Genomic DNA, 166,933 nt, shown 5'->3' with positions numbered 1-166,933 from the left:
AATTTCTACCAATTATTAATGATAATATATATCGATCAATCAACCAGTAAAAATCCACACAAGTTGTTCTTCATAATCTCTTAATGATCTTCTCAATGCTTCGTCAGCATCAAGCTAGGTCGGCTATATTACCCTTTCTTTTCAGAAAGTCAACTAGAAATGTTAATTTATTTTCTAACTCATTCTCAAAACTTAGATCCAACCTATTCAGCTAAACCCTTGTTTTTCAACAAGTTTTAATCAACATCACCGCCGATGGATGTGCATTCTACAGTATTTCATATCCAATGCAACCTCTTTTTTAAAATTTAATTATATTTTCTTAACAAGTGATTATATTTTCTACAAAATCACTCTTTTTTCACGGTTAATTCACATTTTTTGTGCAAATATACTTTAGTAAACTGCTTTCAACTCTCGCTATAATGGCGTTATTCTGTTCGTACTTACTATTTATTTAATAAGACTAATATTCAGCTTTTATTCTAGGATGTTTTTATGCAGTACTCTCAACTTATTTGGGTCAGTATGTTAAGTATTGGTTTAGCAGCACCCGCTTACGCCAAACAACCTGAGATTGCAGGCAATAAAATTGCTGACGATACTGCATTATCAACATCTGACAAGTTGTCTACCTCAAATGATAATAACCAACCTTTAAACAACGATATTGCTAAGGCTTCACAACCAGCTTTAGAAAATTCAGTTAACACCAATGGATCTATCAAAGATTTAAAAAATTTAAAAATTGTTAATTTCAAAGTCAATGCAACAGCAGCATTACCTGAAAATGAAAAAGATCCACTTCAACCTTTAAACAGACAAATCTACGCATTTAATGATGTTGTCGATCAAAATGTCTTGCGCCCCATAGCCGTGCAGTACGCTGATAAAGTTCCAGAACAAGTTAGAGATTCAGTACGTGGCTTCCGAGACAATTTGGGTGAGCCATGGAATGCTGTAAATCAGGTTGCTCAAGGTCGCTTTAAACGTGCCGCACAAACGTTTGGTCGTTTTACATTAAATACAATTACAACGCTTGGTTTCGCTGATCCTGCACGTCGCTTATCTCTCCCAATGGAAGATGAGGATTTTGGAACTACTCTAGGCTATTACGGTGTCCCTTCTGGTCCTTACCTCGTTCTTCCTTTTATGGGACCAAGTACCCTCCGTGATACTGTTGGTCGCGTAGTGGATAGTCAGGCACGCCCTCAAAAATATTTACTCGATGGTCATGATCGCATCTATTATAGTGACTGGGCACTTAGCGCATTAGATACACGTGCTCAACTTTTAGAGATTGAACAAGTCTTGCAAGGTGACAAGTATGCAGCAATGCGTGATGCCTACTTACAACGAAAAAACTATGTTATTGCTGAAAAACGCGGTTTAGAAACGGGTTCTGGACTATTTATTGAAGATGATTTTTCAGATGATGAATCCTTCATGGATGAGTCTATGGAATCCGAATAGAAACCATATGCAAGTTAAAGTCTAAATCTTCTGTTTTTAGACTTTAACTTGGCGTTCGATATAAGTTCGTCTAAGATAATTTTATAAATAAAGCATTTAGGATTGATTCTTTCATCTATGTATTTCATTCAACCCACTCGTGACATCCATCTTCTAGATAGCGTTCTAGAGGCTCTGCCGAGTTTACAAATGATTCATATAGATGATCTTCATCTTTACGATTCAACCATCATTGCCATTAGTGATGTTAATGATTTTCTGCAATATAAATGGACCCTCCCTACGATCGTGATAGGTCATGCAGATGAGGGACTTCAACTCTCGCAAGCATGGGAACTTGGTGCACTCGCTGGCTGGATTTGGGATCGTCTTCCAAAAGACCTCGCAAAATCGATTGCTAAAATTGAAGCAAAATACAAACGTAATCAGGACAGCCGCGACCTGCCCTCCGCAGCCGAATTACAAAAAAAACTATTACCCAACCCAATCGACCTACTTAATTATAAAGTCGAGACTTTATTTCAACCGTCAGCTTACTTATCTGGTGATTGGTATGATTATTGGAAACTCAGTGATCGTGAAATCTTATTTTATCTCGCGGATGTTTCTGGACATGGTGTAACAAGCTCACTTCTTACCTCTTGGATGGCTGCATTTCACGGTAGATCGAAAACCCCACGAGAACTCCTCAAAAAACTTAATGGCATGCTTTTACAAGAGAACATCGAAAAACATATTACAATGATTGCAGGCACATTGAATCTAGAGACCCACCAGCTTAAGTGGTCAAGCGCAGGGCATTACCCTCCAGCAATTATCTTTGAACCTAATCAGGATGCTCGCATCCTCAACACCAGCAGCTTTCCCTTAGGTCTTACTGAAGATCTCGAAATTGAAGAGTTTGAATGTACGTTGAATCGTGGAGCTCGTTTTATTATTTGCTCAGATGGTGCACTTGAACCTTTTGATGGTGGATTGAATGAACAATTCAAACAATTGGTCTATCACTTGCAAAATCAATCATTCGAAGTTCCTGAACATGTTGCAGATGATATTGCAATACTCAGCTTCCAACGCCTAAATTAAGTTAATAATCAATAGTGTAGCTGTTTATAAATCGATCTACGACTGAAGACTACTTGAGTATCGACTTGCGCTATGTGATAATTTTAGCATCCTTTCTGCAAATGGCATTTATATGTCAACAGGTCATGTTGAATATGCAAGCTTGGATGGTACGCACATTTTCAAACTCATTGGAGAAGTGCGCGCTCAATCTTGTATAAGCCTTGATAAATTATTATCTCGGATTGAACAACAACAAAACGTCGTAGGCGCAATTGTTGATTTAACCCAAACTACATTCATAGACAGTACTGTGCTTGGAATCCTCGCAAAACTAGGATTAAAGCTCAAACAAGTGCATCAAGTTCAAGCTGTTATGTTATCTACTAACCCAGATATCACTACACTTGCGAACAGTATGGGTCTTGGTCAGGTTTTCGTAATTTTAAACTATTGCGGAGATCCGAATGTGTGCACGCGCGCTTTATTGGACGAACACATCACACATAATGCAATGCTTTCAACTGTATTAGATGCTCATCGTACATTAATGAAATTAAATGCTGATAACCAAAATATGTTCGAGCCTTTGGTTAAGCAATTAGAACAACAACAAGATACCATCGATCACAGCATCTGATATTCTCTTAAGCATACTGAGCGCTTAAGGAGAACCTCATGACAACCTTACTTTCTGTCACCCAAATGAACTCCCAAAATGATATTGAAAATAACTTTCAAGTCATTGAATCATTGTTAGCAAAAAGTAAGAATCAAGGGGCCTCCTTGATCGTTTTCCCGGAGAATTTCGTTTGTTTTGCGGCAGGCAAACAGCGTGAGACTGCTGAACGATTTGAAGAAATACAATCTCGTTTAGAACAACTTGCTCATCAATATCAAATGTGGATTGTTGCTGGGACACTCCCCTGTCCTTTTCGCCCAGACGGCACCATTGTGCCAGATGGTCGTGTCAGAACAACCAGTCTTTGTATTAGCCCTGAAAAGACAGAAGCACGTTATGACAAGATTCATTTATTCGATGTTCAAGTCGGTGATGCGGTAGGTGGATATCAAGAATCTAAGTTTTTTGAACCAGGTGATCAAACCGTCATTGCTAAAACTCCATTTGGCAATATTGGTTTAATGGTCTGCTATGACCTTCGTTTTCCTGAACTTGCTTTAAAGCTGCGCGCACAAGGCGCAAATATTTTAACAGCACCTTCTGCTTTTACTTACACGACAGGTCAAATGCACTGGCAATTACTTTTACAAGCTCGTGCCATGGATAGTCAATGCCAAGTTTTAGGCTCAGCTCAACAAGGGTGGCACGGTGAAAAAAGACAAACCTGGGGTCACTCTGGTGCTGCGAATTCTCGTGGTCAATTGTTAGATATCATCTCTAAAGAAGGTGCTCAAATGATTACAGTTCCTTTTGACATCGATGAACAGAAAAAAATTAGAGAATCGATGCCATTAATTCAGCATCGTAAACTTATTCAGCTTTGACCTGCTCGCACATAAAAATTGAATACCAAGCTTTACAAAATTACCGCTTATCATTCCTTTTAAATCAGAGAGTATAGATATTCACCTATACTCTATCTGGAAGGAATCATGTCATTAGAAAAAGTTGTTTATACCGCACATGCAAAAGCTACTGGTGGGCGTGATGGTCGTGCTACATCATCAGATCAAATTTTAGATGTTCAGCTCGCTGTACCAAAAGAAATGGGTGGTCCCGGTGGTGGAACAAATCCAGAGCAATTATTTGCTGCTGGTTATTCTGCATGTTTCTTAGGTGCGATGAAATTTGTTGCCAACCGCGATAAATTGAAAATCACACCAGATGCTTATATTGAAGGTGAAGTGAGTATTGGTCCTATTCCAACTGGTTTTGGAATAGCAACCACTTTAAATATTCATCTGGAAGGCTTGGATAAAGAGCAAGCTCAAAAGCTAGTAGATGCTGCTCATATCGTTTGTCCATATTCAAATGCAACACGTGGCAATATTGATGTGACCTTGAATGTGATTGTTTGATCCAGTTGTTTCAATCCTAAAAATCACGCTGATATGCATATTGCATCTCAGCTTTTTTAGCGTTGTAGGTTAAGTTCATGTTAGAACCCATTTAAAATCAGTTATTTAACCATATAAAAAAAGCCCTTTTCATCTCCGATTGGGCTCTTTTGTTGAATCCTCAGCTTTCGGGCTTAATTTCAAATCAGTGCTTCTTCGTTTTATCGAGAATTATTAAATAATCTCTGAATCACTCCGCCGCTTCGTTTGTTACTCGAAGTACTTCCTCTAATGTACTCTTACCTTCAAGCACCTTTCGTAATCCATCATCACGTATCGAACCTGACTGCTGGCGAGCATAGTTTTCAACTTCAAACTCTGCAGCATTCCCGTGAATCAGACGGCGCATTCCATCATCAACAGGGACGATTTCATAAATGGCGGTACGACCACTAAAACCTGTATGCGCACAATGTTCACACCCCTCTGGTTGAGGCAGATTGAGCGCAGTACCATCATGGACATTCTTAAAAATTTCTTTTTCAAAGTCATCCGCGGCACGCCAACTATGACAGTGCGAACACAAAGTACGAACCAATCGTTGCGCAATCACACCAATTAAAGAACTCGACAGAAGAAATGGCTCAATTCCCATGTCTTTTAAACGCGTCACTGCACCAATCGCAGTATTGGTATGCAACGTCGACAATACCAAGTGACCCGTCAAGGATGCTTGCACAGCAATTTCTGCAGTTTCTAAATCTCGGATCTCCCCCACCATCACCACATCTGGATCTTGACGAAGCATCGCTTTCAATGCACGCGCAAATGTCATATCCACTTTAGTGTTAACCTGAGTTTGTCCAATACCTTCAAGTTGATATTCAATTGGATCTTCCGCGGTCAAAATATTCTTAGATCCGTCATTTAAATCCGAGAGTGCAGCATAAAGTGTCGTAGTTTTACCAGAACCTGTCGGTCCGGTCACGAGAATGATACCGTGAGGACGATGCACTAATTGGGTTAATCGCTCGTAATCATCTTTCATCAGACCCAAATGGGTCATATTTAAACGACCTGCTTGCTTGTCTAAAAGACGCATTACTACGCGCTCACCATGTGAAGAGGGTAAAGTCGAAACACGGACATCCACCTCACGACCTGCCAGTCGTAAAGAGATACGACCATCCTGAGGAATTCGCTTTTCAGCAATATCAAGTTTTGCCATTACTTTAATACGTGAAACTAACAATGGGGCAAGTTCACGACGTGGTTGCACGATTTCTCGAAGTTGCCCATCAACACGTAAACGAACCGATAACTTTTTTTCAAAAGCTTCAATATGTATATCTGATGCACTCACTCGAATGGCTTCGGACAATAATGCGTTAATCAATCTAACAATCGGAGCATCGTCTTCCTGATCCATCAGATCTTCTGCTTCAGGTACTTGATCGGCTAAACTTAACAAGTCAGGATGATCTTCTAAACCAGCAGCCACTTGCTGAGACTCGCCTGTCTCGCCAGCATAACTTGAACTGAGTAACTGACTAAAATCTTGTTCAGTCGCCAATTGATATTGGGCTGTACGCCCCACGTAACGGCGTGCTTCTTGCAAAGCAACCAAAGCAGTATCTTGACGACGGACAATAAAAACTTGATCCCCTTCATAACGCAACAAAACGCCATGCTTTTTTGCAAAACTATACGGTATTTGTATTTGTTTAAGTACTTGCATAAGGGATGATAATCATGATTAAAATTACCTCGAGTGTACTCTAAGCATTTGACAGCGTGAAGACAGTTTTTTTAATGAATTTACTTAAGGATATTCCCTATTGTCTCTAGATCAGAAACTTGAGCAAAACCCTTCGACTTTAAGATGGTGGGGTGAGCAGCATTTTGAACTCAATCAAGTGCGTGCTTGGCAATTTGGTTCATTGCTCTTTCGACTCACTCGTGGCTTACAAGAATGGCGCATGGAGTACTACCGTCCTCAAATTCAATACGACTACGAACAAAAGTGGCAGGAAATGGATGACCCCCATTTTTCATTTCCTCGTCCAGTACATGTTGAACGTTACATGTTCAGGGAAACTCACCCTAAAATTCAATTGATACCACGTCTTGCAGATCGATCTGTGGTGATCCGTCCTGTAGACCCAATATACATTCCAGCTGGTCAACGTGGCACGCTTTATATTAGTACCCCTCTGTGGCTTTCAGGTTATGTCGAAAGTCAAAAGACCCCATTATTCGATATACCGGTCATTATGCCTAAAGATACATGGTTCGGACCTGATCAACGCAGTGGTGAAATGTGTTACGCCACTTCAGTTGATGGTCGAACAGAACTCAAACAACTTCGTCCACGTGCATTTCGTGCAGTCACTCCAATTGACTTTCACAATGTCAGTGGACATCAACTCCGTTTCGATCGAATGAATGTACCTGTTCCTGCCCTACCTTTGTTTTATAGTGAAAGTACAGAGCGATTATGGACGTCACAAATTAAAGTCATTCACGAAGGGATGGATCGACCAGCACGTATTCGTATTGAAAATCGCACCCCACCATTGGCAGGTGATGTAATTTATGTCAATCCAGCACGTGCCCCAGGTAGTACTTTATTTAACATGTTTGATTCATTCTTCTAAGGGGGGCATATGGCAGATAGTCTTACCGGCACCATTGCTGATAGCCTCAAAAGTATATTTACCAATATCAATACGGATCGCTTAACTGAAATTATTATTGCGATTGTGCTTTGCTTTATTGGATTCCTTTTTGCTCGAGTCGTTTCCAATACTTTTGTTAGAACGATCGGCGCCAAATTTAATGCTCATCAGCGTTTGGTATGGCGGCGCGGTATTTTTTATTTTATTTTCCTCATCTTTGTGATGGCGAGTTTAAAAGAAGCAGGTTTTAAATTAAGTGTATTTCTAGGTGCTGCTGGTATCTTGACCGTAGCGCTGGGTTTTGCCTCCCAAACCTCTGCGACGAACTTGATTAGCGGTTTATTCTTGATTGGTGAAGGTTCTTTTGAAATTGGTGACACCATTCAAATTACGTTAATTCGTGGACATACCATCGAAGGCGAAGTGATCTCCATTGATTTACTGTCTGTGAAATTACTGACTCAAGATAATGTCTATGTCCGTTTACCTAATGAGCAATTAATTCGTGCTCCCGTACACAACCTTTCTAAATTCCCGATACGGCGCATCCCCATTACACTTGCAATCAACTTTCATGAAGACATCATTAAAGTACGAGAAGTTTTATTAAAAGTGGCAAACAGCTATCCTTTAGTGTTAGCAGATCCCAAACCTGCTGTAACGGTAACCGCATTCCGTGAATCTTCAATCGAATTGTTATTCGCCATTTGGTGCCAACAGGAAAACTTTTTAAAAGTGCGTGATGAAATGCAAGAGAGGATTCGAAACGGTTTTGTTGATCACCATATTGAAATTCCTGTACCTAAAATGGGTTTTGTTGATCGCCCTCCACAACCCTCGTTAACAGATGAGGAAATAGACCAATACGCCAATGCTAAGGAAATCAAAAGAGAGCCTAAATTATAATGAATTAAGGTTAATGCTTGATCTCAGGATCAAGCATTAGTCTCTTCTACTCGTTTTTGCTCTGGCGCTGGAGCGATGTACGCAATAATCAACATTAATCCTCCCGCGCCTAAAAATGATAAAACTCGACTTAGAGTGCCGATATGGGATAAATCTAACAACACCAACTTAAAAGTCACGATCGCCAAAATACTTGCACCAAACATCCATACCACTCGATTATGGATGATAGCGGCATATTTCATCACAATGAATGCCATGACCACCCACAATAATGTCAACGCCAATTGCACTGCAGAATCTTGCCAAATGATCCACTGGTTATAAGGTGTAGCAAAATAAAAATGTAAGGCTCTAAGAAGTACATAACTACTTACCCATAGCACAGCGAGTAAGATCAAGAATGCGCCAAGTGTTCGCTCTAGCCCCATTCTGATTTGACTGCGAAGCACCTGAATAAGCACCCACAAACCAGTCAGACTGACGAAATCAATAGGGTTTAAGATTGGGATAAAATATTTCCAAAAGGGTTCTACCACCCAAATTTGTGAGCTGACAATCCAGCACAACAATAAAATGAGGCTAGTCTTAGTTAACCAAAGCTTATTCAAGTCTGTTGTTTTAGAAACACTATAGCCATAAAGTATCAAAGGTAAAAGAACAGCTCCCATCATAGGTGACATTGAAACTACACCCACACTGGCACAAGCTAAAGAAGCGAGTCCACCAAAGGCGATCCATTCATTTTCGTACTGAGCATTTGAAATTGGTTTTAACCACAGATAGCTCAGGCCCAAGCAAACCAAGATAAACAAGCCTTGCTCACCAAATGACTGCCAGACGATGACTCCTTGAGTGTATTGATCGATCAGCATAATAGCTGCGAACACTACAATAGGAATCAGCCCCAACCATTTTGGTAATAACCATGACCATGAGACTACTTGGCGCGGTTGTAAGACTAAATTAGCAGCAAAATAAATCGCAGTTGTGAATGCAAGTGTGTAGATTAATCTCATCGGTTCACTAAAACTTTCCACACCTTGATAAAGCAGTAAAAGACTCGCAAAAAAAGAAAAAATAGACAGGAAAATTTTATCTGACAGTGTCAGCTGTTTTTGATAACGCATGACAACATTGGAGACCACAATCGCAAGGATATAACTTAGACCTAGTAACCATGGGATGATATTTGGAATTGATGCTAACTTGATCAAATAGTATAAATACGAAAATAATCCAACTGTTAACAACGCATAACCTAATGTTCGCCCTACCCTAAACTCACGATGCAAACCCCACATTAAAATAAGCAGTCCTTCAAAAATCCACCCGATCACACTCCATACTTGTGGGATCAAGATCGGCGGGACAAAACTTAGAAAAATAAAACCTAACATTAAATAATTTTGTTTAATCGCCGTATCAAATTTCGCATGCTGCACAACTTTAAAAATCGCAAAGTGAGTCAATGCAAAACCCAAACACAAGGCAATTTGAACCGATGTTTGATCTAAATACATGAGATGTAAAAATGCATATGCGACCAAGGGACTGACATACATCAATGCGGAGTCAATAATACGCTGACCTAAATGAGCTTGATTTTGATGTGTAGCGAGCTGGTTAAATCTGAAACCCAACCAAATAAATACACTCGCATGTGCAATAACTAGACAGGATAAAACGAATCTCTCTGCAACACCGCCATTCAAAAAGGCATAACCACCACCGATAACAATAATGAGCAGCAACGCTATTTGAGTGAGTATTTTCCATGGATGTAATGTACAAATTACACCTACAACACAATTGACCGCTAGATAATAAGACAGTAATTGAGCTGAGGAAAAATCTGCATGAGGTAATGTGAACGGTGCAATATAAGCAACCAAAACTCCCATCAGGGAAAGCTCCACTGACCGCTGTTTTAAAATCAGCATGACCAACGACAGCATGCTCAAGCTGTAAAGCGTAATCGTATTAATGAGATTTAACAGATTATAGTGATAAGCAAATAGAATACTTAATAACAATCCCGCAAAACCCAGTCCTTGTAAAGCAAGACCAAAGCCGCGGTTTTTTTTCTGTATATGATAACCAAAGGCAACACATATGACGGCGATGACAGCAACAGCCAAAAGTTTGATTGAAAGACTTAAGGTCCAATGTTCAACCATATATCTCAATAATAAGACGACCCCAATCACTAGGACGGTAATCGCAACTTTGAGAACAGGATTCCCATGAAAGATCCATCGTCTGATTTGCATCCAAAAACCCAAATCATGCTGCTGATTTGTCTGGATTCCCTCTGAATCTTGTAAAATACTTGTGGTGCTGGTCTGATCGTCTCGATCTAGTTTTATTAGCTTTTCCTGCAAAGCACCGATTTGAATTAATCGTCCCTCAAGTTGGCGCAACCAGTTTAGAAAAAAATAAATCCAGAGTGTTAAACCTAATCCAACCAACCATGTCCAATCGAACAAGCTGCCAATTAGTGCAAGAAATGACGAAATATATAAGGGCAATCGTGATGTATTCTGCTTCGAATAATGAGTCTGTTGCTCAATGTTGGTAAGCGGTTTTTCAACATGATGGGCATATTGCATAACACTTATGATCAATGCAGCAACACATAAAAACGTAATGATCGGCAACGCTAGAACCCAAGCACTGATCGCTACTATGATGAGTAGCATCAACCAAATCATTTTTATTTCACTATGTTGCTTCAGCATACACATCATTCCTTTTTAACTAGATTGATGATACCTCAGCAAGAATTGGCATTTTGCGTTTTTCATCGCATATTCTGTACACTTGATTGCAAATCTTGTATCAGCGCAACTGCTGAAAATCACGTACAATAAAAAAGTTAATTGGATTAGGAACGTTTCAATGCCACCATTTGTCTTGGTCGATGGGTCATATTTTTTATTTCGTGCTTATCACGCACTACCACCGCTAACGACGTCAACAGGTTTACAAACCAACGCAATTCGCGGAGCTATTTCTGCTATCCAAAAATTAATGCGTCGTGTTCAACCTACACACATGGCTGTCATTTTTGACACACCTGAACCAACTTTCCGTCATCAACTTTCCCCAATATATAAAGGGGATCGACCGAGCATGCCTGACGAACTCGCTCAACAAATTCCGTATTTACATAATTTAATTCGTGCTTTAGGTATCCCACTCCATGCCATACCTGGTGCGGAAGCCGATGATATCATCGGTACGCTGGCAAAACGTGCAGAAAAAGAAGGCTATCAAGTCTTGATTTCCACAGGCGATAAAGACATGGCTCAATTGGTCACGGACAAAGTGACACTTGAAGACAGTTTTAAAGACAAGCCCATGGATGTGAATGGCGTTTTTGAAAAGTTTGGTGTTTGGCCGAACCAAATTATTGATTATTTAACCCTCATGGGAGATGCCTCTGACGGCATCATGGGCGTTCCTGGTATCGGGGCAAAGACTGCGGCTAAACTGCTGAATGAATATGGTTCAATAGGCGGAATTCTTGAAAATGTCGATAAAATTAAAGGCAAAGTAGGCCAAAATATTAAAGACAATGCAGATGGTATTGCGCTAGATCATCAGCTAGCAAGTATTGTTTGTGACTTAGACATGAATCTGACCTACGATGATCTTAAACTCCGAGATCCAAATGTTGCAGAGTTACGTCAGCTTTACACCGAACTTGAGTTTAGAAATCAACTTCAGTCTCTAGATCATCCCAACAATCCAAATAGTGCTGCGTATAAACAATCAAGTCAAGTTATCGCAAAACCGAGTACTGCAACATCGAAAATCGAAGACCAAGCGGTTCAAACTAGTGTAGATGATCAGCTTGGCGAGGCAACTTACCATACCGTTTTAACACCAGCGGATTGGGAAAAACTCTTTCAAAGATTGACTACTGAGAAACGCTTTGCTTTCGATACTGAAACCACAAGTTTAGATTATCGTGTTGCAGAGATGGTAGGCTTCTCTGTGGCATTTGATGCCCAAGATGCATATTACGTTCCGCTTGCTCACGATTATGAAGGTGCTCCAGAGCAATTGGATCGCGACGCTATTCTTGCGCAAATCAAACCAATTTTAGAAAATGCTGAGATTGAGAAGATTGGTCATCATTTAAAATATGATGCTCATATTCTCGAAAATCATGGAATTCATTTACAAGGCTGGTACTTTGACACCATGCTTGCCTCGTACGTGCTCAATGCTGTGGCGACGCGCCATGGTATGGATGACGTTGCGCGCGTTTATCTTAGCCACTTAACCACCACTTACGAACAAGTGGCGGGCAAAGGTGCTAAACAAAAAACCTTTAATCAAATTGAAATCGAAACAGCAGCTCATTATGCCGCTGAAGATGCCCATGTAACCTATCGTTTGTATGAGGTATTGGAGCGTAAGCTTAAAGAAATCCCAGAGCTTCTCAATATTCTTCATCAAATCGAAATGCCGACAGCTGCAGTTCTGACGACGATGGAAGAAAATGGAATTCAGCTCGATTTGAGTTTCCTCGATCAATTGGGTCAAGAATTTTCTAATACAATTCTAGAGTTAGAAAATCAGATTATCGAAATCGCTGGTCAACCTTTTAATGTCAGCTCACCTAAGCAGGTGGGTGATATTCTTTTTGATAAGTTAGGTTTAAAAGGTGGTAAGAAAACTTCAACAGGTCAATACAGTACTAGCGAAAGCATTCTTGAGAAAATTGATCACCCGATCGCTGCACTTATTTTAGAATATCGTGGCTTGTCTAAATTAAAAAGCACCTATACTGACGGTTTAATCAAACAAGCCAATAACGAAAGTCATCGTGTTCATACCAGCTACCATCAAGCTTTAACCGCAACTGGACGATTATCTTCTACTGATCCTAATCTTCAAAATATTCCAATTCGCGAAGAGATCGGTCGTCAAATCCGAAAAGCTTTTGTTGCACCTGAAGGTCGGGTTTTACTTGCTGCCGATTACTCACAAATTGAACTACGTCTTATGGCACATTTTTCACAAGATGAGGCTTTAGTTGACGCGTTTAATCACGGCCAAGATGTTCATCGCCGTACTGCAGCAGAAGTATTAAATATTGCTTTGGATGATGTAACCAATGATCAACGTCGCCAAGCCAAGGCAGTCAACTTTGGATTACTTTATGGCATGTCTGAGTTTGGTTTAACACGTCAGTTGGGATTCACACGCGAAGAATCTCAAAATTACATTAAACAATATTTCCATCGCTATCCTGGCATTTATGAATATATGCAACGCACACGACAAGTCGCATTAGAACAAGGCTTTGTTGAAACCATTACAGGGCGACGCTTATACACCCCAGATATCGATGCGCGCAATATGATGATTCGAAAGGCAGCTGAACGCGCTGCAATTAATGCGCCTCTTCAAGGTTCTGCTGCGGAGATTATCAAAATGGCAATGATCGAAGTAGATAAAATTTTACCTAAAGATCAGGCCAAATTATTATTGCAAGTTCACGATGAATTAGTGTTTGAGGTAGATGAAGCGATCGCTGACGAGATCGCTATTAAAATCGCAGATGCAATGCAAGGTGTTGTTCAACTCTCTGTGCCACTTGTTGTTGAAGTCGGCAAAGGGAAAAACTGGGGCGAAGCGCACTAATTTCTAAGATTCTTAAATTGTAAAAAAGGACTCATTTGAGTCCTTTTTTATAAAATTGTTAAAATCCGTAATCTAGATTTAACCAATTGATTTCAACATGATTTCAGCAATATAAAGTGTAAAGAATGCAAGGATTGGAGATAGATCAATCATCCCTAAATTTGGCATTACTTTACGGAATGGTGCCAACATCGGTTCAGCTAATTCTTGAATCACTTCAATATAAGGTGAACGTGTTTGTGAAAACATCAAAATCCAACTACATATGATGTAAGCGAACAGTAAATATTTAAGAATCGAAATTAATGCCTGCAACATTGAAAGTACTGTTGAACCAATAAAGTACAATACATCGCCTGTTGGTAAGGCATTTAAATATTTATAGCCAAATACCTTAAGAAAATACAACAACACGATCAGCACTAAAGCTGCTAGATTTACACGCCCCTGTGCCACAGTTGGCAAGATTCGTCCAAACACATCTACAATTTTAGTTGCTTTCACTGTCGATAGCACAACAGGGTTATATGGACTGACTGCCGCCAATTGCATTAAAAAACGGAAAAATACCAATAAAATCGCAACATTAATGATAATGTCAAAAAATAGCGCAGAGTTCGCACCCATACTTCAATTTTCCTAAAATTTAATTATTTAGAACTATCACTTAATTCCTGAGCGAGCTCCTGACTGCGTTTTTTTGCAGCCGCAAGAGCAGCTTGAATATTCTGTGAAATTTGCGCTCGATCAAAAACTTCCAAGGCCGCTTGAGTTGTACCATTTGGTGATGTCACATTTCTACGCAGTTCAGATGGCGTATTAGAACTGGTGATCGCCATTTGTGCAGCACCGAGAGCTGTTTGTAGCGTTAATGCTGTTGCAGTTTTCTCATCCAAGCCTAAATTTTTCCCAGCACGAATCATACTTTCCATCATATAGAAAAAGTACGCTGGACCTGACCCCGATACCGCAGTTACTGCATCAATTTGCTCTTCTGAGTTTACCCAAAGTGTTAAGCCTGTTGCAGCTAAAATCTGACTTGCCAATTCACGCTTTGCTTGGTCAACAACGTCATGAGCATATAAACCATGGGCACCTGTTTGAACCAATGCAGGTGTATTAGGCATGACACGAACGATAAACTCCGTCCCCGTTAATGCAGCAATCGTTGCAATTTCAGCTCCTGCTACAATCGAAACAATTAACTTATTCTCAAATTTATCTTTTAACGGTTTAAGAACTTGTGCCAGTACTTGTGGTTTCACCGCCAGAACAACAACATCAGCATTTTGGATCGCGTCTTCATTATTGTCTGTAACTTGAATTTCTTTTTCTTTTAATAACTCTCTCACACGTTCTACAGGATCGGAAACTGTAATACGCGTTGTTGGTAAACCACGACTAATCAACCCTCCAATTAGGGCTTGAGCCATATTACCACCACCAATGAAACAAATATTACAGTTTAACGCAACACTCATGAACGACTCTCAACCTTGATTTTATAGCGATGAAACTAACTTTGGCTGCCAACCACCGACTTCACAATACTCTGATTCAGCCAGCCAAAACCCTTTTGGCGTGAAAACACCAAGCATAACATTATCTAAGCTTAAAATTTGAATAGTATGACGCTTCCATGGAAAAATTTGTGCCTCTTGAATTGCTTTTTTTAATGGCCATTTCCCCACACGTCCATGCAAATGGACTTTTTCCCCACCTTGACGATAATGCAATGTCAAAGGCTGATTTAAAAGTTTTGTACGCAGACCATACTCTTCCTGATGTTGGCAGATCTTAAATTGACCCGAAGCTAAATTTACAACTTGCTGGATTTCAAATTTTATTTCTGAATCAGTTGTATTCGATTCTGCTAAGTATTCATCCTTAGCAACTCGATATAAGATGTTTTGGAAACGAACATAATATTGTCCATTCCAATGCAATGCTGCTTGTGCATCAGGTTTCGCCAAAATAACTTCTTCAGTCAACCGCTCTACCATCTCAAATGCAGGACGGTATTGATCCTTACCTTTCATCCAATTGGATAAAAGTTGTCTTCTTCTTGCTAAACTTAATTGATTGAGTTGTCGTAAATCTAGATGATCATCATCGCCACAGAACGCCAAATCTTGCTGTAAAACCTCTTGCAAAATTTCATCCGCATCTTGCATCAGCACACTAGTTCTCACAATCGCCTGTTGCATTTTTGGGAATCGGCTTTGCAAAATATTCCAAAGCTCATGACGGCACCAAGCTCGATCATAATGCGTATCAAAATTGGTCGGGTCATCCACGTAGGGCAATTTGAGTTGTTCTACCCATTGGCAAATCTGCTCACGACTTAGATTCAATAGTGGTCGCCAAATAATGATGTCTTCACGTGAATCTAATAATTTCATCGCGGACAACCCCTGTATTCCAGCACCAGAGAACAAACGTAATAATACGGTCTCAGCTTGATCCTGCTGATGATGTGCCAGTACTAAAATATCTGTGTCGGATAAATGATGTTTAAAAGCCTGATAACGTGCTGCTCGAGCTTGCTGTTCCAAATTCCCTTCAGCAACTTGAACTGTCTCGAGAACCACAGGGATGTGCGCTGCTATACAAAATTGATGGACGAATTCAGCCCATTCCTGATTTGCAGATTGCAACTGGTGGTTAATGTTAATTGCACGGATTTTTTGGGGAATTAATTGAGACATGAGATACAGCAACAGCATGGAATCCATGCCGCCACTACATCCCACTAAGAACGTGTGTTCATCACCAAATTTGGCAATTTGTTTTAAGAAGCTAGACCTGAATTGTCGCTGCCAAACTTCATTAAACGTTGGTAACGTGCTTCGCATCTTGCATTTGCATCCATTGGAACAAGCTCATCAAGTGCAGCTTGTAACACATGTTTTAATTTATCCATGACTACGTCTGGCTGAAGATGAGCACCCTCACCTTCATCTACAACATACTCAACAATACCAAGTTCTTTCAGTTTATCTGCAGTGAGTGCAAGTGCTTCACTCGCTTGCTCTGCTTTTTCAGCAGTTTTCCAAAGAATTGAGGCACAACCTTCAGGTGAAATCACAGAGTAAATACTGTGAGAGAGCATAATCACACGATCTGCAACGCCAATGCCTAATGCGCCGCCAGAACCACCCTCGCCTAGAACAGTCGCGATGACAGGTACTTTTAAACTTGAGAGTTGAGCTAGACTCGTAGCAATTGCTTCTGCTTGTCCACGCTCTTCAGCACCTACACCAGGGTATGCACCCATGGTGTCAATAAATGTGAAAACTGGAAGATTAAAGCGTTCAGCCATATTAAGTAAACGCTGAGACTTGCGATAGCCTTCTGGATTACTCATCCCAAAATTATGCTGTAACTTTTCACGTGTACTACGACCACGATGTTGACCAACCACCATCACAGCCTGACCATTAAAACGTGCTAAACCGCCAACCATTGCACCATCATCACCATATAAACGGTCACCATGAAGTGCATCAAATTCTGTAAAAATTTCGCTCACATAATCTAAAAATTGTGGGCGATCTGGATGACGCGCAATTTGAACCGTTTTCCATGCTTTAGATTGAGCAGCTTTATTTTTCATAAGTCGATGAATATCCCTAAATTAACTATGACGTAGTTAACTAATAAAATTCGCTTATCAGCTTCTGTTAGCCAATAAATTGTTCCGACTGAATATTCAAAACGATATCCCAATGTTTAAATTGCACCTGCTCATCATGCAGCTCTGCAACCAACAAAGGCCATTGTTTTGCATCACCAGAAACTTTCAGTTGCCATTGTTGCTCATCTAATATCTTTAATTCAATGGCAGGAAGCATCTCATCGCTTCGGCTGTGATTCAGCAAAATTGCGAGACGAAGGAGCAAACATAGATAGACAAGTTTAATTCCACCGACTTTCGTCACATCATTTTTTGCTTCAGCACGCAATTTACGGCGATGATGAGCGACCAAATGTGACAAATGATTTTGATCAATTTGTGAAAAACCAGCAATGTCAGAATGCTGAAGCAAATATGCGCCATGACGATGATAACCACTATGACTAATGGCTAAACCTATTTCATGAAGATAAGCTGCTCGACGTAGCAAATCACTATCGTCATTATTTAGACCAAGCGTTCCTGCCACGCTATCAAATAATTGTTGAGCCGTTTCAACAACACGTTCTGCTTGTTTTTGATCAGCACCATAACGCCCCATCAAGGCTTGTACGCTACGATCTCGAATATCTTCATGCTGGAAGCGCCCGAGCAAATCATACATTACACCTTCTCGTAAGGCGCCATCTGAATAGACCAGCTTATCAACTTGAAGAACTTCAAATACAGCGTATAAAATCGCAATACCCGCAGGTAGGACTGCACGACGATCTTCCTTAAGACCCTCAAATTCCATGTCTGAAATATGTTTATATTTGAGTAATTTATCTTTAAGTTTTTCCAAGCCTTCACGAGTCAAGTTTTCCTGATCATCGCTCCAGCCCATATTTACCGCAATTTGACGACAGGCTTTAATGGTTCCACTTGAACCGACAACAGTATCCCATCCTGCCGCACGATAAGTTGTCGCGATACCCGAGATTTCTTTGCGTGCAGCAGTCACCGCACGATCGAAAGCTTTTGGATTAATATCGCCGTCTGCAAAATAGGCCTTCGTAAATGCAACGCATCCCATTTGCACGGATTCAGTATGAATCGGCTCAAACTCTTCACCAATGATTAACTCAGTCGAGCCACCACCAATATCAATCACCAAACGGCGACCGCTGTTCGCCATAGTATGTGATACACCTAAATAAATTAAACGTGCTTCTTCACGACCAGCAATAATTTCAATAGGTTTAGGCAGAATTTCAGCTGCTTTTTGAATGAATTCATGCCCATTTTTAGCTTGGCGCAACGCATTGGTGGCGACAATTCTTAAGCGATTGGATTGGACTGAACTTAGGCGCCCTACAAATCGAGCTAAGCATGCTAAACCACGTTGTTGAGCAGCTTCTGTCAAATTTTTATTTTCATCTAAACCTGCGGCCAATTGGACCTTTTCAGACATCGATGCGACTTTTTTTACCTCACCATGATCAACTCGAGCAATCGCCAAGTGGAAGCTGTTTGAGCCCATATCAATGGCTGCAAGGAGTTCTTCATCAATCAAAAAATCAGACATTGTTGCGCTAAGTTCAACCAGAATTGTGCCTAGATTAATTCACATAACTGTAATTTAAAAGCCATTTATTTAGTCAATTTAACGACTATTTAAAAAATCATCATATATGACAATTGTGTTACACCGATCATGGAAATCGTGAGCATCAATTAGACATTTACAGAATTTAGTCCGAAAATAAACCCTATCCCCTACTTTGTTAAAGTGGTCTATGTAATACTTATATACATAGATAGACCGTTTTCAAAAAATTATTCGGAGCAAATTCCATGTCTGCTAATATTGTTAATACAACTGATGCTAATTTTGAAGCTGACGTTTTAAATTCTGACACGCCAGTTCTTGTTGATTTTTGGGCAGGCTGGTGTGCGCCATGTAAAGCTATTGCTCCTGTACTTGAAGTTTTAGCAACTGAATACGAAGGTAAGGTTAAAATCGTAAAAGTTGACGTAACTTCATGCGAACAAACTGCTGTAAATTACAATATTCGTAATATCCCAGCTTTATTGATGTTCAAAAATGGTGAAGTTGTTGCTCAACAAGTTGGTGCAGCTCCTAAATCTAAACTTGCAGCTTTTATTGAAGAAAATATCTAATTCTTTCAATTTTAATTGCCTTGAAAGCGTCAAATTTTTGGCGCTTTTTTTGACGGTAAAATTGACAAAGAGCCATATCTCACTTATATTGCATGATCAAGAAACACTTGGACAATTTCTCCTCGTTTCTTACAATACACAAAACATAAGATCGCCGCTCGGCTAAAGAAATTGTTTACACATTTCTCCTCGAAAGAACTTACTAGATTCTGAGTTTGTTATTGTGCAAATCAATTGCTGCTCTTTTCTTGCACTGCGGATGTCTTTTGCTTCTATTCTATCTGTGTTCCACACTTCCTTTTAATTCAATCGACCATTTATGAACTTAACTGAACTCAAGAAAAAACCGATAGGCGAACTCATCAAAATTGCTGAGTTCATGGGCCTTGAAGGAATGGCACGTAACCGTAAGCAAGACATTATTTTTGCCATTTTGAAACGCCATGCTATGAATGGTGAAGAAATTTTCGGCGATGGTGTTCTTGAAATTCTGTCTGATGGTTTCGGTTTTTTACGTTCTGCAGCAGGGTCTTACCTTGCGGGTCCAGATGACATTTATGTCAGCCCTTCTCAAATTCGCCGCTTCAATTTGCGCACTGGGGATACGATTACAGGTACGATTCGTCCACCAAAAGAAGGCGAACGTTATTTTGCACTTTTAAAAGTGAATCAAATTAACTACGACACGCCAGAAAACTCTCGCAATAAGATTCTTTTCGAAAACTTAACGCCTTTATTCCCAACTGAACAATTAGTGATGGAGTTAGGAAATGGTTCGACTGAAGATTTAACTGCGCGTGTTGTCGATTTAGTTGCTCCAATTGGTAAAGGTCAACGTTCAATTATTGTTGCACCACCTAAAGCTGGTAAGACAATGTTGATCCAAAACATTGCTCAATCTATTGTTCGTAATAATCCTGAATGCTTCCTAATCGTTCTTCTCATTGATGAGCGCCCAGAAGAAGTAACAGAAATGGAACGTACCGTTCGTGGTGAAGTTGTTGCTTCAACATTTGACGAATCACCTGCACGTCACGTTCAAGTCGCTGAAATGGTGATTGAAAAAGCGAAACGTCTGGTAGAACACAAAAAAGACGTTGTTATTTTGCTTGACTCAATTACACGTTTAGCACGTGCATATAACACTGTTATTCCATCATCAGGTAAAGTTTTAACTGGTGGTGTTGATGCCCACGCTTTAGAACGTCCAAAACGTTTCTTCGGTGCTGCACGTAATATCGAAGAAGGTGGTTCACTTACGATCATTTCTACTGCTTTAATTGAAACTGGCAGTAAAATGGATGAAGTCATCTACGAAGAATTCAAAGGTACAGGTAACCAAGAAATTACGCTTGATCGCCGTATTGCAGAGAAGCGCGTATTCCCTGCGATGAATATCAAGAAATCTGGTACACGTCGTGAAGAACGTCTCATGGATGAAGATAAACTACGTAAGGTTTGGATTTTACGTAAGCTTCTCCATCCTATGGACGAACTTGCTGCGATGGAATTCTTACTTGATCGCATGAAGGAAACCAAGACCAATGATGATTTCTTCGATCAAATGAAACGCAAAGCTGCCAACTAATACGCAAAAGGCCATCATTTATTGATGGCCTTTTATTTGGGTTGACACCATTTACATAAATACACAATACCGACTTTTGAATGTAACTTTTCTTGCAAGTATGTGATTTTTATCATCTTGTATTTTAATTCCCTTTATTTTTTAAGTATTTACTTAGTATTTCTCCAATTCAAAATGCAAAAATGATTGTAATTTTCTGTTAAAAATAGGGGCAAATTTCTCATTTTTTAAGCATTTTTTCATTTCGCCTAGTAGTAATTCAAAATACTCAGTGATAGCATGTCGGCATACCAGTTAGGCTGCTCCATGCGTTATTAACCTTACTAACGTTAGGAATAATAAAAGCACACAACAGACTAACCGGGTTTTTTGTCTCAATTTATTTTAATGAGAGTGATGCCATGTTATTCAAAAAAATTGCTATTGCTGCTGCCGTTGCTACTACTTTAGCTTTCGTTGGTTGTGCTAAAAAAACTGAAGAAGCTGCTGCTGACGCAAACGCTGCTGCATCTGAAGCTGTAGAAGCTGCTTCTGAAGCTGTTGTAGCTGCTGACGCTGCTGCTGTTGAAGCTTCTTCTGAAGTTGCTGCTCAAGCTGACGCTGCTGCTGCTGAAGCTACTGATGCTGCTGCTGAAGCTACTGACGCTGCTGCTGACGCTACTGCTGCTGCTTCTGCTGCTCAATAATCTAAAGTTTAGATTATTCGAAAAAAAGAGAACCTTTGGTTCTCTTTTTTTATGCGCTGAATTTTATGAATACGCATAAAGTTAAGAGCATAAAAAAACCTGAGCTGAGCTCAGGTTTTTTTATGTTATTTGATCAAGCGATTAATCGACTTGCTCTGTCCCTACACGCTGTCTAAACTTTTGACCAGCACGGAAGGTCACTACACGGCGAGCAGAAATAGGAATCTCCTCACCTGTTTTTGGATTACGCCCTGGACGCTGACGCTTGTCACGCAGTTCGAAATTACCAAAACCCGATAATTTGACATGTTCACCTGCAATTAATGCCTGGCTAATTTCATCAAAAAACAACTCAACCATTTGTTTAGCTTCACGACGATTTAAACTCGTCAGCTCACTCAAATGATCAGCCATTTCTGCTTTTGTTAATGCTGTCATGAGGCCCTCAATGTCGCTTGGTAAGTGTTTTCTAACACTTGTAAAATATTATCCATACCAGATTTAATTTCAGCATCCTCAAGCGTGCGACTCGGATGCTGCCATAAAAGTGCAAACGCCAATGAACGTTTACCCTCTTCTACACCTTGACCCGTATACACATCGAATAACCAAGAAGAATCAAGTAACTCTCCTCCAGTTTTTTCGATAAGTTGCTGAATTTCACTAACATTAATCTTATCACTAATTAAAACTGCAATATCACGTCTCACTGAAGGAAATCGTGATAATTCTGTAAAATTAGATACATAAGTTTGCAAAACAGACGATTGATCGAGTTCTGCTACCCATGTCGTTGCGAGATCAAGCTCATCTTCAAGCGATGGATGTAAACGACCAATATAACCAATTGATTGTCCGTCCACTAAAATTTCAGCAGATTGACCTGGATGTAACCATGAACGCTCTGAACGCACATATTCTACTTGAACTCGCCCAGCCGCCAATACAGCCTCAATTTCACCTTTAAAATCGAAGAAATCCATTGGCTGAGGTTTAGCATGCCAAGATTCCTGATTCTTCGCACCTGTTGCCACAATCGCAAGTGTAGGTATTTGCTTAAGATCATGAATACTGGTGGCTTCTTGATAATCAAAACGTAAGCCAAGCTCAAAGAAGCGTACGCGACTTTGTTGACGATTAACGTTGTATTGGACACAAGGAATTAAGCTTGAAAGTAAAGTCGAACGCATTACCGCCAAATCACTTGAAATTGGATTTGCCAATGCCAAAGGATTTACACTTGGATTTAACTGTTTTTCAAGTTTTAGATCAGCAAAACTAAAGCTGATTGCCTCTTGATAACCAAGAGCAACCAAAGTTTGACGTAATTGTGCAACTTCAAATTGATCTTGGTATTTTGCAAGTTTCACATCAATCACAGGCAAGCTGATTTGAATGTTGTCATAACCATGAATACGCGCAACCTCTTCAATTAAGTCTTGGTAGATTGCCATATCATAACGATGTGATGGCGGTACGACAGACCATTGACCTTGTGCTTTAATTGCTACCTGACAACCTAGACGTGTTAACGCATCAGTAATAAAGTCAGAGTCAACTTTATAACCAAGAAGTTGATCAACTTGCGCCTGCTCAAGCTCGATTGCTTCTCGTGTTGGTAATACTGCTGGATTTTCTGCTACCGTAATTGGACCAAATTCACCACCTGCAAGCTCAGAAATCAACTGAGATGCACGGTGCATTGCGATCATTGGAAGTTCGAAATCTACTCCACGCTCATAGCGCTGAGACGCATCTGTATGTAAACCGAAGCTACGCGCACGACCTGCGATATGAAGCGGTGCAAAGAATGCTGATTCAAGGAAGATTTCAGTCGTTGCGTCTGTCACCGATGAAGACAAGCCACCCATGATGCCCGCAATTGCTAATGCTTTTTCGTCATCTGCAATCACCATCACGTTGTCTTGCATTTCAACTTCTTGCTCATTCAAGAGAACAAGTTTTTCACCTGCAGTTGCTTGACGAACGTGTACCGCACCTTGAACTTTACCACCATCAAATGCGTGAAGCGGTTGACCCAACTCCATTAATACATAGTTGGTAATATCAACCAAGATACTGTGCTGACGGATACCAGAACGAGCCAGTGCACGCTCCATCCATTCAGGAGTTGGCGCTTTGGTGTTGACGTTTTTGATCACACGACCTAAGTAACGTGGGCAACCTTCAGTAGATACAACGACCTTCTTTTCATCAGCAATCGTTGCAGCCACTTCTTTAATTTCAGGCGCAGTCACGGGAAGTTGGTTAATCACACCAATTTCACGTGCAATCCCACGAATACTGAAACAGTCACCACGGTTTGGTGTGATACTAATATCAATCACGTTGTCATCAAGGTCTAGATATTCACGTACGTTTACACCGACTGGCGCGTCCGCGGGAAGCTCGAGTAGACCGTCGATTTTATCTTCTAAATCAATTTCAGATGCACCGCACAGCATACCCTGTGATTCAACACCACGAAGCTTACCTTTTTTGATTTTAAAATCACCTGGCAATACTGCACCGATGGTTGCTACGGGTGCTTTCATTCCTGCACGTACATTAGGTGCACCACAGACGATTTGTAATGGTTCACCCACACCAATGTTGACAGTCGTTACACGTAAACGATCTGCATCTGGGTGCTGTTCTACCGTAAGTACTTCACCTACAACCACACCTGTAAATGGTTTTGCAGCAGGAGATAAATCATCTACCTCAAGGCCAAGCATGGTCAGTTGGTCAGATAAAGTATCGCTATCGATGGCTGGGTTAACCCATGTGCGTAGCCAATTTTCGCTAATTTTCATTGATATAAAACCTGTAATTCAAATCTCTAGAATCCTCCCTCTAACCCCCTTTGCTAAGGGAGAGAACCCCAAATGATTCTGTGGAGTTCCTCAAGTTAGGAGAGGATTTAATAAAAAGTTTTAAGCAAACTGGCGTAAGAAACGCACATCATTTTGGTAGAACATACGCAAGTCGTTTATGCCATAACGAAGCATTGCAAAACGTTCAACACCTAAACCAAATGCAAAGCCTTTGTACTTGTCTGGATCAATACCCGCTGAACGAAGAACATTTGGATGTACCATGCCACAACCTAATACTTCTAACCATTTTCCTCGCTCATCCATGATGTCGACTTCAGCACTTGGTTCTGTGAATGGGAAGTAAGATGGGCGGAAACGTACTTTCAAGTCTTTTTCAAAGAACTCATTCAGCAAATTAACCAATAATCCTTTTAACTCAGCAAAGCTCGTATTTTCTGCAACGTACAAACCTTCAATCTGGTGGAACATCGGAGAATGTGTTTGGTCTGAGTCACAGCGATACACACGACCTGGACATACAATACGAATTGGTGGTTGCTGTGTTTCCATCGTTCGAATCTGTACACCAGAGGTATGCGTACGAAGCAAATGGTTTACATCGAAGTAAAAGGTATCGTGCATTGCACGCGCAGGGTGATGACCAGGAATATTTAATGCCTCAAAGTTGTGATAGTCATCTTCAACCTCTGGACCAGTCGCAACAGAAAAACCTGCTTTCGTGAAGAATTGACAAATACGCTCTTGTACTTGGGTCACTGGGTGGATACTGCCCACCTGTTGACCACGACCAGGCAACGTGATGTCGATCTGTTCACTTGCTAATTTTTGTTCTAGTGCAGCTTTTTGTAATGCAGTTTGACGCTCAGTTAATGCGCCATTAATCGCTTCTCGAACTGAATGAATCTGCGCACCAAAAACCTTACGCTCTTCCGGATCCATTTTACCCAGTGCTTTCGATTGTTCAGCAAGCTGGCTTTTCTTACCCGTAAATTGCACTCGAACCTGATCGAGTGTTGCAAGGTCTTGAGCTGCTGCAATGGCAGCGAGCGCTTCAGTGGTCAGGGCTTCCAGTGACATAGTAACTCTCAAAGCAACAAATATAAAAAATAATATAACTGCGCATTCTAACAGCTTTTATAGCTCCGTATGAAGATCAGCAAGTGTTAAAATTGGATGTGGAATTAAATTGGAAATTACATTTATAAAAAGTTTAAGATATGCGCAATGATCATTGAGAAGATATGTCATGGCATTAGATCAAATTTGGAAACAACAGCTCACACTCGTGACTTACGGCAATGAGTTTTTAAGTCAGGATTTAAGTTTTCAACACTGGAAAAATCATGCGATTTTTAATCAGCACCATTTCCTTTTTCGAGATTTAAATACGCAACACTTATTGGCACAACATTTCCAAGTTTGGTTAGAAAGCTTAAAACGTCAGGGTGTCACACGCTTAAGCCTACATAACTCAAGTTTATTAATCGATGAAAAAAATCCCAATCCAAATGTTGAGCTTTTACCATATCCCCATTTCATTGTCAGTCATCACCGCAATGTAAAAACAGCATGGATCTGTGGTAAAGAACTTGCCGAATGGTATAGTTCTGAACAAGACTTCGACATACCAAACAACCAAACACTCCCTGCACGAATTGAAACATTTTGGCGTTTTGATCTATCCACCCAACATATCAAACGTGTTGAGGCAGATCTTCAAGCACCTAATTGGAATGATATTCACGACTACACAGAGAATGAGCTGTTCGATCGCGCATTAGCACAAGGGGTGGAATCCGTTAAACGTGGCGCAATCTTTTATGGTACTGACGATCAATCACCCTCCAACGCTGGAGCTGCCTTACCATTACTGCCACAAGATTATGCAGCACCTTATGCCAATGAAACCTTAGTGCGTTTCATGCATCTAGAACAACATTTAAAGATTCAAAAACGAAAGCTTTTGGAGCAAGATCATCAAGAATCTCTTGAGGAAGAAAAACAACTGAAGGTATTTCAACAAAAGTTAGATGACCTGAGTGCAAAATTCATTACTAAAGTAGCAAATCACTATAAAACTGCTCATTTAAAAAGCCCCGAAATTCACTCCCCTTTGGATGAAGCCTTAACACATACTCAACATGGAAAACGCTTTTTCAACAATGATTCCAGTTCTCACCAACCCACACCTAAAACAGGTAAATCAAATGTGTTTGCCCTCATTTTAGTCACTGCAATAATCTGTTTCTGCGCTTACTATTTTGGACTGTGATGTTTTAAAAATTCATCTAATTGTTCAGTTTTATGAAAATGTAGCCACTTTATATGATGATATTGAGTGGCATTCATCATCTGCAAATATTTAAGTCTATTTTTCCCATGTGTTTGGACTACCCACAATATTATTGAGTCTTTACTTAACAATTTCGCCCAATGTTCTCTATTGTTAGAATTTTTCCATATTTTCTTTTGGCTAATCACACGGTATAGCGACCTCTTAATCACACGATAAAGATTTACGCGTAGTGAAAAATCCAACCACATCACAGTGTCGATCTCACTTAAGATTAAATTTTGAATCAGAGAATAATTACCATCAATCACGAAGCCCTTATTCATAGACCTAACACGATTTATAAATTTTTCTTGAAATTCTATTGAAGATGACTCAGTCCAGTTATCCAACCAAAAGAGATTATCAAGTTCAATATGATCGACTTGCAGTTGAACAGCCAACTTACGTGCAAAGGTTGTTTTCCCAGATGCTGCTGTACCGACGACCATAATTTTATTCATACTAATCTCTTGGCTTTATTTGGTCGTAAACAATGAAAATAAAAAAGACCGCTAAAAAGCGGTCTTTTTCTCATCTACGATGATTAAGCAGCTAATGCGCCTTTAGCTTTTTCAGCTAAAGCAGCAAATGCAACTGCGTCATGCATAGCGATGTCAGCAAGTACGCGACGGTCGATGATCACTTGAGCTTTTTTCAAGCCATCGATCATACGGCTGTACGACAAACCATTTTGACGTGCACCAGCATTGATACGCGCAATCCATAAAGCACGGAATTGACGTTTCTTTTGACGACGGTCACGGTAAGCATATTGACCTGCTTTGATTACCGCTTGGAACGCTACGCGGTAAACACGTGAACGAGCACCATAGTAACCTTTAGCGCGAGCAAGAATTTTTTTGTGACGGCGATGAGCCTGTACACCACGTTTTACACGAGCCATTTATAATCTCCTTAGATGTACGGGCACATACGACGAACTGAAGCAACGTCACTTACGTGAACCATTACACAGCCGCGCAATTGACGAATACGCTTAGCAGATTTTTTGGTCAAAATGTGGCGTTTGAACGCTTGTTTACGCTTAAAACCGTTAGCAGTCGCTTTGAAGCGTTTTGCTGCACCACGGCGAGTTTTCATCTTAGGCATAACAACCTCTTTTGAACACCTGTTCGGCTCGTTTGCACCATTACAATACGACCTGCAGGTAAGGGAGCGAGTATTCTATAGCATCTTTGCGCAAAACAAAAGCACCGTTAATCTTGATTCAGACAAATTAATCTTGATGAGTTTTACTCTACGAAAATTTAGAACAAACCAAGATACACCCAGTAAATAAATAGATATCGACCTGTTTTCGCTATACCCACCACGAAGATAAATTTCCAGAATTTTTCTTTCAAGATTCCTGCAATTAAGGTGATTGGATCACCAATGATAGGCACCCAACTTAAAAGAAGTGACCATGTACCATACTGCTGATAAGCCCGTTGAGCACGAATCATTTGATCTGACTTAAATGGAAACCACTTTTTGGTTTTAAACTGCTCTATTTTTAAGCCCAACCACCAATTAACGCATGAACCCATCACATTCGCTACACTTGCAACAAAAATAAGCATCCACGGCGAAAATTGTTTTAGAGCAAATGACCCCAACAATATTGCTTCGGACTGTAAGGGCAATAAAGTTGCGGCTCCAAAGGCACTTAAGAACAATAAAATCAGATTCATTTACTGGACTTATTCACCGCTAGAAGTTTCTGAGTTTTACGATATTCTTTTATCGACCAAGCAATTGCTAACACTACTATGATGGCACGTAGCACCGTATATTTACTCGTTGTCGCTGGAATCACCTGTTTTAATTGATCCCTAGAATCTGGTTCGATTGCTGCAATGATATTTTGCACATGAAATATTTCGACGATATAAGAAGCAACACAGAGTAAAATACCAGCAATAATTGCCCAGTATACTTTTGAATTAGATTCAACAATTTTGCTAAAATTTAAAAAAAAATCCTTCATGGCAGTTCTCCATAAAAAAACCACCGAATGGTGGTTTAGATATGTAGAGTTTATCACACTTAAATCCGTGATCTACTTTAGTAGTGCAAGCGCCTTTTGTACCGCTGGTCTCTGTTGGATACGTTGAATATAAGCTTCCACTTCAGGAAACTCTGCTAAACGAATACTTTGCCACTCGTGCCGCATCAACCAAGGGAAAATTGCCATATCCGCGATAGAGTACTCACCTGCCACATAGTCTTGCCCAACTAACTGCTTATTGAGCACTCCATATAATCTTTTGGTTTCTGTAATGTAGCGCTCGATCGCATAAGGGATTTTCTCTTTAGCAAATTTAGCGAAATGATGATTTTGACCTAACATCGGTCCTAGACCACCCATTTGCCACATCAACCACTGTTCGACCTGAATCCTCGCGATTTCGTGCTGAGGATAGAATTGTCCCGTTTTACGTCCTAAATATTGCAGTATTGCACCAGATTCGAAAATCGAAATTGCTTGATTATTCGGTCCATTTTGATCAACTATCGCAGGAATTTTATTATTAGGAGAAATCGTAAGAAAGTCAGCTTGGAACTGATCATTTTCTAAGATATTGATTGGATAGATTTGATAATCTAAAGCCATTTCTTCGAGTGCAATTGTTATTTTTAATCCGTTGGGTGTTCCCCAATAATATAAATCGATCATTACAGTTCAGGCTCCATATGCCCTTTGTTGATTGATTTATCCACCATAAATCATTTCAAACCAAACAACAAGGATAGAAATTTTTTATTTATAAGTTATAAAAAATCAATTATTTATAAAATATTTTTAAAAATTTTTAAATTTATTATTGAAAAATTTCGGTCTGAACCTATATAAAAAATTGCCAGATTTATGATGATCATCTGGTTCTGTTGATGATAGTCATGACAGAACAACATTCTTATTTTTATGACTTTGCTGACCTCAGGAGGTTTTAATCATGAGTAACTTAAATCTTCATCCATTGTTTCGTCGTAGCATTGGTTTTGATCGTTTAAACGATTTTATTGATTATGCAATGCAAAGTGATGCTCCAAACTACCCACCTTATAACATTGAAAAAAAAGGTGAGAATAAATATCGCATCGTCGTCGCTACTGCAGGATTTAGTCAAGATGAGTTAAATATCAGTCTTGAAAATCAGCTTCTCTCGATCACAGGAAAACCAGAAGCTATTCAATCTGAACAAACCGAATATCTTCATAAAGGAATTGCGCGTCGTTCATTTAAATTATCGCTTCGCTTAGATGAACATATTGAAGTTCAACAAGCAGATTATGAAAATGGCTTATTAGTGATCGACTTAGAGCGTATCATTCCAGAAGAGAAATTACCTCGACAAATTCCAATTGGCAAAAAACTTCTGTTAGAAAATACAGAGTCTACTGAAAAAACAGTTCATGTCGAATAAAGCATCGAACTTAATGAGTCACAAAAAAAGCCGATGCAAAAGTATCGGCTTTTTTTATAGATCAAATCTACAGGTACTTTGAGCAACGAATTTCCTGATGTGCTGATGTGCAATATAAAAAATCCTTTTTGGGTCATCTTTCAAGACAGTAAACACTCTAAACCTATTCAGTTTTACCATCCATCTAGAATTTTCTATGCATAAGTACGAGTTTACCTGTCGAAATAATTACATTTTTTACTCAAGCCACAAAATGATTCGAGAAGTTTAAAATATAAGTTTATTAGACTTCACTAAAGTACTGCCTGATGGAAATATTCAACTGATGATTTATACCCCAACTACAGTCGTTCCTCTCTTTACTAACTCAGGATGTACCTATATCCCTTCAATCAACATATAAAAAAGCCCTGCATGTGCAGGGCTTTTTCTCTAAATCGGTTTTACTTTTTCTTTTTAGGACCAAGTAACATACCCATTTGACGGCCTTCCATTTTTGGTGCTTGTTCCACTACACCGATTTCAGCCACATCAGCTTCAATCTTTTGTAATTGAGCAAGACCCAATTGTTGGTGAGCCATCTCACGACCACGAAAACGTAGAGTAATTTTAACTTTGTTGCCTTCTTCAAGGAATTTCAGAATAGCACGCAACTTAACATTGTAATCACCAACGTCTGTACCAGGACGCAACTTGATCTCTTTAACCTGAACTTGATGCTGCTTTTTCTTAGCATCTTTTTGCTTTTGCTTCAGATCAAATAAATGCTTGTTGTAATCCATGATTTTACAAACAGGCGGCTCTGCATTCGCAACGATCTCAACGAGGTCAAGATCAACTTCTTCTGCAGCACGCAACGCTTCAGCAAGTGAAACGATGCCTTTTTGTTCTCCGTCAGCGCCAACGAGACGCACTTCTTTCGCACGAATCTCATCATTTAATGCAGGACGATTGCTTTTAGCACCTTGTTGTTGGTTACGGTCAGGCTGTTTAATCTTTCTTACTCCACAATATACCGGCCGCGTTCGGCTACGGCTACTTTCACTAAGTCAACGAATGCATCGATAGACATAGTACCTAAATTTGTTCCAGAGCGAGTACGTACATTCACTGTACCTTCCTCTACTTCTCGATCCCCAAGCACCAATAGGTATGGAATACGCTCTAAAGTACGCTCACGAATCTTAAAGCCGATTTTCTCATTTCTCAAGTCTGAAATCGCTCGAATGCCATTTTCTTGCAATTTAGCGACGACTGACTGACAAGCATCTGCTTGAGAATCGGTAATATTCATCACACATGCTTGAATTGGTGCCAACCATGGTGGCATAAATCCAGCGTAGTGTTCAATAAGTATACCAATAAAACGTTCAAAACTGCCAAGAATTGCACGATGAAGCATCACAGGATGATCACGATCGTTGTCTTCAGTGACATAAGATGCATCTAAACGTAATGGCAAGTTAAAATCGCATTGGATTGTACCGCACTGCCAGATACGACCTAAACAATCTTTCAAAGAAAATTCAATTTTAGGACCGTAGAACGCACCCTCACCAGGTTGTAAATCCCAAGCGAGACCTGCTGCATCCAGTGCGTCAGCTAAAGATTTTTCAGCAACATCCCAAAGCTTATCATCCCCTACACGCTTTTCTGGACGTGTTGAGAGTTTCATTTGCACTTCTTCAAAACCGAAATCTTTATAAACATCTAAAGTCAGTTTGATAAAGTCAGCAACTTCTTGACCAATTTGCTCAGTTGTACAGAAAATGTGTGCGTCATCTTGGGTGAAACCACGAACACGCATAATCCCATGTAATGAACCCGATGGTTCGTTACGGTGACATGAACCAAATTCAGCAAGACGAATTGGTAAATCACGGTAAGATTTTAAACCTTGGTTAAACACTTGAACATGACATGGGCAGTTCATTGGTTTAACGGCATAGTTACGGTTTTCAGAATGTGTAGTAAACATGTTTTCTGCATAGTTTGCAGCATGTCCTGATTTTTCCCACAGACTAAAATCGACCACCTGAGGTGTGCGAATCTCTTGATAACCATTGTCCTGCTGAACTTTACGCATGTATTGTTCTAAAACTTGATAGATCGTCCAGCCATTTGGATGCCAGAACACCATGCCTGGTGCTTCTTCTTGCATGTGGAACAGATCAAGCGCTTTACCAATTTTACGGTGGTCACGCTTTTCAGCTTCTTCAATACGTTTGATATAAGCAGCCAACTGCTTCTTATCCGCCCAAGCCGTACCATAAATACGTTGAAGTTGTTCGTTTTTCGCATCACCACGCCAGTAAGCACCTGACATCTTCGTCAACTTAAATGACTTTAAGAATTTAGTGTTTGGTACGTGTGGACCACGACACATATCCACATATTCTTGATGATAATAAAGACCCATTTGAGTCTCATCTGGCATATCTTCGATGAGGCGTAATTTATAATCTTCACCACGCTCAGTGAATACTTTGATCACTTCATCACGAGGTGTCATCTTTTTAATGACATCATAATCTTGATCGATGAGCTTTTTCATACGCTCTTCGATGGCAGCCATATCATCTGGTGTAAATGGTTTTTCACTGTAGATATCGTAATAGAAACCATCTTCAATGACAGGTCCAATCACCATCTTTGCTTCGGGGAAAAGCTGCTTCACTGCGTGACCAACTAAATGGGCACAAGAGTGACGAATAATTTCAACACCTTCATCATCTTTAGGCGTAATGATCTGCAACGTGGCATCATCAGTGATTAAGTCACATGCATCAACTAGATGGCCGTTTACACGACCTGCAACCGTATTTTTTGCAAGACCTGGACCGATGCTTTGAGCAACTTCCATGACAGAGACAGCTTGATCAAATTGTTTTTGATCGCCGTTTGGCAAAGTAATAATTGGCATAAAAAATCCTTAAGGAGTGATGCCCCGTACAATGGAGCATGTCACCGCGAGATTATGATCGAGGCGAACCTCAAAAGATAAAAACGGTGGATAAATAAAATCGCTAGAGATTTTACACGTGTCACGTTGTTTAATAAACCGTTAATCGAGCATTAGGCGATAGCAGTTTTAATTGTGACAAAAATAGTTAAAATATATTCCCAATTTAATATTTAAACCAATATTATCCCAATTATAGAAAAATAATCTTTTATACTTTCTATTAGATGATCAACATACTTTTAAACAAATAAATATAACCCACTGAAATCATTAGGCAGGTCATATGAAATCTCACCCACTAATTGCTTGGTCTACACTCCAGCCGCTTAAACCCGCATATGCTTTAGCAGCCAATGTGGATCTTGTTGTTCTTCGTCTTGAAGATCATGATGAAGAAAAAGTCGTAGTCATGTATGGTCGTTGTCAGCATCGCGGAGCACTCATGTCCGATGCCCATATTCAAGGCGACAAAATTGTATGTGGCCTTCACGGCTCTCATTACCTCTATAAAACTGGCATTAACCCGAGATATCTCAATAAAAATCTGCAAAAATTTAAAGCTTGGATTCATGATGATCATGTCTATGTTGACTTAGAAGAAATCGAAGCTTGGGAAAAAAGAAATCCACAGCAATTCAACCGTGATCGTTATCAAGGACTCTACGCAGATTCTCAGCCTGCTCCTGAAGAGCCACACAATAGATTCATCTTAGAATTAGCTCGAAATGGTCTAAAAAATTTCGGTCATCATGGTCCTACCGCAGCCATGGGTGTGCCTTTTGACAAACTTCCAAAATGGGAAGATATTCAACTGGTCACAGCTCAACTTTGGAAAGTTCCTCTACTGGATGATGCCCCCGTTGCAAGCGAAGTGATTATTGGACCAAATGCAAAAAAACCATTGAGACTCAATATTCCATTATTTGTTTCCGACATGAGTTTTGGAGCTTTATCGCAAGAAGCAAAAACTGCACTGGCAATGGGTGCGGAAATGGCAGGTACTGGCATCTGTTCTGGTGAAGGTGGAATGTTAGATGATGAACAAGCCTCGAATTCACGATATTTTTACGAGTTGGCCTCTGGTCGTTTTGGCTATGACATTGAAAAAGTAAAAAAATGCCAAGCTTTTCACTTTAAAGGTGGACAGGCAGCAAAAACAGGAACAGGCGGACATCTACCCGGGCATAAAGTGGTCGGAAAAATTGCAGAAGTACGTGGTTTAGAAGAAGGACAATCTGCGATTTCTCCCGCAACCTTTCCGGATTGGACTGAACTTTCACAGTACAAGGAGTTTGCAAACTATATACGCGAGCAGACAGGTGGCATTCCGATTGGCTTTAAACTGTCTGCACAGCATATCGAAAAAGACATTGATGCTGCGATTGCGATAGGTGTGGACTACATTATTTTAGATGGTCGTGGTGGTGGTACAGGTGCAGCACCAACATTATTCCGTGACAATATTTCAGTGCCGACCATTCCTGCTTTAGCACGGGCACGCCGTCATTTAGATCGTTTAGGACGTCGTGACATTAGTTTGGTCATTACAGGTGGCTTACGTGTCCCTGCTGATTTTATTAAAGCCTTAGCGCTGGGTGCAGATGCCATTGCCGTGTCTAACTCTGCCATGCAGGCAATTGGTTGTTTGGGAATGCGCGCGTGTAATACAAATGAATGCTCTGTCGGTATTGCAACACAAAAAGATCATTTGCGTCGAAGACTCGAAATAGAAAAATCAGCACAGCAACTCGCCAACTTCTTCAATGCTTCAGTCGAGTTGATGCAAGTAATGGCGCGTGCTTGTGGGCATGACCATTTAAGTAAATTTAATTTGGATGACTTAACCACTTGGAAAAAAGAAATCAGTGAATTAACGGGCATCCATTACGGCGGCGTCCAATAAATTTCAAACCAATGCTAAAAAGGGATGATTAACTTCATCCCTTTTTTTCTTTTAATCACTACTCTCTAAAATTTTCCCAAGGTTCAAATCTACTCGTTTCCAAATCAGATGAATTCCACTCATTTTCTTTTCGATAAAGGTACGTGCGATTGAACTGCGGGATGACCACCTCACTCTGGCTCGGTCGAATAAATACATAGTCATCAGGATGGATATCAATTTTACGATCGACACAAATCATTTCCTGGTTGGTGCTTCGTCCATACAATAAATGAGGATGAGATTTTGCTGGATAAACATATTGACCCATCCAATAGCCACCGTAGATAAAAACCGCTTGATGCTTCTGAAAGAATTTTATTTTTTTAAATGAAGGTATCCCTGGCAATGAGACTTCGTCTAATACTTTCAGTACGGGACTCGCAATATATAAAGCGGGTTTAAGCAAAGAAAGATGTTCAGAATCAAAATCGCTGGGCTTTAGCAACATTGAGCCAAATGACAGATCATTACACACACTATGTTTCACGTGAAAACTAAAGGTTGGACTTCCTCCTCCGTTAAAACACAGCTGAGCATGATTTAAATCTGGGAATTGGTGTTTTAAGATGTGCTGATAATTTTGATAAATATGTTGAGACTCAGCATAAGCTGTTTCTGGACGCTTCACCATCTTAGGTAGTTTAGTAACATGCGCATCGTAGCCCATTAAACCACTTAAATTTAGCGTTTTTTGATGCTGCTGAATATAATTGAGCATTTGTATAAATTCAGCAGAATTTTGAACGCCTCCACGATGTAATCCCACATCAATTTCAAGATTGATATTGAAGCTAAATCCCAGTTGATCAGCCAAGGCATGATATTGTTGCAAACGAGCAAAGGAATCAATTAACCAATGTATCTTGCATTTGATTGGCGTGTGATGGTTTTGATAAAACCTTTCTACTGCACGAATTGGCATCGGCTTGCCAAAGAGTAAATCAGCTTGATCAAAATGATTGAACATCAATTGTAAGTGATCAATATGAAATACCATAAAGTGTTGGGTGTCTAAATCGAAACTTAGCTTTTTTAACAAAGGCAAACAAGCCAAAGATTTAACGACTAACCGCGGTTTTAAGTGCTTTGCCGAAGCTAGCTGCTGTTTTACATAAGCAATATTAAAGTTTAATGCATCGTCATCGATCAAGAGCATAGGTTGACCTAAACCATGTGCCCGCAAATCATCATTCATTTGATTAAAAAAACTATTCATCTCTCATCCTTGTTGCCCAAGTAATAGTTTTTCAAGATAGGGATTGAGAAACTTTCGATGGGGATCGAGCGCTTCTCTGATTTGCATAAATTCATTCCATTTCGGATAAAGAGCTCGCATCTCTTGGTGAGACAGTTGATGCATCTTAGCCCAGTGTGGACGGCCTCGATATTTTTGAAAAATCGGCTCAATAAGATCAAATACTTTTTGAGGTGACTGCTTATAATATTGATGGATTGAAATCGAAATACTGTCTTGCTGATAGAAAGGACTTAGCCAAATATCGTCCCCTTTGACCACGCGGAATTCGATAGGGAAAAAAGAATTTATTTGATATTTTCTAAACGTTGCAATCACTTCTTTGATGCATTGAATACCATTCTCAATTGGAATTTGATATTCCATTTCATTGAATTTGGTATTCCGAGGTGTTGCAAAAATATCACCCGACCAATCAATGAATTCTGTTGGCTTCACAAAAACACCGACTAATTTTTGAAGATATTTCGTCAAAAAAGGGGCTTTTTTAGAAATTTCACAACACCATGTTAAAAGTTGATCCTCAGATGGCCAAGAAGTTTCTCTTGGCTTCACCTCACCCTCTATAACATCAAGTGTTTTAAAAATTAACTGATCTGTAAAAGGGAAAATAAAATACTCCAAATGCCGATGTTGGTGCATCAATTGGAGAAATTGATCAAGGCTTTCTTCTACAGGGGCTAAATGAATTTTCTCTTTCAATTTATATCTAGGGCGGTTTTGCATGGTTATTTTCGTTAATATCCCGAGCGATCCCAACGATACTCTACCTGCCTGAAAAATTTCAGGGTTCTCCGTCTTTGAGCATTGGATTAAATCCCCATTTGCCTGTAATAGCTCAAAATCTTCTACATAGCCTGAAATAGAATATAGCGCTGCACCTGTCCCGTGTGTTCCTGTAGATACAGCACCAGCTAAACTTTGTTGATCAATATCACCCTGATTCATAAGCGACTGCTCATAAGGCGCAAGATGCTGGCCTAAATTGAATAGTCGAGTACCTGCCCATAACGTCGCTTGGCATTTAGCCTGATCAGCATTTAAGACACTTGAAAATCGGTCTAAAGAAATAATAGACGCATCCGTTTTTACCAACGGAGTAAATGAGTGCCCTGCACCAACCACACGAACTTTAGGATGTTGAATCACAATATCCTGTAATTCATGTAATTGGTCTGGATATAAGATATGTTGCGGGTTTGAGTGGCAATATCCCGACCAGTTAGACCAATAATGATGTGTCAGATTACTCATGTTGCCAACTCCTTTTGTGCAACGGCGGTTTGAACATTTCCCCGATTGGTTCTTTTCTCTAATTCTTTTTGAGGTACTGCTTTAGGTACGCAATTTGATAATTGACGTTGTTCAGGTGGCAAACAAATCTGTTTAGCCAAATGTTTAAAATAGGTTTGAAAAGCTGCCAAAGTCCATTGACCAAATAAAGTGTGTCCACCTTCATAGGCTTGTTCTTGATATTCTTCGAATGTCGTGACATAGCCCATATAGTCATTACAATAAGATGCAAACCAAATTTTTGCGTTAGGAAATGTCGGTAATACACTTTTCTGAATGGTATTTAATACGCGCTTACCTGAAGTTGTTGTAAACTCTCCGGGAACACATACCAAAAAAAGTTGACCGATTCGAATGAGCTGAATTGGCACAATATGTGGCACTAAATCGCTTTCTTGAATTGCGCCGGCGTGAACTTGAGCATTCATTTCAGCAATGAGTGGATCTAAAACACCAGGAAGTGAACCTAATTTTTTTCCTAATATCCGATGCTGACCCGATTCAAAAATAATATTTTTGGGTCCTTGAGCATGATAAAGCTTCTGATAATAAGCACTTTCCACTGGATCTTTTGAATTCAATTTACTTCGTTTGAATTGTTTTGAAAGTAAATTCATAGCCATGATCAATGGCTTTGCAGCACCCACACCATCGACTGGTGTGCCCGCAATAAATGCTGTCCCATGACAAGCTTGGCTTGTTATCGCATTGCTATATCCACCTGAAAACTCTGGATCAGCCACAGTATTTGCCATATCCACATACTCGAGTACTGCATCCAAATCTTGATATTGGATGTTTTGATTCTGTTTCTCAAGTAAAGCGGCTAAAGCATACTCACTCTGTATACGACCATTGTTTCTCGCATAGATGTATTCTGCTTCACCTTTTATCTTTTTTCTGATCTTAGTCTGATTCTTTCCATGGAAGTGTGGTGACACATCGCCTGCTGTTGCTTGCGCAAATATACAAACTGGTCCATCCACCCCAGCAGCACTTAAGGTCTCTTCCGAAAGTGTTGCGGCATAGCCTTTATTATCACCATCATGAGCGTCTAATTGATTGCCCAAACATGTCGCATGCACACCAAAAAGTGACAACAGAGAATGAAGCTTTTCCCCACGATAAAAGCCAAGGACTTGCATTTGTCGATTGATTGCTTTGTAAGTTTCAGATTCATCGACGAATGCAGTATCGAGATTTCGATTATACGCTTTTATCGAGCGATTCCATGCCACAGGGACTTGCTCAGGAATGTCAATTGTCGCTAATCGAATCTCTGTAAAATCGCGATTGAATAATGCCTGTTGAATACTGGATTGCACAGCATCCACAACTGCATCAAGGTGCTCAGGCACAAATCCTGGTGTCGGCATATTATAAAGAGCTTCATAACCACAACCGCCTGGACCTGAATGGGTATGCGTTGCCATTAGGACCAAACGATGCGGATCGAAACAATCCCTCAACGTTTCATTCAAGCGTTGGATTACATTGATTCGAATTGCTGAAGTAATACAGCCAAAATCTAGACAACATAATATCAATGGGGCATCTTGATCTTTTTGAATGGTCACTGTTCTCGCATACAGCGCAGTTCTTTTTTTATAGGCACGGTGATGCCACATCCCATAGCCAAACATGGCATAGCCTTTGGGTTCGATGTTAATTTCATCTTTCCCCCAACCAACAATATACATATGCAAAATCCTTTTGCTTTTATTATTCGATTTTGAAACTTAAAATCTGTTTAAAATTTACCCTACTTCTCGATCAATTACATTATTCAGCACAAATAAATATCACCAACTTCACGAATAAATCGCAATAAAATGAAGTTAAAAAATATGAAATTTCGCCTAATTGACAAAATGTCACGTTTGCTCGACTAAAGGATAAATGTATTCCGTTTATTTTTTGCTTATCTTTTACTCAGGATTATAAAAATGAAGATGGATACTAAAATGAATTTAAGTCCGTATGACGAACTACCTAGAACGCCAGCAAATTTTGTTGCCCTTTCTCCACTCAGATATTTAGAGCGTGCGGCCTATATCTACCCTCAGCAAGATGCAATTATTCATGGTACACGCCGGATTAGCTGGAAAGAAAAGTACAAACGTTGCCGTCAATTTGCCGATCAGCTGCAAAAGCTTGGTATTCAAAAAAATGATACTGTGTCGGTATTACTTCCAAATATTCCAGCCATGATCGAAGCGCATTTTGCAGTGCCTATGGCAGGCGCTGTACTCAATACATTAAATACGCGCCTAGATGCAAAAACACTCGCATTTATGCTTGAACATGCTGAATCAAAAGTACTTTTAGTTGACCCTGAATTCTCAGAATTAGCACAGGAAGCTTTAGCACAAGTTCCTCAGGACATTTATGTTATCGATGTTGCAGATACTGAATATGAATTCAATGATCAAGCGCCCCGTATTGGAAAAATTGAGTATGAATCTTGGCTTTCACAAGGTAATCCTGAGTTTGAGTGGCAATTACCACAGGATGAATGGGATGCCATCAGCTTAAACTATACCTCAGGCACAACTGGGAATCCAAAAGGTGTGGTCTATCATCATCGTGGGGCTTATATTAATGCAGCGAGTAATATCATTGCTTGTGGTATGACACCCCGTGCCACCTATTTATGGACTTTGCCTCTGTTCCATTGTAATGGATGGTGTTTCGCTTGGACCATGGCCGCCAACGGTGGCACAAATGTTTGTCTTCGAAAAGTTGATCCAGCACAGATCTATCAATTGATCGCGGATCATCAAGTCGATTACTTCTGCGGTGCACCAATTGTATTGTCCATGTTGATCAACACACCAAAAGAGCAACAACGCGAAATTAATCATCGAGTCGAAGTGATGGTTGCTGGTGCAGCGCCACCAGCTGCCATTATTGAAGGTATGCGAAATCTAGGAATCAATGTTACCCACGTCTATGGTCTCACTGAAACCTATGGACCATCAGCACTATGTGCTTCGCAAGCAGGCTGGAGTGATTTAAGCATCCAAGAACAAGCTCAACTACATTCACGCCAAGGTGTACCTTATCCACTTCAAGATGGGATGAAAGTATTGGATCCTGAAACAATGCTGCCTGTACCGAATGATGGTCAGACCATGGGGGAAATTATGTTCCGTGGCAACATTGTCATGAAAGGGTACTTGAAGAATCCTGAAGCCACCGCTGAAGCATTTGCTGGTGGATGGTTCCATACTGGCGATCTTGCCGTATGCCAGCCTGATGGTTATGCCAAAATCACAGATCGCTCGAAAGATGTGATTATTTCTGGTGGTGAAAATATTTCTTCACTTGAAGTGGAAGAAGTACTTTATCAACACCCTGCCGTGCTGACAGCTGCAGTTGTTGCAAAACCTGATCCACGTTGGCAAGAAGTTCCATGCGCATTTATTGAATTGAAGCAAGGGCAACAAGCTACACCTGAAGAAATCATTGAATACTGCAAACAACATCTTGCTCGATTCAAGGTACCTAAAGACGTAGTGATTACTGAAATCCCTAAAACTTCAACAGGTAAACTGCAAAAGTTTGTGTTGCGAGATTGGGCAAAAGATCGTGCTGCACTCTAAATATTAAGCATCTAAGAAATAAAAAAGGTCTGAAACATCAGACCTTTTTTTTGACCATTAACGATCAGAGATAAGTGCAACTTGCTGAACGTAATTCAGCAAATTTAACTTAGATTGTGCAACAGCATCCTCACCTAAGTTTTTTTGAATATCACGTTCAATACGAAGTAAATGCTGACGTATTGCATGATGCTCTGCAGCATTGTAAGTCTTCATAAATTCTTTAATAACAGGCTCACCTTGTGCAATCATACGATCGACCCAGCGGTGCAATTGTGCTGTCTTTTTCGCCCCTTGTTGAGGTGTCAAATAAGATAAGATCATGCTCTCGTCTTCATTGCGTAATAATTTACCAATACGCAAAAATTGACGACGACGAGCCTCACCTGATGTTATCAATTGAACATCCAATAAAGCTTCAATTAAGCGCTCTTCCACAGGAAGGCTTTCAATCTTTTTTTTGGGTAACTCAGCAAGTTGAGCCCCTAAAGCAGCCATACGTTGTACAGCTTTCTTTTGTTCAGTTTTACTTGCACGTCCTTCTAAAGACTCAAAATCATCTTCAGTAAAACGTTGCGATCGACGTGCCACGATTATTCAGCCTCGTAAAATTTTGCTGCGAATAATGCTTGAACTTCAGACAAAGCTTTCTCTTCATCTGCCCCTTCAATCACTAGTCTTAATGTAGTTCCTTTGCCTGCACCGAGCATGAGCAAAGACATAATATTTTTGGCATCGACTAATTTATCGCCCTTACCAATTTTAATCGAACTTCGAAATTTGGTAGTGACCTCAATGAGCTTGCCTGACGCACGCGCATGTAATCCTAATTTGTTAATTACGTCAACAGTTGTGTCAATCATGACCAGTGCTTCATTTCTCTATGCAAGACCTGAATAGACCATTGTGCCTCAAGCGCCTTTTTGAGTCTATCCACAATAAATACAGAGCGGTGCTGACCACCTGTACATCCAATCGAAACCGTAATGTAATGGCGATGCCCTTCTGCAAAGGCAGGCAACCACTTCTCTAAAAATTGCTTTAAATCCTCAAACATCATATTCACTTGGTCAAATGATGTCAGGAATTTTTCAATGGGCTCATCTAAACCCGAATATTTTCTAAGCTCTAAATCCCAATGTGGATTGGGTAAATGCCGCACATCAAAAATAAAATCAGCATCCAACGGAATACCATGCTTATATCCAAAAGACTGTAAAATAACAATTAAGTTATCTACCTGCCCTAAGCGGGATAATAATGTATCTTTAAGATCATGGACACTTTTATCTGATGTATCAATCTGTACAGTTGCTCTTAATTGAATCGGCAACAGTAATTGTTTCTCTTCCTGAATGCACTCATTCAGACTTTTAAAACGATTCGCCAGTGGATGAGGTCGACGCGAGGCACTAAAACGAGCAATTAACTCTTGATCTTTGGTGGTGAGATAAATCACCTCGACCTCACCATGTTTTTCCAGTTGCTGATAAACTTGCTCAAATTCTTGCAAATCAGCGCGTGTACTCCGAACATCAACCCCTAAAGCCAATTGTTCTAAATTATTTTCTTGATCTAACTTTCCAACGATCTCAGGAAGTAATGCTAGCGGCAAATTATCGATACAGTAATAACCTAAATCTTCGAGAACCTGCAATGCAGATGACTTCCCTGAACCGGATTGTCCTGTAACAATAAGAATTCGCTTCATGCACCACACCTGACGATCATCATCGAGTTTAATCCTGTTTTAATGACTGATTTGTAAATTGTCGATCAAGCGTGTCGAGCCAATTTTCGCAGCAACAAATAACACAATATCTTGGTCAAATTGCTCAACTGCCTGCAACATTGGATTACGTGCTTCAACATAATCCACGACAAAGCCAGCATTACTTAAAGTTGATTTTATCTCAGCAAGAACCTCTGTAAGCGCTTGACCTTGTTTTAAATTTGTTTCAGCAGTTTTTAAAGATTGATAAATCACTGGTGCAATTTGACGATGTTCAACCGAAAGATAACCATTACGTGAACTTAATGCCAAACCATCTTCAGCACGTGTAATTGGCACACCAATAATTTCAATCGGCATGTTCAAGTCACGTACCATTGTCTTAATCACAGCCAACTGCTGGTAGTCTTTTTGACCAAAAAATGCAAAATGTGGTTGTACGATATTAAATAACTTCGTTACCACTACCGCAACACCATCAAAGTGCCCCGGACGTTGAGCACCACATAAATCATTGGTAATTTGACCGACACTAATGTTAGTTAAGCGAGGTTGACTGCCATACATTTGCTCAACTGAAGGTGCAAAAATAATGTCACAACCCTCTTCAGCCAACAACTGACTATCTTGATCAAGTGTGCGTGGGTAACTGTCATAATCTTCATTTGGGCCAAATTGAATCGGATTCACAAAAATACTGACCACAACCACATCACATAATTTACGTGCTTCACGTACTAAATTTAAGTGACCTTGATGTAGATTCCCCATGGTCGGGACAAAACCAATAGTCTTTCGTGCTTGACGAGCAGCATGAAGTGATGCGGTTAAACCATGGATTGTTGTTTCAGTTTTCATGATTAAAGCTCAACTTGGAACGTATGTTCTTTAGCAGGGAAAGATTGATCTAGTACAGCAGCATGATACGATTTGATTGCATCAAGAATGGCTGTTTCACCAGACTGTTCTTTCATAAAATTACGTACAAAACGTGCAACACGACCGAAGTTTAATCCCAGCATATCTTGAACAACCAGAACTTGCCCATCGGTTTGTGCCCCAGCACCAATACCAATCACAGGTACATGCGGAAATAGTTCTGTAATTTCTTGACCCAATTGTGCAGGTACACACTCTAGCAATAACACTGCAGCCCCAGCCTCAACAACGGCTTTACAATCAGCAATCAGTTGATCCGCAGCTTCACGCGTTTTGGCTTGTAATTTATAGCCACCAAATACATGAACGGATTGTGGCGTTAATCCAAGATGGATACACACTGGAATACCATTGCGAGTCAACACTTCTACCGTTTCAGCAAGCCAAGCACCACCTTCAAGCTTGACCATTTGTGCGCCAGCTTGCATCACTTTTTTCGAGTTTACTAATGCATCATTGAGTGTGGCATAACTCATAAAAGGAAGATCAGTTAAGATGAAAGCATGGTTATTTCCACGACGTACAACTGAGGTGTGATAGACCATATCTTCCACATTCACAGGCAACGTTGAATCATGGCCTTGAATAGTCATCCCAAGCGAATCACCAATTAAAATGGTATCTATTTCAGCAATTTCCATTGCCTTCGCCATACTGGCGTCATAACAAGTCAGACATGAAAATTTTCGACCTTGCTGTTTGAATTGTCTTAAATCGCTCAGACTGATCATAAGATGTCCTCTAACACAGTTCCTTAGAACATTTTAAAGTTTAAATATTGATCCAAGATGAATCTGCTAAAACATCCAATTGGCTGTGTTTTGCAATATTCGTTTCTCGAATTTTCTGTCCATGAATTTCTAATTCGACATCCAGATCTAATAACGGCAGTATGACAAAATCTCGCTCAAATATCCCGATATGCGGAACAGTTAAGCGATCATTTTGAATCGTTTGATCACCATATAACAATAGATCTAAATCGAGTGTGCGTTCACCCCAACGACGTAAACGCACCCGCCCTGCTTCATTTTCTATTTTTTGTAATTCATCCAATAATTCAAGCGCCGTTAGACTCGTATCTAAACGAACGACCGCATTGTGGTAATGTGGTTGGTCTTGAGGACCCATAGGTGGACTATGATAAAGCCTTGATGCTTTCACCACACCCAGCATTGCCAGTTTCGTATAGGCTTCTGCCATCAACTGCTGAGAATCACCTAAATTACTTCCCAGTCCAATATATGTTCGTACTGTCATTGGATAGGACCAAACACCACTGTATTTAAATCGCGTTTGACACGTTTACGCTTCAAAATAGGATGATCAGCTGCAATACCATTATCCAAAGCGATACTCGCATTTTGCTCTGTTCTTCGCTCATTCGCTGAAGCGGCCTTACGACTGCGGCGGCTACGTGACTCCGTTTCTTTAACTAGCGGTTCAATCTGCTGAGGCTTTGTTTCCGCAACATCTTCGGTCATGGCAACTTTACGTCGTGATTTAGTCCGTTGACGATTGTACTGCGCAATCACACGCTCTTTTTCGTCCAAAGACATCAACTGATAAGCATCCCACCATTGACCCATGCCATTGGTCGTCTGATCTCCAGACTTTTCACGCAGCAACATAAAGTCAAAACCTGCTCTAAAACGAGCATGACCTGAGAGTGCTTCAATTTGCTGAGGTTTTGGGTTCAACAAACGAGTTTGCATTTCCCAAACTTCACGAATAAATGTTTCTGCAAAACGCGGGATAATCGTGCGTGTCGCTTGGCGCTTCAGCACATCTAAGCCAGCTTGAGCACGTGCTTCAGCTGCCACAACACCTTTGTGCATATAAAAATCACAACGCTCAAGGAATGGTTTCCACAACAATACCGCATAGAAAAATGCAGGGTTGATCGTTTTACCAATTTGAATTCGCTGATCTGTATTTTTCGCTGCACGTTCAATAAATGCATCAATATGAGGAGGAATATCTGCAAATAATTGCTTCCAGATTCCAAACTCAATCAACATCGGGAGCACACGATTCAAATGCCCCATTGTGAATAACTTTTGAGATTCATCATATAAACGATGTGGTGATACATCACGTAAAAGCAAGGTTGCTTCAGGTGTAAATACGTCTAAAATTGCATGATCAATTTTAAAGTTAAGTTTCGCAGCAAATCTCAGTGTTCGTAACATACGAACTGGATCTTCTTCAAAGCGTAACTTTGGATCACCCAATAAACGCAATGTTTTTGTTTTTATATCATCAATAGCGTTACAGAAATCAAGAACGATACCCTTACGCGGTTGGTAATACATCGCATTGATTGAGAAATCTCGACGAGCAAAATCTTCCTCAATTGAGCCCCAATTATTATCTCTTAGAATCATCCCTGCAGCAGAAGTCACTGCTTTTTTAGGAGGAGCTCGGAAAGTGGCCACTTCAATTAATTCACGACCAGAATAGACATGAGCCAACTCAAAACGACGACCAATAATTCGGCAACGACGACCAAATACTTCTTTGATTTGTGAAGGTGTCGCATTGGTTACAGCATCGAAATCTTTAGGCGCAAGTCCAAGCATCAAATCACGGACACCACCACCGACGATATAAGCTTCATAGCCGGCTTTAGTTAAAGAATCAATAACATCTAAAATGGAAGAAGGTAATTGTGCAGTGGATAAACCGCACTTTGACGCGTGCAAAGTTTGCAAAAGACGCTGTCTCCTACGTCAGAACGTAAAATCATAATTGTGCTAATCATAGCTCTAACACAATCAAAGGGCAATTTTATTCTCCAAGATTCACCGTCAAAATTGATTAAATTTCAACACCCCTTAGTGCCATTTGACCTCTATAAAAATGTGTTAGAGGGCTAACTGGTTGCGATTCTTTTCGATAAACTTTGGACCTATTCCTTTGACATTTTGAAGTTCATCTACTGACTTAAAACTGCCATGCTTTTGCCGATACTCAATAATTGCAGCAGCTTTCTTCTCACCCACTCCTTTAATCATTTGTAGTTCAACCATTGAAGCCGTATTAAGACGAACTTTAGTTGATTGCCCGACACCACCAGCTGATTGCTTTGATGATGTATTTACGGCTGGTCGAGATAAATAATGGTTCGCACTTTGCCGGTTAAGTCGTTGATCATGAGCTTCTTGCTCTGCTTTCCATTTTAAGTAAGATTGATCAAACTGTTGTGGATATGCCGAACTGATTAAACTCACACATGCAGTAAATATCAGAAGAAGAAAAGAAATGATGCTATTCATGTTGAACCTGAATTTTATTGTTATGTTGCTTTAGATACACTTTTGCCTGATCCCACAATTGGTCCATTTCTTTGAGACTCATATTTTCAATGGGCGTATTTCTATTTTTTGCCTGCAACTCAATGTATGAAAAACGTTGTTTAAATTTGTGGATGGTTCCAAGTAGAGCCATCTCACTTGAAATGCCGATTTTACGTCCAACATTGATTAAAGAAAATAAACAATCTCCAAACTCCTCTTGTATTTCGTCGGAATTTTGATGGTTGAGCGCCTCTCTCAATTCAGATAACTCTTCATCTAACTTTTCATACGCTTGCTCAACATTTTCGAAATCAAATCCAATCTGAGCTACATTTTTTTGAATTTGTTCGGCTTGATCTAAGGCAGGACCCGCTTTAATTTCATCTAAACGTGATTTAGTTTTGTCTTTTTTCTCTTCAGCCTTAATTTTTTGCCAAAGTTCACTCACCTGCTGTTCATTCAGTTGTTCAAATTGAGCCGATTGAAAGACATGAGGATGTCTTCGAATCAACTTGTCGCACAGTGTTTCCACCACATCATGAAAATTAAATGCTCCTTGCTCACTATACATTTGCGATTGAAATACAACTTGCAGCAGAAGATCTCCTAATTCCTCTTTTACATGCGCTGTATTTTGTGATCGAACTGCTTCTTCAACCTCATAAGCTTCTTCAATCGCATAGCGAGTCAAGCTTTCAGGCGTTTGTTTTTGATCCCATGGACATTTCGCACGAAGCTCTTGCATGATATTTAAAAGTTTTTCCATGAAAGTTGATCTCTAGTGAATGATGAGTTTAAAGTTATTGTTGATTCAATGAACAATCTTATGCTCAACTAGGAACATAAAATGATGTAAAACAACAAGGATTTTCGATGACATCTAGCATTTTTATCAGTGGCGCAGCACAAGGGATTGGCGCAGCTACCGCAAAACTATTCTATCAGCAAGGTTATAAAGTCGGTATTTATGACATCAATCTCGAACAAGCTGAACAATTGGCTCAATCTTTAGGGCCAAATGCTAAAGCGGGTTTGCTAGATGTTTCCCAATACGACCAATGGCAAAGTGCTTTAACTGAGTTCAACGAATGGGCTGGTGAAATAAATATATTATTAAATAATGCTGGCATCTTATATTCAGGGGCATTCGAAAATACAGATATCTCATCGCATCATCGAACATTTAATATCAATGTTAACGGCGTTCTCAATGGCTGTCACGCTGCGCTCCCTTTCTTAAAACAGGCCTCCCACGCACGTATCATCAATATGTCCTCTGCTTCTGCTATCTATGGTCAAGCTGATTTAGTGTCCTATTCAGCAAGTAAATTTGCTGTTCGCGGCATTACAGAAGGTCTTGATGTTGAATGGCAAAAATATGGAATACGCGTATTAGACATCATGCCATTATTTGTTCAGACTGCCATGGTAAAAGGCATGGATGCGGGTACGATTCAAAATATAGGAGTCAGTCTCAGCGCCCAAGACGTTGCTCAGGAAATTTACCGTGTCGCACGTTTAAAAAACCATCACTTAACCGTGACTCACCATACTGTTGGCATCAAAACTGAACTGATGTATCACCTGTCAAGATTCAGTCCTCAATTGATCAATAGAGTGACAAATTTAATATTAAGTAAAAAGAAATGACAAATTAGTCACATTTGTGTAATATTCTCTCGCCCCAACAGGGGCATTTATAACAATGCGTTACAAATGAGAATATATAATGAAAAAAATTTTAACTTTAGCTATCGCTACTGCTTTAACAACGACTCTTGCTCAAGCTTCGGGTGAACTACCAACGAAACAACACTCAACTGCTGAACTCAAGGCAATGGATTGTGCAACACTAGCTGTTGAAAAAGCCAATGCTAAGCGTAACTTAGAAAATGCTGATAAAAATATTGCAGCTGCTGCAACCCAAACGCCAGCTAAATCATTGAGCAAATGGGCGGGTATGGCAGGTAATGCATTATCTACTTTCGGTGGCAACTCAGAAAAAGCAACAAAAATGGGGCAAGTTGCAAACTCTGTAGCGGGTGAAAGCGATACTTCTGATGCTGCAAATATTCCATTACAGCAACAGATCAAAGCTGCATCGCAAGCAAACATCGATAATATTGGAATCTATCAAGGTTCTAAAAAATGCAAAATCTGATTTAACTCTATTTGAGTGATCAGTCATAAAAAAGCCTGCTAAAGCAGGCTTTTTTTTAATTTCCTTGAACCAAACGTCTTGCGCTAATGATGCCTGGTTGCTGTTCCAATCGAGCCAACAAGCGAGACAATTGAGCCAAACCTTTGACCTCAATCAATAGTTTCATATTGGCAATACCATCCGCTTCCGAAATAGTATTCACTTGGCGAATATTAATCTGATCTGAAAAAATCACTTGGGTTAGATCCTTCAGCAGTCCTCGACGATCATAAGCCTCAACCACAATTTGGACACTCTGTCCTCTTGTCGGTTGCATTTCCCAATCTGCTTCAACAGCGCGTTCAGGTTCTTGGCTGATCATACGCACATAATCCGGACAAGCCACCTTATGAATACTCACGCCACGATTGAGTGTGATATATCCAGCAATCGACTCACCATGAACAGGCTGACAACATTGTGCAATATGTAGTTCAACATTATCCAAACCGTCAATCAGAATCCCATGCGCTGATAATGTATGACTCGCCCGTGGATTTAATGCTGGCTTCAGCACTAACTCAGGCTCATCTTGATCCAAGTGCATATGACGATTGACTTGATTAATCAATGCATGGAGACTGATATCTCCACTCACCAAGGATACAAGAATGTCCTCACCTGTTTTAACATTAAAGTGAGCACAATAATCACTCAAATCAATACTTTTTGGGTGAATTGCAAGACGTGATAATTCCTTGGTGAGAATCTCTCGACCGACTTCTAAGTTCTTACTACGGTCTTGCTGTCTGAACCAATGGCGCAACTTGTCTCTTGCACGTGCTGTCTTGATATAACCTAAAGAGTTCACCAACCAATCACGATTTGGCTCACGATCTTTCTTGGTCAGAATCTCGACTTGTTCACCTGTTTTTAATGTATAAGTCAGTGGCACATAACGTTGGTTCACACGTGCTGCATAACACTTGTTGCCAACCTCCGTATGCACATGGTATGCAAAATCTAAAACGGTTGAATTACGCGGTAATTCTTTAATGTCACCATCACGACTAAAAACATAAATTTTTTCAAAATCTTCAAAATCTTGAAGCTGATTGAAATTTTCAGTTTCGTCTTCATTCGGATGCGCACCTGCTTCATTTCGTTCTTGATAATGCTCAAGCACCGAACGTAAAGAGTGTAAACGATGATTAAATGAATAATCTGTAGTTTTCGCACCTTCCTTATAATTGAAATGAGAACAAACGCCTAACTCAGCTTCTTCATGCATTTCAGTGGTTCTGATTTGAATCTCTAAAGATTTATTTTCAGCAATCACTGCGGTATGTAAAGAGCGGTAACCATTGGCTTTCGGGTTAGTGATGTAATCATCAAACTGATGGGGAATATGACGCCAGATTTGGTGTACGATCCCCAAAGCGTGATAACACTCAGATACATTCTGAACCAGTACACGAACAGCTCGAATGTCATATAGCTGATCGAAACTTAAGTTCTTGCTTTTCATTTTTCGATAAATCGAATAAATGTGTTTCACACGACCTGAGATTTCAGCCTCAATACCATGCTTCAGCAACTCACTTTTCAGTTTATCGACCACGAATTGAATATATTGTTCGCGCTCTAAGCGTTTTTCATTGAGCAAAGATGCAATTTCTTTATAGCGCTCTGGTGCTAAATAACGGAATGCAAGATCTTCAAGTTCCCATTTTAACTGCGCGATACCAAGACGATGCGCCAAGGGTGAGTAAATGGTTAAAATTTCTCGTGCGACACGCTCTTGACGCTCTTTTGGAGAGTTTGCCAACTCACGCAAAGCCAGCGTACGCTCAGCCAACTTGATTAATACAACGCGAACATCCTCTGTTACTGAGATCAACATCTTGTAAATCCCAGTTAAATGTTCACGCTGATTATTATTGAAATGATCTTCTAAACGTTTATTTTTTTCGATCAGCTCTGACAACTTACCCATAGCCAAAGTGCCTTTCACCAAATTGTAGACACTTTCACCAAAGCTTTTACGAATCTCCTCAAGCGACGTCATGCCCTCACGCACACTACGATAAAGCATCGCTGCTGACAAAGTATCTTCATCAACATGTAGGTGAGCCAAAATATCTGCCATACCTAAGCCAGTCGCGAAGGTATTGGTTTTATGATGGTGATCAGAAGTCAGTTCTTTTTTTAAAACACTAAGAGCGACTTCTTCTAATTTTTTAAGTTCTGCACCGTCTAAAATAATCCGCGCACGGTCTAGCCAAGTTGCTAAACCAAGTTGCGCTTCAGCGGCATGTTCTACAGTCGTTTCCTCAGACAACTCAGTCAGTCGTCCAGGTAACTGCTCACGTACTGTGACCATACCCTTCTCCTTTTTTAAATCTAATCTTCATTTTATTAAATCAACACTTAGCACTAGCTTTTTTCAAATAAAGCAATAGATTCAACATGGCCTGTATGACTGAACATATCCATCACACCAGCTTTCTTCAACTGATAACCATGTTGTACTAAAATCCCTGTATCACGTGCTAATGTAGCAGGATTACAGGAAACATAGACGATTTTTTTTGCACCAAAATTTGGCACATAGTGCATAATTTCTTCAGCTCCAGCGCGTGGAGGGTCTATTAAGAGTGCATCGAACCCTTGATTTGCCCAAGAATGTTGCGAAAAATCTTGCGTTAAATCCTGAGCATAAAATTTTACGTTTGTGATGCCGTTTTTCAGTGCATTTTCTGTCCCACGCATCACCATTTCCTCACTTCCCTCCACCGCGACGACCTCACCCCGTGTTACAGAACGTGCAAGTGGCAATGAGAAATTCCCTAAACCACAGAATAAATCAAGAACACGCTCATTTCCGCTCAGGTCAAGCAATTCACATGCCAGCTTCACCATTTGTGGATTAATGGTGGGGTTAACCTGAGTAAAGTCAGTCGGTTTAAATCCAAACGTCACGTTAAAATCCGGTAGTGAGTAATGTAATCGCTCAGATAGGTCACCATCCGCACGATGAACACTACTTACACCAGCTGGTTGCAAATAAAGCTGCCATGATCTTTCTAACGCAAATTCACGCAGTTGGTTGACATCATTTTGCAGTAATTTGTTGGTATGACGTATCAAAAGTGCAACCTCTTGATCTCCTTTCGCCAATTCGATATGACCTATATCTGCTTTTGCTTTTAGATTTTCAAGGAGTACCTTGAGGTGAGGTAACGCAGCATCTAGCTCTGCATCTAAAATTTTGCAGGTTTTAATTTCAGTAAGCTGATTAGATTGAGCCTCACGAAAACCCATGACTAATTTATTTTTTTTAGCAATGTAGCGAACGCCAATACGAGCCTTGTGACGATAATCTTCACGTGTCGAACGCAATGGTTCTAGCCACGACTCTGGAAGAGCACCTGCAAAGTGGGTGAGATGCGACTCTAAAACTGATTGTTTTAAACGAATTTGTTCATCTAATTTTATGTGCTGCATATTACAGCCTCCACATTTTCCAAAATGTGGACAAACTGGCTGTGTACGAATTGGACTCGGCGCCCCAATCAACTGCACACAATCAGCTTCTTCTAATTTTTTTGCCTGATGGGTAATTTGAGCTTCTACTGTTTCTCCTGGCAGTGCAAAACGAATAAAGACCTTTTTACCCAATTTGTCTTGAGGATGTTCCTGTCCTTGAAAATGTGCGATCCCTCGCCCTTCGTGTGAAAGTCTCTCAACTGTAAATGTATAACGAGGAAGTTGAGATGAGCGATGTGCGGCACGTTGTTTCAAAGAGATAACCTAATGTTGAGTTGATTTAAAATCCGAAGCGGTGAAGTCAGTTTTTTCAGCAGTTTCTTGCCAAATACGCAAAAATTCTGTTTGCTGTGGTTGACCTTGAAGATAATGAATCGTCGCTTGAATCCAGAGACGATGATCTTCAGGCAAAATCTGTCCTTTTAACAATACATAGCGCAGATAGACTAACCATGTGTTTAAAACATCCCCTTCACAATAACTGGTTAATTCTATCCAATTATTGTTACGAACATATTCAGGGATAAAATAACCTGGTGTTCCGCGCTTACCCGGGTAACCGAGCATATAGGCGACATCATCCAGTTTTTGGAAGTGACGCGCATTAAACATTGCCATAAAATCCATCAAATCAATATGACGATGATGGTAACGATTCTGGTAGTTATTATAGCGCTTTTGTGTATCAATTTCGCCTTGATCAAACAGACTTGGCGCAGACAACCCATGATACATTGCTCTATACATAATAACAGGCAGATCAAATTGGGAGCCATTCCAACTGACTAAAGTCGGATTACGTTTATCAAAAATTGATAGAAATTTTTGTAAAATTTCAGGTTCTGAATAATGTTCACGACTGAATGAAAATAATTTCATTCCCGCCTTTTCATCAATCCATAGTCCTGAAATACAGACAATTTCATGCAAAGCAATTCGCTGAAAGTCAGTGCCCGCTTCTTGACGTCTTAACTTACTCAGCGCTTGTTCAATACTATCTTCTGGTAAATCTAAGCCATATAGATGCGCTCCTGATTTAAGATCGGTCAATGTTTCAATATCAAACACTAAAACAGGTAAGCGCATATAGATTTACTCGAATTTATTGTTCATCTTCTACAGAGAATAACCCCGTAGAGAGATAACGATCACCACGATCACACACGATACATGCAATCACAGCACTAGGATGTTGTTCAGCGATTTTTATTGATGCCCAAACTGCACCACCAGAAGAAGTACCAGCACTAATTCCTTCCTTACGTGCCAATTGACGAGCCATTTTTTCAGCTTCAATTTGTGGAATATCCATAATTTGATCAACACGAGAAGCATCAAAAATCGTCGGTAAATATTCTTGAGGCCAACGGCGAATACCTGCAATATTCGACCCTTCAGATGGCTGTAGACCAATAATTTGAATATTTGGATTTTGTTCTTTGAGGTATTTTGAAATCCCCATGATGGTTCCCGTTGTTCCCATCGAACTTACAAAATGCGTAATTTTACCGCCAGTTTGTTGCCAAATTTCTGGACCAGTTGTCAAATAGTGTGCTTGGACATTGTCTGGATTACCAAATTGATTGAGTACTAAACCTAGACCATCTTTTTCCATTTGCAATGCGATATCACGAGCTTCTTCCATATTCTCGGATTCAATAAGCTCAGCACCATACGCACGCATTGCATCTTTGCGCTCTTGACTCGAGCTTGCAGGCATAATCAATTTCATTTTATAGCCACGCATTGCCGCAACCATGGCTAATGCAATACCTGTGTTACCGCTAGTCGCTTCGATCAGCGTATCACCTGGCTTAATGTCACCACGTTTTTCAGCTTGCATGATCATGTTATATGCTGGGCGATCTTTGACAGAGCCCGCTGGATTATTACCTTCCAGTTTTGCCAATACAGTCGCTTGAGTATGACTTGCCAGACGCTGTAACCTAACCAATGGGGTTTTACCCACATAGTGGTCTAATAAAAAATCGTCTGATTGAAAATCTACTTGTGTATTACTCATTATTTGCACCCATATTGAGGTGCAGGTATTGTATGAAAAAAAGTATCTCACTGCATCAATTTCAAAGGCTTTTTAATGAGGGTGATTAAAGCACCATCATTTTTTTAAAGCGTGCTAATATGCCCAACATGGGGAATGAGTCACTCTGCACATGTCGAATTTGAATAAAAAAATCTTCAATCGCTTAAAACTAAACCATGCTTATGGGCAATTGATTGCCCTCATTTTTGTACCCATTGCGGTACTGGCAAGCGTCGGCTCTGCACTGGTACTCACAGAAACGTCTAATTCCGCAAAATCAGAACAACGCTTTGCCGCAAATGCAATTTTAAGTCGTTATAAATACACGACAGAAAACCTACTTATTGCGCTTGAAAAAAACCCCTCACAAGCGCAACAAGACCGCGCTAAAAGCATCTTACAAAAGATGTTTAATGAAAAGTATTTACTCAGTGTCGCAGTCCTAGACCAACAACAAAAACCTTATTTTGGGTTAGGCTATCGCAATGAAAAACCTTGGCCTAGCTTCCCGACCAATGTACAAACATTTGGTCCGATTAAAGATCAACATAATCATATTTATGGCTTAGCATTAAATACGCCTGATCAAAGTAAAAAATGGCTTGTTATCGAGCTAGATAATCAACCTCTCGCCATCTCTCAATATCGTGTTTTCATTGTACTGATCACGACGGGTTTGTTGACACTTTTACTCTTATTACTGTGCTTGAACTTTTATTCACGACGTTGGATTGCACCTATGTACGAAATACGTATGCAATTACAGCGACTCAATGCAGACACACTCGACCAACACATGGTCATCAATAGTACTGGCGAGTTAAGGTTACTCCAACGTGATATTGCGAATGTCGTGAAGCGTCTACATTTCAGCTTTTTAGAGCTGAAGGAACATACCGAGCAGACCGAAGACGATTTAAGACGTACGCTTGATACACTTGAAGTGCAAAATATTACTTATAAACAAGCACGCGATCAGGCCATTTCATCCAATCAGGCAAAATCTGTTTTTCTTGCCAATATCAGTCATGAGTTGCGTACCCCGCTGAATAGTATCGATGGTTTTATTCACTTGTTATTGCGCCAAGAGAATCTCAGCAATGATCAAAGCCTGTATTTGCAAACGATTCGCAAATCATCAGCACATCTTTTAGCACTGATCAATGACGTCTTGGACTTTTCAAAAATTGATGCCGGTAAACTTGAATTAGAAACCGCATCATTTGATTTAGAAGAAGCGATCTTCGATGTTATGGACATGTTGTCGCCATTAGCCGCCCAAAAAAATATCGACATGGCCTTCTACTATGCCGATAACATTCCAAAGTATGTGATTGGCGATGCTTTACGTTGTAAACAGATTTTGACTAACCTGATTTCAAATGCCATTAAATTCACCCCTGATGGTGAAATTATTGTACGTGTTCGCATGGAGCATGACGATCTAGAACATTGCCTATTACATTTCAGTGTTCAAGATAGTGGTATTGGATTAAGTGGTACAGATCGGAAACGGTTATTTGAATCTTTTTCTCAAGGCGATGCTTCCGTCACTCGTCAATTTGGTGGCACAGGTTTAGGCTTAGCAATCTCAAAACAATTGGTTAATCTGATGCATGGCCAAATTGGCTTTGAAGATAACCAAGAACGCGCCCCAACTGAAAAGGGTTCAACATTCTGGTTTACTGCGAAATTTGCGGTTGATGAATATGAAATTATTCATCCGCAATTCCATGACATGCGTGTCATCTCCTATTTAGCCCACCCTGCAACTGCGAATGTTTTACGTCATTATTTAGAAAATTATGGTGTTGAACACACAGAAGCTCAATCCATTCTAGATTTATTCAGCCGTCTAAATGGTTTGACACATCAACCTGAAAATACGTGGTTGATTGTAGATCACAGTGGTGATCCAGAGGCTTTATTAAAAGAGATTCGCGGACGTTATCAAGGTCACTTAGCCGTATATGGCTATCAGATGGCGCTCGACCTCAACATGTTGAATGAATACAAAGCGAGACCACTGTATCAACCTCTGAGCCGTTCATCATTAATTCAGCTTTTGGAAAATCAGCCAATATTTGAAGTAGAACCTCATGATAACTTTAAAGCCCTTAATTTACATGTGCTTGCAGTAGACGATCATCTACCAAACTTAATCGTTTTAGAAGCTTTGCTCGGCGAAATTAATGTTCAAACAACTAAAGCGCAAAGTGGACAAGAGGCACTACAAATTTTACAACAACAGATTCAAAATGATGAAAAGCCGTTTGATCTGATATTTATGGACATTCAAATGCCAGTGATGTCTGGCATCGATACGACTCGTGCGATCAGATCGTTAGAATCCACCATCGAGGGACGTCACACACCAATCATTGCACTCACAGCACATGCTTTAGCAGATGAGAAACAAAAATTACTTAAAGTCGGCATGGATGACTATGTCACCAAACCAATCCAAATGGATCAGATTATTCAAATTCTGACCCATTGGAGCAGTGATAAGTTTATTCATCCAATTAAATCCCAAGAAAAAACTTTACGTATCGAAACCTTAGATCATCAGGTTTTAGATTGGAAACAGTGCGTTCAATTGGCAGCGAATAAAGAAGACTTAGCACAAGATTTATTGAAGATGCTGGTGGACAGCTTCCCGAATGAACTTGCTGAAATAGAACAACTCATCGAACTTGAAGATTATCCGCAGCTCGAACATGTATTACACCGTTTGTATGGGGCAACACGCTACGTCGGCACTCCGAATTTACAAAGCATCACAGGTGAATTTGAACAGTTCGTTTCAACGCTGCGTAAAGAGCGTAGAAAAGCAGATGAGCAATTTATTGAAAATGTGATGAAACGACTGGATGAATTAAAAGATGCGATTGTACAAGTAAAAGAAGCAGCCGAGTCTATTTTGAATCATTAATAGACGATCAACGCACTGTATTAGGCAATACGTGATGACTCTACTGTCACGACAGTCTATTTTGGACATGTTATGCTTAAAACAAGGAACAATAAACTCGAGTCACAATAATGGCTGTAATACGTGTAGAAAAAAATAATGGAATTGCGACGGTTTTTCTGAATCGTCCCGACAAACGTAACGCGATGAGCTTTCAACTTTTGAAAGAGTTGGTGCAAGTCGCAAAAAAAATTAAATCTGATCGTACTATCCGCTGTGTGATTCTCACTGGTGAAGCCAACGTATTTAGTGCAGGTATTGATTTAACAGACCTGAATAATCCACAAAATCGTGCTTATGCCGCATGGGAACTCATTAAGCCTGGTCAAAGTCTATTTCAAAAAGCTTTTTTAATCTGGCAAGAACTCCCAGTTCCAGTCATTGCAGCTATTGAAGGGTATTGCTTCGGTGCAGGTATGCAATTGGCTTTAGCGGCTGATATTCGAATTGCTCACCCCAACACCCAAATGTCGATTATGGAAACCCGTTGGGGCTTAGTTCCAGATATGGGGTTAACACGCTCAATCAAAGGTATTATTGGAGTCGACCTAGCCAAAGAATTATCATTAACAGCACGTGTATTTGATGGTCAATATGCCAAAGAAATTGGATTGATCACACATGTTGATAACGCGCCGATGCAAAAAGCTCAACAGCTTGCCGACGAAATGTTGCAGCGCTCACCTGATGCCTTAGCTGCAGTAAAACAAGTCTTAGATGCGATGGAACACGCACCCAAAAAATCACTTCGTCTTGAGAAAATTTGGCAACTCAAATTACTCCTTGGCAAAAACAGTCAAATTGCGCGTAAAAAAGATAAAAATCCAGATTTGGAATTTCTACCACGTCAATTCAAATAAATTGGTTTTCAAACTTAGATCAGGGATTAGCTTCAATAATGATTAACGGTCAAACTAAAATCGCATTCTTAGGTATGGGTTTAATGGGTAGCAGAATGGCGACTCGATTGATACAGGCTGGGTTTTACACTGCTGTCTGGAACAGAAGCCCCAACGCATGTGAGCCGTTAATCCAGCTTGGGGCACATCCCCTTCAACTCTCTGAGATAGCACAATTTGATCTGATCCTAACTTGTTTAGCCGATGACAATGCGGTAGAGGCTGTTTTTTCTCAAATTGAATCACTGATTCAACCCGAGCAGATTATTGTGGACTTCTCGAGTCTATCTGTGGATAAAACTAAAAATCTTGCACAACGTGCAACTGCTAAATCAGCGCATTGGATAGATTCTCCTGTGTCAGGTGGAACAGCTGGTGCTGAAAATGGCAGTTTAGTTATTTTTGCTGGCGGACCATCGAGCATCATCGAATCTTTACAACCAATGTATCAAGTTCTTTCACAACGTGTAACCTGTATGGGTGGAACTGGAACAGGACAAGCCACCAAAATTTGTAATCAACTCATCGTTGCTGCAAATAGCACACTCATCGCAGAAGCTGTTGCTTTAGCAGATCAGGCGGGTGTTGATACTCAACTGCTTGCACCTGCCTTAGCAGGTGGATTCGCCGACTCTAAACCTTTTCAAATTTTAACACCACGTATGGCAACGCATGAGTTTGAGCCTGTGCAATGGAAAGTTCAGACCCTGTCTAAAGATTTAAATAACGCCTTGAGTTTGGCTCGACAATTTGACCTTAATATTCCTGTCGCTCAACAAGCCTTAGAACAATTGAAAGCGCATCAATCCAATGGCTTTTCTGAATCAGACCTTGCCTCAGTCATTCTGCAAGTTGAACAAAACAATAAATAGGTCGCATTCAATATGAAGCTCGCTGTTAATTTATCGATGATCTTTACAGAAGTTCCACTCATTGAACGCTTTGCGCTGGCTGCTGAATATGGGTTCCAACATGTAGAAATTCAATTTCCATATGAGCTGAGTATTGAGCAAATTCAGCATGAACTTAATGAACATCAACTTAGCTTGTGTCTCATCAACGTTCCTGCCGGAGATTTAATGCAAGGCGGATGCGGATTAGCAAGTATCCCAAGTAAAACTGATGAATTTAAACAAGCTGTTGACTTAGCGATTGAATATGCATGCTCACTCAATATACCTCGAGTGAATATTTTGGCTGGCAAGCAACCAGATAATGTTGAATATCAGGTCTGCTATGAAACCTTAGTCTCAAATCTTAAATTTGTCAGCGAGATCTTCACAGCGCATGGGATTCAACCCGTTTTTGAGATGATTAATGGCTTTGATATGCCCAACTTCATGATTCAAACAATGCATCAAGCCAAAGAGTTACTGAAAGACGTCAATCATCCAGCTCTAAAAATGCAATTCGATTGCTATCACATGGCTAGAATGCAAGAAGACCTGATTCTGTCACTCAAAGAAAATATGCAACACATTGGGCATATCCAATTTGCAGATGTACCAGGTCGCCATGAACCACTCACAGGGATAATTGACTATCCCGCTATTTTTGAATGCATTGCAAATAGCATGTATGAAGGATTTGTCGCAGCCGAATATCGCCCCCAATCTCATTCAACAGATTCTTTCGAATGGAAAAATAAACTTCTTTAATATCATCATATTGTGGTATAAAATTTGTTCAAAGTTTGAATTTTCAAGCAGAAAGCGCTATAGTAAAAGATGAGTTATAGTCAGGAAAATACACTTCTCATGAATTTAGAACCATCGCCCGGCGCTTCTAATTCTCACGAACTCTCTTTGAATTCTCCAAAACAAGACGTTCAAGCTTGCTTAAAAGTTGTTCAAGAAGCATTGCTTGACGTTAAAGCAAAAGAAATCACAACGATTGATGTTAGCGAAGTGAGCAATGTTGCAGATGCAATTGTCATTGCTTCAGGTACTTCTACACGTCACGTGAAAGCGCTTGCAAACAACGTCGCTGATGAAGCACGTAAAGCAGGTTTTCGCCCTATCGGTATTGAAGGCGAAAGCGATGCAGAATGGATCCTTGTTGATCTTGGCGCTGTTGTAGTACATCTGATGTTACCTACAGCACGTAAGTTTTATGATTTAGAAAACTTATGGCGTAATGCTTCAACTACAGAGTCTGTAGCATAAACATATTAAAGCGACCTTCTTGGTCGCTTTTTTATACTTTGCATTTTATATTAATAACAATAAAGCCAACAAAAAAGAACTCACTAATTTGGTTTACCTTGATATGACCATGATAAAAGCCACAAGAACAGATCACGATGCATTGGTAGAAACATTAAAGCAATCCTTTTGGAACGAAGAGTTTTGCAACTGGGCGATCCAAGCTGAAAAACTGAGTTTCCAACAAAAACATGCAAAACTTGAGCAATTCTTTAGTATTCAATTGAAAGATATCGCTCAACCATATGATGAAGTCTATACCAATCCCGATCGCTCAGTTGCTGCACTTTGGATTCCGCCAAATCAGTGGGATTTAAACCTCATTCAGCAGGTTAAACTACTCCCTCAATTAACGAAGATTATCGGTTTAAGACAACTGGTGAAATTTATTCACATCATTAATCTGGTGCAGAAACATCATCCCAGTGAGGCGCATTATTATTTACAACTCATAGGTGTAAGTCCTGACCACCAAGGACAAGGCTTAGCCAGCAAAGTCTTAACACCTATTCTCACAAAGAGCGATCAACACGGTATCCCATGTTATTTAGAAACTGCAACACCAAGCAATGTTGGACTCTATCGTCATTATGGATTTGAAGTGATCTTTCACCTTCGCGATCTGCCCTACGATGCACCTGAAATTTGGGGAATGTGGCGAAAACCTACACATGAAAAATAAAAAAACCACCCGAAGGTGGTTTTTTTTAAAACATTCTATAAATTAGTGACCTGTACCATTAATGGCTTTCGTCATATCTTCAACAACTTTCTTCGCATCACCAAAGATCATCATTGTTTTGTCGTTATAGAACAAGTCATTATCAAGACCCGCATAACCTGTCGCCATAGAGCGCTTGATCACCATAATGGTACGAGCTTTATGTGCTTCAAGAATAGGCATACCATAAATTGGCGAGTTTGGATCATCTTTCGCTGCAGGGTTAACGACGTCATTCGCACCGATGACCAACACCACATCTGTTGCTGGGAAGTCTGAGTTAATCTCATCCATCTCTAAGATGTCTTCGTACGGAACATCTGCTTCAGCTAAAAGGACGTTCATGTGACCAGGCATACGACCTGCCACTGGGTGAATCGCAAAACGTACAGTTACACCTTGCTCTTTCAATAAATTTGCAAGCTCTTTCACCGCATTTTGAGCACGACCTTGCGCCATACCATAACCCGGTACAATTACAACACTGTCTGCATTTGACATTAAGAAACCAGCATCGTCAGCAGAACCAGAACGGTAGTTGCGTTGAACTGCTGCACCAGCTGATGCTGTCGGTGCTGCAGCACCACCCATTGCACCACCAAACAATACGTTGATGATTGAACGGTTCATTGCTTTACACATAATATAAGACAGAATTGCACCTGACGAACCTACAAGCGAACCTGCAACAATTAACATGTTGTTTTCAAGCGTAAAACCAATCCCTGCTGCCGCCCATCCAGAGAATGAGTTAAGCAAAGACACCACAACTGGCATATCACCACCACCAACAGGCGCAATCCATACCCAACCAAAGGCTAAAGCAAGTGCTGTCATTGCCCAGAACGAGGTCATGTTACCCGTCAAGAAGAAGTGAATCCCTGCTGCTAGCATCGCAATAAAAATCAAAGCTTGAACAGGTTTAACCCATGCACCTGAAATCGTTTTTGCCCATTTCTTTGCCGCCAATTTACCATAAGCAAATACCGATGCAGTGAATGTAATGGCACCAACGAAACATCCTACGAATAATTCGAATAAATGTACGCGACTCATTTCATGGAAGTTCACACCATTTGCAGCCAGTAAGTCTGGCCCAAGCTCGACGAGCTTGTTGTTGTGAATAATTGCAGCGATCGCAATCAACACTGCAGCAAGACCCACGAGTGAGTGCATGAGAGCAACTGTTTCTGGCATTTGTGTCATAGGCACTGTACGAGCTCGAGCAATACCAACAATCGCACCCAATACCATTGCACCGACAATCATCCATACCACAGGATTATCAGCAACAAAGAAAGTTGTTAACACGGCGATTGCCATTGCAATCATACCGTAACGGTTACCTGCAATTGCTGTCTTAGGACCAGACAAGCCACGCAAAGTTAAGATAAAAAGAACGGCACCGATTAGGTAAAACCAATCCGCATACTCACGAATAAATTCCATGTATTAACCCTCTTTTTTCTTTTGCTTTGGCTTAAACATTTCAAGCATACGAGCGGTTACAGCGAAGCCACCGAAAATATTAATGCTTGCTAAGAAAACAGCGATCGCACCTAATACACTCACCACATTGATGGTTTGAAAATCAACAGCCCCCTCAACACCCATAACAGGTAGACCAACAGTTTGGATCATCGCACCGACAATAATAATTGAAGACAATGCATTCGTTACGGCCATCAGCGGCGTGTGAAGCGCAGGTGTCACTCCCCAAACAACGTAATAACCTACGAAGATTGCGAGGACAAAAATTGTAATAGTTTCAACCATGATCAGTCTCCTTAACCACGCTTCAACAGCACTTGACCACCATGAGTGACAAGCAATGCTTTTTGGATTTCATCTTCTTGATTAATGCTGTAGTTTTTATCTTGATCAAAAAGCGTTTCAACAAAGTTATAAACGTTACGTGCATATAGCGCTGAAGCTTCTGTAGAAACGGTCGCTGGAATATTTGGAATACCCAAAATTTTCACGCCATTATCAGTCACAACAGTTTCACCGCATTTTGAGCCTTCAACGTTACCGCCAGTTTCAACTGCCATATCGAGGATGACTGAACCTGGTTTCATTTTGGCAACTGTTTCAGCTTTAATTAAGCGCGGTGCATCACGACCTGGTAAAAGCGCCGTCGTGATCACGATGTCAGCATTCGATACCGCTTTGTCTACAATTGCAGCTTGGTCTTTAATATATTGTTCACCAGGCATCCAACCATAACCATTTTTTGCAGCTTCATCGGCACGCGCTTGCTCTTCTGCTGACATTGGTACGTCTAACCATTTACCGCCTAAAGATTCAACTTGATCTTTGGCTGTTGGACGTAAGTCTGTCGCTTCAACAATAGCACCTAAACGTTTGGCTGTTGCAATCGCTTGTAAGCCTGCTACACCAACACCCATAATGACTACACGAGCTGGTTTAACCGTACCCGCCGCTGTCATTAACATTGGGAACATACGTTGGTACTCTGCCGCCGCAAGAAGCACAGATTTATAACCTGCCAAGTTTGCTTGTGATGACAACACGTCCATATTTTGGGCACGAGATAACGTACGTGGTAATAACTCAAGTGCAAATGCAGACACTTGCTGAGCAGCGAATTGATCAAGTTCCGTATTACGGTACGGATCAAACATCGCAACCACTGTGGTGTTTGGGGCTAATTTTTGTATTTCTTCGCCTTTAGGTGCGCGAACTTTTAAAACCAATTGACTGCCGGTATAAGCATCATCAACAATTTTTGCACCAACCTGTTCATAGGCACTATCAATATAAGCAGCTTTAACACCTGCATTACGTTGGATAACGACACTGTGACCAGCACCAATTAACTTCTTTACTGTTTCTGGTGTCGCAGCTACACGACTTTCACCAACTACAGTTTCGGTAGGGATTCCGATCTGCATGAGCATTCCTCAAGCTAATTTTTCTTAAAGTAGATATCGCATTCCTGCGATATACCCCTGGATGTATTCATGTGAATTTTTTGGATTCTAATTGAACTTTTTTAAATTACCACCCAATATTTATTTAATAAATACCCTCATTTTGAACTCATGATTCACGATCATCACAAAATTTCATGGTATTTGATCTATCATTTTCATAAAAAATAGTTCCAGATTCGTTCAATTTTCGATCCATTTTTTAACAAAAAAGAAACTTTTTTCTAATTTATCGTCAGTATAGGGAGCTTGACTTTATTAAGCTTTGATCATTCTGACATTTTTTAGCTTTCTTTTTATCCCTTTTGATTGTGTTAAAGCGCCGTGCATGTCACAATTTTAGTTGCTTCTTTCATTCTCATAAATCTCAATTTGCCGAATTGACAAAAAATCAGACTAATCGATTCAAATTCTCACGACATTCTTAAAAATTATAAATAAGACAAAATTTAGATAAATCTTGGTTTACACATTGGGCTTAGATTTTGGCTTAAAGATGAAATACAAGATGACAGCTTCTTGAAAAGAATGCTTACAAACCGTGCAAAAAAAATTTGAAATATTTTTTTGATGTATTTTTTGGGTTGATAGACCACTGTTTTTTTCATATTACGCACCACAATGATGCATTTAAACAAAAAATCAAAACTTCTTATGTCGCTAGGTAGGTGATTTAGCGAAAATTAGAGATTGAATTTTAGAGCTTACAATGAAGATTGGCTTATACTTTCATTATTTAAAATTGATTTTTAACATTTATGGTACTTAAGCTGACTCCCACTCAGTTAGGGAGTTTATGTGCGCTGTTGGCAGCATTCTTGTTTAGTAGTAAAGCGATCTTAATCAAACAAGTTTATGCAGTTTCTGAAGATGTTGATGCAACATTGCTGGTTGCCTTAAGGATGCTCAGTGCCTTACCCGTTTTTCTTTTTATTTGTTGGTTGAACCGAAACCATAATCGTGGATTTTCAGCGCAGGATTGGGCCCTACTCCTCGTTGCTGGTTTGATTGGATATTATTTTTCAAGTTGGCTCGATTTTATGAGTCTGATGTACATCAGTGCCTCTTTGGAGCGTATTATCCTATTTCTATATCCCACCATGACAGTAATTGCATCAAGTGTAATTTTCAAACATCCTCTTTCACTGAAGACTATTTTTGCAATTGGACTAAGTTATGGCGGCACGCTTATGGTGATGCTCCAAGAACAAAGCAATGTGCCTCATGAAAGTAATTTTTGGCTAGGTGTGAGTTTAGTTTTCGCAAGCGCGATTTGCTTTGCGAGTTATCTATTGATGACTCCAAAATTAATTCAAAAATTTGGATCGTGGAATTTTACGGGCTTAGCGATGTCTATCGCCTGCTTAGGGACGATTCTTCACTATTTTATTGCTCAGCCAAGCCCTGTATCCAATATCCTTGAACAACCCATGGAAGTAATCGGATATGGTGTTGCATTAGGCATTGGGGTAACGGTGATTCCAACTATTCTCATTGCGCAAAGTATTGCTCGTTTAGGTGCTTCTCAAACAGCCATGATTGGTTCACTTGGTCCAATTCTGACCATTATATTGGCAACTATCTTTTTAGGGGAATCAATGAATATGATTCAATGGTTTGGTTGTGCGCTGAATATATTGGGTGTGATGATGATTACGCTTTCCAAAACTAAACTGAAATAAAGACAACATTAACCTCACAGTTCAAATTTCAAAATAATGCTTCACGATCAAGCTTAGTCTTCATAGTGAATTTCTATTTTCCCTTGATCATCGTCAAATTTAATGTCGAGTGGAACAAAGTGGGAACCCGACGATGTAGACCCCATTTGATCATTTTCATTTCTTAGTGGGCATTCAGTTAAAGATAAGCACCCACAACCAATGCACCAATCCAGTTGTTGACGAAGTTGAAGCATATTTAAGATTTTTTGATCTAAAATTTTTTGCCATGCACTCGATAATGCGGTCCAATCTGATTTAGTCGCGGTTTTATTCTTAGGGAGTATGTTAAATGCTTGCTTCACTTCAGAGAGTGAAATCCCAACCTGCTGTGCCACTTTGATGATGGCAATCCTTCTCAGCATATATCGTGGATATCGCCGTTGATTTCCTTCCGTCCGCACACTCCAAATAAGAGCTTTGTCTTCATAAAATCTGAGTGCTGCGACCGATACACCACTTCGAGCAGCTAACGCGCCTATACTGAGCCACTGTTGTAATTTTTGTTCTTCCATGCTTGACCTCAAGTTAAGTTGAGCTTTCATAATTCTTTTCTAAGCTTAATCCAGAGAAGATAGAATGACAAAACCAAATAAGCCAACGTTTAGTTTAACCACTAAAAATCCACCTCAGCTTTATTCCCCAAGGCAATTTGGATATAGCCACATCTGTGAGGTCAAACACTTCAACACAGTCGTTCATATATCAGGTCAAGGTGGTGAAAATGCCGAAGGACATTATTCCACTGATTATTCAGAACAACTCAACCAAGTCTTCGAAAATCTCAAAATCGCTCTCAGCTATGCACATATCGACTTTTATAACATTGCCGTTCTAAGCGTTTTGATTGTCAATTTTGACCAACAAAAACATCACCTCTTAAATCTGAAAATGAATACAATATGGAAAGATCAAAATTTCCCAGCATGCACACTAATCCCTGTGTCTCGCTTGGCATTAGACGCCATGCAAATTGAAATCGAAGCCACAGCTTACTGCTCCTCATCCACTGAGCCATTTATTCATGTATAACGATCTTGACGATTTAAATAAAAAAGACATCACGAATGACACTGCTTTACTTTGGTTGATGGCCATTGCTTGTGGTATTTGTGCAGGCGCTAATTATTATTCGCAGCCCTTAATTCACTCTGTTCAACTTTACTTTAATGCCCCTGCAACAGATGTAGCATTAACTGTTACTTTGGCTCAAGTCTCTTATGCTGTCGGACTGCTTTTTATCGTACCACTTGGTGATATTCTCAATAAAACGAAATTAATCCCATTTTTAATGTTCTTTGCAGCAGTGGGATTATTTATTTGTGCTTTTTCGCTCAACCTTTATATGTTATGGGCTGGCACAATTATCACTGGGCTTTTCTCGGTTGCAGCACAAATTTTGATTCCGTTTGCCACGATGGCGGTTCGACCAGAACGAACAGGCGAAGTTGTCGGGTTACTGATGAGCGGATTATTGGTGGGTATTTTGATTTCGACCAGTTTAGCTGGTTTGTTATCCAACTTATTTAATTGGCAGCTCATTTATATCGTCAGTGGAATTTTGATGTTAATGGTCGCTGTGGTACTTAATATTCGTCTGCCTTATATTCCTAGCTCTAAAATTAGTTATTTTGCTGTATTTAAATCCATGGGGTTGCTACTTAAAGAAGAGCCTCGTTTAATCTATCGCTCTATCATTGGTGCCTTTGCATTTGCAACGATGAGCATCCTCTTCTCGACCATTTCTATTTTACTTAAATCCTCTTTTTCTCTTGAAGATGTCATGGTGGGTTTAGTCACTTTGGTTGGCGTATTTGGCGCCTTGTCCACCAAGAAAATTGGTAAGATCGCCGACCGTGGTTACGTCAAACAAATCACTTGGTTTGGCATTTTAATCCTAGGTAGCGCATGGATATTCCTTTATTTAGGTGCATTCTATTTAAGTTGCTATATCATCGGTTTTGGACTGATGAATCTCGGTCTAGCATTGGTGCATAGTAGCAACCAGAATGTGATTTTTAATTTAAGACCGGATGCTAAATCTCGTGTAAATTCACTTTATATGACCAGCTATTTTATTGGTGGCGCAAGTGGTTCCGCGCTAGGAATTTATGCTTGGGATCATGGTGGATGGGCAATGGCGTGTATCGTAGGATTAATCTTGGTCAGTTGTACAGCACTATTCACGCTAGTGGATCAACGTTATCATCGAACCCAACTCAGCTAACTCATAAAATATGCATGTTAAGCCTCTATAAATGGAGGCTTTTTCACTAATTTAGCCTCTGCAGTCATCATTCAGTCCTCTAAAGCTGTGTATCTCTTGTGCGTAATCACACACACTGTTCACTATCATTATAAAAAATATTCGTGAACAAGAATGAAAGCAGTTGTATGTCATCAAAATGAATTAACACTTGAAGATGTCAGCCATCTAACACCATCACAAGGACAAACTTTATTAGAAGTTGTGCGATGTGGTATTTGTGGCAGTGATTTACATATGCAACATAGTTGTGACCACATGCATGAACTTACGGCTAAAGTGGGTCTAAAAGGTGTTGCAAAGTCAACAGACCGTTTTGTCATGGGGCATGAATTTTGCGGTCGTATTCTAGATTATGGTCCTAAAACTAGAAAAAAATTTAAAACAGATACCTTAGTTTGTGCGATGCCACTATTGAAAGTTGATCAGTGGGGTTATCAAGCGACTGGTCTTTCCCCTCAAGCTTCTGGTGGTTATGCCGAACAAATCTTGGTGCAATCTCAACTCATGTTTGCGGTGCCAAATGGATTACATCCCGATCTTGCGGCAATGACCGAGCCAATGGCGGTAGCTTTACATGCAGTACGTCGGAGCAGAATAAAGAAATCAGAACCCGCAATTGTTATTGGTTGTGGTCCAGTAGGCTTAGGTGTCATTTTAATGCTCAAAGCGATTGGTGTGAAAAAAATTATTGCCAGTGACTTTTCACCAAATCGCCGTAGGCTGGCTCAACTCTGTGGCGCAGATGTCGTCATTGATCCTAAACAATCATCGCCTTTTGAGAGTTGGAAAGAATACGGTTTATTGGGTGATGCTTCTGAAGCGATTAACTATGGAATCGGTATTTTTGAAAAGATTCAGTCTATGCATATTCCATGGTGGCATGCGTGGCGTGTGGCTGACAAATTAGGTGCTTTACCCAAACGTCCTGTGATTTTTGAATGTGTCGGGATGCCAGGCATCCTTCAACAGATTATTAACGGTGCGCCGTTATTTTCTAAAATTATCGGTGTGGGTGTATGTATGCAATCCGACAGTATCGAACCCGCTTTGGCTTTAAACAAAGAAATCGAAATCCAGTTTGTGATTGGTTATACGCCACTTGAGTTCAAAGATGCGCTCCATATGATCGCTGAAGGTCAAATTGATTGTTCTCCTCTGATAACGGGCGTTGTAGGTCTTGCAGGAGTTAAAGATGCTTTTCAGGCCTTATGTGATCCTGAACAACACGCTAAAATTTTGGTCGACCCCAAAAAAGATCGGATCTGATATCAGTGCACTTTAAATATTCTTTAGGTTCTATACGACATAAGTGCTCAGCGATTTTTTTACTATGGAGCTCAAACTTGATCAGAGTCCCTTATTCATCCTGCATGATACTCAATCGAACTTTAAATTTTTAATTTCATCTATGAATAGATCTTAAACAAGGAAGTTTTATGTCAAATTTAAATCACATGCCTTTCAATGTTGAAGCAAGTTGTTCTTGTGGCGCAAATACTTTTCGCTTTTCTCATGCCCCTATCGCACATTTTATTTGTCACTGCCAAGTTTGCCAAGAATATACAGGTAAGGCATTTTCCGATGTTTTAGTATTCTTGAAACAAGATGTTTGTGATTTAAATATTGAACAGACTAATTTTAAACGTTTGAAATCACCACCCAATATCCGTCGTGGGATATGCAAACAATGTCATTCCCCTTCTATTGAATTTGGAATATTAGATCAGTTGGTATTTATTCCTAAATGGAACTTAAAAGACTTCTCGCAAGTTCCCCCTGAAAATATGCATATTTTTTACCATCGTCGTGTGCAAGATGTAGCTGATAATTTGCCAAAATATAATGGTTTTATCCAGAGTCAAACTCAAGCAGCTAAGTTTATTTTAAAAGGGTTAACTAATAGAATCCTAAAATAAAATCACTAATAAAATATGACTTCACTTGAACACTGTTTAAACCAATGATTGAAAAATTTAAATTAGATCTCTTTCATAAATCAAAAAAAGATCTATCCTTTACTGATTATTTGTACCGAATAATTTTAAATATTCATACATAATTTACGAATGAAATACATCGACTCAAAGAAGCTTTCTGAAACACATTTTAAGCGATATACAGGCATCTCATGGTCAACCTTTGATTTAATGGCTGAACAGCTAAAAATGCTTGTACCTGCTAAAGGTAGACCATCTAAGTTAAGTGTAGAAGATCAAATCCTTCTGTGCTTAAGTTATTGGCGTGAATATCGAACATTGTTTCATGTCGCAACAAGTTATGGTATGTCAGAGCCTACTGCTTCAAGAATCGTCCTCCACGTAGAGGATTGCCTGATCAAGTCCAATCTATTTAATTTACCCAAGAGTTTGCCTGAAGGCTAAGGTATCGACTGGAATGTAGTGATCGTAGATGCTACAAAAATTCCAATACAAAGACCTAAAAAAACAGAAGAAAAGCTATAGTGGTAAGAAGAAAGCTCATACTTTCAAAGTACAAGCCCTTATCCATTATAGAACACAGCAAGTTCTGAGTTTATGCACGAGTTGTGGTGCTGTACATGATTTCGAGCTTTTCAAACGCAACATGAATCAAATTCCTAAAGGGTCTTTTATCCTTGCAGATAAAGGCTATCAAGGGATTTATACGGTGTATCCAAATAGTATATTTCCATTAAAAGCAAAAAAGTACTGTAAACTAGATCCCGAGCTAAAAGTTTACAATCAAGAAATCAATAAAAGAAGAATTGGGATTGAGCATGTATTTGGGACTTTGAAAACCTTCAAAATCCTTGCTGAGCGATATCGCAACCGTGGCAAAAGATTGGGATTAAGATTCAGTTTAATCGCAGGGATTTATAATTTAGAACTGAGTAAAAATGATTTATGAAAGAACCATAATATTTATAGCAAGCAAAAAAATATAATAACCAAGAGGCTTTGTTTCAAACAATAATTCATAACCGCCTGATTCAAATCAATTAAAATAAAAAATTATATCTCCTATAATAAAGATTTATTCATATAAAAAGATTTATATAAAAAAAGCCAAAGCTTCTGATAATATTTAAATTAATATTGAAAATATCCAACCGCCTATAACATTGATATAAGAAAAAAAATACCATCTAATTTTAAGTAGATTTAATTTAAATAAAAAACTAAATATCCAAAAAAATGTATTTAAAGCAAAACATATACAAAAATAAGTGAGAATTAATGTTAGTTCCCCAAAAAATGAATTCTGATAGTGATCAAACAACAATTCAATACTGAGTACAAATGGAAGCGAGCCAATTACAATATTCCAGTTCAATATCTTTTCTCTTTTCTCTTTTAATTGCCAACCAAAGAGAGTCAATGTAGCCTGAAAAATAAAAAAATAAGCCAAAATGAGTAAAAAGTCTCCTGGGTTTTTAAAACCACTCATCATTTTGAAAACCCACATTTGGCTTCATAGCCCATATCCACACATCCTTCATCTATTAGATAAAGCAGTGTATTAAACTTCCTCAAAGTCTGGCTAAATATACCGTCCAGTTTAATACATGACGCCACATCACTTTGACCAATAAGTATTAAACATCTCTTTGATACCATCATCATCTTCCATATATTCCTCAGGTGATATTTTTAAAGCTACACCACTCAAATAAATTATTGCTTTCCATAGAAGCTTCTCTTCAGTAGGAGGATCAAAAAACAATTCATTATGGTCAAGCGCATTCATCCTTATTCTTGCCCACTCTTCAGCTTCCTCTCGACTGATTTTATGGGTCAATAAGCCGCTGAATACTTGTTGTACATCTGATAAAAATATTTTCATAACACCATTTCCCAGTATATTACCCATTCTTATCAAATAAATAATGTGTTTTAGTTCCATTATTAAATTCTGGGCGTATCTGTCTAATATTACCTGAATTATCAAGTGTTTCATGCCCCTCCTCAATGAACCATTTTTTAAATTATGGTAAGATGCCGAGCTTTTCACGATTTACAAAATCTAGGTTTTATCATGTCCAATATCCAATCCTTACAGCCTCGAATTTCCGTCGCACCCATGATGGATTGGACGACTCGTGATTACCGCTTTTTTGCACGCCTATTCAATCCAAATATCATCATGTACACCGAGATGGTAACCACAGGCGCAATTTTATTTGGCGATGCAGCCCGTCATTTAGATTACAGCAAAGAAGAACACCCTATTGTGTTACAGCTTGGTGGATCAAATCCTAAAGACCTCGCAACCTGTTCTAAAATGGCTCAAGATTGGGGCTATGATGAAATCAATTTAAATGTTGGTTGCCCTAGTGATCGTGTTCAAAACAATAAAATTGGTGCTTGCCTCATGGCTGAGCCTGAGCTGGTTGCTGAATGTATTGCTGAAATGCAAAATGCAGTTGATATTCCCGTCACGGTAAAACACCGAATCGGCATCGATGATATGCAATCGTATGAGGAGATGCTGCATTTTGTCGATACCGTTGCAAAAACGGGATGTCAAAATTTTATCGTGCATGCACGCATTGCTTTACTACAAGGTTTGTCACCAAAAGAGAATCGAGACATTCCGCCTTTACGTTATGAAGATGTCTATCGTTTAAAGCAAGATCGCCCAGAACTATTGATCGAAATCAATGGTGGGATCAAAACATTTGCTGAAACTCAACAACACTTACAACATGTGGATGGTGTCATGATTGGTCGTGAGGCTTATCACAATCCTTATCTACTGGCTGAACTAGGACAATTATGGAATTTGTCAGCACCTGATCGTTTTGAGATCATGCAGGAAATGATGCCATATATTGCAATACGTTTAGCTGATGGTGCGCCACTTTCAGTGATTACACGTCATATTTTAGGCTTATTTCAAAACCTTCCTGGTGCACGAAAATGGCGACAAGCCCTGAGCGGGGGTAACGCGAAAACATTAAAAGATATTGAAAATGCCTTAATCGGTATGCAACAAGCCATTCAAAGACATGCTGAACAAGAAAGCTTAAAAATCAATGCTGAATAAACCAATATAATCCGTAAAAAAGGTCTCTTGATAGAGACCTTTTTTGATAATCACTTTTAGGCTTGTTTTGCTTGAATCGAATCTAATCGTTTTAACACTTCAGCCACAGCTACCATTGCAAAACTTGATGTCACCACCACGGCTGAACCATAACCACCACATCTTAACCCAGCACTCGCACAAACATCAGCATTCGAAAAAGGATTATCCACCGAATAAATACAGGTGATACCGAACTTCTCTTTCGGCTTTTTACAGATACCTTTTGAGCGTAACTGACTTCTTAATTTTGCCAGCATCGGGTCGTATTCTGTTTTTGACAAATCTGCGACCCGAATTTTGAGTGGATCTAACTTACCACCAGCACCACCAGATACAATCAAGGGGACTTTATTGAAACGACAATGTAGCATCAATGCGAGTTTTGCTTTGACATCATCAATGCAATCCAAAACAACATCTGGATTTGAACTCAAAATCTCCGTTACATTTTCAGGCGTTAGATAATCATCAATTAAATTGATTTTTATACGTGGATTAATTTGGCGACAACGCTCTGCCATCACTTCAATTTTTTCATGACCTAATGTTGATGTCATCGCAGGTAACTGACGATTAATATTTGACGCTGCAACAGAATCCATATCAACTAGTGTTAACTCGCCCAAACCTGTTCTAGCCAAAGCTTCGACAGCCCAAGAGCCAACACCGCCAATACCAATCACCATGACATGACTGTTTTCATAATGCTGAAAATTTTCTTCACCATAAATTTTGGCTACACCCGTAAAACGGCGTTCATATTCATCATCATGAACTAAGTCAGTCATATTGCTCTAACACTATTTGGAAAAGGCGTATTTTAGCAAAACTTCGGAGGAATAGAGAGTTTTGAACTCACGACAATTTCAGTTCATTTTTTAGGTTGAGTGCAGACACACTATTCTCCCAAACACGTTGCGCAATGTCTTCGACTCTTGTATTTAAACTATGTGCCAAACCTTCTAAAACATAAATTAAATTCTGTGGGGTATTACGGGTACGGTGTTCAGTTGAAGCTTGACAACATAATGGCGTCATATCAGGACAGTCTGTTTCAATGACCAGATGTTCAATACCAACATACTGAACTATTTGGTGTAATTTTTTAGCATTGGGATTGGTAATCTGTCCCGTGACCCCTAACTTAAATCCAAGTTGAATAAATGCCTTCGCTTCTTCTATCCCTCCACTGAATGCGTGGGCGATACCACCGTGAACAAATTGCTTTGCTTTTAACAGCCTTAATGCTTCAGCATGAGATTTACGAATATGTAACAGCACAGGAAGCTTAAATTGTTGAGCCAAATCGAGTTGTTGCGCAAAAAAATCCTGTTGCTTAGCGAAAACTTCCGACTGCTTATGTTGCTTGAGAAAAGTATCTAAACCAATTTCACCAACGGCGATGCATTGTTGTACTTCAAGAATTTTTTTTAAATCGTCTAGATGATGAGGCTGATGTTGTTCGATATAAAAAGGATGTAGACCAGGAGCGAGATAACTCCTCGGTGCCTGATCTAAACCATTTAACCAATGGTGTGTTTCAATCAATGTATGAAAGCGTTGGTGTTGAAACCCGATCAGTACAAGGGCATCCACTCCCTTCTGTTTAGCCTGATACGCAAGTTGCTCACGATCGAAGTCAAAATCTTCTACATCAAAGTGCGTATGCGTATCAAACAAACGTGGCATGGACATGTTATTTTGCTTCACCTGCAGCTTGAGGTACAGCAACTTGAACCGAAGGATGAACAGCCTCCAGCATTTCAGGTTTAATCACACCCTGTAGCTTTTCATAAGGAATCGTAAGTCTTGGCAAACCCACCACATAAGGACCAATTTCATATTCACCGTATTGAAGAATTAAACCCTTCTTACCCAAATAATAATTATCAGTGAGTTTAAATTTCCAAGCCTCTTCATACTCTTCAACGTTATCTGCTAACTGCGAATCTATGACCCATTTTTTAAATTCATCATGGGCCAATTGATTTAATTTATTCTTTTGGTCTTTCACCAAAATTTGATCCAGTGACACTTGTTTCTGCTGTTTCAAATCAAAATTAAAGTAAGTTTGTGAAGAAGAACCATGTGCACCTCCTAAATAGTTACTCGTATTCAATACGACGGTTGCAAGTGGTCCTTGTGAATTTAAAATTTTAGGACTAATACTCAAACTAATTTGATGTCCAACCCCCAAGTGCTTTAACTCTTTATCTAAACCCACAAAGTTATCAATATAGGGCTGAATCTGCTCTGCAAGTAACTGCGCTGCAGTTTTATATTCAACAACTTCACTTGCGGCTTGAGTATCTTTGTCTTTAGACAGCGTCTGCTCAGGTTCGAACAACTCTAGCGTTTCTTGTAAATTTTTGATAATCGCTTGATCAATTAAGCCATCTAACACAAATTGATTCGTTCTCAATCGATCAATTGAAATTTCTGGACAATTGTTACCATCACATTCTACCAACCGAACAGGCACTTTTTCAGTTTCACCCTGAAGCACGAGTATCTGAACTTCCGATGCTGCTTGAGTTTGAGTGTCAGGTGACTCTTTAGGCCCGTCCCCTTTTGGCTGACATGCGCTCAGCGTAATTGCGGCAGTAAGTACAGATACAGTCCAAACTATTTTATTTTTTAACATCTCACAACCTTGAGGAGAAACGGTCATTTATCATTGATTTAAGCCTAACCCGATGAAATTGATAGCTCAAGCTTCGTTTGTATGGGTTTAACTGCAATTGTATAGGCTACATTACAATATTTGTAATATTTCAAAACATCTTTTGAAAGATCTGCGGCACAACCACTTGCTTGGTTTGAGCATGATTCAAATAGATATCCAATTGCTCACCACCTTTGACAATTTCGTTCGCGCGAATATGAATACCAATCCCTTCACCATCAAAGAACCACTCCTGATTTTTCCAGCTAAGATTCACTGGAGCGATACTTCTCACTTCACCACTCTGGGCCTTTAACCATTTTTGATAGGACACTTGAAGTATTCTTTCAAAATCATTTATTTGGTTCTTTTGAATCACATCCTGCAACTGTAAAACTTTTTTCTGCTTTCGATCCAATACCATAAAGTAACCACGATCTTTAACGATCACTTCAGCTTGTTTTGTGTTAACAATGAATTGGATCAACACATATTGATTTCGTTGGGTGGCGACTTGCGTCAATATATCCAACTCATAAGGCTGATTCAGTGAAAACTCCTTCATCCATGATTCAGATCGACTTATATAGGTTTCGATGGATTGATCCAAACTCAATTTTTCTTTTTCATTGATTTGATCTTGAATCACAAAAGCCAAATGGTTGTTAAGTTGTTGATTGACCCACTGATCTGCTGTTTTTAGACTTAAAATTTCAATTTTTTCGCAGACCGATTTTGTGCAATTTTCGCTCTTTATTTCAAATTGAAACGCGTCATCATTTAAGTATGGTAACACATCAGCGTTTTTAACTTGGGCAGACTGCCCTGACTTTTGTGTCGTAGACTCTGGTTGTTTTTCACAAGATGCCACCCCAATGACTAAGGTAGCAAGAAGAATACGCAATCGTTTTTTTTGTAAATTTAGAGTAATCACAAGAATCAACCAAAATTAAAGCATTGGTTATTCTGATACAAAAACAGCTTCACGAGGAAGCTGTTTTACATTTTCAAGCAAAATTAATGTTCACGTGTATTACGGAAAACAATATCAGGATAACGCTCTTGCATTAATTGTAAATTGACACGGCTAGGTGCTAAGTACGTTAAATGCCCACCACCATCAACTGAAAGTTGGTCATGTGCTTTTTTCTTAAATTCATTAAATTTTTTCTCATCTGGACATGAAACCCAACGAACAGTGTTAATGCTCACAGGCTCGTAAATACAATCTACTTTGTATTCTTCTTTTAAACGATAAGCAACAACTTCGAATTGAAGAACACCCACAGCACCGACAATAAGATCATTACTGTTTTGTGGCATAAATACTTGAGTTGCACCTTCTTCTGAAAGCTCTTTTAAACCTTTTTGAAGTTGCTTTGATTTCAAAGGATCTTTTAAACGAACACGGCGGAACATTTCAGGAGCGAAGTGAGGAATACCTGTGAATTGCAAGTTTTCACCCGAAGTGAAAGTATCGCCAATTTGAATCGTACCATGGTTATGTAAACCAATAATGTCACCTGGCCATGCCTCTTCTAAATGCTGACGATCACCTGCCAAGAACGTTAATGCATCTGAAATACGCACATCTTTCCCAATACGGACATGCTTCATTTTCAAGCCTTTTTCATATTTGCCTGAACAGATACGCATGAAAGCAATACGATCGCGGTGTTTAGGGTCCATATTGGCTTGAATTTTAAAGACAAAACCAGAGAAACCCTCTTCAGTCGCTTCAACTTTACGGTCTTGGGTAGGATGTGCTTTTGGTGGTGGTGCATATTCACTAAATGCATTCAAGACATGGTCTACACCAAAGTTACCCAACGCTGTACCAAACAATACTGGAGTTTGACGCCCTGCTAAGAATTCTTCACGATCAAGCGGTTCATTTGCCATTTGAACTAATTCTAGTGACTCTTCAAATGCAGCCCAAGCTAATTCACCGACTTTTTCACGAAGGTCAGCATGGTCATAACCGTCACGAATTTCGATATCTGTAATGGTTGAACCAAAACCTGCTTTATAGACATAGAATTTTTCTTCGATCAGATTAAAAACACCCGCGAAGTCACGGCCTGTACCTAAAGGCCAAGTTAAAGGTACGCATTTAATCTTAAGTACGTTTTCAATTTCATCGAGTAGTTCAAGTGGCTCGCGAATTTCACGGTCCATTTTGTTAACGAAAGAAATAATCGGTGTGTCACGCATACGACACACATCCATCAATTTAATCGTACGATCTTCGACACCTTTCGCACCATCAATCACCATCAATGCTGAGTCTACGGCTGTAAGGGTACGATATGTATCTTCAGAGAAATCTTCATGCCCCGGTGTATCGAGCAGGTTGATCATTTTGTCTTTATAAGGGAACTGCATCACAGAGGTCGTGATCGAGATACCACGCTCTTTTTCCATTTCCATCCAATCTGATGTCGCAGCACGGTCAGATTTACGGCTTTTTACCATACCTGCAACTTGGATCGCTTGCCCCCACAACAATAACTTTTCCGTCATTGTGGTTTTACCCGCATCGGGGTGGGAAATAATGGCAAATGTACGTCGCTGAGCAACTTGCTCCGCTAACTCTTGCTTAAAGCTCATGAATAACACCTACTGCAGACATGCAGTTTAGAAGATCAAAAAAGATCAAAATAAAAATTGGCGATATTGTAGCAGATCAATACCGAATGTGAATGTGATGAATCAGAAACTGACCAGAAGTTAATAGTTCTTAAATGTGCTTTCTAAACGATCCACAGGTAATGGCATACCCAATAAATAGCCTTGTAATTGCTGACAACCTAAACGTTTTAAGATATCGGCTTGTTTTTGAGTTTCGACGCCTTCAGCTGTCACCACCAAACCTAAACGTTTAGCCAAGACAATAATACTTTCTAAGATAATTTCATCTTTTGTATTGGGTGAAAGATTTCGAATAAATTCACGGTCAATTTTAAGTTCATCTACCGGGAGATTCTTTAAATATAAGAAGCTTGAATGACCTGTTCCAAAATCATCAATCGCAAGTCCAATCCCCAGGTTTCGCAGGCTCTCAAAAGTACGAATACTGACATCGATATGATGCATTGCTGTCGATTCAGTAATCTCAATAATTAAATGGGCTGGATCGATCTGGTATTGCGTGATTAAACATCTTAATGTATCTACCAGCGCTTTATGTTCAAATTGAACAGCTGATAAATTTACAGCGATCGGGCAGAAAGGCAATTTCTTTTTTTGCCAAGCTTGAATCTGTATACACGCTTGTTCAAGAGCCCAGTAGCCCATTTTAATAATAAGACCTGTTTGCTCCGCACCCTCAATAAACATATTTGGTGCTAGAAGTCCTAGACTTGGATGCTTCCAACGAATTAAAGCTTCAACGCCACAAATTTTAAAATCTGCTGTGAATTTCGGCTGATAAAATAAAATGAATTGTTGTTCTTCAACAGCACGATACAAATCATTAATAAGTTTTGATTGGCTACGTGCGATTTCTTGTTGATCTAATGAATAGTTAAACACACTGTAAGTATTGCGACCTTGCTCTTTGGACATCAGCATTGCAGCATCAGCATTCACCAACAAATCATGTAAATCAGCACCATGATCTGGATAATAGACCACACCTAAACTTGCTGAGATATTGATTTCCTTCCCAGAAATCACAAAGCCTTCTTGGATTTTACTCAATACTAGATTGGCAACTTGATCAATTTGGTCTGTAGAAAAGTCTTCAACAACCAATAAAAACTCATCACCACCAATACGAATTAATTTTTGGTTTTTTTCGAGTAATGCATGAAGTCGATGTGCTAAATTCACTAAAAGCTGATCACCAATATGATGTCCAAAAGCATCATTTACTGCCTTGAAACGATCCAAATCAATATAAATGAATGCAACTTTATGATCTTTAGATTGGTGAAGTGAAAATAATGAAGTGGTGTAATCAAGCAAAAAAAGTCGATTTGGAAGTTTGGTCAAATTATCTTGAAGGGCAAGGCTTTCCAATTCCTTATTCATTTTGATTAGTTGTTGATTTCTCTCTTCAAGTCGTAATTCTAAAATAGCGACAAAAAAACTGACCACTAAAACCAAGCAGGTGACAAATATAATGACAAAAAGTAATAAACCTTGACCTTCATGGAGTTGATTCAATGCTGCATATTTGGCATCCACGGGTTGGAAAGTCGCAGCCGCCATACCAATATAATGCATTCCCACAATACTAAAAGCGATCATGAATGCCACGGCAAGCTTGAAAGCCAATTTATTGTGATAGGTACGCTTATATTTAAACATCAGCCAGAATGACAATCCTGAACCACATACAGCAATCAGTACAGAAAAAATCACCAAAATGGTGTCATAACGAATAATGTAGTTGGGAACGATCAATCCCGCCATTCCAGTATAGTGCATACCTGAAATACCGAAACCCATCAGAAGTGCACCCAAAACTAATCTAGCTAAAGGAAGTGTAGATCTAGTCGTGAGCCATATGGCAAAAATTGAAGCGAGAGCTGCGATCACATAAGAGAATAGCGTTAAACCTATATCGAAACTATGATCTTCGGGTAAATGACAAGCCAGCATTCCAACAAAATGCATGACCCAAATCGCAAGACCAAATATCATGCCACTTACACCGAGCAGCACTTTTTGACCAACTGGGTTTTTGTGGGTACTAATGAGTTGTTCAAATGAAATAGCAATAAAGCAGACGATCACTGCCGCCACAGCAGAACCCGCCACCATTGCATAATCGTAACTCATATGAATCATATAGAGACTTATCCGTACCTGAACCTGTTTTTATTTTATTTAAACCCCAAAAGTACAGCAAATAAATGTAAGAAGGTTCAACTTTTTAATGAGCATTTGTCGCCTACAACAATATCACCATCTCATTGAACGTCAAGTTGTTTTTCGGCGATATCCATAAAAAATGGCGTATCGAAATACGCCATTTTTTAAGTAAAACTTAACAATAAATATTTTTATTTTTGCAAGGCAATGTAATCGAGCAAGATATGAGCTGATTCAGTGACAAATGCCTCTTCTTCAGGTAAAGGTGGGCGTTGATTAGTTTTCATCTTAGCACGCGATTCAGCCAAAGCTTCCATCGATGCCTGATAACTTTCCCAATTTGGATAAGCAGTTTTACCCATTGCTATACGGCGTTTATTTTCTTCTGCCAACGTTTCTTTTTCCAAAGCGATGAGTTCAGCTTTACGTTGATCGATATCCAACACGATTTGTTTATTCTCTTTAGCTTTCTGCGAAATCGCTTTACGCGCTTCTAAATACTTAAATTGAATATCATTCGCAACACGCTGTTTTGAATGAGCAGCTAATTTTGGTACAAAGGCTTGCACTTCTCCCTCACGTTTGAAAGGAGCTGTAGGGATGGTATCCCACTCTAAAGCATTCTTAGCTTTACGCTCCCCAAACTCTTCATCGTAGATATCAACCAATTGAATATCAGGCACAACCCCTTTATTTTGTGTGCTTCCACCAGTAACACGGTAAAACTTTCGTTGCGTCAATGTCGCTTGACCATACGCTAAGCTGTCCAATTGAACTTGAGCTGTACCCTTACCTGTCGTAGTACTTCCAATCACAATCCCACGACCATAATCCTGCACAGCAGCTGAATAGATTTCACTTGCTGATGCAGAAGCCAGATTCACCATGACAGCCAATGGACCTGCGTAGGTTTGAGCGCCTCCATCACGATCTTCGAAGACACTGACGTTACCATTCCCATCCCGAATTTGAACCACTGGACCAGATTTAATCACTTGCCCAATCATTTTTGCCACTTCTTCGAGTGAACCGCCAGGGTTATTACGAAGATCGACGATAATGCCATCGACATTTTGCGCAGCTAAACTTTTCAATGCATTATTGGTATCTTCAGATACTGAACGATAGCTTTCACCAGCACGACGGGCACGGTAGTTGTAATAGAACGATGGAATTTCGACTACCCCAACTTTATGTTTCTTGCCATCTCGTACAATTTCTACTGTTCTTGAACGTACACCTGCATCCTCTTCTTGAATCACATCACGTACGATAGTTACGGTACGTGCCTGACTCATAGATGCTCCAGGTCCGAGCAATTTAATGGTGACTTTAGTCCCACGCTTACCTCGGATCAATCCAACGATTTCAGAACTGGTCCATCCAATGACGTCGACCATTTTGTCACCGTCTTGCGCGACACCAATAATACGATCACCAGACTTAACCTGTCCTGTCTTAAACGCAGGACCACCATCTACGATCGTCTCGATACGCGTATAGTCTTCATTCCCGCGTTCTGGGCGGATCGACACACCAATCCCCTCAAGCTGCAATGTGGTCTGACGATTTAACTCAATTGCATCGATTGGTGGGAAATAATTACTGTGCGGGTCATAAGTCGCTAACATAGCATTGAGCGTTTTTTCTAAAACGTCATCGCTTTTTGTACGCTTCATACGTTCTAATTGACGCATATAGCGCTTGGTCAAAGTCTGAACTGGCGTTAAATCTTCAGCTGAAGTGAGATCTTGCCCTGCTGCTAAAGAAGGATCATCTTTCAGCGCTTTTTGCTTAGCCAAATCTTCTTCTTTAGCAATCGTTAAATTGATTAACTGAGACACCAGCATTTTGCGCCATTGATTTTCTTGCTCAGCTTTATTTTTGAAAAATGGAGCCTTTTCACGATCAGACTCGATAAACACATTAGGTTGATTTAGGTTTTGCGGTTTTTTTAACTCCGCCAACATAAACTCATAGAATGACTTTAAACGATCACGATATTGAGCGTGAATGGCATAAGGTCCTTCAAGGTTACCCGCTTTGAGCGCCGCTCCAAAAGTTGGTCCGTATTTTTTCTTATAGTTTGCCACTTCATCTGCCAAGAAAAGGCTATGGTCAGGATCAAGACTATCAATATACATATCAAAAATACGTTGTGAGGTCGTAGCATCTAAACGCATATTTAAATAGTGCTGACGATCCACCAAAGTTGCTAATTGTCTTGAAACTAAAGCTTGTTCTTGTGTGGGCTTTATATTCTGAACCTGTTGAACCGCTGGTTCATTCGCTGCGATCGCAACATTAATTGTATGACCAAAAAATAAACCACCAGTGGCAATGGCTACCGCGCAAGCGATTGTTTGAAGTTTCATAACGAATTTGTCTTTCCTTGGATAAACCAAATTTACACTATTGTTTTCAGATAGAAATATTAATATTCAAAACCTTAAACAACTTTTTTATTTCTGCCGTATAGTTTTATCATAATCTGTACGGAGAAAATGTAGCAAATCATTGCAAAATTCGGGTATTGTTTTCTCTTTTAAAATTAGAATCACGGATTCCACTATGATTGGCGCATTGATGCTTGATATTGAGGGCACAACACTTAATCAAGAAGATATTCAACTCCTTCAATCTCCACAAGTCGGTGGAGTCATTTTGTTTGGAAGAAATATTGAATCACCTCAACAAGTTCGCGCCTTAACGGATCATATGCGCCAAGTTCGCCCCGATATTTTAATTGCAGTCGATCAAGAAGGTGGACGCGTACAACGTTTAAAACAAGGCTTCACTCTCCTTCCTGCTATGGGACGTTTCGGTGAGCTCTATCTAAGACAGCCAGAACGCGCAATTGAATTGGCTGAGCAATGCGGTTGGCTCATGGCTACCGAAGTTCTTGCAGTCGGGATCGATTTCAGCTTTGCACCTGTATTAGACCTTAACGACATTAGCGATGTTATTGGTGATCGTGCTTTTGCTAAAAATATCTCAGATATCATCCCTTTAGCCCAAGCCTTTATGCAAGGTATGAAACGCGCAGGTATGGCAACCACAGGGAAACACTTCCCTGGCCATGGCTCGGTTAAAGCAGATTCACATATTGCTGCAGCTGTGGATACACGAAGTTATGCTGAAATTGAAGCTCAAGATATGCAAAGCTTTATTCAACTCCAACCTCAACTTGACGCACTCATGCCAGCACATGTGATTTATGAAAAAGTAGATCCAAATCCTGCTGGTTTTTCTCAGTATTGGGTTCAAAAAGTACTTCGTGAAACACTTGAGTTCGATGGTGTCTTGTTTTCTGATGACTTAAGTATGCAAGCAGCTTGTGTTGCAGGTGGTGCAGATGCTCGCATCAAAGCCGCGCTTGAAGCTGGCTGTGATATGGGCTTAGTCTGCAATAATCGGGAATCTGCATGTGTCGCGCTCAGTGCCATAGAGAATTATCCATTGCCGAACCAAGAACGCTTAGAGCGTATGCGCGGTAAGATTCAAGAGATTCGCATTGGTGAACAACTTGACTTAGGCAACGAATGGAAATCTGTCAAAAAGGTCATTGAAGATTTTAGACAATCATTTTAATAATAAAGGGAGCATCTAAATGCTCCCTTTATCTTGACCAATCCAATAATAATCATAGCTAAGGATGTGTATGTCTCAATCAAAACAATCAAAGCACCGTCATATTTCGTTTACTGCTCACTACACTGGCTATATTTGGTACCAAATGGGTATCTCTCACGAAGCATTTGCGACTTCGAAAGGTAAAGCGTTGGCGCAATTCGCTCACCCTTTTGAAAGTATGGCTGAGAAGTTTATCGGTGGAAGTATGCGTTCAACTCTGAAGACACGACATACATTATTAGACGACCATTTAAAATTATTAATCAAACAATATCCAAACCTGCAAATTTTAGAAATTGCAGCGGGACTTTCACCTCGTGGTTGGTGGTTTAGATCTCATTATCCCGAAATAGATTATCGCGAATTAGATTTACCAGACATGGCTGCCACAAAACAATCCGCTTTGAATAAAATCGATCCCGAAAGCCCTAAAGTTTTATCAGCAGACTTATTCACGGATGATTTCAAAACAGCTTTTGACGAATTCGACCCAACACGACCGCTAGTGATTATCAGTGAAGGATTAATCAATTATTTTAATCAAGATTTACTCAAACAATTGCTGAATTCAATTGTACGTTTTGGTCAACCATTCCAAACGCTTCATTATTTAACTGACCTTTATCCCGAACCTGTCCAACATAAACTGGCTAACTTAATTTGGTCGAGCAGCAAATTACTCAAATACGCTTCAAGAAGTGCATTTACCTTCCACTTTAAAGACCCTTTAGAGGTACAGCACTTTTTTAAACTGTCAGGTTTTACTGAAGTTGAAGTCATTCAACCTCAACTGTATTTTGAAAAAAAGAATCAAAATATGGATACAGATCAGCATCTTGGTGATCTAGTATGGATGATTCATGCAATAAAATAATGATTCATTCGTAGCAATATTACGAAGTATCTATTTTTTGATTCAAATGAATTCAATGACAGCCTAATCCACGCTGTCATTGTGTTTATGGGTATCTATAAATTGAAGTAAGCGATCAGCCACTTCAAAATAACCATGCTTGAATAATGCTCTTACTTCATTTCCAATAAAATCGAACATTAAGCATTCGACAGCAAAATGTCCTTGCTCATCCTCAAATTCAATTGCAAAACTTCGAGCATCTTCCTGTAAGACTTCAACTTGAGATGGGTCATCCAAAAAGAATGATACACCAAAGTAATTCAGGTCTTTAATTTCAACTTCAAAACGTTGTGCATTTGTTTGATGAATTAAAACAGAATGCGCATTTTTAAGGGCAAATCGAACTTCCCCCCTTCGATCCAAAGATTGCATTTGGTCTTTATCTAAATAAATGATTCCATCTAGATTGTGAATCGATTCGCCTTTTAAGAAACTGGTAAAAAGATTCATGGTTTCTTTACGACGTTGCAATTGAGGCACATGATCCGCATTTGCAATCATTGCAAACTCAACATCTGGACATTGCAAGGCAAAATTCGCATTCTCAAATGGCAAAGTAAAACTATCGAATTGACCACATGCTACCAATGTTTTACACATCGGAATTGGAACATGGGAAAGACGCAATAAACGATTACAGTTAATTTCATATCGCTCACGCTCAGCGATATCAAACTCAGACATCTGCTTATAAAAAAGTCGTTTAGCTGTTGGAGACATACGCGTTTGATCTAATTTTGCATGATTCACCAAATACAAAATGACAGCCTGACCAAACTCATCCATACGTTGCTCTTGCATCAATATTAATGACTCTTCAAGCAACATACGCCAGCTTTTCCGCGTCTTCTGCATGACGCCCATCAGAATTAATCGATCTACCAGTTCTGGACGATAATGAGCAAAACAGGAAGCAACCACAGAGCCTAATGACATCCCCATAACAGAGACTTTCTTAATCTCCACCAAATCCAACCATTGACCTAACATTTTTGAAAGCTCTGGTAGCTCTAGAGTACCAGCAGAAATTCCAGTATCACGATTGTGGATTTGTTGATTTGAACCTAAAGATGGTAAGTCGATTAAAATAACAGGTCCTTTCTCGAAGAGCTGTTCAACGCAATATTTATATGAATTAAAATTTTGAAATGCGCCTCCGACAATCAGCGTTGGCGTCTGATGCAGTGTTTCTGGCGATGCGATCGCCATATATTCAATTTTCCACCCATCAAGCCATGTGGTTCGTGGCGGCTCTTTAAAACTATTTTTATGGTACAGATCAAAAAAATGAGTGCTGTCTTCAGCTGAATAATCTTCAAGCTCCATTTTTATCATGGAATTCATTCCCTTATCTCCATTTGGCTTTATTGTTTTGTTTTCACAGCCGTTAATTTGATCATACTCTCAATTCGTTATGATTATGCAACATAATTAACATTCATTTCATTTTATACAGATGCATGAAATCTGCGCAATGCAAGAATTCACCTTTTATCTTTTTTAACTGCCGTTAGGTTCTAAAAATAGTTACAAGTTTTATCAACTTAGCTTTTTTCGCTGATAAACATAGATTGTTGTCATCTGCGCTGCTACTATTTGAATGAGATTTTAAAATGATCAGTTAAACTGCTATGCAAGACTCCATCGAACAGTACATGCAAGTCGTCGGTCAGAATGCGCGTGAAGCTTCACGCTTTTTGGCTGGATCTTCGACTTTTGAACGAAATAATGCTTTGACGGCAATCCATACCGCTTTGGAAGACCATCAAGCTCAAATTCTAGCTGCGAATGAACTAGACATGACTCGTGGTCATGAAAACAATTTAGACAGCGCATTACTCGATCGTTTGGAACTTACACCCACACGCTTCAGTGGAATGTTACAAGGTCTTAAAGATGTCATCAGTTTAATTGATCCCATTGGTGAAATTACCGACCTAGCTTATCGCCCGTCTGGTATTCAGCTTGGAAAAATGCGAGTGCCTTTAGGTGTCGTAGGTATGATTTATGAATCACGTCCTAACGTCACTCTAGAAGCAGCCTCTTTAGCGATAAAGTCTGGCAATGCCATCATTCTTCGCGGTGGTTCAGAAGCATTAGAGTCAAACAAAGCCATTGCTACCGCAATTCAAAAAGGTTTAGAGCAAGCTGGAGTACCAGTCAACGCAGTGCAGGTTGTAAATACAGCTGATCGTGCTGCTGTTGGGCAATTGATTACCCTCTCTGAGTATGTTGACGTTATTGTTCCACGTGGTGGCAAAGGCTTAATTGAACGTATTACACGTGAAGCAACTATTCCAGTAATCAAACATCTTGATGGTAACTGTCACGTCTTCGTTGAGGCTCAAGCAGATCTACAAAAAGCATTGCCAATTGCGTTAAATGCAAAAACTCATCGCTATGGCGTATGTAATGCCATGGAAACATTGCTGGTTGATGAAAAAGTTGCTGACGACTTTCTGCCTCGCATTGCTGAACTTTATGCTGAAAAACAAGTTGAGTTGCGTGGTTGCTTGAAAGTCAAAGCAATTTTAGGTGAACATATTAAAACTGCGACCGAAGAAGACTGGTATGAGGAATATCTAGGACCTATTTTAGCGGTTAAAGTAGTCAGTGGCGTTGATGAAGCAATTTTGCATATCAATAAATACGGATCGCATCACACTGATTCGATTATTACTGAAAACTTTAGCACGGCGCGAAAATTCCTTACTCGCGTCGATTCAAGTTCGGTCATGGTCAATGCCTCTACCCGTTTTGCTGATGGTTTTGAATATGGTTTAGGTGCTGAAATCGGCATTTCAACAGATAAAATTCATGCCAGAGGTCCAGTCGGATTAGAAGGACTCACCTCACAAAAATGGATTGTTTTAGGCGATGGCCAAATCCGTCAATAAACCTAACTTAAAAAACAAAGCCCTTTGAGTAAAGGGCTTTGTTTTTGAGTGATTCAACTCATTATAACGAAATAAAAAACGTATAAATTAGATCAATTACAAAGCAGAAGTGGTATATAAAAAATACAATACATGCTATGTTTTACGCATACAATTTAATTAAAATATAACCATCATTTATTTAATAAATGAATAAAGAAAGACTATAAATTTTAATTATTATTGCCTTAGTGGTCGATAGTGCTTAAGTCTAATCACCTAAAGTCTATCTAGGACAATAAAAAAACGCATGATACAAATGCTTCACGATCAAGAAATAACATTTTTTGTTCATTTGGAAGAAAACAAACGAAATATTAAAATTGCCAGTAAAGGAACACACCATGCCTCATTCAGTTCTTATCATCAATTGCGGTTCTTCTTCGATCAAGTTTGCATTATTACTTAAAGATCAAGATTTCCGAATTCATGGTCTTGCTGAAAACTTAGGTACGCCAGAAGCGCGCATCAAAGGCGTGACTGTAGGCAACGAACCAGTTGATATTCGTATTCCAAATGCAGACCACAAAGAAGCACTTGAAGTTGGATTATCTCGCTTAGCGAATCACAAGCCTGATGCCATTGGTCATCGTATTGTACATGGTGGTTCTTTAACTCAAGCAGAGTTAATCACCGATGAAATTATTGAAAAAATCCGTGAAGCAACACCTTTAGCTCCATTACATAATCCTGCACATCTCGTTGGAATCGAAGCGACTAAACGTTTGTTCCCAGACTTACCGCAGGTTGCAGTGTTTGATACAGCGTTCCATCAAACAATGCCAGCGCATGCCTATCGTTATGCGGTACCAAAATTTTTATACACTGAACATAATGTTCGCCGCTATGGATTCCACGGTACGAGCCATGCCTATGTATCAGATCGTGGTTCTGAGCTTGCTGGTAGTTTCCGTGAAGGTGGTTGGCTCACCGCTCATTTAGGCAACGGTAGTTCTACTTGTGCAATTTGGAATGGTAAAAGTGTTGATACCTCTATGGGATTAACGCCACTCGAAGGTTTAGTGATGGGTACCCGTAGTGGTGATGTAGACCCAAGTTTACATAATTTTTTAGCCAAAAACCTAGGATGGGACATTTACAAAATTGACAGAATGCTCAATAGCCAATCTGGTTTATTAGGACTTTCAAACCTGTCAAACGATATGCGAACACTTATCGAAGCTTCAGAAGAAGGCAATGAAGATGCTGCACTTGCTATTGAAGTATTCTGCTATCGTCTTGCTAAATCATTAGCAGCACTCAGCTGTGGTTTACCTCGTCTTGATGGCTTATTCTTCACAGGTGGTATTGGTGAAAACTCAGCATTTATTCGTGAAAAAACATTATCTTATTTGCCACATTTTGGTTTTAACTTTAGCAAAGAAAAAAATGACCAATTAGCTCGCGGTACAGAAGGTCGCATTGATAATGGTACTGGTCCGCAAATTTGGGTCATTCCTACAGATGAAGAAGGACGTATTGCACAAGAAACAGAACATGTGGTGAATCAAATCGGAGATGTGAATTCATCTGAAAAAAAGTCTGAATTTGAAACCGCGACTGCTTAAGTAGTCGCCCGCTCAGACATATTTACATATTTCTTTTTTATTTTTAGATATAGATTTTGATGATATGAAAACAATTGTACTTGTTCCAACTGGTGAAGGTGTAGGTCTGACATCAGCGTGTTTAGGCTTAATTTATGCACTTGAGTGTCAAGGTGTAAAAGCTGGTTTTGTTAAGCCGTTTTCACAAGAAGTACATGCTGAAAATTTCGATCGCACCACAGCGTTATTCCGCCATGTTTCTCAGAACGAAACAGTTGAACCAATCTCATATCAAAATGTAGTTCAGCAATTAAATGCTGATGAAAGTGATGAGTTATTAGAAGAAGCTGTTCGTCTACATCGTCAAATTGCTAAAAAACATGATCTTATTATTGTGGAAGGGTTAGTTCCAAACAGTCGTGATAGTTTTGCATCTGAACTGAATGCTCAACTTGCTCAAGCACTAGATGCGAAAGTCATCATTGTGAGCAATGCTGATATCAAACAACCAGCCTATACAGCAGAAAAAGTAGAAACCCAATTACGTAATTTTGGTGGAGCAAACAGCAACCGAACAGCTGGTGTGCTTTTCATGCGAACCAAAGGTCTGTCCGAGGAGTCTGCACAGATTCCAGTGACCATTGATCCAAATCTTCGTCTGACACAAGAGACTCAACAATTTGTTGGGGAAATTCAAAAAACACATCCACTGATTGGTTCCGAACAACTTCCTGTTATTGCATTAGTACCATTTAGTAATACTTTAAGTGTGCCGCGAATGTCTGATATCGCGCAACATATTCAAGCAGAATGGATTAACTTAGGTGAGGCTGCACAACGACGTGTTCTGCATAGTAGCTTGATCGCTTCAAATATCGAGCGCGAACTGCACAAATTCACGGCAGGTGAACTGATTATTAGCGCATCAGATCGTATTGATGTATTACTTGCAAGTAGTTTAGCAAGCAGCAATGGTATTCCTCTTGCAGGTTTAGTACTGACTGAACATTATGCGCCTAATCAACAAGTACTGGCTTTCTGCCAAGCTGCGATAAAACAGGGCTTACCTATTTTACACACACCACTGAGTACATTTGAAACTGCGACTCAATTGGCTAATTTAAGCAATGAAATTCCTGTAGATGATACTGCTCGCGCTGAACAAGTCACTCGATTTGTATCTAGCCATATTGATGCGGATTGGGTAACGCAGTTGCTGAATGGCTCATACCAACCACGTCTTTCTCCATCTGCATTCCGTCATGAGTTGGTACAAAAATCAATTGCAGCGAAGAAAAGAATTGTTCTTCCTGAAGGTGATGAACCTCGTACGATTCAAGCAGCCGCGATCTGCCAATCACGTGGTATTGCTCAGTGTATCTTACTGGCAAAACCAGAAGCAGTTTTAGATGTAGCCAAAGCTCGAGGGATTGAATTACCTGATGATTTAGAAATCATTGATCCAGACCTCATCCGCGACAACTATATTGCGCCAATGGTAGAGTTGCGTAAAGGCAAGTTAAATGAACTGCAAGCGAAAGAACAGTTACAAGATACAGTGGTTCTTGGAACGATGATGTTAGCACTAGATCAAGTGGATGGATTAGTTTCAGGTGCAGTTCATACCACAGCCAATACAGTTCGCCCTGCATTTCAGTTGATTAAAACGGCACCTGATTACTCTTTAGTTTCGTCTGTTTTCTTTATGTTATTACCAGATGAAGTGTATGTTTATGGTGACTGTGCAATCAATCCAGATCCTAATGCAGAGCAACTTGCTGAAATCGCGATTCAATCTGCCGATTCAGCCAAAGCGTTTGGTATTGATCCACGTATTGCCATGATTTCATATTCAACTGGTACATCTGGCACAGGTGCTGATGTTGAAAAAGTTGCTGAAGCAACACGCATCGCAAAAGAACGTCGTCCAGATTTATTGATCGATGGCCCCCTTCAATATGATGCTGCCTCTGTAGAAAGTGTAGGTCGCTCTAAAGCACCTGACTCTCAAGTGGCGGGTCGTGCCAATGTCTTTATTTTCCCTGACTTGAATACTGGTAATACCACCTATAAAGCAGTTCAACGCTCTGCCAATGTGGTCAGTGTCGGTCCAATGCTCCAAGGTTTAAACAAACCTGTAAACGATTTATCTCGTGGTGCATTGGTCGATGATATTGTCTTTACGATTGCTTTAACAGCGATTCAGGCTGAGCAACAAGCCCAATAATTTGATTTGCATATGAGTTACCATCCTCGCGAAAGTGAGGATGGTTTTTTCAATAAATCCCTTAGAACACTGAGATCTATGATTAACTCCTACGTGTTGTAACTTAGAATCATGAGGTTAACTAAAGACTTATATAAAAAAACAAGAACTCTTAAAGAGTTCTTGTTTAAGACAAGATCGAAAATTAACTTTGAATAAATGCAAGAAGATCAGGGTTAATCACGTCATGATTAATAGTAAGCATCCCATGTGAATAACCTGGATAAATTTTTAAAGTTCCATTTTGTACCAATTCAGCCGATAACTTTCCTGAAATATCAAGAGGAACAATTTGGTCATCATCACCATGTAAAACTAATACTGGCACTGAAATTTTCTTAAGGTCTTCTCTAAAATCAGTTTGGGAGAAAGCCACAATCCCTTCATAATGAGCTTTAGCAGAACCCATCATTCCTTGTCTCCACCAATTCTGAATCACCGGCTCAGACGGCTTCGCATTTGAACGATTAAAGCCATAAAATGGACCTTCAGGTACAGCACGATAGAATTCAGCTCGATTTTTAAATAACTGAGCCTGCATATCATCAAAAACAGCTTTCGGCAATCCATTTGGATTATCTTCGGTTTTCACCATATAAGGTGGTACAGAGCTCACAAGAACAGCTTTAGAGACACGTTCCTCACCATATCTTGCTATATAGTGTGCAACCTCTCCACCGCCTGTTGAATGACCAATATGAATCGCCTTTTTAATGCCCAAATGCTCTACAACAGCCGCAACATCATCAGCATAATGATCCATATCATGACCTTCAGACACTTGAGAAGATCGTCCATGACCACGGCGGTCATGCGCCACTACACGGTAACCTTTGTCTAAAAAGTAAAGTATTTGCGCATCCCAATCATCTGAACTTAAAGGCCACCCATGATGAAAAAAAAGAACCTCACCGTCACGTGATCCCCAATCTTTATAAAAAATTTCAACACCGTCTTTAGTCTTTACATAACTCATTTTCAACTCCTTAAATTGGTTGAATAATAATTGAATATGAAATCAAATTAATTCTTAAGCAATTGAATATTTTCTTAAAATTTAATTCGATTTATTAGGATTAGAACTTCATTAAAAACTTAAATGTGTTAAAAACCAAGTAACCATTTAGAGGGTTAAAACTGTTCTACCTCAGATTAAAGTAACGGATTTGGCATAAGTTTAATTGACTCAGATGATATAGTTTAAGTATCAATTGAATCATTTTCTGGAGATTTTTCTTTTTCGGTATTGCAAAGGTGTCTCACCCGTCCAACGTTTAAATGCTCGTGAAAAAACAGAACTCTCTGAGAAACCGAGAACGCTGACAATATGGCACATGGAAATCTCTTTGGATGCTAATAATTGCTTTGCAGTCCGAATACGATAATGAGTTAGAATTTTCTCAAAAGAAGTGTCAATATCGTTTAAAGATGCACGCAAGGTGTTGACCTTCATATTTAACTTGTCTGCCACATGCTTTAATTGAACATTGCCTGATTCGAGTAAAACATCAGCTAGAATTTGTTCTATATCAGAAATAAGTTCATATTTTTCAACCTGTCTCATCTGACGTTTTGCATAAGTTTCATGGATGGCAAATAATTCAGGCTCATACCAGTCAAATTTTAAATTCAACAACGCTGCATCAAATATAATTTTCCCATCTGGACAGCCCAACTCAACTTCACATCCCCATACGCGCTTGTATTCTATTAATGTCGCACCATATTCATAGGGTAAATAAATTTTAATTGGGCGGAATTGATCATCTGTAATGAATTTCAAAAACTTTAAAATCACACTGATCACAATCTCTAAATAGTGCCGAACAGGATGATTGAACCCTTGAATTCCAGCAACATGCTCATCTGTGAACAGGCTAAAATGAAAAGCTGAAGAAAGTAATTTTTGGTAATTTAAAGCTTTCTCTAGTCCAACTTTAAATCCCGAACTACTCAAAAACAGATACTCAATCACTGAGCCTCTAATTACAGGAAAATGCTCTCCTACATGTAAACCAATATCTCTGTCATTAGAAACTTTTTGCGCTGTATTCCAAAATCGGTACTGACATGAATTATCTCTGCGAACTGTCTTATCAGGCAACTGTGCGGGCAATCTTACATCTTCTAAAATTTGCTCTACATTTAATCCCATCTGTTGCATTGTGATATAGGCATAACTCAGAAAGACTCCAGCGTCACTTGACTTCATATTTAATTAACTTCTAGATTTTATGAAATATATAAATAATATTGATTTTTAATTATATAAATATTTACTTAATACTTTCTATTGAAAATCTTAACAAAATTTAATTTCATAAAGTCAATGTATTAGAATTATTGATGACTAAAATAGTGAAATTTCACCCATTTAATCTAAAAATATTATGAGATAAATTTGAAAAAAATTATTGTTACGTATAAAAAGCTTAAACAACTTATTACGTAAACGTATTTCCATCTAAAAAATTAATTAGCAAATATTAATTTTAACTTTTCTATGAATGAATCTGCTCTCTTAAACTTTCGCCCAATTCCTCAGCAAAAAAGCCACAATTGAATCATTTTGTCTTATAATTTAGCCCGCTAGCTATCAGCCCGCTCAAGAGATATTTGTATGACAACTATTATCAAGCAAGACGACTTGATCACATCCGTTAAAGATGCGCTTCAGTTCATTTCTTACTATCATCCACAAGACTTCATCCAAGCAATGAGTCGTGCGTATGACCGTGAAGAAAACAAAGCTGCCAAAGATGCGATCGCACAAATCTTAATCAATTCACGTATGTGTGCCGAAGGTCACCGTCCGATCTGTCAAGATACTGGTATCGTCAACGTATTCGTTGAAGTGGGCATGGACGTTAAATTTGATTTAACAATGAGCTTAGACGACGCGATTAACGAAGGTGTTCGCCAAGGTTACTTAGAAAACTCTAACGTACTTCGCGCATCTGTACTTGCTGATCCTGCTTTTGGCCGTAAGAATACGAAGGATAACACCCCTGCTGTGATCTACCATAAACTTGTTCCAGGTAACAAAGTTGATATCACTGTTGCAGCAAAAGGTGGTGGTTCAGAAAATAAATCTAAACTTGCTATGTTAAACCCATCCGATTCAATCGTGGACTGGGTACTGAAAACTGTACCAACCATGGGTGCAGGCTGGTGTCCTCCTGGTATGCTTGGTATTGGGATCGGTGGTACTGCTGAGAAAGCCATGATGCTTGCAAAAGAAGCATTGATGGAAGAGATCAACATGGACGAACTACTTCGTCGAGGTCCGCAAAATAAACTTGAAGAACTTCGTATCGAAATCTTCGAGAAAGTAAATGCTTTAGGTATCGGTGCACAAGGTCTTGGTGGCTTAACGACTGTTCTAGACATCAAAATTAAAGACTACCCTTGTCACGCTGCGGGCAAACCAGTGGGTATGATTCCGAACTGTGCTGCGACTCGTCACGCACACTTCACACTAGACGGTACAGGTGTTGCGAATATTATTGCACCTAAACTTGAAGACTATCCTGAAGTCACTTGGGACTCATCTTCTTCTAAACGTGTTGACTTAGATAACATCACACAAGAAGAAATGAACTCTTGGAAACCAGGTGATACGCTTCTTCTTAACGGCACAATCTATACAGGTCGTGACGCTGCGCACAAACGTATGGTTGATATGTTAAACAACGGTGAAGAGCTTCCTGTAGACCTTAAAGGTAAGTTCATTTACTACGTTGGTCCTGTTGATCCAGTGGGTGACGAAGTTGTAGGTCCTGCAGGTCCAACAACTGCAACACGTATGGATAAGTTCACACGTCAAGTTTTAGAAGCAACTGGTCTTTTCGGTATGATCGGTAAAGCGGACCGCGGTCCTGCTGCGATTGAAGCTATCAAAGACAATAAAGCAACTTACCTCATGGCTGTAGGCGGTGCTGCATATCTCGTATCTAAAGCAATTCGTGAAGCGGAAGTTGTCGCTTTTGAAGATTTAGGTATGGAAGCAATCTATAAGTTCGTGGTTAAAGATATGCCTGTATCTGTTGCAGTAGACGTTAACGGAACATCAGTTCACGCAACTGCACCAAAAATTTGGCAGGCTAAAATTGGTAAAATTCCAGTTGTAGATGCAGCTGCACAATAAATAATATTCGACTTGTCTCAAGTTAAAAAAGCACTCTATCATTAGGGTGCTTTTTTATACCGAGAATACTCATGAAAATTTTAAGAACATTATTTTTGAGCGGATGCATGATCTGCTCACCTGCGGTTATGGCAGCTCAAGCGACTGATCAACAAATCGAAAAACTCATACAAGTATTGAATTTAGATCAGCTCTTACAAAGTACACTTAAACAAATCCGACCTCAAATTGATCAACAGGCCTATAGCATTGTTCAAAATATTGTTAAGGCCGAAAAATTAACACCACAACAACAAGTTATTGCCAATGAGCTGGCTGATAAAATTCACCAAGAAAATATTAAGCAAACTTCTTGGGAAAAACTTAAACCGATCTATCTGAAAATTTATAAAGATGTCTATGATGCCGAAGAAGTTCAAGCCCAGATCGACTTTTATTCCTCTCCAACAGGTCAATCCATTTTAAATAAAGGTCCACTTGTTGCTCAAGAATCCATGAAAATCCTGAATCAACAACTTGCAGGCTCTTTACAATCTACAGAAAAGAATTTTGCTGAAGTCCAAAAGAAATTAGAACAACTACAAAAACAAAGTATTCATACTGACTCGAAATAAGCTAAAAACCATTCTGCTGAATCAGAGTTACCATGTGCGTGGATCATATATCTTAAAAGGTTCTGTTAAGCGCACATCATCACTGGCTTTATATTCTTTATTTTTAATTTTTTCTTTTGATTTTTGCAATGTTCCGTTCGGTTGAATAACGGCAACATAGTTAAGCCCAGGCGTTTTCAACTGAGTCATGCCAATTTCTCTTAATGCCTGTTTTGTTGGCATTTGCATCAATGGTCCAACTCTGAGGAGATCTTCACTACCATTTGGTCCACCTCGAAACTGTTCTTCTTCATATTTTAAGAAATACTGCTGCCCCGCTTTAACACTAAAACTTGCAACCAAAGGTTTTTGAAAATGCATCACAGTTAAAGGTCGACTGATACTAAGTTGATAATCCCCTTCAGCCAGCTCTATCCAATAATAATGATTGCTGATTAAACTCGGAATGCGCTTACCATTTAGAAAAAAACTCGGTGCAATAATTTCCTGACGATTCCACTTACTATCAGGACGGTACAGATACAACACTGCGGCTTGCTGATGTTGAGGTTTTACACGGCTGAAAAACTGTCCTGGTTTTTGATTTACCCATGAGCCCAGATCAAATCCTGCAACTTTATATTGAGCTAGCTTCTGAGATACAAAAGTTTTTTTCTCACTAAAATCTACCGGTTTTAACGTTGAAACCACATGAGTTTGATTATTATCGTTAAGCCCTTTATGTGTCTGACATGCCACAAGAAACAGACTCAAAGCACACACTGCTACGGTTGATCGCATGATTATCCCTCATCACGAATACTTTTTATTCTATGTCATATTTTTGTTATCGTTAGATTATCATCTCAATCCGAGATTAAAAACAAAAAACGCGCAAAAAGTGGGACTTTTTACGCGTTTCAGATGAATTACAATCAATTAAGCAGATTTAGTATCTAAAATCTTTAAATCGACCTTTTCTTCAACTTGTTGTTCTTGTTTAGGTTGGCGCTCAGTTCGATATTCTGGTTCAGCATTTTCATTGATCACAGCTTCATTGATCACAACAGTACCAATATCAGAGCGACTTGGTAAATCGTACATCGTATCGAGTAAGACGTTTTCAAGAATTGAACGTAAACCACGTGCACCTGTATTACGCTCAAGTGCTTTTTTCGCAACAGCTCGCAATGCTGAATCTTCAAATAATAGATCAACATCTTCCATTTCGAACAAGTATTGATACTGACGCGTTAATGCATTTTTTGGTTCAGTCAAAATTTGCATTAATGCTTCTTCGTCCAATTCTTCGAGCGTTGCAATCACTGGCAGACGACCAATGAATTCAGGGATTAAACCAAATTTCACAAGATCGGCAGCTTCTACCTGACTAAATAATTCAGATAACTTCTTAGAGTCATCTTTAGTCTTCACGTCAGCAGTGAAACCAATTCCACCTTTTTCTTGACGCTGTTGCACGACACGCTCCAAACCAGAGAATGCACCACCGCAGATGAACAGGATATTAGACGTATCAATTTGAATGAACTCTTGCTGTGGATGCTTACGACCACCTTGAGGTGGAATTGAAGCTACCGTGCCTTCGATCATTTTTAAAAGCGCTTGTTGAACACCTTCACCTGAAACATCACGTGTTATTGAAGGATTTTCAGACTTACGGGTAATCTTATCGATCTCGTCGATATAAATGATACCCTTCTGTGCTTTCTCAACATCGTAATCTGCTTTTTGTAGCAATTTTTGAACGATATTCTCAACATCTTCACCAACATAACCAGCTTCAGTTAATGTCGTTGCATCAGCCATCGCAAATGGCACATCTAATAAGCGCGCTAAAGTTTGCGCCAACAAAGTCTTACCCGAACCTGTTGGTCCTATGAGTAAGATATTGCTTTTAGCAAGTTCTACACGATCTTCTGACTTTGCAGTTGATTGAGTCACTTTAAGACGTTTATAGTGGTTATATACCGCAACAGAGAGCGTTTTTTTCGCAGTGTCTTGACCAATCACATATTGATCTAAAGCTGCACGAATTTCATGCGGCTTAGGTAATGGACGAGTTGCCCATTCACCAGTTTCGACTTGCTGGCTCGTCTGAACTAAATCTAAGCATACATCTACACATTCATTACAAATGTAAGCGTCCTCGCCTGCAATGAGTTTACCCACTTCAGACTGCGTTTTACCGCAAAATGAACAATGCTTTTGTCCTTGAGGATTTTCAGACATCTTCACTCCAAATAAATTTCTATGCTTTACAGCTTAAAGTTGCGGACGTTTCGTTAAAACTTCATCGACCAAACCATATTCTTTTGCAGCTTGAGCGGTCATAAAGTTATCACGGTCTGTATCACGTGCAACAGTTTCATAATCTTGGCCACTGTGTTCAGCCATTAGACGGTTCAAACGCTCTTTAATAAATAGAATTTCACGTGCATGAATTTCAATATCTGAAGCTTGACCACGGAAACCACCCAATGGTTGGTGAATCATAACACGAGCGTTTTCTAAGCAGTAACGTTTACCCTTAGCACCAGCATTCAATAAAAAAGCGCCCATTGAGGCTGCTTGGCCCATACAATATGTCACGACATCTGGTTTGATGAATTGCATCGTATCGTAAATTGCCATACCCGCAGTCACTGAACCACCAGGTGAGTTAATGTACAGATGAATATCTTTTTCTGGATTCTCAGCTTCTAAGAACAACATTTGCGCAACGATTAAGTTCGCCATATTGTCTTCAACTTCACCCGTTAAGAAAATTACACGTTCGCGCAAAAGACGCGAGAAAATATCAAAAGAACGCTCACCACGAGATGATTGCTCTACGACAACTGGAACCAAAGCATTATCAATTGTTGGAACATACATACGTTATTTATTCCTGAATTTTTTGTCACTCAATACATTTTCACAATATGAGGGATAATTGTCGAAAATGCAAAATATTCACCATTAAATATCAGATATTTTTTAATTAGGCTTTGTGAATACAGGACAAGTTGATCCATATTTTTTACAAGAAAAAAGGCGCGTTAAGCGCCTCTTCCTTCGGATAACCGATTAGCCTTGTTGACGAGCTTGTTGTTCTTTCAACAATTCTTCATAGCTAACAGCTTTATCAGTTACTTTAGCAGACGCTAAGATGTGATCTACAACTTGGTCTTCTAAAACAACAGCTTCGATTTGTGCACGTTGTTGCTTATCATTTTTGAAGTATTCAATAACTTCAGTAGGATCTTCATAAGAAGTCGCCATATCTTCGATATAAGCTTCTACACGTGCTTGATCAACTTCGATTTTTGCTTCAGCAAGAATACTGCTCACCAAAACACCTAATTTTACTGATTTTTCAGCTTGCTCTTTGAATAATTCATCTGGAAGCATGCTTGAATCAAATGCTTTAGCGCCTTGAGCACCAAACTGTTGAGTAAACTGTTGGATCATTTGTTGACGTTGACGGTCAATTTCTTGAGACAACATAGATGCAGGTACTTCGATTTCATTTGCAGCTACAAGCGCATCAAAAGTTGCACCTTTCACTTGATTGCGAAGACCGTTTTTCACTTCACGTTCCATATTTTTGCGAACGTCAGCTTTTAACTTCTCAACACCTTCTTCTTCAGTTAAACCAAAGATTTTTAGGAATTCAGCATCTACGTCAGGAAGCTTTTGTTTTTCAACAAGCTTAACTGTGATTTTGAATTGAGCTGATTTACCTGCAAGGTTTTCTGCTTGGTAATCTTCAGGGAAAGTTACATCAATTACTTTCTCTTCGCCTTTCTTCATACCAACGATACCGTCTTCGAAGCCAGGGATCATACGACCAGAACCTAATACAAGTTTGAAGTCTTCAGCAGAACCACCTTCAAATTTTTCGCCGTCAATAGAACCTTCGAAATCAAAAGTAACTTGCATGTCTTTTTTAGCCATGCCTTTTGTTTCAGTCCAAGTCGCGCGTTGCTTTTGAAGATTTTCGATCATTTGATCTACATCTTTATCATTTACTTCAGTAGATTTACGTTCAACTTCTAAACCGTCAAACTTAACTGAAACTTCTGGGTAAACTTCAACAGTTGCTTCATAAACTAAAGCATCTTCTTTGTTTTCAACTTTTTCAATGTTAGGCATGCCTACAGCATTGATTTTCTCTTGTTGAATTGCTTCGAATACTGTGTCACGAATAACATCATTTACCACTTCTTGGTAAATGCTCGCGCCGTATTCACGACGAACAACATTTAAAGGCACTTTACCTGGACGGAAGCCGTTGATCTTAACTGTTTTAGCAGTACGTTTTAAACGAGCTTCGAATTGCTCATTAACACGGCTCGTCGGTACAGATACATTTAAACGACGGGCTACGCCCGAAACCGCTTCAGAAGTTACTTGCATGGCTTCCTCGATATAGAAATAGTAATTGCAATTTTTAAAGTGCCACATTATATGACAACAATCAAAGATATACAAAATACCTTTTTCAAACCATCTTTTTTATGAACCTGAGAATATTTTTTTTGCTCACAAGGTTTGACCATATTCAATTCATATTTCTTAATTATTGTTTGTTTTTTATTGCAAATGATAAAGTTTATCATTAATATTTGCATCAAATTTGATCATGCCCTCAAGCATCACTCATACCAGCGGAAGAACATAATATGAGTAAGTTTAAGCTTCAACCTCTTACAGTTGCATTATTCGCTTTGTCTAGCGGTGTAACATTTGCAAATACCACAAATGAAAGTAGTGCTCATCAACTTTCGACAATTGTCGTTTCTGCTGCGGGTTTTGAGCAGGATATTAAAAATGCACCTGCATCTATTAGTGTTGTAACTAAAGAAGATATTGAAAAGAAAAATGCGACAAGCATCGCTGATCTTTTATCAGATGTCCCTGGTATTGATATTCGTTCTGGAGTTGGGAAAACATCTGGCCTTAACGTTAAGATGCGTGGTCTTGGTAATGACTATAGCTTAGTTCTTATTGATGGACGCCGTCAAACAACCTCATCAGATGTAACACCTAATGGCTTTGGTGAAACCTCTAATAGTTTTTTACCACCTCTAGCCGCTATTGAGCGAATTGAAGTTATCCGTGGACCAATGGCTACTCGCTATGGTTCAGAAGCAATGGGTGGTGTGATCAATATCATTACTAAAAAAGTAGCAGATCAGTGGTCAGCAAATGTCACAACGAGTGGCAACATTATGGAAAGTAATGCTGAAGCAGACTCTTGGAAATCTAGTTTTGTGATTAATGGTCCACTTATTAATGACCGCTTAGGTTTACAATTAAGAGGTAGCTATTTGGATCGTCAACGTTCTGAACGTATTGTTGAGGGTTCGACTAGCCGTGATCCACGCCCAAGTAAAGCAGATAATTATGATTATGGTGCAAAATTAGACTTTAAATTAGATGAACAAAATGCTTTATGGATCGATGGTTTTTATTCTAGCCAACGCTATGACAACACAGATCAACGTTTAGGAAACTTTATTTCTCGTGGTGGTATCGCAGGCTATAACGATGAGCTTGAGTTCAATCGAACTCAATTTGCACTTGGTCATGATGGTAACTATGATTTTGGTTTGTGGAAAACTTATCTAAGCCATAACACAACAGAGACCCAAGGTCGCACCATTCCAACAGATGCATTCCCAGAGTTAGCAGGTCAAGCTCGAAAACTCGAAAATAAAGATCTTGTGATTGACTCTCATATTGTTGCACCAATCAAAAGTCATAAATTGACAGTTGGTACTGAATACAAAGATACAACCATTGCAGATGATATTGCAGGTATAGGAAAAGAATTTACACAGGATACTTGGTCTCTCTACGCTGAAGATGAATGGCAACTCAAAGACAACTTATTTTTCACATTCGGTGGTCGCTTCGAAGATCATAGCGGATTTGGTGGACAATTTAGTCCGCGGGCTTATTTAGTTTGGAACACCAATGATGCACTAACGATCAAAGGTGGCGTAAGTACAGGTTATAAAACACCATCCGCTAAGGATCTTTACGACGGAATCAATGGTTATAGTGGTCAAGGTGCTACACCGAGTCTTGGAAATCCAGATTTAGATCCTGAAACATCAATCAACTATGAGCTTGGATTTAATTATCAACCTTCTGATAATTTTAACCTTACAGCAACTGTATTCTTCAACGTTGTTGAAGACAAGATCGTTTCTAGAACGTTCAGTTGTAACACCAATGATTGCTCTAATCTTAGTGATAAAGCAACTTCTTATAGCAAGAGTTTCAACACGGATGAAGCAGAAATTTATGGTTTAGAGACATCCCTAAATTATCAAATTATTCCAGAATGGAGCTTAAAAGCGGCTTACACCTATACCGATTCAGAAATAACTAAAGGTCAAGACAAAGGATATGCTTTAGAGTCTACTGCGAAACATTTAGCTAGCCTAACATCTACTTGGCACATTAATGACTCTTTAGACCTATGGTTACAACATGAATATCAATCTGGTCGTCCTCGATTTACTAGTGAACCTACAGACGCTGGCTCAATTAGTATTTTGGAACAAACCAATAACGAATTTTCTGGTTATAATTTATTTAATCTTGGTGCAAGTTATCAACTGAACGATAAAATTCGTATTAATGCTGCAGTAAACAATCTATTGGATAAAGACTTTACTCAAAATATGGAATATGTAGATATTAACGGCGATCTTCAACAAGCTTATAAATATCTTTCAATTGGACGTAGCTCTGAAGGCACATACTTAGCTGGTCGTAACTACTGGTTATCTATTTCATATGATTTCTAATTCTAGGTAGATTCTCTCTAGTAAAACCCTGCGCTAGCAGGGTTTTTTATTTTATTAAAATTTAATTCCCTATCAAAAATAGCCATACAAAAATGTAGAAACTTTAATTTTTCCAATATTATTTAAATTCATTTACTTATACATAAAATATTACATTATTACATTTAAGCTTCCGTTATTTAGCTTAACTTAAATCGCAAATATCAATTTTAAGACCCGTTAAAGCTAAAAAAGAATCATTATTATTCTCAACCTGAAAACAAATTCATATCAGGTTGAACATGGCCTTTATCACGACACGTAAAAAAATCGTTTCATCTGCAATAGCAACGTCATTGGCTGTTATTTCAGGTCAAACTTTCGCACAAGAAGATACAGCGCATTTAGAAACAATTAAATCAGAGGCTCAATCAGAGCAGTCATTTAAAGTCGACAAATCCTCAAACGCTAAATACGTTGCTCCCTTACTCGATACCCCAAAATCAATCTCTGTTATTTCTCAAAAACAGATACAAGATACTCAAGTGACTACGCTTTCTGATGCTCTAAGAACTGTTCCAGGAATTACGCTTGGTGCGGGCGAAGGTGGCAACCCAAATGGTGACCGTCCATTTATCCGTGGTTATAACTCTGAAAGTTCAATGTACGTTGACGGTGTGAGGAACTCTACTTCTCAAAACCGAGAAATGTTTGCCGTTGAACAGGTTGAAGTCACCAAAGGCTCCGCCTCTACTTTAGGTGGTGGAGGTTCCACGGGTGGTAGTATTAACCTAATTTCCAAATTAGCCAAATCTGGAGATGCTTTCCAAGGCTCTGTTGCTGGCGGTACTGATGCTTATGCACGTATCACATTAGATGCAAATAAAGATTTTGGGAATGGTATTGCGACTCGTGTCGTGGCAATGGGTCACCAGAATGAAAAAGCGGGACAACATAATGGCGCTGAATATGAACGTGCTGGTATTGCACCAAGTATTAGCTTTGGGTTAGACATGCCCACTCGAGCGACACTAGCCTACTACTACCTAAAGTCTGATGATAAGCCAGATTCAGGTATTCCATATAAATACGACACTGACAGAAAAGCGACCGTCGGCTCACCCGTTGATGTTCAACAGGGTACATACTACGGTTGGTTAAATCGTGATTTTCAAAAGCAAGAAAATCAAATTGGGACTCTTAAGCTAGAGCACGATTTTACCGAAAATCTAAGCTTGACGAATACTGCTGTCTATAGCAAATCAAAAAATAATTACTTATGGACTCAACCAGATGACAGTCAGGGCAACGTCGCAAATGGAAAAGTTTGGCGTCGTCTAAATACCAACCTAACAACCACTGACAGTTTTACAGATCAACTCGCATTAACAGGTAAATTCCAAACAGGCATCATAAAACATAATTTCAATTTGGGTGCTGAATACAGTAAACAAGATTCTGAACGCGGCACAAACATTGTAACCGACCCTAATACCACGTTAATAGGCGGTAGTGGTGCTAATAATGCATGCTCATTAAATATTTCAAATGGTTGGTGTACTGATCTTTATAACCCCAATTCGAATGATGCTTGGCTAGGTAAAGTTCAAGCTAATCCAAATGTCATGAAGATTAAATCTGAAACACAATCAGTATATGCCCTAAATAATATTGAGCTTAATCCTCAGTGGCTCCTTGACCTTGGTATTCGCTGGGATGAATTCGAAACTGAAATGAAATACAATCAAGATACTGGTTCAGGCACTTCAGCAATTCAAGCAGGAACAAAATATAATTCAAAACACGATTTCTTCAATTATCAAGCTGGATTAACCTTTAAACCAAGAGAAAATGGATCAATTTATGCAAGCTATGCGACTTCAGCTAATCCCGTTGGAATCGATGCTGGTAATGGTTCAGAAGGGTTAAGTGTCCCAGGACGAAATACGACTGATGCACAAGCAAGAGCAATTAACAACCTCAAACCTGAAGAAGTCAAAACCTATGAAATCGGAACCAAATGGGACCTTTTGAATAACAGAATTAATCTCACAGCTGCTATTTTCCGTACAGAAAAAGAAAATACTCGCGCTTTAGATAGTGATGGATTTACAAGAAATATTGGTGAGACACGTGTTGATGGCGTTGAATTAGGCTTAAACGGCAATATCACAAATAAATGGGCTTTATCTGCAGGATACACATATTTAGATAGTGAAATTGTTGATGCAGGTTATGTCAAAAATAGCGATGGAAGTTATTCGGCTAGCCCAACTAATGGTAACCAAGTCCAAAATGTCGCAAAACACTCTGCCACTTTGTGGACAACTTACCAAGTTCTCCCTAAATTACAATTAGGTGCTGGTGTTTTAGCTATGGATCGAGTGTATGGAGATGCTGCAAATACCAAATTTGTACCAGGCTATGTTCGTTATGACGCCATGGCTCGCTATCAAGTAAATTCAGATATTGATCTTCAATTGAACGTCAATAATCTCTCAGATACACGTTATTTCACGAAAGCTTATGCTTCGCATTATGCAACTGAAGCTGAAGGTCGAAATGCTGTATTGTCTTTAAATTTCAAGTTTTAATTTCATTTCAGCATAGCTCTATACAAGCTATGCTTTTCATCACCTAAAGCAGTGAGTGATCGTAGTGATTCATCATATTCCAAATATTCTAAGCCCTGAACAAGTTCGATATTTTCGTGAAGAAATGTCTAAAGTAGATTGGGTCAATGGAAAGGTAACAGCTGGAACACTCTCTGCAACAGTGAAACATAATCAGCAACTTTCCAATGATCATCCCCTGACCAAACATCTAGGTGATATTATTTTAGAATCCCTAGGTCAACATCCTTTATTCTTATCAGCAGCAATTCCACTAGATATCATCCCTCCTCTGTTTAATCGCTATGAACAGCATCAATCATTCGGTTTTCATGTCGACAATTCGATTCGCAGAGTTCAAGGCTCACAAGAACGCTTGAGAACAGATTTATCTTGTACTTTATTCTTGAGTGATCCGCACGAATATGACGGCGGTGAATTAGTCATTGAAGATACTTATGGATATCACGAAGTCAAACTCCCTGCAGGAGATTTGATACTTTATCCATCTACTAGCTTACATGAGGTCACTTCTATCCAATCGGGTTGTCGCTTGGCATCATTTTTTTGGGTACAAAGTATGATTCGAGATGATTCAAATCGACATATGTTATTTACTTTAGATCAATCTATTCAGCAACTTCGTATGGAATTAGGGGATCAACATGAGCAAGTCATCAAACTCACGAGCCTCTATCACAATTTAATTCGAAAATGGGCAGAACTATAATTTATTTTTCACAGTTAATTTTTATAATGAAAAATATTATTAAAAAAAAATATATTGTGAAAAAAAATTTCACATTCATCATACTTTGATCTAAATCAGGGAATAATTCTCTTGAAGATCGCACTATACTAAAAGAAAGAATTTACAAGCACTGTGACGGTATAGCTAAGCTCTATATATTCAAAAGATTTTTAGGGAATTCAGCAAAATGATGCAGTAAGCCACTTGTAAATTGATAGAATAGACACAATCGATATAAATAGCGCAGTGCCTTTACACAAGACCCAAGCATGTTGTGCTATGAAAGGAGTTATCTCATGATGTTGGCTGATCCAAGCAAAAAATACCGTCGCATGTACCAACGTGTAGACTTACCTGACCGTCAATGGCCAAATAACGAAATTAATAAAGCGCCTATCTGGATGAGCACCGACCTCCGTGACGGTAACCAAGCTATTTTCGAACCAATGAACATTGAACAAAAGTTCAAGATGTTCCAAATGTTGGTGAAAATTGGTTTCAAACATATTGAAATTGGCTTTCCATCTGCCTCACAGATTGATTTTGACTTTACCCGTAAATTAATCGAAGAAAATCATATTCCAGATGATGTCTATATCGAAGTATTAGTTCAAGCTCGTGATCACTTGATTCAACGTACATTTGAATCATTACAAGGTGCCAAACGTGCAATTGTGCATATCTATAATTCAAACTCACCAACATTCCGTCAAAAAGTATTGAATGTTGATGTAGCGGGTGCGAAAGCCTTAGCGGTGAATGCGGCTCAAAAAGTGAAAGAATATGCAGCACAATATCCTGAAACTGAATGGGTGTTCCAATACTCTCCTGAATGCTTTACCGCAACTGAATTAGAAGTTGCAAAAGATGTCTGTGATGCAGTCACTGAAATTTGGGATGCTCGCCCAGATAATAAAGTTATCTTGAATCTACCCGCGACTGTTGAAGTTTCTGGGCCTCATGTTTACGCTGACCAAGTTGAATGGATGCATCGCAACTTACAACGCCGCGATGGTGTCATTATTTCTGTACACTGTCACAATGACCGTGGATGCGGTATTGCAGCATCCGAGTTAGCGATCATGGCTGGTGCTGATCGTGTGGAAGGTTGTGTATTTGGTAATGGTGAACGTACAGGTAACGTTGACGTTGCAGCGATTGCATTAAATATGTATACCCAAGGTGTCGCTCCAAATCTAGATTTTTCAAATATTAATGAAATCATTTCTACTATTGAAGAATGTACAGGTATACCCGTTCATCCACGTCATCCATATGCGGGTGATTTAGTATTTACTGCATTTTCTGGCTCACACCAAGATGCGATTAAAAAAGGCTTTGAGTTCCAGAAAAACGAAGAAATTTGGGACATGCCTTACTTACCAATTGATCCTAAAGATTTGGGACGTGATTATGACGCAGTCATTCGTGTCAATTCACAATCAGGTAAAGGTGGTATCGCATACTTGTTAGAGTCGAACTACAACGTCGTATTACCACGTCGCTTACAAATTGAGTTCTCGCAAGTCGTGCAACAGGTAGCTGACGAAGAAGGCGTAGAAGTTTCTGCTGAGCAAATTTGGAGTTTATTCCAAAGTACATATGTAAATCAGAAAGATAAACATTATGTCGCGAAAAACTATCGATTATCTGATGAAAATGGCAATCAAGTCATTGAATTAGATATTGAAGTCGGTGGTCAAGTTCAACATCTACGTGGTGAAGGCAACGGACCAATCTCTGCAATTTTAGATGCTTTACAGTTGCCAATCGATGTTGTGAACTATGAAGAACGTAGCATTGGTTCTGGTGCAAATGCTAAAGCGTTGGCACTAATTGAACTTCAAGTCAAAGGTACAGGTAAATCAGCATTCGGTGCTGGTGTACATGACAACATCGTGACTTCATCTATTGAAGGAATTATTGCATGTACAAATCGTTTAATTGATCAAGGTGTTTTGAGCACAGATCAAGTGATCGCTGCGGCAGTATAAATATTAGCAATAATATTTAGCACGAAAATGACTTTAGAAGGATACCCTCAAGTGGTATCCTTTTATTTATTCATACTTAAGATTTTAGGCGAATTTATCCTGTGTCTTTTCCAGCTGACTCAGTGGGCATTGTTGTTCCACAAAAGTTCCAATTTGAAGAACCACTCGCATTAGAATGTGGCCGCGTTTTACCACGTTTCGAATTGATGGTCGAAACTTATGGCACACTCAATGCAGATAAATCTAATGCAATTTTGATCTGCCATGCGCTTTCTGGTCATCATCATGCTGCTGGTTATCACCATGAAGATGATAAAAAAGCAGGTTGGTGGGATGCTTGTATTGGGCCAGGCAAAGCAATTGATACCAATACATTTTTTGTGGTGGCATTAAACAATATTGGTGGTTGTAACGGATCAACAGGACCAACCTCCCCAAATCCTGAAAATGAAAATCGTCCTTATGGTCCAGATTTTCCATTAGTGACCGTGCGCGATTGGGTTAAAACTCAAGCAATGCTGTCTGATCGTCTTGGTATCACTGTTTGGCACTCTATTATTGGTGGCTCTTTGGGAGGCATGCAGGCACTTCAGTGGTCTGTAGATTATCCTGACCGATTAAATAACTGTGTCATTATTGCCAGTGCGCCTAAACTTTCAGCGCAAAATATCGCATTTAATGAGGTCGCGCGCCAATCCATTTTGTCCGATCCTGATTTTCATCATGGTCGCTATTTAGAAAAAGATAGCTATCCTAAACGTGGTCTTATTCTAGCGCGGATGGTAGGTCACATTACTTACCTTTCTGAAGAAGCCATGAAACAAAAATTTGGTCGTGATTTAAAATCTGGCAAATTCATGTATGGTTTCGATGTTGAATTCCAAGTTGAAAGTTATCTTCGTTATCAAGGTGAACAATTTAGTCGTAACTTTGATGCGAATACCTACTTGATCATGACTAAAGCTTTGGATTACTTCGATCCTTCTCGTGAGTATGAACAATCTTTAGTTAAAGCAATGTCGAATACAAAATGTAAATTCCTTGTGATTTCATTTACTACGGATTGGAGATTCTCTCCTTCCCGATCTGTTGAGATTGTGGATGCATTGATTACCAATCATAAGCCTGTGAGCTATGTTGATATTGATGCAGAACAAGGTCATGACTCGTTCTTGTTCCCTATCCCTTTATATGTCAAAACTTTAAGGGCTTTCTTAGGTGGTGTAGACCATCTTGCTTCAACCCCTAAGGAGACCGTGTAATGCGTATCGATCAGAAGCTTGCAGAAAAATGGATTAAACCTGATTCAAGCGTTTTAGATCTTGGTTGTGGCGATGGTGAATTACTGGCTCATATGAGCAAAAAGCACAACATTCGTGCATACGGATTAGAAATCGATCAAGAAAAGATTGCAATTGCAGTCAGTCGAGGGTTAAATATCATCCAACAAGACTTGAACCTCGGTTTGGGACGCTTTGCAGACCAGTCATTTGACTATGTTGTCATGGCACAAGCTTTGCAAGCTGTAGATGCACCTGATGTGCTTTTGCGCGATATGGTGCGTGTTGGGAAACAAGCAATTATTACTTTTCCTAACTTTGCACACTGGAAAACACGCTCTTTCCTTGCTTTAAAAGGGAAAATGCCTGTTTCGGATGCCTTACCCTATATGTGGTATAACACTCCAAATATCCATCTGTGCACGTTTAAGGATTTCGAAGCACTTTGTGCTGAGAATCAAATTAAAATTATTGACCGTTTAGCCGTGAATGGGAATCAACAAGGGAGTTTGCTCAGCAAGCATATCCCGAACTTGTTTGGCGAGGTCGCGATTTATCGAGTGAGCGCTCTATGAAAAAGTTATTCTTAGGTACTTCATTATTTCTAGGGTTGTTGAGTTTCCAAGTTCATGCAGATTATGTACCTCAACAACCATCAACTTCTGCACTGGCTGCACAGTATTCACGTATGCCTGTATCTGAGCTGCAAAAAGCTGCTCGAGCAGGTCAACCGGCTGCCCAGTTTTATCTGGCAACACATTATCAACATGGTAAAGATGTTGCTAAAGACCTAAAACAAGCTTTCGTTTGGTATAAGGCAGCAGCCGATCAAGGTATTTCATCTGCTCAGCTGAATGTGGGTCGTATGTATGCTGATGGTATTGGTGTTACTAAAAATGAAACCTTAGCTCGCCAATACTTCGAAAAAGCAGCAAGTCATGGTGACAATCGTGCAAGCTTCAATTTAGCCGTTATGGAAGAGCAAAAGAAAAACTATATGGGTGCTTACCAATGGTATGAGCTTTCTACACGTGATGGCATGTTAGATAATAAAGTGATCAATATGTCTGAGACGAAAAAGACGGCTTTGGCTGCCAACCTGACACCAGAACAAATTCGTACTGCACGTGACCGTGCTGATCAATGGATTCAAAGCCGTTAATTACGCTTATAAGTTTGAAGAAAGCACCTATCGGTGCTTTTTTTATTCGATCATCTTCTTCATTCTTATGAATTTCATATCTTCGAATATGTCCACTTCACTATGTGAAGTAAAACCTAATTTTTTATAAAAATGAACAGCCCCTATATGTGCATTGACTGTTATCTGTTGGATATCCGTTTGAGTTAATTGATCTAACACATAATTAAATAAATGAGTTCCAACGCCTTGAAATTGCAGATTTGGATGAACAAAAAAATGAAAAATATGGGCGGGTTGTTTGTAAGCAATCACCCCCACAAGCGACTGCTCTAATTCTACAACAAAGTATTTTATCTCTTGATGATTGATGTGCGATACAAGAGCTTCTTTTGAAAATAGGGACTTACTTTTTGGCATTTCATCAAAGTGATTCAAAGCTAAAGCAATACAGGATGCAATATTTTCAGCATCCGCGATCTCGGCTTGACGAATATGAATGCTATTTAAATTTGTCATGTTTAATGATTGGTTATTTTAAAGATGAGTTCATCTGTATCATCGCAAATATCCGTTAGAATAGCTTCAAATTTGAAACAGAAAGTGATTCAACATGGCGTCTAAAGATTGGTTAGATCAAGGTACTTTGGTTTTAGCGAGCAACAATAAAGGGAAAATAGCTGAGTTCGAAAAGTTATTTGAAGAATTAAAACTCCCTGTTAACGTTGTGCCTCAAGGACAACTGAACATTGAGGATGCGGTGGAAGATGGGTTAAGTTTTGTTGAAAATGCCATTATCAAAGCACGACATGCCTCTAAGATTTCGGGTAAACCAGCTATAGCAGATGACTCAGGTATTTGCGTCCCTGCACTTGGTGGTGCTCCTGGTATTTACTCTGCACGTTATGCTGGTGAGCATGGCGATGATGCTGCCAATAATGCTAAATTACTGGCGGATTTAGCACCATTACGTAACAATGGTGACGTGATTGAAGGGATGTTTGTGTGTGTACTCGCCTTAGTTCAACACGCTGAAGATCCTTTACCTCAGATTTTCCAAGGAATCTGGAAAGGTGAAATTTTGGAAGTAGCACGTGGCAAAAATGGTTTTGGCTACGACCCACTGTTTTGGCTACCTGAACTCAATATTAGTAGCGCTGAAATGACCAAAGAAGAAAAAAATAAGATCAGTCATCGTGGTCAAGCCATGCAGTTATTCAAAGCAAGCCTCGAAACGAACTAAACGATCAGTCCATGATAAACCATGGCAAATAAACCAATTGTCATGCAACTTACGATGGTACCCGCTGCGATATATTGGGCTGAAACGCCTGTTCCTGAATAATGTGTTTCTAAAGCAACAATATTCGCTGCGGGTGGCAATAAAAAAAACATAGACATCAGCGCAATAATAACCAGTTCGTGAGGAATCGGTAGAAGCAAATAGGCTACCGCACAGCACACTAAACCAAATAAAAATTTAATCAAAGCAAGTTTTAAACTTTCAATTAAGTCGGACAAGTGAATTTTTACTTGAGATAACCACATCCCAAGGATACACATCCCTGTAAAGGTCATTAACCACTTATCCAATATATACAATGATTGAATTATTGCATTCTGCTGAAAATGACTAACATTCCATAACGAAAGAAAACCAGCAACTAGTAAAGCTAAAATCGGTGGAGAGAAAGTCAACTTTCTCAAAATCTCCATCGCAGACTGCTTTTCAGCACTTAATACGGTCACTGCACAAATATTACCAAAAATAGAGCCCCCGACATAAAGTGCAACCATAGGACTAGATGCTTGCGCACCAAAAATAGCGAATGCAAATGGAAAGCCAAGCCAAGCCATGTTTAGGTAACTGGAACATAAGGAGACTAATTTGTCTTTTGTACGGTAATAAACAAATAAATACAGCAAAAATGAAGCGATAAAACTAAATAACATCAACCATATACTGCCCTCTTGGTAAAACACCATATTGTAAATAATGATGAGAGGAATCAGCACTTTCGCCAACAACATCGCCATAAAGGGACGAATTTTTTGTAAATATTCTACGCCAAAATAGCCGATAAGAAAGGAGACTAGTGGGAGTAGAAGAACCATATTAAATATGAAATAGATTTTTTCTCATCTTAGCACAACATCTATTTCACTTCAGGATAAGTCTCTTGCACACATAAAAAAGCCATGACTTCAAACTGAAATAATTCCGTCAACTTGCTGTCATAAAGAACTGTTGAAATCATTCAAGATCATTTTCAATAAGGAATATATCATGGCTGGATTATCAATTTGGCACGTACTTATTTTCGCAATTGTCGTTTTACTTTTGTTCGGTACGTCTAAGCTAAAAAATTTGGGTAAAGATGTTGGTGGTGCGGTTAAAGATTTTAAAAAATCAATTAAGGATGACGAAGACCAGAGCACATCTGCTCAATTAAAAGAACCACACACGATTGAACATCAAACATCTCATGATTTGAACTCAACAGCGAAACATTAAAGGTAGGTAACAGTAATGCTGAATATTGGTATGGCTGAACTATTAATGTTTGGCATCATTGCATTGCTTGTTCTTGGACCTGAAAAGCTTCCTGAGGGTGCGCGATTTGCTGGTAAATGGTATGGCAAAATTAAGCGTATGGTCAGCAATGTACAAAATGATATTGATCGTGAACTAAGAATGTCTGAACTTAAAGAACAAATGCAGACTGAAATGAAGCGCATTCAAGAATTAGAAGAAAAAATGAAAGCGCAAATGCAGGAAATTGAAAAACACACAGTATTAAGCGATGAATATTTAAATCCACCTATCCATCAACAGATTCGCTCTGAAACAAGCCCTGTTTATGTGTATTTAAACGTTCAGCAAAGTACAGCAGTTCCTTTTAGAGGACACTCTACACCTAAGCAAAGTTTTATTCATATTCAAAATTCCGCGCAACACAATAAACCGTATGTAGTCTTAGCGGAGGCAGTATGAGTCACAATACTCTCCCAAATATCATCTCTTCAAATGAGGAAAATCCTCAGCTTGAAGAAATGCCAATAACCAAGCATCTTATTATTTTAAGAAAATATTTATTTAGAATAGTTGGGGTCATTCTCGTTTTATTCTTTTGTTTATTACCATTTGCAAATCAAAGCTATCAAATGATGTCTGAGCCTCTTAGAGCTCAACTCCCAATAAATTCATCAATGATTGCAACTGATGTCACCGCGACATTTATGGCACCATTTAAGTTAAACTTCTTCGTTGCTCTAATGATCGCCATGCCATTTATCATTTATCAAATATGGGCTTTTGTCAGACCGGCGCTATATAAAAATGAGAAAGCTTTAGCTCTACCATTACTCATCGGAAGTATTACATTATTTTATGCAGGTGTTGCTTTTGCTTACTTTATAGCCCTCCCTTCGATTTTACATTTTTTCATTAGCGTTGCACCTGAAACGGTTGCACCCATGACTGACATTAATAGCTATCTAAGTTTCTGTTTAAAATTATTCTTGGTTTTTGGTTTAACTTTTGAAATTCCAATTGTGACTTTATTACTCATTATGATTGGTGTAGTTACCACAGAACAATTGGTTGAAAAAAGACGTTTTATTATTGTAGGTTGTTTCTTCGTTTCTATGTTTGTGACGCCGCCAGATGCACTCTCGATGATTATGTTAGCGATACCAATGTGGATGTTATTTGAATTGGGACTTTTGTTTGGAAAATTACTCGAAAACAGAAGAGCTAAGTCAACTATTTAATATCTTTCCGCTGTTTAATATAGGTGAGTATTAATACTCACCTTTTTCATATTCTTTAAATAAAAGCTTAATTCAACTGACATAAATCTATCACTTGATTGTCATGATTGCGCATTAAGTTGTTTGTGACGCTAAAAACTACCAAGCAAGATGCTAGGAACGAACATGACTGATTTAACACCTTTTAACGATGATTACGATAGCAATGATTCGGGGAATCCAGAATTTCACCATTTACTTGAAAAGCAAATTACGCGTAGAGATCTCATTAAGAAGACTGCTGGTGGTGCAGTAGCATTGACAGTAGCGGCTTCAGTAGCAGGCTGTAACAGTGACGACAATGACAATAACAACTCAAATCCTTCTCTACCTGAATTCGACAAATCAAAAACGCCAACTGAACTAACATTTAAAGCGGTTGATAAAAATATTAAAAATGAATTCACAGTGCCTGAAGGATATGAAGCACGTGTTATTTATGCACTAGGAGACCCGCTTTTTGAAGGTATGCCTGAATGGGATGCAGATAATATTCCGAGTGGTGCTTCATTTACCATGCGTTCAGGTGAATGTCATGACGGTATGACATATTTCGGCATGAAAAATAGCCGTTATGATCAAGACGAGTCAAATGTAGGTTTACTGGTACTCAACCATGAATATGTAGATAACAAAGCAATTTTACATCCAGCGAATAATACCATTTCAGCGGATATTCGTTCTGAAGATGAAGCATTACGTGAAATCAACTGTCACGGCGTTTCAGTGATTGAAGTACAAAAAAATCCTACAACTCAACAAGTCACTCTAAACAAACGCTCTGTATTCAACCGTCGAATTACAGCTGCAACACCGATCGATTTCGCTGGTCCTGTAAAAGGGCATGAATTGGTACAAACCAAGATCAGTCCAGAAGGCACATTTACATTAGGTACGATCAATAACTGTGGTAACGGTTATACGCCTTGGGGCACATACTTAACCACCGAAGAAAACTTTAACCAATACTTTACTCGCGATGATAAAGATCGTTCTGAAAAGGATTTGGAGTCGTTAAAACGCTATAAAATTGCTTCAAATAGTTCTTATAAGTGGCACACAGTTCAAGCACAACTGTTCCCTCAAGATGTTTATGAGCGCTGGTTAACTAAAGTCTCTGCATCTTCTGCAACTCAAGATTTTAGAAACTCACCAAATACATTTGGTTGGATTGTTGAAATTGACCCGTTTGATGGTCGTCAACGCCCAGTAAAACGTACAGCTCTTGGACGTTTTGCACATGAAGATTGTCGTGTCAGTCGTGCCATTCCTGGGCAACCACTAGCCTTCTATATGGGGGATGACTCTCAAGGCGAATATATCTATAAATTTGTTTCAGATGCGGTTTGGGACCCTAAAGATATCAACGGTGGTTATGCTGCTGGCGATAAATATATGAATAACGGTAAATTCTATGTTGCTAAATTTAACTTTAATGAAGCAACTCAAAAGACGTCTGGTGAGTGGATTGAACTCAATATCTCCAATCCACTAATTGCTAGTTATTCAAAATACAAATTTACAGATCAAGCTGATGTATTGGTAAATGCCCGTTTAGCAGGTGATGCAGTTGGTGCAACCAAAATGGATCGTCCAGAATGGGTTGCAGTAAACCCAGAGAATGGTGAGGTTTATGTCACCTTAACCAATAACTCATTACGTGGAAGTGAGCATACAATTGATGCTGCCAACCCTCGTAATTATGCTGATAATGATAAAGGTGGTAGTCCTCGTGGTAATATCAACGGACATATTATCCGTTTCCGTGAAACTGGTGATACTGTTACAGCAAAAACATTTGTATGGGATATCTTCTTATTTGGCGCAGAAGAAGATTCACTTCCGGGTGTAAACCTATCTGGACTCACATCAGCAAATGATTTCTCAAGTCCAGATGGCCTATGGTTTGATCCACGTGGTGTCTTATGGGTACAGACTGATGATGGCGCTTATACAGATGAAACGAATTGCATGATGCTTGCTGCACTTCCAGGTCAAGTAAGTGATGGTAAAGTGACTTCTGCAAATGCTGGTTCAAATAATGCCACTCAACTTACTCCTGCTGGCGCACAGCTTGATGATTCAAAGTTACGTCGTTTTTTAACAGGCCCTTCAGGCTGTGAAATTACAGGTGTAACGATGACACCAGACTATAAAGCTATTTTTGTGAATGTTCAGCATCCAGGTGGCACTTGGCCTGCAAATCACAGCAACACTATCAGCGGTGGTAAAGGTACACGTCCTCGCTCTGCGACGGTCGTGATTACACGTAAAGATGGTGGCGAGATTGTTGGGGAAAGTCTAGAAGAGAAAGAAAACACTCCTGCTGCTTAATTCAAACATTGAAATAGAAAATGCCGACTACGATGTCGGCATTTTTTTTGAGAGATTCAGATCAATTTTGACTATGTGATTCTGATGTTCACCTTGCTGCGTTTTTTCAAGCCAAGTCCATTGGTTTCTTTTCAACAACAGGTAGTTTGAGCATCGTGTTCCATATATCGGGCTTTGTATAAAAGTAGAAGATAACAGCTGCTCCATTTCCACTGATATGCCCGTTTGAGGTAATAAGTCTAAATCAATTTTTCTTTCATCTTGTAAGATATCCCAAACGACATACTCTAAATCATACGCTTTTTGAGCATTGGGATTTAATTGCAATAATGGTAAGAACTCTTGTGTAAAGCGTTTACGCAAATGTTTGGTTTTTTCCCATGGATCACTTAATACACCATTGGAAACCACATATACACCTTTGGCAAGCACTTGTGGAGATTCACCACGATTACTCATATAAACCGCTTGATCAGAGGTTCCAATAAACAGGTTAAATCCAGCGTAATCACATTGCTTTTTTTCTAATTCTTGGGCAAATCGGATCGGTGCTAAATCGGATTCCAGATATTGCTGAATGATATGTCCTCTTGAAGTTGGATATTCCTTCTTATCATTTGCATCACGGTAATTTGTCACAAGTGCCCAACGCCCTGCAGCAGTAATCCCCATCCATGTCCCACCAGATTGTAAATCTTGACCTGCAATAATTGGGCTATTTTCCCACTTATGAATTTGTGAAGCAGGTCGGTGATAAAACTCATCCCGATTTGAAATTAAGCATAATGGTGTTTCATCCAACACTTGCCATGCGATTGCTACAATACACATCGTTGCATCCTTAGAACTTTACACATTGAATGTACAACATTTTTTCAGTCTTTCCGTTAGAATCGACACAAAACATAATATAAAGGAAAAGCAATGCTGACCTATCCTTCTATTGACCCAGTGGCAATATCTGTGGGTCCATTACAAGTTCACTGGTATGGACTCATGTATCTACTCGCATTTTTATTTGCTTGGGGCTTGGCAACATTCCGTGCTAAGCAACGAGGATGGACACCAGACATGGTCTCTGATCTCATCTTTTACGGTGCATTAGGTGTCGTGATTGGTGGTCGAGTAGGCTATGTGTTCTTTTATGGTTTTGATCAATTCCTTGCAAATCCGATATGGTTATTCCAAGTTTGGACAGGTGGCATGAGCTTCCATGGCGGCTTCTTAGGTGTCATGTTGGCCATGTTATTGTGGTGTAAAAAATACAAAATGACTTGGTTCCAAACACTGGATTTTATTGCCCCATGTGTTCCAACAGGTCTGATGTTTGGTCGTATTGGCAACTTTATTGGCGGCGAACTTTATGGCCGACAAGTCACAGATCCAAATTTCGCATTGGGTATGATTTTCCCTACAGATCCTTTACAACTCGTACGACATCCATCCCAACTTTACCAAGCACTCTGTGAGGGTTTGATTCTTTTTATTGTTCTGTGGTGGTTTAGTTCTAAACCTCGTCCACGCATGGCTGTTTCTGCTCTATTCTTAATTGGATATGGTATCGCTCGCTTCACAGTTGAATTCTTCCGTGAGCCAGATAATGGTCAATTATTTATCGGATGGATGAGCAAAGGACAATTCCTTACAGTTCCAATGATTCTCATCGGGCTATGGATGCTTTGGTATGCCTACCAAAAGAAAGTATATGACTGGGGTCCTCTACAAAATAATGGCAAATAAGTAAATTATGTCCTCAAAGGTGAACATCTTGTTCACCTTTTTTTGTGCTAGAGTTTTGAATTATTTACTGTGATTCAGATTACTATGCTCGAGTTTTGGTTTGATCCTAAAGTTTCAATACAATACAAAGCTTTATTTTTTATTTTGATTGCGAGTGCTACCGCTACGTTATATTGGATGCAACCGCTTAACTTCGATGCCATCTTAATGTTTGTGGGCACAGGTATTGTTTTTCTTATTTGCCGTTACTGTAAAATTCATTTCGCTTCACACCATCCAACTGGGCTGATGTACCGATTATTTACTTGGATTCCTATCGCTTTGCTACTTGCCTTGATTTTCATGCATGCAAAGGATGGAGAAATTCTTTTACCTGGTGCTCAAGGATTAGGATTTATGGCTTTATCTATTTGCTTATTTTCTCCACTGTCTCTACTTCATCAACATCAGCATTAAGACGTCATTATGTTAAATTTCTGGTATTCGGAACGATGCACACGCACGCTTAAATTGATCATTTGTATATCAACGTGTGTAATGATTCTGTTGACAGCTGAAATTAAAAAACTTGATTTTCTATCGACACTAATGAGCTTATGTTTAGGCTTAAGTCTACACATTATTCATCATGTTTTGATCCAATCTAAGCGTCTAAAGCATCAGCTGAAAGCATATTATGCTTTTAGTCCTTTCATCTTGATTGTATTTTTTATCTTCATGCTTTCAGCGCTGAACTTTCAAAATAGCAGAGAGTTTTTTGCACTTTTTGTACAACTCATGGGTTATAGCGCAGTGGGATTATTCGTAGTGAGTTTATATGCATCTCGTACACCCCGCTGAATTTCAAAACAACTAAGCAAATGAAAATAAATATAAAATTAATCACACTCACTTAACGCTTTGCTACAGAACAGTATTATTTCTACTCCAAAACTGTGCCTATACTCAAAGAACGTATCTAATTTAGATTAAATGGAGTACATCATAATGAGTCAAAATTTAACGACCGTATCTAACTTCCAACTTGAACGCTATTTAGGTACTTGGTATGAGATTGCACGCTTACCAATGAAGCACCAACCTGAAGACAGTACGGATATTTCGGCAGTCTATACCTTAAACAGCGATGGAACCGTACGTGTTCAAAATCGTTGTCTTGATGGCAACAAAGAACTGGATGAGTCTATTGGCGAAGCCACAGTTGTAGATGCTGAACATGGCAAATTAGAAGTCAGCTTTTTGCCTGAAGGATTTCGTTGGATTCCATTCACTAAAGGTGACTATTGGGTACTTAAGATCGATGAAAATTATCAAACTGCTTTAGTCGGTGAACCTAATCAAAAATATCTTTGGATTCTGCACCGTGAACCTGTGTTAAATGAATCTATCAAGCAAGCGTATCTAGCATATGCTCAATCCATTGGTTATGACCTAAGCGATTTAATTCATACTGTACATACAGGACACAAAACTGCTTAAGCCCTAAAATTTTGTGGTAAATGAGAGCACCCTAAAGGGTGCTTTCTTATTTCTTTAATTACTCGCTTTCAAAGATTCTATTCCGTAAGGAAGATATTAAAAAGCATGCTGCTTTAGTATAAACTGATGCCAATGAAATTTTTGGCATTGGTTTATTCTTCAAATGCCACATTCAAATCGATCAGGACATTTATGAAAGCGTATTTAGACCTACTACAACATATCCTCGACAATGGCGGTGATAAAGGTGACCGTACTGGTACAGGTACTCGTTCTGTATTTGGTCATCAAATGCGCTTTGATCTTTCTAAAGGTTTTCCTCTACTGACCACAAAGAAAGTTCACTTCCGTTCAATCGTGATTGAATTACTTTGGTTCCTTAAAGGTGATACCAATGTTAAATATCTGCAAGATCATAAAGTTACAATTTGGGATGAATGGTCGACAGCTGAGCAGACTGCTCGTTTTGGACGTCCTGAAGGAGAGCTAGGTCCAGTATATGGACACCAATGGCGTAACTTTGGTGCAACTAAGAAAGACGATGGTTTATACGAGCAAGATGGATTTGATCAAATCAAATGGTTAATTAATGAAATTAAAACCAATCCAAACTCCCGTCGTTTGATCGTATCAGGTTGGAACCCAAAAGAAGCTGGACAAGTGGCACTCCCTCCTTGTCACACGCTTTTCCAGTTTTTTGTTCAGGATGGAAAATTATCATGTCAGCTTTATCAACGTAGTGCTGATGTTTTTCTTGGCGTTCCATTTAATATTGCAAGTTATGCACTTCTCACCCATATGATTGCGCAAGTCTGTGATCTAGAAGTCGGTGATTTTGTGTGGACAGGTGGTGATACTCATCTTTACGCCAATCATTTCGAGCAAGCACAACTTCAATTAACACGTGAACCACTTCCATTGTGCCAACTCAAACTTAATCCTAAAATTAAAGATATTTTTGATTTCAAATTTGAAGATATTGAAATCGTAAATTACGAATCGCATCCTGCAATTAAAGCACCAGTTGCGGTTTAAATATTTGAAAAGTGCTATAAAATAAATCAAATTCAAGTAACTTTAAAATCTAATACCTTTAAAAGCAGTGAAGCTGTTTAAATTATTATTTTGAAGTTACAATACAAACCCTACTTTTATTAAAGTAGGGTTTTTTTATTTGTTAATTTACATGACTTGGATTAAACGTTATGGCTTTCCAACAACAATTTGAGGTTGTACACGTGGTTGCGATGGACAATCAAAGATGTATCGGTAAGGATAACGATTTACCTTGGCATATTTCTGCAGATCTGAAGCATTTCAAAGAAATTACACAAGGTGGCGTAATTATTCTTGGAAGAAAAAATTTCGACTCAATTGGTCGACCACTACCCAAAAGAGTTAATTGGGTTATCACACGAAATAAAGAGTGGTGTCATGACGGTGTTAAAGTTGCTTATTCAATTGAAGAAGCTTTAGAAAAATCTATAGATGATGTGAAGTTATCAGATAAACCGAACACGATTTTTATAATCGGAGGCGGTGAAATTTTTGAACAGACTATTAATATTGCAGACCGATTAGAACTCACTCACATAGACCTAGATGTTGATGGTGATGTTTTTTATCCCGAGATTCCACCTGAATTTAAAAAAGTGGCATCAGAGCAACACATTGATGACAAAACAAATATTGCATTTGAGTTCGCAACCTACCAAAAATAAAGCTTTCTTACATATACATATAGCCAATAACAATGCATAACATCGGTAAAAGAGAGTTTATTCTTGCGCTTGCAAAGGGAGCTTTTCACTCCCTATTTAGTTTATTTGTCATCTTCTCTTCAATTTGGTTATGTATGGCCTTATGGGTTCAAGAGCCATTTGGCTGGTTAGTCAGTCGTATTATCATTGGCTTTTGGGTCGCTTTTGCCTTAAGTGTTTTAGGCATCTATGCAACACAACATTTTTTCAGCCGTAGTAAAGATGTTGTCTTATACATTGTCTTTTTTGCGTTCAGTTTAGTTTGGTATTTTAGTATCCCTGCCAAACAAGACCGTGAGTGGAATCCTGAAGTCGCAAGAATTCTCAATTATGAACGTCAAGGTGATTGGGTCACTTTACACAATGTGCGTAATTTTGCATGGAATGAAGACGGAACCTATCAAGAACGCTGGGAAACACGTCAAATTGATTTGAATCAAATCAGTGGCATTAACATCATTACTTCATATTGGATGGGACCACAAATCGCCCACACTTTAGTCAGCTTTGATTTCAAAAACTCTAAACCACTGACCTTTTCGATTGAAATTCGCAAAGAAAAAGATGAAGAGTTTTCTGCTATTGGTGGTTTTTTTAGAAAGTACGAAGTCAGTTTAGTTGCTGCTGACGAGAAAGACATTATTTATACACGTAGCAATGTACGTAATGAGCAGGTCTATTTTTTCCCAATCAACATGGAAGCTGCTGAAATGAAAGCTTTATTTGAGGAATATTTAGAGCAAGCAGATCAACTTAGTCAAGAACCAAAATGGTATAACACCTTGACCAGTAACTGCACCACTTTGGTTTTTGATATGGTTCAAGCGATTTCCAAACATGAACTGCCAGTGGACTACCGATTATTAGCCTCAGGTTATTTACCTAATTATCTGTATGACTTAGGGGCATTACAACATCATTGGGATATCAAAACATGGTACAACAAGGCACATGTCAACCCAAGAACAGACCAATTTAATCAATTTAAATATCAAAGTAGTGAAAATTATTCAAAATTGATTCGTCTGGGTCTCCCTCAGAGTCAGCCAGAGCTTGCACCTTAGCGTATCAGTTGATATACATAAAATTGACTTGAATTTAATTTACATTAGAAAGAAATAACACAGGGGCATTTCATATGTTAAAACAACTTTTAGCCGTATCCGTTATAAGCTCAGCATTACTTTTTACAGCATGTACCACAACACCATCTGCTGAAAAGCAACAACAAGCACTTAATCAATTGCAAAATAAAACTTGGATTTTGACACATATTGGCGCAACAGAATTTAAGACCGACCCTACTGCACACAATGTTCCAAGTATTCAATTTGACGCAGCATCTAGTCGCTTAAGTGGTGCAGATGGTTGTAACCGTTTTATGGGTGCATATAGCATTAAAGCTGACAAAATTAGCTTGAGTGAAGTTGCGACTACACAAATGATGTGTGTGAATACTCAAGAACTTGCAAATCGCTATAATGCTGCCTTGGCAAAAGTCGCGGCATTCCAAGTCTACGACAAAACGCTTCGCCTACTCGATGAGAATGGTAATCCAGTATTGCAATATGAGTCTGCAATTCAACCGCGTTAACAGTTAAGCAACCATTCCATTGGTTGCTTTTTTTGTTCTACACCCCATTATTTCAGTCATTGCAACTCAATAAGGTGAATCTCATGCAACAAGCTTTGCTCGGTGGCGGATGCTTCTGGTGTGTTGAAGCAGTTTTCCTTCAACTCAAAGGTGTCACTAAAGTCGTGAGTGGTTATGCGGGTGGGTATACGGCCAATCCAAGCTATGAGGACATTTGCAAAGGAGACACCCATCACGCAGAAGTGGTTTTAGTGGATTTTGATGAAAGTCAAATTAGCTTTGCTCAATTGCTTGATGTATTTTTTGCAACACATGATCCAACCACACTCAATCGCCAAGGTAATGATATAGGTACGCAATATCGCTCTGTCATTTATTATTTTAATGAAGAACAGCGCCAGATTGCAGAGAAAGCGATTCAACAGTTAAAAGCAGAAGGTTTAGATATTGTTACAGAACTAAGCTCAGTACCGACCTTCTACCCTGCTGAAGAATATCATCAAAATTTCTTTGCTCGTAACCCGACTCAGGGCTACTGCAATTTTAGTATCCCACCAAAACTTTTAAAGCTTCGCTCTAAATTTGAAGGTTTACTCAAAGACTAATACAGGTATAAAAAAAGCGACCTTATGGTCGCTTTTCTCATGTTAATCAGTTAATTATCTGTGGCAAAGGCAATGTCAGCAAGCCCGGCTTCGCTTGCACGTGACATCACTTGAGCAACAGTATCGTAACGTGATTCTTTATCTGCTTTAAGAATAATTGTCGGTTGTTGTGCTGAACCACCGGCATCGTTAAATCTTTTTTGCAATTCATCTAAGCTGATAATTTCTGAATCCCATGCAATCTCACCCTGTGAGTTAATGCTTACTTGAATCGATTCAGGTGGCGGATCAATGATATCCGCTGTCGTTTTTGGTAAAGTTAATGGAATTGATGGGTTAGCAACGGTCGCTGTCACCAAGAAGATGATCATCAAAACCAACATAATGTCAATTAACGGGATGAGGTTCATCTCCGTCATGCCTGTATCGTTGTCTTCACCCAATTGAAAAGCCATTAAGCTTGACCTCCAACGTAACTTTCTTGAGTCGCTTTCACTTCAACTTTTTGCGCAGAAGAATCTTGTTGCAGCATCGTGTCGATTAAAAGACTGTGAGCATGATCTTGTAGTTCATTACTTAATGTACGATTAAAGCGAATACAAATGTTGTATGCGATCACTGCTGGAATAGCTACTGCTAGACCAATACCAGTCATAATCAGGGCTTCACCCACAGGGGTTGCAACTTGTGCAAGTCCTGCTTGACCGCTTTTACCTACTGCAACCAATGCATGGAAGATTCCCCATACTGTACCAAATAGCCCTACAAATGGTGCAAGTGAGGCAATTGTTCCGAGTACAGCAACACCTTTTTCAGCAGATGCTTTTTCCAAAGCAATCTGACGCAATAAAGCTTGCTCCGCAACAGCTTTACGTTGTTCAAATCCCAAAGGAGCGAGTTTTGCTTTCAATCCTGCTAGTGCTTTAGAGAGTTGAGCATAAGCAACTTCTTTCAGTTGACGTGTTCCCATCACACGTAAAACGACAATCGTCCATGTCGCAATAGACATTGCGAGTAAAACGAAATAAAGCGTCTTACTGACTGCATCAGCATGTTGCCAATAAACTGAAAAGTTCATACTCGAACTCCTAATAAAAGTTAGCCGTTAGAATTCAACTTAAGTTCAAATGGTTGTTCCGCTCTAAACGGATAAGCCACACCATTTTCCTTATAAGGTCTGAATTTTGCATTACGCACTGAGCGTAAAATCTTTTGATCAAGCGAATCAATTCCACTTGATTTTGTGATTCTGGCATTCACTACATTACCGTTAGTGTCCGCTTCAATCGATACTACAACAGTACGATCAGAACCTTGTAAATCTCGGTTGGTATATGATGGCTTCGGTGTACGAGACCATGATATTTGCCCAATACTTAAATTCTTTGGTGTATTACGAGCTTGCTGCTCACGACGTTCTTGTTCGCGTCTTTCATTTTCCAAGCGCTCACGTTCTTGTTGCTCACGTAGCTGTTGGTCACGCAATGCTTGCTCACGTCGCTGCTGTTCAAGTAACTCACGATTTTTACGTTCTTGCTCTAAACGCTGTTGTTCCTGCTTTTGCTTTTCTAATTTATCTTCTTGAACAATTGCTTTTTGTTCGACAGGTTTAGGCTTTTCAGCAATGACTTTGGGTTTAACCACAGGAGGTGGTTCAACGACTTTAGGTTCTGGTTTTGGTTGAACTTGAGGTTTCACAGGTTCAACAGGAGGTGGCGGCGGTGGCGCATCCTCTTTAATCTGAACAAAACGAACCTTAATTGGGTCTTTATCAATAGGTTTTAATTCAGGTGTTTTCATCTGACTCACGGCAAATAAAACACCAATATGCCCGATCACCACTGCAATGAGCGAAGTAAGCACTTTCTTTTTCATTGAGATTGGATTTTGCATCATAGGAATGGAAGATGGGCTCATTAAAGTTTATGACCTGATATACATTGACGCTGTCTTCAGAAGGAAGATTTCAATCAAACTTATCGGTTAGTACAATTAAAGTACACCAATAATAAATGAGAAGTGTTTTCATTTGCAACTATTAATTCTGCAGTTTTGATGAGTTTTTTTGATCATCAATAAAAAAGGCATGCTCACGCATGCCTTAATAAATCAGTGATATTTAATTAAAAATCACTGGAATACCACAGTTTTATTACCATCAACAATGATACGGTCTTCTAAATGCCACTTAACAGCACGCGCCAAGACATTACGCTCAACGTCTTGACCTAATTCACGTAATTGATCAACTGTAAAATCATGGCTGACACGCTCAACATCTTGTTCAATAATCGGGCCTTGATCCAAATCAGCTGTCACATAATGCGCTGTTGCACCAATCAGTTTTACGCCTTTTTCATACGCTTGCTTATAAGGGTTAGCACCCACAAAAGCTGGAAGGAAAGAATGATGAATGTTGATCACTTTCATTTCCCACTTAGAGACGAACTCTTCATCAAGAATCTGCATATAACGTGCGAGTACAAGCAAATCATTACCTTGCATTAACTCATCAATTTTTGCATATGCTTCGCGCTTGTTCTCTTTATTGACAGGCACAACTTCAAAAGGAATACCGAAATTTTCCACAGACTCACGTAGATCTTCATGATTCGACACAACCTTAGTGATTTCACAAGGTAATCCACCACGTGCATGACGCCATAAAAGCTCAAGCAAGGCATGATCGACTTTCGATACCAAAATACCTACTTTCTTTACATCTGACACTAAAGCTAGACGCCAATGCATGTTGTAACGTTCAGCTACGTTTGTGGCGAAAGTTTGTAGAATATTTTCCTTACGGCTTTGCAAATTGTCGAGTTCAAACTCAACACGCATGAAATAACGCCCGCCCTGAGCTTCTGTTGCATATTGATCAAGCGCAGTGATGTTTGCCCCTTGATGATACAAAAAGCTCGATACAGCCTGCACGATTCCTGGTTTATCTTCGCAAGTAATCAGTAAACGTGCTGTGTTAGCAGTTGTCATATTCATGATGATTTATATCACTTAACAGTTAAATTGAAAAACAGCCGCGTATTCTAACTCTTTTTTTAATGCTTTCAAATTATCTTTGCTGAAATCAATCTTCTCGATCAGCAGAAAGACTAGCAAATAATTCAGATGTTCCCAACGTTTCAAGCAAGCGCTCATAAGTCTGACGACTTTCACCACGTAAATAAGGACCTTCAAGAAACACCATTTGACGCAGTGCCTGCCAAACCCACTTTTCATCTAAATGGTTGGAATCTTTTAAATGACCAGACATATAGAGAAAGTTCGTCCAATTGGTTAGGACAATCCATAGGTTGATGATCAACGCTTCAATTTCAGACTCTGTCATTTGCATGAGACCTGCATTGACGAAGGCTCTGTAAATCTTTTGACCTTGTTGCATCACTTTACCTGCGAAACGCGGGTAAATTTTTCTAAAGTCATCATTATTTTCGGTTAAATGATATACATCACGATGCAGAAAACGATAGGCCCATAACTGACTACTGAGTACTTGAAAGTATCGGATTTTATCATTGGCATTTACATCACGGTCTTCTGGCAATGCTAGTAGCTCTAAAGTTGCATGCTGATATTGCTCCATCAACTCTTTAATGATCTCTTGCTTGTTACGAAAGTGATAATAGAGATTACCAGGGCTAATACCTAACTCTGCTGCGATATGGTTAGTTGTGACAGATCGCTCTCCACGTTCGTTAAAGAGTTGCAAACTAATTTGCAAGATTCGGTCTTTGGTTTTTAACGTTTTGGAATGCGACATCCTAATACCATCTATAACAAGAATAATGACGTTTAGCCCAAGCTAACATAAAAGTGACTTGACTTTTAGAGTATTTACTCTAAAAATAAAAATCACATCAACCCTTACATTAGTGGTACTGGTCATGAACAGTCAAACAAAAACAAATTTAATGACGACTGAAGCATCGGAAGTTCAGCATTTACATGATCTTCTAGCGCTTCAGAAAGCAGCCTATCGACGTTATCCGAACCCGACAGCAAAACAGCGTATTGAACGTTTGGCTCGTCTTAAAGCAGTTTTGATTAAATATCAGGACCAAATTGCAGAAGCAATTAGCCAAGATTATGGTAATCGTTCGGTTTCTGAAACGAAAATTGGTGAACTACTCACTTCACTCGAACAAATCAAATATTACAGCAAACATTTAACAGAGTGGATGAAGCCTTCTAAACGCCATATCGGTATTTTACATCAACCTGCAAAAGGTTGGGTTCAGTATCAACCTTTAGGTGTTGTCGGTATCATTTCCCCTTGGAACTACCCTTTATTATTGGCGATTAGCCCATTAGTATGTGCATTGGCAGCGGGCAACCATGCCATGATTAAAGTTTCAAGCACCTCTCGTAACTTTGGCTATGTATTACAAAATGCTTTATCTGAAGCGTTCCCACAAGAGTTAGTTGCCGTTGTTACAGGTGGTGGCGTAATCTCTGACACATTCAGTCATCTTGCATTTGATAAATTAGTCTTCACAGGCTCTACCAATGTTGGTAAGACTGTGATGAAAGCAGCATCTGAAAACTTAGTTCCAGTTATTCTAGAACTTGGTGGTAAATCACCAGTTATCGTGCACCCTTCAATTGACTTAAAGGATGTCGCGGAGCGTGTTGCATTCGGTAAATTGTGGAATGCGGGTCAAACTTGTGTCGCACCAGATTATATTTTCCTACCACGTGGTAAAACTTCAGAGTTTATTCACCAGTTTGAAACCGTTGCGAAAACGATGTATCCAACATTACGTGACAACCAAGATTACACCTCTATAGTGAGCGATAAGCAAAATAAACGCTTACAAGGTTACTTAGAAGATGCGATTCAAAATGGTGCTCAAGTCACTGAAATTAACCCATTAAAAGAAGAGCTTGCTTCTGTACGTAAAATAGCGCCAACCCTTCTGACCAATATCAGCCCTGATATGGAAATTATGAAGAACGAAATCTTTGGTCCAATTTTACCAATCTTAGAATATGATCAAATAGACGAAGTTATCGAGTTTATTAATGACCGACCACGTCCACTTGCATTATACTATTTCGACTTTAACGATGCTCGAGCAGAATACGTTTCGCAACGTACTCACTCTGGACACTTTGGTCAAAACGCTGTTGTTACTCATGTTGCACAAGATGATCTACCTTTCGGTGGCGTTGGTGCATCTGGTATGGGCAGATACCATGGTCCCGAAGGCTTCTTCAGTTTATCAAATGAACGCTCAGTCATGTCTATTCCAAAGCTATTCAGCTTGAAATACGTACTGCCTCCGTTTAATAGACCGATCCCTAGTCTTATCCGTAAAGCCTTTCTTCGTTAAATGATCAAGGCATGATCTATCACAACAGGTCATGCCCTGTTTTTATCAATTTCGCTTGTCTTTTAAGCGTATTTTTGATATAAAACGCCCCTTGAATGAATTCAATCCGTTTTATTTTGACTGGCCATACAGGTTTGCTGTTGGCTAAATCAATGGAGTTACACCATGTCTAAGGTTTGCCAAGTTACCGGCAAGCGTCCAGTCGTTGGTAACAACGTCTCACACGCCAACAACAAAACTAAGCGCCGGTTCGAGCCGAACCTGCACCACCACCGTTTTTGGTTAGAAAGCGAAAAACGTTTCGTACGTCTTCGTCTAACTACTAAAGGTATGCGTATTATCGACAAATTGGGCATCGAAAAGGTTGTTGCTGACCTACGTGCTCAAGGTCAAAAGATCTAAGGAGCAACGAAAATGCGTGATAAGATTCGCCTAGTTTCTTCTGCTGGTACAGGTTATTTCTATACCACAACTAAGAACAAACGTACTATGCCGGAAAAAATGGAAATCAAAAAATTTGATCCAAAAATCCGTCAACACGTAATCTTCAAAGAAGCTAAAATCAAATAATTTTAGTTCTTTAAAAAAATACGACCCATTGGGTCGTTTTTTTTGCCTTTTTTTTCTTCAGGTTGTTAAAATTTAATCTCAGTTTGGCATTTTTTATGCTTATACAGCTCAAAAGCCAATTCATAATTTATAAATATTTAAGGGGTGATTAGTGCCACATGATGTAGATTTAATTATATTGCTTGCGGTTGGTTTTGGCTTAGCCCTTATTTTTGGCTTTATCGCCGCACGTTTACGTCTACCCCCTCTTGTTGGCTATCTCATTGCCGGCATTATTATTAGCCCCAAAACCCCCGGTATCGTCGCCGATATCACACTAGCCAATCAACTCGCAGAACTGGGTGTCATGTTTTTGATGTTCGGTGTCGGGATGCACTTTTCACTGAAAGATTTAATGCAAGTTCGGCGTATTGCTGTCCCTGGTGCAATTTTACAAATCACAGTGGCTACCATCCTCGGGATTGGCGTCTCCATGCTATGGGGATGGAGTTTTGGGTCAGCATTGGTGTTTGGCTTAAGCTTATCTTGTGCGAGTACTGTGGTACTCCTAAAAGCTTTAGGTGACCGAGGCTTACTGGATTCAGTCAATGGAAAAATTGCTGTGGGATGGCTACTCGTCGAAGACCTAGTCATGGTGCTCGCATTAGTTTTATTACCCGCTACAGCTGTACTCCTTGGCGGAACAGCACTGGAAGGCGCTGATCCAGATCAAAATGTCTTTGTGACTTTAGGAATAACCTTACTTAAAGTTGCGGGCTTTATTGCCTTTATGCTGATTATTGGTAAGCGCCTCATCCCTAAAATTATTCAGTTTGTCGTACGCTTGGGTTCTCGCGAGCTATTTACACTGACTGTGGTTGCAGCAGCCGTATCCATTGCCTATGGTTCATATGCGATTTTTGGCGTTTCAATGGCATTAGGTGCATTCTTTGCTGGGATGGTGGTTAAAGAGTCTGACTTCAGTCATCGTGCTGAAGAAGAAACGTTACCACTGCGTGAGATATTCTCCACCCTATTCTTCGTCTCTGTCGGAATGTTGTTTGACCCAACAATTATCGTTGAAGAACCACTTCATATTCTGGCTGTGATTGGCATTATCATGATCGGAAAAACATTAGCAGCAATGGCGCTGGTTTTGTTCTTCCGCTATCCATTGAATACCGCACTTACAGTAGGTGCCTCACTCGCTCAAATCGGTGAGTTCTCCTTTATCTTGGCAACACTCGGTCTATCTATAGGATTATTAACCCCTGAAGCTCAAAACTTGATTTTAGCCGGGGCATTATTTTCTATTTCGCTCAATTCTGTTTTATTTTCAGCCATTGAACCCGTACAGAAATGGATTCGTGAGCGCTCGCATTTGGCTCGTTTGCTTGAGCGTAGTGGTGATCCATTGGCGATGTTACCTGACGAGGTCTCACAGGACTACCTGCGCGATCAAGTGGTCATGGTCGGTCATGGAGAAGTTGGACGTCGCTTAACGAAAACACTGATGGAAAATAACATCAAAGTGGTGATTGCTGAAGAAAATCGAGAAATTGTTGAAAAACTACGCGCAAAAGATATTGCTGCAGTATCAGGTTCAGCAACAGAACCAGGCGTATTAATTCAAGCACATATTCAACATGCGAGGCTTTTAATTATCTCGCCGATGGATATTTTAGATATTCATAAGATTGTAGATACTGCCAAACTTCTGAATCCACAGATTCAAGTTTTGATCTGTGCGGAAAGTAAAGAAGAAGCTGAAGCAATACGTGCAGATGAAATTGGTGAAGTGTATTACGCAAAGGAAGAAATGGCGAAGAACATGAGTAATCATATTCTAAATCAAATTGAAATCGCACATCATCATGCACCATCTCACTAAGTAAAATAAAAACCGCGCTATTTGCGCGGTTTTTTCTTAGCTATAAAACTGTGGTTTTTCATCTACGACTTCCGCATGCCATTCATTCGATTGTTTTTCGAGAAGTGCAAATAACGCAGCCTGAATCATGTGTTGGGCAATCAAAGGCATATGATCACCTAATAAAGCTTTCACTTCATCATTAAATTGAATTTTCACAAGTGGCTCATCTTCAGATGCAGCGTGACGAAGCGCTAACTCGCCATTCTCAAGTTGCACCAATTCTAAAATTGCTTCTTGTGTTCCGAATAATTCTTTCAATTGCTCTATAGACATATACCCTCCATGATTCACATGGTGGCAAAATGCTGAATGCACTTTGCATTGCTTAGACTATTTTATATAAGTTCTAAAATTTATATTTCAAGTCTAATCGTTTAAAACTGTCATGATTACAATTAAAACTCAACCATTTCGTTACGAAAACCGTCAATAAGATGGGTTAAGTCACGATGCCACTCTCGAAGAATTTGAGTGTCTGGCAACCACGCTTGAGGTGTCTGCGTGACTTTAATAATAAGATTTGAAGAAGTCTCATCCTCAGGTTCTGGTGCACTTGGTTCAGGTGCATACTGGCACATACGATAAGCGCGCTTTAGTTCTGCAATAAAACCATCCTTTGCAAGATGCTGTAACACGGTGATTTCTGGAGAAACTTGCCCTTTAGCGGCCATATGCTCTTCAATAGATTTTAATGTAGGTGAAAAATCATTTAAACGGTAATAACGCACCAACTCTTGCAAAAATGCCAAGACCGCTCCATGCAAATGAAAGACTGCCGCTTCACGATGGGCTTGAGCTTGTTGAATATGCTCTGTCTGTTCTGCTTGCTGACATGATAGACGGGCAAAATAGAGTTTTTGATTAGTGCGATCTGCATGAAAACGAGCAACACGAGACATGAAAACTTCCTAACAACATTTATGTCATACAACTTAAATGTTGACGCCATATCACGCAATGCTTTTAAGAAAAAAATCAAGATTAATTTTAGATCAACAAGATTGATTGAAAGCCTGATTATTAATGCATACTGCTTAAATAAAAAAGCCAGCCAAATGCATGGCTGACCCTTTCGAATGAATCTAAGGTTATATTAGCGAACAATACCCTTAAAAATTCCTAATGGATTATAAGTCCCATCGCCTTTTTCATTGTCATAATGAAATTTGACCTGATCTTGATCGCCACCTAACAGTGTTCCAGCCCTGTAAAGACCTTCTGAAATCGCAAGGAAGCCAACATCAATTGCTTGATGAACTGTACCAACACCAGGAATTAGGCTCAATGGCTTCCAAATTGGAGCTTGAACATTCAATGTGCTCGAAAATAGGTTTGATGCGTTTTGAAGCGTGTCACCGATTAACGTACCTGCACCTGATACGATTTCTGTTTCTAGATGATTTAATTCTTGAATAGACATTTTTATAACCTTTTGGGGTTTTATAATGGAGCTTTTATACTACACACTTCACTCAAACTTATTCAATCTATTATTAAGATATACTTCACAATAATTTGTATATAAATGTGATTTTAAATGTATGTTTTTAATAAAAATATTAATATATAACAGAAATACATTTCAAAAATATGTCAACTCTTTAAAGTACAAAAGTTGGTCAAAAAAGCTAAAAAAGATTCATATTTATTAGTAAAATTAAATAAAATATCAAATAAAAAGGAGCAATAACTGCTCCTACTTTATTTAGACATCAAGTTATGCTTCTGGCTTTTCGTCTGCAGCTTTTACTCGAATACCTGCACCTTTAACTTTACGGGTGTTCAGCCCCTTAATTGCTTTCACAGCTTCACGGCCATGTGGCATTTCAACAAAGGCAAATCCTTTCGATTTGCCTGTTGCAGCATCTAACACCAATGTACATGAGTCTACTGTTCCAAACTGCTGAAATAACTCCAGAATCTCAGCTTCAGTAATGCTGCGCTCTAAGTTACGAACTAAAATTTTCATGAAAAAACCTTAAGAAGATAGGCAAAAAAACCAAAAAGTACGCGCCTACTCTACTTTTTGTATGAAACAATCTAGATAGTTTAATCGAGATCAATCCCAAAATCTAAATTAATCGACTGTCGCTCAATCAAAGCACTCTTAACCGTTTGCTGTCTGGTTTTATAATGTGTTTCACTTGTACACAAATGTCTTGAAAGATCATTGAGAAAATAGCTTTCAACTTTTCGTCCTTGCTCATCGACTTGTTCCCTTGCCCACGTCACCAAATTTTGCTTGGTTAAAATCAATTCATTTTGTGCACGGGTAAGTGCTACATAAAGCACACGGCGTTCTTCTTCAACTTCATCAAAATCCCCTTGAGCTCTTGCATGTGGATACTGACCAGGTGTCACATTCGCCACGTAACAAACTTTTTGTTCAGTTCCTTTAGCAGAATGTATCGTGATCAAGGTAACAACATCAGTATCTGACTGGCGTTCGATTTCACTGATTGAAACTGGATCAAGCACGTAGGCTTCTAAAAACTCACTTAACTGAGTATGTTTTGAAGCTAACTGTTTCACCAACTCAAAGTCTCCTTGACGACGCCCCCAATCCTTTTTGTAATTTTCACTCAACTGAATTTCTATTGCCTGAATTGCCAAGCTTACGCAAGCTTGAACTTCAGTCTTTAACACATTCAACTGCTTCATAATGAGTAGAGCCTCAGCAGGAATACGTCCAAATTTTTCTAGTTTTTCCGCAATGACGTCATCTTGAGGGTCCTGTAACAACTGTTGCGCTAAACGGCTTGCGCCAACATCACCGACCCCATCCCAAAGCGTCAAAAACCGCATCCATGCAATATCGTCTGAAGGATTGGCAATGACCCGTAGTAAACTCAGTAAATCCTTAACATGCGCAGTTTCAAGAAGTTTCATACCACCAATAAACCGATATGGGACATTGGCTGCAATGAAAGCTGCTTCAATATGACGAGCTGCAAAGCTTGAACGTACCAGAACCATATGATCGCGCCAAGGACTTCCCTCAAGCAAATGTCGCTCTTTAATATCTATGGCAATCCATTTTGCTTCATCAAACTCATTCGGGAAAATATGAATTTTAGGCTTTATGCCGGTACCTCGATACGCATTTAAGCGCTTGTCATATTTAATCTCACTTTGATCAAGCAACCAATTTGATAAATCTAAAATTTCTTGAGTAGATCGGTAGTTTTTTTCTAATTTAAAGATCTGTGCTGCTGGCACACGCTCTTTAAAATGATGAATGTTTTCGAAATCTGCTCCACGAAAACCATAAATCGATTGAGCATCATCCCCGACACAAAACAAACTTACTCGATCCTTTAAAGGCTCTAATAGCGCCCATTGCAATGGATTGGTGTCTTGCATTTCATCCACAAGCATATGTCTGCAAATCGAGGCCACATAATCGACTAGACCCTCAGACTGTGCTAAAGCTGATGCCACGATCGCAAGAATATCGTCATAATCAAGAAAGCTACGTGCCTGCTTTCGAGTTTCATATTCTTTCATGATTTCTGCAATCAGGTCTTTCATTGCTAAGAATTCAGGCATTTGCTTTTCTATGGCAACACTTAGCTTTTGACGCGTATTTCTAGCATATGAATACAGATCACATAATTCAGCAGGCTTCGGGAGCTGATTGGGATTCTTCTTATCATCTTTACCACGTATCAAACGAAACATCATGAGTTGATCATCACGATCAATAATTGAGAATTGCGCTAAGCCGAAAGCTTTTGGTATACGACGCAGCAAGTACATACAAAAAGTATGGAATGTTGATGCTCGTAATCCTTTTGCTTGTTCACCGAGTGCCAATTCGACACGCGCCACGATTTCACTGGCAGCACGACGCGTAAACGTCAAAATTTGAATTTGATTGGCGGGTACACCTTGATCAATGAGATAAGCAGCACGTGCCACAATCGTTTTGGTTTTACCACAGCCCGCACCCGCCAACACCAAACTATGTAAGGCTTCTGTGGTTGCAGCTTGTTTTTGTTGAGGATTTAATTCATCAATCAGGCTGTCTAAACTCATCGCTTCTCATCAATTTTACAATAACAATAGTTTAACAGAGCTAGATTTAGAAAATACAAACACGCTTCAGTTTTAAACCTCAAAGCCCACTTACATAGAGAATTAGATATACTGCCTTACGATATTTTGTACCGTTAAATCTAAATTCTGAACTGCATTTTTCAAGGATTCTGACAAACTTTGATCCAGTGGATTAATACTACAGATGTGATGAAACCCTTGTTCGTACAATGGTTCCACCCCTTCACCAACTCTACCAGCGAATGCAAACACAGGCTTGTTGTGCCGATATGCGACTTGAGCAACGGCAAATGGGGTTTTACCAAATTGAGTCTGAGTATCAATTTTCCCTTCACCCGTAAATACATAATCAGCTTGCGCAATTTTTTCAGCCAATTGAGTTTCCTCAATGATTAATTCAGCACCCGATCGAATATCTGCGCCTGTAAATGCCATCAAACCAAATCCCAAACCACCTGCTGCACCAGCACCAGATCGATGACGTAAATCGACTAAAAGCTGCTGCTCTACCACCCCTGCAAAGTGCGATAAGTTAAGGTCTAATACTTGCACCATTTCAGGTGTAGCCCCTTTTTGCGGACCAAAAATATACGATGCGCCAAGTGGACCACATAATGGATTGTTTACATCTGAAGCGATAACAATTTCTGTTTTAGTCAATCTTGGGTCGAGTTGTGACACATCAATGGAATCGATTTGGTTTAAGTTTCTACCTGTTGGCTCAAATGCTTCATGATATTGATTAATAAATTTCACGCCCAAAGCATGCGCCATACCAGCACCACCATCATTGGTCACACTCCCACCTAATCCGATGATAATCTTTTTCACACCGAATTCGAGAGCTGCGGCAATCAGTTGCCCTGTTCCTACAGTATTAGTGAACAAAGGGTTTCTTAAATGAGGTGGTATGAGATGAATGCCATTGGCTTTCGCCATTTCAATGACTGCTGTTTGTCCCTGATCAATTAATCCAAAATGAGTCATGACACGCTGATCAGCGAATGGACCTTGTACTTCGCACGCGATTTTTAATCCTGATTTTGCCATGACCAATGCATCAATGGTTCCTTCACCACCATCTGCCATTGGATTCAAAATACATTGTGCATCGGGTAAGACTTTATGGATTGCATTTTTCATAATCATGCATACCTGCTCAGCAGGCATGCTTTCTTTGAAAGAGTCGGGAGCCAAAATAAAAGTTTCTATCCTTTGCTGCATACTTTATTGCTATTCTCATATTTAAATTAATTCAGATACTTATTTATTACATTGAGATTTTCAATTTTTCAAATAGAACCCTTATATATATTGTAATAAACTTACAACTCCCCAAAAAAAATAACGGTATAACAATGCAAAAATATCAAATATTTAAAAAAACTTTAGTGCTGTGTACATTCATTTTTGTATGTAATCAAGCTACAAGCTCGTCTGCAACCAATTCACACAGTAGTGAAAATATTCAATTATCAGCACTTTCAGCCAAATGGAAATGTACTGAAGAAATGGATTACATGGGTTATGCTGCGAAAAGCGAAATAGTGTCTGAGTTCAAACCAAATGGTCAATATTTTGAAAAAAATCAAATGACCTTTATTAAAGATAACGAGAAAGCAATTGCTTATACCCAATCTGAAGCTCAATGGAGTTTACAAGAACATATACTCACAATTGATCAAAATAAATTACTGAAATTTGAAATAGACAATGCTCAAGTTGAAGAGCAATTAAACCTTAAATCAGCTTTAGCTGATCCTGATGCTGTGAAATTACTAATTAAAAAACTCGATAACAAAGAAATGATTGCGAATTTCATTCTATTTGATACAGAAATAGAAAATCTCTCAAGAGTATGTGTAAGACAATAAATTTAATGTCATAAAAAAATGCTGACCTAAGTCAGCATTTTCTGTTATTTAAACGTTAAGCTTCAATCCATTTACCATCTTGGTAAATCAAAGACCATTTCGTTTGTTTACCTTCAGGCGTTTCAGAACCAATATATTGCGCTTGGTTTTTACGACTAAACTTCACTAAAGTTGGGTTTCCATCAGGGTCAGTATCTGGCGCTTGCAGAATAAACTGATACTTTGGATCTAGCTGTTCAGCAACCGTACGCAATTCCGCGACCTTAGGAGCACGAGTTTCACGTACTTTAGGAAATTTACTTGCTGCTAAGAATAAGCCTGCTGCTCCATCACGTAATACGAAAAAGTCGTCATGTTTCGTTGAGCGCAAATGTTCCATTTTAATCGGGTCGACACGAGGAGGCGCTGGTTGACCATTCTTCAATACTTTACGTGTATTTTCACAGCTTGTGCAGGCAAAATAAGGACCAAAACGCCCTGTCTTTAACTGCATCTCACCATCACATTTGTCACATGGAATTGTTGGACCATCGTACCCTTTAATTTTGAACTCACCTTCTTCAAGCTCAAAACCTTCACAGTCTGGATTGTTCCCACAGATATGAAGTTTACGACCACCATCAATAACGTAGCTATCCATTGCTGTTTCGCAAATTGGGCAACGTTTTTTCGACATTAAATCTGCGGTTTCTGCAGAGTCATCATCAGATAGTGCAGCCAAGGACTCTACTGGCGTTAAGTTGAGTGTACCTTTACAACGTTCTTTCGGTGGTAAGTTATAGCCAGAACAACCTAAGAATACACCTGTGGTACCGGTACGAATCTGCATCGGACGATCACATTCTTTACAATGCACAGCATCAACTTCAACAGGCTGATTACGGCGCATGCCATTTTCACCCTGTGCAATAGTCAGACGTTTCTTAAAATCACCATAGAAACTATCTAACAACTCTTTCCAATTACGCTCACCATCTGCAACTTTATCCAGTTGACCTTCTAGATCTGCAGTAAATGCGTAGTTCATTAAGTTGTTAAAACTTTCATCCAAACGATCTGTTACGATTTCACCCATCTTCTCTGCATAGAGACGACGGTTATCCAATTTCACGTAACCACGATCTTGAATCGTTGAAATAATCGCTGCATAAGTCGAAGGACGACCAATACCTTTTTTCTCAAGCTCTTTCACCAAAGATGCTTCTGTGAAACGTGCAGGTGGTTTAGTGAAATGTTGCGAAGGATCTAACTTTTGAAGTTGTAGAACTTCACCAACTTTCACAGCAGGCAGTAAAACATCATCATCCGACTTGTTCTGGCCACGTACTTTCGTAAAGCCATCAAATACCAAAGTACGACCTTTAGCTTTAAGCTCTACACCGTTTGCATCGACCAAGATTGTCGAAGACAAATATTCAGCAGGTGTCATTTGACATGCAACAAACTGACGCCAAATCAGATCATATAGACGCTGAGCATCGCGATCTACGCCCGCAAGCTGATCACCCTTCAACGCGACGTTTGATGGACGAATCGCTTCATGGGCTTCTTGCGCACCTGCTTTATTTCCAAAACGATTTGGCTTTGCAGGGAGATATTTTTCACCATACTCAGTTTCGATATGTCCACGTACCATATTGACCGCATCATCACTCAAGAATGTAGAGTCGGTACGCATATAGGTGATATAACCTGCCTCATACAAGCGCTGTGCCATTGTCATTGTTTTCTTTACAGAGAAACCAAGTCGAGTACTTGCTGCTTGTTGTAAGGTCGATGTGATATAGGGTGCGCTCGGATTAACTTTGGTCGGTTTATCTTCACGGGCAGCAACTTTAAATTCAGCTTCTTTTAAAACATCCAATAAAGCATCTGTTTGTGCTTTGTTTTGAAGTTTTAATGTCTTACCTGACTGTTTGACTGCTTCTAAACGAATATCATCTTTTTTAGATTTGGTATCTGCAAAAACTTGCCAATATTCTTCAGGAATAAAAGCACGAATTTCTCGCTCACGCTCAACCACAAGTTTCGCAGCAACTGACTGTACACGACCCGCAGATAAACCACGTGCGATCTTCTCCCACAATAGTGGTGAAATCATAAAGCCAACAATACGATCAAGGAAACGGCGTGCTTGTTGTGCATTGACTTTATCAATATCTAAACGAGCAGGCTGTTTAAATGCTTCTTGAATGGCATTTTTAGTAATTTCGTTGAAAACCACACGTCTATAACGAGAGTCATCACCACCAATAACTTCTTTTAAATGCCAAGCAATCGCTTCTCCTTCGCGGTCCAAATCGGTTGCGAGATAGACCTCGTCAACCTGCGAAGCAAGCTTTTTCAGTTCTGAAACAACATTTTCTTTACCAGGAAGCACTTCATAGTGTGCTTTCCAACCGTGCTCAGGGTCTACCCCCATACGATTGATCAGTGCTAGTTGAGCTTTTTCAGCTTTCTCTTCAGCAGTCTGTTTGGTACGTGTTACTGGTTTCTTTTCCGTACTTTTTGAAGCACCTGTTGGTAAGTCACGGACATGACCCACAGATGATTTCACAATGTAGTTTGAACCTAAGTATTTATTAATGGTCTTCGCTTTAGCAGGCGACTCGACGATCACTAAAGCACGTTTTTTTCCAGCTTTTGACGATTGAGCTGTAGCGCTTTTGGATGTGGACTTAGGAGCATTCGCCATAGTGAACCGTTATTCCTATAAGATTAAAAAAATTAAATTTCAGCCAATTTATGTAAAAGTGCTTTCATTTCATCAAGTTGTGTAGCGTGAAGATCTTCTTCTTCCTTCCAGTACAAACCGACGCAATTAGACTGCATATCAATAGCATAAATCCCTTTTAATGCAATGGGGAAATCATTAAATTTCTCATTTCCGTGAACAACATTGAGTTTTTCATTTTCAACCAAAGCGCGCATTAAAGGTAGGCGACCATCAGGAATGATAACGCTGTAATACGCCACCATACTGGCACGATTTTCTGATGCCATTGGAATATTGGTCCATGAAGGTGCAGCAATCAAACGCGGGTGTAATCCCATTTTTCGCGCTTTCTCACGCATAATCCCCAAAGCTTTTTCTCTTGGATTTACACGTAATCCGAAGATCGAGCCCAGCACAAACACAACGATAAGAATCGTTATCCAAAGTCCAGCATTTTCCATAGTTCACCTTTTGCTTCTTATATTAGAGTTGCATAAGCCGAATATAAAAGGCAAGTTGAAAATTAAAAATACGATTTATAGCGGCATGAAACCAGTATTGAGACCTGAACCAAATAAGGCACGATGTGGTATAACCCACCTAAGCACAGTGCAACTGAAATAAAAAAAAAGCGATAAAATCATCGCTTTTTTCCTAGGCATATTTTAGTTCAAAAACATCTCATGGCTATAAAGTACTTCATGACCATTCCAATAAATATATCCTTTATCAATCATTTCCTTAAGCAATAAACGCACATCCGATTTTGGAAATAGTTGTTCCAATAAATCACGCAGTTCATAAATATCTTTAGGCTTTCCAGATTTTAAAGCATTCAATTTTTGGATGACTTCCAGCTGGACTGGATCTATTTTTTCAAAATTTTTAAATAAATCACTCTGAATGTGCTGAATGTCTTGCGATTCTTCAATTTCAGCTAAAATGTCTTTTGCTTCGATATGTAGCTTCGCCAATAACGCATCTACCTGACCAAGCTTGTGGTCTGCTACTAGATCTTCATCAACATTCATATCCAATTGAGCCCACTGCTTTAATACCTTTTTACGAAAGGAAATTTGCTCACCTTCTTTTTTAATCACCTTTAAATTAATGAGCATGCCAATCAATTTAGCGCTGTGCTCGTCATTTATTCGCAACGTATTCTCGATCGAGTTTTTAAGCTTAGCTAAGGTGTTTGGTTTCCCTTCCATACGAACCACAACATCACAATATTGCTTTACTCTAAATAAATCATGATTTTGACGAATAGTTTCAACTGAAGGCACATTGTATTTGAGTTTTGACACAGGTTGCTCTGGTTGTACCTGTATCAAATTACATTGAATGCCAGAAGCTCGCATCATGTCAGCCAACATCGTGCTACAGTCTCGTGCAGAAATCACATCAATCTCTGCGCCATGCTCAACCAATGCCAAGATTTGCCCCACAATCACAGCGTACTCAAATTCTTTTTCTTTTGCCTCAAGCATTTCTAAAATGACAATTTGACCACTACTAATCCAACTCGAAAATTCAGTCAAATCAGTGAGACTGTAATGAAAACTCCCTTTCGAATTAAATAGATAGGTCGTGGTGTAATGTTGCACAATCTCCCGAAATAACGTCGAAGTCGGCATGTTATTTTCAAGATCTATTAGGACAACTTTAGCGCTCATAGGATAAGATTCAGAATTCGGCAAGTGAAAAGACTATTACAACGACCTTCATATCAAAGGTCAAACTATTTACGCATACTTCTTAATAAATAATCAGTATTTATGTCACGTCTTAATAATGTGGCGGTTTATCCAAAATTGGATCAAATGGAGCAACACCATCGTCAGCATGAGTAGCTTCAACACGTTGATACAAAATTTGCATTTGTTTCTTTAAATCGCTGATTTCACGGCTTTGTAATGCAATTTGAATATTTAACTGATCAACTAATTCATCTAAAAATGCAATTCGGACTTGCAAATCTTCTATGGGTGCGGAAAATGACGCCTGCTCATTTAGATTTTTTTGATTCGACATTATAAGTCCTCATCAGGGGATTTCAGGAAACATTATGGCCTATATTACCTTAAGGGACGTCCAACTCGCATTTGGTGGACCGTACTTACTCGACGGCGCGAATTTTAGTTTAGAACGCGGCGAACGAGTGTGTTTGATTGGCCGTAATGGTGAGGGTAAGTCTACTTTACTTAAACTCATTGATGGAAGTTTATTGCCTGATGCTGGTGAAGTTTCCCTGCAAAATGGTATTACCATTTCTATGCTGGCTCAAGACGTGCCAATGGACTCGGGACGTGTTGCAGATATTGTGGCAGATGGCGCAGGAGAAGCAGCTTCTGTTCTTAGAGCTTATCACGAAGCAAGCGAAGCTTGCGTACTTGGTGATATGGAAGCTTGCGATCGCATGGGTAACTTGCAACATAAAATGGATCAATTAGATGGTTGGGCACTTGAAACTAAAGTGAATTCAATCCTCAGTAAAATGGGACTTGATCCTGATGCTGATTTAGCTGATCTTTCAGGTGGTCGTAAACGTCGTGTGCTTCTTGCACGCGCACTACTCACCCAACCTGATGTTTTGTTACTCGACGAACCAACGAACCATTTAGATGTTGAAAGTATCGAGTGGTTAGAAAAATTCTTACTCGATCAAAATAATTTAACATTACTCTTCATTTCACATGACCGTTCATTTGTAGACAGTATTGCTACACGTATTGTGGAACTGGATCGAGGCATCTTACGCAGTTATGAAGGGAACTATTCACGTTACCTCGAACTCAAAGCTGCACAGATGGAAGCAGAAGAAAAACAAAATGCGCTGTTCGACAAAAAGTTAGCAGAAGAAGAAGTTTGGATTCGTCAAGGTATTAAAGCACGTCGTACCCGTAACGAAGGTCGTGTACGTGCATTAAAAGCATTACGTGAAGAATCTAAAGCCCGCCGTTCGCAGCAAGGCAAAGTGAGCATGGCTACCCAAGATGCTCAACGTTCAGGCAAAGTGGTCTTCGAAATTGAAAACCTCAGTGTGCAATTTGGCGATAATGCTCCAATTATCAAAGATTTCAATGCACTGGTTCTCCGTGGAGATCGTATTGGTCTAGTTGGTGACAACGGGGTCGGTAAAACCACGCTGATCAAAGCAATTTTAGGTCAACAAGAACATACGGGCACGGTCAAAACAGGTACTCAACTCGAAGTGGCTTATTTCGACCAGCTCCGTAATGTACTCGATCTTGAAAAATCAGTAAAAGATAATGTGGCTGAAGGGTCAGACTTTGTCGATATCAATGGCGGGCGTCGACATATCTATAGCTATTTACAAGATTTCTTGTTCTCACCTGAGCGTTCTCGTACGCCTGTAAAAGCCCTTTCTGGTGGTGAACGTAACCGTATTTTATTGGCGAAATTACTACTTAAACCATCGAACCTCATCGTGATGGATGAGCCAACCAATGACTTGGATATGGTCACGCTTGAACTACTTGAGGAGATGCTCAGCGACTACAAAGGAACATTGCTTCTTATTTCGCATGACCGTGCCTTCATGGACAATGTTGTGACTTCAACTTGGGTATTTGATGGCAAAGGCAATATCGATGAATATGTCGGTGGTTATCAAGACTACCTCATGCAACGTCCTGATCAAACTGTAGTCGATCAGAAATCTGCGGTGAAGAAAGCAGCTGCAAAAGCTGAAGCGGCGGCAACCCCTGCACCAGCGGTTAAAAAAGTAAAACTAAGCTATAAAGATCAACGTGCTTTAGAACAACTTCCTGCTGAAATGGAAGCTTTGGAAAAGGAACAAGCCGAGATTAATGCGCTTTTAGCAGATGGTTCTTTATTTGTGACAGATAGTGACAAAGCAACTCAACTTTCGATTCGCCTTACTGAAATTGATGAGTTACTTTTAGAGAAATTAGAGCGCTGGGAAGCGCTTGAAAGTCTTGCGAATGGTGGCTGATTACCCTGATGAATAAAAAAACTCCGCGCTTGCGGAGTTTTTTATTTTGCCAAGTTTGATCACGCTAAACCAATTACTGCAACCAATGCTGCTAGCACACCTACAATCTTTTTACCTTGTGGAACAAATTTCACCATCAATGCCCCTAAACCCAGTCCAAGAGCATAAATCATTGCCATGGCAGTAATCATGCCTAAAATCTGAACGCCAACATTTCCATTCATCGCTAATTCAGCTCCGTGTGCTGAACCATGAAAAACTGATAGAAACACTGCTGCAACTGGAAAAATTCTGTTCGATTTGGTCCATAAACTTACAGCTAAGATGAACAATGAACCTACAATTCCAATTTCTGCAACGCCATTCGGAATAATTCCATGCGCACCTAAACTGAATCCAGCAACGAGCGCTGTAAGCAAGCCCCATGCCCCAATCATCTTCCAAATTTTAGACATGCTCCACATTAAAACGCCGAAACTGAGTGCCATCATCAAATGATCCAATCCTGTAAACGGATGAATAAAGCCCGTCCAAAAATTAGCGTCATGGTGCAGATGGCCTGGATGTGCCATTACAAGGCTCGATACACCTGCCAGAATGAATAGACCGAATTTATTGCATTGTTTCATCCTTTAAGCCCTCTTGTTCTAAGCTTTGAATAACCCTTGTTTTTCAATAAAACTGATAATCTCGTTTAAACCATCTTCAGTTTTCATGTTTGAAAACAAGAACGGTTTATCTCCTCGCATACGCTTGGCATCTTGGTCCATCACCTGCAAATTCGCTCCAACCATTGGCGCCAAATCTGTTTTATTGATAATCAGTAAGTCCGACTTGGTAATGCCTGGACCGCCTTTACGTGGAATTTTTTCACCACCTGCAACATCAATCACATATAGCGTCAGATCAGACAGTTCAGGGCTAAACGTTGCTGCCAAATTATCACCACCACTTTCAATGATAATTAACTCTAGACCATCAAACTTTTCACATAAGTCATCAATCGCTGCCAAATTGATTGAGGCATCTTCACGAATAGCCGTATGAGGGCAACCGCCAGTTTCCACCCCCACAATACGATCGGGTGACATGGCTTCATGACGAGTTAAGAAGTTGGAATCTTCTTTGGTGTAAATATCATTGGTCACCACCGCCATATTGTATTTATTACGCAATGCACGGCATAAATTTAAAGTCAGTGCTGTTTTACCAGAGCCGACTGGTCCACCAATTCCGACACGTAAAGGAGAACGTTCTGACATGATTGATTCCTTATGATAATTTTTAAGATCTAAATAAACGCGAATATTGTGTTTCATGGGACATGCTGAGCATGGCATATTGAGGTAAGGCACTGCTGAGTTGATGATCTTCTATACACATTGCATGCGTTATGGCATCTGGGACTAAACCATGTAAATGCCACAAAATTCGTTGACCACTCATCTGACCGAGCGGCACAGTTTTGACTGCGCCAAGTACTTGGTTTTCTAAAACAGTAAATGTATACGCCGTTAAAACATCTTCGATATTCAGATCCAATCGCCCACATAACTGAGCATATACAGGTACAAATCCAAGTTGTTTTTTGACCGTAACGGGCATTTTCAATACATCTTTAATCCATGCGTTCAAGGAAAATGCCAACTGCTGCGATTCAGCCAATAACTCACGACTTTCACGACTGGCTCGATACAACTGCGCCCAATGATTAAACTGCTGTTCATCATCATGGGCCTGCATCAAACGCTTCAATACAGGTAGCTCAAAACGAACCAAAAGCATTTCCAGAACTTCTTCGAAGTACGCAATACTGGATTGCTCATCATGGATCAAACCTTGATCGATCGCACTTTCAACACCTTGCGAATAGCAATAAGCGCCTACAGGCAAAGCTGTAGAGGACAAAGTTAACAGTTTGAGTAAGTGAGCTGCATTAGTGATGCGCATGAGCATGAATCGCTTTGATTGGGCTTAGACGATGATCATGTGCATGCTGAGCATAAGCACCACTTTCTGGCTCAAATGGATGATCCACTTCCGTGACCATTAAACCCAATCCTTCGACCATTTCGGCTAAGACATGATCAGGTTCAAAATATAGTGCACTAGGCGTGAGCATAAGAGGGACATGACGATTCCCTAAATGATAGGCTGCTTTCAAAAGCTCAAATTCAGAAGAAGCTTGAACACACATCAGGCGTTCGGGCAATGCGTCCACCCGCAGTAAGTCACCTGATTCAGTTGCAATAAATGATCCGCCGCGAAGAATACCTGTGCGCGGTAAATCTGCACCAATATCGCACCCTGAAACTAAAGTTGCACGAAAACGGCTCTTTTGTCGTGTATCAAAGTTGAGTTGCACAGTTTCGAAAGCTTGATCTTCTGTCACTGCTTCTATTCTTTGAGTATAGATTTTCATGCCTTTCCTATTGTCGCTTGAATACTTTGCTTTAATTTCAACTCGCGAAATGTCTTGTTCAACATCAATCCATTTACGCATCAAAATCAAGCATTATTCATGCCAACATGAAATCTATTGGTGCATCCCCTTCTTCTTATTAAAGAATATTCAATGATCTATAAAAATGTTTAAGCCCAAATCACTAAGATTGCTGCAATCACAACTAAGGCTAATCCCCAATGTTCGGCTTTCGCTAACTTTTCTTTAAAGAAATAAGCTGAGATCAATAAGCTAAACAAAATCTCAATCTGACCGAGCGTTTTGACCACTGGGACACTCATCATACTCATGGCAGTAAACCATCCGAGAGATGCCATAAAACTACATACACTGACTTTAAAGGTCAGTCCTAGACGTTGCCACATCGCCAGCAACGTTTGATGACTGAATAAACTGAGATACAAAAGCATACTCAAACATTGTAAGCCAATCACCGACAGTAATACCCATGCAGCGCGATGAATTGTTGGCAACATTGTTAGTTCAAGACTGGCCTCTCTGACCAATAGTGAAGTGATAGCAAAACACAAACCACTCCCGATGCCAATCATCAGTGTTTTGGGTGAAAATCCAGTAAAACCATGTCCCCGACTCAACAGAAACACAGCAAAACCACCCAGTAACACCCCAAACCATGCCAACCATGACAAATGATCAGAGAGAAAAGCAACGCCAATGATTGCAGCTAAGATCGCTTCACTTTTGGCCAGTCCCACGCCAATGGCATAGTTTTTTTGTTTAAATAACTGCACCATCAATGCAGTGGCTAAAATTTGGCTAATGCCTGCGATAAAAATATAAACCCAATATTTTGTCGTAAATTGAACAGTCGCTGTTACAGGTGAGAAGTGATAAAGGCTACTCAAATAAATCAATGCAAAAGGCAAGGCGAAGATAAAGCGTGCAAGGGTGACGCCCCATACATCGACAGTGGTACTCAATTGTTTTTGAAAGGCATTGCGCCAAGCCTGCATAAAAGCAGCCATGAGGGTAAAGAGAATCCAACTGAACGCCATAAAAATATCACTTTAATGAGTAGGACTGACGGGTGTTATTCTATGCCTCATCCAGTGTAATGACTAATCAAAAAAGGATTGTATGTAGATAGCATAAAGTTTGATTTTATTCGTTAGATAAAAAGATGATATTTTTTGAGCTAACATTCCTCGTGTAACTGTCACCTAAATCAGTTGAAGTAACATGGTATCTAAATTGCATAACATTGAGATCACTGATAAATTTTTCACATGAATATTTTTATATGTTAAAAGTATGTAATTAGACCCTAAGTCTAATTGCAAGATGCTGCCCCTTAATGCAGTATTTACTTATAAAAAAATGATTTATCAGTGACGATATTTCACCCTATACCCGATAGCCGGAAGCCATCTCAGGTAAGGACCTACAATGACCAGCTTACAATATTATCAAACTATTTTTGATAAAGCGGGCGATGCAATTTTTGTACATGATATTGGCAGTGTCCAATTTATGGATGCCAATGAAGCCGCTGTAGAACTTACTGGATATAGTAAATCTGAATTGACACAAATGAACGTTGAAAAGATCAGTGCTTTTCAACATGGTTTTGATTTGCATCATGCACTCCGAAAAGTTCAACAGGCCGCCACTACAAAAGACGAAGCAATCACATTTGAATGGTTAATAGAGTCTCAAGACCAACGTCATATCCCAGTTGAAGTATGTCTTAAAAAAGTTGAGATTGAAAATAAACCAAAGCTTCTCGCTCTAGTACGTAACATCAGCGAAATCAAAAAGTATCAATATGCTCTACAGTCTAAAGATCAATATTTCAAAATGCTGCTTGAGCATTCTGGAGATGGAATTGCTATTCTCGACTTACAAGGCAAACTACTTTATGCCAGCCCATCATTACAAGGTATTCTTGGTTATCGGGATCGCTTTGTACTCAATAAGAATGTGTTAACTGCAATTCATCCTGATGATCGTATTAAAGTCAGACAGCTTCTATTTAAGAAAACAGAACAACGTGCAGTTGGTGTGATTCATTACAAAATCTTGCACCACAATGGAAAATGGCGACACCACGAGGCAACCTATCGTAATTTATTAGATCACCCTGATATTCAGGGAATTTTGGTGAATTATCGTGATATCACTGAGCGTATTAAGGCTGAAGAAAAAGCACGTGCTCGTGAAAAGCAACTTGGTCATATGTCACGTTGCAAAACGATGGGCGAACTGGCTACAGCGCTCGCCCACGAATTAAATCAACCACTGGCTGCACTCAACAATTACGTTGGAGGTAGTATTATTCGCATTCAAAACGGTTTAGCCAACACACAAGAGACTCTTGATGCCCTCAATGCTGCTTTAAATCAAACACATCGCGTCAATGGCATTATTCACAGCATGAGAAGCTTTTTACGTAAAGGCGAAGCGAATTTCCAGATTCATTCTGTGAGTCATCTTATTCAAGAGTTACATCCTTTGATTAAGCTTAAAGCAGATCAAGGTGGATGTACCATCCATTATGAATTAAGTGTTTCGCCTATTTTTATATCAGCAGATGAAACGCTCTTTAGCCAAGTCATTATCAATCTCGTCTTCAATGCGGTCGATGCTCTACAAACTAACCCTGAGGGTGAAAGGGACATTTATATCCGCACTTGGCAACATAACCAACATGCTCGAATTGCAATTGCAGATAATGGGCCTGGACTCGAAGGGCAAAATCCAGAACAAATTTTTGAATCTTTCTATTCAAGTAAAAACAACAGCATGGGTATTGGCTTAACTCTGTCTCGAAGCATCATTGAAAACCATCATGGTTATTTATGGGTCTGTGAAGGTGAGTACGGCGCTATTTTTAATATCTCTCTGGCAGCACAGGAGCGTACAAAATGTATTTAACCAATTCTCATGTTCCCGAGCCCATTGTGTATGTGATAGATGATGATCAAGACATTTGTAATTCACTCACATGGTTGCTCGATTCCGTGCAACTCGAAACCAAAACATTCAATAGTGCTACTGAATTCCTGAATTATCAGCGCCCGCAAACGCCTGCATGTTTGATTCTTGACATTCGTATGCGAGGAATGAGTGGCTTGCAATTACAACAACAATTGAACCAACAAAAAACCCGTATGCCGATCATTTTCATGACTGGCCACGGCGACATTCCAATGTCGGTCAACGCGATGAAAGCTGGAGCCTTTGATTTTTTAGAAAAACCTTTTAATCCACAACATATGCTTAATCAAATCCAAGCCTGTCTACAACTTGCTGAACAAGATTTTATCGAACAAGAAAAACGTCAAGAACAGATGATTAAATTGAAATCTTTATCACCAAGAGAAAGTGAGATTATCAATTTATTGGTCGATGGACTTTCGAGTAAACATATTGCACAAATGTTGAATATCAGCCATAAAACAGTAGAAATTCACCGCACTCATATTCGTCAGAAGTTAGGAACTGAATCTATCGCACAGATCGTCAATATGGTCTTGATGTGTCGTGATCGCTCAGTACCGGCGATGGGTTAACCATCGCCTGAGCGGGAGAAAGATGATATGTTCGATTAAAAAAAACGATCAAAATGAATTTGTTGTTGTGGAATACCAGCTTGGTGAGCCATTTGTTCAATTGATTTCACCATCGGTGGTGGACCTGCACAATAGATTTCATGCTCAATCAATTGTTCACCTAATACATCTTGAATGACATCATGAATAAAGCCTGAACGGATACCTTCAATGAATTCAGAGGAGGTTGCAGGTACATAATTGAGGCGTTCCCCTAATTCTGTCCAGTCACGTAATTGATTTTCAGTGAACAAATCACGCTGTTCACGTCCACCATGGAAAAACCAGACTTTGTGATTTTTCAAATGTGGATTGACTGCAACACCACGTGCAATCGCTAACATGGGGGCAAGACCTGAACCGCCTGCCACACAGACAATCGGACGAGGTTGTTCTTGTAAATGTGCTAAACCGTATGGACCATCAATTTGTATTTCTGCTTGTTCACGCAACTGTTCATCAAACAGTACATTGGTCATCTTACCATCAGGAACACGGCGGATTTGGAAGACCCATAAACCGTTGTCATTCGGCAGATTGGACATCGAATAGGCACGAAGTAACTCTTGATTCACCCAAACTAAGGCATATTGTCCTGGGATAAATTGTGCAGGTTCATCGGATTGCAAATGCACTTCCAAAATATCATGAGTCACCAATTGCACATGTTTAAGCTTCACTTTTTGTAATTTTGGAATCACTTTGGGTACGCATTTTTCATCTAAACGAAGCTTAATCACGCAATCCGATTTAGGACGACATTGACACGCCAGTAACCGACCTTTACGTTTATCACGATCGCTTAATCCAGGTGCATCTGCCCATAAATTTTCCACTTCACCTGACAGGACTTCGATTTTACACGTCCCGCAACCACCCGTATTACATTCGTAAGGAATGCCTAACCCTTCACGTAAGCCACCGCGGAGCAATACATCATCCGCTGCGCAGTTGAATGTGCCTTGACCTTCAATTTGAATTTTATACATCGGCATCACTCCACCAAATAGACTTTATCTTCACGCACGATGGATTGATAGGTTTTCAGTGGAATCGTACATGGCGCCCCACAAGGTTCACCTGTTTTGATATCGAAAGCACCTGCATGAAATGGGCACTCCACTTCACAGCCATCAATTTCACCATCTGCCAATGATGCATCACCATGTGTACAGGTATCATCGGTGATATAGAACTCGCCATCTTCTAAGTGAAATACTGCCAATGGCGGATAACCATCAATGATGACTTGTAGTCCCTCACCCTGTTCCACATCAGAGGTTGAACACAAAAATTTCTCAGCAACATTGGTCATTTTAATGTTCATTGGCTTAACTCCTCTATGGGTGAATCTGTGGCTTCAGGACCTAGAATGTGATAACCACCATCGGCATGAATCACACTGCCTGTCAGTAATTTTGCTTTCAGGCTACACAACAAACTTAATGCTTGTGCGACTTCCTCTGCATCCGCAATACGCCCTAACACATGGAAACGTCCTGCCACGCGGTCCGTCTTGGTACGGTCTCCGCCAGAGATCATTTGCATTGGTACTGACCAAGTCCAACCTAATGAGAGTGCATGTACACGAATACCATCTTGCGCTAGATCAAGCGCCATGCTTTGTGTAAGTTGTTCTAAAGTTGCTTTAGACGCTGGATAGACCCAGCGTTCTTTTTGTGCAATGCGTGCACTGACACTGCTAATATTGATCACTGCACCATCAACGCTGGCCTGCAGCAAAGGTCGACATGCCTGGACCAGTGCTGCATGACCAAACACGGTCACATTAAAAGTATTTTGCCAATCTTGACGTGTTGAGGCAGATCCATGATCTTCATACAAACACGCCAAATTCACCAAAATATCTAACTGTGTTAATTTGGCACTTAATGTGCGAATACTGTCATCATTAGCGAGATCTAAAAATTCATATTGCGCTTGGGTTGCGTCTGCCACTTGCTGACCTTGCGTTTGATTAATGTCGGCAACAATGACTTGTGCACCTAAGCTTTTTAATTCTTGCACCACGGCTTGACCAATGTGCGTTGCACCACCTGTCACCAGGACCACTTTGCCATTTAAGTCTGTCATGAAACCTCCTTGTACTCAGGCCATTCATTAAATTGACCTTTGCAGAACAACAGTGGACGTTGGTTACTGTGACGACATTGCTCAATTTTTCCTAAGAAAATTTGATGATCGCCTGCTTCAATTTGTTGTTCACGTTTGCAAACAAACTGCACCACACAACCTTCTAAAATAGGTGCTTTGCAATCTTGAATAGTCCACGTGCCATGTTGGAACTTATCCGCAATCGGCTTAGCAAAGTTCAAACCTACATCTCGCTGATGTGCACCTAAAATATTGATCGCAAAGTATTCAGCATTTTCAAAAATAGATCGGCTTGGAGAATGATTGACTAAACTCCATAACACTAATGCAGGATCTAAAGACACTGAACTAAAGGAATTAATCGTCAACCCTACAGGTTGTTGATCTTGGTCTAGGCAAGTGACGATTGCCACTCCTGTCGCAAAGCCACCAAATGCCTGACGGAGCGATTTCGCTTCCGCCAGATCAACATCCTGCCAAAGTAATTCAGGCAGCTGCATGTTGAAACTCCTTTCGTGACAAGTATTCTTTTGCCCCAGCTTCACCATCTACCGCTGGCCAGAAACCACATGGATTGTTGAAATGCCCCATAAAATCATCGGCAATGGCTTGGTTTTGCGATGCTGCGCCTAACACTTGCAATAAGCTTTCACTTGGTGGGTTTAACAGCAAGTTGGTAAATTCTGTGGTATAACGACCTGACTTTTCCCAGAATTGCTCGAATACTTTTGTCATCCAATCTGCACTAAAGTCTTCATCACCTCGTGCTAAAATCGCAGCTAAATAATGCTCCACCATACGAGTTGCATTGTTTGCGCCTTGTCCTGCGATTGGATCATTTACAATGACAGTGTCTCCAATCCCCCAAATTTTTGCACCGTTATCTAAGGTTGCAACAGGATCTCGAACTTCAGGGCGGAATGCACCTTTGAGCCATGCATTTGGATCACTTAATTCCATATTATCGACCATACGGAAGCTTTGATCTGGTGTTACTTTGGCAACCGCTTCTTTCATGCGTTGGACCATTTCTTCGCCAGATGTCACATCATCGAAGATATCCATTGGACCATTCGGTACACATTCAAATAAGAAACTACGACATGGGCCATGCGTGTGACTATAGAACGGCATACTGAAGTATTCGCCTGCACCTGCAACAAAATTAAAATGCAAAGTCTGAGATGGTTGACCTTGCCAACTATTTGGACCACACAAATCATCACCTACGACGAGTGCAGCAGCCAATTTACGTGGCGGCGTTTGATGCACTGAACGTGTTTCATTGCGTTTGAATAAACTCGTGATATTGCCCTTACCTGCCGCCAAAATCGTCAAATCATTTTCAGCAGTGATTACTTCCAAATCTTCTGGACTGACATTTTGAATGATGAGCTTGCCACCACGGCGCGGATATTCCTCTAACCAACGGTGATATTTGGTTCGTTGGTCCATGGCAATACCGTCATTATCATGTAAAAAACCAGTCACAGGTAACATGATATCGCCGTTTGGTGCACGAAAATCGACATGCAATGCTTGACCACGATGCGCTTTCCCATCCCAGAAATTCAAACCAAGTTTGCGTTCAAACTCTAATGTATTGGCGAAGAACATCGTGGTACTGACCATACGACCGTGTAACAATTCATCCGCAGGGCGATCTACATATAAAGTGACATCATATTTATTTTCGAGTAGCGAGAACGCGAGTAATAAGCCTGCTTGTCCACCACCGATAATTGCGATTTTTCTCATCTTGAATTCCCCTTAGGCCGTACTGATACAGTGCCTATATTGCTGTGTTCGGATAAGGTTGATTGAAGGTCAGATTCAGTTCGACACGATCAAATTTCCATTCACCCCATTGATTCCGACGTACTTCCGTTTTATAAAAACCACCTAAACAACAGGTTGTTGGTTGGTTTTGTTGTGTTGATGAATCTGCCAGATTACAGACTTCCCAAAGCATCCATGACGCGTTTGCATGATTTTGATCAATGACTTCAATATCTGGCATCGCCATGATATGTAAGCTCCAAAGCACTTGTGCTTCTGCAATCTCTGACAATGCATTCAAGATATTTTGGCGTCCTTGATATTCTCCAAAACCATTTGCACACCATATGGCATCCTCATGAAATACATGCTGTAAAATGGCTGAATTGTTGCGCTGATCAGCCGCTGTTGCATAACGACCGATCAGGCTACGAATCGCCTCGCAGGTCTCCAGATAGTGCAAACGCTGTTCTAGATTGTGCTGGCTCATCTTCGAGATCCTTTTAAACGTTAACTACATCACCAGTTTCATAAACGAAACGCTTTTCTTCAAAGGCGTATGGCACACCTACTGAACCTTTATAAAGTTCAATATGTGGAGCAACTTCGGCAAAACTCAGGCTTAACCAGTACAACTTGTGCAGCTCTTCAGGCAAGGTACCTAAAGCGTATTGGTCAAGTGCTGCAAGGAGCTTGCGCATTTCAGGCAAAATAGCATCGTAAAAAGCTTGCAGTTCGGCTGTAGTCGAATTTAAGCGTGCTGCATGACGTTGTTTCGATGTCCCTAGAGCCCATTTCGCGACAAAAGGTTCTAAGCTTGCAAAGTCAGCAGGCAATTGTGAAATGATGTTTGACATGTGCATTCTCCTTATGCGCGATTTAGGTATTGTTCAAGAACGTGGTAACCGTGACGAATCAAGATTTCTTCGTCTTGTAGATGCATCACTTTTTTCGCTCGAGACTCAAGTGCTTCTTGGGTATCTTCCATGGTGGCGGTATCTTCTAACCACGCATTACGTTGTAATACTTGTGCAAACTCTTGCGCCCAACGCTCTGAATAGGTTTTCGCTTTAGGCAGGTAATAGCGACCCTCCCAACGGGTTTGGTTATGACCGACCGGCCAGAACTGATGGGTGAACCATACACCTTCAGTCACATGCACCAAGATATTTGGGAAAATGACAGATAATTCAAACGAGAAGTCATCACGATCATTTGGATTGACTGATTTAGGTAGCTGAACACGTTCATAGTGATTCACCAATGATGCGCCAGTGATCTCACCTGACAATGCAGCCGCTGGTTTTGGATTGGCGTTTTTGGTTAAGCACACAGCGCAAGTACGATGATCACCAAACAATTGCACTTCTTGTAAACCTGATGCGAATACATTCGGGAAAGAGCCTGCATGAATGGTCGCCACGTGATACGCTTCAGCAAATGCGTCATGTGCGACTTTCCAGTTACAGTTCAGAACTGTGTTATAGGCAAAGCATTCTTCCATTTCATGGAATGGATAACCGCCTAAATGCTGTCCCATACCGCCTAAGAATTCTTCTACCGATTGAGTGCCGTCATTATCCAAATTGATGAAAATAAAACCTTCCCACACTTCGGTGCGTATTGGTGCTAAACCGTTATGACCTTTGTCAAAGCAAGATGTGAATTTTTCTTCTTCAGGTACGCTGACCAAATCACCTTTAGCATCGTAAACCCAACCGTGGAAACGACACGTTACGACTGCTGCTTTATTAGAACCAAAGGTTTCATTGCCTGTTTCCACCACAACTTTGTTACCACGGTGTGAACAAATATTGTGGAATCCACGGATTTCACCATCTTTACCATGCATTAAAATGACTGAGGTTTTAGCAAAATCTAAGCGTTTAACTTTGTAGTCACCTTGCTTTGGTATCTCTTCTACACGCCCCACTTTCAGCCAAACTTTTGAGAAAACTTTTTCAATTTCTTCCTGATAGATTTCTGGCGAAATACATGGTTCGGTTGGTATAGGCTCAATACCAAGTTCTGGATAGATATCGCCCCAACGAAGTTTTGCATTACTGTTCATATGACATTCCTGTTCAAGTTTTCGTTTCTAAGTTTTAAGTTCAGTAAATTTCATGCTTATTTACGAACAGCGTTTGAAACACGCCAATCAAACGCCGATCACGTGATGAATTAAAGTTGGTAATGTTCGCGAACTAAGTTTGCGATCCCCAGTTTTTCTAAAATTGGCATTGGGCATAAGAAGGTTGCACGTACCATTCCTGGTAAACGGCTAATTTCGATTGAGCCTGTGATGGTGCAACGGTTCATGACCTCATCCACACTTAAACCTGTGACTTTTGCCGCTCGATTTAAAGCATTGTCCGTTGCATCATTGAGGTTCTTACCTGTTCCCATAAATGTGATTGGACCACTTTCCTCAATTTCAGTTTGTCCCCAACGTGCACCTAAAGCTTTCACTTTTTCACGCTCTTCCTTGGTAAATGGACGTGCCATTGGTGGTAAGTCATCTGGTGCTTGAAGCAAAATTGGACCATCAATGGTTAAGCCTTTAATCACTTCCACTTGTAATTCTGTTTCGCCTGAAACGTCCGTGGCATGTCCTGCAATTTCACCATTACCTTGTTGCGCATGCATATCCCCCATGTAAACACCTGCACCTGGTACTTTCACAGGACAAATCAAAATACAGCCTGGACGAATCGAATTGGTATCCATGTGACCGTCTGTTTTGGCTGCGATAAGTTCTTCTTCAGTCATCCCGAATTTATGCGGTGCATCAATCAAATACTGACCAAAGTCGTGGCAGTTGTGAGAGTCTGGTAAGTCACGTGAAGGTGTCGTACCAATATTTCCGAGGAATGGACGCATATGCGCAGCAACCCCTGGCATATCAGCACGTGCAAGCGACAAGATTGAATGTTGCGCTGCATGTTCAGGCAGTGCAGAAAGCTCATTGGCATTGCCTGCTAACTTGTTGGCAATCTCTTGATTGACCGTCAAGCTCACTTTGTTTTCTTCATCCAACACAATCACATAACCATGTGAAAAGCGAAAAGCACTGACTTCTGCCCCACAGTTTTTACAGTGAATCGCATCTTCACCAATTCCTTCTACATAACTTGCTGGTTGCTCTGTACCACATGCTTCACAGTATTTCGCAACAAACGGATCGCCTTTATAACGCCCTTCAACAAATTGCATCACACCCGATGAGGTTGCTGTAGAAGTGACATGCATATCCTTAATCTTTAAAGCGACAGCATCACCTACCTCTGCACCTTCAATAAAGACAGGGAGTGTCACTTCATGACCACCTTGGAATGCAGGTGTAATCATTGGACCCCAACAGCCAGGCGGTGTGCCTGTTTTTAACGTTCCACCATTTTTTAAAGGTCCCAGCATACGTTGGCTTGGTCCCACAATACCGCCTGAAAACTCATTCACCACTAAATAATCGACAGCTCCAGCACTGCCTGCTGCATATTCTTGATTCTCAATTTTCATGGCCTTACCTCTATATGCTTGCTCTAATGTTTGGGTAACAATGTTTTAAAATGGGATGGTGATATCTATTGCGAACTTCTGACCTTCTGGTCGGTTTTCAACATCAAATTCTTTTTGATATTTCGCTGCGATTGCATACCCTTTAGGAAATTGATAGCGAACTTGCGGACCTATGCTGGCTGCTTTAGCTTTAAAATCACCTAAAACAGCACCTTCACCTGAGTCACCTTCAAGCTGACGATGTACGTAACCACCAACACCAACCGCCAAAGGTCCCATGTGTTTCGCAACTAAGTAATCGACATGCAAAGCGTTGCCCGATTCATATTTGGTATCCTTATTCTCGAAATTGATGTCGTACATCCACTTTGTACTGACTTCGATACCTTGTTTATTTAAGTATGTGGTCGAGATAATTGGTTGAATGGTGTAATAGTTACGTCCAATATTCGCGAGTCTATTTTTGTTGTAAGAGCCAACTGGAATATAAAAGTCGATACCTGTAGCCACATGCCAATCCCCTTTATGCCAACCCAATAAGAATGGATCGATAATGAGATCACCCATTGACATGTGATCATCTTGACGACCACCTAATGTAAGATCTGCATGGGCATATACAAGGAATGCATGCATGCCCCATGTCGCGCCTAAAAATGTTTTGTCACTGACATAGACACCACGAGCAACTGTGGCAAAAGTATCGATTTTAAAATCATCAAATACTGGATGATCATTTTTAAATTTATCTGCGTTGTAGTATTGGTTATAACTGACGAGATACATCCCAGGTGGCGGCATTGCTCCACCAAAAAAACTCTCTGTCCCATCAGGATAAGCACTTCCGCCATTTTCAGCGGCAAGCGCTAAACTTGCGCTACTGAAAAGACATGTAGTCAATGCCACAGAAGTTAGATATTTCCTTACCATTACCGCATCCCCCTCGTTGCTAAATTCCTTGCTGGCGATGTTCTAAATCGTCTAGCGCATGTCTTAATCTAGTCTTGAAAGGAGGCAGGGAAATATAAGGATGAATCTATGTTGAATTAAGGGATTATCTTGTAGAAATATTGATTTTTTCTCACCGGTATAGAGGTTTTAGAGAAATAAAATAGGTTTTCTTTACTATAGTGATAGGTAAAATCCCCTATAAATGTGAATGCTTTTTTATTTAAATTACATGTTTTGAAACATTTGAAAGTTAGCGTTGTCATATCGCTGTTGTACTTTGTAGAACACAGAGCAGCTAGATGTGCACAATCATGAATATTAAAAGTAACCCAATCATCGGCGTGGGCATCATGTTGATTGATCAACGTCAAAAAGTTCTATTGGGTTATAGAAACAAAAATGATGAACCTGCCTCATGGTGTTTTCCAGGTGGAAAAATGGATGCGCATGAATCAGTTGAGGATGCTGCAGTACGCGAATTGTTAGAGGAAACTGCTTTAGATCTAAGTCAATATATTGAATCTATTCAACCCTTAAATACGATCATTGATCAAAATGCTGAAGCGGTGAAGATTACGTTCGGAACGATTTATCAACTTTTAGATGAACGTTTAAAAACTCAAATTTGCGTGACAGAACCTGAGATTTTTGAGCGTTGGGAATGGTTTAGCATTGATGAGCTTCCACAACCACTTTTTTCTGAAACTGAAGTCATGATTAGACATTGGCTCAAACAATTTCAAGATAAAAAATGGTCTGTATATTCCTTGTCTAAGAAAGATTAGTTTTAATAAATTAATTTCAAAATTATTTTATAAAGGTATCTTTATTTATTTCATATAAAATATGATTTTCAAGAATATGCCCTGTAGGTAATTCTGGATGCTTGAATTGCTTAACTTCGGTCATACCTAGCCTTTTCATAACTGCTTCTGAAGGCTTATTTGTCAAAGCTGTAAATGCAACTACTTTATTTAAATTAAGCTCTTCAAAAGCATATATCAATGCAGCTCTTGCACCTTCTGTTGCGTACCCCATTCCCCAATATCTTTTTAATAACCGCCATCCAATTTCAACACATGGAGAAAATTCGAATAACACTGGTTGATTGTGCAATCCAATAAAACCAATAAACTCACTAGTATCTTTCAACTCTACAGCCCAAAAGCCCCACCCGTTTCGTTCAATTAACTCATAAATTTTTTCCGCCATCTCAATACTCTGTTGTGGGGTCAAAACTTCATGAAAATATTTCATAACATCTGGATCTAAACCCATTTTTATAAAAGATGAGTAATCTGCTTCCTTCCATTGTCTTAATATTAGTCTCTCAGTTTCAATCATTAGAGTACCTCTATGAATCTATTAAATTTAATATTTTTTGTGCTTGGAAAACTTCTAATATCGATTAAATTTAAAATTTATATATTTTAATTCAGTGTTTAATTTCTTTTAGCAAACGCGTTTATTCCGCTGAAATTTTTATGTATTTAAAATAAATCGATGAATTCTATCTAATGATAAAGTCTTATTAATTACATAAGACTTTATCACCTATCACAGTAATTATCTTTTCTAGAGACAACTTTAAAACAAGAAATACCGCTGTGCCATCGGCAATACTTCCGCAGGCTCACAGGTTAGCAATTTCCCATCGGCTCGCACTTCATAAATTTCAGGATCAACCTCCATCACAGGACAGTAGGTATTCAGTTTCATATCTTTCTTCTGAATATCGCGTGTACCTTTACATGGACTGATCAACTTTTTCAGACCCAATTTTTCATGCACGCCTGCTTCAATCGCGACTTGTGACAAGAACGTAATACAGGTGTTATGCACACCGCGCGCATTTGCCCCAAACATCGGACGATAATGCACAGGCTGTGGTGTTGGAATCGAAGCGTTAATATCTCCCATCGGCGCAGCTGCAATCATGCCACCTTTAATAATCATCGAAGGCTTCACCCCAAAAAATGCAGGCTTCCACAGCACTAAATCAGCAAGTTTGCCCACTTCCACCGAACCAGTTTCATGGCTTAAACCATGCGTAATGGCAGGGTTAATTGTATATTTGGCGATATAACGCTTCACACGATTATTGTCATGCGTGGCATTGTCACCTTCTAAAGGACCCCGCTGTATTTTCATTTTATGTGCGGTTTGCCATGTGCGAATCACCACTTCACCAACTCGCCCCATCGCTTGTGAGTCCGAGGACATCATGGCAATCGCCCCCAAGTCCTGCAAAATATCTTCTGCAGCAATGGTTTCACGGCGAATACGACTTTCCGCAAATGCCACATCTTCAGAAATCGCAGGGTCTAAATGGTGACAAACCATCAGCATATCCAAATGCTCATCAATCGTGTTGATGGTATACGGACGAGTTGGATTGGTGGAAGATGGCAACACATTCGGCTGACCAATGGCTTTTAAAATATCAGGCGCATGTCCACCGCCTGCACCTTCGGTATGGTACGTGTGAATGGTACGATTTTTAAATGCCGCCAAGGTTTCTTCCAAGAAGCCACTTTCATTTAAGGTATCGGTATGAATCGCCACTTGCACATCAAATTCATCGGCAACACTCAGGCAATTATCAATCGCTGCAGGGGTTGAACCCCAATCTTCATGCAATTTTAAACCGACCACACCTGCTCGAATTTGCTCACGAATTGGGTCGGGCTGACTTAAATTACCTTTACCCAATAAACCAATATTCATCGGTAAATCATCTATGGCTTGAAGCATCGTCCCGATATGCCAAGGTCCCGGTGTCACTGTTGTTGCAGAAGTCCCTGCCGCAGGGCCTGTACCACCACCAATCATGGTGGTCACACCGGACATCAGTGCCGTTTCCACTTGCTGCGGGCAAATCCAATGAATATGCGTATCGACACCGCCTGCGGTGAGAATCTGTCCTTCACCAGCGATCACTTCCGTCGCTGCACCAAGTGGAATGGTGATATCGGGTTGAATATCAGGATTGCCTGCTTTCCCAATTTTCCAAATACGGCCGTTTTTTAAACCGACATCGGCTTTGACAATACCCCACCAATCCACAATCAGCGCATTGGTAATCACGGTATCGGCAACGTCTTCAGCCAACAGTTGTGACTGCCCCATGCCATCACGAATCACTTTACCACCGCCAAACTTCACTTCCTCACCATAGGTAGTGAGGTCTTGCTCGACTTCAATAAACAGCTCAGTATCTGCGAGACGAACACGATCGCCTACCGTTGGACCAAACATTTCCGCATAGGCACGGCGTGACATTTTCATTATTATTTTCCCTTAATCCAACTTACCCATAACACGACCTGCAAAACCATACACCTCACGCTTACCTGCGAGTGCAACAAGTTCAATATCTCGACTCTGTCCTGGCTCAAAACGCACCGCTGTACCTGCCGCAATATTTAATCGATATCCTCGTGCTAACTCACGATCAAACTGCAACGCATCATTCGCTTCAGCAAAGTGATAATGTGACCCAACCTGAATCGGGCGATCCCCTGCATTTGCTACCGTCATTTTGAGCGTTGCCCGTCCGACATTCATTTCAATGTCTGTATCGGACGTAATGATTTCACCTGGAATCATATTTAATTTTTCCTCTCAAACATCACACAATCGGTTGATGTACAGTGACCAGTTTTGAACCATCCGGAAAGGTCGCTTCCACTTGGACCTCTGCGATCATTTCAGCTACGCCTTCCATTACTTCATCCCGTTTTAGCAATGTTGTTCCAAAATGCATGAGGTCACTCACACTCATCCCATCACGTGCACCTTCTAATAGTGCGGCAGAAATGTAAGCCACTGCTTCTGGATAATTCAGCTTTAAACCACGGGCCTTGCGTCTTTCCGCTACAAGCCCCGCAGTAAAAATCAGCATTTTGTCTTTTTCCGTAGGTGTTAGTTCCATAATGCTTTCCTCACTATCTTTAAATATTGATGCAAAATGTGTGCTCAAATGTTTGTGTTAAAACAACTTAACTATGTTGCTATGACAAGAATAAATTTATGTGCGCCAAATTCGTGGGAACTCTTCATGAAGATCAAACCAATAACGACGAAGCTTTGCACGAATTGCAGCAAATGCATCATGACACTCACGTACATCATCTCCGAGATAACGTGCGGTTACGACGTAATCGAGTAACGTCAATGTGACGTTAATATTCATACGCATGATTAATTCACGAATTTGATCAATATGTTGATCAAGATAGAAATTTGACCGGTATTGTTCTGGAGGCACTGCCCAAAAACTGGCCATCACTGCATGACCGTTCATCCCTAAACAAGACTTTAACCAACGATCATTGCCTTTAAAATTTAAACAGTCTGCAACCAATATTTTCTGATTTTGATAAAGCTGAAATTTATTTTGGTAAGCACCCTGCGAGAAGGTTTCATATCGTGCTTGCCGTCCAATCACCAACATATCCCAACCGATAAAACTGGCAGCAGCGTCCAAATGTACGATCGTCTCTGAATTTGCATTCGCACCATTAAAGAGCATCGTCTCTTGAGGAAGCCATTCGAAAATCGCCTCATCTTGTACATGAATATGAATATGTTGAAATGCTTGTTTAAGATTGGTTTTGTACCACTTCCCTGCGCCAGGTGTGGTAACCAAAGCATGCGAATCCTGATCTATTTTCATTTCAAAGGTGAGATGATCTCCACCAGCAATTCCAGCAGGTGGATGAACAATAATGGCATGACATACTCCTGTTTTTTCAGGCCACAGCATCTTTTGCACGCGAACAGGTCCAAAGTGCTTACGATGCGCCAAAATTGTGCGATTTGAATCTTTGGTAAAACCTAACTCTAATTTAGCAAACCAATACTGTGCATTTTTGACTGGCTCATTGAACAATACTTGATTCATTCACGGTCATCTTCGTATTCCTATCATTTTCAGTAAATGTTCTGCAAAAATTGCACCAAGTTTGCTCAAGCTAATTTTGGTTAAAGGTTCTTAGGCACTTAATGTTGATATTGATGAGTAATTCATGTGAAAAATCTAAGAACGTTTTTCTAAAGAATCCGATTGTTGCCTTCGCCGAAAAAAAACAGTTCGTGCTAATATAGTGAATTACCTTAAATTGTTATCAAGTTTGAATATGAGTAAACAGAAAAACTACCAACCGGGAGAGTTCCAGTGGTCTTTCTTAATGCCAAAATATTGGGGCATTTGGATTGGTATTATATTTCTGATGCTCCTTGCGATATTACCTTGGGCAATTCAGCATCGTTTAGCGTATCTGATGGGAAATGTAGCTTTCAAATACTTGCGTTCACGTCGTGAAACAACTTTAAGAAATTTAGAAGTCTGCTTTCCTGAATGGATGCCCGAACTCCGTTATGAAAACGCTCGCCAAGTCTTTATTGATCAAATGGTCGGTGTTTTTGAAACACTGAATGCTTGGTATTGTCCCAAATGGTTTAAAGATCGTGTAACGATTGAAGGTTTAGAACATATTCAACAAGCGCAAGCTGAAGGGCGTGGGGCTTTACTACTCGGTACACACTCTACCCTACTCGATGCAGGTGGATATGTCTGTGCCCAGTATTTTGATCCAGATGTCGTATATCGTCCGCAAAATAATCCATTGTTAGATATGCTGATTTACCGTTGTCGTGCCACGATTTATACCCATCAAATCGACCATGATGATATGCGTGGATTAATCCGTCATTTAAAAGAAGGACGACCTATTTGGTATAGTCCCGACCAAGATTTTGGTCTTAAACAAGGTGTTATGGCGCCCTTTTTTGGTGTACCCGCAGCCACTGTAACTGCACATCGCCGTATATTAAAAATAACCAAAGCTGCCGCGATTCCACTTTACTTCTACCGTAAAGGTGATATTACAAATCCGAAATATCATATTTTGATTGAACCTGCGTTAGACAATATGCCAAGTGAAGATGAAATTGCAGACGCGACACGAACAAATTTGATTATTGAAAATCAACTTCGTTTAGCACCAACCCAATATATGTGGTTCCACCGTAGATTTAAAACACGTCCGGAAGGTTTTGAAAAAATTTATTAAAAAAAGCGGCTGAGCCGCTTTTTTATTGTGTTTCTAATACATCTGAATTTTTATCAGTATCAGGCTTTTTCGCCTCTACCATCTTATAGCGGTTGATACGACCTAACTCATCTTTTAAAGTCATATGCTGCATGTCCAAGACATTTAATATCAGCTTTTCTGAAGTTTTATTTTGATTCTGATCTGTCCAATTTACATTGAACTCCGTACCTAAACGAGTCCATTGATTTGCATGAATTTCCCCGACAGCAACAGGGGTTATAAATTTTGGTACTTTTCCGTTGAGATCAATTTGAATCTCTTTTAAATCCACCCTTGGACATTGCTCAGCAAAACATTGATAGGCTGCTGGTTCAGGCGTTACTTTTTGAGCAAAAGACTGTGCTTTAGCTTCTTTAGCTTCTTTAGCTTCTTTAGCTTCTTTAGCTTCTTTAGCTTCTTTAGCTTCTTTAGCTTCTTTAGCTTCTTTAGCTTCTTTAGCTTCTTTAGCTTCTTTAGCTTCTTTAGCTTC

At 39.7% G+C, this 166,933-nt stretch carries 162 protein-coding genes; 69 read left to right on the top strand and 93 right to left on the bottom strand.

The features are described 5' to 3' along the window. Window positions 1–498: 498 nt before the first annotated feature. The 5 genes from AC1M9J_RS08675 to AC1M9J_RS08655 all read left to right on the top strand — a co-directional run bounded on the left by AC1M9J_RS08675 (window position 499) and on the right by AC1M9J_RS08655 (window position 4,578). Entirely contained in the window at window positions 499–1,473 is a 975-nt protein-coding gene (locus AC1M9J_RS08675; protein ID WP_481596277.1) for an MlaA family lipoprotein, read from the top strand. 117 nt (window positions 1,474–1,590) lie between these two features. Further along, complete coding sequence (gene gigA / locus AC1M9J_RS08670) at window positions 1,591–2,559, top strand: RsbU family protein phosphatase GigA (protein ID WP_481596276.1); 969 nt, start codon at window positions 1,591–1,593, stop codon at window positions 2,557–2,559. 112 nt (window positions 2,560–2,671) lie between these two features. After that, window positions 2,672–3,178 carry an anti-anti-sigma factor GigB gene (gene gigB, locus AC1M9J_RS08665; RefSeq protein WP_035268529.1) on the top strand — a complete coding sequence of 169 codons (507 nt, stop codon included), beginning with the start codon at window positions 2,672–2,674 and terminating at the stop codon, window positions 3,176–3,178. Between the two features lie 38 nt (window positions 3,179–3,216). Further along, a complete protein-coding gene (locus AC1M9J_RS08660) occupies window positions 3,217–4,044 on the top strand; it encodes a carbon-nitrogen hydrolase family protein (protein ID WP_481596275.1) in 828 nt (275 codons plus the stop codon). Window positions 4,045–4,152: 108 nt separating this feature from the next. Beyond that, complete coding sequence (locus AC1M9J_RS08655; RefSeq protein ID WP_481596274.1) at window positions 4,153–4,578, top strand: organic hydroperoxide resistance protein; 426 nt, start codon at window positions 4,153–4,155, stop codon at window positions 4,576–4,578. A 229-nt stretch (window positions 4,579–4,807) separates the two neighbouring features. Here AC1M9J_RS08655 and gspE read toward each other — a convergent pair whose 3' ends face one another. Continuing rightward, window positions 4,808–6,295: a type II secretion system ATPase GspE gene (gene gspE / locus AC1M9J_RS08650; protein WP_035268540.1), complete on the bottom strand. Its 1,488-nt coding sequence runs from the start codon at window positions 6,293–6,295 to the stop codon at window positions 4,808–4,810. 100 nt (window positions 6,296–6,395) lie between these two features. Here gspE and AC1M9J_RS08645 point away from each other — a divergent pair, with 100 nt between their 5' ends. Then, a complete protein-coding gene (locus tag AC1M9J_RS08645; RefSeq protein WP_092768367.1) occupies window positions 6,396–7,214 on the top strand; it encodes a hypothetical protein in 819 nt (272 codons plus the stop codon). A 9-nt stretch (window positions 7,215–7,223) separates the two neighbouring features. Continuing rightward, the gene (locus AC1M9J_RS08640) at window positions 7,224–8,141 is read left to right on the top strand and encodes a mechanosensitive ion channel family protein (RefSeq protein ID WP_035268545.1); all 918 of its coding nucleotides are present in this window, start codon (window positions 7,224–7,226) and stop codon (window positions 8,139–8,141) included. Between the two features lie 29 nt (window positions 8,142–8,170). Here the strand turns inward: AC1M9J_RS08640 and AC1M9J_RS08635 are convergent, their stop codons facing one another. After that, window positions 8,171–10,882: a DUF2339 domain-containing protein gene (locus tag AC1M9J_RS08635; protein ID WP_481952160.1), complete on the bottom strand. Its 2,712-nt coding sequence runs from the start codon at window positions 10,880–10,882 to the stop codon at window positions 8,171–8,173. 160 nt (window positions 10,883–11,042) lie between these two features. Between AC1M9J_RS08635 and polA the strand changes: the two genes are divergently transcribed. Next, complete coding sequence (gene polA / locus AC1M9J_RS08630) at window positions 11,043–13,802, top strand: DNA polymerase I (RefSeq protein WP_481596272.1); 2,760 nt, start codon at window positions 11,043–11,045, stop codon at window positions 13,800–13,802. Between the two features lie 78 nt (window positions 13,803–13,880). Here polA and AC1M9J_RS08625 read toward each other — a convergent pair whose 3' ends face one another. The 5 genes from AC1M9J_RS08625 to ppx form a co-directional block, all read right to left on the bottom strand. Beyond that, complete coding sequence (locus AC1M9J_RS08625) at window positions 13,881–14,429, bottom strand: YggT family protein (protein WP_481588726.1); 549 nt, start codon at window positions 14,427–14,429, stop codon at window positions 13,881–13,883. A 23-nt stretch (window positions 14,430–14,452) separates the two neighbouring features. Next, window positions 14,453–15,283: a pyrroline-5-carboxylate reductase gene (gene proC / locus AC1M9J_RS08620; protein WP_035268555.1), complete on the bottom strand. Its 831-nt coding sequence runs from the start codon at window positions 15,281–15,283 to the stop codon at window positions 14,453–14,455. Window positions 15,284–15,304: 21 nt separating this feature from the next. Continuing rightward, entirely contained in the window at window positions 15,305–16,657 is a 1,353-nt protein-coding gene (tilS, locus tag AC1M9J_RS08615; protein ID WP_481596271.1) for a tRNA lysidine(34) synthetase TilS, read from the bottom strand. Beyond that, window positions 16,594–17,418, bottom strand: a complete 825-nt coding sequence (locus tag AC1M9J_RS08610) for an acetyl-CoA carboxylase carboxyltransferase subunit alpha (RefSeq protein WP_092768357.1) — start codon at window positions 17,416–17,418, stop codon at window positions 16,594–16,596. Before AC1M9J_RS08610 ends, tilS begins: the two co-directional genes overlap by 64 nt. A gap of 67 nt (window positions 17,419–17,485) precedes the next feature. Continuing rightward, window positions 17,486–19,006 carry an exopolyphosphatase gene (gene ppx / locus AC1M9J_RS08605; RefSeq protein WP_035268561.1) on the bottom strand — a complete coding sequence of 507 codons (1,521 nt, stop codon included), beginning with the start codon at window positions 19,004–19,006 and terminating at the stop codon, window positions 17,486–17,488. Window positions 19,007–19,275: 269 nt separating this feature from the next. Between ppx and trxA the strand changes: the two genes are divergently transcribed. The 3 genes from trxA to AC1M9J_RS08590 all read left to right on the top strand — a co-directional run bounded on the left by trxA (window position 19,276) and on the right by AC1M9J_RS08590 (window position 21,876). Beyond that, window positions 19,276–19,602, top strand: a complete 327-nt coding sequence (gene trxA, locus AC1M9J_RS08600) for a thioredoxin (RefSeq protein WP_035268564.1) — start codon at window positions 19,276–19,278, stop codon at window positions 19,600–19,602. 319 nt (window positions 19,603–19,921) lie between these two features. Then, the gene (gene rho / locus AC1M9J_RS08595) at window positions 19,922–21,190 is read left to right on the top strand and encodes a transcription termination factor Rho (protein WP_035268567.1); all 1,269 of its coding nucleotides are present in this window, start codon (window positions 19,922–19,924) and stop codon (window positions 21,188–21,190) included. Between the two features lie 401 nt (window positions 21,191–21,591). Further along, complete coding sequence (locus AC1M9J_RS08590; protein WP_035268570.1) at window positions 21,592–21,876, top strand: hypothetical protein; 285 nt, start codon at window positions 21,592–21,594, stop codon at window positions 21,874–21,876. A 141-nt stretch (window positions 21,877–22,017) separates the two neighbouring features. Here the strand turns inward: AC1M9J_RS08590 and AC1M9J_RS08585 are convergent, their stop codons facing one another. The 3 genes from AC1M9J_RS08585 to pheS form a co-directional block, all read right to left on the bottom strand. Then, window positions 22,018–22,314: an integration host factor subunit alpha gene (locus tag AC1M9J_RS08585; RefSeq protein ID WP_035265376.1), complete on the bottom strand. Its 297-nt coding sequence runs from the start codon at window positions 22,312–22,314 to the stop codon at window positions 22,018–22,020. Continuing rightward, window positions 22,311–24,692: a phenylalanine--tRNA ligase subunit beta gene (pheT, locus tag AC1M9J_RS08580; protein WP_481610015.1), complete on the bottom strand. Its 2,382-nt coding sequence runs from the start codon at window positions 24,690–24,692 to the stop codon at window positions 22,311–22,313. The genes AC1M9J_RS08585 and pheT overlap by 4 nt, the downstream gene beginning before the upstream one ends. 120 nt (window positions 24,693–24,812) lie before the next feature. Further along, a complete protein-coding gene (gene pheS / locus AC1M9J_RS08575) occupies window positions 24,813–25,793 on the bottom strand; it encodes a phenylalanine--tRNA ligase subunit alpha (RefSeq protein ID WP_035265373.1) in 981 nt (326 codons plus the stop codon). 169 nt (window positions 25,794–25,962) lie between these two features. Here pheS and AC1M9J_RS08570 point away from each other — a divergent pair, with 169 nt between their 5' ends. Further along, window positions 25,963–26,988: a hypothetical protein gene (locus AC1M9J_RS08570; protein WP_035265371.1), complete on the top strand. Its 1,026-nt coding sequence runs from the start codon at window positions 25,963–25,965 to the stop codon at window positions 26,986–26,988. Here AC1M9J_RS08570 and AC1M9J_RS08565 read toward each other — a convergent pair. The 6 genes from AC1M9J_RS08565 to AC1M9J_RS08540 form a co-directional block, all read right to left on the bottom strand. Further along, a complete protein-coding gene (locus tag AC1M9J_RS08565) occupies window positions 26,973–27,512 on the bottom strand; it encodes a P-loop NTPase family protein (protein WP_092768349.1) in 540 nt (179 codons plus the stop codon). The genes AC1M9J_RS08570 and AC1M9J_RS08565 overlap by 16 nt on opposite strands. An 83-nt stretch (window positions 27,513–27,595) precedes the next feature. Continuing rightward, window positions 27,596–27,955: a 50S ribosomal protein L20 gene (rplT, locus tag AC1M9J_RS08560; RefSeq protein ID WP_004867327.1), complete on the bottom strand. Its 360-nt coding sequence runs from the start codon at window positions 27,953–27,955 to the stop codon at window positions 27,596–27,598. Between the two features lie 11 nt (window positions 27,956–27,966). Next, window positions 27,967–28,161: a 50S ribosomal protein L35 gene (gene rpmI / locus AC1M9J_RS08555; protein WP_004278281.1), complete on the bottom strand. Its 195-nt coding sequence runs from the start codon at window positions 28,159–28,161 to the stop codon at window positions 27,967–27,969. 158 nt (window positions 28,162–28,319) lie between these two features. Further along, window positions 28,320–28,745, bottom strand: a complete 426-nt coding sequence (locus AC1M9J_RS08550; RefSeq protein WP_035265367.1) for a YqaA family protein — start codon at window positions 28,743–28,745, stop codon at window positions 28,320–28,322. After that, window positions 28,742–29,041, bottom strand: coding sequence for a hypothetical protein (locus tag AC1M9J_RS08545; protein ID WP_035265366.1), 300 nt, complete (start codon window positions 29,039–29,041; stop codon window positions 28,742–28,744). Before AC1M9J_RS08545 ends, AC1M9J_RS08550 begins: the two co-directional genes overlap by 4 nt. 72 nt (window positions 29,042–29,113) lie before the next feature. Then, entirely contained in the window at window positions 29,114–29,731 is a 618-nt protein-coding gene (locus AC1M9J_RS08540; RefSeq protein ID WP_481587547.1) for a glutathione S-transferase family protein, read from the bottom strand. A 280-nt stretch (window positions 29,732–30,011) separates the two neighbouring features. Between AC1M9J_RS08540 and AC1M9J_RS08535 the strand changes: the two genes are divergently transcribed. After that, on the top strand, window positions 30,012–30,482 hold the full coding sequence (locus tag AC1M9J_RS08535) for an Hsp20 family protein (protein WP_179998611.1): 471 nt from the start codon (window positions 30,012–30,014) through the stop codon (window positions 30,480–30,482). 443 nt (window positions 30,483–30,925) lie between these two features. Here AC1M9J_RS08535 and infC read toward each other — a convergent pair whose 3' ends face one another. Both infC and thrS read right to left on the bottom strand, forming a co-directional pair. Next, the gene (infC, locus tag AC1M9J_RS08530) at window positions 30,926–31,477 is read right to left on the bottom strand and encodes a translation initiation factor IF-3 (RefSeq protein ID WP_081403231.1); all 552 of its coding nucleotides are present in this window, start codon (window positions 31,475–31,477) and stop codon (window positions 30,926–30,928) included. A gap of 5 nt (window positions 31,478–31,482) precedes the next feature. Beyond that, window positions 31,483–33,405 (bottom strand): threonine--tRNA ligase, encoded by a 1,923-nt coding sequence (thrS, locus tag AC1M9J_RS08525; RefSeq protein ID WP_092768341.1) that lies wholly within the window; start codon window positions 33,403–33,405, stop codon window positions 31,483–31,485. A gap of 325 nt (window positions 33,406–33,730) precedes the next feature. On the opposite strand from thrS, the gene AC1M9J_RS08520 reads away from it, so the two are divergent. After that, complete coding sequence (locus tag AC1M9J_RS08520; protein WP_481952159.1) at window positions 33,731–35,350, top strand: glutamate synthase-related protein; 1,620 nt, start codon at window positions 33,731–33,733, stop codon at window positions 35,348–35,350. A 58-nt stretch (window positions 35,351–35,408) separates the two neighbouring features. On the opposite strand, the gene AC1M9J_RS08515 is transcribed toward AC1M9J_RS08520, so the two are convergent. From AC1M9J_RS08515 to AC1M9J_RS08505, 3 genes are read right to left on the bottom strand one after another with little or no spacing between them, the layout of a single operon-like run. Beyond that, window positions 35,409–36,608 (bottom strand): alanine racemase, encoded by a 1,200-nt coding sequence (locus AC1M9J_RS08515; protein WP_481587549.1) that lies wholly within the window; start codon window positions 36,606–36,608, stop codon window positions 35,409–35,411. A 3-nt stretch (window positions 36,609–36,611) separates the two neighbouring features. Continuing rightward, the gene (locus tag AC1M9J_RS08510) at window positions 36,612–37,901 is read right to left on the bottom strand and encodes a D-arabinono-1,4-lactone oxidase (RefSeq protein WP_481591530.1); all 1,290 of its coding nucleotides are present in this window, start codon (window positions 37,899–37,901) and stop codon (window positions 36,612–36,614) included. Further along, the gene (locus AC1M9J_RS08505; RefSeq protein WP_481610011.1) at window positions 37,898–39,640 is read right to left on the bottom strand and encodes a neutral/alkaline non-lysosomal ceramidase N-terminal domain-containing protein; all 1,743 of its coding nucleotides are present in this window, start codon (window positions 39,638–39,640) and stop codon (window positions 37,898–37,900) included. The genes AC1M9J_RS08510 and AC1M9J_RS08505 overlap by 4 nt, the downstream gene beginning before the upstream one ends. A gap of 264 nt (window positions 39,641–39,904) precedes the next feature. Between AC1M9J_RS08505 and AC1M9J_RS08500 the strand changes: the two genes are divergently transcribed. Next, complete coding sequence (locus AC1M9J_RS08500) at window positions 39,905–41,545, top strand: acyl-CoA synthetase (protein ID WP_481587552.1); 1,641 nt, start codon at window positions 39,905–39,907, stop codon at window positions 41,543–41,545. Between the two features lie 57 nt (window positions 41,546–41,602). Here the strand turns inward: AC1M9J_RS08500 and yjgA are convergent, their stop codons facing one another. From yjgA to mazG, 9 genes are all read right to left on the bottom strand, one after another. Further along, window positions 41,603–42,136 carry a ribosome biogenesis factor YjgA gene (gene yjgA, locus AC1M9J_RS08495; RefSeq protein WP_035265351.1) on the bottom strand — a complete coding sequence of 178 codons (534 nt, stop codon included), beginning with the start codon at window positions 42,134–42,136 and terminating at the stop codon, window positions 41,603–41,605. Between the two features lie 2 nt (window positions 42,137–42,138). Beyond that, window positions 42,139–42,408 (bottom strand): HPr family phosphocarrier protein, encoded by a 270-nt coding sequence (locus AC1M9J_RS08490; RefSeq protein ID WP_035265349.1) that lies wholly within the window; start codon window positions 42,406–42,408, stop codon window positions 42,139–42,141. Then, window positions 42,405–43,256: an RNase adapter RapZ gene (rapZ, locus tag AC1M9J_RS08485; RefSeq protein WP_035265345.1), complete on the bottom strand. Its 852-nt coding sequence runs from the start codon at window positions 43,254–43,256 to the stop codon at window positions 42,405–42,407. The genes AC1M9J_RS08490 and rapZ overlap by 4 nt, the downstream gene beginning before the upstream one ends. Window positions 43,257–43,295: 39 nt before the next feature. Beyond that, entirely contained in the window at window positions 43,296–44,135 is an 840-nt protein-coding gene (gene panC / locus AC1M9J_RS08480; protein WP_481952158.1) for a pantoate--beta-alanine ligase, read from the bottom strand. 2 nt (window positions 44,136–44,137) lie between these two features. Further along, a complete protein-coding gene (gene panB, locus AC1M9J_RS08475) occupies window positions 44,138–44,947 on the bottom strand; it encodes a 3-methyl-2-oxobutanoate hydroxymethyltransferase (protein ID WP_481591533.1) in 810 nt (269 codons plus the stop codon). Window positions 44,948–44,987: 40 nt separating this feature from the next. Further along, window positions 44,988–45,476 carry a 2-amino-4-hydroxy-6-hydroxymethyldihydropteridine diphosphokinase gene (folK, locus tag AC1M9J_RS08470; protein ID WP_035265339.1) on the bottom strand — a complete coding sequence of 163 codons (489 nt, stop codon included), beginning with the start codon at window positions 45,474–45,476 and terminating at the stop codon, window positions 44,988–44,990. Continuing rightward, entirely contained in the window at window positions 45,473–46,930 is a 1,458-nt protein-coding gene (pcnB, locus tag AC1M9J_RS08465; protein WP_481952157.1) for a polynucleotide adenylyltransferase PcnB, read from the bottom strand. Before pcnB ends, folK begins: the two co-directional genes overlap by 4 nt. Before the next feature lie 153 nt (window positions 46,931–47,083). Continuing rightward, window positions 47,084–47,494, bottom strand: a complete 411-nt coding sequence (locus tag AC1M9J_RS08460) for a ComEA family DNA-binding protein (protein ID WP_035265336.1) — start codon at window positions 47,492–47,494, stop codon at window positions 47,084–47,086. Then, the gene (gene mazG, locus AC1M9J_RS08455) at window positions 47,487–48,281 is read right to left on the bottom strand and encodes a nucleoside triphosphate pyrophosphohydrolase (RefSeq protein WP_481587553.1); all 795 of its coding nucleotides are present in this window, start codon (window positions 48,279–48,281) and stop codon (window positions 47,487–47,489) included. Before mazG ends, AC1M9J_RS08460 begins: the two co-directional genes overlap by 8 nt. Before the next feature lie 107 nt (window positions 48,282–48,388). Here mazG and AC1M9J_RS08450 point away from each other — a divergent pair, with 107 nt between their 5' ends. Together AC1M9J_RS08450 and AC1M9J_RS08445 are read left to right on the top strand one after the other, a co-directional pair. Further along, complete coding sequence (locus AC1M9J_RS08450) at window positions 48,389–49,165, top strand: SDR family oxidoreductase (protein ID WP_481607825.1); 777 nt, start codon at window positions 48,389–48,391, stop codon at window positions 49,163–49,165. 79 nt (window positions 49,166–49,244) lie between these two features. Further along, window positions 49,245–49,676: a hypothetical protein gene (locus tag AC1M9J_RS08445; RefSeq protein ID WP_035265332.1), complete on the top strand. Its 432-nt coding sequence runs from the start codon at window positions 49,245–49,247 to the stop codon at window positions 49,674–49,676. Between the two features lie 55 nt (window positions 49,677–49,731). On the opposite strand, the gene AC1M9J_RS08440 is transcribed toward AC1M9J_RS08445, so the two are convergent. The 4 genes from AC1M9J_RS08440 to cysM are packed head-to-tail and all read right to left on the bottom strand — an operon-like array spanning window position 49,732 to window position 55,227. Next, window positions 49,732–52,038, bottom strand: coding sequence for a RelA/SpoT family protein (locus tag AC1M9J_RS08440; RefSeq protein ID WP_035265331.1), 2,307 nt, complete (start codon window positions 52,036–52,038; stop codon window positions 49,732–49,734). Between the two features lie 53 nt (window positions 52,039–52,091). Further along, window positions 52,092–53,459: a 23S rRNA (uracil(1939)-C(5))-methyltransferase RlmD gene (rlmD, locus tag AC1M9J_RS08435; protein WP_092768317.1), complete on the bottom strand. Its 1,368-nt coding sequence runs from the start codon at window positions 53,457–53,459 to the stop codon at window positions 52,092–52,094. A gap of 9 nt (window positions 53,460–53,468) precedes the next feature. After that, complete coding sequence (locus tag AC1M9J_RS08430) at window positions 53,469–54,290, bottom strand: 3'-5' exonuclease (protein ID WP_481952156.1); 822 nt, start codon at window positions 54,288–54,290, stop codon at window positions 53,469–53,471. Between the two features lie 16 nt (window positions 54,291–54,306). After that, a complete protein-coding gene (gene cysM, locus AC1M9J_RS08425; protein WP_481588705.1) occupies window positions 54,307–55,227 on the bottom strand; it encodes a cysteine synthase CysM in 921 nt (306 codons plus the stop codon). Between the two features lie 151 nt (window positions 55,228–55,378). On the opposite strand from cysM, the gene AC1M9J_RS08420 reads away from it, so the two are divergent. The 6 genes from AC1M9J_RS08420 (at window position 55,379) to AC1M9J_RS08395 (ending at window position 62,007) form a co-directional block, all read left to right on the top strand. Continuing rightward, entirely contained in the window at window positions 55,379–58,183 is a 2,805-nt protein-coding gene (locus tag AC1M9J_RS08420; protein WP_481607823.1) for a GacS-like sensor histidine kinase, read from the top strand. 110 nt (window positions 58,184–58,293) lie between these two features. Next, window positions 58,294–59,082, top strand: a complete 789-nt coding sequence (locus tag AC1M9J_RS08415) for a crotonase/enoyl-CoA hydratase family protein (protein ID WP_092768311.1) — start codon at window positions 58,294–58,296, stop codon at window positions 59,080–59,082. 35 nt (window positions 59,083–59,117) lie between these two features. Beyond that, a complete protein-coding gene (locus tag AC1M9J_RS08410; protein ID WP_481590400.1) occupies window positions 59,118–59,993 on the top strand; it encodes an NAD(P)-dependent oxidoreductase in 876 nt (291 codons plus the stop codon). 12 nt (window positions 59,994–60,005) lie between these two features. Beyond that, window positions 60,006–60,779 carry a hydroxypyruvate isomerase family protein gene (locus AC1M9J_RS08405; protein WP_481588703.1) on the top strand — a complete coding sequence of 258 codons (774 nt, stop codon included), beginning with the start codon at window positions 60,006–60,008 and terminating at the stop codon, window positions 60,777–60,779. Window positions 60,780–60,878: 99 nt separating this feature from the next. After that, complete coding sequence (rsfS, locus tag AC1M9J_RS08400; RefSeq protein ID WP_481610023.1) at window positions 60,879–61,286, top strand: ribosome silencing factor; 408 nt, start codon at window positions 60,879–60,881, stop codon at window positions 61,284–61,286. 103 nt (window positions 61,287–61,389) lie between these two features. Next, complete coding sequence (locus AC1M9J_RS08395; protein WP_481613244.1) at window positions 61,390–62,007, top strand: GNAT family N-acetyltransferase; 618 nt, start codon at window positions 61,390–61,392, stop codon at window positions 62,005–62,007. A gap of 42 nt (window positions 62,008–62,049) precedes the next feature. On the opposite strand, the gene AC1M9J_RS08390 is transcribed toward AC1M9J_RS08395, so the two are convergent. The 3 genes from AC1M9J_RS08390 to AC1M9J_RS08380 are packed head-to-tail and all read right to left on the bottom strand — an operon-like array spanning window position 62,050 to window position 64,961. Next, complete coding sequence (locus AC1M9J_RS08390) at window positions 62,050–63,495, bottom strand: NAD(P)(+) transhydrogenase (Re/Si-specific) subunit beta (protein WP_481952155.1); 1,446 nt, start codon at window positions 63,493–63,495, stop codon at window positions 62,050–62,052. Window positions 63,496–63,498: 3 nt separating this feature from the next. Continuing rightward, the gene (locus AC1M9J_RS08385; RefSeq protein ID WP_035265316.1) at window positions 63,499–63,822 is read right to left on the bottom strand and encodes a proton-translocating transhydrogenase family protein; all 324 of its coding nucleotides are present in this window, start codon (window positions 63,820–63,822) and stop codon (window positions 63,499–63,501) included. Between the two features lie 11 nt (window positions 63,823–63,833). Then, window positions 63,834–64,961, bottom strand: coding sequence for a Re/Si-specific NAD(P)(+) transhydrogenase subunit alpha (locus AC1M9J_RS08380; protein ID WP_035265315.1), 1,128 nt, complete (start codon window positions 64,959–64,961; stop codon window positions 63,834–63,836). Between the two features lie 797 nt (window positions 64,962–65,758). Between AC1M9J_RS08380 and AC1M9J_RS08375 the strand changes: the two genes are divergently transcribed. Beyond that, window positions 65,759–66,682: a DMT family transporter gene (locus tag AC1M9J_RS08375; RefSeq protein ID WP_481952154.1), complete on the top strand. Its 924-nt coding sequence runs from the start codon at window positions 65,759–65,761 to the stop codon at window positions 66,680–66,682. 53 nt (window positions 66,683–66,735) lie between these two features. Here AC1M9J_RS08375 and soxR read toward each other — a convergent pair whose 3' ends face one another. Further along, window positions 66,736–67,236 carry a redox-sensitive transcriptional activator SoxR gene (gene soxR / locus AC1M9J_RS08370; RefSeq protein WP_035265311.1) on the bottom strand — a complete coding sequence of 167 codons (501 nt, stop codon included), beginning with the start codon at window positions 67,234–67,236 and terminating at the stop codon, window positions 66,736–66,738. Between the two features lie 64 nt (window positions 67,237–67,300). Between soxR and AC1M9J_RS08365 the strand changes: the two genes are divergently transcribed. From AC1M9J_RS08365 to AC1M9J_RS08340, 6 genes are all read left to right on the top strand, one after another. After that, complete coding sequence (locus AC1M9J_RS08365) at window positions 67,301–67,753, top strand: RidA family protein (RefSeq protein ID WP_481952153.1); 453 nt, start codon at window positions 67,301–67,303, stop codon at window positions 67,751–67,753. Then, complete coding sequence (locus AC1M9J_RS08360) at window positions 67,746–68,948, top strand: MFS transporter (protein ID WP_035265309.1); 1,203 nt, start codon at window positions 67,746–67,748, stop codon at window positions 68,946–68,948. Before AC1M9J_RS08365 ends, AC1M9J_RS08360 begins: the two co-directional genes overlap by 8 nt. A 153-nt stretch (window positions 68,949–69,101) precedes the next feature. Continuing rightward, entirely contained in the window at window positions 69,102–70,256 is a 1,155-nt protein-coding gene (locus tag AC1M9J_RS08355; protein ID WP_481952152.1) for a zinc-binding dehydrogenase, read from the top strand. A 170-nt stretch (window positions 70,257–70,426) separates the two neighbouring features. Then, a complete protein-coding gene (locus AC1M9J_RS08350; protein WP_481596254.1) occupies window positions 70,427–70,906 on the top strand; it encodes a GFA family protein in 480 nt (159 codons plus the stop codon). Between the two features lie 150 nt (window positions 70,907–71,056). Beyond that, window positions 71,057–71,371, top strand: coding sequence for a helix-turn-helix domain-containing protein (locus tag AC1M9J_RS08345; RefSeq protein WP_092768287.1), 315 nt, complete (start codon window positions 71,057–71,059; stop codon window positions 71,369–71,371). Window positions 71,372–71,399: 28 nt separating this feature from the next. Next, entirely contained in the window at window positions 71,400–71,876 is a 477-nt protein-coding gene (locus tag AC1M9J_RS08340; protein ID WP_481596253.1) for a transposase, read from the top strand. A 177-nt stretch (window positions 71,877–72,053) separates the two neighbouring features. Here AC1M9J_RS08340 and AC1M9J_RS08335 read toward each other — a convergent pair whose 3' ends face one another. Together AC1M9J_RS08335 and AC1M9J_RS08330 are read right to left on the bottom strand one after the other, a co-directional pair. Then, window positions 72,054–72,419, bottom strand: coding sequence for a hypothetical protein (locus tag AC1M9J_RS08335; protein WP_481608968.1), 366 nt, complete (start codon window positions 72,417–72,419; stop codon window positions 72,054–72,056). 126 nt (window positions 72,420–72,545) lie between these two features. Further along, window positions 72,546–72,812, bottom strand: coding sequence for a hypothetical protein (locus tag AC1M9J_RS08330; RefSeq protein ID WP_481590401.1), 267 nt, complete (start codon window positions 72,810–72,812; stop codon window positions 72,546–72,548). A 192-nt stretch (window positions 72,813–73,004) separates the two neighbouring features. Between AC1M9J_RS08330 and dusA the strand changes: the two genes are divergently transcribed. Continuing rightward, window positions 73,005–74,015, top strand: a complete 1,011-nt coding sequence (gene dusA / locus AC1M9J_RS08325; protein ID WP_481608969.1) for a tRNA dihydrouridine(20/20a) synthase DusA — start codon at window positions 73,005–73,007, stop codon at window positions 74,013–74,015. A 56-nt stretch (window positions 74,016–74,071) separates the two neighbouring features. On the opposite strand, the gene AC1M9J_RS08320 is transcribed toward dusA, so the two are convergent. From AC1M9J_RS08320 to AC1M9J_RS08290, 7 genes are all read right to left on the bottom strand, one after another. Continuing rightward, on the bottom strand, window positions 74,072–74,845 hold the full coding sequence (locus tag AC1M9J_RS08320; RefSeq protein WP_481587568.1) for a tRNA threonylcarbamoyladenosine dehydratase: 774 nt from the start codon (window positions 74,843–74,845) through the stop codon (window positions 74,072–74,074). 67 nt (window positions 74,846–74,912) lie between these two features. Next, a complete protein-coding gene (locus tag AC1M9J_RS08315) occupies window positions 74,913–75,746 on the bottom strand; it encodes a TatD family hydrolase (RefSeq protein ID WP_481596279.1) in 834 nt (277 codons plus the stop codon). A gap of 7 nt (window positions 75,747–75,753) precedes the next feature. After that, window positions 75,754–76,701 carry an RsiV family protein gene (locus AC1M9J_RS08310; RefSeq protein WP_481596250.1) on the bottom strand — a complete coding sequence of 316 codons (948 nt, stop codon included), beginning with the start codon at window positions 76,699–76,701 and terminating at the stop codon, window positions 75,754–75,756. A gap of 130 nt (window positions 76,702–76,831) precedes the next feature. Next, on the bottom strand, window positions 76,832–77,656 hold the full coding sequence (locus AC1M9J_RS08305; RefSeq protein WP_481952151.1) for a hypothetical protein: 825 nt from the start codon (window positions 77,654–77,656) through the stop codon (window positions 76,832–76,834). Between the two features lie 83 nt (window positions 77,657–77,739). Next, window positions 77,740–79,332 carry a peptide chain release factor 3 gene (locus AC1M9J_RS08300; protein WP_035265298.1) on the bottom strand — a complete coding sequence of 531 codons (1,593 nt, stop codon included), beginning with the start codon at window positions 79,330–79,332 and terminating at the stop codon, window positions 77,740–77,742. Between the two features lie 120 nt (window positions 79,333–79,452). Continuing rightward, window positions 79,453–81,519 (bottom strand): putative bifunctional diguanylate cyclase/phosphodiesterase, encoded by a 2,067-nt coding sequence (locus AC1M9J_RS08295; protein WP_035265296.1) that lies wholly within the window; start codon window positions 81,517–81,519, stop codon window positions 79,453–79,455. A 215-nt stretch (window positions 81,520–81,734) separates the two neighbouring features. Continuing rightward, the gene (locus AC1M9J_RS08290; RefSeq protein WP_035265294.1) at window positions 81,735–83,918 is read right to left on the bottom strand and encodes a carboxy terminal-processing peptidase; all 2,184 of its coding nucleotides are present in this window, start codon (window positions 83,916–83,918) and stop codon (window positions 81,735–81,737) included. A gap of 196 nt (window positions 83,919–84,114) precedes the next feature. On the opposite strand from AC1M9J_RS08290, the gene nagZ reads away from it, so the two are divergent. Together nagZ and AC1M9J_RS08280 are read left to right on the top strand one after the other, a co-directional pair. Beyond that, window positions 84,115–85,134: a beta-N-acetylhexosaminidase gene (gene nagZ, locus AC1M9J_RS08285; protein WP_481594954.1), complete on the top strand. Its 1,020-nt coding sequence runs from the start codon at window positions 84,115–84,117 to the stop codon at window positions 85,132–85,134. 70 nt (window positions 85,135–85,204) lie between these two features. Continuing rightward, window positions 85,205–86,050 carry a class I SAM-dependent methyltransferase gene (locus tag AC1M9J_RS08280; RefSeq protein WP_481587574.1) on the top strand — a complete coding sequence of 282 codons (846 nt, stop codon included), beginning with the start codon at window positions 85,205–85,207 and terminating at the stop codon, window positions 86,048–86,050. Window positions 86,051–86,113: 63 nt separating this feature from the next. Here AC1M9J_RS08280 and AC1M9J_RS08275 read toward each other — a convergent pair whose 3' ends face one another. Continuing rightward, on the bottom strand, window positions 86,114–87,436 hold the full coding sequence (locus AC1M9J_RS08275) for an alpha/beta fold hydrolase (protein ID WP_481952150.1): 1,323 nt from the start codon (window positions 87,434–87,436) through the stop codon (window positions 86,114–86,116). A gap of 287 nt (window positions 87,437–87,723) precedes the next feature. Between AC1M9J_RS08275 and AC1M9J_RS08270 the strand changes: the two genes are divergently transcribed. From AC1M9J_RS08270 to pta, 3 genes are all read left to right on the top strand, one after another. Beyond that, window positions 87,724–88,989 (top strand): glutamate-5-semialdehyde dehydrogenase, encoded by a 1,266-nt coding sequence (locus AC1M9J_RS08270; RefSeq protein WP_481596246.1) that lies wholly within the window; start codon window positions 87,724–87,726, stop codon window positions 88,987–88,989. Between the two features lie 383 nt (window positions 88,990–89,372). After that, complete coding sequence (locus tag AC1M9J_RS08265; protein WP_481952149.1) at window positions 89,373–90,596, top strand: acetate/propionate family kinase; 1,224 nt, start codon at window positions 89,373–89,375, stop codon at window positions 90,594–90,596. 64 nt (window positions 90,597–90,660) lie between these two features. Beyond that, window positions 90,661–92,802 carry a phosphate acetyltransferase gene (pta, locus tag AC1M9J_RS08260; RefSeq protein ID WP_481952148.1) on the top strand — a complete coding sequence of 714 codons (2,142 nt, stop codon included), beginning with the start codon at window positions 90,661–90,663 and terminating at the stop codon, window positions 92,800–92,802. Window positions 92,803–92,986: 184 nt separating this feature from the next. On the opposite strand, the gene AC1M9J_RS08255 is transcribed toward pta, so the two are convergent. Both AC1M9J_RS08255 and AC1M9J_RS08250 read right to left on the bottom strand, forming a co-directional pair. After that, window positions 92,987–93,817: an alpha/beta fold hydrolase gene (locus AC1M9J_RS08255; protein WP_481952147.1), complete on the bottom strand. Its 831-nt coding sequence runs from the start codon at window positions 93,815–93,817 to the stop codon at window positions 92,987–92,989. A gap of 240 nt (window positions 93,818–94,057) precedes the next feature. Further along, complete coding sequence (locus AC1M9J_RS08250; protein WP_481597599.1) at window positions 94,058–95,053, bottom strand: AraC family transcriptional regulator; 996 nt, start codon at window positions 95,051–95,053, stop codon at window positions 94,058–94,060. A 408-nt stretch (window positions 95,054–95,461) separates the two neighbouring features. On the opposite strand from AC1M9J_RS08250, the gene AC1M9J_RS08245 reads away from it, so the two are divergent. Further along, window positions 95,462–96,988 carry a fumarate hydratase gene (locus tag AC1M9J_RS08245; RefSeq protein ID WP_035265279.1) on the top strand — a complete coding sequence of 509 codons (1,527 nt, stop codon included), beginning with the start codon at window positions 95,462–95,464 and terminating at the stop codon, window positions 96,986–96,988. 71 nt (window positions 96,989–97,059) lie between these two features. Further along, a complete protein-coding gene (locus AC1M9J_RS08240) occupies window positions 97,060–97,602 on the top strand; it encodes a DUF2059 domain-containing protein (protein ID WP_481597598.1) in 543 nt (180 codons plus the stop codon). Between the two features lie 27 nt (window positions 97,603–97,629). Here the strand turns inward: AC1M9J_RS08240 and AC1M9J_RS08235 are convergent, their stop codons facing one another. The 4 genes from AC1M9J_RS08235 to tig form a co-directional block, all read right to left on the bottom strand. Next, window positions 97,630–98,382, bottom strand: a complete 753-nt coding sequence (locus tag AC1M9J_RS08235; protein WP_481952146.1) for a DUF2846 domain-containing protein — start codon at window positions 98,380–98,382, stop codon at window positions 97,630–97,632. Between the two features lie 138 nt (window positions 98,383–98,520). Next, window positions 98,521–99,831 carry an ATP-dependent protease ATP-binding subunit ClpX gene (gene clpX / locus AC1M9J_RS08230; RefSeq protein WP_035265272.1) on the bottom strand — a complete coding sequence of 437 codons (1,311 nt, stop codon included), beginning with the start codon at window positions 99,829–99,831 and terminating at the stop codon, window positions 98,521–98,523. Window positions 99,832–99,864: 33 nt separating this feature from the next. Next, entirely contained in the window at window positions 99,865–100,476 is a 612-nt protein-coding gene (gene clpP / locus AC1M9J_RS08225) for an ATP-dependent Clp endopeptidase proteolytic subunit ClpP (protein ID WP_035265270.1), read from the bottom strand. A 192-nt stretch (window positions 100,477–100,668) separates the two neighbouring features. Then, entirely contained in the window at window positions 100,669–102,000 is a 1,332-nt protein-coding gene (tig, locus tag AC1M9J_RS08220) for a trigger factor (RefSeq protein WP_180028337.1), read from the bottom strand. Between the two features lie 266 nt (window positions 102,001–102,266). Here tig and AC1M9J_RS08215 point away from each other — a divergent pair, with 266 nt between their 5' ends. The 7 genes from AC1M9J_RS08215 to AC1M9J_RS08185 all read left to right on the top strand — a co-directional run bounded on the left by AC1M9J_RS08215 (window position 102,267) and on the right by AC1M9J_RS08185 (window position 112,183). Beyond that, window positions 102,267–104,405: a TonB-dependent receptor domain-containing protein gene (locus AC1M9J_RS08215; RefSeq protein ID WP_481607800.1), complete on the top strand. Its 2,139-nt coding sequence runs from the start codon at window positions 102,267–102,269 to the stop codon at window positions 104,403–104,405. A gap of 281 nt (window positions 104,406–104,686) precedes the next feature. Next, window positions 104,687–106,978, top strand: a complete 2,292-nt coding sequence (locus AC1M9J_RS08210; RefSeq protein WP_481952145.1) for a TonB-dependent receptor — start codon at window positions 104,687–104,689, stop codon at window positions 106,976–106,978. 64 nt (window positions 106,979–107,042) lie between these two features. Then, on the top strand, window positions 107,043–107,726 hold the full coding sequence (locus tag AC1M9J_RS08205) for a Fe2+-dependent dioxygenase (RefSeq protein ID WP_481596278.1): 684 nt from the start codon (window positions 107,043–107,045) through the stop codon (window positions 107,724–107,726). A gap of 317 nt (window positions 107,727–108,043) precedes the next feature. Then, entirely contained in the window at window positions 108,044–109,741 is a 1,698-nt protein-coding gene (gene leuA, locus AC1M9J_RS08200) for a 2-isopropylmalate synthase (protein ID WP_035265262.1), read from the top strand. A 101-nt stretch (window positions 109,742–109,842) separates the two neighbouring features. Further along, on the top strand, window positions 109,843–111,003 hold the full coding sequence (metX, locus tag AC1M9J_RS08195) for a homoserine O-succinyltransferase MetX (protein WP_035265259.1): 1,161 nt from the start codon (window positions 109,843–109,845) through the stop codon (window positions 111,001–111,003). After that, window positions 111,003–111,596, top strand: coding sequence for a methionine biosynthesis protein MetW (gene metW / locus AC1M9J_RS08190; protein ID WP_035265257.1), 594 nt, complete (start codon window positions 111,003–111,005; stop codon window positions 111,594–111,596). Before metX ends, metW begins: the two co-directional genes overlap by 1 nt. Then, the gene (locus tag AC1M9J_RS08185) at window positions 111,593–112,183 is read left to right on the top strand and encodes a tetratricopeptide repeat protein (RefSeq protein WP_481597594.1); all 591 of its coding nucleotides are present in this window, start codon (window positions 111,593–111,595) and stop codon (window positions 112,181–112,183) included. Before metW ends, AC1M9J_RS08185 begins: the two co-directional genes overlap by 4 nt. Window positions 112,184–112,225: 42 nt before the next feature. On the opposite strand, the gene AC1M9J_RS08180 is transcribed toward AC1M9J_RS08185, so the two are convergent. Beyond that, on the bottom strand, window positions 112,226–112,681 hold the full coding sequence (locus AC1M9J_RS08180) for a GNAT family N-acetyltransferase (RefSeq protein WP_481952144.1): 456 nt from the start codon (window positions 112,679–112,681) through the stop codon (window positions 112,226–112,228). Between the two features lie 94 nt (window positions 112,682–112,775). Between AC1M9J_RS08180 and rdgB the strand changes: the two genes are divergently transcribed. Beyond that, on the top strand, window positions 112,776–113,405 hold the full coding sequence (gene rdgB, locus AC1M9J_RS08175) for an RdgB/HAM1 family non-canonical purine NTP pyrophosphatase (protein ID WP_481587585.1): 630 nt from the start codon (window positions 112,776–112,778) through the stop codon (window positions 113,403–113,405). Here rdgB and AC1M9J_RS08170 read toward each other — a convergent pair. After that, entirely contained in the window at window positions 113,402–114,277 is an 876-nt protein-coding gene (locus AC1M9J_RS08170; RefSeq protein ID WP_481952143.1) for an AEC family transporter, read from the bottom strand. The two genes, rdgB and AC1M9J_RS08170, sit on opposite strands and share 4 nt — an antisense overlap. Window positions 114,278–114,449: 172 nt before the next feature. Here AC1M9J_RS08170 and tatA point away from each other — a divergent pair, with 172 nt between their 5' ends. From tatA to AC1M9J_RS08150, 4 genes are all read left to right on the top strand, one after another. Continuing rightward, window positions 114,450–114,677, top strand: coding sequence for a Sec-independent protein translocase subunit TatA (gene tatA / locus AC1M9J_RS08165; protein WP_481596238.1), 228 nt, complete (start codon window positions 114,450–114,452; stop codon window positions 114,675–114,677). A 15-nt stretch (window positions 114,678–114,692) separates the two neighbouring features. Beyond that, the gene (gene tatB, locus AC1M9J_RS08160; protein WP_481952142.1) at window positions 114,693–115,157 is read left to right on the top strand and encodes a Sec-independent protein translocase protein TatB; all 465 of its coding nucleotides are present in this window, start codon (window positions 114,693–114,695) and stop codon (window positions 115,155–115,157) included. Further along, on the top strand, window positions 115,154–115,936 hold the full coding sequence (tatC, locus tag AC1M9J_RS08155; protein ID WP_481952141.1) for a twin-arginine translocase subunit TatC: 783 nt from the start codon (window positions 115,154–115,156) through the stop codon (window positions 115,934–115,936). The genes tatB and tatC overlap by 4 nt, the downstream gene beginning before the upstream one ends. Window positions 115,937–116,101: 165 nt before the next feature. Beyond that, window positions 116,102–118,309, top strand: a complete 2,208-nt coding sequence (locus AC1M9J_RS08150; RefSeq protein WP_481952140.1) for a PhoX family protein — start codon at window positions 116,102–116,104, stop codon at window positions 118,307–118,309. 27 nt (window positions 118,310–118,336) lie between these two features. Here the strand turns inward: AC1M9J_RS08150 and AC1M9J_RS08145 are convergent, their stop codons facing one another. Further along, window positions 118,337–119,140: an NRDE family protein gene (locus AC1M9J_RS08145; RefSeq protein ID WP_481596235.1), complete on the bottom strand. Its 804-nt coding sequence runs from the start codon at window positions 119,138–119,140 to the stop codon at window positions 118,337–118,339. A gap of 93 nt (window positions 119,141–119,233) precedes the next feature. Here AC1M9J_RS08145 and lgt point away from each other — a divergent pair, with 93 nt between their 5' ends. The 9 genes from lgt (at window position 119,234) to msrA (ending at window position 125,487) form a co-directional block, all read left to right on the top strand. Next, window positions 119,234–120,049 carry a prolipoprotein diacylglyceryl transferase gene (lgt, locus tag AC1M9J_RS08140; RefSeq protein ID WP_035266733.1) on the top strand — a complete coding sequence of 272 codons (816 nt, stop codon included), beginning with the start codon at window positions 119,234–119,236 and terminating at the stop codon, window positions 120,047–120,049. A gap of 84 nt (window positions 120,050–120,133) precedes the next feature. After that, window positions 120,134–120,505 carry a hypothetical protein gene (locus AC1M9J_RS08135; protein ID WP_035266735.1) on the top strand — a complete coding sequence of 124 codons (372 nt, stop codon included), beginning with the start codon at window positions 120,134–120,136 and terminating at the stop codon, window positions 120,503–120,505. 81 nt (window positions 120,506–120,586) lie between these two features. Continuing rightward, window positions 120,587–120,889: a hypothetical protein gene (locus AC1M9J_RS08130; protein ID WP_180028343.1), complete on the top strand. Its 303-nt coding sequence runs from the start codon at window positions 120,587–120,589 to the stop codon at window positions 120,887–120,889. Window positions 120,890–121,036: 147 nt separating this feature from the next. After that, window positions 121,037–121,528 carry a lipocalin family protein gene (locus AC1M9J_RS08125; protein ID WP_035266738.1) on the top strand — a complete coding sequence of 164 codons (492 nt, stop codon included), beginning with the start codon at window positions 121,037–121,039 and terminating at the stop codon, window positions 121,526–121,528. 192 nt (window positions 121,529–121,720) lie between these two features. Next, entirely contained in the window at window positions 121,721–122,563 is an 843-nt protein-coding gene (gene thyA / locus AC1M9J_RS08120; RefSeq protein ID WP_481952139.1) for a thymidylate synthase, read from the top strand. Window positions 122,564–122,733: 170 nt separating this feature from the next. Continuing rightward, a complete protein-coding gene (locus AC1M9J_RS08115) occupies window positions 122,734–123,249 on the top strand; it encodes a dihydrofolate reductase (protein ID WP_481952138.1) in 516 nt (171 codons plus the stop codon). Window positions 123,250–123,281: 32 nt separating this feature from the next. Next, the gene (locus AC1M9J_RS08110) at window positions 123,282–124,352 is read left to right on the top strand and encodes an Lnb N-terminal periplasmic domain-containing protein (protein WP_092766749.1); all 1,071 of its coding nucleotides are present in this window, start codon (window positions 123,282–123,284) and stop codon (window positions 124,350–124,352) included. A gap of 74 nt (window positions 124,353–124,426) precedes the next feature. Beyond that, window positions 124,427–124,882: an META domain-containing protein gene (locus AC1M9J_RS08105; RefSeq protein WP_481952137.1), complete on the top strand. Its 456-nt coding sequence runs from the start codon at window positions 124,427–124,429 to the stop codon at window positions 124,880–124,882. Between the two features lie 83 nt (window positions 124,883–124,965). Continuing rightward, window positions 124,966–125,487, top strand: coding sequence for a peptide-methionine (S)-S-oxide reductase MsrA (gene msrA, locus AC1M9J_RS08100; RefSeq protein WP_035266744.1), 522 nt, complete (start codon window positions 124,966–124,968; stop codon window positions 125,485–125,487). Between the two features lie 50 nt (window positions 125,488–125,537). Here the strand turns inward: msrA and AC1M9J_RS08095 are convergent, their stop codons facing one another. The 5 genes from AC1M9J_RS08095 to AC1M9J_RS08075 form a co-directional block, all read right to left on the bottom strand. Further along, window positions 125,538–125,942: an ExbD/TolR family protein gene (locus AC1M9J_RS08095; protein ID WP_035266746.1), complete on the bottom strand. Its 405-nt coding sequence runs from the start codon at window positions 125,940–125,942 to the stop codon at window positions 125,538–125,540. Next, a complete protein-coding gene (locus AC1M9J_RS08090) occupies window positions 125,942–126,565 on the bottom strand; it encodes a MotA/TolQ/ExbB proton channel family protein (RefSeq protein WP_180028347.1) in 624 nt (207 codons plus the stop codon). Before AC1M9J_RS08090 ends, AC1M9J_RS08095 begins: the two co-directional genes overlap by 1 nt. Window positions 126,566–126,585: 20 nt before the next feature. Continuing rightward, entirely contained in the window at window positions 126,586–127,404 is an 819-nt protein-coding gene (locus tag AC1M9J_RS08085; protein WP_035266750.1) for an energy transducer TonB, read from the bottom strand. A 213-nt stretch (window positions 127,405–127,617) separates the two neighbouring features. Further along, entirely contained in the window at window positions 127,618–128,484 is an 867-nt protein-coding gene (gene purU / locus AC1M9J_RS08080; RefSeq protein ID WP_092766746.1) for a formyltetrahydrofolate deformylase, read from the bottom strand. An 88-nt stretch (window positions 128,485–128,572) separates the two neighbouring features. Beyond that, complete coding sequence (locus AC1M9J_RS08075; protein ID WP_035266753.1) at window positions 128,573–129,265, bottom strand: TetR/AcrR family transcriptional regulator; 693 nt, start codon at window positions 129,263–129,265, stop codon at window positions 128,573–128,575. A gap of 124 nt (window positions 129,266–129,389) precedes the next feature. Here AC1M9J_RS08075 and AC1M9J_RS08070 point away from each other — a divergent pair, with 124 nt between their 5' ends. From AC1M9J_RS08070 to AC1M9J_RS08055, 4 genes are all read left to right on the top strand, one after another. After that, complete coding sequence (locus tag AC1M9J_RS08070; RefSeq protein ID WP_035266754.1) at window positions 129,390–130,838, top strand: coniferyl aldehyde dehydrogenase; 1,449 nt, start codon at window positions 129,390–129,392, stop codon at window positions 130,836–130,838. Between the two features lie 165 nt (window positions 130,839–131,003). Next, complete coding sequence (gene rpmB, locus AC1M9J_RS08065) at window positions 131,004–131,240, top strand: 50S ribosomal protein L28 (RefSeq protein ID WP_000048256.1); 237 nt, start codon at window positions 131,004–131,006, stop codon at window positions 131,238–131,240. Between the two features lie 12 nt (window positions 131,241–131,252). Continuing rightward, on the top strand, window positions 131,253–131,408 hold the full coding sequence (gene rpmG, locus AC1M9J_RS08060; RefSeq protein WP_001205031.1) for a 50S ribosomal protein L33: 156 nt from the start codon (window positions 131,253–131,255) through the stop codon (window positions 131,406–131,408). Between the two features lie 151 nt (window positions 131,409–131,559). Continuing rightward, a complete protein-coding gene (locus AC1M9J_RS08055) occupies window positions 131,560–133,278 on the top strand; it encodes a cation:proton antiporter (RefSeq protein WP_481952136.1) in 1,719 nt (572 codons plus the stop codon). Window positions 133,279–133,314: 36 nt separating this feature from the next. Here AC1M9J_RS08055 and AC1M9J_RS08050 read toward each other — a convergent pair whose 3' ends face one another. The 6 genes from AC1M9J_RS08050 to AC1M9J_RS08025 all read right to left on the bottom strand — a co-directional run bounded on the left by AC1M9J_RS08050 (window position 133,315) and on the right by AC1M9J_RS08025 (window position 138,603). Beyond that, window positions 133,315–133,593 carry a hypothetical protein gene (locus tag AC1M9J_RS08050; RefSeq protein WP_035266758.1) on the bottom strand — a complete coding sequence of 93 codons (279 nt, stop codon included), beginning with the start codon at window positions 133,591–133,593 and terminating at the stop codon, window positions 133,315–133,317. A gap of 122 nt (window positions 133,594–133,715) precedes the next feature. Then, the gene (locus tag AC1M9J_RS08045; protein ID WP_481591568.1) at window positions 133,716–134,219 is read right to left on the bottom strand and encodes a DUF6586 family protein; all 504 of its coding nucleotides are present in this window, start codon (window positions 134,217–134,219) and stop codon (window positions 133,716–133,718) included. 194 nt (window positions 134,220–134,413) lie between these two features. Next, window positions 134,414–134,740, bottom strand: coding sequence for a hypothetical protein (locus AC1M9J_RS08040; protein WP_481591569.1), 327 nt, complete (start codon window positions 134,738–134,740; stop codon window positions 134,414–134,416). A gap of 297 nt (window positions 134,741–135,037) precedes the next feature. Next, window positions 135,038–135,289: an RNA recognition motif domain-containing protein gene (locus AC1M9J_RS08035; RefSeq protein ID WP_035266766.1), complete on the bottom strand. Its 252-nt coding sequence runs from the start codon at window positions 135,287–135,289 to the stop codon at window positions 135,038–135,040. An 80-nt stretch (window positions 135,290–135,369) separates the two neighbouring features. Continuing rightward, window positions 135,370–137,358 (bottom strand): ATP-dependent helicase, encoded by a 1,989-nt coding sequence (locus AC1M9J_RS08030; RefSeq protein ID WP_481596233.1) that lies wholly within the window; start codon window positions 137,356–137,358, stop codon window positions 135,370–135,372. 102 nt (window positions 137,359–137,460) lie between these two features. Beyond that, the gene (locus AC1M9J_RS08025) at window positions 137,461–138,603 is read right to left on the bottom strand and encodes a glycerate kinase family protein (protein ID WP_481596232.1); all 1,143 of its coding nucleotides are present in this window, start codon (window positions 138,601–138,603) and stop codon (window positions 137,461–137,463) included. 134 nt (window positions 138,604–138,737) lie between these two features. Here AC1M9J_RS08025 and AC1M9J_RS08020 point away from each other — a divergent pair, with 134 nt between their 5' ends. Next, window positions 138,738–139,253, top strand: a complete 516-nt coding sequence (locus tag AC1M9J_RS08020) for a hypothetical protein (RefSeq protein ID WP_481588666.1) — start codon at window positions 138,738–138,740, stop codon at window positions 139,251–139,253. A gap of 55 nt (window positions 139,254–139,308) precedes the next feature. Here the strand turns inward: AC1M9J_RS08020 and topA are convergent, their stop codons facing one another. The 4 genes from topA to AC1M9J_RS08000 all read right to left on the bottom strand — a co-directional run bounded on the left by topA (window position 139,309) and on the right by AC1M9J_RS08000 (window position 144,003). Continuing rightward, window positions 139,309–141,948 (bottom strand): type I DNA topoisomerase, encoded by a 2,640-nt coding sequence (gene topA, locus AC1M9J_RS08015; RefSeq protein ID WP_481952135.1) that lies wholly within the window; start codon window positions 141,946–141,948, stop codon window positions 139,309–139,311. 32 nt (window positions 141,949–141,980) lie between these two features. Continuing rightward, window positions 141,981–142,430 carry a hypothetical protein gene (locus AC1M9J_RS08010; RefSeq protein WP_092766741.1) on the bottom strand — a complete coding sequence of 150 codons (450 nt, stop codon included), beginning with the start codon at window positions 142,428–142,430 and terminating at the stop codon, window positions 141,981–141,983. Between the two features lie 204 nt (window positions 142,431–142,634). Beyond that, window positions 142,635–143,645: a hypothetical protein gene (locus AC1M9J_RS08005; RefSeq protein ID WP_481952134.1), complete on the bottom strand. Its 1,011-nt coding sequence runs from the start codon at window positions 143,643–143,645 to the stop codon at window positions 142,635–142,637. 112 nt (window positions 143,646–143,757) lie between these two features. After that, the gene (locus AC1M9J_RS08000; RefSeq protein ID WP_035266784.1) at window positions 143,758–144,003 is read right to left on the bottom strand and encodes a SlyX family protein; all 246 of its coding nucleotides are present in this window, start codon (window positions 144,001–144,003) and stop codon (window positions 143,758–143,760) included. Window positions 144,004–144,037: 34 nt separating this feature from the next. On the opposite strand from AC1M9J_RS08000, the gene AC1M9J_RS07995 reads away from it, so the two are divergent. Next, the gene (locus tag AC1M9J_RS07995; RefSeq protein ID WP_481952133.1) at window positions 144,038–145,948 is read left to right on the top strand and encodes an ATP-binding cassette domain-containing protein; all 1,911 of its coding nucleotides are present in this window, start codon (window positions 144,038–144,040) and stop codon (window positions 145,946–145,948) included. A 59-nt stretch (window positions 145,949–146,007) separates the two neighbouring features. Here the strand turns inward: AC1M9J_RS07995 and AC1M9J_RS07990 are convergent, their stop codons facing one another. From AC1M9J_RS07990 to AC1M9J_RS07970, 5 genes are all read right to left on the bottom strand, one after another. Then, window positions 146,008–146,577, bottom strand: a complete 570-nt coding sequence (locus tag AC1M9J_RS07990) for a HupE/UreJ family protein (RefSeq protein WP_481952132.1) — start codon at window positions 146,575–146,577, stop codon at window positions 146,008–146,010. A gap of 18 nt (window positions 146,578–146,595) precedes the next feature. Continuing rightward, window positions 146,596–147,210: an urease accessory protein UreG gene (gene ureG / locus AC1M9J_RS07985; protein WP_035266791.1), complete on the bottom strand. Its 615-nt coding sequence runs from the start codon at window positions 147,208–147,210 to the stop codon at window positions 146,596–146,598. A 22-nt stretch (window positions 147,211–147,232) separates the two neighbouring features. Continuing rightward, window positions 147,233–147,898: an urease accessory protein UreF gene (locus AC1M9J_RS07980; RefSeq protein ID WP_481590387.1), complete on the bottom strand. Its 666-nt coding sequence runs from the start codon at window positions 147,896–147,898 to the stop codon at window positions 147,233–147,235. After that, window positions 147,885–148,370 carry an urease accessory protein UreE gene (gene ureE / locus AC1M9J_RS07975; RefSeq protein ID WP_180028353.1) on the bottom strand — a complete coding sequence of 162 codons (486 nt, stop codon included), beginning with the start codon at window positions 148,368–148,370 and terminating at the stop codon, window positions 147,885–147,887. The genes AC1M9J_RS07980 and ureE overlap by 14 nt, the downstream gene beginning before the upstream one ends. Before the next feature lie 170 nt (window positions 148,371–148,540). Next, window positions 148,541–149,428, bottom strand: a complete 888-nt coding sequence (locus AC1M9J_RS07970) for a DMT family transporter (RefSeq protein WP_092766734.1) — start codon at window positions 149,426–149,428, stop codon at window positions 148,541–148,543. A gap of 391 nt (window positions 149,429–149,819) precedes the next feature. On the opposite strand from AC1M9J_RS07970, the gene AC1M9J_RS07965 reads away from it, so the two are divergent. Further along, window positions 149,820–151,307, top strand: a complete 1,488-nt coding sequence (locus tag AC1M9J_RS07965; protein WP_481952131.1) for a PAS domain S-box protein — start codon at window positions 149,820–149,822, stop codon at window positions 151,305–151,307. Next, complete coding sequence (locus AC1M9J_RS07960; RefSeq protein WP_180028356.1) at window positions 151,298–151,945, top strand: response regulator transcription factor; 648 nt, start codon at window positions 151,298–151,300, stop codon at window positions 151,943–151,945. The genes AC1M9J_RS07965 and AC1M9J_RS07960 overlap by 10 nt, the downstream gene beginning before the upstream one ends. Before the next feature lie 35 nt (window positions 151,946–151,980). Here the strand turns inward: AC1M9J_RS07960 and AC1M9J_RS07955 are convergent, their stop codons facing one another. The 10 genes from AC1M9J_RS07955 to AC1M9J_RS07910 all read right to left on the bottom strand — a co-directional run bounded on the left by AC1M9J_RS07955 (window position 151,981) and on the right by AC1M9J_RS07910 (window position 160,324). Next, a complete protein-coding gene (locus AC1M9J_RS07955) occupies window positions 151,981–152,973 on the bottom strand; it encodes a 2Fe-2S iron-sulfur cluster-binding protein (protein WP_481952130.1) in 993 nt (330 codons plus the stop codon). Between the two features lie 5 nt (window positions 152,974–152,978). After that, window positions 152,979–153,311, bottom strand: a complete 333-nt coding sequence (locus AC1M9J_RS07950; RefSeq protein ID WP_481952129.1) for a non-heme iron oxygenase ferredoxin subunit — start codon at window positions 153,309–153,311, stop codon at window positions 152,979–152,981. Then, the gene (locus tag AC1M9J_RS07945) at window positions 153,308–154,078 is read right to left on the bottom strand and encodes an SDR family oxidoreductase (protein ID WP_481952128.1); all 771 of its coding nucleotides are present in this window, start codon (window positions 154,076–154,078) and stop codon (window positions 153,308–153,310) included. The genes AC1M9J_RS07950 and AC1M9J_RS07945 overlap by 4 nt, the downstream gene beginning before the upstream one ends. Further along, window positions 154,075–154,599 (bottom strand): flavin reductase family protein, encoded by a 525-nt coding sequence (locus AC1M9J_RS07940; protein WP_481608984.1) that lies wholly within the window; start codon window positions 154,597–154,599, stop codon window positions 154,075–154,077. Before AC1M9J_RS07940 ends, AC1M9J_RS07945 begins: the two co-directional genes overlap by 4 nt. Further along, window positions 154,586–155,857 (bottom strand): styrene monooxygenase/indole monooxygenase family protein, encoded by a 1,272-nt coding sequence (locus AC1M9J_RS07935; protein WP_481952127.1) that lies wholly within the window; start codon window positions 155,855–155,857, stop codon window positions 154,586–154,588. Before AC1M9J_RS07935 ends, AC1M9J_RS07940 begins: the two co-directional genes overlap by 14 nt. A 34-nt stretch (window positions 155,858–155,891) precedes the next feature. Next, complete coding sequence (locus AC1M9J_RS07930) at window positions 155,892–156,368, bottom strand: nuclear transport factor 2 family protein (RefSeq protein ID WP_481587616.1); 477 nt, start codon at window positions 156,366–156,368, stop codon at window positions 155,892–155,894. A gap of 13 nt (window positions 156,369–156,381) precedes the next feature. Then, window positions 156,382–156,735: a hypothetical protein gene (locus tag AC1M9J_RS07925; protein ID WP_481596224.1), complete on the bottom strand. Its 354-nt coding sequence runs from the start codon at window positions 156,733–156,735 to the stop codon at window positions 156,382–156,384. 11 nt (window positions 156,736–156,746) lie between these two features. Beyond that, complete coding sequence (locus tag AC1M9J_RS07920; protein ID WP_481596223.1) at window positions 156,747–157,949, bottom strand: aromatic ring-hydroxylating oxygenase subunit alpha; 1,203 nt, start codon at window positions 157,947–157,949, stop codon at window positions 156,747–156,749. 110 nt (window positions 157,950–158,059) lie between these two features. Beyond that, on the bottom strand, window positions 158,060–159,394 hold the full coding sequence (locus tag AC1M9J_RS07915; protein WP_225530670.1) for an acetamidase/formamidase family protein: 1,335 nt from the start codon (window positions 159,392–159,394) through the stop codon (window positions 158,060–158,062). Window positions 159,395–159,439: 45 nt separating this feature from the next. Continuing rightward, window positions 159,440–160,324: a SphA family protein gene (locus tag AC1M9J_RS07910; RefSeq protein ID WP_481952126.1), complete on the bottom strand. Its 885-nt coding sequence runs from the start codon at window positions 160,322–160,324 to the stop codon at window positions 159,440–159,442. Window positions 160,325–160,656: 332 nt separating this feature from the next. On the opposite strand from AC1M9J_RS07910, the gene AC1M9J_RS07905 reads away from it, so the two are divergent. Next, window positions 160,657–161,130 (top strand): nucleotide triphosphate diphosphatase NUDT15, encoded by a 474-nt coding sequence (locus AC1M9J_RS07905; RefSeq protein WP_481591580.1) that lies wholly within the window; start codon window positions 160,657–160,659, stop codon window positions 161,128–161,130. Window positions 161,131–161,152: 22 nt separating this feature from the next. Here AC1M9J_RS07905 and AC1M9J_RS07900 read toward each other — a convergent pair whose 3' ends face one another. The 5 genes from AC1M9J_RS07900 to AC1M9J_RS07880 all read right to left on the bottom strand — a co-directional run bounded on the left by AC1M9J_RS07900 (window position 161,153) and on the right by AC1M9J_RS07880 (window position 165,251). Continuing rightward, window positions 161,153–161,689, bottom strand: coding sequence for a GNAT family N-acetyltransferase (locus AC1M9J_RS07900; RefSeq protein WP_481591581.1), 537 nt, complete (start codon window positions 161,687–161,689; stop codon window positions 161,153–161,155). 243 nt (window positions 161,690–161,932) lie between these two features. Beyond that, window positions 161,933–163,633, bottom strand: a complete 1,701-nt coding sequence (ureC, locus tag AC1M9J_RS07895; protein WP_481952125.1) for an urease subunit alpha — start codon at window positions 163,631–163,633, stop codon at window positions 161,933–161,935. A 12-nt stretch (window positions 163,634–163,645) separates the two neighbouring features. Then, the gene (locus tag AC1M9J_RS07890) at window positions 163,646–163,954 is read right to left on the bottom strand and encodes an urease subunit beta (RefSeq protein WP_035270651.1); all 309 of its coding nucleotides are present in this window, start codon (window positions 163,952–163,954) and stop codon (window positions 163,646–163,648) included. 22 nt (window positions 163,955–163,976) lie between these two features. After that, a complete protein-coding gene (gene ureA, locus AC1M9J_RS07885) occupies window positions 163,977–164,279 on the bottom strand; it encodes an urease subunit gamma (RefSeq protein ID WP_035270654.1) in 303 nt (100 codons plus the stop codon). Window positions 164,280–164,375: 96 nt separating this feature from the next. Beyond that, window positions 164,376–165,251, bottom strand: coding sequence for an urease accessory protein UreD (locus AC1M9J_RS07880; protein ID WP_481952124.1), 876 nt, complete (start codon window positions 165,249–165,251; stop codon window positions 164,376–164,378). Window positions 165,252–165,486: 235 nt separating this feature from the next. Between AC1M9J_RS07880 and AC1M9J_RS07875 the strand changes: the two genes are divergently transcribed. Then, entirely contained in the window at window positions 165,487–166,422 is a 936-nt protein-coding gene (locus AC1M9J_RS07875; protein WP_481596219.1) for an LpxL/LpxP family acyltransferase, read from the top strand. Between the two features lie 22 nt (window positions 166,423–166,444). On the opposite strand, the gene AC1M9J_RS07870 is transcribed toward AC1M9J_RS07875, so the two are convergent. Continuing rightward, window positions 166,445–166,933: hypothetical protein (locus AC1M9J_RS07870; RefSeq protein WP_481952123.1), on the bottom strand; the 489-nt coding region annotated here is incomplete at its 5' end.

This window comes from Acinetobacter sp. ANC_7588 (assembly GCF_056783995.1).
Note: the sequence above shows the minus strand (reverse complement) of the source record. Positions and strands in the feature narration are given on the sequence as shown.

Excerpts from the sequence above, each read along its gene's own strand:
- AC1M9J_RS08145 (WP_481596235.1), bottom strand. The coding sequence starts at position 119,140 with ATGTGTATTGTAGCAATCGCATGGCAAGTGTTGGATGAAACACCATTA.
- ureG (WP_035266791.1), bottom strand. The coding sequence starts at position 147,210 with ATGTCAGAACGTTCTCCTTTACGTGTCGGAATTGGTGGACCAGTCGGC.
- rpmI (WP_004278281.1), bottom strand. The coding sequence starts at position 28,161 with ATGCCTAAGATGAAAACTCGCCGTGGTGCAGCAAAACGCTTCAAAGCG.
- gigA (WP_481596276.1), top strand. The coding sequence starts at position 1,591 with ATGTATTTCATTCAACCCACTCGTGACATCCATCTTCTAGATAGCGTT.
- tatB (WP_481952142.1), top strand. The coding sequence starts at position 114,693 with ATGCTGAATATTGGTATGGCTGAACTATTAATGTTTGGCATCATTGCA.
- rplT (WP_004867327.1), bottom strand. The coding sequence starts at position 27,955 with ATGGCTCGTGTAAAACGTGGTGTACAGGCTCATCGCCGTCACAAAAAA.
- AC1M9J_RS08255 (WP_481952147.1), bottom strand. The coding sequence starts at position 93,817 with ATGAGTTATGTAAAGACTAAAGACGGTGTTGAAATTTTTTATAAAGAT.
- clpP (WP_035265270.1), bottom strand. The coding sequence starts at position 100,476 with ATGTATGTTCCAACAATTGATAATGCTTTGGTTCCAGTTGTCGTAGAG.
- AC1M9J_RS07990 (WP_481952132.1), bottom strand. The coding sequence starts at position 146,577 with ATGAAACAATGCAATAAATTCGGTCTATTCATTCTGGCAGGTGTATCG.
- AC1M9J_RS08250 (WP_481597599.1), bottom strand. The coding sequence starts at position 95,053 with ATGAAGTCAAGTGACGCTGGAGTCTTTCTGAGTTATGCCTATATCACA.
- topA (WP_481952135.1), bottom strand. The coding sequence starts at position 141,948 with ATGGCGAATGCTCCTAAGTCCACATCCAAAAGCGCTACAGCTCAATCG.
- AC1M9J_RS07940 (WP_481608984.1), bottom strand. The coding sequence starts at position 154,599 with ATGCAGCTGCCTGAATTACTTTGGCAGGATGTTGATCTGGCGGAAGCG.
- AC1M9J_RS08040 (WP_481591569.1), bottom strand. The coding sequence starts at position 134,740 with ATGTCTATTCAAGAATTAAATCATCTAGAAACAGAAATCGTATCAGGT.
- mazG (WP_481587553.1), bottom strand. The coding sequence starts at position 48,281 with ATGGAAAAACTTTTAAATATCATGCAAGAGCTTCGTGCGAAATGTCCA.
- ureC (WP_481952125.1), bottom strand. The coding sequence starts at position 163,633 with ATGAAAATGTCACGCCGTGCCTATGCGGAAATGTTTGGTCCAACGGTA.
- AC1M9J_RS08005 (WP_481952134.1), bottom strand. The coding sequence starts at position 143,645 with ATGAGCGCTAAAGTTGTCCTAATAGATCTTGAAAATAACATGCCGACT.
- AC1M9J_RS07890 (WP_035270651.1), bottom strand. The coding sequence starts at position 163,954 with ATGATTCCAGGTGAAATCATTACGTCCGATACAGACATTGAAATGAAT.
- AC1M9J_RS08295 (WP_035265296.1), bottom strand. The coding sequence starts at position 81,519 with ATGATTCATATGAGTTACGATTATGCAATGGTGGCGGGTTCTGCTGTG.
- AC1M9J_RS08390 (WP_481952155.1), bottom strand. The coding sequence starts at position 63,495 with ATGGAATTTATTCGTGAGTATGCGGATTGGTTTTACCTAATCGGTGCC.
- AC1M9J_RS08125 (WP_035266738.1), top strand. The coding sequence starts at position 121,037 with ATGAGTCAAAATTTAACGACCGTATCTAACTTCCAACTTGAACGCTAT.
- pta (WP_481952148.1), top strand. The coding sequence starts at position 90,661 with ATGAAAACAATTGTACTTGTTCCAACTGGTGAAGGTGTAGGTCTGACA.
- AC1M9J_RS08070 (WP_035266754.1), top strand. The coding sequence starts at position 129,390 with ATGAACAGTCAAACAAAAACAAATTTAATGACGACTGAAGCATCGGAA.
- AC1M9J_RS08655 (WP_481596274.1), top strand. The coding sequence starts at position 4,153 with ATGTCATTAGAAAAAGTTGTTTATACCGCACATGCAAAAGCTACTGGT.
- AC1M9J_RS08375 (WP_481952154.1), top strand. The coding sequence starts at position 65,759 with ATGGTACTTAAGCTGACTCCCACTCAGTTAGGGAGTTTATGTGCGCTG.
- AC1M9J_RS08105 (WP_481952137.1), top strand. The coding sequence starts at position 124,427 with ATGTTAAAACAACTTTTAGCCGTATCCGTTATAAGCTCAGCATTACTT.
- AC1M9J_RS08330 (WP_481590401.1), bottom strand. The coding sequence starts at position 72,812 with ATGAAAATATTTTTATCAGATGTACAACAAGTATTCAGCGGCTTATTG.
- AC1M9J_RS08540 (WP_481587547.1), bottom strand. The coding sequence starts at position 29,731 with ATGATCGATTTATATTATTGGGGAACACCCAACGGATTAAAAATAACA.
- AC1M9J_RS08180 (WP_481952144.1), bottom strand. The coding sequence starts at position 112,681 with ATGACAAATTTAAATAGCATTCATATTCGTCAAGCCGAGATCGCGGAT.
- tatC (WP_481952141.1), top strand. The coding sequence starts at position 115,154 with ATGAGTCACAATACTCTCCCAAATATCATCTCTTCAAATGAGGAAAAT.
- AC1M9J_RS08460 (WP_035265336.1), bottom strand. The coding sequence starts at position 47,494 with ATGAATAGCATCATTTCTTTTCTTCTTCTGATATTTACTGCATGTGTG.
- ureA (WP_035270654.1), bottom strand. The coding sequence starts at position 164,279 with ATGGAACTAACACCTACGGAAAAAGACAAAATGCTGATTTTTACTGCG.
- tilS (WP_481596271.1), bottom strand. The coding sequence starts at position 16,657 with ATGCGAAGCACGTTACCAACGTTTAATGAAGTTTGGCAGCGACAATTC.
- AC1M9J_RS07925 (WP_481596224.1), bottom strand. The coding sequence starts at position 156,735 with ATGTCAAACATCATTTCACAATTGCCTGCTGACTTTGCAAGCTTAGAA.
- tig (WP_180028337.1), bottom strand. The coding sequence starts at position 102,000 with ATGCAAGTAACTTCTGAAGCGGTTTCGGGCGTAGCCCGTCGTTTAAAT.
- AC1M9J_RS08450 (WP_481607825.1), top strand. The coding sequence starts at position 48,389 with ATGACATCTAGCATTTTTATCAGTGGCGCAGCACAAGGGATTGGCGCA.
- AC1M9J_RS08445 (WP_035265332.1), top strand. The coding sequence starts at position 49,245 with ATGAAAAAAATTTTAACTTTAGCTATCGCTACTGCTTTAACAACGACT.
- AC1M9J_RS08050 (WP_035266758.1), bottom strand. The coding sequence starts at position 133,593 with ATGTCTATAGAGCAATTGAAAGAATTATTCGGAACACAAGAAGCAATT.
- pheT (WP_481610015.1), bottom strand. The coding sequence starts at position 24,692 with ATGAAAATTAGCGAAAATTGGCTACGCACATGGGTTAACCCAGCCATC.
- AC1M9J_RS07875 (WP_481596219.1), top strand. The coding sequence starts at position 165,487 with ATGAGTAAACAGAAAAACTACCAACCGGGAGAGTTCCAGTGGTCTTTC.
- AC1M9J_RS08340 (WP_481596253.1), top strand. The coding sequence starts at position 71,400 with ATGCTACAAAAATTCCAATACAAAGACCTAAAAAAACAGAAGAAAAGC.
- rdgB (WP_481587585.1), top strand. The coding sequence starts at position 112,776 with ATGGCGTCTAAAGATTGGTTAGATCAAGGTACTTTGGTTTTAGCGAGC.
- AC1M9J_RS08545 (WP_035265366.1), bottom strand. The coding sequence starts at position 29,041 with ATGAAGGATTTTTTTTTAAATTTTAGCAAAATTGTTGAATCTAATTCA.
- AC1M9J_RS07900 (WP_481591581.1), bottom strand. The coding sequence starts at position 161,689 with ATGATTGAAACTGAGAGACTAATATTAAGACAATGGAAGGAAGCAGAT.
- AC1M9J_RS08345 (WP_092768287.1), top strand. The coding sequence starts at position 71,057 with ATGAAATACATCGACTCAAAGAAGCTTTCTGAAACACATTTTAAGCGA.
- rsfS (WP_481610023.1), top strand. The coding sequence starts at position 60,879 with ATGAATTTAGAACCATCGCCCGGCGCTTCTAATTCTCACGAACTCTCT.
- AC1M9J_RS08660 (WP_481596275.1), top strand. The coding sequence starts at position 3,217 with ATGACAACCTTACTTTCTGTCACCCAAATGAACTCCCAAAATGATATT.
- AC1M9J_RS08025 (WP_481596232.1), bottom strand. The coding sequence starts at position 138,603 with ATGCAGCAAAGGATAGAAACTTTTATTTTGGCTCCCGACTCTTTCAAA.
- AC1M9J_RS08360 (WP_035265309.1), top strand. The coding sequence starts at position 67,746 with ATGTATAACGATCTTGACGATTTAAATAAAAAAGACATCACGAATGAC.
- AC1M9J_RS07965 (WP_481952131.1), top strand. The coding sequence starts at position 149,820 with ATGACCAGCTTACAATATTATCAAACTATTTTTGATAAAGCGGGCGAT.
- AC1M9J_RS08640 (WP_035268545.1), top strand. The coding sequence starts at position 7,224 with ATGGCAGATAGTCTTACCGGCACCATTGCTGATAGCCTCAAAAGTATA.
- tatA (WP_481596238.1), top strand. The coding sequence starts at position 114,450 with ATGGCTGGATTATCAATTTGGCACGTACTTATTTTCGCAATTGTCGTT.
- AC1M9J_RS08385 (WP_035265316.1), bottom strand. The coding sequence starts at position 63,822 with ATGGTTGAAACTATTACAATTTTTGTCCTCGCAATCTTCGTAGGTTAT.
- AC1M9J_RS08310 (WP_481596250.1), bottom strand. The coding sequence starts at position 76,701 with ATGTTAAAAAATAAAATAGTTTGGACTGTATCTGTACTTACTGCCGCA.
- AC1M9J_RS08590 (WP_035268570.1), top strand. The coding sequence starts at position 21,592 with ATGTTATTCAAAAAAATTGCTATTGCTGCTGCCGTTGCTACTACTTTA.
- ureE (WP_180028353.1), bottom strand. The coding sequence starts at position 148,370 with ATGAAAATCTATACTCAAAGAATAGAAGCAGTGACAGAAGATCAAGCT.
- gspE (WP_035268540.1), bottom strand. The coding sequence starts at position 6,295 with ATGCAAGTACTTAAACAAATACAAATACCGTATAGTTTTGCAAAAAAG.
- AC1M9J_RS08235 (WP_481952146.1), bottom strand. The coding sequence starts at position 98,382 with ATGCGATCAACCGTAGCAGTGTGTGCTTTGAGTCTGTTTCTTGTGGCA.
- AC1M9J_RS08130 (WP_180028343.1), top strand. The coding sequence starts at position 120,587 with ATGATTCTGTTGACAGCTGAAATTAAAAAACTTGATTTTCTATCGACA.
- pheS (WP_035265373.1), bottom strand. The coding sequence starts at position 25,793 with ATGTCACTGGAAGCCCTGACCACTGAAGCGCTCGCTGCCATTGCAGCA.
- AC1M9J_RS08150 (WP_481952140.1), top strand. The coding sequence starts at position 116,102 with ATGACTGATTTAACACCTTTTAACGATGATTACGATAGCAATGATTCG.
- AC1M9J_RS08035 (WP_035266766.1), bottom strand. The coding sequence starts at position 135,289 with ATGAAAATTTTAGTTCGTAACTTAGAGCGCAGCATTACTGAAGCTGAG.
- polA (WP_481596272.1), top strand. The coding sequence starts at position 11,043 with ATGCCACCATTTGTCTTGGTCGATGGGTCATATTTTTTATTTCGTGCT.
- AC1M9J_RS08115 (WP_481952138.1), top strand. The coding sequence starts at position 122,734 with ATGGCTTTCCAACAACAATTTGAGGTTGTACACGTGGTTGCGATGGAC.
- AC1M9J_RS07920 (WP_481596223.1), bottom strand. The coding sequence starts at position 157,949 with ATGAACAGTAATGCAAAACTTCGTTGGGGCGATATCTATCCAGAACTT.
- AC1M9J_RS07995 (WP_481952133.1), top strand. The coding sequence starts at position 144,038 with ATGGCCTATATTACCTTAAGGGACGTCCAACTCGCATTTGGTGGACCG.
- AC1M9J_RS08245 (WP_035265279.1), top strand. The coding sequence starts at position 95,462 with ATGACAACTATTATCAAGCAAGACGACTTGATCACATCCGTTAAAGAT.
- dusA (WP_481608969.1), top strand. The coding sequence starts at position 73,005 with ATGTCCAATATCCAATCCTTACAGCCTCGAATTTCCGTCGCACCCATG.
- AC1M9J_RS08085 (WP_035266750.1), bottom strand. The coding sequence starts at position 127,404 with ATGAGCCCATCTTCCATTCCTATGATGCAAAATCCAATCTCAATGAAA.
- AC1M9J_RS08405 (WP_481588703.1), top strand. The coding sequence starts at position 60,006 with ATGAAGCTCGCTGTTAATTTATCGATGATCTTTACAGAAGTTCCACTC.
- AC1M9J_RS08675 (WP_481596277.1), top strand. The coding sequence starts at position 499 with ATGCAGTACTCTCAACTTATTTGGGTCAGTATGTTAAGTATTGGTTTA.
- AC1M9J_RS08090 (WP_180028347.1), bottom strand. The coding sequence starts at position 126,565 with ATGAACTTTTCAGTTTATTGGCAACATGCTGATGCAGTCAGTAAGACG.
- AC1M9J_RS08490 (WP_035265349.1), bottom strand. The coding sequence starts at position 42,408 with ATGATTGACACAACTGTTGACGTAATTAACAAATTAGGATTACATGCG.
- AC1M9J_RS08335 (WP_481608968.1), bottom strand. The coding sequence starts at position 72,419 with ATGATGAGTGGTTTTAAAAACCCAGGAGACTTTTTACTCATTTTGGCT.
- AC1M9J_RS08610 (WP_092768357.1), bottom strand. The coding sequence starts at position 17,418 with ATGAAAAATAAAGCTGCTCAATCTAAAGCATGGAAAACGGTTCAAATT.
- AC1M9J_RS08380 (WP_035265315.1), bottom strand. The coding sequence starts at position 64,961 with ATGCAGATCGGAATCCCTACCGAAACTGTAGTTGGTGAAAGTCGTGTA.
- AC1M9J_RS08365 (WP_481952153.1), top strand. The coding sequence starts at position 67,301 with ATGACAAAACCAAATAAGCCAACGTTTAGTTTAACCACTAAAAATCCA.
- AC1M9J_RS08000 (WP_035266784.1), bottom strand. The coding sequence starts at position 144,003 with ATGTCGAATCAAAAAAATCTAAATGAGCAGGCGTCATTTTCCGCACCC.
- metW (WP_035265257.1), top strand. The coding sequence starts at position 111,003 with ATGCGTATCGATCAGAAGCTTGCAGAAAAATGGATTAAACCTGATTCA.
- trxA (WP_035268564.1), top strand. The coding sequence starts at position 19,276 with ATGTCTGCTAATATTGTTAATACAACTGATGCTAATTTTGAAGCTGAC.
- rpmB (WP_000048256.1), top strand. The coding sequence starts at position 131,004 with ATGTCTAAGGTTTGCCAAGTTACCGGCAAGCGTCCAGTCGTTGGTAAC.
- AC1M9J_RS07955 (WP_481952130.1), bottom strand. The coding sequence starts at position 152,973 with ATGTATAAAATTCAAATTGAAGGTCAAGGCACATTCAACTGCGCAGCG.
- AC1M9J_RS08270 (WP_481596246.1), top strand. The coding sequence starts at position 87,724 with ATGCAAGACTCCATCGAACAGTACATGCAAGTCGTCGGTCAGAATGCG.
- AC1M9J_RS07880 (WP_481952124.1), bottom strand. The coding sequence starts at position 165,251 with ATGAATCAAGTATTGTTCAATGAGCCAGTCAAAAATGCACAGTATTGG.
- AC1M9J_RS08520 (WP_481952159.1), top strand. The coding sequence starts at position 33,731 with ATGAAATCTCACCCACTAATTGCTTGGTCTACACTCCAGCCGCTTAAA.
- AC1M9J_RS08420 (WP_481607823.1), top strand. The coding sequence starts at position 55,379 with ATGTCGAATTTGAATAAAAAAATCTTCAATCGCTTAAAACTAAACCAT.
- AC1M9J_RS07960 (WP_180028356.1), top strand. The coding sequence starts at position 151,298 with ATGTATTTAACCAATTCTCATGTTCCCGAGCCCATTGTGTATGTGATA.
- rpmG (WP_001205031.1), top strand. The coding sequence starts at position 131,253 with ATGCGTGATAAGATTCGCCTAGTTTCTTCTGCTGGTACAGGTTATTTC.
- AC1M9J_RS08355 (WP_481952152.1), top strand. The coding sequence starts at position 69,102 with ATGAAAGCAGTTGTATGTCATCAAAATGAATTAACACTTGAAGATGTC.
- AC1M9J_RS08515 (WP_481587549.1), bottom strand. The coding sequence starts at position 36,608 with ATGAATAGTTTTTTTAATCAAATGAATGATGATTTGCGGGCACATGGT.
- AC1M9J_RS07905 (WP_481591580.1), top strand. The coding sequence starts at position 160,657 with ATGAATATTAAAAGTAACCCAATCATCGGCGTGGGCATCATGTTGATT.
- AC1M9J_RS08075 (WP_035266753.1), bottom strand. The coding sequence starts at position 129,265 with ATGTCGCATTCCAAAACGTTAAAAACCAAAGACCGAATCTTGCAAATT.
- AC1M9J_RS08570 (WP_035265371.1), top strand. The coding sequence starts at position 25,963 with ATGGCATTAGATCAAATTTGGAAACAACAGCTCACACTCGTGACTTAC.
- AC1M9J_RS08280 (WP_481587574.1), top strand. The coding sequence starts at position 85,205 with ATGTCTCAATCAAAACAATCAAAGCACCGTCATATTTCGTTTACTGCT.
- AC1M9J_RS07970 (WP_092766734.1), bottom strand. The coding sequence starts at position 149,428 with ATGGCGTTCAGTTGGATTCTCTTTACCCTCATGGCTGCTTTTATGCAG.
- gigB (WP_035268529.1), top strand. The coding sequence starts at position 2,672 with ATGTCAACAGGTCATGTTGAATATGCAAGCTTGGATGGTACGCACATT.
- AC1M9J_RS08510 (WP_481591530.1), bottom strand. The coding sequence starts at position 37,901 with ATGAGTAATCTGACACATCATTATTGGTCTAACTGGTCGGGATATTGC.
- AC1M9J_RS08215 (WP_481607800.1), top strand. The coding sequence starts at position 102,267 with ATGAGTAAGTTTAAGCTTCAACCTCTTACAGTTGCATTATTCGCTTTG.
- AC1M9J_RS08030 (WP_481596233.1), bottom strand. The coding sequence starts at position 137,358 with ATGAGTTTAGACAGCCTGATTGATGAATTAAATCCTCAACAAAAACAA.
- AC1M9J_RS08625 (WP_481588726.1), bottom strand. The coding sequence starts at position 14,429 with ATGGGTGCGAACTCTGCGCTATTTTTTGACATTATCATTAATGTTGCG.
- AC1M9J_RS08500 (WP_481587552.1), top strand. The coding sequence starts at position 39,905 with ATGAATTTAAGTCCGTATGACGAACTACCTAGAACGCCAGCAAATTTT.
- AC1M9J_RS08505 (WP_481610011.1), bottom strand. The coding sequence starts at position 39,640 with ATGTATATTGTTGGTTGGGGGAAAGATGAAATTAACATCGAACCCAAA.
- leuA (WP_035265262.1), top strand. The coding sequence starts at position 108,044 with ATGATGTTGGCTGATCCAAGCAAAAAATACCGTCGCATGTACCAACGT.
- AC1M9J_RS08185 (WP_481597594.1), top strand. The coding sequence starts at position 111,593 with ATGAAAAAGTTATTCTTAGGTACTTCATTATTTCTAGGGTTGTTGAGT.
- ppx (WP_035268561.1), bottom strand. The coding sequence starts at position 19,006 with ATGTCTGATTTTTTGATTGATGAAGAACTCCTTGCAGCCATTGATATG.
- AC1M9J_RS08430 (WP_481952156.1), bottom strand. The coding sequence starts at position 54,290 with ATGCGCTTACCTGTTTTAGTGTTTGATATTGAAACATTGACCGATCTT.
- AC1M9J_RS08565 (WP_092768349.1), bottom strand. The coding sequence starts at position 27,512 with ATGAATAAAATTATGGTCGTCGGTACAGCAGCATCTGGGAAAACAACC.
- AC1M9J_RS08635 (WP_481952160.1), bottom strand. The coding sequence starts at position 10,882 with ATGCTGAAGCAACATAGTGAAATAAAAATGATTTGGTTGATGCTACTC.
- AC1M9J_RS08110 (WP_092766749.1), top strand. The coding sequence starts at position 123,282 with ATGCATAACATCGGTAAAAGAGAGTTTATTCTTGCGCTTGCAAAGGGA.
- nagZ (WP_481594954.1), top strand. The coding sequence starts at position 84,115 with ATGATTGGCGCATTGATGCTTGATATTGAGGGCACAACACTTAATCAA.
- AC1M9J_RS07950 (WP_481952129.1), bottom strand. The coding sequence starts at position 153,311 with ATGAACATTAAAATGACCAATGTTGCTGAGAAATTTTTGTGTTCAACC.
- panC (WP_481952158.1), bottom strand. The coding sequence starts at position 44,135 with ATGAAAACTGAAACAACAATCCATGGTTTAACCGCATCACTTCATGCT.
- soxR (WP_035265311.1), bottom strand. The coding sequence starts at position 67,236 with ATGGAAGAACAAAAATTACAACAGTGGCTCAGTATAGGCGCGTTAGCT.
- AC1M9J_RS08395 (WP_481613244.1), top strand. The coding sequence starts at position 61,390 with ATGACCATGATAAAAGCCACAAGAACAGATCACGATGCATTGGTAGAA.
- AC1M9J_RS08290 (WP_035265294.1), bottom strand. The coding sequence starts at position 83,918 with ATGAAACTTCAAACAATCGCTTGCGCGGTAGCCATTGCCACTGGTGGT.
- AC1M9J_RS08275 (WP_481952150.1), bottom strand. The coding sequence starts at position 87,436 with ATGAATTCCATGATAAAAATGGAGCTTGAAGATTATTCAGCTGAAGAC.
- thyA (WP_481952139.1), top strand. The coding sequence starts at position 121,721 with ATGAAAGCGTATTTAGACCTACTACAACATATCCTCGACAATGGCGGT.
- msrA (WP_035266744.1), top strand. The coding sequence starts at position 124,966 with ATGCAACAAGCTTTGCTCGGTGGCGGATGCTTCTGGTGTGTTGAAGCA.
- thrS (WP_092768341.1), bottom strand. The coding sequence starts at position 33,405 with ATGCCAATTATTACTTTGCCAAACGGCGATCAAAAACAATTTGATCAA.
- purU (WP_092766746.1), bottom strand. The coding sequence starts at position 128,484 with ATGAATATGACAACTGCTAACACAGCACGTTTACTGATTACTTGCGAA.
- AC1M9J_RS07945 (WP_481952128.1), bottom strand. The coding sequence starts at position 154,078 with ATGACAGACTTAAATGGCAAAGTGGTCCTGGTGACAGGTGGTGCAACG.
- AC1M9J_RS08240 (WP_481597598.1), top strand. The coding sequence starts at position 97,060 with ATGAAAATTTTAAGAACATTATTTTTGAGCGGATGCATGATCTGCTCA.
- AC1M9J_RS08550 (WP_035265367.1), bottom strand. The coding sequence starts at position 28,745 with ATGAATCTGATTTTATTGTTCTTAAGTGCCTTTGGAGCCGCAACTTTA.
- AC1M9J_RS08535 (WP_179998611.1), top strand. The coding sequence starts at position 30,012 with ATGAGTAACTTAAATCTTCATCCATTGTTTCGTCGTAGCATTGGTTTT.
- AC1M9J_RS07980 (WP_481590387.1), bottom strand. The coding sequence starts at position 147,898 with ATGCGCATCACTAATGCAGCTCACTTACTCAAACTGTTAACTTTGTCC.
- AC1M9J_RS08265 (WP_481952149.1), top strand. The coding sequence starts at position 89,373 with ATGCCTCATTCAGTTCTTATCATCAATTGCGGTTCTTCTTCGATCAAG.
- folK (WP_035265339.1), bottom strand. The coding sequence starts at position 45,476 with ATGACAGTACGAACATATATTGGACTGGGAAGTAATTTAGGTGATTCT.
- AC1M9J_RS08320 (WP_481587568.1), bottom strand. The coding sequence starts at position 74,845 with ATGACTGACTTAGTTCATGATGATGAATATGAACGCCGTTTTACGGGT.
- AC1M9J_RS08440 (WP_035265331.1), bottom strand. The coding sequence starts at position 52,038 with ATGGTCACAGTACGTGAGCAGTTACCTGGACGACTGACTGAGTTGTCT.
- rho (WP_035268567.1), top strand. The coding sequence starts at position 19,922 with ATGAACTTAACTGAACTCAAGAAAAAACCGATAGGCGAACTCATCAAA.
- AC1M9J_RS08210 (WP_481952145.1), top strand. The coding sequence starts at position 104,687 with ATGGCCTTTATCACGACACGTAAAAAAATCGTTTCATCTGCAATAGCA.
- AC1M9J_RS08010 (WP_092766741.1), bottom strand. The coding sequence starts at position 142,430 with ATGGAAAATGCTGGACTTTGGATAACGATTCTTATCGTTGTGTTTGTG.
- AC1M9J_RS08350 (WP_481596254.1), top strand. The coding sequence starts at position 70,427 with ATGTCAAATTTAAATCACATGCCTTTCAATGTTGAAGCAAGTTGTTCT.
- AC1M9J_RS07910 (WP_481952126.1), bottom strand. The coding sequence starts at position 160,324 with ATGGTAAGGAAATATCTAACTTCTGTGGCATTGACTACATGTCTTTTC.
- AC1M9J_RS07915 (WP_225530670.1), bottom strand. The coding sequence starts at position 159,394 with ATGAAAATTGAGAATCAAGAATATGCAGCAGGCAGTGCTGGAGCTGTC.
- panB (WP_481591533.1), bottom strand. The coding sequence starts at position 44,947 with ATGATCAGTCTGAGCGATTTAAGACAATTCAAACAGCAAGGTCGAAAA.
- AC1M9J_RS08300 (WP_035265298.1), bottom strand. The coding sequence starts at position 79,332 with ATGAGCTTTAAGCAAGAGTTAGCGGAGCAAGTTGCTCAGCGACGTACA.
- AC1M9J_RS08585 (WP_035265376.1), bottom strand. The coding sequence starts at position 22,314 with ATGACAGCATTAACAAAAGCAGAAATGGCTGATCATTTGAGTGAGCTG.
- clpX (WP_035265272.1), bottom strand. The coding sequence starts at position 99,831 with ATGTCTGAAAATCCTCAAGGACAAAAGCATTGTTCATTTTGCGGTAAA.
- rapZ (WP_035265345.1), bottom strand. The coding sequence starts at position 43,256 with ATGAAGCGAATTCTTATTGTTACAGGACAATCCGGTTCAGGGAAGTCA.
- AC1M9J_RS08415 (WP_092768311.1), top strand. The coding sequence starts at position 58,294 with ATGGCTGTAATACGTGTAGAAAAAAATAATGGAATTGCGACGGTTTTT.
- AC1M9J_RS08135 (WP_035266735.1), top strand. The coding sequence starts at position 120,134 with ATGCTCGAGTTTTGGTTTGATCCTAAAGTTTCAATACAATACAAAGCT.
- cysM (WP_481588705.1), bottom strand. The coding sequence starts at position 55,227 with ATGAGTAATACACAAGTAGATTTTCAATCAGACGATTTTTTATTAGAC.
- lgt (WP_035266733.1), top strand. The coding sequence starts at position 119,234 with ATGCTGACCTATCCTTCTATTGACCCAGTGGCAATATCTGTGGGTCCA.
- AC1M9J_RS08095 (WP_035266746.1), bottom strand. The coding sequence starts at position 125,942 with ATGGCTTTTCAATTGGGTGAAGACAACGATACAGGCATGACGGAGATG.
- AC1M9J_RS08170 (WP_481952143.1), bottom strand. The coding sequence starts at position 114,277 with ATGGTTCTTCTACTCCCACTAGTCTCCTTTCTTATCGGCTATTTTGGC.
- proC (WP_035268555.1), bottom strand. The coding sequence starts at position 15,283 with ATGAGTGTTGCGTTAAACTGTAATATTTGTTTCATTGGTGGTGGTAAT.
- AC1M9J_RS07935 (WP_481952127.1), bottom strand. The coding sequence starts at position 155,857 with ATGAGAAAAATCGCAATTATCGGTGGTGGACAAGCAGGCTTATTACTC.
- AC1M9J_RS08315 (WP_481596279.1), bottom strand. The coding sequence starts at position 75,746 with ATGCCACGTTTGTTTGATACGCATACGCACTTTGATGTAGAAGATTTT.
- AC1M9J_RS08020 (WP_481588666.1), top strand. The coding sequence starts at position 138,738 with ATGCAAAAATATCAAATATTTAAAAAAACTTTAGTGCTGTGTACATTC.
- AC1M9J_RS07930 (WP_481587616.1), bottom strand. The coding sequence starts at position 156,368 with ATGAGCCAGCACAATCTAGAACAGCGTTTGCACTATCTGGAGACCTGC.
- AC1M9J_RS08045 (WP_481591568.1), bottom strand. The coding sequence starts at position 134,219 with ATGTCTCGTGTTGCTCGTTTTCATGCAGATCGCACTAATCAAAAACTC.